This is a genomic window from Paenibacillus sp. V4I9 (assembly GCF_030817295.1).
Taxonomy (GTDB): Bacteria; Bacillota; Bacilli; order Paenibacillales; family NBRC-103111; genus Paenibacillus_E.
Genome location: NZ_JAUSZE010000001.1, coordinates 1,786,042 through 2,016,727, shown reverse-complemented (window position 1 = coordinate 2,016,727; position 230,686 = coordinate 1,786,042). Strand labels below are relative to the sequence as shown.

General features: G+C 44.0%; 183 protein-coding genes and 3 pseudogenes (1 of these 186 cut by a window edge). 31 read left to right on the top strand and 155 right to left on the bottom strand.

All coding sequences use genetic code 11. The features are described 5' to 3' along the window. Positions 1-39 precede the first annotated feature (39 nt). The 13 genes from QFZ81_RS09335 to QFZ81_RS09275 form a co-directional block, all read right to left on the bottom strand. Positions 40-873, bottom strand: coding sequence for a carbohydrate ABC transporter permease (locus tag QFZ81_RS09335; RefSeq protein ID WP_307445201.1), 834 nt, complete (start codon positions 871-873; stop codon positions 40-42). Then, positions 870-1,844, bottom strand: a complete 975-nt coding sequence (locus tag QFZ81_RS09330; protein ID WP_307602455.1) for a carbohydrate ABC transporter permease — start codon at positions 1,842-1,844, stop codon at positions 870-872. The genes QFZ81_RS09335 and QFZ81_RS09330 overlap by 4 nt, the downstream gene beginning before the upstream one ends. Positions 1,845-1,911: 67 nt before the next feature. After that, on the bottom strand, positions 1,912-3,345 hold the full coding sequence (locus tag QFZ81_RS09325) for an ABC transporter substrate-binding protein (protein WP_307602453.1): 1,434 nt from the start codon (positions 3,343-3,345) through the stop codon (positions 1,912-1,914). Positions 3,346-3,471: 126 nt separating this feature from the next. Then, entirely contained in the window at positions 3,472-5,307 is a 1,836-nt protein-coding gene (locus QFZ81_RS09320; RefSeq protein WP_307602451.1) for a sensor histidine kinase, read from the bottom strand. A 1-nt stretch (position 5,308) separates the two neighbouring features. After that, complete coding sequence (locus QFZ81_RS09315) at positions 5,309-6,907, bottom strand: response regulator transcription factor (RefSeq protein ID WP_307602449.1); 1,599 nt, start codon at positions 6,905-6,907, stop codon at positions 5,309-5,311. Positions 6,908-7,456: 549 nt separating this feature from the next. Next, complete coding sequence (locus QFZ81_RS09310; RefSeq protein ID WP_307602447.1) at positions 7,457-8,464, bottom strand: pectinesterase family protein; 1,008 nt, start codon at positions 8,462-8,464, stop codon at positions 7,457-7,459. Between the two features lie 20 nt (positions 8,465-8,484). Beyond that, positions 8,485-9,585 carry a glycoside hydrolase family 88/105 protein gene (locus QFZ81_RS09305; protein ID WP_307445218.1) on the bottom strand — a complete coding sequence of 367 codons (1,101 nt, stop codon included), beginning with the start codon at positions 9,583-9,585 and terminating at the stop codon, positions 8,485-8,487. Between the two features lie 27 nt (positions 9,586-9,612). Next, entirely contained in the window at positions 9,613-10,707 is a 1,095-nt protein-coding gene (locus QFZ81_RS09300; RefSeq protein WP_307602445.1) for a hypothetical protein, read from the bottom strand. Then, positions 10,704-12,134, bottom strand: coding sequence for a family 43 glycosylhydrolase (locus QFZ81_RS09295; protein ID WP_307602443.1), 1,431 nt, complete (start codon positions 12,132-12,134; stop codon positions 10,704-10,706). Before QFZ81_RS09295 ends, QFZ81_RS09300 begins: the two co-directional genes overlap by 4 nt. A 23-nt stretch (positions 12,135-12,157) precedes the next feature. Further along, positions 12,158-13,030, bottom strand: coding sequence for a carbohydrate ABC transporter permease (locus QFZ81_RS09290; RefSeq protein WP_307445227.1), 873 nt, complete (start codon positions 13,028-13,030; stop codon positions 12,158-12,160). 28 nt (positions 13,031-13,058) lie between these two features. Beyond that, the gene (locus QFZ81_RS09285; protein WP_307602440.1) at positions 13,059-14,012 is read right to left on the bottom strand and encodes an ABC transporter permease; all 954 of its coding nucleotides are present in this window, start codon (positions 14,010-14,012) and stop codon (positions 13,059-13,061) included. Between the two features lie 73 nt (positions 14,013-14,085). Then, complete coding sequence (locus QFZ81_RS09280; RefSeq protein WP_307445230.1) at positions 14,086-15,600, bottom strand: extracellular solute-binding protein; 1,515 nt, start codon at positions 15,598-15,600, stop codon at positions 14,086-14,088. Between the two features lie 347 nt (positions 15,601-15,947). Further along, a complete protein-coding gene (locus QFZ81_RS09275) occupies positions 15,948-17,531 on the bottom strand; it encodes a glycoside hydrolase family 43 protein (protein ID WP_307602439.1) in 1,584 nt (527 codons plus the stop codon). A gap of 94 nt (positions 17,532-17,625) precedes the next feature. Between QFZ81_RS09275 and QFZ81_RS09270 the strand changes: the two genes are divergently transcribed. After that, the gene (locus tag QFZ81_RS09270; protein ID WP_307602436.1) at positions 17,626-18,471 is read left to right on the top strand and encodes an AraC family transcriptional regulator; all 846 of its coding nucleotides are present in this window, start codon (positions 17,626-17,628) and stop codon (positions 18,469-18,471) included. On the opposite strand, the gene QFZ81_RS09265 is transcribed toward QFZ81_RS09270, so the two are convergent. The 5 genes from QFZ81_RS09265 to QFZ81_RS09245 form a co-directional block, all read right to left on the bottom strand. After that, the gene (locus QFZ81_RS09265; protein WP_307602433.1) at positions 18,461-20,011 is read right to left on the bottom strand and encodes a glycoside hydrolase family 28 protein; all 1,551 of its coding nucleotides are present in this window, start codon (positions 20,009-20,011) and stop codon (positions 18,461-18,463) included. The genes QFZ81_RS09270 and QFZ81_RS09265 overlap by 11 nt on opposite strands. A gap of 176 nt (positions 20,012-20,187) precedes the next feature. Beyond that, positions 20,188-24,216: a pectinesterase family protein gene (locus QFZ81_RS09260; protein ID WP_307602431.1), complete on the bottom strand. Its 4,029-nt coding sequence runs from the start codon at positions 24,214-24,216 to the stop codon at positions 20,188-20,190. After that, on the bottom strand, positions 24,213-26,162 hold the full coding sequence (locus tag QFZ81_RS09255) for an Ig-like domain-containing protein (protein ID WP_307602429.1): 1,950 nt from the start codon (positions 26,160-26,162) through the stop codon (positions 24,213-24,215). Before QFZ81_RS09255 ends, QFZ81_RS09260 begins: the two co-directional genes overlap by 4 nt. A 266-nt stretch (positions 26,163-26,428) precedes the next feature. Beyond that, a complete protein-coding gene (locus tag QFZ81_RS09250; protein WP_307602427.1) occupies positions 26,429-28,009 on the bottom strand; it encodes a glycoside hydrolase family 43 protein in 1,581 nt (526 codons plus the stop codon). A gap of 24 nt (positions 28,010-28,033) precedes the next feature. Continuing rightward, complete coding sequence (locus tag QFZ81_RS09245) at positions 28,034-29,536, bottom strand: extracellular solute-binding protein (protein WP_307602424.1); 1,503 nt, start codon at positions 29,534-29,536, stop codon at positions 28,034-28,036. Between the two features lie 230 nt (positions 29,537-29,766). Between QFZ81_RS09245 and QFZ81_RS09240 the strand changes: the two genes are divergently transcribed. Next, on the top strand, positions 29,767-31,794 hold the full coding sequence (locus QFZ81_RS09240; protein ID WP_307602422.1) for a cache domain-containing protein: 2,028 nt from the start codon (positions 29,767-29,769) through the stop codon (positions 31,792-31,794). Continuing rightward, positions 31,763-32,086 carry a helix-turn-helix transcriptional regulator gene (locus tag QFZ81_RS09235; RefSeq protein ID WP_307602420.1) on the top strand — a complete coding sequence of 108 codons (324 nt, stop codon included), beginning with the start codon at positions 31,763-31,765 and terminating at the stop codon, positions 32,084-32,086. The genes QFZ81_RS09240 and QFZ81_RS09235 overlap by 32 nt, the downstream gene beginning before the upstream one ends. Before the next feature lie 190 nt (positions 32,087-32,276). Here the strand turns inward: QFZ81_RS09235 and QFZ81_RS09230 are convergent, their stop codons facing one another. The 8 genes from QFZ81_RS09230 to QFZ81_RS09195 form a co-directional block, all read right to left on the bottom strand. Further along, positions 32,277-32,666, bottom strand: a complete 390-nt coding sequence (locus tag QFZ81_RS09230; protein ID WP_307445251.1) for a YmaF family protein — start codon at positions 32,664-32,666, stop codon at positions 32,277-32,279. 471 nt (positions 32,667-33,137) lie between these two features. Further along, the gene (locus tag QFZ81_RS09225) at positions 33,138-33,326 is read right to left on the bottom strand and encodes a hypothetical protein (RefSeq protein ID WP_307445252.1); all 189 of its coding nucleotides are present in this window, start codon (positions 33,324-33,326) and stop codon (positions 33,138-33,140) included. A gap of 315 nt (positions 33,327-33,641) precedes the next feature. Then, entirely contained in the window at positions 33,642-34,898 is a 1,257-nt protein-coding gene (locus tag QFZ81_RS09220) for an FAD-binding protein (protein WP_307602418.1), read from the bottom strand. 24 nt (positions 34,899-34,922) lie between these two features. Next, positions 34,923-35,501, bottom strand: coding sequence for a GNAT family N-acetyltransferase (locus QFZ81_RS09215; protein ID WP_307445256.1), 579 nt, complete (start codon positions 35,499-35,501; stop codon positions 34,923-34,925). A gap of 102 nt (positions 35,502-35,603) precedes the next feature. After that, positions 35,604-35,822, bottom strand: a complete 219-nt coding sequence (locus QFZ81_RS09210; RefSeq protein ID WP_307602416.1) for an alpha/beta fold hydrolase — start codon at positions 35,820-35,822, stop codon at positions 35,604-35,606. 51 nt (positions 35,823-35,873) lie between these two features. Next, positions 35,874-36,095 carry a helix-turn-helix domain-containing protein gene (locus QFZ81_RS09205; RefSeq protein ID WP_307445264.1) on the bottom strand — a complete coding sequence of 74 codons (222 nt, stop codon included), beginning with the start codon at positions 36,093-36,095 and terminating at the stop codon, positions 35,874-35,876. Between the two features lie 10 nt (positions 36,096-36,105). Continuing rightward, positions 36,106-36,585, bottom strand: a complete 480-nt coding sequence (locus QFZ81_RS09200; RefSeq protein ID WP_307602414.1) for a DUF2975 domain-containing protein — start codon at positions 36,583-36,585, stop codon at positions 36,106-36,108. 117 nt (positions 36,586-36,702) lie between these two features. Next, on the bottom strand, positions 36,703-37,185 hold the full coding sequence (locus QFZ81_RS09195) for a DUF2975 domain-containing protein (protein ID WP_307445269.1): 483 nt from the start codon (positions 37,183-37,185) through the stop codon (positions 36,703-36,705). Between the two features lie 350 nt (positions 37,186-37,535). Here QFZ81_RS09195 and QFZ81_RS09190 point away from each other — a divergent pair, with 350 nt between their 5' ends. Beyond that, a complete protein-coding gene (locus QFZ81_RS09190) occupies positions 37,536-39,269 on the top strand; it encodes an ABC transporter ATP-binding protein (RefSeq protein ID WP_307602412.1) in 1,734 nt (577 codons plus the stop codon). Between the two features lie 106 nt (positions 39,270-39,375). Here the strand turns inward: QFZ81_RS09190 and QFZ81_RS09185 are convergent, their stop codons facing one another. Beyond that, complete coding sequence (locus QFZ81_RS09185) at positions 39,376-40,344, bottom strand: hypothetical protein (RefSeq protein WP_307445274.1); 969 nt, start codon at positions 40,342-40,344, stop codon at positions 39,376-39,378. A gap of 13 nt (positions 40,345-40,357) precedes the next feature. Further along, entirely contained in the window at positions 40,358-41,647 is a 1,290-nt protein-coding gene (locus QFZ81_RS09180) for a hypothetical protein (RefSeq protein ID WP_307602409.1), read from the bottom strand. Between the two features lie 118 nt (positions 41,648-41,765). On the opposite strand from QFZ81_RS09180, the gene QFZ81_RS09175 reads away from it, so the two are divergent. Next, positions 41,766-42,677 carry a helix-turn-helix domain-containing protein gene (locus tag QFZ81_RS09175; RefSeq protein WP_307445279.1) on the top strand — a complete coding sequence of 304 codons (912 nt, stop codon included), beginning with the start codon at positions 41,766-41,768 and terminating at the stop codon, positions 42,675-42,677. Here the strand turns inward: QFZ81_RS09175 and QFZ81_RS09170 are convergent. The 3 genes from QFZ81_RS09170 to QFZ81_RS09160 form a co-directional block, all read right to left on the bottom strand. Continuing rightward, positions 42,667-43,557: a carbohydrate ABC transporter permease gene (locus QFZ81_RS09170; RefSeq protein ID WP_307445282.1), complete on the bottom strand. Its 891-nt coding sequence runs from the start codon at positions 43,555-43,557 to the stop codon at positions 42,667-42,669. The two genes, QFZ81_RS09175 and QFZ81_RS09170, sit on opposite strands and share 11 nt — an antisense overlap. A gap of 12 nt (positions 43,558-43,569) precedes the next feature. Then, positions 43,570-44,448 carry a carbohydrate ABC transporter permease gene (locus tag QFZ81_RS09165; RefSeq protein ID WP_047687703.1) on the bottom strand — a complete coding sequence of 293 codons (879 nt, stop codon included), beginning with the start codon at positions 44,446-44,448 and terminating at the stop codon, positions 43,570-43,572. A 108-nt stretch (positions 44,449-44,556) separates the two neighbouring features. Then, complete coding sequence (locus QFZ81_RS09160; protein WP_307445291.1) at positions 44,557-45,915, bottom strand: ABC transporter substrate-binding protein; 1,359 nt, start codon at positions 45,913-45,915, stop codon at positions 44,557-44,559. A gap of 436 nt (positions 45,916-46,351) precedes the next feature. Here QFZ81_RS09160 and QFZ81_RS09155 point away from each other — a divergent pair, with 436 nt between their 5' ends. After that, on the top strand, positions 46,352-47,488 hold the full coding sequence (locus QFZ81_RS09155; protein WP_307602407.1) for a hypothetical protein: 1,137 nt from the start codon (positions 46,352-46,354) through the stop codon (positions 47,486-47,488). A gap of 238 nt (positions 47,489-47,726) precedes the next feature. On the opposite strand, the gene QFZ81_RS09150 is transcribed toward QFZ81_RS09155, so the two are convergent. The 4 genes from QFZ81_RS09150 to QFZ81_RS09135 form a co-directional block, all read right to left on the bottom strand. Beyond that, entirely contained in the window at positions 47,727-48,338 is a 612-nt protein-coding gene (locus tag QFZ81_RS09150) for an FMN-binding negative transcriptional regulator (RefSeq protein WP_307602405.1), read from the bottom strand. A 142-nt stretch (positions 48,339-48,480) separates the two neighbouring features. Further along, the gene (gene paiA, locus QFZ81_RS09145; protein ID WP_307602402.1) at positions 48,481-48,999 is read right to left on the bottom strand and encodes a spermidine/spermine N(1)-acetyltransferase; all 519 of its coding nucleotides are present in this window, start codon (positions 48,997-48,999) and stop codon (positions 48,481-48,483) included. Between the two features lie 24 nt (positions 49,000-49,023). After that, positions 49,024-49,476: a MarR family winged helix-turn-helix transcriptional regulator gene (locus QFZ81_RS09140; protein WP_307445302.1), complete on the bottom strand. Its 453-nt coding sequence runs from the start codon at positions 49,474-49,476 to the stop codon at positions 49,024-49,026. A gap of 223 nt (positions 49,477-49,699) precedes the next feature. After that, on the bottom strand, positions 49,700-50,032 hold the full coding sequence (locus QFZ81_RS09135; RefSeq protein ID WP_307445305.1) for a hypothetical protein: 333 nt from the start codon (positions 50,030-50,032) through the stop codon (positions 49,700-49,702). Positions 50,033-50,470: 438 nt separating this feature from the next. Here QFZ81_RS09135 and QFZ81_RS09130 point away from each other — a divergent pair, with 438 nt between their 5' ends. Then, positions 50,471-51,061 carry a transcriptional regulator gene (locus tag QFZ81_RS09130; protein ID WP_307602400.1) on the top strand — a complete coding sequence of 197 codons (591 nt, stop codon included), beginning with the start codon at positions 50,471-50,473 and terminating at the stop codon, positions 51,059-51,061. A 561-nt stretch (positions 51,062-51,622) separates the two neighbouring features. Here QFZ81_RS09130 and QFZ81_RS09125 read toward each other — a convergent pair. Further along, positions 51,623-51,796 carry a hypothetical protein gene (locus QFZ81_RS09125; RefSeq protein WP_307602398.1) on the bottom strand — a complete coding sequence of 58 codons (174 nt, stop codon included), beginning with the start codon at positions 51,794-51,796 and terminating at the stop codon, positions 51,623-51,625. A 593-nt stretch (positions 51,797-52,389) separates the two neighbouring features. On the opposite strand from QFZ81_RS09125, the gene QFZ81_RS09120 reads away from it, so the two are divergent. Further along, positions 52,390-52,599: an alpha/beta-type small acid-soluble spore protein gene (locus tag QFZ81_RS09120; protein ID WP_171649783.1), complete on the top strand. Its 210-nt coding sequence runs from the start codon at positions 52,390-52,392 to the stop codon at positions 52,597-52,599. A gap of 222 nt (positions 52,600-52,821) precedes the next feature. On the opposite strand, the gene QFZ81_RS09115 is transcribed toward QFZ81_RS09120, so the two are convergent. Further along, complete coding sequence (locus QFZ81_RS09115) at positions 52,822-53,589, bottom strand: 3'-5' exonuclease (RefSeq protein WP_307602396.1); 768 nt, start codon at positions 53,587-53,589, stop codon at positions 52,822-52,824. A 520-nt stretch (positions 53,590-54,109) separates the two neighbouring features. Beyond that, positions 54,110-55,600: a DHA2 family efflux MFS transporter permease subunit gene (locus tag QFZ81_RS09110; protein WP_307602395.1), complete on the bottom strand. Its 1,491-nt coding sequence runs from the start codon at positions 55,598-55,600 to the stop codon at positions 54,110-54,112. 219 nt (positions 55,601-55,819) lie between these two features. Here QFZ81_RS09110 and QFZ81_RS09105 point away from each other — a divergent pair, with 219 nt between their 5' ends. The 5 genes from QFZ81_RS09105 to nagA all read left to right on the top strand — a co-directional run bounded on the left by QFZ81_RS09105 (position 55,820) and on the right by nagA (position 59,887). Further along, positions 55,820-56,404: a TetR/AcrR family transcriptional regulator gene (locus QFZ81_RS09105; protein ID WP_307602393.1), complete on the top strand. Its 585-nt coding sequence runs from the start codon at positions 55,820-55,822 to the stop codon at positions 56,402-56,404. A 303-nt stretch (positions 56,405-56,707) separates the two neighbouring features. Beyond that, entirely contained in the window at positions 56,708-57,205 is a 498-nt protein-coding gene (locus QFZ81_RS09100; RefSeq protein WP_307445325.1) for a CBO0543 family protein, read from the top strand. Positions 57,206-57,313: 108 nt separating this feature from the next. Next, positions 57,314-57,871 carry a CBO0543 family protein gene (locus QFZ81_RS09095; protein ID WP_307445328.1) on the top strand — a complete coding sequence of 186 codons (558 nt, stop codon included), beginning with the start codon at positions 57,314-57,316 and terminating at the stop codon, positions 57,869-57,871. 518 nt (positions 57,872-58,389) lie between these two features. Beyond that, positions 58,390-58,902: a DeoR/GlpR family DNA-binding transcription regulator gene (locus QFZ81_RS09090; RefSeq protein ID WP_307606857.1), complete on the top strand. Its 513-nt coding sequence runs from the start codon at positions 58,390-58,392 to the stop codon at positions 58,900-58,902. Continuing rightward, the gene (nagA, locus tag QFZ81_RS09085; protein WP_307602391.1) at positions 58,892-59,887 is read left to right on the top strand and encodes an N-acetylglucosamine-6-phosphate deacetylase; all 996 of its coding nucleotides are present in this window, start codon (positions 58,892-58,894) and stop codon (positions 59,885-59,887) included. Before QFZ81_RS09090 ends, nagA begins: the two co-directional genes overlap by 11 nt. Before the next feature lie 84 nt (positions 59,888-59,971). On the opposite strand, the gene ltrA is transcribed toward nagA, so the two are convergent. The 22 genes from ltrA to QFZ81_RS08975 form a co-directional block, all read right to left on the bottom strand. Then, the gene (ltrA, locus tag QFZ81_RS09080) at positions 59,972-61,345 is read right to left on the bottom strand and encodes a group II intron reverse transcriptase/maturase (RefSeq protein WP_307602389.1); all 1,374 of its coding nucleotides are present in this window, start codon (positions 61,343-61,345) and stop codon (positions 59,972-59,974) included. A gap of 590 nt (positions 61,346-61,935) precedes the next feature. Continuing rightward, positions 61,936-62,334 carry a VOC family protein gene (locus QFZ81_RS09075; protein WP_307445334.1) on the bottom strand — a complete coding sequence of 133 codons (399 nt, stop codon included), beginning with the start codon at positions 62,332-62,334 and terminating at the stop codon, positions 61,936-61,938. A gap of 78 nt (positions 62,335-62,412) precedes the next feature. Further along, positions 62,413-63,279 (bottom strand): malonyl-ACP O-methyltransferase BioC, encoded by an 867-nt coding sequence (gene bioC / locus QFZ81_RS09070; RefSeq protein ID WP_307445336.1) that lies wholly within the window; start codon positions 63,277-63,279, stop codon positions 62,413-62,415. Continuing rightward, positions 63,269-64,000 (bottom strand): alpha/beta fold hydrolase, encoded by a 732-nt coding sequence (locus QFZ81_RS09065; RefSeq protein WP_307445339.1) that lies wholly within the window; start codon positions 63,998-64,000, stop codon positions 63,269-63,271. Before QFZ81_RS09065 ends, bioC begins: the two co-directional genes overlap by 11 nt. Continuing rightward, the gene (gene bioF / locus QFZ81_RS09060) at positions 63,985-65,175 is read right to left on the bottom strand and encodes an 8-amino-7-oxononanoate synthase (protein ID WP_307445342.1); all 1,191 of its coding nucleotides are present in this window, start codon (positions 65,173-65,175) and stop codon (positions 63,985-63,987) included. The genes QFZ81_RS09065 and bioF overlap by 16 nt, the downstream gene beginning before the upstream one ends. 12 nt (positions 65,176-65,187) lie before the next feature. Then, entirely contained in the window at positions 65,188-66,195 is a 1,008-nt protein-coding gene (gene bioB / locus QFZ81_RS09055; protein ID WP_307445344.1) for a biotin synthase BioB, read from the bottom strand. After that, on the bottom strand, positions 66,188-66,919 hold the full coding sequence (gene bioD / locus QFZ81_RS09050; RefSeq protein WP_307445348.1) for a dethiobiotin synthase: 732 nt from the start codon (positions 66,917-66,919) through the stop codon (positions 66,188-66,190). Before bioD ends, bioB begins: the two co-directional genes overlap by 8 nt. Next, positions 66,916-68,277, bottom strand: coding sequence for an adenosylmethionine--8-amino-7-oxononanoate transaminase (gene bioA, locus QFZ81_RS09045; protein ID WP_307602386.1), 1,362 nt, complete (start codon positions 68,275-68,277; stop codon positions 66,916-66,918). The genes bioD and bioA overlap by 4 nt, the downstream gene beginning before the upstream one ends. 213 nt (positions 68,278-68,490) lie before the next feature. After that, on the bottom strand, positions 68,491-71,478 hold the full coding sequence (locus tag QFZ81_RS09040; RefSeq protein ID WP_307445354.1) for a glycoside hydrolase family 32 protein: 2,988 nt from the start codon (positions 71,476-71,478) through the stop codon (positions 68,491-68,493). Positions 71,479-71,683: 205 nt separating this feature from the next. Further along, a complete protein-coding gene (locus tag QFZ81_RS09035; RefSeq protein ID WP_307445358.1) occupies positions 71,684-73,684 on the bottom strand; it encodes a methyl-accepting chemotaxis protein in 2,001 nt (666 codons plus the stop codon). 74 nt (positions 73,685-73,758) lie between these two features. Next, on the bottom strand, positions 73,759-74,682 hold the full coding sequence (locus QFZ81_RS09030) for an ABC transporter permease (protein WP_373462779.1): 924 nt from the start codon (positions 74,680-74,682) through the stop codon (positions 73,759-73,761). A gap of 50 nt (positions 74,683-74,732) precedes the next feature. Beyond that, entirely contained in the window at positions 74,733-76,286 is a 1,554-nt protein-coding gene (locus tag QFZ81_RS09025) for a sugar ABC transporter ATP-binding protein (protein WP_307602384.1), read from the bottom strand. Between the two features lie 107 nt (positions 76,287-76,393). Further along, positions 76,394-77,392 carry a substrate-binding domain-containing protein gene (locus tag QFZ81_RS09020; protein ID WP_307445366.1) on the bottom strand — a complete coding sequence of 333 codons (999 nt, stop codon included), beginning with the start codon at positions 77,390-77,392 and terminating at the stop codon, positions 76,394-76,396. A 292-nt stretch (positions 77,393-77,684) separates the two neighbouring features. After that, positions 77,685-78,365, bottom strand: a complete 681-nt coding sequence (locus QFZ81_RS09015; RefSeq protein WP_307445368.1) for a response regulator — start codon at positions 78,363-78,365, stop codon at positions 77,685-77,687. 586 nt (positions 78,366-78,951) lie between these two features. Next, positions 78,952-80,730: a sensor histidine kinase gene (locus tag QFZ81_RS09010; RefSeq protein WP_307602382.1), complete on the bottom strand. Its 1,779-nt coding sequence runs from the start codon at positions 80,728-80,730 to the stop codon at positions 78,952-78,954. Between the two features lie 12 nt (positions 80,731-80,742). After that, a complete protein-coding gene (locus tag QFZ81_RS09005; protein ID WP_307602380.1) occupies positions 80,743-82,347 on the bottom strand; it encodes a response regulator in 1,605 nt (534 codons plus the stop codon). Between the two features lie 38 nt (positions 82,348-82,385). Next, on the bottom strand, positions 82,386-83,387 hold the full coding sequence (locus QFZ81_RS09000) for a substrate-binding domain-containing protein (protein ID WP_307445375.1): 1,002 nt from the start codon (positions 83,385-83,387) through the stop codon (positions 82,386-82,388). A gap of 31 nt (positions 83,388-83,418) precedes the next feature. Continuing rightward, positions 83,419-84,990, bottom strand: coding sequence for a glycoside hydrolase family 32 protein (locus QFZ81_RS08995; protein ID WP_373462671.1), 1,572 nt, complete (start codon positions 84,988-84,990; stop codon positions 83,419-83,421). A gap of 115 nt (positions 84,991-85,105) precedes the next feature. Beyond that, a complete protein-coding gene (locus tag QFZ81_RS08990) occupies positions 85,106-86,572 on the bottom strand; it encodes a glycoside hydrolase family 68 protein (protein WP_307602379.1) in 1,467 nt (488 codons plus the stop codon). 213 nt (positions 86,573-86,785) lie between these two features. Continuing rightward, the gene (locus QFZ81_RS08985) at positions 86,786-88,066 is read right to left on the bottom strand and encodes an ABC transporter substrate-binding protein (RefSeq protein ID WP_307602378.1); all 1,281 of its coding nucleotides are present in this window, start codon (positions 88,064-88,066) and stop codon (positions 86,786-86,788) included. A 14-nt stretch (positions 88,067-88,080) separates the two neighbouring features. Then, positions 88,081-89,283, bottom strand: a complete 1,203-nt coding sequence (locus QFZ81_RS08980) for a response regulator transcription factor (protein ID WP_307445386.1) — start codon at positions 89,281-89,283, stop codon at positions 88,081-88,083. Positions 89,284-89,287: 4 nt separating this feature from the next. Continuing rightward, positions 89,288-91,069, bottom strand: coding sequence for a cache domain-containing sensor histidine kinase (locus QFZ81_RS08975; RefSeq protein WP_307445390.1), 1,782 nt, complete (start codon positions 91,067-91,069; stop codon positions 89,288-89,290). A gap of 214 nt (positions 91,070-91,283) precedes the next feature. Between QFZ81_RS08975 and QFZ81_RS08970 the strand changes: the two genes are divergently transcribed. Further along, the gene (locus tag QFZ81_RS08970) at positions 91,284-91,769 is read left to right on the top strand and encodes a hypothetical protein (protein WP_307445393.1); all 486 of its coding nucleotides are present in this window, start codon (positions 91,284-91,286) and stop codon (positions 91,767-91,769) included. Positions 91,770-91,827: 58 nt separating this feature from the next. Here the strand turns inward: QFZ81_RS08970 and QFZ81_RS08965 are convergent, their stop codons facing one another. The 3 genes from QFZ81_RS08965 to QFZ81_RS08955 form a co-directional block, all read right to left on the bottom strand. Beyond that, on the bottom strand, positions 91,828-93,414 hold the full coding sequence (locus tag QFZ81_RS08965; RefSeq protein ID WP_307602377.1) for a GMC family oxidoreductase: 1,587 nt from the start codon (positions 93,412-93,414) through the stop codon (positions 91,828-91,830). A gap of 157 nt (positions 93,415-93,571) precedes the next feature. Then, complete coding sequence (locus tag QFZ81_RS08960) at positions 93,572-94,006, bottom strand: gluconate 2-dehydrogenase subunit 3 family protein (RefSeq protein WP_307602375.1); 435 nt, start codon at positions 94,004-94,006, stop codon at positions 93,572-93,574. A gap of 40 nt (positions 94,007-94,046) precedes the next feature. Beyond that, positions 94,047-94,442 (bottom strand): hypothetical protein, encoded by a 396-nt coding sequence (locus tag QFZ81_RS08955; RefSeq protein WP_307445404.1) that lies wholly within the window; start codon positions 94,440-94,442, stop codon positions 94,047-94,049. 129 nt (positions 94,443-94,571) lie between these two features. Between QFZ81_RS08955 and QFZ81_RS08950 the strand changes: the two are divergent. Together QFZ81_RS08950 and QFZ81_RS08945 are read left to right on the top strand one after the other, a co-directional pair. Next, positions 94,572-94,736 (top strand): annotated as a pseudogene (locus QFZ81_RS08950) (SDR family oxidoreductase); the annotation flags it as partial. A gap of 23 nt (positions 94,737-94,759) precedes the next feature. Beyond that, complete coding sequence (locus QFZ81_RS08945) at positions 94,760-95,878, top strand: mandelate racemase/muconate lactonizing enzyme family protein (RefSeq protein WP_307445408.1); 1,119 nt, start codon at positions 94,760-94,762, stop codon at positions 95,876-95,878. Between the two features lie 212 nt (positions 95,879-96,090). Here QFZ81_RS08945 and QFZ81_RS08940 read toward each other — a convergent pair whose 3' ends face one another. The 6 genes from QFZ81_RS08940 to QFZ81_RS08915 all read right to left on the bottom strand — a co-directional run bounded on the left by QFZ81_RS08940 (position 96,091) and on the right by QFZ81_RS08915 (position 102,542). After that, the gene (locus QFZ81_RS08940) at positions 96,091-97,779 is read right to left on the bottom strand and encodes a GMC oxidoreductase (RefSeq protein ID WP_307602374.1); all 1,689 of its coding nucleotides are present in this window, start codon (positions 97,777-97,779) and stop codon (positions 96,091-96,093) included. Positions 97,780-97,936: 157 nt separating this feature from the next. Further along, positions 97,937-98,257, bottom strand: a complete 321-nt coding sequence (locus tag QFZ81_RS08935) for a MocE family 2Fe-2S type ferredoxin (RefSeq protein WP_307445414.1) — start codon at positions 98,255-98,257, stop codon at positions 97,937-97,939. 37 nt (positions 98,258-98,294) lie between these two features. After that, on the bottom strand, positions 98,295-99,407 hold the full coding sequence (locus tag QFZ81_RS08930; RefSeq protein ID WP_307602372.1) for a fatty acid desaturase family protein: 1,113 nt from the start codon (positions 99,405-99,407) through the stop codon (positions 98,295-98,297). A gap of 38 nt (positions 99,408-99,445) precedes the next feature. Further along, a complete protein-coding gene (locus QFZ81_RS08925) occupies positions 99,446-100,348 on the bottom strand; it encodes a sugar phosphate isomerase/epimerase family protein (protein ID WP_307602370.1) in 903 nt (300 codons plus the stop codon). Continuing rightward, positions 100,345-101,481, bottom strand: a complete 1,137-nt coding sequence (locus QFZ81_RS08920; RefSeq protein WP_307445423.1) for a Gfo/Idh/MocA family protein — start codon at positions 101,479-101,481, stop codon at positions 100,345-100,347. The genes QFZ81_RS08925 and QFZ81_RS08920 overlap by 4 nt, the downstream gene beginning before the upstream one ends. A gap of 68 nt (positions 101,482-101,549) precedes the next feature. Further along, the gene (locus QFZ81_RS08915) at positions 101,550-102,542 is read right to left on the bottom strand and encodes an aldose 1-epimerase (protein ID WP_307602368.1); all 993 of its coding nucleotides are present in this window, start codon (positions 102,540-102,542) and stop codon (positions 101,550-101,552) included. A 462-nt stretch (positions 102,543-103,004) separates the two neighbouring features. Between QFZ81_RS08915 and QFZ81_RS08910 the strand changes: the two genes are divergently transcribed. Continuing rightward, positions 103,005-103,973, top strand: a complete 969-nt coding sequence (locus QFZ81_RS08910) for an L-lactate dehydrogenase (protein WP_307445428.1) — start codon at positions 103,005-103,007, stop codon at positions 103,971-103,973. A 6-nt stretch (positions 103,974-103,979) separates the two neighbouring features. Here the strand turns inward: QFZ81_RS08910 and QFZ81_RS08905 are convergent, their stop codons facing one another. From QFZ81_RS08905 to QFZ81_RS08880, 6 genes are all read right to left on the bottom strand, one after another. Continuing rightward, on the bottom strand, positions 103,980-105,200 hold the full coding sequence (locus QFZ81_RS08905) for an MFS transporter (protein ID WP_307602366.1): 1,221 nt from the start codon (positions 105,198-105,200) through the stop codon (positions 103,980-103,982). 242 nt (positions 105,201-105,442) lie between these two features. Continuing rightward, positions 105,443-105,940, bottom strand: coding sequence for a carboxypeptidase regulatory-like domain-containing protein (locus QFZ81_RS08900; RefSeq protein WP_307445435.1), 498 nt, complete (start codon positions 105,938-105,940; stop codon positions 105,443-105,445). Continuing rightward, on the bottom strand, positions 105,912-106,787 hold the full coding sequence (locus tag QFZ81_RS08895) for a stalk domain-containing protein (RefSeq protein ID WP_307445437.1): 876 nt from the start codon (positions 106,785-106,787) through the stop codon (positions 105,912-105,914). The genes QFZ81_RS08900 and QFZ81_RS08895 overlap by 29 nt, the downstream gene beginning before the upstream one ends. Positions 106,788-106,826: 39 nt before the next feature. Next, the gene (locus QFZ81_RS08890; protein WP_307445439.1) at positions 106,827-106,997 is read right to left on the bottom strand and encodes a hypothetical protein; all 171 of its coding nucleotides are present in this window, start codon (positions 106,995-106,997) and stop codon (positions 106,827-106,829) included. A 235-nt stretch (positions 106,998-107,232) separates the two neighbouring features. Continuing rightward, on the bottom strand, positions 107,233-107,901 hold the full coding sequence (locus QFZ81_RS08885; RefSeq protein WP_307445441.1) for a PspA/IM30 family protein: 669 nt from the start codon (positions 107,899-107,901) through the stop codon (positions 107,233-107,235). Beyond that, positions 107,888-108,208, bottom strand: coding sequence for a hypothetical protein (locus QFZ81_RS08880; protein ID WP_307445443.1), 321 nt, complete (start codon positions 108,206-108,208; stop codon positions 107,888-107,890). The genes QFZ81_RS08885 and QFZ81_RS08880 overlap by 14 nt, the downstream gene beginning before the upstream one ends. Positions 108,209-108,555: 347 nt before the next feature. On the opposite strand from QFZ81_RS08880, the gene QFZ81_RS08875 reads away from it, so the two are divergent. The 3 genes from QFZ81_RS08875 to QFZ81_RS08865 all read left to right on the top strand — a co-directional run bounded on the left by QFZ81_RS08875 (position 108,556) and on the right by QFZ81_RS08865 (position 112,230). Further along, positions 108,556-109,521 (top strand): phosphodiester glycosidase family protein, encoded by a 966-nt coding sequence (locus QFZ81_RS08875; RefSeq protein ID WP_307602364.1) that lies wholly within the window; start codon positions 108,556-108,558, stop codon positions 109,519-109,521. Positions 109,522-109,526: 5 nt separating this feature from the next. Then, positions 109,527-110,537 (top strand): bifunctional glycosyltransferase family 2/GtrA family protein, encoded by a 1,011-nt coding sequence (locus QFZ81_RS08870; RefSeq protein WP_307445449.1) that lies wholly within the window; start codon positions 109,527-109,529, stop codon positions 110,535-110,537. Positions 110,538-110,865: 328 nt separating this feature from the next. Next, positions 110,866-112,230: a TolB-like translocation protein gene (locus QFZ81_RS08865; RefSeq protein WP_307602362.1), complete on the top strand. Its 1,365-nt coding sequence runs from the start codon at positions 110,866-110,868 to the stop codon at positions 112,228-112,230. A 184-nt stretch (positions 112,231-112,414) separates the two neighbouring features. Here the strand turns inward: QFZ81_RS08865 and QFZ81_RS08860 are convergent, their stop codons facing one another. From QFZ81_RS08860 to QFZ81_RS08810, 11 genes are all read right to left on the bottom strand, one after another. Further along, a complete protein-coding gene (locus QFZ81_RS08860) occupies positions 112,415-113,863 on the bottom strand; it encodes a LamG-like jellyroll fold domain-containing protein (protein ID WP_307602360.1) in 1,449 nt (482 codons plus the stop codon). A gap of 372 nt (positions 113,864-114,235) precedes the next feature. Then, positions 114,236-114,763, bottom strand: a complete 528-nt coding sequence (locus tag QFZ81_RS08855; protein WP_307602358.1) for a hypothetical protein — start codon at positions 114,761-114,763, stop codon at positions 114,236-114,238. A 165-nt stretch (positions 114,764-114,928) separates the two neighbouring features. Continuing rightward, complete coding sequence (locus QFZ81_RS08850) at positions 114,929-115,927, bottom strand: NADP-dependent oxidoreductase (RefSeq protein ID WP_307449966.1); 999 nt, start codon at positions 115,925-115,927, stop codon at positions 114,929-114,931. 129 nt (positions 115,928-116,056) lie between these two features. Beyond that, entirely contained in the window at positions 116,057-116,755 is a 699-nt protein-coding gene (locus QFZ81_RS08845; protein ID WP_307445461.1) for an SDR family oxidoreductase, read from the bottom strand. Positions 116,756-116,905: 150 nt separating this feature from the next. Then, positions 116,906-117,484, bottom strand: coding sequence for a TetR/AcrR family transcriptional regulator (locus QFZ81_RS08840; protein WP_307445464.1), 579 nt, complete (start codon positions 117,482-117,484; stop codon positions 116,906-116,908). A gap of 168 nt (positions 117,485-117,652) precedes the next feature. Then, positions 117,653-118,105, bottom strand: a complete 453-nt coding sequence (locus tag QFZ81_RS08835) for a GNAT family N-acetyltransferase (RefSeq protein ID WP_307445467.1) — start codon at positions 118,103-118,105, stop codon at positions 117,653-117,655. A 51-nt stretch (positions 118,106-118,156) separates the two neighbouring features. Continuing rightward, on the bottom strand, positions 118,157-118,918 hold the full coding sequence (locus QFZ81_RS08830; protein ID WP_307445470.1) for a glucose 1-dehydrogenase: 762 nt from the start codon (positions 118,916-118,918) through the stop codon (positions 118,157-118,159). A 91-nt stretch (positions 118,919-119,009) separates the two neighbouring features. Then, on the bottom strand, positions 119,010-119,897 hold the full coding sequence (locus QFZ81_RS08825) for an alpha/beta hydrolase (RefSeq protein WP_307602355.1): 888 nt from the start codon (positions 119,895-119,897) through the stop codon (positions 119,010-119,012). 23 nt (positions 119,898-119,920) lie between these two features. Then, positions 119,921-120,940: a zinc-dependent alcohol dehydrogenase gene (locus QFZ81_RS08820; protein ID WP_307602353.1), complete on the bottom strand. Its 1,020-nt coding sequence runs from the start codon at positions 120,938-120,940 to the stop codon at positions 119,921-119,923. 20 nt (positions 120,941-120,960) lie between these two features. Continuing rightward, complete coding sequence (locus QFZ81_RS08815) at positions 120,961-121,515, bottom strand: TetR/AcrR family transcriptional regulator (RefSeq protein ID WP_307445477.1); 555 nt, start codon at positions 121,513-121,515, stop codon at positions 120,961-120,963. A 320-nt stretch (positions 121,516-121,835) separates the two neighbouring features. After that, on the bottom strand, positions 121,836-122,555 hold the full coding sequence (locus tag QFZ81_RS08810; protein WP_307445481.1) for an MBL fold metallo-hydrolase: 720 nt from the start codon (positions 122,553-122,555) through the stop codon (positions 121,836-121,838). 184 nt (positions 122,556-122,739) lie between these two features. On the opposite strand from QFZ81_RS08810, the gene QFZ81_RS08805 reads away from it, so the two are divergent. Further along, entirely contained in the window at positions 122,740-123,624 is an 885-nt protein-coding gene (locus QFZ81_RS08805; protein WP_307602351.1) for a TetR/AcrR family transcriptional regulator, read from the top strand. Positions 123,625-123,774: 150 nt separating this feature from the next. Here the strand turns inward: QFZ81_RS08805 and QFZ81_RS08800 are convergent, their stop codons facing one another. From QFZ81_RS08800 to QFZ81_RS08790, 3 genes are read right to left on the bottom strand one after another with little or no spacing between them, the layout of a single operon-like run. Beyond that, entirely contained in the window at positions 123,775-124,860 is a 1,086-nt protein-coding gene (locus QFZ81_RS08800) for a GerAB/ArcD/ProY family transporter (protein ID WP_307445487.1), read from the bottom strand. A gap of 15 nt (positions 124,861-124,875) precedes the next feature. Continuing rightward, positions 124,876-126,090: a Ger(x)C family spore germination protein gene (locus QFZ81_RS08795; protein ID WP_307602348.1), complete on the bottom strand. Its 1,215-nt coding sequence runs from the start codon at positions 126,088-126,090 to the stop codon at positions 124,876-124,878. Positions 126,091-126,141: 51 nt separating this feature from the next. After that, positions 126,142-127,743: a spore germination protein gene (locus tag QFZ81_RS08790; protein WP_307606855.1), complete on the bottom strand. Its 1,602-nt coding sequence runs from the start codon at positions 127,741-127,743 to the stop codon at positions 126,142-126,144. 225 nt (positions 127,744-127,968) lie between these two features. On the opposite strand from QFZ81_RS08790, the gene QFZ81_RS08785 reads away from it, so the two are divergent. From QFZ81_RS08785 to QFZ81_RS08775, 3 genes are all read left to right on the top strand, one after another. After that, positions 127,969-129,558, top strand: a complete 1,590-nt coding sequence (locus QFZ81_RS08785; protein WP_307445495.1) for a DUF5050 domain-containing protein — start codon at positions 127,969-127,971, stop codon at positions 129,556-129,558. A 195-nt stretch (positions 129,559-129,753) separates the two neighbouring features. Then, positions 129,754-130,242 carry a hypothetical protein gene (locus tag QFZ81_RS08780; RefSeq protein ID WP_307602346.1) on the top strand — a complete coding sequence of 163 codons (489 nt, stop codon included), beginning with the start codon at positions 129,754-129,756 and terminating at the stop codon, positions 130,240-130,242. A 52-nt stretch (positions 130,243-130,294) separates the two neighbouring features. Continuing rightward, the gene (locus QFZ81_RS08775) at positions 130,295-130,459 is read left to right on the top strand and encodes a hypothetical protein (RefSeq protein ID WP_307602344.1); all 165 of its coding nucleotides are present in this window, start codon (positions 130,295-130,297) and stop codon (positions 130,457-130,459) included. Positions 130,460-130,555: 96 nt separating this feature from the next. Here QFZ81_RS08775 and QFZ81_RS08770 read toward each other — a convergent pair whose 3' ends face one another. The 8 genes from QFZ81_RS08770 to QFZ81_RS08735 all read right to left on the bottom strand — a co-directional run bounded on the left by QFZ81_RS08770 (position 130,556) and on the right by QFZ81_RS08735 (position 138,541). Continuing rightward, the gene (locus QFZ81_RS08770) at positions 130,556-130,690 is read right to left on the bottom strand and encodes a hypothetical protein (protein WP_307445502.1); all 135 of its coding nucleotides are present in this window, start codon (positions 130,688-130,690) and stop codon (positions 130,556-130,558) included. Continuing rightward, on the bottom strand, positions 130,687-131,163 hold the full coding sequence (locus tag QFZ81_RS08765; RefSeq protein WP_307445504.1) for a UPF0158 family protein: 477 nt from the start codon (positions 131,161-131,163) through the stop codon (positions 130,687-130,689). The genes QFZ81_RS08770 and QFZ81_RS08765 overlap by 4 nt, the downstream gene beginning before the upstream one ends. A gap of 198 nt (positions 131,164-131,361) precedes the next feature. After that, positions 131,362-132,036, bottom strand: coding sequence for a hypothetical protein (locus QFZ81_RS08760; protein WP_307602342.1), 675 nt, complete (start codon positions 132,034-132,036; stop codon positions 131,362-131,364). A gap of 294 nt (positions 132,037-132,330) precedes the next feature. Next, positions 132,331-132,867, bottom strand: a complete 537-nt coding sequence (locus QFZ81_RS08755) for an RsfA family transcriptional regulator (RefSeq protein ID WP_307445509.1) — start codon at positions 132,865-132,867, stop codon at positions 132,331-132,333. Between the two features lie 236 nt (positions 132,868-133,103). Continuing rightward, positions 133,104-133,772: a DUF4309 domain-containing protein gene (locus tag QFZ81_RS08750; protein ID WP_307445512.1), complete on the bottom strand. Its 669-nt coding sequence runs from the start codon at positions 133,770-133,772 to the stop codon at positions 133,104-133,106. Positions 133,773-134,174: 402 nt separating this feature from the next. Further along, complete coding sequence (locus tag QFZ81_RS08745; protein ID WP_307445516.1) at positions 134,175-135,104, bottom strand: glycoside hydrolase family 43 protein; 930 nt, start codon at positions 135,102-135,104, stop codon at positions 134,175-134,177. An 85-nt stretch (positions 135,105-135,189) separates the two neighbouring features. Further along, the gene (locus QFZ81_RS08740; protein WP_307602340.1) at positions 135,190-136,146 is read right to left on the bottom strand and encodes a glycoside hydrolase family 43 protein; all 957 of its coding nucleotides are present in this window, start codon (positions 136,144-136,146) and stop codon (positions 135,190-135,192) included. A 10-nt stretch (positions 136,147-136,156) separates the two neighbouring features. Further along, entirely contained in the window at positions 136,157-138,541 is a 2,385-nt protein-coding gene (locus QFZ81_RS08735) for an alpha-L-arabinofuranosidase C-terminal domain-containing protein (RefSeq protein WP_307602338.1), read from the bottom strand. Between the two features lie 182 nt (positions 138,542-138,723). Between QFZ81_RS08735 and QFZ81_RS08730 the strand changes: the two genes are divergently transcribed. Together QFZ81_RS08730 and QFZ81_RS08725 are read left to right on the top strand one after the other, a co-directional pair. After that, positions 138,724-139,611 carry a helix-turn-helix transcriptional regulator gene (locus QFZ81_RS08730; protein ID WP_307602336.1) on the top strand — a complete coding sequence of 296 codons (888 nt, stop codon included), beginning with the start codon at positions 138,724-138,726 and terminating at the stop codon, positions 139,609-139,611. Between the two features lie 132 nt (positions 139,612-139,743). After that, complete coding sequence (locus QFZ81_RS08725; RefSeq protein WP_307445527.1) at positions 139,744-141,027, top strand: glycoside hydrolase family 27 protein; 1,284 nt, start codon at positions 139,744-139,746, stop codon at positions 141,025-141,027. A 152-nt stretch (positions 141,028-141,179) separates the two neighbouring features. On the opposite strand, the gene QFZ81_RS08720 is transcribed toward QFZ81_RS08725, so the two are convergent. The 6 genes from QFZ81_RS08720 to QFZ81_RS08695 all read right to left on the bottom strand — a co-directional run bounded on the left by QFZ81_RS08720 (position 141,180) and on the right by QFZ81_RS08695 (position 149,511). Further along, positions 141,180-142,016 (bottom strand): carbohydrate ABC transporter permease, encoded by an 837-nt coding sequence (locus QFZ81_RS08720; protein WP_307602334.1) that lies wholly within the window; start codon positions 142,014-142,016, stop codon positions 141,180-141,182. A 3-nt stretch (positions 142,017-142,019) separates the two neighbouring features. Further along, positions 142,020-142,979 carry a carbohydrate ABC transporter permease gene (locus QFZ81_RS08715; RefSeq protein WP_307445534.1) on the bottom strand — a complete coding sequence of 320 codons (960 nt, stop codon included), beginning with the start codon at positions 142,977-142,979 and terminating at the stop codon, positions 142,020-142,022. Positions 142,980-143,048: 69 nt separating this feature from the next. Beyond that, positions 143,049-144,437, bottom strand: coding sequence for an ABC transporter substrate-binding protein (locus QFZ81_RS08710; protein WP_307445536.1), 1,389 nt, complete (start codon positions 144,435-144,437; stop codon positions 143,049-143,051). A 120-nt stretch (positions 144,438-144,557) separates the two neighbouring features. Next, complete coding sequence (locus QFZ81_RS08705; protein WP_307602331.1) at positions 144,558-147,353, bottom strand: sensor histidine kinase; 2,796 nt, start codon at positions 147,351-147,353, stop codon at positions 144,558-144,560. A gap of 22 nt (positions 147,354-147,375) precedes the next feature. After that, positions 147,376-148,683 (bottom strand): response regulator transcription factor, encoded by a 1,308-nt coding sequence (locus QFZ81_RS08700; protein ID WP_307445542.1) that lies wholly within the window; start codon positions 148,681-148,683, stop codon positions 147,376-147,378. A gap of 486 nt (positions 148,684-149,169) precedes the next feature. Continuing rightward, on the bottom strand, positions 149,170-149,511 hold the full coding sequence (locus QFZ81_RS08695; RefSeq protein ID WP_307445545.1) for a winged helix-turn-helix transcriptional regulator: 342 nt from the start codon (positions 149,509-149,511) through the stop codon (positions 149,170-149,172). Positions 149,512-149,771: 260 nt separating this feature from the next. Between QFZ81_RS08695 and QFZ81_RS08690 the strand changes: the two genes are divergently transcribed. Continuing rightward, entirely contained in the window at positions 149,772-149,969 is a 198-nt protein-coding gene (locus tag QFZ81_RS08690; protein ID WP_307445548.1) for a dihydrofolate reductase family protein, read from the top strand. Positions 149,970-150,623: 654 nt separating this feature from the next. Here QFZ81_RS08690 and QFZ81_RS08685 read toward each other — a convergent pair. The 8 genes from QFZ81_RS08685 to QFZ81_RS08650 form a co-directional block, all read right to left on the bottom strand. Further along, a complete protein-coding gene (locus QFZ81_RS08685; protein WP_307445552.1) occupies positions 150,624-150,839 on the bottom strand; it encodes a CDGSH iron-sulfur domain-containing protein in 216 nt (71 codons plus the stop codon). A gap of 377 nt (positions 150,840-151,216) precedes the next feature. Further along, the gene (locus QFZ81_RS08680) at positions 151,217-151,660 is read right to left on the bottom strand and encodes a cell wall hydrolase (protein WP_307445554.1); all 444 of its coding nucleotides are present in this window, start codon (positions 151,658-151,660) and stop codon (positions 151,217-151,219) included. A 239-nt stretch (positions 151,661-151,899) separates the two neighbouring features. Then, positions 151,900-152,325 (bottom strand): dihydrofolate reductase family protein, encoded by a 426-nt coding sequence (locus QFZ81_RS08675; RefSeq protein ID WP_307602329.1) that lies wholly within the window; start codon positions 152,323-152,325, stop codon positions 151,900-151,902. 107 nt (positions 152,326-152,432) lie between these two features. Further along, positions 152,433-152,879: an SRPBCC family protein gene (locus tag QFZ81_RS08670; RefSeq protein ID WP_307606853.1), complete on the bottom strand. Its 447-nt coding sequence runs from the start codon at positions 152,877-152,879 to the stop codon at positions 152,433-152,435. Between the two features lie 36 nt (positions 152,880-152,915). Further along, positions 152,916-153,386, bottom strand: a complete 471-nt coding sequence (locus QFZ81_RS08665; RefSeq protein WP_307445559.1) for a MerR family transcriptional regulator — start codon at positions 153,384-153,386, stop codon at positions 152,916-152,918. A 376-nt stretch (positions 153,387-153,762) separates the two neighbouring features. Then, positions 153,763-154,224 carry an HAD family hydrolase gene (locus tag QFZ81_RS08660; protein WP_307602327.1) on the bottom strand — a complete coding sequence of 154 codons (462 nt, stop codon included), beginning with the start codon at positions 154,222-154,224 and terminating at the stop codon, positions 153,763-153,765. Positions 154,225-154,735: 511 nt separating this feature from the next. Then, positions 154,736-155,257, bottom strand: a complete 522-nt coding sequence (locus tag QFZ81_RS08655; RefSeq protein ID WP_307602325.1) for a hypothetical protein — start codon at positions 155,255-155,257, stop codon at positions 154,736-154,738. A 571-nt stretch (positions 155,258-155,828) separates the two neighbouring features. Then, the gene (locus tag QFZ81_RS08650) at positions 155,829-160,256 is read right to left on the bottom strand and encodes an OmpL47-type beta-barrel domain-containing protein (RefSeq protein ID WP_307602323.1); all 4,428 of its coding nucleotides are present in this window, start codon (positions 160,254-160,256) and stop codon (positions 155,829-155,831) included. Positions 160,257-161,565: 1,309 nt separating this feature from the next. On the opposite strand from QFZ81_RS08650, the gene QFZ81_RS08645 reads away from it, so the two are divergent. Continuing rightward, the gene (locus QFZ81_RS08645) at positions 161,566-163,782 is read left to right on the top strand and encodes a rhamnogalacturonan lyase (RefSeq protein WP_483874676.1); all 2,217 of its coding nucleotides are present in this window, start codon (positions 161,566-161,568) and stop codon (positions 163,780-163,782) included. Between the two features lie 164 nt (positions 163,783-163,946). Here the strand turns inward: QFZ81_RS08645 and QFZ81_RS08640 are convergent. From QFZ81_RS08640 to QFZ81_RS08610, 6 genes and pseudogenes are all read right to left on the bottom strand, one after another. Beyond that, a pseudogene (locus QFZ81_RS08640) lies at positions 163,947-164,281 on the bottom strand (SGNH/GDSL hydrolase family protein); the annotation flags it as partial. Positions 164,282-165,152: 871 nt separating this feature from the next. After that, a complete protein-coding gene (locus QFZ81_RS08635) occupies positions 165,153-166,439 on the bottom strand; it encodes an IS110 family RNA-guided transposase (RefSeq protein ID WP_307602321.1) in 1,287 nt (428 codons plus the stop codon). Positions 166,440-166,566: 127 nt separating this feature from the next. Next, positions 166,567-166,944: a hypothetical protein gene (locus QFZ81_RS08630; protein WP_307445572.1), complete on the bottom strand. Its 378-nt coding sequence runs from the start codon at positions 166,942-166,944 to the stop codon at positions 166,567-166,569. Between the two features lie 356 nt (positions 166,945-167,300). Continuing rightward, positions 167,301-167,654 carry a hypothetical protein gene (locus tag QFZ81_RS08625; RefSeq protein ID WP_307445577.1) on the bottom strand — a complete coding sequence of 118 codons (354 nt, stop codon included), beginning with the start codon at positions 167,652-167,654 and terminating at the stop codon, positions 167,301-167,303. A gap of 419 nt (positions 167,655-168,073) precedes the next feature. After that, the gene (locus QFZ81_RS08615; protein WP_307606850.1) at positions 168,074-168,544 is read right to left on the bottom strand and encodes a hypothetical protein; all 471 of its coding nucleotides are present in this window, start codon (positions 168,542-168,544) and stop codon (positions 168,074-168,076) included. Beyond that, entirely contained in the window at positions 168,442-169,221 is a 780-nt protein-coding gene (locus QFZ81_RS08610) for a hypothetical protein (protein ID WP_307607137.1), read from the bottom strand. Before QFZ81_RS08610 ends, QFZ81_RS08615 begins: the two co-directional genes overlap by 103 nt. 278 nt (positions 169,222-169,499) lie before the next feature. Here QFZ81_RS08610 and QFZ81_RS08605 point away from each other — a divergent pair, with 278 nt between their 5' ends. Further along, complete coding sequence (locus tag QFZ81_RS08605) at positions 169,500-170,573, top strand: YncE family protein (protein WP_307602319.1); 1,074 nt, start codon at positions 169,500-169,502, stop codon at positions 170,571-170,573. 159 nt (positions 170,574-170,732) lie between these two features. Here QFZ81_RS08605 and QFZ81_RS08600 read toward each other — a convergent pair whose 3' ends face one another. The 6 genes from QFZ81_RS08600 to QFZ81_RS08575 all read right to left on the bottom strand — a co-directional run bounded on the left by QFZ81_RS08600 (position 170,733) and on the right by QFZ81_RS08575 (position 183,685). Next, positions 170,733-171,533 carry an SDR family oxidoreductase gene (locus QFZ81_RS08600; protein ID WP_307602317.1) on the bottom strand — a complete coding sequence of 267 codons (801 nt, stop codon included), beginning with the start codon at positions 171,531-171,533 and terminating at the stop codon, positions 170,733-170,735. 323 nt (positions 171,534-171,856) lie between these two features. Beyond that, positions 171,857-172,018 (bottom strand): hypothetical protein, encoded by a 162-nt coding sequence (locus tag QFZ81_RS08595; protein ID WP_307602315.1) that lies wholly within the window; start codon positions 172,016-172,018, stop codon positions 171,857-171,859. Positions 172,019-172,331: 313 nt separating this feature from the next. Next, a complete protein-coding gene (locus QFZ81_RS08590) occupies positions 172,332-180,143 on the bottom strand; it encodes an OmpL47-type beta-barrel domain-containing protein (RefSeq protein WP_307602313.1) in 7,812 nt (2,603 codons plus the stop codon). A 91-nt stretch (positions 180,144-180,234) separates the two neighbouring features. Next, positions 180,235-181,779: an extracellular solute-binding protein gene (locus QFZ81_RS08585; RefSeq protein WP_307602311.1), complete on the bottom strand. Its 1,545-nt coding sequence runs from the start codon at positions 181,777-181,779 to the stop codon at positions 180,235-180,237. Positions 181,780-181,866: 87 nt separating this feature from the next. Next, the gene (locus QFZ81_RS08580) at positions 181,867-182,760 is read right to left on the bottom strand and encodes a carbohydrate ABC transporter permease (protein WP_307602309.1); all 894 of its coding nucleotides are present in this window, start codon (positions 182,758-182,760) and stop codon (positions 181,867-181,869) included. Positions 182,761-182,773: 13 nt separating this feature from the next. After that, complete coding sequence (locus QFZ81_RS08575; RefSeq protein WP_307445600.1) at positions 182,774-183,685, bottom strand: ABC transporter permease; 912 nt, start codon at positions 183,683-183,685, stop codon at positions 182,774-182,776. Positions 183,686-183,912: 227 nt separating this feature from the next. Here QFZ81_RS08575 and QFZ81_RS08570 point away from each other — a divergent pair, with 227 nt between their 5' ends. After that, positions 183,913-186,153 carry a helix-turn-helix domain-containing protein gene (locus QFZ81_RS08570; RefSeq protein ID WP_307602307.1) on the top strand — a complete coding sequence of 747 codons (2,241 nt, stop codon included), beginning with the start codon at positions 183,913-183,915 and terminating at the stop codon, positions 186,151-186,153. Positions 186,154-186,241: 88 nt separating this feature from the next. Here the strand turns inward: QFZ81_RS08570 and QFZ81_RS08565 are convergent, their stop codons facing one another. The 3 genes from QFZ81_RS08565 to QFZ81_RS08555 form a co-directional block, all read right to left on the bottom strand. After that, on the bottom strand, positions 186,242-186,616 hold the full coding sequence (locus tag QFZ81_RS08565; protein WP_307445611.1) for a hypothetical protein: 375 nt from the start codon (positions 186,614-186,616) through the stop codon (positions 186,242-186,244). Positions 186,617-186,718: 102 nt separating this feature from the next. Then, on the bottom strand, positions 186,719-191,017 hold the full coding sequence (locus tag QFZ81_RS08560) for an OmpL47-type beta-barrel domain-containing protein (protein ID WP_307602305.1): 4,299 nt from the start codon (positions 191,015-191,017) through the stop codon (positions 186,719-186,721). A 404-nt stretch (positions 191,018-191,421) separates the two neighbouring features. Beyond that, entirely contained in the window at positions 191,422-192,474 is a 1,053-nt protein-coding gene (locus tag QFZ81_RS08555; protein ID WP_307602303.1) for a metallophosphoesterase family protein, read from the bottom strand. Positions 192,475-192,633: 159 nt separating this feature from the next. On the opposite strand from QFZ81_RS08555, the gene QFZ81_RS08550 reads away from it, so the two are divergent. After that, on the top strand, positions 192,634-193,293 hold the full coding sequence (locus tag QFZ81_RS08550) for a HupE/UreJ family protein (RefSeq protein WP_307602301.1): 660 nt from the start codon (positions 192,634-192,636) through the stop codon (positions 193,291-193,293). 134 nt (positions 193,294-193,427) lie between these two features. Here QFZ81_RS08550 and QFZ81_RS08545 read toward each other — a convergent pair whose 3' ends face one another. The 29 genes and pseudogenes from QFZ81_RS08545 to QFZ81_RS08405 all read right to left on the bottom strand — a co-directional run. Continuing rightward, on the bottom strand, positions 193,428-194,648 hold the full coding sequence (locus QFZ81_RS08545) for a metallophosphoesterase (RefSeq protein WP_307602299.1): 1,221 nt from the start codon (positions 194,646-194,648) through the stop codon (positions 193,428-193,430). Positions 194,649-194,966: 318 nt separating this feature from the next. After that, positions 194,967-195,917, bottom strand: coding sequence for a DMT family transporter (locus QFZ81_RS08540; protein WP_307602297.1), 951 nt, complete (start codon positions 195,915-195,917; stop codon positions 194,967-194,969). After that, positions 195,914-196,621, bottom strand: coding sequence for an ABC transporter ATP-binding protein (locus QFZ81_RS08535; protein WP_307445642.1), 708 nt, complete (start codon positions 196,619-196,621; stop codon positions 195,914-195,916). The genes QFZ81_RS08540 and QFZ81_RS08535 overlap by 4 nt, the downstream gene beginning before the upstream one ends. Next, a complete protein-coding gene (locus QFZ81_RS08530; protein WP_307445646.1) occupies positions 196,618-197,403 on the bottom strand; it encodes an ABC transporter ATP-binding protein in 786 nt (261 codons plus the stop codon). Before QFZ81_RS08530 ends, QFZ81_RS08535 begins: the two co-directional genes overlap by 4 nt. Next, complete coding sequence (locus QFZ81_RS08525) at positions 197,400-198,647, bottom strand: branched-chain amino acid ABC transporter permease (RefSeq protein WP_373462781.1); 1,248 nt, start codon at positions 198,645-198,647, stop codon at positions 197,400-197,402. The genes QFZ81_RS08530 and QFZ81_RS08525 overlap by 4 nt, the downstream gene beginning before the upstream one ends. A 49-nt stretch (positions 198,648-198,696) precedes the next feature. Continuing rightward, on the bottom strand, positions 198,697-199,683 hold the full coding sequence (locus QFZ81_RS08520) for a branched-chain amino acid ABC transporter permease (RefSeq protein ID WP_307445650.1): 987 nt from the start codon (positions 199,681-199,683) through the stop codon (positions 198,697-198,699). A 95-nt stretch (positions 199,684-199,778) separates the two neighbouring features. Beyond that, positions 199,779-201,023, bottom strand: coding sequence for a branched-chain amino acid ABC transporter substrate-binding protein (locus QFZ81_RS08515; RefSeq protein ID WP_307602295.1), 1,245 nt, complete (start codon positions 201,021-201,023; stop codon positions 199,779-199,781). A gap of 485 nt (positions 201,024-201,508) precedes the next feature. Next, positions 201,509-203,269, bottom strand: a complete 1,761-nt coding sequence (locus tag QFZ81_RS08510) for a glycoside hydrolase family 2 protein (RefSeq protein WP_307602293.1) — start codon at positions 203,267-203,269, stop codon at positions 201,509-201,511. 42 nt (positions 203,270-203,311) lie between these two features. Then, positions 203,312-203,704 (bottom strand): annotated as a pseudogene (locus tag QFZ81_RS08505) (3-keto-alpha-glucoside-1,2-lyase-like domain-containing protein); the annotation flags it as partial. A 10-nt stretch (positions 203,705-203,714) separates the two neighbouring features. Next, positions 203,715-205,634, bottom strand: a complete 1,920-nt coding sequence (locus QFZ81_RS08500; protein ID WP_307602291.1) for a family 43 glycosylhydrolase — start codon at positions 205,632-205,634, stop codon at positions 203,715-203,717. 77 nt (positions 205,635-205,711) lie between these two features. Further along, a complete protein-coding gene (locus tag QFZ81_RS08495) occupies positions 205,712-206,743 on the bottom strand; it encodes an acyltransferase family protein (RefSeq protein WP_307602290.1) in 1,032 nt (343 codons plus the stop codon). A 3-nt stretch (positions 206,744-206,746) separates the two neighbouring features. Continuing rightward, on the bottom strand, positions 206,747-207,553 hold the full coding sequence (locus QFZ81_RS08490; RefSeq protein WP_307445662.1) for a carbohydrate ABC transporter permease: 807 nt from the start codon (positions 207,551-207,553) through the stop codon (positions 206,747-206,749). A gap of 1 nt (position 207,554) precedes the next feature. Continuing rightward, positions 207,555-208,496 carry a carbohydrate ABC transporter permease gene (locus QFZ81_RS08485; protein ID WP_307602288.1) on the bottom strand — a complete coding sequence of 314 codons (942 nt, stop codon included), beginning with the start codon at positions 208,494-208,496 and terminating at the stop codon, positions 207,555-207,557. Positions 208,497-208,578: 82 nt separating this feature from the next. Further along, positions 208,579-209,913, bottom strand: a complete 1,335-nt coding sequence (locus QFZ81_RS08480; protein ID WP_307602286.1) for an ABC transporter substrate-binding protein — start codon at positions 209,911-209,913, stop codon at positions 208,579-208,581. Between the two features lie 226 nt (positions 209,914-210,139). Continuing rightward, positions 210,140-211,066, bottom strand: coding sequence for an ArsR/SmtB family transcription factor (locus QFZ81_RS08475; RefSeq protein WP_307602284.1), 927 nt, complete (start codon positions 211,064-211,066; stop codon positions 210,140-210,142). A 139-nt stretch (positions 211,067-211,205) separates the two neighbouring features. Further along, positions 211,206-212,186 carry a formylglycine-generating enzyme family protein gene (locus QFZ81_RS08470; RefSeq protein WP_307602282.1) on the bottom strand — a complete coding sequence of 327 codons (981 nt, stop codon included), beginning with the start codon at positions 212,184-212,186 and terminating at the stop codon, positions 211,206-211,208. Between the two features lie 21 nt (positions 212,187-212,207). Further along, on the bottom strand, positions 212,208-213,719 hold the full coding sequence (locus QFZ81_RS08465) for a sulfatase family protein (RefSeq protein ID WP_307602280.1): 1,512 nt from the start codon (positions 213,717-213,719) through the stop codon (positions 212,208-212,210). 177 nt (positions 213,720-213,896) lie between these two features. After that, positions 213,897-217,751 (bottom strand): carbohydrate-binding protein, encoded by a 3,855-nt coding sequence (locus tag QFZ81_RS08460; RefSeq protein WP_307602277.1) that lies wholly within the window; start codon positions 217,749-217,751, stop codon positions 213,897-213,899. Between the two features lie 51 nt (positions 217,752-217,802). Continuing rightward, positions 217,803-219,815: an alpha-L-arabinofuranosidase C-terminal domain-containing protein gene (locus QFZ81_RS08455; protein ID WP_307602276.1), complete on the bottom strand. Its 2,013-nt coding sequence runs from the start codon at positions 219,813-219,815 to the stop codon at positions 217,803-217,805. Positions 219,816-219,839: 24 nt separating this feature from the next. Further along, entirely contained in the window at positions 219,840-220,733 is an 894-nt protein-coding gene (locus QFZ81_RS08450; RefSeq protein WP_307602274.1) for a carbohydrate ABC transporter permease, read from the bottom strand. 13 nt (positions 220,734-220,746) lie between these two features. After that, on the bottom strand, positions 220,747-221,703 hold the full coding sequence (locus tag QFZ81_RS08445) for an ABC transporter permease (RefSeq protein WP_307602272.1): 957 nt from the start codon (positions 221,701-221,703) through the stop codon (positions 220,747-220,749). A 27-nt stretch (positions 221,704-221,730) separates the two neighbouring features. Then, positions 221,731-223,314 carry an extracellular solute-binding protein gene (locus QFZ81_RS08440; protein ID WP_307602270.1) on the bottom strand — a complete coding sequence of 528 codons (1,584 nt, stop codon included), beginning with the start codon at positions 223,312-223,314 and terminating at the stop codon, positions 221,731-221,733. Positions 223,315-223,430: 116 nt separating this feature from the next. Next, positions 223,431-225,035: a response regulator transcription factor gene (locus tag QFZ81_RS08435; RefSeq protein WP_307445687.1), complete on the bottom strand. Its 1,605-nt coding sequence runs from the start codon at positions 225,033-225,035 to the stop codon at positions 223,431-223,433. A gap of 3 nt (positions 225,036-225,038) precedes the next feature. Then, entirely contained in the window at positions 225,039-225,239 is a 201-nt protein-coding gene (locus tag QFZ81_RS08430) for a sensor histidine kinase (protein WP_307602268.1), read from the bottom strand. Continuing rightward, on the bottom strand, positions 225,226-226,818 hold the full coding sequence (locus QFZ81_RS08425) for a cache domain-containing sensor histidine kinase (RefSeq protein ID WP_307602266.1): 1,593 nt from the start codon (positions 226,816-226,818) through the stop codon (positions 225,226-225,228). Before QFZ81_RS08425 ends, QFZ81_RS08430 begins: the two co-directional genes overlap by 14 nt. A gap of 83 nt (positions 226,819-226,901) precedes the next feature. Then, positions 226,902-228,689 (bottom strand): family 43 glycosylhydrolase, encoded by a 1,788-nt coding sequence (locus QFZ81_RS08420; protein WP_307602264.1) that lies wholly within the window; start codon positions 228,687-228,689, stop codon positions 226,902-226,904. A 171-nt stretch (positions 228,690-228,860) separates the two neighbouring features. Next, the gene (locus QFZ81_RS08415; RefSeq protein ID WP_307602262.1) at positions 228,861-229,706 is read right to left on the bottom strand and encodes an AraC family transcriptional regulator; all 846 of its coding nucleotides are present in this window, start codon (positions 229,704-229,706) and stop codon (positions 228,861-228,863) included. A gap of 282 nt (positions 229,707-229,988) precedes the next feature. After that, on the bottom strand, positions 229,989-230,186 hold the full coding sequence (locus QFZ81_RS08410; protein WP_307602260.1) for a hypothetical protein: 198 nt from the start codon (positions 230,184-230,186) through the stop codon (positions 229,989-229,991). Between the two features lie 18 nt (positions 230,187-230,204). Continuing rightward, positions 230,205-230,686 carry the 3' end of a glycoside hydrolase family 88/105 protein gene (locus tag QFZ81_RS08405; protein WP_307606848.1) on the bottom strand. 667 nt of this gene lie beyond the right edge of the window, so 482 of the gene's 1,149 nt are visible here — the last part of the coding sequence; the start codon falls outside the window, past its right edge; it ends in the stop codon at positions 230,205-230,207.

Below are 230,686 nucleotides of genomic sequence, written 5' to 3'. Positions count from 1 at the left end.
CTGCTCCTTCATTTACTCTAAGTTTGTTGGGCAAAATATTTAGCCTTTCACTCCAGTCATCGCAATACCTTCTATAAAATACCTCTGAGCAAAGAGGAAAATAATTAATGAAGGCAGCACGACAATAGCTACAGCAGCCATCATAATATTCCATTGAGCTGAGTATTGCCCTTGGAACAAAGTTAAACCAAGCATCAGCGTATATTTCTTCTCTGCAGAAATATAAAGCACGGGTGCTAAATAATCGTTCCAGTTATTCAGAAACGTAAAAAGTCCAACGACGATCATCGCTTGTTTGCTTAACGGAACGATGATTCGTGAATATACCTTCAGATGGTTAGCTCCATCCATATATGCAGCCTCATCCAATTCCTTGGGAATCGACATGAAAAACTGCCGCAATAGAAAAATATTAAATAAGCCTCCGCCGAAAAAAGCAGGCACAATAAGAGGTGCATAGGTATTCGTTAAGCCCAGATAACTCCAACCAATGAAGTGCGGAATCATAACCACAGCAAACGGAAGCATAAGTGCGGTCATCAAGAAGCCGAATACTTTATCCCGCCCCGGCCAATCCAGCCTTGAAAATCCATAAGCGCAAAGAGAACTTGTCAGTAAGACACCGACAATATTCGAGATTGTAACGAAGGCCGTGTTCATAAAAAACGTTCCAAACGGCTGCGCTGTCAAGGCATTCTTATAATTTTCCCACTTCATCGCATGTGGAATGATGGACGGCACGACCTGAAAGATTTCGTCGGTACCGACAAGCGAGGTTCTTATCATCCAATAGAAGGGAAATAAGCAAAAAATAGAACCCAGTATTAGCAAAAGATAAACTATGAATGTACCGATGGTTTTTTGGGTTTTCATTTTGCTTTACCATCTCCTTCATAATGAATCCATGATTTTGAGAATTTGAAAATAAGAACGGTAAAAAGGATGGAGATGATGAATAGAATGACGGCGGAAGCACTAGCCGCTCCCATCTTCGAGAACTTAAAGCTATTTTGGAAAATGTAAAGGACATACAGTAAGCTGGCATTATTGGGACCGCCTGCACTTACCCCGCTGCTTCCTGATCCGCCTGTCATAACAGCAGGTTGTACGAACGTCTGAAGCCCGTTTATAAAACCAATGACCGTGTTAAAGAAAATAATAGGCGAGCTAACCGGTATTGTGATATAGATAAGTTTATGCCACGCGTTTCCGCCATCGACTTCAAGCGCCTCATATAAATGGGAGGGAATGGATTGCAAGCCCGCTAGAAATATCACAATCGTGCTGCCGCAAGTCCATAAGCTAAATAGAATGAGTGTCGGCATAACCGACGTATCCGATGCAAGCCAACTATACGGAGGCAGACCGACGAGTCCTAACAAATAGTTGATAACACCGAAATCGGGCTGCAGCATCCACATCCAGATAATGCCGGAAGAAGCAATCGGAATAATGACAGGTAGATAAAACACTCCTCTAAAAAAGCCGCGTGCTTTAATCTTCTGATTCAATAATACGGCGGCAAGAAAGGCAACAATAATCCCCAGCGGGACACTGACAAACACATAATACGCAGTTGCTTTCATCGCCGGATAAAAGAAAACATCCTTGCCCGTAAACATATCTGTGAAATTAGACAATCCGATAAATTTCGTAGACTGTGCGCCAATGGAATAATTCGTAAAGCTTAGGATGAATGTTAATACTAGTGGTACAGCAATGAAAATAGCATATCCAAGCAATACGGGCGATGTGAATAGTAAGCCCATATAGAGATTCTTCCTTCGTTTGCTGCGCTGTTTTTTGGCTGTCAAATCTGTACTCAAGCTAATGGTAGATTCCAACTTCGCTTCCTCCTTCTCCATATTTGACAGAAAGCCAGGCATTAGCCCTGGCTTTCTGCTTATGGTTCTATTCTTTCACATCGTATCTGCCTTGGATTTCGGGTTGTACTTTCGGCGCAACCGCGTTCAAAGCATCTACAGCATTTTTCTTACCTAACCAAACTTCATCCAGTGAAGAACTGACGGTAGCTATAATTTTCGCTTGATTTTTTAAATAATAGGTGACACCCGCTACGCCATTTTTCAGTAAATTATTCATCATGGCATCCTTAAATCCGGGCGGATGAGCGGCTGGATTCGCATCCACCCATTTCGCTACTAAAGCAGGATCCGTATACCACTTTTTCATTGTAGGCATCCATAAACCGCCACTGTATAGCTCGATGGCACCCTCAGGATTGGACATCCATTTAAACAGCATCCATGCTTCATCCGGATGTTTAGACTCTTTGAAGAAAACGGTAGCGCCGCTTAATGCAACGACAACCTCTTTTTTCAGCTTAGGAAGCACACCGATATCATAATTAACCTTGGCATTTCCCAAATCCAAGTTCATCCATTGGCCGCCGATTGCCATAGCTGCGATCCCTGATTGGAGAGCAACATTCATGGCCGGCATGGATTTAGCTGCTAGCGGAGACGGTGCAACATGATACACGTTGATGAGATCAGCAAGCTTCTGGATGGCTTCCGTACTCTCTGGTTGATTGAGGGTGAAGGTTTTTCCATCCTTAGAAATCCAATCGCCGCCATTGCTGTAAATAAAGTTATTTAATGGTTCTGACCATGTTTCAAATGTTACGCCATATTGCTTAATGCTTTTGGGATCAAAGCCAGGATCCGCAGCATTTTTGCCGTTTTTATCAATCGTTAATTTTTTGGCATTTTCTACAAACTGATCCCACGTCCAAGCGTTTTCTGCTTTGGTAGGCGGAGCACCGACACCGGCTTTTTCAAGTAAATCCTTGCGGTAAAACAAGCCAAAGGTTTCACCGGCTGTGCTGATCCCCCATGCATTATCCGGACTGTTCTTGTACCAAACGTAATCCAAGAAGTCTTCCTTCTTCGTTTCCCCGTCTTTTTTCAGCATGTCGAACAGATTGACGAATCTTCCCTCTTTTGACCAAGTATCACCAAGATCCCCAGTCATGTAGCCTGTATCAGGCATATCGTTACTAGCAGCCATTGCGGTAAGTTTTGTATTATAGTCCGCATTAGGGATTTGAATCGTATCGACAGTAATCCACGGATACTTCTCTGTAAATTTCTTCGTTGCATTTTCGATCGCCTTTTTCTCATCGGGGCTGCCCCAATAGGTAAACTTCAATTTCACCGGATCTTTTTTGGCTGCTGCCGTTGTTGCCGGCGCTTTCGTCGCTTCGGAGCTTGAGCTTGTCGTCGTCGCGGATTTATCTCCACTACTGCTGCAAGCCGCTAAAAGCAAACTTGAAATCATCATAGTACTCACGATTACGGGGAATTTCCCGAAATTTTTTCTCATTTTTCTCTGACCTCCTCATGTTTATAAAGCGTTATCATTCCTTGCAATTTGAATTATAAGGGATCAGATCTCTCGAAAAATTACATTATTATTGTTTTCTTGCACTATTATTAGCACTTAAATACTCTAATCCTGAGGAAGCCAAATGGTGACCTTTGTGCCTTTCCCTTCTTCCGATTCAATATGAAGGCCATAGTTTTCTCCATACGTGATGCGAATCCTTTTGTTCACATTTTGGATGCCAATTGAATCGTTTTTCTCATCCAACAGGTGTTCCAGCATTTCTTTCGCTATTCCTTTGCCATTATCTTCAATCCGAAAATATCTATTTACATCTTCGATCCAGCAAGAAATCTTGATAACCCCTTCCATCTGCTGGGAATCAAATGCATGCACAAGCGCATTTTCTACGAATGGCTGCAAAAAGAATTTAGGAACCCCGTATACGAACAATCCTGGATCCATCTCATATTCGAAATGAAACTTTCCTTCAAATCTCTTTGTCATAATGTAAATATAACTTTTGAGGTACTCCCAATCATCCTTAAAGGGAACCAGTGGCTTTTGAGATTTTACCGTATATTTCAGCATCGTAGATAAACTGACAATCATTTCACTAACCTCATCCTGTCCGTTTTCTACAGAAATTAAATTAATTAAATTGAGCGTATTGTACATAAAATGAGGATCCAATTGAAGATTTAAAGCTGTTATTTCAGCTTCTTTTTCTTTAATTTTGCTTTCATAATTTTCTTCAATCAACCTCTGAATCTTTCCGTTCATTTCATTATATTTTTTACTTAATACAGCAAGTTCCCTGCTTCCTTCTTCCTTGATACTAGCATCAAAGTTGCCTTCCCCAGTCTTCTTAATCGCTTTGAGCATGTTGCGAATAGGTTTGGTAATACGGTCTGTAATAAAATAAGAAGTGAAAAAGGAAATGATCAATAAGATAAAGACAGAGTAAATGATATAAGTCTTCATCGTATCCAAGATTTTACCTAACAATTGATCAGGTGGGATAACCACAGCGGAAGTCCACCCCGTTACTTTGGAGGTATCAAAGCAAATGATCCTATTTTTGCCGTCAATCTGAATGTTTGCTGTACCGCTGCCTTTATCAACGATTTCATGAAGCCAAGGCCATTCCGCTTTCTTGCTAATTTGGGTTGGATCTTGATGGGATACGATGTCACCTTCCTTCGTCACGACAAAAAAGTAACTTCCATCAACAGGGGTAATCCCGGTAAATGCTTTTTGAAAGAAATCTGCTTTGTAATTAACAATTAACACAGGTTTTTCAATATTCGGGGGAAATGTATGATAATTTAAACCGTCAAAATAGGACCCATTGATCATCTCGACAGCGGAAAACATGTGACGGTATTCGACATTCGCATCTTTCATATAATCCAGGTGGAACATACTGGAGAATTCATAAGTCGGAATCCATTCGATTCTACCGTCGCTCTTAATAGCAGTCTGATAAAGCTGCGTATTTTCCAATACGCCTGAAGGAATAAAGTTTTTGTAGCCGCCATTGTTCGAGGCCATGGTTGGGCCAAATGTATAGTAACTGGTGGCTAATTGCGAGGAATAAATGTCCGGGGAATGCGAGAAATATTTGTCCATAATGACTGATATTTTTTTATCCAACAAATTAATCTGATAGTCTTCCTCCGGCTTGATCTCGGAAAAAGTACTGTAAAGATCCTTATCCACCATAAATGACAAAATATTATCCGTCACCTGCGACAGCTTGGTGTCCATAATTTCATTATTTTTTTTGACAATTTCATACACATTTTTCTGTACGATGTCCGATACGACATTTTTACTAACCGAATAATATTGGTAGCCGAAGAAACTAAGAGGGATCGTAATCAGCAGCAAATAAGTCACCACCAGCTGAGTTTTAAGCCCAAACTTTTGTGGGAATGTGAGATTAGCTTTTGATTTCATACTAGGATTCCTTTCCTGTCAAATGCCTGAATTTATTAGGTGAGATCCCTAGTTCTCTTTTGAACAGCCGAATGAAATAGGCCGAATCCTTGTATCCGATTTTAACGGCAATATCAGAAATTTTATGATCCGAATTGGTTAATAATCGCTTCGCATTATCCATCCTGACCTTGATCACATAATCCGATAAACTCGTACCGGTGTGGTTTTTAAATAAACTGCTAAAGTAAGAGGTGTTAAAATGATACATTTGCGCAATTAACTCCAAAGACAGTTCTTCCGCGAAATGTTCTTGAATATAGGTCATACACTTTTCAACAATGATGCGATTTTTATCCTTCCCAGCCGTTTGATAAAGATCGATCATCTTCAGCAGGATCTTTTTCGTCCAATAACGCAGCTCATTATAATCCTCACAGGAAACCAGCTGAATTCTAATTTCCCTCAGGCTCATGTGATACTCTTCCTCGCCAATGAAGTGTTTGGCCGCTTTTAACTGAAACACGATTAAACGAATGACATCTTCTTTGATTTCCGCCGGATTCAAATGGGTTAAATGTGGAATAGGTTCAAAAAGAGCATTTATGCTGTTATTCATTGCATCCTTATCGCCCTTTTTTATAGCAGCCAACAGTTCTTCCTCTTGTCCGGCCAAAGGATTAACTTTCGATGTCTCCCTCGTCATTTCCTCAAAAAAAATCGCTTGACCTGAACCGAGAAAAAACTTGCGCTGCAGCGCGGAAAGAGCTTGTTCGTAACAACTCTTACCGCTCACCATCATTTCGGTCCATGCCGCCCCTACTCCGACCGTTATTTTCATGCCGTGTTCCGCTTTACAATTGGATATCCAGTTTTCCAAAATGACTAACAACTCTTTGGGACGGAATAGTCGCGCCTCCTTACTTGAAACAACAAAAGCCACGGTACTCTCTTGCCCATCCAGGAAGAATGAAATCACATGTCCACGACTCTTTAAAAGCGACTTTAGCTCCATATTCATTTGATGCATGATTCGCTCTTTAGACGCTTCTATAGGATTGCTTGTTCCCAATTCCGTAATCAAAAGGATACCTGTTCCCTCAGTTCCAACCGCTTTTTCCAATTCTTTCGACTCAGCTTCGTTTAACTGACCATGAATCCATTTATTTAAGAGATGGGTTTGATACACAGGCAGTGATTCGTCTAACTTCCGCGCCATATCTTCCCTTCTTTTATTCTCTGAATACTCTAGTTCAAGAACTTGGTCGATCTTCAAAAGTAGCTTTTCAAGACCTGATTTTCCAAAAGGTTTCACAATGTAATCAAAAATACCGAAACGTATCGCCTTTTGGGCATATTCAAATTCTCCATAGCCGGTAAGCAAAATCACTTTGGCGCGATTTTTATTCTCATATAGGGCCTCAACTAGCTGTAAGCCGTCCATTTCAGGCATTCTAATATCCGTCATAATGACATCCATAGGGTTGTCCTGAATAAAATCAAGCGCTAATCTACCGTTAAGAGCCTCATACACCTTATATTCGGGACGCAAAGCTCTGACAATATTGGCCAATGCCTTTAATTGTCTGGATTCATCATCTACCAGGAGCATTTTATACATAAACAGAAGCCACCTCTCTCTTAGATGCATGTAAACCAAACTCCATATTTATTCACTATTCTACAATAACCTTATACAATTACAAGCGCTTTCAAAAAAGTGCTTATACATCTAAACTCTCTCCGCCATAAAGCGAAGAGAGAATGCCGACATGCGGCATTCTCTCCTTCTTTTGTATTATTTTTTTAGAGCAGCATCAAAATCCGCCTTTTCTTTTTCCAATAATTGCGCCCATTGATCCAGCAATTGCTTAGCCGTTATTTTCTTCGCCATCAGTCAACCTGCTCGCCCCTTTCGTCTCCTGCCTAAGGTCATCATTTCTCCAACGGTTCACTTGACCGTCCAGTCGGACGCATTCGCGCTATCATTTACCGTTAAAGAATTTACCAAGCTGGAAGCAAACACCTGCATCTCGTCCAAACTAATATTCGTTCCGGTGCCCGCTGTCATGCGTAATCAGAACGATAGTCCGACCTTGTATGTGAACACGAAACGATGTAAATAAAACCGTCAATCGGGCCCGTGAGTCCCTTGACGGTATTATAGTCACTATACAAAATTAACATCACTAAACGGAGCCTTCTCATTACATGTAGTACACTTTCTATTGCTTAAGTAACGGCAGCCCCAGCTCTCTGTGCCGCTGATCACAGTCTGCACAGTAATTGCGTCTGCCTCCGCTTTTGTAAGATGCCGTGACCAACGTACCCGGCTCCCCGGGTCGGCTCCCGGCCCATTGCTGCCGTATTCCCCGTAACGGGCCGTCAGTTCGCGTACGGGATCACGCCAGTTGTTCCAGCCATCCGGATGAATATGCTTCTCCATATAACAATGGAGAAACAAGACATGTGCGTAAGCCCGCCAAGGTCTGCCTAGGAAAACGCTCTGCTCCGGAGCGCCTCCCGTCAGCGAGCAGTTCAGAAACACATATCCATAAGGCTGCCCTTCAGGTGCATTCGATGCCGTAATATAGCCAGTTTTCGGATTCAAGCCATTCATTTCATCTCCGGTACGTGTTACGCTTCGAATTTCGCAGCGTTCAAAAACGACCGTCGCCGACCCGAAAATAAAGTCAACCGTTCCTTCAATATAGGAATCTACGAAATATTGCCGTCCGTTCCCAGGTGTATACAGGGTATCCTGACGGCCTAGCAAGCGGATCCGGCGGAAGACGGCTTTGTCTCCCTCCGAATGCAAAGCAACCGCTTGACCCACAATATCCCCACAGCCCGCATCATTGCTTATCGTCAGGTTCTCCCCATGAAATTGATCGGCATAAATGTACATGCTGCAGCTCTTGAAGGTGCCAATCTCCTGTCCATCTGCATCCTTCATGCGTGCGTAGTCACCATATACCAACACCGTCTCTAGCATGCTTTCGCCAAACAGGGTAAGATTCCGTTTGCTTTGCGGGACTATAAGCTTCTCCCGGTATATCCCCTTGCGGATATATATAACAGTACGATTCTCCGAATGGTCAGGCACAGCGTTGATCGCTTCCTGAACAGTTCGAAAATGCCCGCTGCCGCCGCCGGCATCCACTACGAGTTTGTCCATTTTCTTCTCCTCTTGTTCCTTTAAACTAAGCCGTCCATGGCCGCACAGGCAAGAATAAAAGCGCCCATTCCATGAAGGTCGTTTTCACTAACCGGACGGGAACAATAATAGGAATAATCACCGGCAGAAGTACCTATACAGATGTCCGGTACTACCAGACGATCCTTCTCATCAAAATAAACCCGCTCCGTCAAGCCTCGGAATCCCCGGCGCGCAGCTTCCAAGGCAGTATCACCGACACATCCGTGCTGAACGGCTTTAGAAATAGTATAAACGAACAAGCTGCTGCACGAGGTTTCTAACCAATTGTCCGGCCGATCCCCTTTATCCACTACCTGATACCATAATCCCGTCTTCTCATCTTGAAACCCGATAAGAGCGTGAACGAAGCGGTGTAGCACCTGCCCCAATCCCTCCCGGCCGGGATGATCCGTCGGCAATACGTCAAGGAAATCAACCAGTGCCATGCCATACCAGCCAAGTGACCTCCCCCAAAACTCAGGAGAACACCCGGTATCTGGATTCGCCCAAGGAAACTGTCGACTCTCATCCCATGCGTGGTACAGAAGCCCTGTACGCTCATCTGACATATGCTTCCGCATTAAATGTTCCCAGTCAAGCACCATCTCTATCAGCTTTGGATCTCCATACTTCCGTGCATAGATGACTGCAAAGACGCCGCCCATGTAAAGGCCGTCCAGCCACATCTGGTACGGGTATTTATCCTTGTGCCAAAAGGCACCCTCCGTTGTTCGGTTCAAGGTATTAAACAGCTGGCGCAGTTTCTCCGCCGCCACCCGATACCGCCGATCATCAAATTCTTCATCCAGCGTAAACAGAAGCAAACCGGCCATAATGGCATCCAGTTCATCTCGGGCAAAGAAAAAATTTCCATTCGGATCCACAAGAGAGTCAACATAACCCTTTGGATAGTTCAGGTATACGTCCTCCCCTGTTTTTTCCCAGACCTGCAGCATGCCATATAAAAAAATACCCGCATGATAATGCCACCTTCCTGCAGGCGGCAGCTCCTCGGGTTTAAATTTGGTCATCAGGGAATCACAGGCGGATTTAGCCCACTCGACGGGCGTTTGCGGCAACGTTTCTTTAATAAGACTCATGACAGGTAAGCTCCTTTCGAAAAGCAATTATTCGAATAATCGTGTAAGAACGGGAAGCGGCTTCGGCTTCAATCCGGCCAACTCATGGCATAACCACCGAATGAGAATCGCCTGCGTTCCCGCATTCATATCCCCTTCGACCAGCCCCAATCCAAGCGGAACGGCCACTGGCATTTCGGGATAATATTCGCCTTCTTTCACCTGTGCCACATTAGGGGCGGCAGGAGAATGGGCCAGTTCTCTGGAGAATCCGCCGTCTTGCTGCTTTAGCCTTGTCAGATTGATCAGAGTAATATCTGCCATTTCGCTCATGTCCTCTGGTGGAATATTCAGCTTCATTGAAGACAGCAGATTGATCGGATTGCGTATGTAGCACATATCCTTTGCATCGTCGTTCCGAAGTGTAAATTTTATGCTTTGGTACATCTCACTAACCCTCGGAAGCGGAATTTGAAACCTGTTATAAAACGTATGCAGCTTGAAGGTCCCCGAAATTCGGACATACCAACCTCCCTCTCCCCATAGCCCTGTATGTCGGTCTTGAATGAAATCGAAATAGTCAAACGCCTCTTTAAGAAATGGTTCCCGCTCCTCTTTTGTCAATTGCCCAATGTAAGGAGCGGAATTACACAACCGATCGCATCCACGCCAACTATTGGCTAGACTGATGCTTCGAAGCCATTCTCCGTAAACTTTTGAAGACCTCATATATTCAGGCGAAGCTTGTCGCTCCTTTGATAAGGGGTAAAGCGGAGTCCCTCCAAGTTTAGCCATGGAATGAATGCTGTAGCCGATGGCCCGGCCCACCATAACGTCATCCAATCGCATGTTAGGGTCTTCATCATAGAAATTCCCGGAGTTTGGATCCTGTTTTGCTTGATAAAAGCGTACCATACGTTCTTTGCGTTCCGGACTCAGTTTCTCCAAAATCCCGCAGCGTTCCATAATGTTGATTGCCTGGGACGTAGATTCAATGTCAGGTAGGAATACACCTGATTCCTTAGAGCTTCGAGCGTAGAAGAAGCCTCCGGTTGCCTCGTCATACTGATCTTCGAGCCATTCAAAGAACCCTTCGAATACCCGATCCATTTCCTTCAAAATGTTCTCGATGCTTTGGTTCAACGCAAATCCTCCCCACTCTTTGGACCGATCGGCTGGTATCGGAATCGACGGAATGCCGCCGTTCCGTCACCTACGGCATCAAGCCCAATTCGTAAGCTGAGGAAACCGCCCAGCGTATTATGATGCAAGCCGGAAGCGTCCACCGTTTTATCATACTGATTCCAAATCACGCCATCCTCGCTATAATGGAAGGAAACGATATGACGATCATTGCGAATACGTAAAAAGGTGCTGCTCCCCTGCACCGGGATGGTCCTGTAGTTCTTAAAGCTGCGGAAATGGCGGATTCCGGACGTCGAAACTCCCAGACCAAGCTGGGCTTCATCGTTATAGTAGAGTACGAGCCGCCCCTCCGCCTCGTCGGCGGCGGCAATTTCTACCGTTACCTCATAGCTCTCGTCACCCGGCATATACAAAAGTGGCGAACCCTTTTCTTTTTCCTGTCGGCCTACCGTAACAAGTGCTCCGTCTGAAACCCGATAACGCTCCTCCGGAGGATGACCGCTGCACTGCCACTGAAGCCCCAGCTTAATCCCGGTAAAGTCGTCCTCCATCGGCATTCCGCTATCCGGCTCCGATCTCATCTTCATTGCCGTACCTGATGGTTTAAACCAACCATCCTCCGTAAACTCGACTGGCTCAACCAGCGTTTGCCTGCCTAATGTATGGAAGCTGTTCAGATAACCGTGATAGACCACCCACCAATCTCCGTCCGGGGTATCGATCAAAGAGGCGTGTCCTTTGGACCACCAAAGCTCGTCCCGAGATAACGTCCTTACAATCGGATTGTAAGGTGAATGCTCCCAAGGCCCCCAAGGGTTAATAGATCGTGACGATACGGCCATATGGCCGGTAGGCGGACCCGCCGTCCCTCCCTCTGCAACGGTTAAATAATAGTATCCATCCCGGTATGTCACCTTTGGACCCTCCAAACTGAAGGCCTCCACCACCCAATCTTCTGGGTACTTCCAACCTTCATAGACATGTCTGGACGATTCAATCACTGACAGTCCGTCTGGTGCCAGCTCTACAAAATCCCCGCCGGAGAGATGCAGATACCGCTTGCCGTCCGGTGCCGCAATATGTCCCGGATCGATTCCCCTGATCTTAAGATCAACGGGGTCACTCCATGGTCCTAAAGGCGACGGTGCTGTGATTACCCAATTCGTCCGGTTTGCGGGGAAATAGATATAATAAGTTCCATTGTGCTCTGCAAAATCAGGCGCCCAAACATCCCCGACATACTGACGGAGAGCAGCTGAAACCGGCTTCCAATTGATCAAATCCCGGGAATGCCAAATCAGCAGCCCCGGCAAATACTTGTAAGAGGTATGCGTCATATAATAATCACGCCCGACCCGAATAACCGATGGATCCGCGTAGTTGCCTCTCATTGCCTGCAAAGGATAAGCGCTTATTTGCTTCATCAATGACAGCCTCCCAATTTCAATTACCCCTTAACGGAGCCTACTAAAGCGCCTTTAGCGAAATATTTCTGCAGGAACGGATAAACAATAAGGATCGGTAAAGTGGAAACCACAATAACGGCCATTTTTATCGTTTGCTCCGGCGGCTTGACGAACTCGTTGCCCGTATCAGCCGCCATGCCGCTCGCCGCAATAACAATTTGGCGCAGCAGAACTTGAATCGGCCATTTGTCCGCATCATTCATGAACATAATCGCCCCGAAGTAAGAGTTCCAGTAGTTGACAGCGTAGAACAAAGAAATCGTAGCCAGAGCCGGCATCGATAACGGCAGAACGATCCGGAATAGAATGCCGAAATCCCCGCAGCCGTCGATCTTGGCCGATTCCTCCACCCCGTCAGGCAAGCCCTGGAAGAAGCTCCGCAATATAATCAGGTTGAAAGCGCTGATCGCTCCAGGAAGAATTAAAGACATATACGTATCGATTAATCCAAGGTTCTTCACGATCAGGAAAGATGGAATCAAGCCGCCGTGGAACAGCATTGTGAACACAATCATTAGATTCATCGTTTTGCGGCCATCCAAATCCCTTCTCGTAAGGCCGTAGGCCATCATAGAGGTGAGAATCATACTGATCAACGTGCCCACGGCGGTAACCCCGATGGATACACCCATGGCTTTGAACAGTGTGCTCGTTGAAAAAATATAGCGATAGGAATCAAAAGTAAAAACGGTCGGGAACAAGACAAACGGTTTGCGTGCTATTTCTTCCGCAGTCGTAAACGACCCCATCACCACGTGAAGGAACGGAAGCAGCATCAAAATAGCGATAAGGCTAAGCAAGAGGATGTTGAAAAAATCAAACATCCTGCCGGCGAATGTTTTATCTGTAATCATCGTTGGACCTCCTTCATAGTAGCGATTCTTAATAAACGCCGTCTTCGCCGAATTTCTTCGCCAGCCAGTTGGAGGCTAGCACCAGGGCAAAGCCGATGACAGATTTGAACAAGCCGACGGCGGTACTGAAGCTGAACTGTCCCTGTTTTAAACCTGCCGTATATACAAACGTATCCAGAATTTCCGCCACGTCTTTATTCATGGAGTTGAGGATCAGATAAATATGTTCAAAGCTGGTATCCAGCACATTTCCGATTTTGAGAATCAACAGCACAACAATGACATTGCGGATGCCAGGGAGCGTAATGTGCCAGATTTGCCGGAGTCGGCCGGCTCCGTCCATACGTGCCGCCTCATAAAGGCCCGGGTCAATAGACGCCATTGCCGCTAGGAAAACGATGGTTCCCCAACCCGCTTCTCTCCATATCACTTGCAGAACATACATGGGATAAAACCATTCCGAGTTCATTAGGAAGTTGACAGGCTGTAAGCCGAGAATAACCATAATTTCGTTAATTATCCCTCCGTCCATGGTCAGCATAACGAAAGAGATGGATACAATAATGACCCATGAAAGAAAATGCGGAATATAAACGATCGTCTGAACAAGCCGTTTGAAGTAACCGTTCGCTACTTCATTCAGCATGACCGAAAGAAGAATGGGTACCGGGAAATAGAAGAAGATATTGACCACGAATACAATCAGTGTGTTCTTAAAGATCTGCCAAAACCCCGGGTCGGTAAACAACCGGCGAAAGTGTTCCAGCCCAACCCACTCGCTTCCCAAAAAACCTTTGTAAGGTTGATAATCTTGAAATGCGATGACGAGTCCAGCCATGGGGATATATTTGAAAATAATAAAATATATAAAGCCTGGCAAAACCATAAGATAGATAAATTTGTTCCGCAGAACCCTTTTCCAGAACGTGTTTTTCGCCTTTGAGACCGATGCCGTCTCCGCCCGAGCAGCTATATGGTTCATGATGTGGGCCTTCCTTTCTTGTTGAAAGATAAGGCCGCTGAGTCATTCAGCAGCCTCCACCTTTTAACGCTGATTATTTTCCACCGTTATTCTTGTACTGCTCGTTGAACTCGTCGATGATTTTTTGGCCGCCGTCATTTTGCCACTTTTTCACTGCCGACTGGAAGCCTGCCTCGTCAATTTTGTTCATGATGAACTGGTACGTAGCGTCTTTAATTTGATCCTGAAGCCGGGCACCCTTTTCATTGAACGTTTTGGAGTCCAGGGATACGGATAGGTCCGTTACCATAAATTTAACAGCTTCATTTGAAAGGTTATTGGCCTTCTCTAAAGCAGGCAGAGAGTAGAAGCTAGGTGTTATGTTAGTTGTCTCGTACAGCGCCATGTTCAGATAAGGTCTTACTTCCTTCTCAATCAGCTTGCTGTCCGTGGAAGGAACTGCTTTACCGTCTTTCAACGTATAATGCTCATCCTTGAGACCGTATTTGAGCAGATCGGCTATTTCAGGAGAGTAGAATTTATCCATGACACCAAGGATGTTCTTCAATTCCTGTTCGGATTTAACGGATGATTTCGGGAAAAGCACAACAGTTCCGTAGCCCGAAAGCCCCCAGGTAGTGTTCTTACCGTCAACGCCCTTAATGTCGTTGGTTACCTCGTACTGCGCTTCCGGTATGTTTTTCACCGTTTTCTCTTGGAAGCCTTTGACATCGCCCATCGTCCCAATATAGAGTCCTGAGCGGCCGGTGTACATCAGATTCTGCTGATCCGTTTTGCTCGTAACCGGGAAATCCTGGTTGATCAGGCCTTCATCGCGGAGCTTCTTCATAAACTTCATCGTGTCAAGGTATCCCTTAGTCATGAAGTCGGGGACTAACTTGCCGTCTTGAGTTCCCCAACCATTCGGTGTTCCGAAGTACATAGAGAGAGTTTTGAAGGCGCCGTACACTAAATCGTTACGGTCAGAAATGGGGATCGTTTTACCGCCGCCGGCAAAATCCGCTTCTTTGAACTTCTTCAGCATGTTGTATAGCTCGTCTACCGTTTTTGGCGCGGAGAGTCCAAGCTTATCGGCCCAGTCTTTCCGGTAGATCAAGCCCGCACGAGCCGGTTGTCTTTCCTGGTACAGAGAGTAAATTTTCCCGCTAACGGCTGTATTATTAAGAATTTTCTGATTCAAGCTCTTGAGGTTCGGATAATCCTTCAGGTAAGGACCGAGTTCCCAAAACTGGTTATTCTTGATGGCATCGCGCATAAGGATAAAGGAAGCCGCGTTCTTCAAGTAAACAACCTGGGGCATGGAACCCGTTGCGAAAGCAGCTTGGAACTTCTCATCATAGGACCCGTCCGGTACCCATTGAATGTCCAGCTCGGAATTTGTTTTTTGCTCAAGAACCTTCTCAAGCTTATCGGAAGGAACCTCGGTCGTTTGCAAATCGGCCATGATACTGATTTTAACAGGACCCTTCGGTGCTTCGCTTGTTGCTTTTGCCGCTTCGGAGCCCGAGTCGGTTTTACTGGCGCATCCGGCCAACATGGAAACCGCCGTCAGTGCGGAAAGGATAATGGCGACATTCTTCTTTGTCATCTTGTGGACCTCCTTGAATTGGTGGTGATGGATGTTGATGGCTTAATCATAATGAGAAGCGCAAGTTACGTATATAATCATGAGATTTGAATGTGATTTTACAGGCGATACTTGACCTTTTATAATCTGATGATTATTTTTAATTTGAAGTGATTATCGCGATCCAGTTCTGTTTAAGGGAAATCCAGGACGCTATTTAGGCAAAATAGAGGACCACGGTTCCCTCTCGCTGGCTCAAAGGGCTATTTTCAGTGAAATAGCGCCCTATAGTTCCCTTAGCTGCGCGAATGTTAAAAAAACGGCCGTATAAAACTCCTCAAACGAGCTTTATACGACCGTATTCGTAATTATTGCTCTTTCACCCGGAACCAGTCGACGTCCATATAACCTCCCCCTGGAAGTCCTTGCTGCTGCAAACAAAATAATCCGAGCTTCGCGCCGACCCAACCGCCCGGCACCGCGATGAAACGGTCGCCGATCAGTACGAAGTGATCGCCATCCACACTATACGCGAACGAACACTCCGCCTCCGGCACAATGGTTACTTGGAAATAAACGGTGTTCACACCAGCCGGAAGTTCAATTTTCTCCATTATTTCTTCTTCCGAGCCATCCTTACTCCCTCTTCCCTGAACATAAGTAAGCAGGAACCGTTCTTCATCTTGACTCATCGCCATATACCGGTATTCATGCCCAAATACAGTAAAACCGGCTCGATCCCCTGCTGTTCCAGGCCGGAACGTCAGCTTTGCCGTCGCAGTGAATGCGGGGGCTGGAAGCTTCTGACACAGCACGTTAGGCGTTTGATAAAGCGTCGTTACGCCAATCGGCAGAGGATCGGCATATAAACGGAGCTTACCTGGGCTATCTTTTAAGGAATACCATGAAGGCTTCCAGTTCGCCTGCCACTGCCATTGCAGACCCAGAGTCGGCGATTCGAATTCGTCGCTCGTAGACGGAACGGTAATCGGACACTCGCGTCCAACATTCGGCTTCTTATGCACCAACACAGGCTCTCCGATCCCATCATCGTTCGAATCGATGCCCATTTCAGGCCAGTCGTTCTCCCAACGGATTGGCTGCAGGTGGACGATACGCCCGTATGCTTCCCGATCCTGAAAGTGCACGAACCACGATTCCCCGGAATTCAATTCGACGTAACCGCCTTGATGAGGTCCATTAATCGCAGTGTCTCCTTGATGAAGTACAATTCTGTCCTCATAAGGTCCTGTAATGCTTTTGGAACGAAGTATCGTCTGCCACCCGGTAGGAACACCCCCTGCAGGTGCAAAAATATAGTAATATCCGTTGCGTTTATACAATTTTGGTCCTTCCATCGTCGGATGGTCAGCTTCCCCATCAAAAATGACCTCGCCATCGTCCAGCAGCCCTTTGCCGTCCGCACTCATACGGCATAGCTTAAGCTTATGCTTGATTCCAGTTCGGCTTTTCGCAAATGCGTGTATCAAGTAAGCCTCACCGTCCTCATCCCAGAATGGACATGGATCGATCCAGCCCTTGACCTCCTTCACCAGATGAAGCGGCGTCCACGGTCCTTTTGGATCCACGGCAGTCGTCATATAGATACCCTCATCCGGCGCGCTGAAGAAGATCCAAAACTTACCACCATAAAACCTAATGCTTGGAGCCCATACCCCATCCCCGTGCCGCACCACATTGTCATAACCGCCGGGCAGCCGGTCCACGGCATGCGCGATAATCTGCCAGTTGACAAGATCCTTGGAATGAAGAATCGGCAAGCCGGGTGAACTGTTGAAGCTCGATGCTGTCATATAAAAATCTTCACCGACGCGAACTACGTCCGGATCCGAATAATCGGCGTAGATAACAGGATTCCTATAATATCCGTTTCCCAAATCGGCTGCCCAAATGCAAGAGTTATCTTGCATACTTTCCATTTTCTTTTCCATTTCCGTTTCCCCTTTCTATTTCACCTGTGCTACTATGTACAAAAAAGAGATCAAATCCGTGATGTTTCATTAGTTAATGAAAGGACGCTTCCCCATGAGTGAACGAATCGGACAAAAGTATACGACCAATGACCAGCTTTTCGCCATTCAGCAGCTGCAGCAAACGGGCTATTCCATCATGCCTCGCCCGCATGTGCATACAGGTTTTGAACTGTATTATTTGCTGCAAGGCGAACGTGTCTACTTTATCAACGGCAAGATATTCACTGCTCAAAAAGGCGATATGGTTATTGTGGTCCCTGGTGATTTGCATTCGACGGCAAGCTCCCAGGTCGAGCACGTGGAGCGAGTGCTCATTCAATTCGATCCCCGATTCATTCCACAGCCCGAGCGACAAGTGCTGGAGCTCCCTCCTTTTCTCGAATCCACGCTTCTGCGCGTTCCGCTAAAAGAACAAGATGAGCTAGAGAATTCGCTTCTGTACATGCTTTCCGAATGCAAGGAGCATCAGGCCTTTTACGAATCCTATATCCGGCAGCTTCTGATCGGCTTGCTCATCCGCCTCCACCGTATCGGCTCACTAGCCGATACTTCGGCTGAGTCTCAGCATCCGATGCACCAGAAGGTCTCTGAAATAACGGCCCACATTCACACCCATTTTAGCGAGCCGATCACACTCGAGCAGTTAGCCGGGATCTTCTTTATTAGCCCGTCGTATTTAAGTCGTGTTTTCTTGAAGCTAACAGGCTTTCATTTAAGCGAATATATCCGAATCATTCGGGTACGCGAAGCTCAAAAGCTGCTGAGAACAACGACAGCCAAAATTCAGCAGATCGCCGAACACGTCGGCTTCGAACATATTTCCCATTTTAATAAAACGTTCAAGAAGGTAAGCGGCTGCTCGCCGCTGCAATATCGGAAGCAGCACGTCAGAAGTTAAGCCGGAAAGAAATCTCATCCTTCCCTTCCAATTCAATTCCTTCTGTCCTCTCCCCCGTTACAACCAGTAGGGAGCCGACTTCTTGCGCTCCTTCTACGGTTAAGTCTTTTATTCGAACACCTTGCGCTTGATGAAGTCTTATCGGCTGGCCTTGTCGAAGCTTCAACTCAGTCCCCTCAAGCAGCAACCGCTTGACGTTATGGCAAATGACTCCTTGCACCGAGGAAACGCGATAATTGCGCAGGGTAACATCCTCCAGCGGCATTTCAGCCAAACCATTGACTAGGAAAGCCTTATCCGCGCCGGTGCAAACGATATCTGAAATGACAATTTGTCGGAAAACCGGTGTTTGTTCAGAAATGGGATGCATCTCCTCTTGTGCCGAACCAGAACCTTCTACACCCTCATAGAACAAATGGAAAGAGATGGCCTCCCCTACGATATCCATCATGCGGATGCGCTCGATCCTTATCCGCTCAACAATGCCACCGCGTCCTCTGGCGCTTTTGAACCGCAAGCCGATATCGGTTCCAATAAACGTGCAGTCCGTAACATGGATATCGCTGACGCCGCCCGACATCTCACTTCCGATAACGAAGCCTCCATGCCCATGGTATACTGTACATCGACGTATGGTCACATATCGGCTCGGCATGCCAAGCGCGCGTCCCGCTTCATCCTTGCCTGATTTGATGCATATAGCATCGTCACCGACATCGAACGTACAGTCCTCCACCAGCACATAGCGGCACGAATCTACATCCAAGCCGTCTCCATTCTGAGCGAACCAAGGATTTCGCACATTGACTCGACGTATTGTAATATGTTCCGATGCCCAAGGATGCAGGTTCCAGGCGGCAGAGTTTTGGAAGGTAGTTCCTTCCAGCAGAATACGGCTGCATCGGCGGAAACTAAGCAGATTCGGACGCAAATATTCGCGTGCAGGCAAATAAGCCTGCGGATCCTGCTCACCTGATTGAATCAGCTTCTCGACTAGTTCTGATCCCTGCATGGCAGCTGCAGAAGGCCACCAAATGCCCGCTGATTCATCGATGACCCCGCCGCTATTCTGGAGGCGGTTCCAATCTTTCTTCGTCATCTTCCACTTCTTTACAGGGCGCCAAGCTTCCCCGCCGCCATCGAAAATACCGTCACCGGTAATAGCGATATCCTCTAGACCCTCTGCATCCAGCGGAGATTGGCAGCGAACGACCGGCTTCCCTTCAAAGTGTGAGTGCAGCAGGGGATAATCCTCGAAACGCTTGCTGAACAATACAGTAGCTCCTGCCTCCGTATGCAGCTCCAGTCTGCTCGTCAGCTTGAGCGGACCGGTCAACCACAAACCGGCAGGAATGATTAGCCTCCCGCCCCCGGCTTCAGCTACCTCCTGAATCGCCGATCGGAACGCCTCCGAGTTGTCCGTTTGCCCATCCCCGACAGCACCAAAATCGGTCAGAGTAAACGTACGGTCCGGAATACGAGGAAGCATCACCTCTGGCATTGCGCTGTATGTTTGGTTCACAATTTCCGTTTGATTCATCTAACAAACCCCTTCCTGTCCAAACATATTCACATTTCAAATCACACATTAAATTATAGAGCAAGATATCGCTCATTTTCTTGCTACATCCATGACACAAAATCAAAAAATTATATATATTTGTCCAACATAGGCAGAAAAACGGACAGGACGGACCTGCCCGCTTTTCCATTCCATTATTTATTACCCTCATTATGCGGAACTTTAACCTCGGCAACAACCGTCATCTGGTTTCCTGCCAGATCCGTCACCGTATACGTAATCCGATAGATGCGGCCCTCTCCTTTGCCTGAGCGCTCAGCCCGCAGCAGGAAATCCGTATCCGAGGTTCCATAGTCGGCACCTTGAATATCTTCCGGCATATCTCCATCACCCAAGCCGTTGTCAGGCTCATTGCTTGTAATCGAGGTCAGCACGATCGTACTGACGCCGGAACCCTCATCCTGCCCGTAAACATTCATATGGACGGATACCAGCTTATGATTCGCAGGCGATAAAGAGAGATGCTCCGGAATCACTTCCAAAGTCGGCGCCGCTGTGTCGATATTGCTCACGACAGCCGTTGCCGTTCCTTTATTTCCCGCTTCGTCTGTAAACTCAAAAGTAAAGCTGCCGTTGGTCAGGAAGGTATAGCTGTACGATCCGTTGTTATTTGTTACAAATGCAGGTTCACTTGGCTCCATTGTCACCGTAACAGGTTGATTTGTCGCCTGTGTCGTGCTGTAGGTAACGATAGCCGAAGGTGGCACACGGTCAGGTTCTACCTCAAAGCTTATCGTGTAAATGCGCTGCGTTCCATCCTCCGCAGTCACCTTCAACTCGGCCTTGCCTGGCAGCTTATCCGCCTGTACCATTTGAACAGTTGACGTAGCTGCGTTTACATTTGCACTAACCTGAGGTACGGTTGTCGTTCCATAAGGCAGTGTGACGATATAATCGTGCTTCTGCTTCGTAAAGTCCGCCAGTTGCGTGCCGTCTATCATTATGCCGGTTAAAGCTGCATTGCTGTTCAATAACCGAATATCTTCAGACGCAGGATTCCAACCGTCATTACCGGCAAGAACCTTTGTCACTGTGTACTGTGCAGCCTCCTCCTTCGTTAATTGCTTTGTCCAGGAAAGCCGCCCCGCCGGGTTGGCTCCCGGTCCGTAACTCAAGTATTCGCCGTAATCGGCAGTGGCTTCGTTTGCGGCATTGCCCCAGTTATTCCAGCCTGCAGGCCGGATATGGTCACCCAAAAAGTTATTGATATATACCACATTCGCGTAAGGTCTCCATGGTCTTCCCAGATCTACTTGCCCGCTAAGCCCCGCATCCGCCGTCAGCCTACTGTTCACAAAGACATAGCCCTTTGCTCCCTGAGGCGTAGAGGCTGCGGTCACATAGCCTGGTGCTTTGCTGTGAATAACCGCACGATCGAACACGGCTGTTGCGGAACCGAAGATGAAATCTACTGAGCCGTCGATATAGCTGTCAACGAAGTATTGTCTTCCTATGCCATCTGCCAATAACGTATCCTGGAAGCCGACAAGCCGGACATTCCGGAACTGTTGGCGGTCTCCTCTGGCTTGTAAAGCTACCGCCTGGCCCGCCGTCAAGCCCGCATCGTTCTCAATCGTCAGATCCTGGGCCAAAAAATTGTTCGCTTGCGCGCTTAAGGTATAACTGCCTGAAGTGCCGATCGTACCGCCGCCAGGTGCAGGCTTGCTGGCCGAGTCGTTATAAATGATTTTCGTAAGCTCCGGACCGTCGCCGACAAGGCTAATGTTGGTTTTTCCGGTGCCGATGAGAACCTTCTCCCGATATTCTCCGGCTTTCACACGAATAACGATACGGGATGGATTATTGTTCGGAATGGAATCAACGCCCGCTTGAACCGTGCTGAACTGCCCGCTCTGATCCTTCGCTACCGTAATTACCTGAACCGCATCAGCCTTCACCTGTGCCGAGCTATAGCTTTCTCCATTGGCATTGACGGCCGTAACGATGTAGAAATAAGTCTTCCCTTGGGTTAGCCCATTATCGGCATATCGGGTGCCGGCAACCGTTTCGGCCACAACCTGATACGGGCCGCCCTCGACTTCACTTCTTTTGACGCGGTAAGCAGCCGCACCCTGTGCGGGGTTCCACACAACACTAACCTCCTGATTCGCGCTGTTTACTGCCTTCACTGCAGCCGGGGCTGCTGGAATTCCAATATCCTCCACAGGTCGTCCGGAAACAACGGCGGATTCCAAGCTCGTTTCTTTTACGCCCGAGGCCGTCACTTTATAATAATAAACATTGCCGTTTTCAAGCCCCGTATCCGTATAGTTTGTTGAGGTTACCATCGGTTGAAGGGTTATGTACGGTCCCTCGAAAGCCGAAGCGCGTTGAATGGTATAGGTCGAAGAGCCATCCACTGCGTTCCAACGAAGCTCAGCCTGACCGTTGCCCCATAAAACATTTATCGCAGGAGCGGCGACTGGTGCAGCTGGCTGATCTTGAACCGGTTCGGAATTCTGGCCTTCTCCTCCGACACTCTTGGCGGAAACCACATAATAGTACGTCGTCCCATTGCTCAGTCCGCCATCGCGATATGAGGTAGCTGTACTTTCAGCAACTTTCGTGTAAGGACCATCGGCTGACAGGCTTCGCTTAACAATGTAAGAGACCGCATTATTTACACTGTTCCAGCTCAAATCTATTTGACTGTTTCGTACGATCGGTACAAGCCCTGCAGGAGCTTCAGGTTTTTCCGCTGACTGTGACGGCGTTACCTTCACCTCGTTGGACGGAGCGCTTTCACCGGAAGCGCCTGCTCCTGTAACTACATAATAATAGGCCGTTTCGTTCTGAAGTCCTGCATCGATATAGGATGTAGCCGTAATACCGGAGGCTACCGTTTGATAAGGACCTCCGCTGGCCGTGCTGCGTTTTACGGTGTAGGACTCAGCTCCTTGCGCCGCATCCCAATTCAATTGAATCTGTGCGTTACCCGGTACCGCAGCCAATCCCTTCGGAGAAGCTACCGGCTCTACATACACCTTCACGTTATCCCAATAGGGGCTGCCTGTTCCGGAGCCCGGCGTGGAAAAATGAATGCGGCCTATCCCCTTTGCCTTCGTATCCGCTAGCGCCGTGCTGAGGAAGTCGATCTCCGGAGTCGCGGCCGGAACATTATCCACATAAATTTTTGCTTTACCCGTCAAGATGTTCGCTTCGATCTTGATATTCGTCCAACGGTTTAATGGCGGCTGCTCGTTTGTCACCTTGATATACGTACCGCCATTATTGATGACAAACACGTTATTGCTTTCATTTGCAGGTTTGCGGATTTCCAATGACAAAGGCGTTTTGCCGCCATCCGGCGTTTGCAACTGAAACAGGCCGGCCGAGCCAATCATCGATTGCTGCATGTAATCCGCTTCGATGATAACTGTGCCCTTTTGCGGAGTAAAGCTTTTCGCTGTCCGGGTGTTAACCGAGCCTGTATCATATAGCTGCATCGCTTTGGATGAGTTATTCCCCGCACTTGTCCCAGGAACCGTCTGTGTGATCACTTTATTCGTGGCTGTCATCGGAATGGGATTAATTAATGTGTACCCAGTCGGCATCTCTCCGATGGCATCTCCTTCGAAATCATCCGCAACGAGCCAAACGACCTCTGGTGCACCGGTAGGAGTGACGTTGACCTCCTTTGAATCGAAGCTTTCACCTTGTGCATTTACAGCACTGATGACATAATAATACGTTTTGCCAGGTGTTAAATTCGAATCGGTAAAAGACAGTGAAGCAACGTTGGTCATAATCGTCGTATAAGGACCGCCAGGAATATCGCTTCGCTTGATATGATAACCGGTTGCTTCACTTACAGGGGACCAAGCCAGCACCGCCTTGTTTTCTCCTGCTGTTGCCGCCTGCGCCTGCGGTGGCATTGGAAAGTCTGCAGCAAGCGTATGAAGCTCCACACCGCTGAATACAGACGTGTTGTACTTATTAATGTCATCTGGCGCCTTCGAGGCGTCTGCCGCTAACCCGAAATAGACGGTTTCCGCCATTGGTATATCAAGGGATCCGATCTGCTTCCAGTTTGTCTTGTCTGAAGAAATCAAGCCCGTCAGCTGGCTGCCGATTCGAACGAGCTTCACCCAATATGGGGTTGCAATGAAATCTTCCGGCTCGATTCTCGCCGACTCTTCGCCCGTCGACGAACGGCTGATCATGACGCCTTTTTCCCCCCCATTTTGACATAAGGGATCGAGAGCATCGCCATCTTGGAGGAAGCATTCAGCGATTCACGGACCATGACACCTGCCTCCGCATTATCGTCGGTAGGCGTTACGTGCTCGATTCGCGCAATAATCTCGCCGTTCCCTGTCAACGGCTGATAAGCGAAGTGGAACGAATCCGCGGTTCCTCCAATATCGCCGGCCGATTTCACCGTGACGGCCTGCGCATCGCCTCCCAGCTGCGTATGGCCAGGAATGCCGACATTGCCAATATCTTGCGATTGCCACGGAGTAATCGGGCCGCTCGTGTTCACATGAACTGCGACATTGTCTGAGTGGGTGGACAGCCCCATGGTATCGGTAGCGCGAACGACAAGGAAATGAGTGCCGTCCGTTACGTTACTCCAATCAAAGCTGTACGGAGCCGTCGTATCCTCTGCTACTTTTGCTCCATCAATAATCAGTTCAGCCTTGGCAATACCATCGCTATCGGAGGCGGCTGCCTCCACCGTAATTTGGCTTCCGGCTTCCTTCAGGCTATTGTTCACCGGCGAGGTGATGGAAACGGCCGGATTATCCGTATTTTTGTTACTGGCGGATCCTTGAACAATCAAGTCGTTGAGATATACCTCCAGATTCGTGTACCCTTCCGGTGATAGGTTCGTTGCGTTCCGATCATCGGCATTGGCAGGAGACAATCCCTTTGCAGCTTCCCACACATCGTCCATGCCGTCGTGGTCCTGATCGACTATGGCGGAGATGACCTCCGGGTAATCGGGATAACCGCCTATCTCACGCGGAGAATTAATATGCTGCCCTGTGCGGTGTATCACATCTTGAATAACCCTAGCATCGTAGGCATCACGCTTGGGCAAGGTGGCTCCCACATTCGCGAGCACATGCTCATAAGCAGCTTGCGCCGATTCGGAGATGTATCCGCCGTTAACGGCTACCGGCGCAGAAAGCTTCGATGCCGGGTTCTCAACCGATAGAACTCCCTTCCAGTTTTCGGCCGTTACGGAAGAATCCCCATCCATCATATTGCCGTTAATGTACATTTTGCTTGGAGAGCTTAACTCGCCGAACAGCAAATTACGAACGTTAGAATAAGTGCTAGGCCCAAACTTATAATAGTTATTGTTCAAATTATACTGTCCGTCACCGCCGCCGTAAGTGGACATAAATCCCCAATTGTAAATGATATTGTTGGATGCCTCCGTAATATCCGGGTACTGGACGATGACCGTTGGAAATCTCGGATTCCGGCTCACACTATGGGCAATCAGGTTATGGTGATACGTTGCTTGATTGCCTCCCCAGATGCCTCCATACCCGTGACGGCCTTTATGGTGAGATGTCATGAGCATGCTCTCTGCGGAGATTGACCACTGCACGGTCGTATTGGCATTATCGTACAAGCTGACGACTTCATCGACTGACCAACTGAATGAACTGTGATCAATGATAATGTCTTTATGGTAACGGACCCCGAACGCATCATCCTCGCTCGGATAACGGTCGCCTAAGCGAAACCTCATAAACCTTATGATCACATTGTCCGCTTCAATAGTCGTCGTATAGTCAGTTACCGTAATGCCGTCACCAGGAGCGGTTTGCCCTGCGATAGTCAAATTCGAGCCTCTAATCTTTAGACTTTCTTTGAGACGGACAGTGCCTCCGACACGGAACACGATGGTCCGATTGCTCTGACTAACCGCGTCGCGCAACGAGCCTTGAATCGGTGTTTCGTTACTCTTGTAATCATCGAGTGTAGTAACTTCATATACCACTTGCCCTCGGCCGCCGCTCACATATTTGCCGCCTCCTTCAGCTCCCGGAAAAGCCGGGAGTGGTTCCGCCGCAGACGTATTGACAGCGTTTACAGGAAAAGCTGCAGCAAGCATCGATGCAATTAAAAGCTTCGACAACCACTTATTCATCAAAATACCCCCTTACGAGTGAATTCACGTGGGACCTCCGAATGCATGTAAGAAACGAACGTCCACCTGATGGCTTAATCATAATCAGGAGCCCCTAGTTACGTATATAATCCTGGGATTTGTCCGCGCTTTTACCGGGAATAAAAGTCCATTTCTTATCCGTTGATTATTTTCATTTTGGCATGATTACTGCCTTAAAAAGGGAAAAAGAATGCCAACCACCTGACCCGTAAGGCTCAGCAGTAAGCAATCTTTTTTGTTATCATTCATCCGTTGTTCGGGAAGATTTCACTGTACTCGAAATAGTCGAAATCCGCATGATTCGTACTGGGCTGCCCGTTGGAACTTGCATACATTCCAAGATAAGCACCGGTAAAGCCTCCAGCCACATCACTGCTAAGAATTCGGCCATCGGCGCAATCGTATAAGAGCTCCCACTGCTCAGAATTCGTAGCAAAATAAAAACTATAATTCTGCTCAATCGCTTCGACCATGAGATACAATCTCCCGGTTGCCTGGTGCGGACGTAGGACAAGCATCTCTTCCGCGCCCGCTTCTCGCTTGATCAGGCGAAGGACTCCTTCTCCATCGATCAGCGCCGACTCCAAGCGATATTGGTAATCCTCATTTTGCAGAAGCACCAGACCAGCCACTTCCCCTTCAGTAAGAGGAGTAAATTCTAATGCAGTGCGCGCAGCAAAATTGATATGCTGCTGCCTCCTGCCTATGAAGCTTGGATTCGTCACTTTCGTGATCGTCTCAGGCTTCAGTCGTAGACGCAGGTGACCTGGCCGCTCCGACAAGCTCCAGAAATCCCCCCGTGGCGTGCGGATAAAATTCCATCGATCGCCAAGGATCGCTGCATCAAAATGATCGCAGGCTGCGAGCCACGGCCATCGGCACAATGGCAAATTCGGCATCGGCAGCTCGAACTCAACGATTCCTTTACCCGGATTCACCACCGGCCATCCGTCTTCCCAGACGAACGGCACGAGGAATGTCTCCCTACCCAAGTTACGGTAATTTCCCCCGTAAGGGCGAGATCCCAGACAAACGAGATACCACTCGCCGTTCTGGGTTTCAATGAAATCCGAATGACCCACATTTACGATAGGATAGTTGCGACCGAGATGACGGTGTGTCAGAATCGGATTTGTTTTCGCCACCTCATATGGGCCAGTTATGCTTTTACTGCGGGCCATTGTGGTTGAATGCGTGTGGCCCGTTCCACCCTCGGCAACGACCAAGTAGTAATATCCGTTAATCTTGTAAAGATGCGGCCCTTCCGTCGCATGAATTTGTTTAAGGGCCCCATCCCATAAGCTGTATGTCGGTCCTGTCAGCTGCTCCTCTTGCAAATCCAATTCTTGCAGCCAGATTTCCACGTGCTTCTCATATTGCTGCCCTTCAGGCGGCTTGCGATTGCCCGTATAGTAGACCTTCCCGTCATCATCAAAAAATAAAGAGGGATCAATGCCGACGGCTCCGGGCAACCAGACAGGATCTGACCACGAGCCTGCCGGGTCCTTGGCGGTGACATAAAAGTTCCTCCGTTCGCCAGTCGCGCTAACGACAAACGTCGATACTACGTAAAATATTCCGTTAAAATAACGGATTGTCGCAGCATAAATCCCCCTAGAGGATGGTGTGTCGTCCAGATTTAGCTGCGAAGGACGATCCAGGACATGACCAAGCTGCCGCCAATGAATCAAGTCCTTGCTGTGAAAAACCGGAATACCCGGATAATACTCGAATGATGAGGTGACCATGTAATAATCTTCACCAACACGGCAAATCGAAGGGTCCGGGTAAAAGCCCGGTAAAATGGGATTTCGAAATGTTTTCATGAAAATTCCTCCGCTTTTCTATCGTTACTTCTTGTATTGTTGGTTAAATTCGTCGATGATTTTTTGGCCGCCGTCGTTTTGCCACTTTTTCACTGCAGCCTGGAAGCCTGACTCGTCGATTTTGTTCAAAATGAACTGGTAAGTGGCATCTTTCATCATATCCTGAAGTCTGGAGCCCTTTTCATTGAATGCTTTGGAATCCAAGGATATGGTAGGATCAGTAATCATAAATTTTACGGCTCCATTCGAGAGCTTGATGGCTTTCTCAAAAACAGGAAGAGAATAGTACGCAGGCGTAACATTGGTTGACTCGTACAGTGCCATATTCAGATAGGGCCTTACTTCCTTCTCAATCAGCTTGCTGTCCGTGGAAGGAACTACTTTGCCATCCTTCAATGCATAATGCTCGTCCTTGAGACCGTACTTGAGAAGATCGGCTATTTCGGGTGAATAGAACTTATCCATGACGCCCAAGATACTCTTGAGCTCCTGTTCGGAGTTAATGGAAGATTTCGGGAAAAGCACAACAGTTCCGTAGCCTGAAAGCCCCCATGTAATATTCTTGCCGTCAACGCCCTGGATATCGTTCACTACCTCATACTCTGCTTCCGGAACGTTTTTTACCGTCTTCTCTTGAAGTCCTTTGACATCGCCCATCGTCCCAATATAGAGTCCTGAGCGGCCGGTAACCATCAGGTTCTGCTGATCCGTTTTGCTCGTAACTGGGAAATCCTGATTGATCAGGCCTTCATCGCGGAGCTTCTTCATAAACTTCATGGTGTCAACATAACCCTTGGTCATGAAATCAGGAATCAATTTGCCGTCTTGAACTCCCCAGCCGTTCGGTGTTCCGAAGAACATGGAAACGGTTTTGAAGGCGCCGTAAACAAGATCATTACGGTCAGACAGTGGGATCGTTTTTCCGCCGCCGGCCAAATCAGCATCTTTGAACTTCTTCAACATAGTGTATAGCTCGTCTACCGTTTTTGGTACAGAGAGTCCAAGTTTATCGGTCCAATCCTTCCGGTAAATGAAGCCCGCACGAGCCGGCTGTCTTTCCTGATAGAGGGAGTAAATTTTCCCTCCAACAGCCGTATGATTAAGAATTGTCGGATTCAAGTTCTTCAGGTTTGGATAATCCAACAAGAACGGACCGACTTCCCAAAACTGATTATTCCTAACGGCGTCACGCATGAGGGTAAAGGAAGCCGCGTTCTTCAAATAAACAACTTGAGGCAGAGAGCCCGTTGCAAAAGCAGCTTGGAATTTCTCATCATAAGAACCGTCAGGCACCCATTGAATTTCCAGTTCGGAATTTGTTTTTTGCTCAAGAACCTTCTCAAGCTTATCGGAAGGAACCTCGGTCGTTTGCAGATCAGCCATGATGCTGATCTTAATCGGACCTTTGGGAGCTTCATGTTCTGATTTAGTTGTTTCAGCACTTGAGTCGATCTTATTGGCACATCCGACTATCAGGGAAACCGCCGTTAAAGCGGAGAGCAATATGGCGGTATTTTTCTTTATCAATTTGCGGTCCTCCTTAATCTGGGTGATTGATGTTCATAGCTTAATCATATTAATTAACACAGGTTACGTATATAATCATGTGATTAGGCCGCAGTTTTACAGGGGTTGCAGGCCTTTTTATTATCTGATGATTATTTTCATTTTGAAGTGATTATTGCCCCTAACGGGCTTTTTCATTAGAATAGAGTAACCGGCTGAACCAGATACCGGCCAAGAAAGGAGTGCAGATTATGCTGCGTGAACAAAGCTTTTACACCAAGCTCGTGTTATTCAGTTGCGCTATCTGCATTATTCCTCTTCTGGCGCTTGGTTTCTTTTCTTATATGAAATCATCGCATTCGATTCAACAACATGTCAATCTAGGCAATGTGCAGCTTATGGAACAAACGAGCAGCAATTTGGAGCAAACTTTGCAGACGTTGGACTATTCCCTCAATAACTTCATCAATTCAACCTTAATGCTGGACGCTTTGTACAAGCCCATGACCACCTATGATTTTCAGGCCTATAATGCCATTCGTAAAGAGCTTTCGTACCAGCAGTCCTCAAAGACCATGGTAACGGATATCATTTTGGTAAATTCAACCGAGAATTGGGTGATCACGAACACGGGATTGTACAATTTAAATGAATACGCTTACAAAAATTCATTACTCCTCTACTCGAATTTGCCATTCAATTCAAACTGGCTGCTTCTGCCGAACAATTCCCTAGGAGCTGCAGATACGGAAAGCTCCGGCTGCAAATACATGATTACTTTGATTAAAAAAATGCCCTTACATACTTCGGAAAAAAGGGGCCTATTATTTGCCGCTATCCCGCAGTGTCGTTTAGCAGCCCTCATGGGAGCTCCTTCGGATTCACAAAATGTGATGGTGCTTGACCAAAGCAATCGGATCATCATCCATTCGGATGAAGCTAAGGTCGGGCAATTCGTAACGGAATCGGGCATCATACCAGAAACGGATCTCGCCCTCTTGGCGGGGAAATCCGGGCAATTCCTATCCAAGTCGAATGACAAAGACTCTACGATTACTTTTATTCGATCTGAGTTTAACGGTTGGATCTATGTTTCGGTAACGGATATTGCTGTTACGAATAAGGAAGCACGAGCCATTGGCTGGTTTACTCTCTACGTGCTATTGGGAATCATTGGGCTAAGCATTTTCTTCGTCTGGTTTGGGAGCAGAAGAATGTACTTCCCTATTCACGGGATACTGAAAGGCATCGCAGATCGACTTCCCAATTCCGACAAGCCCCATAAGAACGAGTTACTATTCATTGACGAACATCTCAGAGATTTGTTTGCTTCTAATTCCAAGCTTCATGGAGAGCTTTACCAAACCGGGATGCAAGTACGCAGCTTTTTTCTTGCCAAGCTGTATCAGGGAAACGTCGGCAACAGAGAACTTGAAGAAAGTCTTGAACGCTTCGGCTATTCGAAGCAGATTTCCTCCTGGAACAATCTTGCCACGCTTACCCTGCAGATCGACCTACTGAAGGAAACGCGGTATGAACAGGCGGATTTGGATCTGCTTTTGTTTGCTATTAAAAATATTATCGAGGAGCTGATCCCGGGCGATAGCTGCTTATCCCCGGTTATCGTTGAACAAACACTAACTACGACGATAGGCTGCTCCGGCCTCACGACTGAAGCATTCTGTAACCAGCTCTATCAATGGACGGAAGAGATCCAGCGAATGATCCGCAATTATTTGGAACTCGACGTCAGCATCGGGATAAGCCTGCCCTTCACCCATATTCGCAAAGCTCCAAGAGCTTATCAGGAAGGACTTGAGGCTTTGAAGCGCAGGCTCACGTTGGGGGAAGGCGTCATTATCCCCTATGCGAGTATCAATGCAGGAAAACATACGCTTATCTATGCATACCCGAAGCTTCAGGAGAACGAGCTTATCGATTCCATCAAATTGGCAAATGAGGATCGATCTTTCGTTGTGCTTAACCAATGGCTGAAAGAAGTTTTCCAAAAAGAACGATCACCTCACGAATATCAGATTTCCTTAGTTCGTCTATTGAATAATTGTATGATCGTCATGCAGGAAGCAGGAATTCGACTTGAGCAGCTAAATCTGCAAGAAGGCTCGTTATATGAGGAGCTGCTTCAGCTCTATGTTAGCTCAGAAATCGAAGCCTGGTTCAAGGATCGAATTATTCTGCCCATGATTCAAGTTTTCCGGGGACCGGCAGGAATGCCAATACCAGAACTTGTCCGAACAAATCATCGATATCATTCATAAGGAATACGAGCGAGATTTAAAGCTAGAAGAATGTGCTTCACGCATGCATTATAACGTCTTCTATTTAAGCAGTGTTTTTAAGAAAGAAACGAATATGTCTTTTAGTGAATACCTAGCTGACTATCGCTTCCAAATCTCCAAGAAATGGCTGGTAGAAACGAATTTGCCCATCAAGGATATTGCCGAGAAACTAACTTACACGAATGCCCAAAACTATATCCGCTTCTTCAGAAAGCTGGAAGGAATGACTCCTGGCCAATACCGTACCCAGTTCTCTGCGCAAAATAAATAAGTATGGTATTTTGATTATGTTGAACTGACTAGTGGGTCTGATCGGTCTTGAGGGCATAAAAAGCATGAGGGTCTCATCCCTCATGCTTTTTATTTAATTTCTATCCAGTTACATTTCTATTGACAACCGCCCATCTCGAACATCATCATGATGCCTTGCAAAGAATTTATTAGACGCTTCTGATAACCGATTATAAAGCTTCATTACCCGTAGCTCCTTTGTAATGATGCGTATGTGGTCTCGCACCATTTACTGTCGTAAAACCTTCAAAGTAATGGATATGCCCACCACTCGGAACATCAATTGCCGGGCCTGTTACCCCTTGAATGACATGAGTGTGCCCATGATTTATTGATGTTACGGTGTAATAACGATGTACATGGGGGACACCTGTTGGAGCTGGTTCGGTAACACCCACATATTGATGAACGTGTCCATCGTCATAAGACGTCACACCTGAAAAAGGGTGAACGTGATACACGGGGCGACCGTCCCAAGAAGTAATATAGAGACCATGGGAATGTTCGTTCCCAGAGTCACTCGGGTGAAGAACGAATCCTTTAACAGGGATTTTTTTCAATGTAGCAGCTCCTTTTTAATTTGGTCTGGTATTAAATTATGTCAATAAACCTATTTTTGATATAGGCATTCGTACAATCGTTTGGCGATATAACTATATCTCAGACGAAAACGAAGAAGCCTGCAAATCACTTGAGCATTGATTTGCAGGCTTCTTTTTGATTATCTGATATTGTCAATCTAGTGCTTAATTGATTATTCACCCATGATTTCTCTATGGTAACCTCACGGTCGGTAGCTGTTGTGTAATCGGAAAGTCTAACACTAAATTTGATTTTTTTCATATCGTCCAAATTCAGCATATTGAGCCTCTCTCTTTCAAAACCGTTTTAAGCATACACCTCACTAAATGCTTCTTCCACGGAAAGCATTTTTCCCGTTCTCGACGATACGGCTGCAGCATGCACCAAGCTTTGCGACTTCAAATAATCTCTTCCGTTTGGTCTTGGCTCCCGCTTTTCCTTCAAAGCAGCTAGAATTCATCGATCGACAGCACGTTTCCTACCCCGTCAAAGGTGTACACTTCATCGGCTTTTCCTTCCTTCATAAGCTGCACTTGGTTGCTCGTTACCACAATCGCGCCTTCCGCTCCTTCGAAACGCCAATCTCCATACCATTCTGTCAGCTTTCCCTTGGCCATCATGCTGCCGTGATAATCCACGACCGTCCCGCCGTCAAAGACGCGATCTCGTTAATCGCAGTGTGAATGTGAGGAGGCGTAACATTAATGACGAAATCGGGGCTCTCGCTGTTGATCGCTTCTTCCAAAGACGAATAAACCGGGGTTTCCGGATCGATCGTTCCCGCATCTGAGCGTTCGCTTCAACAACGCAAACCGCGTGCACGCCCGCATGACGTCTCAGTTTCTTTTCGCAAGGCCCACAATCAATATACCTACGTACCGTAATTATTGAATTAATTGACCATCTCGAAAATGCACAATACGCTTCACCTGCTTCGCAATCAAGTATCCGATTCATACCATCAAATATTTATTCAAAAAGTCGTTACGAAACTTTCCGTGGGGATCATAATGAAGGAGCAGTTGTCGGAAGTCTGGCAGCTTCTCGTAGAGCGGCTTCAACTGAGCGGGCTGCATGGTAAATAGCTTCCCCCAATGCGGACGAGCGCGGAAAGGCGCAAGTTGCTTTTCGATCATCGGCAGTACTTGTTTGACTGCCTCCCAATTCGGCTTCCACGTAAAATGAATAGCAACTGAATCCTGATTGTAATTAGGGCTCATCCACAAATTGTCTTTTGCAATAGTACGAACTTCAGAAACATAAAGGTGTGGCGAGATATGCTCCCGTATTCCATTAAGCGCATTCAATGCCTGATAGGCATCTTGTCGCGGCACGAAATACTCGCTTTGCAGCTCCTCTCCAGCACTCGGAGTGAAATCCATACGAAAGTGCGGCAATCTCTCGTGCCATGGTCCCGCAATGCACATCTGCTCGCTGCAATTCTCCGCTGTATGTCCTGGCACTGGATGCCGAGGTGAAGTTGCTAATTGCGCACCGAAAAACTCAGGTGCCACCTGATCAGAGACTTGATCAGTTAGTTTCCGCTTTAGCCAGACTTGATTGAAATTCGCATTTTTCCAATCGGTAAATAGACTAACACTATAAGCACTGGAAAAAATATCGTCAAAGTGCTCATTTAGCTGCATTAGAGACAGATTATCATATACATGCTGACTCATTTGAAATGTTGGGATCACATCCAGTGTAATTTTAGTGACTATGCCCAATCCTCCAAGCCCAACGATTGAACCTGCGATGTCTTGTTTCTCGCGGGAGAATACAGCCACGTCCCCATTCGCCTGAACGACTTCCATAGAATCAACCACTGTAGCAAGATTCCCATTCCGATCACCAGAACCATGCGTTGCCGTAGCGCATGCACCAGCAACGGTTATGTGTGGCAGCGATGCCAAATTGTGAAGCGCATAACCATGGTTATGTAGGTGCTCACATAGCTCTCCATACCGGATTCCGGCTTCAACAGTTACCTTATTTTGTACTGTATCTAATGCTACCACTCGGTTAATGTTCTGAAGCGAAAGAAGGATTTCGTTACAATCGGCGATGCTATTAAACGAGTGCCGTGTGCCAAGCACCTTTATTTGCTTACTGCGAGTCACTAATTCCTGTACTTGTTCCACACTTGTGGGAATATGGAGTTCAGAGGTACTATACCTGTAGTTGCCAGCCCAGTTCCAAATATTATTCATATCTTCACACGCCTTCGAAAGTATTTATAATTTATTATTACCAAAATTCCAATCACTTTTAAGCATGCCATATACAATGTGGTCAATGTATTGGTCGTATAAATATTCAGCTTCACGGATTCGACCTTCATTCGTAAACCCTAATTTCTCTGGAATCGACCTGCTTTTTAGGTTCTTAACTCCGCATCTTATTTCAACTCTGTTTAAACCTAATTCGTCGAAGGTATAATCAACTAATCTTTTGCAAGATTTAATCATAATTCCATTACTCTGAAACTTTTCACCTAACCAGTAACCAATACTGGTTTTTTTATTAGCCCAATCAATAGAATGATATCCGATACATCCTACGATTTCGCCTTTATACCATATTGCTGTATGGAATCCATTGTTTGAAGCATGTTGATTTTGACAGAATTGTATAAAGGATTTCGTGTTCTCAACACTCAAAGTCCCATCAACCCACGGTAGCCATTCTCTAAGATAACGTCTAGAATCATCTGTTAATGCAAATAATCTTTCTGAATCGTCTTGTTCAAGTAATTTAAGCATCTTATCATCGTCAATTTTAAAGAGCATTTTATCCCTCTTTTCAATATCCATTTAATGTAATTACCCCAGCATAAAAGATTACAATAACTATTAGAGATAGAACGATTAAACATATTAAGCCAAAACTAACCATCTTGACCTATGTAGGCAAATCTAACCCCGAAATGAATAACCTCTATCCGGTGCATCGCTTTTACCGCGGCCTCTTAAGCTAATAGAAATATTTTGCCTGGTTTCAAATGACTCAAATGGAAATTCTTCGGCGCTACCAAGCATTCCTGGGACATAAACTAAAGGAATATTCTCACTTACTTTACGACTAATCAGGTAATTAATTTTGATTCCATCATTTAGTGCAAATTGTGAGTCCATCAAACTACCACCTCAAATTCATTATACACAATGCTATTTATCCCTACTTTATTATCCTTGAGTGTTCTCGTCACTTTTGTATTCTAAAATATCTCCAGGTTGGCATTCTAATGCTTTGCAAATTGCTTCTAAAGTTGAAAGCCTAATTGCTTTTGCCTTTCCATTTTTCAATATAGAAAGGTTAGCCATTGTTATTCCAACCCTCTCCGAAAGTTCTGTTACGCTCATTTTCCTTTTAGCCAACATCACATCAATATTGATTATCATCGACATTGTTTTCACCTCACACTATTAAATCATTTTCAGATTTTATATCTACGACTTCTTTTACAAGTCTTTGGAGGACGCCAACAAAGGTTGCGATTACGCTTGAAGCAATAGTGGAATATAATCCCAGCGCTATGACTCCTGCTCTGTCACCTTCAATAAATATAGCGACGAATACGATTCCTACTACAATAAAGGCACTTATTGTGATTGCACAGCGATTGATAACCTTCAAAGCTCTAACAGATAATTCCGAGAAAGAATTGTTTTTATCAATGTAAATTAAAAGTTTAAATACTTGATACAACGCGATGAAAAATGGAATAGACAATAAATAAGCAGATAGTAAAAAGGGATATTGCAAGTAAGCAGTCACTGGATGCGCTTCTGCATTTCTACTGGCTATCTCAGGCAACAAAAATATACATAAAGCAAGTGCCACAATTCCGATAAGAATAATAACTCCCTTTAGGAAAAAAGTTGCCCATCGGTTCATAAAAAACACCTCACTAATAAATTGTAATACGTTACTTAACGTTTTCATATCAATTATCTTTATTTTTCTTTTAGGCATCATCACATCAATATTGATTACTATTGCCGGTTAATCACCTCAGACTATTAAGTCATTTTCCGATTTTATATCAATCGCTTCTTGTAAAAGTCTTTGAAGAACAGCGGCAAAGACTGCAATCACCATGGAAGCAAAAGGAACAACCAATCCGATAAAGATGACACCTGGGGCGTCGTCTTTATCCGCAAAGAGATAGAAGAGCGGCAAGACTAGCACATGCAAGGTACTGATTGTGATGGCACAGTGTTTGATTTTCTTTAAAGCTTTTACAGATAATTCGGAGAAGGCTTTATTTTTGTCAATATAGCGTAAAAGTTTGAAAGCCTGATATAAAGCAAAGTAAAAAGGTATCGCCGATGCATAAAATACGATGGAAACGAGATATTTTATATAAGCAAACTCTGGAAGCAATTTTGCTGCAATATTCCCTATCTCAGGCACCAAAAAGATGCACAAAGCAAGAATCGGAATTCCAATAAAAATAACAGCTATCTTTAAAAAGAGCGTTGACACTCGTTTCATAAAAAGCACCTCACTTATTTATTGTTAACTTGATTATAATACGCAGTTTATCGTTTCACAATACATAATTACCGATTATGATTATATTATTGTTGTTATATAGATATCCATTTAATTTTAGACAAAGATAAAAAGCTCGTTCCACTATCCTCCCTTTCGTCCATAAGATGATAAGAATTGATTATAATGATTTGTTAAATTGTGGTGCCTGGTTTGGGATGCTACCATGAAAATAAAACGATTGGAGTGATAAAGATGAAAAATTTTACAAAATCTGTGAATATGATCAACAATTTCACTATAGAAAACACTGTAATCCTTAAAAGAAGGATAAATTGGAGGAATAGTTCGTGGAAAAGTTAAAAAAGTTTCTAGCTTACTACAAACCTTATAAAAAAGTGTTGTTTGCCGATTTGTTATTTGCAGCACTAGCTTCGATGACCGTACTTGCCTATCCCTTGCTGGTAAATCAAATAACCAAAAACGCAATAAGTGACGAAGGAATCGATATTGCGTTAGTTTTTAAAATGGTTGGCATCTTTTTATTTCTGATGGTCGTGGAGTATGTCAGCAACTTCTATACCGACTATTTTGGGCATGCGATGGGGGCAAAGATCGAGTCTGACATGCGAAAGAATTTGTTTCAGCATGTTCAAAAGCTCTCGTTTTCGTATCACGATAATGCCAGAACTGGGCAACTGATGTCGCGGATAACTACAGACTTATTCGATGTATCCGAACTTGCACACCATGGACCAGAAGATACGGTGATCTCTTTGGTGAGAATCCTGGGCTCGTTCATTATATTGCTAAGTATAAATTGGGTACTCGCGTCAGCTACTTTTTTGATTTTACCTTTCATGTTTATTTTTGCATATCGCTATAGTATCAAGATGAAGCACGCTCTTAAAAAAAATAAAGAACGTATCGCAGATATAAACGCTCAAATTGAAGACAGCCTTTCTGGGATTCGAGTTGTGCAATCGTTTGCTAATGAAGACATCGAAGTGGATAAATTTAGAAGCAGTAACCATCGTTTTTTAGAAAGCAGGAAAAAAGGATATTTGGTGGAGGCATTGTTCTACAATGGTTTGACTGGGTTTATTTCATTGATTAACATTTCGGTTGTTATCGCGGGCGCCATTCTTATAAGTTATAACCAGTTGCTTCTAACCGAGTTGATTACCTTTTTGTTATACATAAACACCTTAATCGACCCTGTGAAAAGGTTAGTGAACTTTACTCAGAATCTTCAAAATGGGGTGGCTGGATTTGAACGTTTTATGGAAATTATAGCGATTGAGTCGGACATTACCGATGCCAAAGATGCTACTGAGCTAAGCAATGTAAAGGGTTCAGTGGAATTTGTAAACGTAAGCTTCCAGTATGCCAGCGACTCGAATTATGTGTTTAAGAATATAACCATTACAGCAAGACCCGGTGAATATGTAGCACTTGTAGGACCTTCTGGAGTTGGAAAAACGACCCTTTGCAGTTTAATCCCGCGTTTTTATGAAACCAGTGAAGGTACAATAAAAATTGATGGTACGGATATAAAAAACATAAGGCTAAAATCATTGCGTGACAATATTGGGATCGTACAACAAGATGTGTATTTGTTTTCGGGTACGATTAAAGAGAACATCTTGTACGGGAATCCTGGGGCTACCGATGAGGAAATGATCAACGCTGCCATAAATGCGAATGCTCATGAATTTATTATGGGGCTTCCGGATGGCTACAACGCCTATATAGGTCAACGTGGCGTAAAGCTTTCAGGCGGTCAGAAACAACGCATAAGTATCGCACGTCTATTTTTGAAAAACCCTCCTATCCTTATATTGGATGAAGCCACTTCCGCCCTAGACAATGAGAGCGAAAGGGTGGTTCAGGAAAGTTTTGAAAAGTTAGCTAAGAACCGCACTGCTTTTGTAATTGCACATAGGCTGTCCACAATCAAAAGTGCAGAAAGGATTATTGTGTTATCGGAAGACGGGATTGCAGAGGAAGGTACACATACAAAGCTTATTGAAAACAATGGTATATATGCAAAGTTTTATAAAATGCAGTTTGATCAATTATAGTACTAGGATAAACCTAAAAGACGCTAAGCAAATATTTCTTTGTTTAGCGTCTTTTAAGTTTGACTAAAATTCCATCCGTATACTGAACTATGCTTGGTGTTTGGTTTTATGGGTTTATTATAATCTTACTTGCATTTAATAAAAATTCTTTCATATGGTTAATTGGTATTCCACTATGAAACCTTCTAATTTCAAATAATGTCCATTCTTCAATATGTTTTATTTTCGCTAAATAAGTTCGGTTTCCTTTGTGTTGTTCATTTAAAAAAAGTTTATATGTATCAACTTTCTCTTGAGCATCGCCTTCCATTATTTGTTTAATATTTTTTTCATAGAAGATACTTGTCCTATCCGCCCATGATATTAGTTCGCTTCGGGGTGTTGTTGAACATTGGATTTCATCACTACCTTTATAATAAAAGGTATTGTCATTTATATCATATTCAGACAAAAACAGAAGATCTAATAAGCTCCAAAAGTATTCTGCCTCATGTTTAATGTCCCATCTTGAACAATATTTAGGATGTAGTGTAACATGAGTAGAAATAAACCCCGCATAAAGTAAATTTAAATCATTAATTTTATTAAAGGAATTGGGAAGTAGATTTTCACTTCCTACAAAAGTAACAACTTCATCCGTAAGTATAATTTGTTTAATATCAGTGATTTTTTCTTTTTTTAAGTTAATGAATGTATCTGTCGAAGAACTAAATTTATCTGTAAATAAAATCTCTCCTTTTAGATTTGTGTTTTTTTCTTTGAAGTCTATTAACAAATTACATACAACTTCCTCAAAAACTTGAAAACCATCTATTATTTCATCAAAACTATCCAAGGTGTAAGGAGGAGATACGACTTCTATTAAAGCATTGGAATATTCAGGATGTATCTCCCAGCCTTTGCGAAACAAATAACCCACTTTTTTTACTAGATTTTCATGGATATCCGACATAGACTTTATTTTATTTATAATCTGTTGTGATGCTAATAAGTAACTTATGAAGTCACGTTCTTTATAAACTATTGCATATTCTTTTTCGATTCCAAACTCAAACCTGTCTGGAACAATTTTCATTGTTATTCCCCCCTCAATACCTCATTGTACTATCCTCCGTTTCATCTTCGGCAGCAGCAATCTCTTCTGCCTTTCGAACTTCACTGAAAAAATGATCCAATTCATGCTTCGCAACTTCGCGTATAAATCCTAGTTCTTCACCAAATAGCTCCGGAGTCCATGTACGGCCGAAGGAAGCATGGACCACCTCATCTGCCCAATCGTAATCCTGGAACTGAGTCATTAATGGATGCTTCACTTGATCTCTGCAGAATTCAAATTCCCCTACTTTCCCGGGTCGCTTCATCGCCCCTTCTTCGATTCCAATACTTAGCCACGCGTATTGCGCACTCGGGATTTTTTCTATATTGATATCATAATCAGACGTATATTGCGGGCGTGAACGCCAATTTAACCCTTCAGCCTCCAGTGCTGCTTGACCAAACAACGCATGGCGAACCTCATCCCACAAGTGCCTTGCTAAGTCCCGATAGAATGCCCACGGCATTCCTTTTTGTGACCATAACACAGCCGCAATCAGTTCCGCCGCCGTCATCTCTTCCTGACGTACTCTCATCATACCGACAAGTCTCTCCTCATTCGGCTTCTCGAATTTCATTCCCATGCTTGTACGGTAAAGGGTTGTTTCACCCATACGTGCTTCTCGTTGCGATTTTTTGGGCAATTGATAGACCTGGAATGATCTTATACGTTCTGGTATTTCAGAAGACCTTTTCATTTCGTTGCTCATTCCACCTGCTGCAAGGATGCATCGCTTTATTAACGTACATAGTTCTTCAGTGCCAGCCTCTTCCCACTCCCCTGCGTTCTTCAGGTGAGCAATTGCCGCTTCTCCCCAATGTACTTGTTCCTCCAGATCGAGAAGGATTGAGCGTAGTATACGAATAGTCGGTTGATCTACAATTTGTTGTGTACGTTGTATATGGCTCCTATAGGCTTCAATAAGCGCTGGTTTAATCACTGTATACACGCCAGCTAACCATTCGGAATCTGTACGAGCATGAAGAATTTCGTCCATAAGCAGCGTTAAAGTTGGATCTGGTTCCAGCCCAACGTTAGCAAGAGGCGTACGCAGATGACTCACACGTGTACGAAGCTGATCCGCTGCTTCTGCATCCTCATAGATGTGCCGTCCCATCGCAGTTTTGACATCCCAGTTATGCCGTGCAGGCAGCTGAGCTGCACTTATAAACATAAGACGCTCATGAATGAACCTATATCTCTGCAGTATCTTAGCGTTTGCATCAACACCAAAAGCACCAATTGAATGTGGATTAGCAATTCCTGTAAATGTAATTTCCAACTTTATTCCCTCCTATAACGAGCGCTGAATAATTTCATTTTCCCTTAATGTGAATTCGTTTACAATAGATAAAGAAAGGATTTCAATGGATTTATTTGATCAGAAAGGGTGCCTCCAATTGAATGAAAAATTGCCTACTATACACTACTGCGGTGACTTTATTGTTCGACGTAACTGGAAGCTGGGACCACGTATTTTAGACGATAACGAGTTGGTGTTTTTCCCTCAGGGAAATGGAACCATCTACCGAAATGGAGATCAAGTTTATACATTGAATCAGCCCAGTTGGGTCCTTACAAAGGCAGGGGAAACTCACAGCTATCATTTCGGAGAGACTGCAGCTACTCGTCATCTTTTTCTGCATTTCAATGGTGGTGAATGGTTCGCGCCTACGCTTTTTAGTACGAAGAGTTGTGATGTAATACCGATTAGGGAAGGTGGGCTACCATCGGCAATAATCAGCCAGATCCTCCATATCGCTCATGAAGAGAAAGATACCAATCGGTGCAATATCTTATTGTTAGCTCTGCTTAGCGAACTTGAATACTTGGGTAATAAAAGCAAAAACACTTCAATCCCCTCTATGAAATATTTAAAAAATAAAAAAGAGGCCGTAACCGACCCCGCCTATCCGCTCGTGGTGAGCAAAGCATTAACCTATATTCGTAATAGGCTCCTTGAGCCTATCACCGTAGCCGAAATTGCAGTCCATTGCCAGTTATCTCATGAACACCTGACTAGAGTCTTCGTACGTGTCATCGGAATTCCTTTGCGTCAAATGATCATTCAACTGCGGCTAGAACGCGCTTCTCATATGCTCCGTCATAGTACACTTAGCATTAAAGAAATCGCCTCGCAGTGTGGATATGCTGAGAATCATTACTTTTCACGAGCTTTTACCGCCTATTACGGTATGACAGCGACAGCATACCGCAAAGAATACACTGATCCGCGTGTCCAACACATCGTTCCTGACGAACGATTGGAAGAAAATTATCCGATTAATGTTTATTTTCACCTTAACCCTTAATGCCTGTCATAGATATGCCCTCGATAATATTACGTTGGAGAACAAGATAAACGAGCAGTACGGGCATGACGGCAATAGCAGAACCAGACATCATTAAAGTCCAGTCAGTCACATAGAGTCCCTTAAACGTACTAAGCATCAAAGGTACGGTGAAGTTGTCGGTTGAGCTCAGGAAAATGACGGGCTTAAAAAAACTGTTCCAATTTCCCAAGAATGAAACTATCGCTAACGAAGCTAGAGCTGGACGAATGAGGGGAACCATGATACGCCAGTAAATTTTCCACATGCTCGCACCATCAACATAGGCTGCTTCTGATAAATCACGTGGGATACCCATAAAAAATTGCCTCAATAAAAATACACCAAAAGCACTGAACAATGCATCCGGAACAATGAGGGATAAATGCGTATCGAGCCAGCCGAGATTTTTTAAAATGATGTATAGAGGAACGATCGTAACCTGTTCGGGAACCATCAACATGGAAAGAAACAGGATAAAGAGAACATTACGAAAGGGAAAATCAATTTTAGCAAATGAAAAAGCGGCCATAGAGCATGTTAACAATTGACTCAGTACCACAATCACAGAAATATAAGCACTGTTTATGTATGCCTTATCAAATGGCATAGCTGTTAGAGATCGGCTAATATTCTCCCACCTCCATGGATTCGGAAATAAGGTCGGCGGCACTTGAAAGATTTGGGCTAAGTCTTTTAAGCCGCTGAATGCCATCCATAAAAACGGGCCAAACATGACTACAGAGGCTAGAATCAACAGAACATGCAGAAGGATGGTTGATACTTTACTACCTATATGGTTGCTCTTTTGTTTACTGGGTACTGTTCTTGCTGGAACTAATTTATGATTTACCGTTTTCATGCGAAATCCTCCTTAATCCGCGTAGTGGACCCATTTGCGTGAAATATAGGTCTGTGCAATGGTGAAAGTCAAAATGATAACAAAAAGCATAGTAGCCGCTGCCGCACTGCGTCCGAATTGAAAGTTTTTGAAGGCTAGCTCATACAAATGATACACAATCGTATAACTAGCTTTTGCTGGACCACCACTCGTCATAACGAAAGCCGTATCGAAGATTTTAAACGAGTCAATAATGCCAATAATGGTAACAAATAAGGTAGTTGGTGACAAAAGGGGCACAGTAATTTTCCAGAATTGCTGTGACCTCGATGCACCATCGATCATAGAAGCCTCATAGTAATCTCTGGATATTCCTTGTAAACCAGCCAGAAAAATAATCATGTTAAAACCTAATTTTTGCCAAATGCTCACAATCGCCAAGGATGGCAGGACGAGGTTCAAGTTGGTCAACCATTGTGGACCCTTAATGCCAAACAAGCTATGCAGCAGAAAATTGATGATACCGAAGTCACCATTGAGCAGCCACATCCATACAATCGCGACAGCGACAGAGCTTGTAACTACTGGCATGAAGAAAAACAACCGATACATAACACGATATCTCACTTTGTTCAAAGCAACAGCGACCAATATCGCAAGAAAAATACCCATTGGGACCGTTAATAAGGAATAATAAAGGGTATTTACTAGAGCCTTCTGGAAATCAGGATTATGAAAGGCGTAACTGAAATTATTAAATCCAATAAAAGTCGCAGGCTGAAATCCATCCCAATCTAATGTACTTAAAACAAAGGTTGTGATCAGAGGGATAAGTGAAAAGGAAAGCAGTCCGATTAATTGTGGGGCAATAAAGAAGTACCCCCAGAATGTATTAGAACGTTTTCGGTTCATGCAAATCCTCCCCTATAAATTGTTTCAAAAAAAATAAAAAAGGAGAGACGGAATACAAACATCCTTCCCTCCTTCATGTCACACATTACCGTACATGCATCCTATTTTTTATTTTTTCGCTTTTACTTCGTCGATCTTCTTATTAACACCTTCGCTTATTTTCTTTAATGTCGTCTGAGCATCCTGTTTGCCTAACAACAAGAGGTCGTAGTTATCTTTCACAATATCAGAAGCTCCAGGAACCCCTGATTCGGAAGGCCATAGGGCATAACCAATCTCACGAGCATCGAGGAAATATTGAGCATGTGCCGGCTGTGCATTCTTATCCAATACGAGATCATCTACACCGCTAATCGAAGGAACTGCATTTCCCCCTTTAAGACGGAAGTTTTGACCATCCTTGGAAACAAAGTAAGATAGAAACTCATAAGTCTCTTTAGCATGAGCTGTCTTTTTATTCATAACCATGTACGCTGTTGGAATGCCAGCTGGTTCCATTTTTTTGCCAGTGTTAGTTGGCAGTGGGACAATGTCGTATTTTAAAGAAGTGTTTGCATTAAACTGCGGAACCCACCAACGACCAGCAATTCCAAATCCGACTTGGTTCGACATGAACATAGCATCTGGGCCTTGTCCTTTAGGAAGTGAACCTGAGAATACGAAGTTTTTGTTCTTTGTGTTTTCAGCAAGATATTGGAATGCTTCAACCGTTTTCGGATCCTGATCTCCAATGAATTTGCCATCCTGAGGCTTATCGTAAGCTTTACCTCCGTTTAACGTTACCCATGAATAAACCGGGGATGACCAATCTTCAAGTACAAGACCATATTTATTTTTAGACTTTAGCTTTTCCGTTAACTCTTGTAACTTCTTCCAATTCCACTCCCCTGCTTCGTACAATTTCTGAGGATCGTCGGTGATACCCGCTTCAGTCAATACAGTCTTGTTGTAATACATGACTAACGGATTACAGTCAACTGTGACTCCATATATTTTATCGCCTTTCTTCGAACCGCCCCATAATCCTTCAGCAAAATCCTCGGCTTTGATTGGGCCATTGCCTACTTTCATCAATGGTGTCAATTCTTCGATTGAACCGTTACTAATGAGTTTAACGACAGTTTGATCTCCAGCATAAAATGCGTCTGGCGCAGTACCACCCTGCAGTTGAGTAATGATCTTCTCTTCGTAGCCATCATTCGGTACGGCTACCAGCTCCCATTTCACATTCGGATGATCTTTGTTATACTGATCTGTCAGTTCGTAAAAGCGCTTTAACTCTCCCGGATTACCCCAAGTACTCCACTTTAATTTGATAACCTCTCCATTTCCAGCCTTAGGCGCTGGTCCCTTCGTTGCATCTGCTGTCTTGCCGCCTGCCGGTGCAGAAGAGTTGCAAGCAGTAAGAATCATCGTTAGCATCAGGACGGAGCTGGTTGTTAACCCCCATGTTTTTTTCTTTACCATTCTTCCAATCGACTCCTCTCACATAATTAGATATCTCACCACTGGAATAAATTGGACTGCTATGAGTTAAACATATTTTAGAATATGATGATAGCGTTTTCAATGAACTTTCCCGAATAGTAGATGGATTTTTTTGATCTAGTATATATTATTTTCCTTACTCTATTATCGTCGTATTTTGCTGATTAATGCGGAATTCTAGTCGTTATCATTCGACAAATTCTGTGAAAACAATGTCAAAAAAGTTAAGTTAACCTTAAGAATATGAATGTGGGCCACTACTCAATTTACAATGGAACTTTGACTCTTAAACATCATACAAAGGTGCTCTATCACATATTCTATATTCTGGTGCTAAACTCTTATTATTAAATAGATGAGCTAATGACTTCTTCGCATAGGAGCAGCCCAATCCTCATTTTAAAGTTTGACTTGTATGAAGACGTTCAAAAAATTATTAGTCATTGGGGGAATTCACCTGGCAAAACATAATGAAATAAAGTTAAGTCATAAGCTTCAACAAGCTTCCGTGAAAGTCGGGTCTGCGCGAACTGCAGCGGCTAAATGGGTCATGCAACACGCCAGCCTAGAAGCTTGTTTCCATGGGGCTTATTTCAGCGGCTCGACGGTAGGTCTGCCTGATGACGCTGAGTTGTCGGTAGCCTCCGATATCGATGTCGTGATCGTTACCACACAGGCTGAGCCCCCACTCAAACTTGGGAAGTTCATCTACGATGGCATCCTTGTGGAGGCCACGTATTTGTCTTGGAACGAACTCGCCTCGGTCGAAAGGGTTCTGACGTCCTATCACCTTGCAGGCAGCTTCCGCGTGGATTCGATCATTGCTGACCCCACCGGACATCTGCGCAAACTGCAAACACAGGTATCTCGCCACTTTGCGGAGCGGATGTGGGTACGTCGCCGATGTGAGAACGCTCGGCAGAAGATCAAGAACGCGCTACGGGCCATAGATACTTCTGCACCGTTGCACGACCAAGTGACGGCGTGGTTATTCCCGACCGGCGTAACAACGCACATCCTCCTTGTGGCCGCACTTCGCAACCCTACTGTTCGGCTCCGCTACCTTGCCGCACGCGACGTGCTTACGGAATACGGCCACGCTGACCTCTACCCAGATCTGCTGAAGCTGCTAGGCTGCGCTCATCTGACCCCCAAGCGCATCGAACATCATCTCGCCAAGCTCGCACTAGTATACGACGCCGCTGCGACCGCGGCCAAAACACCTTTCTTCTTCAGCACCGACATCACCGCCACAACACGACCAATTGCAATCGACGGAAGCCTTGAACTCATCCGGGCCGGCTACCACCGTGAAGCGGTCTTCTGGATCGTCGCAACCTTTGCGCGCTGCCATAAGATATTGGTTGCAGACGCCCCACCGGACCTGCAACGTTTACTCGCTCCAGACTTTGAGGCTATCATCGCAGACCTCGGCATCACCTCCACCGATTCCTTAATCCGCCGTGCAGAGGACGTCATGCAGTTCCTACCGAAGCTCTGGGAGACCACCGAGGCAATCCTATTCGCCAACTCAGGCATCGTGTCTGAGTAGCACTTCCGTTTTCGATAGATCTGCCCTTTCTGTATGCTCGACATACTCTCAACCAGGTTCACACCTGCTCTTCTCGGTAGTTGTCGCCCGTGAGAATACTGACTAAGACCACCTGCACCCGAAAGGCTAGCCGCAACGAAATAAGCTTCACCACGCTCTACTGCCCGTTAAATGAATAAAAAAGGAGCTGCTGCAAGGCAAGCTCCTTCACTATTTCCGTTAGTTCAATAACCTAAAGTTATTTTTTTAGGTTTGCTTTCATAAGAGAGGCAATCTTTTGTTCGTCTCCATTCTGAATCCGTTCCAGTTGATTAATGACAAGTTCTTGCCTTTGTACGGAATGGTTTTGACTTAACTTTGCTTTTCCCTCTATCTTGTTGATTCTTATTTTGAATCCTTGAATCCCTTTATTCAGCCCAGCGATAAAGTCTGCGTCTACCTCTTGCAATCTATATGAACTATCAGGGGCTTCATACTTCAATACCATTTCATGCAAGGAATCCATTAACTCTTTTTCATCATCAATAAGTTTGACTTCACCGTTTACATGAACTGTTACATAATTCCATGTTGGAACTGCTTTATTTGTTTCATACCATGTAGGAGAGATATAGCAATGCGGACCATGAAAAATGGCTAAGACAATTTGATTGCTAATATCCTTCCACTGAGGATTCGGACGTGCAAAATGCCCATATAAGTATTTGTTCTCCTTATCCAAAATTAATGGTAAATGAGTAGCAAAGGGTACTCCATTTTGTTGTGAAAACAATGTTGCAAAGCTATATTCTTTGATAATGTCGTAAGCGACTTTTATTTCATCAATGTGAAAGTGTGAAGGAATATACATGGTTTTCTCCTCCTCATTTGCTCTTATAACAAAACTATCCTTTAGCTTAATGATAGTAGGAACAACTGCCGCGTCGGCAAACTGCTTCCTGGATTGCTGAACTAACGTTCGCCGTTACATGAATATCATTTCAGAGAAAATGTTATATGAGTGTTTTGGTCATTATAAAATCTATTTGTTCTTCATCACCCATATAAAAAGAGTGGGCTCCTGTTTGAACAAAGCCCATTTTTTTATAAAAGGTAATTGCGCTCTCATTTTTTTCCCAAACCCCTAGCCAGATCTTCTCTTTATTCCGTTCTATCGCTATTTCTATAGCTTTATTTATTAGATATTTACCAAGCCCCTGTTTATGAAGTTTTTTCCTTATATAAATCCTCTCGATTTCAAGCGAATCATTGCCCATTATTTCAGTTTGAGAATCAATTGTGTTTAGCTTTAAATACCCGGCAATTTCCTCATTAGAATAAATAAAATAGAATTCCGAAGAGATATTTGATAATTCTTTTTCTAATTGTTTTAAGTTAAATGCTTTTTCCAAGTATGCTTTCATATTTTCAGGTGAATTTTGATTCTTAAATGTCTCATTAAATGTCTCAACACTGATTTCTTGAAGTAATCCTAGATCTTCAAATGTGCACTTTTTTATATTTATAGTCATTTTATTTGTCCTCCTTTTACTAAATCAATAATTTCTCTTGTTTCCCTTTTTTACAAACTCCCAGTCTTTTTCTACATTTTTTCTGACTCTTTGCAGCAGGTTAAAAATCGTTTCTACTTCACTTTCGGAGAATCCAGATAGTGCGACCATATTGGAATAATCGTTTTCGCTTTTTATAAAAGGGTAAACAGTCTTCCCTTTCTCTGTAGGAAATAGTTTTTTAATTTTTTGGTTATATTGATCATCATTTTTTTCAATAAATCCATTAATCTCCAGTTTCTTTATAGCACGAGCAGCTGTTGTTCGGTCTACCTTTATCATTTCAGCTAACTTTTCTTGAATAATTCCTGGATTTTCACATATTCGTACGAGGTACAAGTACTGTCCTTTTGTAAGGTCATATTTTTTAAATTCTATATTACTTATAGAATCCAATGCCCTAGCAATCATTCCAACCTCACGTAGAATTTCCTTCATAATTGCAACTCCACTAATATTGTATTTTTCAAACGTCGTAAAAAAATAGTACATCATTTTTGTTGTATTTACAACAAAAATTCCTACAGGCTTTTCCATACTAACCGTTAGCACAACGAAAAAAGCAGGGTCGCTACGACGCCTGCTCGGGTTGTTCTTATGAAGCTATCGTTTCTCGTTGGTTGAATAAATCAGATATGGTATTAGCTGATTTAAATCGACTTCATCGAAACTCAACAATCATAGCTTTTCGATATTCCCCGTCAAAAAGGACCGCAATTACTTTTGATGTATCATTATCTATTACTTCAAATAACTCACTTCCTTTGGTAAAAACATTCGATTCGAAATCTTTTTTTGGCATTGTTTTTATTTGTTTTTTAATCGTTCCTAATTGTTCCCCAATCATAGTCAATGGTATGGTTTCTGCAGATGGAAAGTAGTTTTGTCCGTTCCACCTTACAACGGATGGGTAGTCAGTTTGAACATTAGAACACCCCACTATTAACGATCCAAAAAGAATGAGTGCCAATATTGGTATTATTATTTTTTTCATTAAGATCCTCCCCCTATTTAGGCTTTATAACGGAAGATTTCATCAGATTGTTTCAAGTTCCTATATTTTATGCAAGTTTTTTTTCTCAACAATCCTGCCCGTTGAGCAAAGGGCTGCCACGCGGCAGTCCTTTTGATATTGAATGCTATCGTTCTGCGTTAGCAAACTCCTGATTTTACCATGTACAATTCCTTAGACTTTAATTTATAGATTGTTAAATGTAGGGCGTTTTTTGTTATGGATATCGCCAATCAGAGGTAGGCGGGACAGCATGTTCTGTAGGAATAAAGAGTCCCAAGGGAGATGTTCTGTGATACCTAAGCCGACTATATCATATGATTTGGCTGCATCTTGTAATACTCGAATAATGGTTTCCAAACTTGAACCTTGGGGAAACCTATTCTAATAAAACTGCCGCCTGAGTCCGTGTGTGAGTTCTTGGATAAACAGGAACTCATTATAGACGAACAAATCCAAAAACTAAATGATACTAAAAAGCTACTAGCTCACCACAAAAACCAGCTTCAAGAGCAAACTCGTTTACACGATCAGGTATTTGGTGTCGTCTTTACCCGCAAAATTGATGAACGATCCGTCTTAAAAGTAGATTGCAAAACCATAGTGACTCCACTTGATCAACATAATTTAAATTTCAGAGGACTCGCTATAGCACTTGAAAAAGAAGGGACTGTTATGGCTCCTCTATGTGGCTGCATGTATCCTTTGAAAAGTTATGAATCCATTGAAAAGTTCCATTACAGCAGCCTTTATACTTCTATTTCTAAAACGGATTTAACTTCCTTACCATTAGGTGTTTATGTCGATTCGATTCCAGAAGGTATGTATATGTGCATCGCCTTTAAGCGGTCTAAAACCGGATATTACGATCATTTTTGCAAACTAAAAGAAGCCTACGATTTACTAGGCTATCCAACTGAAAATAATGTATACGAAGTTTCGCTTCCAAATAATTATGCTTCTTCAAACGATGAAGACTTTATTACCGAACTCCAAATACAAATAAATTAAACAACAAACCAAAAGAGGTTAGCTCGTTTTTCTTATTGTTTCGCATGTTTCGATACGGTTGCGGCTGGAGTAGCCTGGCCGATAATACTCCGGTGTTCCAGATCACGTTAACGACATTAATATTAGTTTAGATGGTTTGAGACGCGCTCAAGGCGACACTTGGACAACTGATTATGTAAGAAGATTGGTTTAGTCGGCATTTGTAAATGTTTCTGCAAATATTTATTTTTCTCCAGGGTTACGTTAGAACCGAACACACCTATATAATCTTTGATGAATGAATTGAGGAAAGTGAAATAAATGAAGTCTTAATTCATTTAGGTGGCTTTACTGCTGCTTTGACCACCGTTCGCCGTTTCTGCTGGGATTTTCAAAAGCGACGATCTAATCCGTCAGATAGCTCTACGATTCGTGTACCCGATTGTTTATCCAGAGGTTGCGTAATACCACTTGGGATATATCGAAATACGAACGGAACACAAAGTAGAGAAAGTCCACCGAATATAAGTGATACTGGACCAAGTCCATCTATGCCTTTACTCGTTAAGGGTTCCTGTATGTTTACCGTATCTTCTTCAGATTCCATGACGAATTAATAATATTTGCGGCACCGGACAAACTAAAAGCCCGAGGGAAAGCATCACCCTGGGCTTTTTTCGCGCTTTTGTTAACCACTTGAATTATTTTTACATCATCAATGCCATTATTTCTTCTTCTTCTTTTTTCTGCTGCCATGATTTGGTTTGTTATCTTTTTGGTCTTTAGCGTGATTTTCTTGTTGTTGGTCGTGTGTTGACATGATATTATCCCCACCCTTAGAGTAATTTTGAAGCATTAATATTGTGTGCATTTAAAGGGTGCAGCTATACAATGAATTCCTCGAACGGCAGCCGCATCGCTTTTGATTGAGCTCTTGTTCTCCGTTAGCCATCCATGCATCTCTTGCATTGCACCACAGAGCATGAAAGTTAATCAGTTCTTTCATGGTAGTTTAATCCTCTTAATATCAGAATATATGGTCCCTTTACTCATAGGATTTACCTGCAGAGAGAAATTAACAGACAAATTATCAAAATAGCAAAAGATCAAGCACATATATATGAACAATTGCTGCATGAGAATACAAAACTTAAGAGTGAAATAATTGAATTGAAATCTAAAAAGAAAACTTCTGATACAGCAAAAACTAATGACCAATTTGAAGCAGATGATATTCAAACCTTTCTCAATATCATGACCAGAGCTAGAAATTTAACTTCAAATTTAAATGTATAAGATTTCTTTACACTCCACATCCTAATATTACACCTAGAGAAGGAGTTGCATAAATGGCTAATAACAACACATTAGTAGTTCCACAAGCAAAGGCTGCTTTAAATCAGTTGAAGGTTGAAATAGCTCAAGAGCTTGGAATTCCATTCCAACCAAATGCATATAACGGAAACCTCGCCACACGCGATGCAGGTGCCATAGGTGGCAATATTACAAAAAGATTAGTGCAAATAGCTGAACAACAACTTTCCAGCTTCCAACGCTAATCCTTTTTTGATGTAGGAGCAAGCAAGCACGAAAAAGACTACAACCCCTTTTCTCCTCAGGTGAATGTAGTCTTTTTTATGTTGTGAAGTAATCTATATCATATCAGTCTTATTTTTAACAATATGTCCATAAAACTTTCCATTCTTTTCGAAAATAAACATTGTACTATGGGATTAGGTTACCACGAATTCGGAGTAATATCTTTACAGTTACAGAATCGGCTAGCAAATAGCGCTGTTGCTCCGTATGAAATGATATTTGGAACCATATTTCATTTGGGCAAATTTATTAAATAACTTTTGTACCATTCCAATTTCGTTATCGGTTAAGTTCATAATGGATATATACTTTTGCGTATTCTGATCCCTTAAAAAATCGTCCCATCTTAAAATTTGGTTATTTTGAAGAGCTTCGTCCAGGGAAATTTGGATCCATTTCTTTATGCCGCCCGTACATATTTTGAAAGGGTCTGGTATGAAATAGTTCGTATCATTTACAAGCCCTGGTTTTAACATCAATAAATGCACAGCATTTAAAGCATCATCCATTGCTGAATGGCTTTGCCCTATGAAATGAAGGCCATGATCTTCTAAAGCTTGTTGCAAGCCTCCTTCAAAAAAACGAGTCATGTCCAATAAATGAGTAGTTACCCATTCATTTTTAATGCGATTCACTTTGCAATCAACTAGTAAAGTAAAGAAATCGCTGCCGCCCCATGCAATCAATTTAAAATCGTTGCCGCAAAATTTTTTGAATTTCTCTATAACTACCTCAAAAGGCTTACTTTTTAATAATGTTTCTTCTGTAATACCGCAAAACTCCAGTGCAAACCTATTTAAAGGAAATTTAGGACGAATAAAGCTTTGAAATGTCTCGACAATTTCCAATTGCTCATTTAACTTTACAGCCCCAATTTCAATAGTCTCCATAGGATATATATCGTAGTGTCTCCTACCATTGAACTCCATATCCATAACTATATAATGCACTCGCTTTTCACCTCTTACCTTTTCTAATATATGATCTATTTAAATTAAAAAAAGACCATGATTGATCCAGCATATGCCGAACAGACTTGGTCATGGAATTTATTATGAGAACCTTCAACCCCGGTTTATCCATGGAAAGAGTGATCCTCACCAGCTCATTCACCCGTGGAATATGAAGATATCATATTCTCATCGATCATTTCAAGTATTAGGTTTTTCCAGACTTACCAATGTACTAGATGATAGTTAATAAATCCCCTCTTTAGGAAAATCGAATGTGACCCATTTACACATCGCACACGTAATATTTCCATTAAGGCTTACAACTAACCATCTCAAGAATGCTGACGATTTGCAGGCACCCCTTGTCTTGTCTTGTCTTGATTGTTAATTAAGCTATAGTATCCGTTAGCTTAATAAAACAAGGAGCTGTTGCCGTGGCAAACTGCTCCTTGTTTCGTTTAACTAACGTTCCGCGTTATTTGGCAATTGAAATATGAATAACTTTTATCTGTTATTCCTAAGTTGCATTAACGGGTTTCAGAGTTACAATGATTTTCGGTTCTTCTTCGGCCTGACCTACACGTTTAATGAAGAAGGAAAGCAGCAAACCAACAATTCCGATGCCAACAATAACAAGATAAGAATCATTAATTCCCAGAATAGACGCCTCTTTTATAAGTTCCTTGGAAGCATTCGCCGTTCCGTTTACCGTCATCAGGTCTACGAGATGAGATTTGGTTCTGGTCGTCATAACCGTGACTAGCAATGCTGTACCTACGCCGCCTGCCACTTGCTTGATAGTATTGGAAATAGCGGTACCATGCGCATTCAGTCTGGAAGGCAATTGATTGAGGCCCGCCGTGGTGATTGGCATTAAGAAAAGCGCCATACCGAAGCGTCGTCCTGTGGACATGAGGACTAAATAAGTATAACTTGTTGAATCCGTCAAATTGATGAATCCAAGTGTGGTTACAATTGTAATTGCCATACCGATAATGGACAACCATTTCGCTCCAAACTTATCGAACAGTTTTCCAGCCACTGGCATCATGAACCCCATTAGGAGTGCACCAGGGAGCATAAGTACTCCGGACTCCAACGGAGTATATCCGCGAGCATTCTGCAAATACAAGGGAAGCAGCATCATATCGGCATACATGACCATCGTAACCGCAATGTTGATTAACGTTGTCAGGGTAAACATGTTGTGTTTGAAAGCCCTAAGATCTAGAAGTGGGCTTTCGATAACCAGTTGTCGCCATGTAAACAATATTAAGGCCACTACACCTACAATAATAGACAGGACAACTTCTGTACTTGACCATCCCTTGCCACCAGCACTACTGAAGCCGTAAAGAAGGAAACCGAATCCGATTGTTGAGAGAACCGCACCCCACGTATCAATTTTGGGATAGGTACGTTCGGAGACATTTTTCAGATATACAAAAGCAACCACAATAACGATGAAAGCAAATGGAATGATGCCATAGAAAAGAGTACGCCATGAATAATGCTCCAAAATATAACCAGCTATAGCAGGACCGACAGCAGGGGCGAAAATGATAGACAAACCAACCATTCCCATAGCAGCTCCGCGCTTGTCTGGCGGATAGATTGTCAGGATGACATTCATAAGAAGCGGCATTAAAATCCCAGCCCCGGCTGCTTGAATCAGGCGGCCAGCCAACAATACTTCAAAGCCAGGCGCCACGGCTGAAACAATGCTTCCAATGAGAAAAATAATCATGGATGCTTGAAACAGCTCACGCGTCGTAAATCGTTGCATGAGGAACGCTGTTATCGGAATTAAAACGCCGTTAACCAACATATAGCCAGTGGTCAGCCATTGGCCTGTCGAAGCGGCAATATTAAATTCGACCATGAGCTCCGGTAAAGCAACACTCATAATCGTCTGATTCAGAATAGCAATAAATGCCCCCAGAATCATAACAAATAAAAGTGGACCTTTCTTAATAGAACTACTATCAAATGCTGCAATTTTACTCATTTCACTTATTCCTTTCAAATTCAATTTCAAACTAATTGACATTATGTTGTATAATAAACTCGATGTAAATAGTATTATATTCATCTATCCTAATGATCACAAGCAACAACTTTTTTATAAATGTTTATTAGATGACATTTTCAATAGATTTGTCGTCTATCTATAACATAATCCACAAATCTTGCAGAATTTGTCGTATAGCGCATTGAGAGAAAGGAAGTGATTGCTCCTGTCAAAAAAATCACAACGAATAGACCCGCGTGTACTACGCGCCAATTGATTCGAGATGCATTTATTGAATTACTTCACGAGCTTGAGCTTGAGAAAATAACCGTGAATCGCATCGCGGAGCGAGCGACGATTAATCGTGTCACCTTCTATCTTCATTATCGAGATATTCCAGATATGATCGATAGATTGGCTGAAGATATGATTAACGAAATCCATGCCATCTTGAAGGAAGCTCCGAACCGGCCCGGTTTTAACATGGAAATCATGATCAAATTGCTTGAGCATATCGCGGAAAATTCGAAATTCTATAAGGTTCTGCTCGCTTCCAGACGTATACCCGTATTTACGGAACGACTCATGAAGCTGATCGCTGATTTTATCACCTCTCGAATGAACACGCTTGAGGCATCCTTAACCTTGAACGTTCAAAAAGATATCGCGATCTGGTACGGCTCCTCCGCCATCATTGGTACCATTGTTTTCTGGCTTCGCAATGATTTACCCTATACACCGATTTTTTTGGCTACACAACTTTCAGAATTGCTCCATCTTCCCCAGCCAGAAACTCGCTAACTCCAAGCAATGACCTCTTTCATAGTATACGTACTAGCCGAATGTATTCGTGTCATCACATTTACATATGAATAAACCTTCTATGTATTGAGTAAACTACCGTAAAACCTAAATAATGTAAAATAATCCTTTAAGATGGTACTGAACTTAAATGCCACAGTTGTTTAAAAAAGATCCGGACATCTTGGTCGGTTTTCCTTCTTTTTCAGGGTTTCTGTATTACGCCATTCGTTTTAAATTGTGTGAGTTCAATTCTAACGTGTGGCGATAATTATTGAATCAGGTTCAAAGGTAGGTAGATTCATGCATCTAATTTTAACTTTAGTTACCATACTAGCAGCATGGCGTTGGTCTGACTGGAGGGATTGGAAGCAGTACCACTCCTCCATGTTGTACGTCGTTGCTGCTGGGTTTTTGTATGAATTCTTGACCTTAGATCAAACACTGTGGGTCTTTCACCCAGATTTCTTTTACAACCAAACTATCACAATTATTGTTTATGCTGTTGTCACAATGCCACTTACAATCTTGTTGTATCTATCTAACTACCCCAAAACAATTGGAAAACAAATTCTACATATATGCCTATGGATCGGTATCTATGTTTCCGTAGAAGTCATATTATTTGTATCAGGCAGGATTACTTATCAAAATGGATGGAACTTGGGTTATTCAGTTCTCTTTGATACGATGATGTTTCCAATGATTAAATTACATCACTCTCGGCCACTACTAGCGTACATAATCTCCATTCCCATTGTTTATGGTCTAATACTCTTATTCCATATTCAGCTCCAATAAATCATGTCTAACGTTGCAAGCATCCATTCGTTTGTTCAATTTCTTTGGTGGTATATACGAACTTGAAGTATTAATAATGATTCCGACAACAATAACGAAGAGGTTGCTATGGCCAAGGAAGAATATCTGAAATATATAAGAGAAATGATAAATAATACAGCCGAAGATAGCATCGAGTATGTCAAAGTGTGGAAAGAGCATGTGTTGTTTACCTGGCAGTGGTGGTTTAGCTTAGTTTTATTCATCGTTCCGATTATTGTTTGGTTTTTTATTAGGAAAAAAAATAGCACAGATCGCTTGTTATATCCAGGCATCGTCGTACTGCTCTCGGCGTCCTGGCTCGATTTTATGGGTAATAATTTTGGTTTATGGTATTATCCCTACAAACTAATTCCGAGTATCCCTCCTTACATTCCCTTTGAAACATTCATTGTTTTTGAGGTGATGCTCTTACTACAGTACAAACCAAAGTCTTCTCCTTTTCTAAAGGCGCTCGTATTGGGTCTGTTTAACTCATTCGTATCCGAGCCTTTATTAAGTTGGTTAGGAATTTATGTGGTGGTACATTGGAGTAAATTCATATCGCTACCTATTTACATATTGCTATATTTATTAGCAGATTATTTCTCGAAACGAAACAAAATGAATAATTTGGATGCTCCTTAATAAAATGACTCTTTCGTTGGGTAGCAAATTAACGCAAATGTTCAATATTTATCTACACCCATTGTACAGAATATGGAACGTAATAATGGGAATTCTGTGATATTAGAGATTAAATACTCACCTTTGCCACTTTCAGAAGTGGCTCTTTGTTATTTCTTTGTTCACTCAATCTGCTAGCGTCCTCCTTCTTCTTGCATGCACTCAAATCATTTTTAGTTTTTACGTTTAATGTTAAATTTATCATTTTCATTTACTTGTTGTGTTATAAAAAAACCATCTTTTGCTAATACCTTTGCTACTTCATTCGTGTTAAAACTGCAATGCCGATTTGATACAACATTAAAAAAGTCTCAGGAAAATCGATTTTTTCAGAATCCATTTGCAAAATGCGTACATTTGCTTTCTTTGGTTTTTATAAATTAGCATTCGCGGCATGAATCATTCCATCTGTTCAGAGTAAAAATTCCATTTTACTCCTTCGGAGATACAACTTACCTTACTAAAGTCCCAACCGTTTAATTTTCCAATGCGATCGTAAAAACTTTTATAATCATGTAGCAGAACAAATTTCAGCTAAAAATATTACGGCCGTCACACATTCCATAGACATTGTAGGGATTCTCTCAGGACGGGAAGATCTGCAAGTTTATGTGCTAGGCGGCTATTTACATACCAAAAATCGGTTATTATATGGACCTTCCGTCATTGATAAGCTAAGAGAATTAAGAGCTGATAAGGCATTTATCGGAGCTACAGCTATACAAACTGATGGGCTTTACTTTCCTTACGAAGATGATGTTTCTGTAAAAAAAGAGATGGCCCGCAGATCGGATCAGGTAATCGTCGTGGCTGATTACACGAAGTTTACAAGCAAATCGGTCTATCGTTTAGATTTTGACTTTGTGGATATTTTGATTACCGATCAAGAGGTGCCTAACGAAATAAGAGAAGTACTCCATAATAAAAATATAGCGATTATTCAATGTGAAGAGAAAGACAAATACGAGGAGGATAACAAAGATGAGTCTTAAAATTTTGCACAACGTAAACGTGGTTCAACCAGACGACTTTGTTCTACCTGCCACACTTTGGATAAGAAACGGAATTATTGAAAAGCTAGAAAGTGGTCTTTCTTCTCTTCCGGAGGTCGAATATGAACTTATGGATGGTGAAGGACATTTATTGATACCTGGAATGATCGATGTGCATATCCACGGTGCTAACGGGTTCGATATGATGGATGGCAGTGAGGCGAGTAATCTAGAGGGGCCTTACCTGAATCCGAAGCGTAAAGGTATGCAAAATGAACGGTTTTTACGACATCCGAATCTTACTGAAATGAAAGAAATTTTTAACGAAGCAGATGGACTGATTAAGATGGTTACAATAGCCCCCGAATTACCTGGCGGGATGGAGCTCATCTCTTTTCTGAAAGAAAATGGCGTCATAATCGCCGTTGCGCATTCGGATGCCACATACGAGGAAGCAAAGCAAGCCTTTGAAGCCGGAGCAAGTCACGTAACGCATTGTTTCAATGGCATGCGTCCGATTCATCATCGTGATCCCGGTCTGGTTGTAGCCGCTTTTGAAGAAGAACATGTAAGCCTCCAAGCGATTGTGGATGGCATTCATTTGCATCCTGCGATCGTTCGAATGATGCATCGTCTGAAGGGACCCGATGGCATGGTACTTATCACAGATGCTTTACAAGCCATGGGACTAGGTGATGGGAATTATGTGTTCGGTGGCCATCATGTTACGGTTTCCGACGGTGTGGCGCGACTAGAGGATGGGACTTTAGTCTCCAGTACCGTTACGATGAATGAGGCACTGCGTCTAACCGTTGAAACCGGAATTTCTTTAAAAGACGCGGTTCAAATGGCTTCAACCACACCTGCACGAATATTAAGCCTTGATACCTTAGGCAGAATCTCCACGGGCCTTGACGCTGATCTTGTCTTGTTAAATGAACAATTCCAAGTGCAATGGACAATGATTAAGGGTCATATCATCTAATGTTTGTAAGAATCAGAGAAATGTACATAGTATTTGGAAATAAAACATTGTAGAGTAGGGGACTGGTTTCCCAGTCCTCCCTCATCAAACCGTACGAGCGGTTTTCCCGCATACGGCTTTCCGATGTTCTTCACCTAGCGCAGTATAGCTGCCCCAAGCACTGACTCGTTTCAGTCCCATACGACCGAATACCTCCGCGACCCTCCTCGGGTCCAGTTGGTTTCGCTTGTGCTTCTTGTTCCAGTACAGTGTCAGTCTTCGAATAATATGCCAGTCCACTTTTGACAGAAATTTGTTCGACATGCCGGGGTCTACGCTCCCATAATAGTTCTTCCATCCCTGTATGATGGGATTGAGCTTGTCCACCATTTGCTTTGGTGACCAGTAAAGTCGCGCGCGAGGCGCTGTTACTTCCTTTACCTTGGCACGCATCTTTTTCATCGCCTTTTTGGATGGAATACTTCGCAAGTCATAAAATTTCCCCGACTTAAACAATTTCGGCATGCGGCGGTGATGGAATCCGAGAAAGTCGAATCCCTCTTTATCCAACCACAGGTTCACAAGCTTAGACTTGTCCGTGTTCATTGTCAATTCCAATTTCCTGAAAACTGCCTTAAGCACCTGAATGGCTTCCATAGCGTGGGGTTTATTTTCACATAAAATAACCAGGTCATCAGCATATCGCACCAATGTGCCAATATGGGAAAATTGCTTTTCCCATAGGGTATCGAGATAGTTCAGGTAGATGTTTGCAAGGAGCGGTGAGATGACTCCACCCTGGGGACTCCCGATCACGGTATTATGAACCTTTCCATCTTCCATGACATCGGCTTTCAGCCACAGTCGAATAAGTTTCAACACTCTTCGATCACTCACCCGTTGTTCCACGAGTTTGAGCAATTTGTCATGCGGGATGTTGTTAAAGTATCCGGCGATGTCTACATCCACCACCCAATACACTCTCCCGTAATTCACCGTCTTGTGTATCCGCTCTATTGCCTGTTTCGCGCTTCGCTTAGGTCGGAACCCAAATGAGCAATCTTTGAAATCCGCCTCGTATATTGCCTCAAGAACGATTTTCGCTGCCATTTGCACCAATCTGTCCTGGATTACGGGTATGCCGAGCGGGCGTGTTTTGCCATCACCCTTCGGTATATCCTTCCTCCGAACGGGCTTGGGGCGGTAGGCGTTTTCCACCAACTGCCGTTGCGTGTCCTTCACGAATTGCTCTTCTCCATACTCCTGAACAATGTGCGTAATTGTCACGCCGTCGATACCGGCGCTACCTCCATTTGCTTTGACCCGTTTCCATGCTTCCCACATGACATCTGTGCTGTATACTTTGTCGTACAGAGCGTGAAACCTGCGCTTGTTATTTGCCTTAGCCGCAAGGTAGAGGGTCCTTTGGAGTTCTTGAACTTTTACTTTGGTGTAGTTAGCAGATTTCACTGCATTCACTCGCTCTTACCTCCATCGCTACCCGTAAACAAAGTAAGGGTGCTTTCCTCCCGCAGGTTATGTTGTCCTACGTTCTCAGGTACTACCACCCTCTCCGACTCCCTTCTCGCCGCTTGCCACTTCACCCTCCAGGCTTATAGGTTTGCGCTTTACGAACCTGTCGTGCGAGGTAGGGTCTCCCTAGTTCCAGACACAACTGTTATTACATGCTGTTCCCCATACACCGGAGGATTCTTCCGCGTTGCTTATCCAAGTTCTTCGCGCGTTCCATGGCCTTCACCGTACAACACGGGGTTCGGCTCCCTCTTGTCCCTTTCGGGTTGTTTATGACGATGCGGCAGGATTCACTTCATGTTACAGCCTGCAATTTTGCTTCACCCCAGTTGGGGTTTTTCACAGGGCTTCATCCTTAGGTTCTCACCACCAGATGCCTGCTAGCTACGAGGCGGCTTGGTCCCTACCTCGGTTGGACTTTCACCAACTAGTTGTGCCTAGCTTTGCTAGGCGCACTGTTGAACTATGCTGCCCATTGAAAAAAAAGAGAAGCCACCGCGAAGCAAGCTCCTCCATTTTATCGTTATCCGTTAGAGTTAAATCATTAAATGTTTCTGACAAATCGTTATAACGTTAAAGTCGGGGTCTCTCATATTAAAAAACGATACTTGACTTGTCTTATGTATTCCACCATAAATAATTTCAAAGCCAAGCTCCTGAACAAATTTAGCTGCTTCATCAATATCATCAGAAGGCATAAAAAACAATGGAGGAGCCGATTGTGGAATTGGAATTTTATCCATTCCGTTTGAATCAATCATTATCTCCGTTCCATTTGGTAAATGAAATAGATGCAAATGCCCATAATTATCTTTCTCTTCAATTGGTAAACCTAGAAATTTACTATACAACTCTACCGATTTCATTAAATCTCTAGACCATAAAATAACAGAGGTAATTTCATTTCTTACTGGATTCTTCACTTCTCCAACCATTTCTTTACCCCCATTTAGAAGTATTTACCAATTCAATATTATATGAACTACTTTTATTTGTAAACGCTTAATTGTTTATCAAATTACCGATGCCCGAATAATAAGAACTTCGTAAGTCGCAGCGACGCCTCCCGGGGTGCTGAACTTATCTTCATACTCTTTATACATGTTGGCGAACAGACGCCGTGACCCGAAGCCATACGAAGAGGCGGCTTCGGAGGTGCTGGCTCCCATTGCTTTGACAGATAGAAGGAAATCCCTTGCAGAAGCATACACTTCCGTTTGAACCCAACTTTCACATTGGATATTTGAAAACCCTGTTTCCTTTAACAAGCTTTTCCACTGATCTGAAGTTTGAAAAGATAATCCGTGCCGTTGGGGCTCCATGCCGCCAGCACGGTAAACGGCATCAAAAGCTGTGTGCAGCTCGCGGAACGTATCCGGCCCGAACGTCGCGAATGCTAACAAACTTCCAGTATGAAGCAGTCGGTAAAGGTGCTCCAGCGTTTGTATCGGACAAGACAACCACTGAAAACAAGCATTAGAAACAATGAGATTGAACGAGGATGAAGGAACACTTGCAGCCCACAATTCGGCATCGGCATGCACAAAGTTAACGCGAGACGGTTGCCTATTGTTGTAGTCAACAAAGTTTGCAGCATTTGACCTAACACGTTGTTCAGCGGCTTCTATCATTGCGGGCGCAATGTCAAGCGCAGTTATAGACGAACATGACCAATGGTTTACCACCATTTCGGTCAGAGTGCCGGTTCCACAACCGATCTCTAGAATATTAGGTTGGTTGCAATCACTCTCACTTGTCCAATCCTCAAGAGATGTAAGAAGCTTCTTCGCCATGATACGCTGAACATGGGCATGAATATCATATGAACCTGTTGCGCTTCGGTTAAATTGACGTCCTATCGCTGTTTTCCTACCGATCATGCCACCAACCCCTTAGTGATTCAGCCAATTGAGCTTCCCTGCCCAGAAACGGAGCATGTCCGCTTCCATCTATTGTGAGCAACTTCGCCCGGGGCAATTGCATGAGTAACTCTTCTGCCGCCGAGTAAGGACAAACCTTATCCTCAGTTCCGTGAACAAGTAGAACCGGACAATCGATTTCCGGAAGTCGGGACAGGCAATCCACACCACGGAGGACTTCAAGACCAGCAATTAGGGCAGATGTTGTCCAATTGCCAATGAGGGGAAGACTTTCCCTGTGACCCATTCCCGATTCCGTCTCCGTAAAAACCAGCTGTTGAAACTTTTTTTCTACAGCTTGTCGTTCCTTCCTGATTCCATGGATCATCTGTCTAACGTATCCATCGGCCCATCCGCGATCCATCTGTTCTTTAGGACGAGTAAATCTAGCTGTTGCCGAGAACAAAAGAAGGCCGTCTGCTAAGTCAAGGGTCGCGAGTCTCAACGCCAGTAACCCGCCAAGCGACCAACCTCCTACCAGAATCGGACCACCACCAGAAGAGATGAAATCTTTTGCCGACGTTTCTGTCAAATACAACATATCCTCTAAGGAATCAACTGTGCTGTAATTTACGGTAACATGGTTAAAGTCAGGAAGTAATTCACGTAGTTGATCGAAGACCTTATCCGACATACTCCATCCAGTCAGCCATAAGATCGTACCGCTTAGCTCATCTTGCATGAATCCAACACCCCCATTTGAAACCCGATACTGCAAATTTGCGTAATGGCATCTCTGAGTTCGTTTAAGGTATGCGAAGCTGACAAAGAGAAGCGGATTCGCGCTGTACCTGCTGGTACAGTAGGCGGACGGATAGCAACTGCAGCGATACCTTCCTTTTCTAAAGCATTGCTAAATCTTAGGGCCGTATCATTATCTCCAACGATCAATGGTACAATGGGAGAATCTCCTCTACCGACATTAAAACCAGCTTTACATAAAGAGGAACGAAAAAAATGACTTGTTGACAACAGTTGTTCCCGACGCCAGTGTTCTGTTTGAACCAACTCCAACGACTTTGAAATACCCGCTACGATTGATGGCGGCAATGCCGTTGAATACATAAGGGGTCTTGCTTTATTGATCAACCACCTGATCAGCGTGCTTGTTCCACAAACATAAGCCCCGTAGACACCGAATGATTTGCTGAAAGTTCCCATATGAATATCCACGTCATTCTGCAGCCCGAGCTCATAAACCAATCCCTCGCCACGCAACCCGTAAATCCCACCGCTATGTGCCTCATCTATCATCAGCATGGCTCCGTATTCCCGTTTGAGCGCAGCTAATTCAAGCAAGTGAGCCTGATCGCCATCCATGGAGAATACCGCATCTGTAATAATCAACTTGCGCCGTTTATCACGGTACTTATTTAATAATGCACGCAAATGTTCCAAATCGTTATGACGGTATCGAGCATGTTCAGCACGGCTCATTGCGATCCCATCGACTATACTCGCATGATTGAACTGATCACTGAAAACCACATCGCTCCGGCTCACAAGCGCGCCAATGACACCAATATTAGCCATATATCCGTTTGCAAAGACAAGTGCTGCATCACAGTTCTGCCATTCTGCCAACGCTTTTTCAAGATGTCCATATGGCGGCAGGTTGCCGGTCACGTGCCGAGAAGCGCTGGCGCCTGCTCCTTCGATGAGGAGTGTATCACGCATTGCTTCTACAATAGCAGGATGCTGAGCGAGTCCCAGATAGTCATTCGAGGACAAGTTGAGCAGCACTTTTTCCTCTCGCAACGTATAACCACGCCTTCCAGGGACAGGAGCACTCGCACGTAAGTGGCGTTCCAAAGATGCGCGCTCTAAAGCTTCAAGTTCTTTTTCCAATCCATTCATGTTCAGCCTTCCTTACAACGCGTTTATCTCAATTTCAAAGCCCAAATCTTCAATGATTTGATGATCTGCAGAAACGTCTTGGCCTTCAGTCGTTAAATAATCACCCACGAAGAGTGAATTCGCTGCATATAGAGACAGAGGCTGCAGGGAACGAAGGTTAACCTCACGCCCGCCTGCCACACGAATTTCTTTAGACGGACAGATGAACCGGAATAAGGCCAATACCTTCAATGCTTGTATTGCCGGCGTACGGCCTGATTGCTCAAGTGGGGTGCCCGGAATCGCATTGAGGAAATTGATTGGAATCGAATCCGCATCAAGATCGCGCAGCGCATAAGCCATTTCGACAATTTCGCGATTCGTCTCACCCATTCCGATAATGACACCCGAGCACGGAGACATGCCATGAGTCTTTACCTTTTCTACCGTTTCAACACGCTGATCGTAGGTATGGGTCGTAGTGATGGATGGGTAGTTCGTTTTGCTTGTGTTCAAATTATGGTTGTATCGGTGGACCCCTGCTTCTGCAAGACGCTCTGCTTGATCGTCCTTCAGAATTCCTAGGCATGCGCAAATTTTGAGCGGCATCGTTTCACGAATTTCTTTAACTGCGTCCACCACTTGATCCAGTTCCTTATCCGTCGGTCCCTTGCCAGCAGCAACGATGCAATAAGTTCCTGCCTTGCGAGCCATTGCTTCTCGTGCGCCTGCGAGCAACGTATCTTTGTCGAGCAAAGTATATTTTTTCACCGCAGCTGTCGATACGATGGATTGTGAACAATAGCCGCAGTCCTCAGGGCACAGGCCGCTTTTGGCGTTGATGATCATATTCAACTTCACTTTTTTTCCATAAAAATGTTTTCTTACCTGAAAAGCAGCTTGCATCAGCAAAAGTATTTCGTCATTATCGGATTCCAGCACGGCAAGCCCTTCTTCTATCGTTAAACATTCTCCATTAAGCGTTTTTTGGGCAAATGATTGCCACTGCAAATCGTTTTTGATTTTATTAATCTCATTCATCCCCTTTTATATGATAGGAAAGTGCCTGTCTGATAGGCGTTAACTGAATGGTTGCTCGGACGGTATGTACCAGTAATTCTGTATTCACCTCCCCATACAAGCGGGGAAACCGGCCAAGGACCTTCACTCCGCCGTAACGTTCAATGAGATCTGCGTTCGTACTAACACTTGGATCGTCATGGGATTCCAGTGCTCCGTCGTTCATAATTACGCCTACGATCGGGATATCGCGCTGCCGCAGTAGCGATACTGTGAGAAGCGTGTGATTAATCGTACCCAGACCGGAATGGGATACGACCAGGGCTGGTGTGTGAAGTTCAGAGATCAAGTCAATCACCAGAGAATCCTCTGTCAGTGGTACAGCAACACCACCTGCGCCTTCAATCAATAATGCCTCATAACGATTGATTAGTGGTTCGCCTGCGGCGATGAGTTCTTTTATCGTGAGGGTTACGCCTGCATGCTTGGCGGCTAGGAAAGGGGTAAGCGATGCTTCAAATGTAAAAGGCGCCACGGCCTCTGGGCATTCATCAATACCCGATCTTTTAAGCAAACATTCCGCATCCGTAACTCCGCTGCCAAGAAGTGCACCAGACTGGACGGGCTTCCAGACTCCGGCATTCAACCCTTCAGCACGAAACGCAGCGGTAAGAGCTGCGGTCACCATCGTCTTTCCGACGCAAGTGTCCGTGCCGGTCACAAATAATCCGCGCACTTTGCTCATATCGGTGATCCACCCTCGGTAACATCAACGATCGATGCTACTAAAATATCCGTCATGGCATTCAGCTCATTTTGCGTGCTGACAAGAGGTGGGATGAATACGATAACATTGCCAAGTGGCCTTGTAAGCATTCCAAGTTCTCTAGCACGCTCGGCTACGCGTACGCCGATACGATCTACCCATTTGTACGGCTCGCGTGACAGCTTATCACGTACGAGTTCGACCCCAATCATTAGGCCCTTTTGCCGAATCTCACCGACATGTGGCCGTTCACTAAGTGGTGCGAGCTTCTGCTCCACGAATGAAGCTTTTGCAATAACTCCTTCTACCATGTTCCGCTCATCCAATAGCTTCAGGCTAGCCAAAGCCACAGCACATCCAAGAGGATTGCCCGTGTAGGAATGACCATGGAAAAAAGTTTTCTGCTCTTGGTAATCAGCATAGAACGCTCCATACACCTCGTCTGTCGCAAGTGTTGCTGCGACGGGCAAGTAACCACCCGTTAGACCTTTACCGACAACCATCAAATCAGGTGACACACCTTCTAGATCGCAGGCAAACATAGCGCCCGTCCGCCCGAATCCTGTCGCTACCTCGTCCGCGATAAGTAGCACACGATGTTTGCGGCACAGTGCGGCCATCTCGTGTAAACAACCTGAAGGCATGACAATTATTCCCCCTGCTCCTTGCACTATCGGCTCCACAATGAGCGCTGCGATCTCATCGCTACGACTCTCGAGCAAAATACGAAGAGCGGTTAATGTTGCAGCCATTGCAGCCTCCACCCCGCCTTCATGGCGATAAGCATAAGGATATGGAATGACATGTGAAGGAAATAACATCGGTCGGAACACATCATGATACAACGGAATAGCACCTACGCTAACCGCGCCAATTGTATCTCCGTGATAAGCTTGATTCATCGTAATAAATGTCTTTTTACCCTTTTGACCACTATTACGCCAATATTGAAATGCCATTTTGATTGCGATTTCAACACCAGTTGCTCCTGAATCAGAGTAAAACACCTTGTTTAAGCCTTTCGGTGCTATCTCTACTAGTTTCTGAGCAAGCTCGATGGCAGGTATATTTGCCATTCCGAGCAGCGTAGAGTGGGCGACTCGTCCTAATTGATCTGTGATCGCCTGATTCAGCTCCGGCACGTTGTGTCCATGTACGTTAAGCCAAACAGACGAGAAACCATCATAGTAGGCACGTCCCTGAACGTCATACAGCTTGACCCCTTCACCACGTTCAATAATTAAAGGGTCTGATGAATTATAGTCTTTCATTTGAGTAAAAGGATGCCAAAGGTGATCTTTATTTATGGCGGCAAGACGTTCAAAATGCGTTGACAAAGATAATCACCATCCATGAACTTTTTATTGTCAACCAAACTTTTGTATTTAGGTTTACAATTAACTTTAGCTATTCTAGCAGAAGACAGACACTGCTGTAAAGACAATTTCCTTCTCCATTGATCAGCGCTCTTTCACCTGTTGAAAAATCAAGTAGGCCCATGCACAGTTGCATAGGCCTCTCACAGAAGGGTACGTGCGACAACTATATGACTACTGTTTTAAAACGGGCGCACTTACATGATCAAGATTGATATGCCCCCATCCGCCTGTCGAATTATCTACCAACTTGACGTAGCAACTTTTTCCGATATACTTCCATGCATCCCACAAATACCTATTATAGGCATCCCAGTTAATTCCTGTTGTCTTTAGCAATTCAGTACCGGTAGAAGCATCGACAAGGGCTGCATACAAGTTGTTACTATCATTTCCTCCGCCTAGCATGAAGCTGATTTGACCGTTACCGCCTAATGTAAAGGTTTCCGATTGGAGCACCCCGACTGGGGAATCGCCCCCTACGCCATTATTAAAGCCCCAAAGATGGTAGGTACCCTGGTGGTTAAAAGGTCCTCCCCAGTAGGCCGCAGCCGATGTAACATCCGCATTATTAAATGCTGTACCGCTCACAATGGTCCATCCAGTCAAGTTTCCAGTTTCAAAGTCATGATTAGTCAAATCCCTTGTGGCTTGATTATAGGTGATGTTTTGGAACAATGCCGTTCCGTTCCATACATTTAATCCCAATCTCCCACTGCCAAATGATGGATCCGTCACATTATGAACAAGGGTTCCATTGAAGTAAACTTTAATGCTGGTACCGTCGGCAACTACACGTAGATTGTAATTCGTATTCAACGATAAGGGGGTTGAATATTGCCCCAGGACCGTTGCACTATTATTTACAAATTTAAACAATTTTACAACCTGATTCTGAACGTCGACATTCGCCAAATACGCATTTGCACCGGTAGCATCAGAACGGAAAACCAAAGCGCCTGCGCCTTCCGAAGTTACTTGAATATTAGCCGAATAGTCAACATATCCTGCGGTCTGTGAGCTTAACGTAAATGCATCACCCTCGAATAAGCCTTGTTTACCGGATGCAGTGTTGCTCCAAGTTCCATTTTTCGGTACCATCGTCGGTAGATTAGATATCAGTCCAGTAACATTAGAAGTATTTACATTCCTGAATTCAGTGCTAGAATTCCAAACATTCAATCCAAAGTAACCGCTCTCATAAGTTGTATCATTAAGATCAAGAGCCAGCGTACTGCCCAAGATGACCTTAATATTAGCTCCCGATGTGATTACTTTCAGATGATAATCGGTACTGGTGTTTAGTTGAGTTGCATATTGACCAATTACAGTTGCACTACCATCGCCATTTAATTTAAAAAGTTTCACGACATCGTTAAGTGTATCGATATTAGCTACATAACCTTGCGTTGCATTATGGTTAGCTCTAAAAACTAGAGCGCCTGCACCCTGGCTGCTGTTCAATAGCTTAATATCAGCTTCGTAGGTGAAATTACCACCCATTTGAGAACTTAGCGTGAAGGCATCTCCACTGCTTCGCCCCCGTTTCCCCCCAACAGTGTCCGCCCATTTGCCGTTTACATGGATCCAGCCTGACAGATTCGATACAAATGGCGTAGTTCCCATACTCTTATTGATCGGATAGATTTTCAGATAATTTAATGTTACATTCCCACCGATAGCATACAATTCCATTCCTTGACTGGAACGATCGGGGAAGATTAGACTTGATATGGCCACCTTCCCATCATTGCCTAGTGCCTCAATCGATTGCCGATCAACAAAAAATTGCATTTTTACTTTTCCATTAGCATCCGGACTTAGGGGCGCTTCATGTTTGTAGGCGAAAGTCGAATTAAACCCCGTTACCCCAGAGAAAGAACGATCCACAAACAACTTTGAATTCGTTTTATTATAACTGACCGAAGTAAATTGATTCCCGCTTTTACGTACTTTGAATCCGAATTCAGTTGCCGTAGCCGTATTTACCTGGAATTCTGCGACCACTTCAAAGGAATCTCCGGACTTCGATGAGAGGATGTTGCTGCCTGGTGAAATCGTTGTTGCTCCCCAAGAACTAACTGTACCGCGAAGCGATTGTAATTGATTGACCGGAACTTGCTGCAGCCGTATACCTTCAGGATATGTCTTAAGCTTTAATTCACGCGGGACGCTCATCGAGCTTCTCCACGTAGATGCCGGAATCGCAGTTGCATAATTCCAATTGTTCATCCAACCGAGCCAAATTCTTCTTCCGTCTGTTGATGGTATATCACTCCAGCTTACAGCCGCATAATAATCAGGGCCGAAATCATTCCAAAGAATAGTCCCTGCTGGATTGCTGTTGATAAAGGTGGTTCCATTAAATTCACCGATAAAATATTGCATACCTGAACCACCTGCTGCTCCACCGTTACCTATACTCACCTCCATAACCCATTTCACATTAGCCAGATTCCCGTCAACCGCTAAAGGAAACAAATCGGGGCACTCCCATACTCCGCCATGCGAGCCTTGATTAACTCCGAAATCGCTGGCAAAAGACCAGTTTTTCAGATTCGGTGACGTATATATTTTGACCCTATCATCTGCTGTCAGCGTCATTACCCACTTGTTAGAAGCTGCATGCCAGAACACCTTAGGATCCCGAAAATTAGCAATCCCCGGATTCGGAATGACTGGATTTCCTGCATACTTGGTCCAAGTTCGACCTTTGTCCGTACTATATGCGATGCTTTGCTGCTGCGAGGCACCATTATGAGTAAAAATTGCAACCATAGCTTCTGCGCCAAACCCTGCTGTATTATTCCAGTCAACGACCGCGCTGCCAGAAAAAATATCTCCCTGCGAATCCGGATACAAAGCAATAGGAAGCGTTGTCCAATTAACTAAATCCGTGCTGATTGCATGTCCCCAATGCATCGGTCCCCATACCTCGCCATCCGGATAGTATTGGTAAAAGAGATGGTATTCACCTGCGTAATAGACCATTCCGTTTGGATCATTCATCCAATTGGCTGGAGGTGTATAATGATATTGAGGGCGGTAGGTTTCATCGTAGTAATTATAGTTGGTATCTGCTGCATAAATGGGTATTGAAAAAACAAGCGCGGAGATCATAAAGAAGCAAGCACCTATTAGCATCTTGAAATAAGTTTTCATCGAGTTCTCCTCCCATAGTTTAAAAATAATTCATAAATTGTATGCGCTTACATTTACTAACAAAAGGAGATCTGAATAGCTATTCCCAGGATAATTTGAGATTTCCCCAAATCGCCTATCAGCTTAAAGCAGACCACCTCATGTTTACTTTCATCACGCAAAGTCAATTAGTCTATTGATCTCTCAATCACATTCGATCTACGATTTACTTGAGTTTAAATGAAGCCACAGATTGTTGTAAGACCTTAGCCATATGGGCTAATTCGTTGGAATAGGAAGCAACTTCTTGGATTGCCGCTGTCTGTTCCTCTGTCGTTGCTGAGATGTGATTGGTTGAACTTGCTGAACTTCCGTATAGATTAGAGACTATCTCCATGTTTTCAACCATTTTATGCGTATTCATTTGAATCATTTTTATTTCATTCGTCATTTCGTCGGATTGGCCAGAAACCCCTTCGACTAATTGAAGGATATTCGTGAAGGAATCACCTGCCTTTTTCGTAAGCAGCTTCCCTTCTTGAACAGCAGAATCTCCATCTTCCATGGCTTTTACTGCTTTCGAGATATCCTCCTGAATCTCAGTTACTAGTGTATCGATCTCCTGATTCGATTTTGTTGAATTTTCAGCAAGAAGACAAATTTCACGAGAAATCACCGAAAATGTTTTTCCATTTGATCCTGCTTCGGCGGCAATAATACCTGCATTTAAAGCAAGCATTTTCGTTTGCTTAGCAATAGTGGATAGTAAGGTCATAATATGATTGATTTTTCTGGACTTCTCTTCTAACTGGCGGACTATTCCAACCGAATCGAGTGAGTTTCGAGAAATCAAATTGATCTGATTTATTGCTTCCGCAATATCCGCTTTTCCTTCAATGGCCGTTTGCAGCGCGTCCTTTGCTGATTGACTTGCAAGTTCTATTCGTTGCGTAATTTTTTTGATATTCACAAACATGTCTGTTGTTTCTTCAACAGCTTCATCGGTTAATGAAAGTTGTGTATGCGTACCACCCGCTACTTCTTGAATCGATTGTGCAATTTCTTCTGTTGCTTTCGCGGATTGTTCCGCATTATTGGTTAAAAGAACTGAAGTTTCAGATACGCTTTTCGCACTTTCAGATACTTGTAATAAAATGGACTTCAAGTTACTCGCCATTGTATTTAGATTTGTGCCCATTTGGCCAAATTCATCGATCGTTTTTATAGGTATAGTTTGGGTTAAATCCCCGCTTGACATCGATTGAGAAAGAATATTTACTTTCTTAATGTTGTTGGTAATGTATAAACTGTAGAAATAAATCACCATGACAATAAAACATAACAATACAATAATAATGATAAGCGAGATGATAAAATAATCGTTTAGCTTCTGGTAAAGCTCCTTCTGCGATATGACGATTGCCAGTTTCCAAGATGTATCTGGAACCGTCTGATAATAAACCTTATTGGAACCTCTATCGTCACTAAAAATGGCATTTCCATTGTTATTCGACAGTATTTCTTGGCCAATTTGCGCCAAGCTAAGATTAGAGTCATTCATGATTTGATGATTCGTGGAGTTCTCGTTATCTTTATTAGCAATAAAGTTCCCATTTCGATCCAACAAAAATGCCCATCCATTTTTACCAACATGAATGTCTGAAATCTTCTGCTGCAAGCTGGTTAAATTGATGTTGGCTGTAACTACCCCTTGAAATTTATTATTGTTATAAAAGGGAACTGCCGTCGTTAAAATCATAGCATTGGAGGTTTTATCAAAAAATGGATCCGTCCATACCATAATTTCCTTTGTATTTTTTCCAAGCAGATACCAATCTTTTTCAGGATAATTATATTCTTTCGTATCATAATCATTGGAAAATAAAATACGACCGTTATCCCGGTAGGCATAGGAACTGTAATATTGCAAATAATTTTTATACTGATAGGGCTCATACCAAATCCCAACTCCAAAGGTATCCGGGTTTGTGGACAACAAACCTTGAATAATTTGAAAATATTTGCCTTTATCAATCTTGTCACCTACAGGTTCAATTGTTCGTGCTAAGCTTTCAGGTATTTTACTGTGCGCTGTTAATATGGTTTGCATATTGTTGATCGTTGCGTTTAATTGATATGCCATTTTATCTTGGATTTCCGCATTGATCATTTGTTTTGAATAGCTATAACTTAACGCAGACAACACAAACATAGATAAAATTAACAAAGGTAGAATCGTGACTAGTGTGCGGGTACGTATGCTTTTGAAGCGAAATTTCACCATATTGACAGCCTCTCCTCTTACTTATCGCTGCGGAGACGATCCAAAAGCACCGCAAGTACGATAACAACACCTGTGATAACGGTTTGCCAAAAGAAGCTAACATTTAAAAGTGTCAATCCATTCCTAATTACACCCAAGATTAACACACCAATAATGGTCATCTGAATTCGGCCAATTCCCCCAGCTAGACTCGTACCGCCGAGAACAACGGCAGCAATGGCATCAAGCTCGGCCATGCTTCCAGCATTCGGCTGACCGGAAATTAAACGCCCTGCAAGAACTACGCCAGCTAATCCCGCACATAAACCACTAATGGCATACACATTAATTAATGTCTTTTCAACCTTAATACCTGTTAATCTCGCTGCCTCTTCATTTCCCCCAATTGCATAAATATGTCTGCCAAACATCGTGTATTTAAGTACGATAAACATCACGATATATACACTCAGCATAATGTATATGGGGGTTGGAACCGATAGGATCTTCCCTGATCCAATAAACTTAAAGGGTTCCGAGGCCAGTATGGTAGGTAATCCCCCGCTAATTACAAAAGCAGCGCCTCTTATATAAGTCATACTGCCTAATGTAACAATAAAGGATGGAAGTTTGGTTCTTGCAGTCAGAAAGCCATTGATCCAGCCTGCTGCATATCCCACCGCAATCCCAGCGAACATGGCAATAAAAGGGTTAATTCCTTGTTTTGAAAGCAATACGGAAATAACGCCCGAAAGTGCGATCGTAGATCCCACAGATAAATCAATCCCGCCAGTCAGAATAACTAATGTCATACCCGCTGCAAGAATTCCGTTGACGGACGATTGTTTTAATATATTGAGAATGTTCCCCGTATCTGTGAAATTAGGTGCAAAAATAGCGAGTATGATACAAATAGCAACTAACACAATTAACATGCCTAGTTGATTCCATATTTTTCTCATGGATAATCCAACATTATGTTTTTTATTAACGATTACTTCCATTCCAGCGCTCATTTGATCTCCCCCGTTGCATAATACATGATCTTTTCTTGTGTCGCGTCTTCGCGCCCAAGGTTTGCCCGTAATTTACCCTCATGCATAACAAGTATGCGATCACTCAGCGCCAAAATTTCTGGCAGCTCAGAAGAAATGACTAACACAGCAAGACCGTTTTTGGCTAATTTACAAATAACTTTATGAATTTCGGTTTTGGCGCCTATGTCGACACCTCTTGTCGGTTCATCTAACAAAAGCACTTTAGGCTGGATGGATAACCAACGCGCAAGCAGCGCTTTTTGCTGATTTCCTCCGCTTAAGCTGACCACCTTTTGCTCTTTGTTTGCCGTTTTAATACCTAATTCTCTTATATACCTGTCAGCTTCATTGCTTATTTGCGACCAATTTAAGAGGGCTGCTTTTCGATATTTATACATTTCAGCCATCATAATGTTTTCTTTGACAGACATATTTAGGAATAATCCTTGCTCCTTACGACTTTCTGGAACATGAGCAATACCATAGCGTATAGCATCCTCAGGAGAAGAGATTTTCACCGATTGACCGTTTATTAGAATTTCACCTGCTGATATTTCCGATAAACCAAAGATCGCTCTGACTAATTCTGTTCTTCCTGCCCCTACCAATCCTGAAATCCCAACAATTTCTCCTGAATGCACCTCGAGCGAAATATTCTTTACGTTTTTGTTATCAGATAAACCTTTAACCTCTAAAACCGGCGTTTTACCTTTAATCCAGCTCGTATGTGAAGGCGGTTTTTGAAATAAATCGTTTAATTCACGACCAACCATGGTCTTAACAAGATGCTCCGGATTGGTTTCGGCGATAGGAATCGATGTAATCCACTCTCCATCACGCAAAATGGTACAGCGATCGGAAATTTTAAAAATTTCATCCATACGATGTGAAATGTAAACAATCGCAACACCTTTTTGCTTTAATTCGTTAATAATAATAAACAGCTTATCAATTTCTTTGTGGGTTAATGAAGCTGTTGGTTCATCCATCACTAGAACTTCCGCTTCTATCGATAAAGCTCTCGCGATTTCCACCATTTGTTGTTGGGCGACACTTAAGGTTGAGACATATGATCTAGGATCTAAATCAGATCCGATTGATTTTAATAGGAAATGGGCTCGTTCGTGAACTTTCTTCCAGTCCACCATACCTAACTTATTCTTCGGGAATTTGGTTCCCATCAATACGTTCTCACCGATGGTTATATTCGGAGAAAGATTAAGCTCTTGATGAATGACACTAATGCCTTTCTCACGCGCTTCCATCGCATTATGCCATGTGATCGATTTGCCTCGATACATAATCTCGCCTTTATCTGGACGGTATATCCCTGCCATAATCTTCATAAGCGTCGACTTACCGGCACCGTTCTCTCCCATTAAAGCATGTACTTCACCTTTATGCAGATCGATATTTATGTTTTTTAATACGGTGACCCCTGAGAAAGACTTGGAGATCGCTCGCATGCTTAACGCTATTGAGGATTCAGAGGAAATGTTCTTTTCAACTTCCGCTTGCACAGCTTCCATGTTCTCACTCACTCCACCAAATTATTTGTTTATATCTATGACTGAAGACTGAAGAACTACGATGCGGTTCCCGTTAACAGGTCCCACATCGTAATAAGGATTCAATATTACCAGCCTTTATAGTCTTTTACGTTTTCTGTCGTAACGAAGTCAGTTGGAAGTTTAATTAATGGTTCCACTTTTTCACCAGCAAGAACTTTAAATGCCGTTTCAACCGCGATTGTAATCATATTAAAAGGATTTTGTGCTGAGCTTCCAACATAGCTTTTGTTTTCTTTAAGTGTCGTCACTGCATCCGGAGATCCATCCACACCAACAATAAACATTTCCTTGTCACGACCGGCTTGCTCTGCAGCAATTTTGGCGCCGATACCTGTTGGATCATTAATAGCAAATACGGCGTCGATTTGCCCTTTACCGTTTGCTTGTAAGATGGTTTCCATCTTAGCAAGCGATGTTTCACGATTACCGTTACCATTTTGATTAGCAACGATTTTGATCCCCGGAGCTCCTTTGATCGCTTCCTTAAATCCAGCAATACGATCTGTTACAGCCGATACTGGCGGACCATCCAATACGGCAATATTTCCTTTTCCATTCAACCGTTTAACCAAATATTCACCTGCTATTTTTCCTGCTTGAACGTTATCCGAAGTTACACTCGCATTTACGCCACCTTCAGAAATTGTATCGACAGAAATGATGGGGATACCTGCTGCTTTAGCTTGACCCACTGCTGCTGCAATACCTTTGGTATCTACGGAACTTAGAATAATCATACTTACTTTTTTAGTAATAAAATCTTCGATTTGAGCGGTTTGTGTAGCCAAATTATCTTCTGCACTAACGGCGATAACTTCACCACCGTGTTTCTTAGCAGCTTCAGCTGCCCCTTTGGACATCGCTACGAAGAAAGGATTGCTTAAGTTTTGTACGGTCAAACCAATAACTACTTTTTTCTTTGGTGCCGGATCTGCTGCTTTAGCTGCGCTGGCTGTTTCTGCTGGCGCCCCAGTTGCTGCTGCGGGTTTTGTTTCCACTGCTTTACCACAAGCAGTAAGTGCAAATACAACAAAGAGTAACAACATAATCTTCATGTTTTTCATTTTTAATTTCCTCCGAATTTTTATAATTTTTTAACAATAAGTTTGGCGCTAAATCCCCCAAGTGAAGATAGGCATAAAGACTTTATTCACTTACCTTAACGAACCCTCACCTCCCTTAAAAGAGTGGATGCTTGTTTTTCCGTGTCTTCATCATACCTTCGATCAAAACTAAAAATAATAGAAAATCTTCTTGCAACTGTTGAAATTTTTCTAATAGGCTGTTTCAGTTGGGTTGAATGACTTTCCCCGGAAGCTGATCCGACTGCTGAAATTTTTTCGGGGAATTGCGTTATTAAAGCCTATTGCTGCGGTACCGCCTTATTGGACCACCAGTTTTGACATCAGGCATCACTTTGCCTTTTTCAACTAGAGACTTAAGATATTTTAGTGCAGTATTTCTGTGGATTCCAACTGCTTGAGCTATCGTAATCGGGGAATAGGCCTCTGTCTTATTTTCGATAAATTTGAAAATAGCAAGTTCCGTTGGACACAAAGGCGGTTCAATTATATTTGATTCAATCCCCCACTTCGCTAACGCATGCATCATCTGTTGTTGGCAGCGGCGAGGCTGCTCCAGTATGCTATGCAGTGAAAAGCGAAGCACCTTCCAATCGTCAATTACAAGGTCATTCTGGCGGAACCGGTCATCTGAAAATTTATACGAATCCGCGTTATAACCATGTGTTCCCTTATCGTCTACTTCGATGCAAATTTTGATGACGGGCGATGGTTTGGCCAAATCCAGGTATCTGAAGCCGTCTTTAAAATCGATCACTTCGTACTCAGCAAGCCAATCGTCAAAACTCCCGACAGCGGGCCAAAACACATGGATAATGAATTTCTTTAGTGAAAAACTCAGGCCCTTTTGCAGCCGCTTACGCCGTTCACCTGTGCACGACTTGATTTGAAATGCCATCCACTTTTCGTATGCAGCACGAAGCTGCAGATTCATTTCACCGTTTATTTTTTCCATCTTCTTCTCCACCTTGAGGAAATAAAATAGCCGCTTGCTCCGGAAATGAATTTCCGGAGCAAGCGGCGTGTACTTCACGACCTGATAATGGATAATTTACTTCAAGTTAAGCAAAATTACAATAGGATTTTTGAAAGAAGCACTACCTTGAGCACTAGCGTGCTGCGGCTGACGGATCTGCCGACCTTGCGCACAATTTTTGTGTGCTAGCGTCCGGTGGCGACGGATCTGCTGACCTCGCGCACAATTTTTGTGCGCTAGCGCCCGGTGGCGACGGATCTGCCGACCTTGCGCACAATTTTTGTGCGCTAGCGCCCGGTGGCGACGGATCGCTGACCTTGCGCACAATTTTTGTGCGCTAGCGTCCGGTGGCGCCGGATCTGACGACCTTGCGCACAATTTTTGTGCGCTAGCGTCCGGTGGCGACGGATCTGACGACCTTGCGCACAATTTTTGTGCGCTAGCGTCCAGTGGCGACGGATCTGACGACCTAGCGCACAATTTTTGTGCGCTAGCGTCCGGTGGCGACGAAAAAGCCCTAACCTGATATGGGGAATCCGGCTAGGGCTAACTATCTTGTTTACTTCTATTCTATGACTGGCAGCCAAATATTAACGGTAGTTCCTTTCCCTAATTCACTCTCGAAATGCAGCCCATACGGATCTCCAAAATGGAGTTTGATTCTTTGATCCACATTTTGCACGCCGATACCACTCCCTCGCACAGACGTACGATCTTTTTGGTACATGTTATGGATCTCCTCCGGAGACATTCCAATGCCATTATCGATGACCTGAAGAAGAATACGGTCCCCCTTACACATCCCCGTTATTTGAATATGACCTATCCCCGCATTATTTCTTATTCCATGATAAATGGCATTTTCTACTAAAGGCTGTAAAATAATCTTGATCACCTTATAGGAAAGGATACTCTTATCCACATTGATTTCAAAATCCAATTTAGATTTGTACCGCATTTTCTGGATCGTCAAATAGTTTTTGATGTGTTCGATTTCGTTAAAAATAGAAAGGAATTCTTGTCCTTTACTAATGCTTAAACGGAATAACTTAGCTAAGGAAGCCGTCATAAGGATTACTTCCTTCGACTTTCCAGTCTCTGCCATCCATATGATTGAATCCAACGTATTATAAAGGAAATGAGGATTTATCTGAGCTTGCAGCACTTGTAACTCGCTCTTTCTTTTTAACTCCTGTTCCTTCACATTTTGCAGCATCAGTTCTTTGATCTCTGTCGTCATTCGATTAAATCGATTACTTAAATGTCCGATTTCATTGGAGCTTTGAATATCAACCTGAATGTCGAAATTCCCCTTCTCTACCTCTTTCATCGAACTTTCAAGATGTTTAATGGGCCTTGAAATACGCAAGGATAGAACAAAAGATAGCAACACAGCGATGATAAGAAACCCTATACCTCCAAAAAAAGTATACGTTTGCAACTCATCTTTATTGGAGACTAATTCTTCCACATAAGTAACCCCGACAATTTTCCATCCGGTACTTTGCGATGTTTTAATCGTGTACATCCGGCTATTTTTACCTTCTGAAGTCACAAAGCTGCTGCCAGGAGTACGCATAACTTCAGAGATCAATTCAATTTTCTGATTGTTATTAATCATTTGCTGCTCCGGGTGATAAACAATATTTCCCTGTGCATCCACTATGAAAACATATCCCCTATTTCCAAGCTTAATCTTGTTACAAATATCATTGATGACACTATAATTTAAGTCTACAAGCAGTACACCGAGCTTTTCATCTCCGACATCACTGCTTAGTTCACGACTTAAGGATATCACTGAATTATAGTCGTTAAGAATCATATTTTGTACATGTGAAGAAGAGATAACGACTCTCCCCTTCGCTTCAATTGCCTTCTTATACCAGCTTTGTTCCGTTGGATCCACTTGTGGATTTAGTTTAATCTTTTCATTGTAAGGGATAATCTCCCCATTTGTACCAAATATAAGAATCGACGAAATATCTTTTCTTGTATTCAACACGGTATTCAGTTGGAAGGATATTTTCTGTTTCAAGTCTTCCTTACCGATCGCACCAAGATATACCTGCTTCAAGAGGTACTCTTTGATATCATAATTGGAAAGAACCATTCGTGAAATATTGTCCATATAATTGATGTAGCTATCTATATTTGAGCTTACTTGTCCCATGAGCTGATAGGTATAATCGCGTGAATTTTTTTTCACAGCATCTGTGGAAAGATGATAAGACATCCATGCAATCACCGTAATCGTGACCACAATTAAGCATGAAAAAGCGACAGCAATGGTTGACTGGATACTTTTGAAACGAAAAAAGTGTATGATTCGATTTCTTACCATGTTTACGCCCCTTTACACCATTCTGCGATACACAGTCGGGGTCATACCCGTCGCTTTTTTGAAAATTAAATTGAAATAATGGGGGTCCACATAGCCTATACGATTTGCGATTTCGTAAGTCTTCAAATCCGTACATTTAAGCAATTCTTTCGCCTTTTCCACACGAATCCGAGTTAGATAACTTATGAAAGTTTCTCCGGTATGGTTTTTGAAAATAAGGCTAAAGTAACTTGTGCTTAGAACCAGATACTTACACACCATATCCATGGAAATTTTCGCATCTGCATAATTTCCCTTTATATATTCTTCCGCCTTCAAAGCTTGCATCTTGCAAAAGTTGTTTCTTGTTTCGAGGATGGAACCTGTGGTATGCAAACAATAATTTTTCAGCCAATCTTCCACTTCATCAAGTGTTTTTAACCCGTAAATTTCGGTCAATGGGTTTAAAGATGAGCTATGAAGGGTTTCACGAATCTCAAGCTCATCCAAAACATCCAAAATCGAGACGATGATTTGCTGTATGTGAATATAACAGCGATCCATTGGCAGATAGGATTCCTTCAGATTTTCAATGATTTTCTCAATGATCAATTCTATCTCTTGCTGAGTTCCTGACTTTAAGGTAGTAGCGAGCTTCCTTTCCCAATGTTTATCGTAAGGAATGCTCTCACCCAGTCCCCCTTCAATGTCGCCGAAATGTATGATCCGATTTTTCCCAAGAAAAAAGCGATAATCAAGAGCAGATGAAGCCCTTTTATGAGAATGATGAATTTTATTTAGAGAAGAGCAAATATCTCCTACACCAATGGACACTGTAAATTTCAAATACTCTCTTACCGATTGATTGATCTCTTCGAAAATTTGTACTGCCTCTTCACGGAGCGTTTCCATATTCTCGCCAGAGAGGATTACAATAGTTTTTTCATTATTGTTTTGGAACACGAGTCCGTTCTTTTTTCTTGTAATAATTTCTCCGCTAATATTACACACTGCAAAATATAGCAGTTCACTCTCGCTTTCGGGATAAAATCTTTGCAGTTCTCCATGATCATCTACATCAATCACTGCGACTACATAATGGCTTCCCGGTAAATCAATATCCAAATAGGCAAGCTTATCCTCAAGCTTGCTTTCTCGTAGATCTCCTGTAACCAATTGATTCAAGAACCGCTCTCTTACGAGAGGCAAACTCTCTCTAAGCTGCTGCTTAAGCTTGCTTAAATCCTCTAGCTTACGATTCTCATCATCAAGATCTGACTTTACCTTGGAGAGGATTTGACATAATTCATCGGCCGTATTCGGTTTCAAAATATAATCATGTACCTTCAACTTCACTGCTTGCTGTGCATATTCAAAGTCATCGTAACCCGTAAGTATAATGATTTTGGTCTGAGGATAATGTTCATAGAGATAGCGTGACACTTCTAAACCGTCCATCAAAGGCATGTTAATATCCGTTAAAACCACATCGGGTTGAAGCTGTTCGAGGGATTGGAGCACATCACGACCATTTTCAAAATCGCCAACGACCTCAAATCCCAGCTCATCCCAGTTTAGACTATCTCGTATTCCCTCTCTTACGTTGTCTTCGTCATCCGCAATGATAATCTTATACATTTCTCTCACCACTATGCTTTCGAAATTTTATGAGAATATTACCAGCCTTTGTATGTTTCTACATTATCTTGGGTAATCAGGTCCACAGGAATTTTAATTAACGATTCTATTTTTTCACCTTTAAGAACTTTAAAACCCTCATCCATTGCCAATTTAATCATTTCAAACGGGTACTGTGCTGAGGTCGCAACAAAACTTTTCTTTTCTTTCAGCGCTTTAACGGCATCTGGTGCTCCATCTACACCTACAATAAACATTTCTTTATCGCGACCTGCCTGTTCCGCAGCCATTTTAGCACCAACGCCAGAAGGGTCATTCGTTGCAAATACAGCGTCAATTTCCCCTTTATTATATGTTTGCAAAATGGTTTCCACCATGGAAGCCGATATTTCACGGTTGCCATACCCATTTTTTTTAGCAACTACTCTAATTCCTGGAGTAGCTCTAATTGCTTCTTCAAACCCAGCGATACGATCCGTTACAGCAGATACAGGAGGGCCATCAATGACAACAACATTTCCTTTTCCATTTAAGCGCTTAACAATATATTCCCCAGCTAATTTTCCAGCAAGAAAGTTATCTGAGGTTACAACCGTGTTCACGCCTCCATCTGCACCTACGTCAACTGCAATGACGGGGATTCCCGCCGCTCTAGCTTGACTAACAGCACCCGCTATACCTTTGGAATCTACAGCATTTAGAAGAATCACATTTACTTTTCTTGCAATAAAATCCTGGATTTGAGCTGTTTGCTTAGCCAAATCACCCTCTGCACTTACTGTGATTACATCAGCACCATGCAGCATAGCACCTGCAGTAGCGCCTTTGGACATCGCAACAAAGAATGGATTACTTAAATTTTGCAAAGTAAATCCTACCACGACATCTTTCTCTTTATTTGCCGGTTCTGCTTTTTCTGTTACTGCAACCGTTGCTTCAGATGTTTTTGAAGACTCCGGTATTTTACTTGAAAAGCATGCTGTAAGCGCAACCAAAGAAAATGCAACAAATACATATGATAATACTTTTATGCTTTTCATAATAAACTAGCCCCTAATAATTTTTTATTTACTATTCGACATATAAATCTGATTTCCTTTGAGCACTATCTTTGTTGAAGCGCTTGATTACAACATTTTTAAAGATCGCGGTGCCGCCTTCCGAAAAAAGGGTAATTCCTTGATCGTTTAATTCTGGGAAAATTTCATTGGAAAAAACGATGGTTCCATCATCCATAAAGACTTCAATGCTTGTTTTATCGACGAGAATCTTTAAGTGAACGTGCTTCTTACTCACATCAAAGGGTGCCCTGCTTTCACCATATTTTCCACTCTTGTCAGGCTGACCTGTAAAAGCTCTGTTGACATAAGAGTACCCGCCTTCTGCAAAAACACCTACATCTACATGGCGGTTTTTGTCTGTTGATTCTCGAAGTCTTAATCCTACACTCTTGATCTCTGACCATGATATATCTGTCTCAAGCTGGTACGCATCTCCTGTTACATGAAGAGTTTCAGAGCCATTAACCTCTATTTGTTTCAACGAATCCGTTGTATTTGTCAATTGATTCAATGCTTCAATGGGTTGTGAAACCAAACGATACGTATCGCCATCATGTTTTAAGTTAATTTGACGAACAATCGAATCCATTCCGTTAAAGCCCTCTTGCAGTGTTGGACTATTATGTGGATAATCCCAATTATTCATCCATGCCAAAGCATAACGATGGTTGGGTTTATCTCTGTCTTTCCCTTCTTCAAACGTGACAGCACCATACCAATCAAAGCCGTAATCTAACCACTGAGGGTCACTTTGATCAGGGAAAAATTCCTTTCCATTAAAATGTCCAGTCCAATAGGCGTAAGTGTTTGGTTTACCTGTCGATTTACCATTTGCACTGGCACCAAGAACCCATTTCATTGTCCCGTCATTCGCTCTCATCAGATAAAGATCAGGGCACTCTACAATTCCGATATTTTCAGTTAAAAAGCCGCTAGTATAGTGCCAATCTTTTAAATTCTGCGACTCATAAAAACCAATCTTCGTCCCTTCCGCCATTGCCATCACCCACTTACTAGTCTGATGATCCCAGATGATTTTCGGGTCTCTAAAATCTTTTGTGCCCGGATTCGGGATAATGGGATCGTCACGATAAGAAGTAAACGTTTTTCCTTTGTCCGTACTGTACCACAGATATTGTTCCTGCTTCCCGCCTTTTGCAGATGGCTGTGTCACGATCGCGACAAGCGCCTCTTTTCCAAAGCCAGCCGTATTTTTCTCGTCCACAACGACTGATCCGCTCCATGTATCTCCATTTCTGGTTGTATATTTAGGAATGGCCACCCCTTCATCTTTCCAATGCACCAAATCCGTTGATGTCGCATGCCGCCATTCGGTTCCATTTCCGTTCGGATAATCATGATTATAGAGATAATAGTAATGATACTTTCCATCTAAATAAATCGGCCGCTGAGGGTCGTTTTTCCATTTGTCAGGCGTAGTGAAATGATAGCTAGCTCGATACGTTGGCAAAACTGAATCGATGGTTTCGTTCTTCAATCCTATCGTCACCAAAATAATGAAACAAATCATAACTACACCTATTCGTTTTGCTGCTTTCTTATGCTTTGTTGTATAGTTCAAGTTGGCACCTCCTCGCCCAGCTGCTGTTTATTCCTTTTGCAAAAAAAGAAAACGCCGATTTACATCGGCATTTTCTATTGCATTATTGAGGATGTTTTCATTATTTTTTGTTAATCTACTTCGTGTCAGTCGTTAATTGCCCTTGTGCAAGGATACTATCACCCACAACCGAAGTTTTTGAACCATTAATGTTCAACAAGAAACTCGGCGCAAAGGTAGATTTGTGGTCTGCATATAAACCTCTGTTTGTCATGTAACTTGTGATAACCACATTTTTACCGTCAGCTTGCGGTACTGCAAAGTGAGAATAAGTCCAGGTAAGATCTTTAGGACCAAGATTCATGTTTAATACAAGTCCGCTGTCATTTAACGGTTTGTATGTTCCTGTTAAGGAATCGGACACATAGCCTAACATGTAGACATCATTCCCGCCGATTCCATCAATCGTCATTTTGGATCCCCTGGAATCTGTGAATAAATACCATTTATCATTCATTTTAAATACGTTGGCACGTTCGATTTCATCTGTTACTGTGTTCGATGCAATTAACGGTTTCATGACTTTTTTCAACGTATAATCGTCGTTCAATTCAATAATACCTAATGCGCCATTCGCTAACTCAGCAGCACGTTTTTTAGGACCTTGCAGCAATTTATTTTTTTCATCCTGGAAGAATGGCGTGTTTCCGCCGTAGAAAGCTTTGTTGAAGAGCGATGCCTCTCCTTGATAACCAACTTCCGTTCCTGTGTTAGCTTCGAAAACAAGGTATTTATGACCGTTGTCTTCCACATAGTGAGGGTCTCTTAATGTATGATTATCCGAATAGTTCTCCGCTTCGATTCCTTGCATAACATTTTGATAGATTTTGCCGTCTCCGCCATCAAATATCGATTTGAGATCCTGGGCGCCATCAATTTTAAGCGTACTTTTATCTGGTTGAGATACATTGACTTGAGCTGTTGTTAAGGTTTGTTTACCATAAAACCCGTGATTGGGGTCCCAACCCTGACGATCTGTATAGAATAAGCGAACTTTTCCATCCGATGTTAAGGTTGCGGATCCTGACCATTCTTCTGCTTGATATTTGAGAAAAGGATCGTTAGGAACGAATTTATCGCTATCCTTAAATACTCTTCCAGCATTTTTCCAGCTATCAATAGAAGTATCGCCTACTTTTTGATAGAACATGTAGACAAATGTGTCCCATCCTCTTTTAGGATCTCCTGCTAAAGCAAAAACGATATTGTAGCCATTATAATTTGCTACTGTTCCATCAGCGTTTTGCAGTGGCCAGCTATCCCAAACATCGATATCGATCAAGTTGCCCTGCTCATCATAACCTTTTGCCGAAGGAATGTTTTTTATTGTTGATGCATCGAATTGAGGTGCTTGAAATTGTACACTCTTTTGTTGTTCAGGTATTTTCAGCATATCAGAGCGTGTAATGTGGGAAAAACCATAATTTTCTTTGTAATCCGCATTGTCTTTTTCTTTAGCAAATGCTTGAGCACCACCTCCTACCAACATTGCTGTTGTCAAGCTTACTGTTGTTGCCCGTTTAACAAATTTTTTGATGTTCATAATCTTACAACTCCTGTTCTATTGTATGTTTTTTTCTCTCCACAATTTATAGTTTAAGGCAAAGGGAAAGTTATGAACATGTCGTACATTGATAGATTTGCAGGCTTATATTGATTCAGACGGACGGGGACACTCGATCCAAAGCACAAAATAACCCTTACCGCTTTGATACTAAGTATCAGAGGCGAAAGGGTTATGAATCTAAAAAGCCAATTATTTCTGCTCAGCCTTTTTCCAGGATTTTTGGAATTCCTGCAGCAATTGGTCGCGGTTAAGCTGTTTACCTACATAAGCTTGCATAGCATAGCCGAACTCTTCTCTTGCCCTCGTAGGAAATTTAAACCAGTTCCAGGGCAATGTTTTCTTATCCTTTGAGTAACGAATAATATCGTCCACGAGCGGTCCTGAACGGTCCGTCTCTATATTTTTAAACGCAGAAATAAAATGGAATTGTTCCTTCATAAACGTTTTGCCTTGTTCCGATGAAACCATCCAGTTTAAGAATTTCTTTGCTTCTTTCTTTTTCTCCGGCGAAGATTCTTTGTTTACAACCCAGTTATTGGATACGCCCACCGGCAAGGCATCGTTTCTGGCATCATCATTAATCGGAATGGGTAAGAAACCGATACTCATATTCGGCGTTATTTGATCAATCTTAGATTGAGCCCAATTCCCTTGTTTCAGGATCGCAGCTTTGCCGGTTGCAAACAAAGCGACTTCGGCATTATAGTCGGTCGTCAGAAAATCTTTATTGCCGTATTGAACGGTCAAATCCAGCATTCGAGTCAGATCTTCGAACTTTTTGTTCCCTTCGATGGATTGCGTTCCGTCGTTCAAAGCTTGAATAAAAGCGTCTGGGTCATCCTGCTGGGCAAAAGCAATATTCAACATGAGAATGAAAAACCAACTATCTGAATATCCGACCGCAAAAGGGGTAATACCTGCGGAATGCAGCTTTTCCGCCGCTGCCTTTAATTCGGAGAGCGTTTTTGGCAGTGTGTCGATACCAGCCTTTGCGAATAAATCCTTATTATAGATAAAGCCGTAGCCTTCTAAATTTACAGGCATCCCGTAAATTTTCCCGTCCATCTTCATCGGCTCAAGGGCCTCATCAACCACATTTTTCACCCACGGCTGATCGGATAAATCCTCCAGATACCTTCTCCATGCCTTCGCTTCTTCGTAACCGCCATTAGGGAAGATATCGGGACCATTATTTGCTGCAAATCTTGCTTTCAATTCGGCAAGGTAGTTTGCCCCTCCGCCAAAGGTTAAAATATTCATCTTTACATTCGGATTTTCTTTCTCGTATTCCTTTACCATCTGCTCAAACTCCGTGGAAATTTCCACTTTGGGATTCAGTACCTCCAAAGTGATTTTCTGATCAGCACTCATTGTATCTATTTCTTTCACCGAACGATTGTCCGCCCAGCAAGAAGAAAGCGCTAGGGTTAGCAACCCAGCTAAAATGTATTGAAAAACCTTGATTATCATGATACCCCCTCGTTTCATTTACAACTTTTATGAAGCAATCCCAATTCCGTTATTTCCCGGTTTCCCTCCTTATTCCGATATTCAAGAGGCGTCATGCCAACAATTCGTTTAAACAATTTCGAAAAGTAAGTTTCATCCTGATACCCGAGCTTTAATGCAATCGAGTACATTTTCTCGTCCGTTTGGCTTAACCACTGTTTAGCTTGTTTTATTCTTAATTGAATAACGTAGTTGGAGAGGGTCATCCCGTTTTCTTGCTTGAATCGTCGCGAGATATGTTCGCGGCTCAGGAAGAATCGGTTTGAAAGTTTGTCCAAACTTAACTCTTGCATATAATGTTCATTTACAAAAGCAACAATGTCATGCATGCGCCTGGCATCATCCAAATCCGTCAAACGGTGTATGGCTCTGAAATTTTGCTCAGCCATTGCCCTTTGCGCAGATTGAAAAGATTGCGGGATCTCTTCCATCGATGTCAGTGGGAGGCCGCTAACCAGACGAACGGGAATATCAATATGCTGGGTAATCCATTCCTCTACCGGGAAGAATTGGCCGTGAACAGAAAGTATCACACAGACATTAGGGTCGTTCTGAAGAGCATAGGCATTCCCCCATTCCCGAGTAACCAGCTCATCCGTCAAATGCTGGAGGTAGGGATCCGAATGATGAGTTTGGTAAAAATATATCAATGTAAGATCGTATGCGTCCGCATGCGGAAGAGACAAGGCAATTTCGTCGGAATCAAAAAGTTCCCCGTTACATGCCGAGGTAACCCCCTTGTTTAAGCGAAGCTTCTTAGCCTCTTCATAGACGCCCGACTCTACATTGCTGCGTTCTTCCTCTTCTTTTTTCCAAGATTCTACCGCTCCCGCAAGTGTTTCATTTAGCATTTCATTTTCGATGGGCTTCAACAAATAATCGAAGCTGCCGTGCTTAATCGCTTTACGCATGAAGGAATAGTCGTCAAACCCTGTAATCAAAATCACTTTTCCCGGATAAGAATTGGCATCCAACCACTCGATCAACTCTATCCCGTTCTTTTTTGGCATTTTCACGTCTGTCATGATGATTTCCGGACTTTCCAGATCAATCAACGCTTTTGCCTCTTCACCATTTCTGGCTTCCAAAATGTCGGTAATCCCATGTTTCTGCCACTGTCCCATAAAACGAATAATTTTCCTTACATTGGACTCATCATCCACGATAAGAGCTTTCATTACGTCAATCCTCCTTGAGGTAGAGTGGAATCACCAGCTGAACGGAAAACCCTTGTCCCTGCATCGAATCAAGTAGGATTCCTGCTGTTGGATCATAATTAAGAACCAAGCGGTCATGAATGTTTTTCAAGCCGATATGCTGGGGCGAGTAGTTTCCTTCGTATACCGGCGCGTAGATTTTATTTTTTAATGCCGTCAGCTCATCATCCGTCATACTGCGGCCGTTATTTTCAACAACCAGATCCAAATATTCACTTCGTATTTCACCGTAAATACGCAAGTGGGCATGTTCGAACCCCTCTTCATAACAGTGTTTAAAGAAGTTTTCAACGAGCGGCTGCAAAATCATACTCGGAACTGAAATACCAAGAATGTCCTTGGGTATGTCGATAGAATAGCTAAAATCGGTTTGAAACCGCTCCTCTTGAAGGTTCAAATACGCTCTTACATAATCCACTTCACTCCGAACTGTGGCCTGTTGATCCACACGAATGGAGTACCGCATCATTTTGGATAAGGAGACTACCAATTGATATACTCGCGGAGATTCGTTAAATAGGGCAACCGCACCAATGGATTGGAGAGAGTTGTATAAAAAGTGAGGATTAATCTGGGACTTTAGCGCCCTGTGCTGGTTCTTCCTATTCTCAATCTCCAGCTTGTACTCACGGTCGATGTGACGATTGATCCGGTTCATCATTTCCTTGATATGCCTTTCCAGATTGCCGATTTCATCTTCCCTCTTGTCGTCAAACGGAGCATTCATGTTCCCTCCTTCAATGCTCAGCACTTTTCGGCTAAGCAGCTTGATCGGACGAGTAATCTTGTATGATATGATGGCTATCATGATTAAGCCCAGAACTCCCACGATTACACCAACGATGATGTTCGTGTAGGCGGTTTTCCTCACGTCATTAAATAAAAATTTGCTTGAGGTTATCTTAACAAAGTGCCATTGATTTAAAGGTTCCGACAACGTTTTGGAAAAGATAATATCGCCATTCGAAAACTGTGCGCCTGCAGCCGACTGATTGATTTTCTTTTGTAATTCTGCTGGAACGGCCTTGCCAATCATGGCTGCATCACTTGCATAGACGACATGACCGTCCGAATCGGAAAGCAATACGGACTCTTTATTTTTTTGAAGAAAATGATTAGATATGCGAGCAAATTTGTCCAAATCGATGTCTATCGTGATAATACCGAGAAATTCTTTCGAAAGGGCGTCCAAGATTTTGTGATGAATTGTCAACACCATCGCTTTATCCGATGGGGGCATAATTGCTGTATTGTTATAATTTTCAATCTGATGTGGAGGTTCGATTAGAAAGTTAGAATCAGAGTTTATTAGCTTCTGAATAGAGGCTTGTTTCAACAAATCCGGCTGCCGCTTACGGGAACTTATCATCGCATTATAAACCGTAAACGAGTTTTTTCCTTCCTCGATGTATAACCGAACCTGCCTAATTTCATTTCTCATCAGATAAAAGGTTGTCATGCCTTTATAGATTTCAAGCTGATTGAAATAAAGGGACCTTTCGAAGCCTTTTTCGAAAATCATGAACAGGTCAGGATTTCGGTATAAAATATACGGAAGATTAACGATGTCATCAAAATATTGCTCCAGGTCTTCGGACGCCTGCCCAATTTGCTCGCGGCTGTTCTCAAGCTCATGCCGTTCCACATTCTTTTTCGTTTGCTGATAAATCAACAGCATGGACAGAAAATACGGAAGGATAATAAAAACGAGCAGCATGATTAACAAACGGCTTTGAATGCTTTTCACAAAAAATACTCCTTTTATTTAAAATCACCTAGCTATTATTCTAACCTCTTAGCATTGTGATTTCTTTCACCAATATTTGTAAAGGGATCCTCCAGCTTTATAAGATTCGGTCTTTGATGAAAAAATCAGTCCGTAACCGAACCTTTATTCCCTTTATTTTCAACTTGTATAAACTCCGCCCCCATCGTAAGTTGGACAAGGGGGAGGATTCATTGTGCACAAACTGTTACTTGCTTACAAATGGCGAAAATTACGGATACGCGTTTGGAATAACCGACTTCAGGAACAATTTGTTCTGCTCTCGACCCGATTCGCACCTTCAGTCGTATGTTCACTTCACGTGTCGTGGGGACCTTTTTACGGGGGTTCGGTGATCGCGGATCAGGCAATTAAAAAGATAAAAATCTTCGTGCAAATTCCATACGACGGTTTCCTAACGGAAGACGAACAGAGCATAATGAAGCGTTATCGTCTCCGCCGGAAAGAGCTCCCTTATTTTATCTTGTTCCATGAGTTTTCCCATCTCATGGATGCTTTGTCCCATCTAAAACGTGAAAGCACTAAAGAATACAGGCACTACTTGATCTCTCGCCAACATATGGTGAAAGCTGTTGCGGATTACCGAAAAGTGTCTTTCGAAGAGCAGGCGGATCAATTCGCTTATAAATGCATACTCGAACATTTCAGAAATGCCGGTTAAGTTGTCCCATATGAACGTTGGTCGGACTAACTCATCTTTAGAAATGCAAACAAGCCGGTTATCCCCGGCTTGCTTGCATTTCTTTTTTCTTTGCTTTTTCTTTGATGTAATCAGCCGTGCGCAACGCAAGCGACATGACGGTGTTGGTCGGATTACCGGCACCGGAAGTGACAAAGATACTCGCATCGCAAACGAACAAATTGGGGATGTCGTGACTTTGTCCATAAGAATTGACGACCGAATCTGCCGGGTTGTCCCCCATTCTGCATCCTCCCATCATATGTGCCGTATCCGGAACGATGAACTCCACCTTTCCACTCTCGGCCTCCAATATCGAGCTCATCGTACTTACCGCGTGTTTGATCAGCTTTTGATCGTTCTCCCCGTAACTGAACGTAACCTTTGCCCGCGGCAAACCATATTCATCTTTCTCGTCCGTTAAAGTAACTCGATTATTCGGATTCGGCAATACCTCGCCGACCAGTGTGACTCTTCCGTAATAATTGTAATCCAGGAGCGCATGCCTAAGTCGGTCGCCCCATACTGGGCCACCCTGTGATTTGGAGACCCCATTTGCGAATTCAACCGGTCTTGCGCCATGGGCATGAAGTGTATAGCCGCGAACAAAATCGCGGTTCGGGTCTGTCCGGTAATAATCCAATGTCGTCGCAAGTACCGGTGTCCCTTTATACAGACGGACCTCGTAATCGAATTTCGCGTACACATCATTACTGCTATGCACCATGATGGATTTTCCGACCATGCCGCTGCTGTTCGCAAGTCCATCTGGAAACTGCGCGTTTGCCGAATTGAGCAGCAGCCTCGGAGTCTCTACCACAAATGCGCTCAGGATGACCATTTTGGCCTTTTGCTCATACGTTTTACCGTCATGAACGAATGTCACGCCTTTGGCCAATCCGTCTTTGCCCATCAACACTTGCGTCACCATGCAATCCGGCAATACCTCGGTTCCTGCCTTGATGGCTTTCGGAATGTGCACGATCAGTGTGCTGAATTTGGCATCCGGCATGCAGCCCTGATTGCAAAATCCACGGTTGATGCAAGGGGGACGTCCTTCGAACGGGGCGGACAAAATGGCCAGAGGAGCAACGGAAGAACGGATCCCCAGCTTTTCGCAACCGTTCATGAACATATACGCGTTCGGACTCAGCGGTTCCCGCTCTGGATATGGATAAGGACCGTTGAAGTGTCCCCAGGGAAAATGTTTGGGTCCGGAGACCGCAATTTCTTTTTCCGTTCGGGTGTAATAGGGTTCAAGATCTTCGTAGCTTATCGGCCAATCTTCGCCAATCCCATCCATCGTCCTTGCTTTAAAGTCTAAATCCTGAAACCGCAAAAAAACGGCTGTAAAGTGGGTCGTTCCGCCGCCGATGCCGCGGCCGGAATTGTTATGCCCCATCGTGAGCGGATCGTTGCCGGCTACGATTCGCGTATCTTGCCACGCAAGATTTCTCATCGAGAGTTCATCGCTGGCAAAATCCTTCTGCGGATCACGGAAAGGACCGGCGTCCAGCACGACGACAGATAATCCGGCTTCGCTTAATTCTTTTGCCAATACCCCTCCCGCAGCACCGGCGCCAACGATGACAGCATCTACTTCTTCATTCGCATATTTACGCTTCATTTTCCGCCTTCGCCTCCCATGGATCCAATTGTCCGAGCTGTGTACGCACGTATCCCCGCGGATAAGCCGGACCCGCATAACCGATTTCAGACCAAACCCGCGGATGGGAGCAGTATGCTTCAACCGTGAGCCGCATCAGTTTTTCAAATAGTGCCTGCTAAAGCATTCCATTCCAGACCTCCGTCGGTTCCACTCTTGCAGCGCTGATGTCTTGGATTATCTGCTTTTGTTGTTCGGTGTTCAATTCCGTAAAAGAAACGGAGTACTTATGTTGTGATGTTTGTTCTATCGCCTTCAGTCCTTGCCGAATCAATTCTGGCGCGGCTGGCACGCCGGCTCTTCTTTGCCCTTCGCCAGGTGACGAATACAAGATTTTATCGAAATGACCAATGACAAACTCAAGCGAGTCCGGTGAATCGTCGTTCACCAACAAACTGCAAAGGTAGCGTAATATTTCAACTTCCTGTTCGTTTAGAAACTGATAACCCGCAATTGGATGTGTCCGCGAAGTTACGATTTGCTGCGTATGATCATCCCACTCATCCTTTTCGTCCAGGACGTTAAAGGAAGGGTACCGCGTTTTTACGTTCATATCTGCTTCCGTCCTTCATCCGTTTTGTATGCGTTCATGATCACGATCTCCAAAAGACCGCGATAAGTCCAAGCACGCTGATGGCGGTAAACATCATCGGGAGCGTAACTGGCGGTCCGATGAGGAAGTTGCGAAGCGCCCAACCGCCAACACGGACACCGACTCCCCGGACATGAAAATAAAACCCGATTAGTCCGGAGACCACCCCAAACCACATCAGGATCTGAAACAAAGCACTTAACCAAGAAACGTTATAGATCGTAAGAGCGAGTCCAATCACAAAAAAAATCGGCGAAGAAATGACCGGAAGCCACATCGCCTTATGGTGAAAATTTTGCCGGTAATGAAACATCGTCACCTGAATCCCCACCAGCATGAAAGCCAAGCTGACAAACAGAATTAATATTCGTGCAATGGGCCAAGCATGCCAAAACATGGATCTCCCTCATTTCTTATGTAAGGTTTTCGATGACCATAGCATATCCAGCATCCAGAAAATTCATCCAAGAGTGGTCATAATATACAGGGTTGGCAACCATACTAAGAAAAAGGCAAGGAGGTCGACAAAATGAATGGGATAACGGAAGAGATGCAAGTCCAGCAACTCCCGAAAGGAACCGGCCAACCTTACGAAATTGCGCCATCTTATGTATTTTTGGCATCAGATGACTCGTCTTATATTTCCGGGCAATTCATTCACGCCACCGGCGGTGTTATTGTGAACGGCTAAATAAATCTGGGAGGTATCACTCCGTGCAGATTCGCAAAATTGAAACATTTCCACTCTTCTACCGTATTCCCAAGCCATATGGCGATGCCAACGGTATCAAATCGTACCGAACGTGCTATCTGATTCGTATAACGACCAATACAGGCGTCGAAGGCTGGGGGGAGTGCGACGATTGGCTGCCAACCTTGCACAAAGGTTTTCATGAGCGAATCATTCCCTATTTGATCGGCGAGTCGATCTTCAACAGAATAAAAATGGTGCAGGTTATAAAAAAATGGCACTCCCGCGCTGCTGCTGCCGTTAGTATGGCATTAACCGAAATTATGGCGAAAATATGCGGGGTATCCGTGTGTAACCTGTGGGGCGGCAAGTTTCGTGATAAAGTGCCTGTATATGCCTCCTTTCAGTCCTATTCGGAAGATATGGACTGGCAAAAGCATTCTCTGACGGCTGTTGAAAAGGCAGTAAATCAAGGATATAAAGAGGTCAAGCTAAAAATAGGCGGAAAATCAATTGTTGAAGATCAACAGCATATCAACTTGGTGCAGTCATTGTTACAAGGAGAAATGAAGCTGGCTTTGGACGCCAATCAAAGCTATGACATAAGTGCTACCCTTCAATGGCGGCCTTTTTTGGAAGCCTGGCCCAATCTGCTTTGGCTTGAAGAACCGCTGGAGATAAAGCAAGTTTCTAATTACGCACTACTAAGAAACCGTTTGGTTGTACCATTGGCCGGCGGTGAGAATATCAAAACAACGAAAGATTTTATTCCCTTGCTTACACAGCGTGTCCTCGATTTCATCACTCCCGATCCTCTCCATATGTCCGGGATCGATGTTTACAGAGAAACATTAAGTCTAGCTAGAAGTTTTGGCATTCGCATAACTCCGCATACTTATGACGGCGCCTTATCGCGTCAATATGCCCTTTTCGCTCAAGCTAGCCTGGAACCGTGGAGTAAAATGAAATCGGACTCCATCGAGCCCGTGGAATGGGATGTAATGGACAACCCTTTTACTGGATTGCTTCCAATTCAACCTTCGAACGGAGAAATAACAATTCCAGACGGTTGTGGAATTGGGCTAGAAATTGATCTTGAAATGCTTTCATTTTATCGATGGGATGGAAGTAGTTATACGTAGGTAAAAGTCCTATTGGTTCCGGCTCCTGTCTGAGATATAACCTCCTTTAATGTTGTTGCTTTTCTTCCACAGTTCCGGGCTGCGTGCTAAGTCCCCACCTTTGGGGTCGGACTTCAGCTGTTAACAGAGCGCGGTGCCAAGCCCACGTAAAGAGACACTTTCGTTGGAAAGTGTCTAGGTCTATTGCCAATCAAATCGGCCAGGAGGCTTTTTCATTTCGTTTTCGGCTGCATACCCGCCTGCCGAATAATATGATCAGCCGTACGAATGGCGAGCGCAATCGTAGTCAAAGTTTGATTTTCGGCTCCGATGTAAGGTAAAGCACTGTTGTCGGCCACATAGAGGCCGGAGACTCCGTGGATTTGCCCGTATTGGTTAGCGACGGAAGTATTGGGATCGTCACCAATTCGGCATGTGCCTGAGTCATGATGCAAATCGCCGAGCGGGGTCAAGCAAATGGGCGGTTTGCCATTCTTGGAAATCAGACGTACGCCCGTATCCTTGGCAATGCGCTTTATCCCTTCTGTCATTTGGCCAACGACGTTCCTATCGGTCTCACTCAAGGAGAAATGAACCTTTATTTCAGGGACACCGTACTCGTCTATTTTGTCAGGATTCAGGGTAATCCGATTTTCGTATCTCGGTTCAACTTTACCATAACCATAGAAGTTGACCGTTGTTTCACCTGTAAACGGTCTTTCAATGGTAACTGGATACCAGTAGAAAGCTTCCGGCCCAGTCATTAGCACGGAGTAAGGAGTATCCGGTTTTTGCGGTATCATAATATTCAAGGGACCCCATGGGAAAGGGAAATCAGTTGTAGATATCGTTCCTGTTGCTTGCACAAAGGTTTGATTCGTCAAGAAGTGTCCCAGCGCTCGGTGTTTAAATCCCGAATATAGCAGCAATCGTGGCGTCTCAAAAGTACTCGCGCTCAAAACAACTGTTTTGGCTTTTAGGGTATAAGCGGTTTTATCCGGGGAAACGACCTTGACTCCCGTGACTTTTCCGTTGTCATGGAGAATCTGCGTGGCACGTGCGTTGATCGCCAAATCGAAAGGCCTATGATGCAGCGCTCTGGCAAGCAAAGAAATGGAACTCGTAAACATGTCGGTATGAAGCTGTCCGAAAGATTGGGGTACGATATCAGCCGCAAGCGGAAGAGGTGCCGCTTTGGAATAACCGCGCAGCCACAACCGTTCCAGTAAAATATCCGTGAACGAAGCCCCTTCCGCAAATGCTCCGGTGACATTCATAACTTGTTCTGCAATGCCGTAATAGCTTTCCATCTCCTGAACAGGTATAGGCCATTTCGCCAGATCCCACGGATGCATCCGGGGAGTAAATGCATACCAGAATAAAGTTCTGCCACCCAGCGCAAAAAGCTGCCTGGCTCCCGGATATTCTGGCATAGCACCCGGCAGCGGCTTGGATAAGTGACTAAAATAAGCTACGAGTCGCTCTTGGTTCAACGTCGTCAGATTTCGGGCATGCGTCGGGATCACCTGGTCTCCACGCTCAATGATGCCAATTCGCTTCTTTTGCTTTTTCCATTGTTCGCATAATCTCCATAGGACAGATCCTCCGCCGGCTCCGGTGCCGATGATCAGAACATCATATTCCTGCTGAGCCATCTGGGAGAGCGGCGTGAGGGGGATCCAGTTATTCAGAGGTTCCGTCGGTACAACCGGGCAAGTCGGAATGGAGCCAGCCGTAGCGGCTCTCGATTGGATTTCACTGTTCGATTCAATTGCAGAAGGAAGATAAACCGATTTGCCGGTGATGTCCAGATCGGGATTTTCAATATGCGGATTGAGCAAAACGAGCTCTTCAACGGATAACCGGTTTTTAATCGCGATAACTCTAAGTGTTTCATGCTTGTTTGATACCCATATTTTCAACGGCTTTCACTCTCCATCCTAGATATGATTGCTCATAACGTTTCAAAGTTATAACCACCATACATATACTATAATGTTGAGGCTGAGCCATTATGTATTCTAATAACAATAAGAACAAATCTTTCGGATCATTTATATTTCATTCAGACATAGTCCTTTAATCGATTTGGATAAGCACTTTACCTTCTTCTATTTTGATAGGGTATGTTTTTAAAGCGATGCATACCGGTCGGCGTTTAGCTGCACCGGTAGGGATGTCAAAACGACCGTTATGCTTCGGGCACTCAATAACATCATCCATAACCAAGCCGGTAGCCAAATGAACTCGTTCATGCGTACAGTATCCATCGGAGGCGTAGTAAATACTGTTTGCCGTACGGTAAATGGCAAATGTCCGATCCTCATAATCAAAGCGTATGACATCCTCCACATCGATATCCTCCGCAGCGCATGCTTCGATCCACTGTTCGATACTCATTGTTCTTCTCTCCATTAGCTCGTATTTTAGTTATCGTTTAACTTACCGCTGTTTCATTAGAAACTGCTGCATTTACGTCAGATTCCTGCCTGATACCGAACAAATAAGGACGCGCGGTGTCCGGTAATGGTCGATCGATCACATAGGCTGGGTTTTCCTTTTGTCTGATCAGCGCTGTAATCACTTCTTTCAAAGCAGCCAAAAGACTCGAGCTTGCAGCTGGACAGTCGTGCTTCATCTCTTGATGAAGCTTAGGCAACGCGTGATAGGGAACCATTGGAAACATGTGATGCTCGGTATGATAGTTCATGTTCCAGTACAGAAACCGGAATATCGGATTCATATAGACGGTACGGGTGTTCAGTCGATGGTCGAGAACATCCTCATGCAGTCCCAGATGCTGTGTGATACCAAAGAGAAGGACGACAACGCCTCCATAGAACGACGGCAAAAAGATGTACATAGCTGGCAGTATGCTTTGGGTATATATACTAGCTGCAATGACGCCAAGTATGATGAACACGTATATACGTGCTTCCCAAAACGTTTTCCCATGCTCCGAAGCAGGAATATATTCTCTTTCCTGTTTGTCCAGCAGGCCGAAAAAATGTAAGATAAATCGTTTGATCTCAACAGGACCGCCATACAAATGAAAGATTTGCATGAGGATGATTTTCCAGACTGGAGGTCGCTCTGTAATGATCTCCGGATCACGGCCGACGATGATGGTGTCCGTATGGTGACGGGCATGACTCCATCGCCAAGGCGTTGCCGAACGTAAAACCATGAAGGAAGCGATCTGGTAAATGACCTCGTTCATCCATGGTGTCTTAAAGGCTGTTCCATGTCCGCACTCATGCCACCTGGAATCGCCCGGTGTCGCATAAAGGATGCCATATGCCAGGAAGGCGGGAAACGCCCACCATGTGCCCCATGTTTGATAAGCGATAAAACCCAGTACAGCAAGAGAACCGAACCAGATGAATGTGTCCCTGATTGCAGGACCGTTCTTTCTTTTCATTAACTCTTTCATGCGCTGACGGGGGATTGGACTCGTATACCACTCGGCTGTCGCGAGTCCTCTCTCTTGCGCGCGCTGATTCTCGGGTCCGGTAATGCTGTAGTCTCTTTTTTGCGGATTCGTAGCCATGAATGAGTCCTCCTTTACCTGTCATATGATTCGACTAATTAACAGACATTCTTTTTTAATTTGTCATCAAGGAATTTTTTCGCGCGCGGGATGTCCTGCTCATCCAGATGCTCGATAATAATGGGGATATTCGGATGAAGCTTGGAAAGCCTTTGCAGATACAGGTCATAATTCAGAATGCCCAGACCGGGAGCTGGAAGCTCTACCGCCCCAGCGCCTCGGAACGTATGCGATTCAACAGCGTCTATCGTGGCGTGCTTCTCAGAGGTGTCATCAGCGGGTTTGCAATCTTTAGCATGCGCAATTTTGATTTTGTCGCCGAGCATATTGAAAATGCGGTTAAGCTCATCATATACATGATGAATATTGCTATCTGTAAAGTAGTTAGTTGGGTCCATCAGCAGTCCGAGACCCGGATGATTCACGTCGGAAAACAAGCGGGCCAACTGGTTGACCGATCCGATGACATTGTTCACGTAGTTCTCTACCAGAAAAACTGAACCGTGATCATAAGCGAATTTTGCCAGCTCCTCCAACTGTCTGCACACTTCCTCATACGCTTCCTCGGTGCCATTCTTCTCATCCCACACCCAATCGCTTTCCGTATGGTAGGTACCCGTCTCGCTGATCACGTAGGGGGTGCCTAGATCACGGGCAAACTTTAATAGCGTTTTCAATCCGAATAGATTATGTTCCCGTTTCTTCGGATCCGGATGAATAATGTTGGTGTAGCCTGAGATGCAGACGATTGGCAAGTTAGCGTCTCTGAATGCGTCGCGGATCGTATGACATTTTTCTCGTGTAAGCGACTCAAATGAAAGATCCATATCCTTGAAAGACAGGTCCAGCTGAACGGAGGAGAAACCGTCCCTTTGAATTCTCGAAATCGACTCCGCTAACGTATAAGGATAATACCCATTGAAAATACCTACAGAAATCATGATTTAATGCCTCCTTTATAAGTGTAAGATTGATATTGGCTTTCTATCTCTGTAATTGCAACCGTACGCTGTTCGGCAATGGACTTATAACATGCATCTACAAGAGCCATCGTTTTCAGGTTGTCCCGGCCGCCGATTTCTGGCTCGCTGTCCGTCTCGACCGCGCGCAACAGCTGCGCCATCGTTCCTTGAAACGCGTCCGGGAACCAGACCCCGTCCCATTGGGGTCGATACCATTGATTAGGCGACTGCTTCGTTGTGAATTCAAGTGTACTTGGGGTTCGTTCGGGATACGACGGCCAGCCGATGTACCCTTGGGCGATGCCATCTAGTCCCTCAACTCTCCATTTGATATATTGATCTTTCTCAGCACCCTCACCCGGCCAAGCCCACACATCATCTAAACTGGTGGCTAACAGCTCACTGCCATACTGGAACGTGTATTGGGAAATTCCGTCAATATGTTTAAATGGCGTCCGAGGATCTCTGCGCGTAACGGCGGTGATCTTTTCCGGATCTCCGAATAGATAACGGAAAATATCGATATGATGGATACCCATATTGAGGATTTCAATGTGCTCATACTTATGCAGGAACTCCTGCCAATGAGGAATTGCCCGCATTTCGATCGTTGCGAGGACGGGTTCGCCGAGATATCCCCTGTCTAGTATTGTTTTCAGCGCCCGCATTGACTGGTCGTAACGCATGTTGGAATTGACGGCGATTTGGATGCCGGCCCTTTCACAGAGTTCAACAATTTCATGAGCTTCGTGAGCATTCATAGCCAGCGGCTTTTGGCACAGAATTCCTTTTATGTGTTTCTGCTTAACCGCTTGTTGAACAACTTCCAGCTGCCGATCCGGGGGGATCGCGATATCCAGAATCTCAATCAGCGGATCCTCTATCAGCTCTTCCCATGTTCTGTATACCTGCGGGATTTGTCGCAATTCTGCTACAGCTTTGGCGTTTTCAAACGTTCTTGAGCTAATCGCGTATGGGTTAAATCCAGCATCCCGATAAGCCACTAGATGGCAGTCCCGCATAATGAAACCGGAACCGATGCAGCCAATCCGATAATCTTTGCGCTTTGGCATTTCCGGATCGATATGTAAGTTTAAATCAATTGTCCCCACAAGATATTCCTCCTTCTTAGACCTTTATTTCAATTGAAGCGCTTTCTACTATTCGTTCTGACACCCCCTTATTTAGTGGATTCTATCCATAAGCAGGTCGTAAAACCAATTTCTTCTCCTGCCCGGATGCCCTTAACGCCTGTCAGTTCATGCTCATAGGATAGATTAAACGCATCCGTGACGTATGTGTACGGCTCTAGCGAAAAAGCCGATGCCCAATTTGGACGGAATAACACGACAAAAGGAAATTGACGATCGATCTGGTATGCAATCGCGTACCCGCGATCTTTCATTTCAATGCGGCAAATTCGATCCTCAACCCCGTGATCGAAAGTCAACAGTGAACAACCTGACTGCGGATAGTTTGAGATCTGGACGCCATCGCTCAAGGTTCGGCTGAAATGTGTAATTTCTGGCCTGCCCGTCACGAATGCTTCATTCGTCACAGGCCATTCCTCTGTCACCGGAACCTTCAAAACAAGCTCCTCTCCGCTATCAAAAGGGACTGAAAAATAAGGATGCAGTCCGAAAGCAAAGGGTGCTTCGTCCTCCCCTTCATTCAGAATCGTTCCGTTCAAGTATAAACGCCCCTCATAGAGGCGGTATGTGAGTGTGAAAGAAAGTGGATGAGGGAAATAAGCTAGGATATCCGGATTCAACCCATAACGGAAACGGCTGATCACAAAAGCGCCGTTCTCGTTCGTTGCCCCGTATTCAAGAACTTCCCATGCTCTGGAGCAAATTTCGCCATGCAAATGATTAGAGGGCGGCTCGTTCAAAGGCAAGCTATACGTCCGTCCGCGAAATGAAAACCGACCATTCTTCACCCGATTGGGTGGAAACAAGATCGGAGTGCCGTATTTGAAATCGGCGAATGGCTCACTTTTTAACGAATGCAAACTCACTGGCGGCAAAATGACCGAATGTCCACCGCTTCCGAAATGAAAGAGATTGTTTCCTACCTCCGGTATAATTTCCGCGGTTGCATCGCTTCGTGCATCGTTTAGTACAATGACCTTGAATCCTTCTTTCATTAATGGTACCGCGGAATATCGACTCATGATGCACCACCCTTTCCAATACTCATCATAGAGATCATTTTTGTCTGGCATATGCGATGAGCAGCGCAATATTCGAAGGCAGCTTTTACGCTGAACTGATGTCCAAAATACGATGTGCGTTATAGCTTAACAGCAGCATCCCTCCGAATGCGGCTATTGTTCCGTAAGATATATTTGACAATTGCTGTTACGACGAACATAGAAGTTATTACAATAGTAACATGGCACTTTCTGGAATTATATAGGTGTATCCTACTGTAACTGCTGCCTTTGCTGCACATACAGACTTTGTACAGGTTATGCAGCAGCCAGTGCAGTTACTGCTGGAATTGGGATGTCCATGTTAGAAAACATTACTTATCGACTGATATTTGTGGTTTTGCGTCATGTTTAGTCACATGGTACAACCAAACAACATATATCATATACCAAGCGTTATTTGTTTGAAGGAGGAAGGTAACTATGGCTTGGAAACCGAGGAAAGTCGCTATTGTCGGGATGGGATTAGTTGGTTCAAACTGTGCTTACGCCATAATCAATCAATCCGTTTGCGAAGAATTAATGCTTATTAATCGCACACCAGAATACGCATTGGCTCAAGCATTAGACCTGTCTCACTGCATGGACTTCACTCACTCGCGAACCCAAGTATTTGCGGGCAATTACGATCAATGTGGGGATGTGGACGTTGTGATTCTGACACCCGGGGCAAGCATGAACAAAGTTCAAAACCGTCTTGATCTAATGGAATCTTCCATTCATATCATGAAGGATATCGTTCAACCGATCATGCAAAGCGGGTTTAACGGAATCTTCCTTGTTGCCACAAATCCTGTAGACATCATTACATATACCGTATGGAAATTATCCAGTCTTCCACGAAATCGTGTGATCGGAACAGGCACCTCCATCGATTGTTCACGGCTGAAAATGATCTTATCCGAAATCTTTCCAGTCGAACCGAAGAGCGTACAAGGGTATGTACTCGGTGAACATGGTGACTCCCAGTTCGTGGCTTGGTCACACGTAACCATTGGCGGTAAACCGCTGCATCAGATCATAAGCCAGCATCCGCACCGATTCGGTCTCGTCGATCTTGACCAATTGGAGCAACGGACCAAACTGGCTGGATGGGAAATATTCAACCTTAAAGGATCCACTTCTTTTGGTATCGGCAATGCATTGGCTTTCATCACTCGATCTGTGTTAAATGACGATCACAAGATTATCGCCGTGTCCGCGATCTTAGATGGAGAATACGGTGAGAGAAGCGTATGTGTTGGCGTTCCGGCCATCATATCTCGAGATGGCGTAAAGGAAGTAGTTGAGCTACATCTCGATAATATGGAACAAGAGAAATTTCGTTACTCCTGCAGCGTAATTCGTAAGCACCTTCTTCAAGCGTCTATTATCGACAGTCACTATCAATAAAAGAGATCATCCAATGGTTTTGGCTTCCCTACGCATTAACATGATCATCAAAACGATGCTTACGACGGACGATATGATGATCAAGATGAAAGGCAGCCTGGGATCGATGGTATACGTCCATCCGCCGATTATGCCAGATGGAGAGATGCATAGTAAGACAAGAACTTGCAGAATCGAAAACATTTTGGCACGTTGTTCGTCATCAATGGAATTTGCGACAACCGCCTCCAGATAGGGGCTGGAAATAATACTGCCAGCAGCAGCAAGCATTGTACTGACTATCACCAGGGTAATTTGCCCCGGGGCAACAGCAATTAAAATAATTTTTGACACGATCGCAAGTGAAAATCCCCATATCATGTAACCTTGTGCCTTATTCTCCTTTAAGCGCGGGACAACGAGGAACATTAATGCTAGCATTGCTAAGGAGGATACCGCCGGGAATATTGAAATGAGTGCGTCGCTAATATCCAAAGCTTCAACAAGATAAATCGAGAGATATGTATTTTGCAAAGTCACTTGAAAATTAAAGGAAATGTACACACCAAAGACAATCATTAACGCCTGGTTTGACAGGATGGTCTTAACCGTATCGATATAAGATTGTAAGGTGTCCTTCAGGTTATAAGATGCGCTCTCTTTTCTTTTTCGGATTCCAATCTCCGTCTCATGAGTGGCGAAGTTTCGGGCGAAGAACATCACCGTTAAGCTAACGCAGAAAATGGCGTACATAATGCGCATTGCAGGGATAAGCGTGAAGTGGTTAACTAGCAGTCCACCCAGCGGAGCGAACAATCCCCCGATCACCCCGATGAGTTGCAGAATTCTAAATACATTAGACCGATCATTTTGAGCGGTATCTTCGACCAACAAACAGTACCATGCTGTATTAGGCACCCTAAGGAAACTGTTAAATACGGCGGCACTAAGAAAATACCAGAAATTTTGCGATACAGCCCAGATGAGTGCGGCGGCACTCCAACTTATAAGATCGTAATAGAGAAGAGCCCGGCGCCTACCCATCCGGTCCGTAAGGTATCCACTGATGAAAGAAGTAAAGATCTGCATAATCAGTCCCACCGAAGTAATAAAACCGATTTGTCTCTCACTGACTCCCAATTGGAACATATATACTGTCGCATACGTCGTAAGCATACTGTACGGTAAAATAAACATCGGTTCATAAATTAAGCAGCCTCTAGCATTCCCTTGAATTTTCTTAAACACATGAATCCTCCTAAACATTCCAATGGTAGATTTTAATATTCCTACATTAATTATAAGCATTAACTCAAGAACATCATATATCTTCTATTAAGAAAAAGGAGCACTGCCTCAAAGCAAGCTCCTCCACTACATTCTCTGTTAGCCTAATATTAAAGAAATTAAAGAGGACCTTTTACCGGCTCATCAACCGATAAAGGTCCTTTTTCTACAAAATTAGTAAATCAACGGGAATGCATGAAATTCTAAAGAAGCTTAACAACGAGTTCACTGAGATAATTGCTTGTAGATACTCCTTTGGGAGGTGTAAATTCGAATTCTACAGACTCGGCATATTTGCCGCCGTAATAACTAACCTGCATGGGCATTGGGGTGTGTCCTTCAGGTACCCATCTAGCTGTTGCCTTGTACCGACCAATCGGAACATTATCAATACCTGCGCCGCCTTGAATCGGACCTCCGCGTTTCGTTATTGATTTACCTGCACTGCCGTCAAGCAGCGGACCGACAGGCGTCAGCGTCAATTCCAGATCGCTCATATCAAACTCCGGCAGAGAATCATCAAATGATGAAAAGAACGGATAGATATAGATTTGCCCGTCAAATTTGCTCCAAGTAAAGTCACGAGCGGCTCCAGTACTACCCGTGAGCGGAAGATCACCGTCAGCGCTCAAATGGAAAGTGAAATTTTTTCCGTTAAACGATTTGGTCAAGTCAGCACCCATCCGCCAGGATGTGGCCATTTGGGGCAATTCTCGCTTGTTGGAATATTCCAGTCTCAATCCATTTTACCTCAAAGCCAAGAGTTTCGAATAATTTACGGAAAGGGACCAGCGTAGAACCATCCTTCAGTATTGGCCTTGCATCATCAAACTGAAGCTCTTGTCCTTTGAAAAACACATGGATCATCGGACTATCCACTGGAGCAGGAGCTGGCGCCGGGCTTGGCGTCGGAGTCGGCGATGAAGAAGGTGTTGGTACAGGTGTTGGTGAGGTTGAAGTTCCCCCCGTTGTCATCGGATTTTTATATTTTATCGGTTTGGAAACAACCGTACCTTGCGGCGTCCCAATTTCCAACACATAATACTGAGTCTCCTTGATCGTGCCGTTATCGCTCGCGTACAATTCGAAGGTAAGCTCACCTTCGAATTCACCAACTGGTTCTTTTACATCCTTACGAAAACCCGGGTTGATGATGCTACTTTCATGGTAGATACCACTTGCTGTTGTAGCGGTTTTGTTCTGCACAATGCCGAGCAACCACCCAGTTGTCACGTTGTTTGTTCGCCATACCCCTTGATAATTATCCTTACCATATGCATCCGTTGAACGCAGTACGACGGAATTGATAACCGTCTTCTGAGCAAGGCTTAGAAGCAGCTTGAAGTGACCATTCTTGCTCCCCTCAGGCGTAAAATCCGCCGAACCGACAACGTCAGACGCCGTATCAAGTAGGCTGAATTCCTTAATCTGAACGCCTGTAGGCGGTGTCTCACCAAAAGCGCTAGCGATTCCGCCAAACGCCAAGCAGCCTGCCAACAGAAGAGTTACTACAGAAGTTTGTTTTCGTTTGTTGAATCTTAATATCATTCTTTCAGTTCTCCTTTTCTGAACATATTTCCGTCCCGGTTAAGGTCCCTCCGGTTTTGCCTCCGGCTTAGCTGCAAACATCGCTCCTGATTTCGCGGCTGAAGCCATCTCTGGCTTCGCTTCCGGCTTTGCGCTTACTGTTGTTGGAACAATTGCTGCAAGCAACGCAGCCCCCAACATCCATTTCAGTGCTTTGTTCATTTTGTTCATTGTTATAACCTCCATAAAATGAATTTACTTACTACATTCATCTTACAGCGAGTGCACTCCCGTTTCATGAGACATGGCAGGGAAATGCATAGGGAAGATTATAGAATCAAACGGGAAGTAATCTGGGAATCGCTGACATAGGTGATAAAATGGAAAACACCTCCCGAATCGCTTAGAACGATTTGAGAGGTGTTTGATGTTAAGGCGATCTCCTGGAATCGGTTTTATATCGTCGTTATATTGCTTTTCTTGCTTCCTTTAGTCTCTCAAGCTCCTGCCTTACATCTTCTTTGAAGGCTAGATCCGGAACGCTAATCGTTGAGGCGCTAACCATTTGGTTCACCCTAAGCGTTGCAGCGGCTTTAGCTTCTAACTGCCAGATATGTTCCTCCATTCTAATGAAGTTTTTCCGAATGTTCTCGGCATCAAGCGAGTAAATCGTACTATTCACGTTTTGAATGGCATGAGCTGTATTTGTTCTGGACAAGTAGAATAGCTTTTTGTTTCCCAGCTCGTCATATAGCTCCATCAACTTTTTCAACTGGTCTTCTAAAGCCAAAGTCTGCTGCTTCATAGCCTCATATTGCTCTCGGTACACCTTAAGCTTTCTCTCACTTGTTAGCTTCTCCTCCACTGCCATCTGCGCAATTTCTTCCTCATTCCGGTCGATGGCGATATTCGCTTGGCGGATGCGCTTCTGAACAATATGATCCAGCTCGGTGATCATGACTTCATACTTCCGTTCGGCGATCAGCTGATTCGATAATGCAAGCTTCGCTTCGGCGATCTTTTCTTCCAGTTCCCTAATATATTGCTTAACCATAATAAGCGGGTTTTCCATCTTATCAAGTACCTCATTGATGTTAGCCATAGCGATATCGTTCACACGTTTAAAAATGCCCATTTTCCTTATCCTCCTTAAGTAGGTTTCGTTCCCATTGGTCCAAGGCGAATGCCCGCTGCGCAGATGGCGCATTATACATGACGGAATGCTCGTCCGTAATGAAAGTTGGCAGAACCAAGTGGTTTATATCGGTTCTTCTTTTTTTGATTTTCTTCCAAAATACCCATGCAATGATAATAAGTAAGAGTCCGATTGCAATAACAAGGATAGGTCCACCATGGAATTCGTGGTGATAATGACCATTTGCAAATCCCTCTGAGAACTGGTTACCGGCGTTAAACCGGCCTCCCGGATTTTCATGCCTCATGCCCTCCTCCGCCTTTCCTCTCGTATTTTTCTTACATGTTGAAGTATAGACCCGGTTTCTTAAAAGACAGTTAAAACCAACTGAAAGACGGTTGAACATTGACTGAAAGTCTGCTGAAAAAAAGCCCTTATTTTCTGTTTCCTAGCCTTGAAACAACCTAGCTCCCATGCCGGGCCAACTCATGCAATAAGCTGGCGAACTCGCCAGCTTATTTTTGTCTTCAGTGAACGCACATTACCTTGAGATTCTTTCAGCAAACATTCATTTAATACTCAAGTTAAGTTCAGTTTTGGCTTTTATACTGTCCATGTAAGATAACTTGCTCGAAGAAAGGTGGCACAACAATTTTGAATAACCAAAGGTCCCCGCGGCGTAAACGACTTATCATTGTGACGTTATGTACCGCACTCGTGTGCGGCGTACTATACCAGCTAGCAGATCGTTACCTCATCGAACATGTGGAGGTGGTCGTTACTGCCGTAGAGCCAACTGCTGCAGAATCTGAATCAGTGGAAGCTACTTCGAAATCGAATCAAGCAGCAACAACCGCATCTGGAGTTAAATCTGATGATTGGAATTATAGCAGCGAAGATCTTAACATCTCGATCGAACAAGTGGTAACCGGTTCTAGCAGCAACCAGATTACGTACTACGTAGCCGACGTCGAGACTACGGACGCTTCCTTGCTGCAGTCCGCTTTTGCTAAAAACGTGTTCGGGCGCAACATCACCGAAACCACTTCCGAGATCGCTTCCAACCATCAAGCCGTCTTTGCGATCAACGGTGATTACTATGGCTTTCGAAACGATGGCATTATCATCCGAAACGGTGTTCTGTATCGGAACGATCCTGCACGGGAAGCCGTCGCTTTCTACAAGGACGGTACGATGGCCTCCTACGACGAAAAAAAGGTCACAGCTCAGACATTGCTGGACGCGGGCGTTCTCCAAACGCTTTCGTTCGGTCCGGCATTAATCAAAAATGGTCAACTCATCCAGGGTTTTACTAATGTCAAGATTGATACAAACGTAGGCAATCGATCTATCTTGAATGCAAACCCCCGCACGGGGATCGGTATGATCGCACCGAATCATTACGTGTTTGTTGTCGTGGATGGTAGACAGAACGACAGCCGCGGGATAACGCTGGACGAATTCGCAAAGCTATTTGCCGAGCTTGGCGCCAAGGAAGCGTACAACCTGGACGGCGGCGGTTCATCAACGATGTATTTTATGGGCCGAGTCGTAAATAATCCGCAGGGCAAACAAGAGGAACGCGGCGTAAGCGATATCCTTTATCTAGGGGAGGGTTAACCAACATGACTGTATTGATTCCTTCGTATGAACCCGATCATCGGTTGGTAGAGTTGATTGCACGTCTTCGGGCAATGACGGATGCGCCTATCGTCGTCGTGGACGACGGCAGCGGCGAGAACTTCCGCGAGATATTCGAAGCTGTTAAAACCGCGGGATGTACCGTGCTGACCCATATCTCAAATATGGGCAAAGGTCGAGCCTTAAAGACAGGTTTTCAATATATAATGAAACACGGATTGAGCGAGTGCGTCGTATGTGCTGACAGCGACGGACAACATGCGGTGAAGGACATCGTAACTGTCGCCCAAGCGATTGAAGCTCACGAGGCGACGATGGTTCTTGGCAGCCGAAGATTTACGGGGAAAGTGCCGCTCCGAAGCCGTATCGGGAATCGTCTTACCAGCAAAATTTACGACGCGACAACCGGTATCGACATTAGGGACACACAGACCGGGCTTCGTGGGTACCCGAGCCACATGCTCAGTTGGTTATGTCAAGTGCCGGGCGAACGGTTCGAATATGAGATGAACCTTCTCCTTGAAGCCCCCGCGCGGGGGTATAACATTGCGGAGTTGCCAATTGATACAATTTATTTAAACGACAATCGGTCTTCCCATTTTCGTCCGATTGCAGACTCGCTCAAAGTCTACCTGCCCATCTTGAAATTTTGCGCATCTTCTGTGATTTCTGGACTTATGGACTTTGCGCTCCTCTTAATCCTTCAAATGATATTCTCTAATTTATTAGTTTCCGTTATTGGCGCTAGAGTCGGGAGCTCTGCAGCGAATTACGCTATGAATCGACTTTTCATCTTTTCTCGTCCAGGGAAGGGAACTGTCTTAAAGTCTGTAGCACGATATTATTCACTCGCAGCCGTGATTCTCGCACTCAACTATGGATTCATATACCTTCTTCATATCATATTCGAGGTTCCTTTAGTTCCGGCGAAGCTGGCGACCGAATTCCTTTTGTTTCTACTCAGTTATTGGTGTCAACGGAAGTTTGTTTATTAAACCCTAATATTTTTGTTTCAATAACAATTAGGTTTGCTACCGTTGAAAGACGACTCTTGCCCAATAGCCCACGCGGAAACACCGATCTACTATATTCCCATAATCATCAAAATGCCCGATATAAGGTATAGAACCGAAGTATTTCCAAACAATTTAAAAATACTCGGGGTCATGGCGGTTGACCTAAACATTTTTCAGACTCGTGAGTAATGCCTGTTGATGGGTTAGGAATATGACTTTCATCTGCAATTGTATGCCCATATAAACATTTGTAAATCCTGCAACTCCGCTGCCTATCGTAACGTCTGTTTAGAAAGGGGTGCATAGAATGAAAATGAAATGGACAGCTGTGATGCTAATCTGTCTACTTTTGCTATCAGGATGCCGGTTTGGAACCGTTAGACATACGATCATCGATTGGGTGGATTTTCTTAAAGTGGATGGAATCACCTATACGGGTACTTGGCATTCTGTACTAACTGATCCTGGCAAAATCAGCAAAGAGATCGGGAAGGTACGCTTTAAAGTGAGCGAAAATGTACATGACAGCAAATATAAGACCAAAGACGGAGATGCCGCCTTTTTAGAAAAGGGAACTTCGATCTACGAAGTAGTTGGATACCCGGTTACGGAATTAGTCGCTGTTGCCGATCGGTTTGGGGTAAATGGATACCGTATATTTGTGGAACAAAATAAACAGTTAGATTTAGATCAACCGGCATTTGAAAAAGTTAAAAAGGTCCGAATCGCGCAAGAAGGCCAACAAGGTGAAGAAGTGAAAGTGATAACCGAACTTAGCGGTGGAAGTGCCTCTTTCTTTATGTCCGTATTAAGCCGAGGCATTCAATCCGATTCCTTTACGCCAAGCCGAGTGAACGGAGATCCTAAGAGATTCCGGTTTGTGCTGGATTCAGGAGAATCGATAGGCTACAAGGACTATATCTATTACGATGGAGAGCGTTACTATACTCAGGATGGTAATCCAAGGTTGTTACCAAGTGAGATTGGGTATTACTTTATAGGAGAACGGGATGTTGCTTTTCGAACAAATGGTATGGCATTCACTGTTCCAGGTGAATCGGTAACCGTTGCAAGCGGTGAAACAATTAAGCGCGACGGCTCTATGGATAATATTACGCTCATATCCGCCGATGGCAGTAAGGAAAGGACATTGTTCTCCGCAGTTGAGATTAATAACCTCTGGGATCGGATTCGTAAAGAGAAACCAGGAAGCGGTGAAGCCAAAACGCAATTATTTGCTTCTAGCCGTCCCACGCCTGTAAGCGGTGGACGCTTTATCGCTTTTGAATCAAATAAAAACACAGTCCTGAATGATAAGACTTATTTTGATGTGCTGCTAATCGATTTGGATGGCAAGGAAGAGAAGGTCTTGATTCCAGGATCTACGTATGGTTATTCCATCATCTTGGATGCGTTCGGTGATCGGCTTATTGCTGAGACTGAGAAACGTTCCTTGTTGGATGTGAATGTGCAAACGGGAGCGATTCGGGAATATCCCATTAATGCCCATCTAGTTGCAATGTCCAGTGATGGGCGGTACGTTCTGTATCAGAAAATGGAGAGTGATGCCTTAGTTGGCAAAGAACTATGGGCTTTTGATCTGGAGAAAGAGCAGAAAATCCCGTTAGGCCAGATTCCGGAAGATTTTATTTATAATAAAGGGATTAAATAGCACGTAGACGGGACGCCGTTCCTTGTCTAGATATGTGACGATCTTTTGCGAGGCACAGAGAATTTTCTTTTTATGTAATAAATAACAATGGATCTCATGGAGCAAATCTGCCGTTACTTCAATGAATAAAGCAGGTCGCCCGCAGCGCCTGCTTTATTGGTACGTCTTTATTCTCCACAAATCACTATTTTATCGTTGCAGGACTGCCATGAATCGTTCCGTTTCGGCTGTTGCCGGACTGGTCCAGGGCCCCTACATTGAAAGTCCAATAGCCTGCAAGATCCGTATGGTTTTCGGATACAGTATGGTTGTACATATCCTCTTGGATTTCAACTTCTGTTCTTACCGTCGTCCAGAATCTGACCTCTCCGATCTGACCGTTGAAATAGCGAGGTGATTCCAAAAAATCGGCGCCAATCGTAATCGGGGACGAATTTGTCCCGTAAGTGACGCCCGAACTCATGGAATCGAGTACTCCATTAATGTACAACTTCATGGTTTGAGTCGTACCGTCGTATAAAGCCGCTAAATGATACCATTTATTCAATTCAAGTTTAGTATTTGAATCAAGCTCTCTTCCATCACCGATTTGGAAGTTGATTCTATTAAAATCAGGATAAATCGGCGGTCCGTCACTCAAACGAAGTGTGAAGGAATCTTGACCCGGCGACTGATATTTGGATACAATTCCTGTCTTCCATTCAAAATCCTCCGGTTTAACCCATGCTTCAATCGTAAACGATGATGAATTATAAACAATGTCATTCGCGATTTCTACATAATCGCCGGCACCGTTGAAATCCAAAGCTTGATACGGTTCGGCGACCAATGGAACAGGTGGGGTCATAACAGAGACTCTGTTCGATTCCCCTGCCTTAGGTCCTCCTGTTACTATCAATTTAAATTCATAAGATGTGCTTGGTGTAAGTCCGGTTACTGTATAGGTTGCTTCGCTGACGCTGAGAGTCCCTGCATCCATAAACGTTGTTTCCGCAGCAGTCTTCTTTAGCAACTTCACACTTGTCGCCCCAAATGGCTTGCTAAAAGTAAAGGTCGCGTACGTGGCTGACGTAGCAGTTGGTACAACGGTGAAATCATCGATTGGGTATGCAATCGTGTTTGGTTCAATTCGAGAAAGTAAATATTCAATCTCCCCTTTGAGGTCAAACACGCCATCCCCATTCATATCCCACTCGTGGTCAGCCATGTCTAAAGCGATCGGTACGATGTCTTCGATATTGAAGGCTTCGTTATCATCGACAACGATAGGAGGCAAAGAAAAAGTATTCGTTTCATTGTTCGATACGATCTTTGCCGTAAGCATGTGCACTCCTTTACGAAGTGGAGGCAATTCAAGAATTACATTCGAATATGCATTCCCGTCTTTATAAGCAAGCTTCGTTATGCCTTCAAAAATCTCGATCGTTGAGCCCATTGGAGCTCGCATAATAACTTCAGGTGTAGTGTCCATAATAACCGTTCGTATAGGTGAGATTAGTATAGACGGCGTAGGTATGCTGGCGCTGGCAATAGCATGATTCTCATTGCCCAATAACGCGTAGCCGCTGGAAACTAACACGACTGTTACGATCATCAGTCTAGCAAGTGCCCATTTCATAAATGTCCGTTTCATCTTGATCCAGTTCCTCCCCGATCCAATATAGCTTTTATTTATTGCAAAAATCTATGTTTATCCTAAAATATCGACATTAGTATTTTACCAAACAGAGCGGGATACGGATAGGAAAATTCCTCATAATCAGAGCCGTGTGCCTGCCTAACTCACTTGAAATCGCCCAAAATACTCATTCCCTTATATAAAATTTATCAACAATAAATAATTAATCATCCCCAATTCTGTAGTATTATCTATTCGTCGAGATTCTATCGAGAAAATCTAATGAAACTCTTCACATGTTCGCATATAGGACGGTACATCCATACATTGCTAAATTCTTCTCACTAAATATTACCATAAAAACAAAATCATACGTATAGTAACAATCTAATTCTCGCTCTTGTACGGCACTTCGAACAGGATATTATTGTTCTTGTCATAAGCGTTAATTCTCAATTCATTCATTTCAACTAATCCGAAATATACTCTCTTCCAATTAGTCTGAATAATATTTGCCTCGATAACCTGATTGTTCTTATCGATTATTTCAATTTTGTTTATTTCGGGATCATTAATAAAACCATATATTAAATGCCTTCTATCATTGTCATTAAAGTTAATTCCTGATTGATCTATTAACAATTTAGTCTCATTATACATTGCATTTGATGAACTCAGTTTCCATCCTTTAGCATCATCACCCTCAAAAATTGCCAATCCAATACCAATATTTCCATTATCAAAAGGGGCTTTATATAAAATGAACGGTCTTTTCATTACGGAACCTTGATAAATTATTTTCTGTCCTTCTTTTTTATGTGTTTTATAAAACTCTTCTTCAATTGTCTTGCTTTTACATCCAGAAATACCAAGAGAAATAAATAATAGGATTAATATAATTCTATAAACTCTCATGTTCCCTCCATGATTTCATGGTTATTTCAGATAATGTCATTTGGTGGAATTTGTATAATAGCCGGTTTAGACAATTTTATTCAACTAATCTGTCCGTTACTTGAATGAACAAAAAAGGAGCTGCCGCGAGGCAAGCTCCTTCGCTCTCGTACCCGTTATAGCCCCTTAGAAGGTTACAATAACTTTGCCTTGGGAGTGGCCAGTAGAAACTTTTAGTAATGCCTTATTAATGTCATCAAAATTATAAATTGAATCTATTGAAGGCGTAATATTTTCATTTTCAACAAGATTAGTTATTTCTTGTAATTGTCTGCCATTGGCGCGCACAAATAAAAAGCGATATTCATTGTTATGTCTAGAAGCTAAAAAATCTAAACGAGCACCCACTAAACCAAACAATAGTTTTTTCCACATTGGAAAATTATTATCAACAGCAAAGCGATAATTTGGTAAGGCCTTCAATGATACTAATTTCCCTTGAGGTTTTAAAATATCAAGTTCCGTTTTTATCTCTTTTGTACCCAAGGTGTCGATAACATAATCTATATTAGATAGAATGTCAGCATAGTTTTCTTCCTTATAATTAATAAACTTATCAGCCCCAATCGACAGTGTACGTGATCGACCTCTTTCACTGCCACTTGTAATAACATATAACCCCATTGATTTGGCAATGGGGATTGCCATAGCACCGAAGCCGCCGGTTCCGCCAGGAATAAATAGCTTTGCATTAGGCTGAGCATTGAGTACGTCATACAATGCTTGATAAGCAGTTAAAGCAGTGAGGGGGACCGCAGCCGCTTCAATAAAGGATAGATTTTTTGGCATTATGGATATAGCATCTTCGTTGACGGCCACATATTCAGCAAAAGCTCCAATTTTATTAACCGGCAACCTAGTATAAACGTGGTCACCAACCTGAAAATCAACTACATCTTCTCCAACTGCCTCAATAACACCAGATAGTTCATTTCCTAAAGTTAATGGGAAATCATAATCAGCAATCATTCGAATACTGCCATTTAAAATAAGAATATCTAATGGATTTACACCTGCAGCTTTTACTTTAACGAGCACTTCATGGCTGTTGATTTCTGGTATTTTCACATTATTCATTTCCAATTGAACTACTTTTGAATATTTCTGCATTTGAGCAGCTCTCATTTTTTGATTCTCTTCCTTATTCGCCATATAAGTTATACTTACCTCTCTTGAGATTTTGATTCTTTCATCGTAGGATAATCCGTATAACCCACAATTCCGTTACCACCAAAGAATGTCGCACGGTCTGTATTAAGAGAGATGTGGGTAAATCGCAGATACACCACCGGCAAAATCACTTTGGATCTTTCGGCTCACGTCATCAGCAACTATTTCAAATCTGTCGGATTCTAATCCATCAATAGCAATTTTTGCGATATCCGCGGGGTTGGATTTGGGAGCTTCTACGCTCGATGTCATGTCTGTCTCCATAAAGCCCACATGTAATCCAGCTACTCTCACATTTTGAGGATACAAATTTAAACGTAAGTCGTTCGTCAATGCCCACTCTGCCGCCTTTGCAGCCGTATAAGCGCCAACAGTTCCCGAACTAACCCAAGATAATGCGGAAAGAATATTCAGAATCGATCCTCCCCCGTTATTTGTTAGAATCGGTGCAAAAGTACGAACCATGGAAAGTGTGCCAAAGAAATGCGTATTAAACTCCAAATGTATGTTATCGAGATCACCGTCAATCAAAGAAGCGCCTGTAGACGATCCTGCATTGTTGATCAAAAGCGTAACATCCTTAGCGACCATAGCGGCTGCAGCTACCTCTTGAGGGTTGGTAATATCCAGCTTTACAGGAATTACACCGGTAATGTCAATGGACTCCGGATTTCTTGCGCCAGCATAAACCTTAGCCCCTCTGGATAGAAGTTCAAGGGCTAGATGGCGGCCAAAACCTCGGTTCGCGCCGGTGACAAATGCGACTTGTTCAGAAATTTTCATTTTTATGTGCTCCTTTTATTATTTGATTTTGGAAGCTATACGAGAACGATCATTCTAAAAAATGTATAAGCAATGATATCCTCTTAGGAGTAAGCTTCACTACAGCTCAGACTTACTCATATAGGAACGATAATTCTAAGGATAAAATAATTATTTATCTAAAAGTTTTATGGATAAATTGGCTATACGGTGTAGTTTTTCTTTGGGAATGGAGGTTCTTGTCATTACCCTTAACCCAACACATACAGTATGCAGATGTTCCGCCAGTTCACCGGCATCGTAATCTGAGGGGAATTCTCCATCCTGCTGCCCCCACAGAATAATATCCTTGAGTAGCTGCTCTGATAGAGTGAACGATTCAGTGGACTTTGAATCCACATCTGCATCGCGTATTGCCAATTCCACCGCCGAATTCACCATTAAACAGCCTGAAGGCGAGTCCTCTTCTCCATTTATCATGAAACTAAAAATAAACTGAAGAGCCTCCGCTGCAGTCTTGGAGCGTTTAACTTCTCCCGTAAGCTCAGCACTGACTTTATCGCGAAATCGATCCATAGCTTTCAAAAACAGCGTATGTTTGTCGCCAAATGTGTCATACAAACTTCTGCGATGGATTCCCATATGCTCGACCAGATCGTTCAAGGATGTCTTCTCATAACCTTGTGCCCAAAAGAGCTTCATCGCCTTGTCTAATACTACGTTCTCTTCGAACTCTTTGCTTCTTGCCATTCTATTTCCCTCCTCCCATCGTCAATATAACATATTGGGAACGATCGGTAAATAATATTTTTATGAGTTTGCTCTATTTATTTTTACTTGAATGAACAAGAAAAAGGAGCTGCCGCGATGAAAGCTCCTTCAGTATCGTTCTCCGTCCCTCAGTTGAAAAACATCCACTTATAAATCTTGTGATAGACGTATCATATCCACAACTTGTATCCCATTTTCAAATATTTTTTCACTGTAATGTCTTATAAAGAAGTCCCTATCAACTCCAGTTATTCTGAACCCACATTTCTGATAGAGAGCAAGTTGTCCTACACCTGAATTTCCAGTGCCAATTTCAATCGTTTTAAAACCGAGCAACTTTGCATTTTGAATTGCATGGTTCACCAACTGTTTTCCTATCCCTTTGCCTTGGTTGTTTACATCAACTGCTACATTTACTAACTCAACTGTCTCAGGCCTTGTTCGTAGTAGAACATAGACACCTATTATGCTATCATCCACTTCAGCAACAAAGCATTGACCTCTTTTGATATATTCTTCAACTAGTTTCTGGGAAGGGTCCGCTAATAAAAGTAATTCCAATGGAGGTTGTTCGTCTTCGTTTAACTTTCGTATTTCCATTTTTTCTATCTCCTTGATCATGTAATCGCCCATGGAATCCGCTTGATCAGATTAATACGCTGTCCAACCGCCGTCGGCGGCTATTACGGTCCCGTTTACAAAACGGGAATCCTCGGACGCAAGGAAGAGGGCAACGGTTGCGATTTCAACCGGATCGACCGGTTCCTTCCGTTGTGTTCCTGCTCCCTCCCGGAAGACCTGCATACCGGCCATATCGATATTGGCCATTGAATGAGCAATGTTGGTTCGAACGCCCCCGGGCGCAATGGCGTTACACCGGATACCGGACTTGGCATACATATAACCGACATTCTTGGTCAAGCCTACAAGGCCATGCTTGGAAGACGTATAAGCGACGCCCCCCTTGCCTCCAGTGATGCCTGCCGTCGAAACGATATTGACGATCACACCCTCGCCTTTCTCAAGCATGAACGGAAGCGCTTTGCGGATGGCGCGCATAGGGCCGGTCAAGTTGACCGCGAGTACCCGTTCCCAGAGGTCATCCTCCATAGTCCCGATCAGCCGGAAGTCGTCCATGATGCCTGCGTTGTTCACGAGGATGTCCACGCTTCCGAATGCCTCCACAGCCTTGTCCACCATCGCTTGAATATCTTCTTCTTTCGTTACGTTGGCTACGACGCCGACTGCGGTTCCGCCAGCCTGGCTGATTCCGCTAACAACTGTTGAGATTGCGTTCTGATTAAGATCCGCAACTACAACCTTGGCGCCTTCCTTCGCATACAGCTCCGCGATCGCCTTGCCCATGCCGGATGCAGCCCCAGTAACGATTGCCACTTTATTATACAGTTTCATCCATGTCTCCACCTTTCATTCCTTGTAAAGGATAATGCTGCTCTTATCATTTATTCGCATTTCGAATGCTTTCCTCTGTTGTGTAGGTTAATCAAGACGTTGCAAAAGCTTCTCTCAGCTTGTCACTCATGAGGTGCCATGCCTCTTCTGCGACAGCTAAATCGCCAAAATGAGTGAATCCGTGAGGTACTCCCTTATACTGCTTGTACGTTACCTTCACACCGGCTTGTTTCAATCCTTCTGCATATTTCCCCCCTTCTGCAGCAAGCGAATCCCTCTCGGCAGTGATCACTAACGCTTCTGGCAGGCCATGAAGTGATTCTGCAAAAATAGGGGAAGCTAACGGATTACGGGCATCTTCCAAAGTCTCAAGATATAAAGAATTAAACGTTCTTGATATCTCCGCCGGAATAGCTTCCTCGAATTTCGGTTTTAGAGCCGGGTCAGTATCCAAATCCAACGGTGCATAATCGATAATCTGATAGACAATTGGAAGCTCATTACCACGCTGCCGATTCAAGAAACAGACAGCTGCAGCCATATTGCCGCCTGCACTGTGACCACCAACAGCTATTTTCTCAGGGTTAATTGACAATTGTTCCGGATGCTCATGAACCCATTTCACAACTTCATAACATTCATGAACAGTAATTGGGAATTTATGCTCTGGCGCAAGCCTGTAATCGACATTGACTACAGCACAACCGGTACGATCGGCAATCACTCCACACCAAACATCATCCATTTCCGCATTTCCAAAGATAAAGCCGCCTCCATGCATATTGACGTATACAGGCAGCGAAGAAGATAAAGCATTGTCCGGTTTATATATCAGCACACGAGTACCGCCATAAGAGGAAGGGATTATTCTTTCTTCCCTTTGAACCGATGGTAGGGAACTCGGTCTAAGCGCAGAGCCCATACCGACGACTCTCTCTCTCAATTTTTGGGCAATTTCCAATTGTTGCTGTTTATCCATTGTTGTTCACTCCATTTCTTATTTTAAGATAAGTCAACAACAACCTTGATAGTCCCTTTGGCTTCGATTGCTACGTTGAATGCTTCTTGGATATCGTCTAATTTATAGACCTGTGTGACGATATTCCCGATATTTGTTTTTTTATTTGTTAGGTGATCGATTACCTTTGTAATATCTTCATGCGTATAGCCACTTGCTCCTTGAATAAACAGTTCTTTTGACATAATTTGGGCCAAGCTAACGGGTACATCATTTTTATAAACCGCAATGATTGAAATTTTCGCTTGAGATTTAACAATTTTCATGACATTTTCGAATAGAACGGGTGCACCGGCTGCATCGATAAAAACATCAACATCTGGCACGATATGACCATAAACGTTTACTGAGCCGAAATGTTTTGTTAAACCTTCTGCTAAATCCGTTTTCATTGAGTTCACTGTAACAGCACCTAGTTCTGTCGCTTTTTCTAAACGCCAATCATCAATGTCAACGACACAAACATTCGTAATGCCTTCTGCAATCAAGCTTGCTGCAGCTGAAAGACCAATTGTACCAGCACCTAATACAACGACTTTATCTGCCCGCTGAGGGTTTACCCGGAAAGCGCCATGTCGCCCGACACTTACAGGCTCCATTAATACAGCTGTTTCTAAGGGAATATGTTGATCCATTTCATATAAGTTATAATTTAACGCCGCATCCTCTATTAGGACATATTGAGAAAAACCTGAGCATTCCAGTGATTTGCGACGCCCAACTCGTTTCGCCGTAATAGGGTTAATGCCCACACGCATACCGACTTTAATATCAGCTGGTACGTCTGCTCCTACCTGGGCGACTTCACCGACCATTTCATGTCCAAACTCTGCACCAAAACTAATACCCATATTACCTGCGCCAACTCTCGCGATATTAATATCCGTGCCACAAATACCGCCTCGCAAGTTACGAACTAATACATCTTTACTGCCTACTGTAGGAATTGCTCTTTCCTCTACACGAATATCATTTTTTCCATAATAAATGGCAGCTTTCATCATATCGGTCCACTCCTTTAAGATTATAGTTTTAAAATTTTAAGTAATAACTGATTCATCTCATCAATAGTTTCTTCAAAATTGTGATAGTACCATTCCATGATTACACCTAAGATTGCATTCGCATGATAAGACATTTCAAATTCACTTACCCGCCCAAACGTTGCCATTGAATCCAATGATTTTTTCACAAGTTTTTTTATTTGCATAAAAAACATCTCATAATAAGCAAAATTTGAACCTGCACTGAACATGAAACGATAAAAATCTTGATTATCGTAAACATGTTGGAATAGATGAATCATTTGGGGTTCTAAACGATGATGATCTGCCTCTAGACGATACTTAGAAGTTGCTAATAATGATGCCTCTAAATCAACTAATAATTGCTCAATTTTTTCTTCGAACAATTTAGAAATACTCTCGTAATGTAAATAAAAAGTTTTTCTCGTAATGCCAGATGCATGACACAACTCCGTAACATTAATTTTTTCTAACGGTTTTTCCTTTAATAAAATAATCAATGCATTTTTTAAATTGTTTTTTGTTTTGATGACGCGTAAATCTTGCTCGTTCATCACTCGCCCTCCAAAAACTTTTTTAATTTTATTACACACCTGTAGAATAACTCTAATCTATTTTTTCTGCAACGTCAAATTCCTTTTGAATTGGTGTCGGCATTCGGCTTTATAAACTCCTTAAAAACAAAAGCGCCTCACCCCAGGAAAGTGAAAGCGCTCGTCTTCATTGTCATCCCATACTTCTTGTTGGGAGACAATTAAGTTTTGAAGTGCAAGAAACCAGCAAACATAAGGATTTGCTGGTTTTTTCATGACATATAAAAGACAAATAAAGTTCTCAAGGCATGATTAAAGTCGCGAAGCGCTCGGGAAACAGATTACAACCTTACGATCAATTCCGCGATCAGCTTGTTAATATCGCCTCGTATTAGTCCGCCGTGGTAGCAGACGACGCTTTCGATGTCGAACGGTTTGAATTTCTCCAACGAGCGGATAGCTTTCCCCATGTCAATGGTTGAATAGGGAGACGAACATTGCAACTCACCATTGTGGATCACCAAGGCGTCCCCGGCGATCAGCGTCTTGCTCGCTTGGTGGTAAAGGCTGACGTGGCCCGGCGTATGACCCGGCGTATGGATGACCGTCAGACCGTCGCCGATCGGAAGCGTCTCGCCGTCCGACATTAGCCGCGTCACATTCGTCTTGGACGGACGGAGGAAGACATTTTCGAACGAAATGCGCACCTCGTCCAGTAAGGTTGCCAGCTCGGCCTGTAATCTGTCCGGAGGGAATTTCAGTAGCGGCGCTTTCCCGTCGATCGTGTCCCTGTCGTCTTCATGGGCGTATACTTCAAACGGTGCTGCGCCCGCTTTCTCCAGAAACTCCGGCAAACTGCCGATGTGGTCGATGTCCTGATGCGTCAAAACGATTGCGCTCAGAGGCCTCCCAGTGATTCCGGCTTGCTCGGCATAGGCGAGGATCTCGCCTGACAAGCCCGGCGTGCCCGTATCGATCAACGTCCAAGAATCCTTGTCTAGGGCGATGACAGGGTGAATCATCATCGAACGTCCGCCAAGCTTCATCTCCAATTCCAACATCTCTAATCCTTCCGCAATGCGCATACTGTCGCCGTGCCGGCACAAGGGCCGAACATCGGCACACCTCCTTATAATAAACATAAAACTCATGAGTTCAATATAGAACTATAGAGTTATAATGTCAATGGAGGAACGTTGACCTCATTCGCATCTCATGTCAAAATAGGGTGGGGTGATCTTCAGTATGGAGTATTCAAAGAAGGATAAAATCCTCGACACGGCCATGGATTTGTTCCGGAAGAAGGGCTTCAGCGCCGCTTCCATGCAGGACATCGCCGAAGCGTGCGGAGTGGCGAAAGCAAGCATTTACAAATTTTATCCGTCCAAAGAGGACTTGTTTACGGTGGCGTTCGTAGCCTGCCATCAAACGCTGCTGGAGCAAGCGTCCGAGCTCGACCGTTCCGGAATGCCGCCTGGCTTGTCCCCGAAGGAGAAGCTGAGCCGCAAGATTGAGTTCTATCTATACTACATCCTTGAGAATCATTCGTTTATGATCGACTTCCATGAGCTTCCCATTATGGAGAACGAACCGTTCATGGAGGCGCAGAAGAAGATGAAGATCGCCGTGCTGACCTGGCGAAAGGAGATGCTGATCGAGACATTCGGCGAGCGGCTCGAGCCGTATGCGTGGGACGCCGTCTTGATCTTCCGGGGCATCCTTCACGAATATATGAACGGCGTCTTACGAAAGGTGATTTCTTTGCCGATCGCTGAGCTTGCGGACTTTATCGTAGATCGAATGGACGCCATCGTTCAGGATTTGATCCGAACGGCGCCCAAGTCGATTGTCGGCGAAAGGATCGTCAGTTCCAATCCCTTGGACCGAAGCGATGAGGCGGCGCGGAAAGGGACAGTTCGCGACTTCCTTGCGGCGATGGAGGAACGGATTCAAACACTCCCCTTGTCGGAAGCCTCTCGCATGGAATTAAGGGACGTCGTCGGTCTGCTTCGCAAGGAAGTGCTTTCGGAGAAGCCGAACCTCACTCTGCTGCGAGTGCTGAAGGCTCATCTAGAGGCCGTTCCGGAGCTGCGCTCGTATCTACGCCAACTCAAGCTGCTGCTGACCTAGATTGCCGTGTTTGACCGCAACACATCAATGCCTTGACAAGGCTGCTGGTTTATCTTCCTGAAGCTTTGTCTTGGTTTTTTTGAGCTATAGTTCTCCGTTAACATAGTGAATAGTCATGCCTACATTTCTTGGATGAATAGAATTAGTTTGTCATTTGATTCCCTTTCCTTTAATCAACATAACGAGAAAAAGAATAGCCGGTATGATCCCAATAAAAGTCTTGTTGACCATGAATTGTTCCGCGACGATTTCCCCAATTTCTAAATGCGACTGCCAGCTTGATGGGAGAAGGGAAGTTATATAAATAATTCCTCCAACAGGAAGAGCAAAACTTCGATACTTTGTATGAAACAACTGAGATAATCCAATTACAGCGGCCAAAAACCATAATGTCGCTTTGATAAATATCCCCGCATAAAAAAGTAAGATAACAAGAGCGTCAAAACGCTCGAATACTTCGGCGATCTGAATCAACTGTACGGATTGTAATAAAGGTACTGTGCTAATGTTAACTAATTGCGGACCCAGAACGATCAGATTCATTATGTTCGAGAGAAGGATAACGAAGCCAGATACAAAATAAGCTCGAATCGATGTTTTTGCTAACTCTTTCTTCTCGTTTAAATAATGCCAGAACATGAGGAAAATCACCATTTGTCCAAATGGAAACCAGACGGAGCTAGATATACTTTCTTTTAATATAGGTTGGATGCCATTTTCCAAAATCGGAAGAAGATGATCAAAATGAACAACACCCGATCCAAAGTGCATGATAATCAAAATAAGATAAAAAATTAGCACTCCCGCCACGATAAATTCGGACAACCGAAAGAAGACTTCTATTCCCTTGTAAATAACATAGATCGACATAGTTAACATAATCAGCATAATGAGGGAAATGGGACCTCGAGGAAGAATGGTCAAGAGGGTAAGATCCCCGAGGTCGCGTACATTTCGCATGGCTTCGTAAGCAAACATCAGAACATAGAGCAATAAGACAAACTTCCCCAAAAATGAACCGAAATAGTGAATCAATAGCTGACTCAAATTTTTTTCTGGTTCCCTTCGTTGGATCATCAATAAAAGAACAAGCAGCATGAATCCTAGCAGCATGCTAGTAATGACCACCAACCAGGCGTCTTGACCAACTTTGATTCCTAATTCAAATAAAGGCGTGCTTCCAATTTGAAATAAGATAATCATCGCACCCAATTGATATTTGCTGATCCGCTCCATACGAAGCCCCTTTTCTCATTCTTTTATACCGGATATCTTGGAAAAGGAATCATCAATCATTCCGGTTCGTTGGATCGTTACATGAACTTTAACGTTCATTCTTATTTCTGCGAATTCATTCTCCCAGCTCTTACTTAGCTTTTTCCAGTCCTGCGGATAAGATTTGTGGAATGCATCTCCGAAGCCCAGAGCGTCTGTTTTCATTTTTTTTAGAGCTTGAAAAGAATTTTCCACATCATTTTTTATTTGCTCCTGGATATATTTTTCTAATTTCTTCAAGGTTTTAGACTGTTTCAGATCCAGATTACATGCCGTTTCAGTCAAGTTTCCTTTGGCTTCAATTTCTACGGACATGACCAAATCACCGTTCGAAATGTTGGGTTTTAATTTTGTGTGGGATTTTTCAACTAAAAAGGAAGATAGCTGTTCTCTTCGGTTCTCCCCTTCACAAGAAAATACGATGGTCGTTGTTTGTAAATGATTTGTTATCCATGGAATGCCGCGGCTTTCTGTTCGGCTTAGCCAACCTGTTAATTTATCCTGCTTAAATACCCCGACTCTATCCAATTTTAATACGGCAGATGTACGGGTTTCTTTGAGTTCATCTTGAGAGTTTTGTCCCTCTGGCTCACCCGTGATTTTGATTTCCGGCAATGTAGAGCTAGCGTAAGGATTGGTTATTGTGGAAATTAAATCATGTAACTTGGACTGAACTAAGTTGGTTTGTTTGTCTCCCTGTCTACTGATCAAATTGGAAATCGCGTTTCCGGGAATGTTTTCTAATGGCGTAAGGATTTCCAATACTTTCTTTGCCTCTCCATCCGAAATGAGAACATCCGTAGTTTCCCTTGATTCATAACTTCTTAAGTAAGCATCCAATATTGGGTTGACTCCATATTTAGCAACACGTTGGCTGATAATAATAGCACGAGTATGAGAAAAAAAGAGATGGCGAGGGGCCTCTAAATCACTCTTTTGAATCGCCTCCAGTATGGTCTTTCCTTTTGTTGAAAAGACGATAACTGGAGATTGAGAACCGCCGCCACCGGATTTAGACTGGGTTGATTTCGGAATGATGACTTGAAAACTCAAGATCCATTGATTGCTTTCGTCCAAATCAAAGGCGATTGCGCTGATGATCCCCAATTTGTTTAGTTCGATATGGTTCGAACAACCACTATTAACTATTAACATAATGATGATCAATAGCAGGACTATCCCTCGCTTCATGTGCTAATCCCCTTTTGATGTCTTTTTCCCATTTGTATGAATGACAGACGATTAGTTTTCCTTCTCCTGGTCTGAAGGTTCAGGACTTATGTTTACTTTTTGGCGCACGTAATTGTTCTTAGCAAAAAGACGCGGTCTGGTAATCATCATCCACCAAGGAACTCTTACAACCGTATCTTTTAAATTGCTTGGTACAAACGGCGCTATTGGTGTCATGTAAGGTACTCCAAAAGAGCGTAAAGACAACATGTGAATCAAGAGAAAAAAGAGCCCCGACATAATTCCGAACAAACCTAGGGCCGCGGCAAGAATCATAAGTATGAACCGAATCAATCTGGCGGCAATCGAGATGTTAAAAGCCGGAATGACGAAGCTGGAGATCGCCGTAAAGGCCACCACGATCACCATGGCAGCCGAGACAAGACCAGCCTCAACTGCTGCCTGTCCCAGAACAAGCGCACCAACGATGGAAATTGCGGAACCAATGGCTCTAGGCATTCGAACCCCTGCTTCCCTTAACACCTCGAATGTTATTTCCATCAATAATGCTTCAAAGAATGCAGGAAAAGGAATTCCTTCCCTTTGCGCTGCAAGACTGATCAGCAGGGTCGTGGGTATCATTTCTTGGTGAAAAGTCGTAATTGCAATATATAAGGAAGGGAGAATCATAGAAATGGTAAACGCAAAGAAGCGCAAAAGACGCAAAAACGAAGAGATATCGAATCTCTGGTAATAATCCTCGCTGGCAATGAAGAACTTGAGAAAGGTGATAGGCAGCACAAGAGCAAATGGTGTTCCATCCACCAAGACAGCGACCTGCCCATCCAAGATGGAGGCAGCAACTGTGTCAGGACGTTCCGTGTTTATGATAGTGGGAAACGGGGTAAAGGTTTGGTCTTGAATAAATTCTTCCAAATAACCACTTTCCAGTATGCCGTCTATATCAATGCGATCTAGCCTCTGAAGCACTTCGTTCACGACTACATCATTGGCGGTCCCGTTAAGATACATAACACTAACGTCAGTTTGCGTTACCTGTCCGATCTTCCGATCAATTTTCCATAGATTCGGACTTTTAATTCTACGCCGGAGCAACGCAACATTCGTACTCATATCCTCGGTAAATCCATCTTTGGGTCCGCGAATAACAGATTGAGACGAGGGCTCCTCTACGCCTCTTTGCATCCATTTGGCCGAACTTGCGGTAATGCCTTGATCCCAGCCCTCTGCGAGAATAATGGTATCTCCATTGTATAAAGCCGACATGAAGTCATCAATTTTACTCACTGTATTTGTGGAACTAACAGTAAGAATCTTATCTTTAATAACCATCAACGAATCGGATAAAGTTCTTTGTTGAGTTGTGTTTACTTCTGCATCGGACATGATCGGATTCATAATGTGATCGTTAATGACTAAGGTATCGGTCAAACCGTTAATATAAACAATAGCCATAGGTAAACTATTGGCCCCTTGAAACGTACGAATGGAAATATCTGAGCTATTCCCAGTTAACGAAGAAATTTTCTTTATATTTTGCTCAAGGCTACTTGAAAGCTTATCGGTTTGTTTGATATTTGCTTGAGAGTCTTGTTGCGAGTCCTCATTATATTTCCGGGCAAAACGCTGTAGAAATTTGTTCATCGATAGCATCCACCTAGTACTATAATGTAATAACATTCATTTTCGCCTTGCCTTTCAAGAGTTATACATGTTTCAAATAGTATCGACAAGTTCGGAAATTTGAAGATATTGGTTCTGGAAGACCATAACTGTGTAAGATCTTTCAGTTACTTGCAACTTTTATAGTCAATCCGCGTCTATTATATGGGTGATTATGGACATTTTCCAATTTTGTTCCAATAAGGGGGAGACGTGGTGAGAAACAAGCGAAGGGCAGGTCTGATTGGTCTTGCGATTTGTGCAAGTTTGATGATGGCCCCTGCCCGAAGTCATGCTGCAGAGTCTAGCGTAAGTGTGACCTTGCCGGATTTTAAGGTGAAGCTAAACGGGAATACGGTCGAAAATCAATACCGGCAATATCCCCTACTCGTTTATAAGGATATCACGTATTTTCCAATGACCTGGTACGATTCCAGGCTTCTGGGATTGGAGACCACATGGACGGCGGACCGCGGTCTTGCCATTAAGAATGTGAACGTGACATCATCGTACCATCCATACCAAAAGAACGATAAAAACTCGGAAAGCTACAAGGCGACGAAAGCGGCATTCGGGATTACAATAAATGGCCAAACTGTGGATACCTCCAAGCAGGAATATCCGCTGCTAAGCTTCAACAACGTGACCTACTTCCCTATGACTTGGGAATTCGCTCATGATCTTTTTGGATGGAACTACGCCTGGGACGATTCGGAAGGCCTTACCATCAACTCTGTTAATCCGCAGTTGAAAACTTTAGATCTGCCGGTAGATGCGGGCGACAATGACGTCGCCATGTTCAACAGCTATTATTACTTCACGGAAACTAAAGGCAGTACGAACGAAATATATCGAGTACCTATAAATGATATGTCAAACAAAGAGCTGGTATATTCTTATGCGGTAGAGACCGGATATGGATTTCAAAAATATATGCATTTTGAAGTAAGAAATAATGAACTCTGGTTTTCTTACCATCTTGGCGGTGCAACTATGGGTTACGATGTCTACTGCAAAATAAACAGCGATGGCAAGGCTTCAATCGAACATAAAGGTTATATTGATTTTGCGGATACATCTCTGGGGACCTTAATTGTCGATTATTCCGTGCCGCCGAGCGGCCATAATTTGTCGTTAGCACCCCCTGGGAAAATCAACCGAAATGATGCCGTCCGTATTGGGGATCCGAATCTAATCTATGGCTGGCATATCACCGGTGGGGGCACAAGCTATGAAAGAAGTTCTTCCGCGATCGTCATTGAAGACGATATCTTTCTGTTGGCCTCCTCAATGTTAAATGCCGAAAGCCCTCGAAATAACATTTACAAAGTTAATCTGACAACCAACCAGACGAACAAGATCATCCAAACGGAAGTGGACAATTTTAAAATTTTGGATAACAAGCTTTATTACGTAAAAGACGAAGATAAGTGCTTATACTCATCCAATATGGATGGAACGAATGAGCAAAAATGGTCCAGAAACAAAGTCGCCAATTGGTATGACAAAATAGACGGCACAGTGTATTACACTTCTGCGGATGAGCAAGGCGCTAAACATCTATACAAGGCCGTTCCATCTGGCGAGGAAACTCTTATTTTGCAGGATGCGTTGGAAAGCGTACAGTTAGTGAACGATAAGCTCATTTGCAAACTTGTCGAGGGAGGAGAATACGGGGTCAAGATCCTAGATAAATCAGGTACTCTTGGTACAGCGGTTGTAGATCAAGTGTCGAATATTTTTGCTTACAATGATACCATTTTGATGGTCTTGCGAGCAGATAAATCGATTACATTGTTGAAATAGAGCCTTGCCCACTTAGAACTTTATTTTAGCGATGACCCGAAACCATAATTTCATCCCTACGTCTAATTGGTAATAAAAGGAGTGAAGATCCGGTTTCGTGTTTTTGTGACAACGTCCCTCATAGGGTGCATGCTGCTTAGCGGCTGCGAATCCAGCTAGGCCGACGATGCGGGGAAGCTGTCACCGCAGCCTTCGGTGGAGGCGACGACGACTCAGCAGCCCAGTCCATCCGGCACGATAGCTGCAACTGCGGCATCATCGTCGACGCCAGTGCCGGCTGTCCAATCCAGCGCGCCAACTACTTTCAGCGCAGCCGCACCGTCACCGGCGTTATCGGCTAACCCATCTCAGCCCGCTGCTGCCAAGCCCGCGCCGTCAAAGCCGCCAGTTTCTCGGCCGAAACCGTCATCGGAGCCGTCGCCTGTCAAAGCTGACGTATCCCGAATAATGGGCATGGAAGGATTTGAAGGCTGGGGTATGGGAAGCGGAAGGCTGCTTTACACCAATAATGCGGGCAAGACGTGGGAGGTTACGACTCCAGACGGTATCGGTGCGAAGGATCGCCTGATCGCCGCCGATTTTCAAAACACTTTCCTTGGCTTCGCCTATTATCTCACTGATGCCAAGCAGCCGAAGCTTCTTGCCACCCACCGGATGCAGGACGGAGCCGGTTTATCATTTTGACAATCTGATTACAGGCCGAGCGATATCCACCGACGGGAAGACCATCTATATAATGGATACGTACAACAAAGAGGATTGGCATAAACTCATACCTGTCATCGCGTTGAAAGGCGCTTCGCAATTTTTTCTGCGCATGGACGGGTACGGTTGTGTGCTCCTGAACGGACATACGAAGATTACCCGGGACGGCGGAAAAACATGGACCGATCCGGCGTAATACAGGTAGCGAACATAAAGAAGGCCCCTCAGCGGGGGCCTTCTTTATGTTCGCTATTCAAGATGCAAGAGAGAGGCATATACATCCTGCGAGCTGTCATCCACCGGCTTGAACGAGACGGATTTCAACCGCACCTTCGCTTGGTTTAAGCTGAGCAATTCCTAACTCCACATGGCTGCCTTTCCCTGCAGGCATCATTACAATTACAAGATAGCACCAATATTGCTTCATTCTTCTATTACAAGATCCTTCGCTTCACACCATTCGATAACTAATTCCTTTAATTTTTTTTCTTTGAATTCATACCATTGTTTTTCGACGTCATGTTCTATGATCCCGTCCTTAAATCTTCTGAATGCCCCTCTTCCTTGAATAGCTCCAAACAATTCTTCTCTAACCTCATCTTCGCTTAATGTTCCGATAAATTCTTCTATTATTTCATACTCATGGTACTCGTTTCTTAGTGTGAAATCCAAGTAAGCATCGTTTTCATCTTCAATAATTTTTATGGCTTTTTCAATGTTCTCTCTTTGCCAATCCGGATACTTTTCAAGTGGCTCTTCATCTTCTGCGGCTCTTAACTCTTCTCTTGTTAATGTAATAACTTCTCCCGTATGAGTGTTTATATATGTAAAGGTCTCGTCCATTTGAATATCAATTTCATTAATTAGATCATCTAGTTTCACCGGTGCTTTTTTCTTCATTTTATCCCTGCTCCTTCATTGAATCCCTTTTTACAATATAGTTTATTCAAAATACCAAAAAAAATCAAAGAGGAGCAGCTTTAGAAGATGCAACTCACGAAAAAAAGCTGCCGTGACAGCTCCTTCCCCAGTAATTACCTCATAATGTGATATTTACTCAGTTCCCGTCTCCGATAAGTTTAATGAACTCGCGTGGATTCAGTCATTTGATTTAATCCATACACGAAGGGGGCCTATCGTTGTCCATCCAGATAAGAGGGCTGATGTTAGATCATCGCCGTTTTCATATCCCACCATTGGTATCCCAGGGAAATAGGTCGAAACAATTGGAACAACATCTGACCAAATAATTTTATTACTGTTTGAAAATACATTGGTTATCCCCACTGCATTAGCACTCAAGTTAGCTATAAATCCTGATATTTCACCATTTATCTCGTGCATAAAGATTTTCACATCTATTTGATCTAATAGTTTTGGTTTTATCACTTTTTGCAATTCGCTTGCAAAGGTCCACTTTGCTAAATCTTTTTCTGACGAAACAACGACCCATCCCGTTTGAACGTAATTTACGTCGGTAACCGGTGCATGATAAATCCATTTTGCCTCAAATAGTACTTTGAACCCAAATGGCACCATATTTAGATTAGCAAAACTATCTTTTATACTGAATATTTCTCTATTACTTATAAAATCTTTTACTTCTTCACTCGTTGCATGCCTGCTGAAAGTAATGATATCGGGATATAGTTCGGGTGCTTTAGAAAGCAGTCCCCATACACGTTCACTTGAAGTTTGAGTAAGCCCATGCAACTCACAAATAACCCCACACCAAACAATATTATTTAAAACCGCAGTGTCTACGTTAATCAATTTAATTCCCCCTGACTACAAACTTTCTTGCAGTTAGCTTTATTGGATTATTATACCAAATAGCCATTCGGAATACTGGTAAAGTTCAAGTAAATACCAAACTTTCCTGCCCAGGTACAGTCATTACTATTTATGCATCCTGCCTGTTACTTGAATGAACAAAAAAAGGAGCTGCTACGAGGCAAGCTCCGTCAGTATCGTTCTTCGTCGTTTAATTAAAGCTTCATTTTTAGACTCTCATGAGTCGCTTTAAATCCTAAACCTTCATAGAAACGCAACGCTTCTTCTGAAGACTTATACATTCAAATTTAAGGAAGTTAAGCTTCTCGCTCTATTCATGATTTTGAGAAAGGTTTGAAGATCCTCTGTTGCAACATCTTCATTAGATTTGATTGTATCAAAGTTATTCTTTTGATTTTTCAATGCATTAATTTCAAGCCTAAGCTTCGAATTCTCGATTTTTAACTGTTCAAACTTGTGTGCTTGATCCTTCGCAATTTCTATGATTTGCCTAAATGCTTCATCATATTTTGGCAATGTAATTTCATCCTCAAGTGATAGAACACCAGAGACAGTCACATTATCTTTTCTTTTTTGATCTTTTTGTTTTTTCCTGTACAATTTAGCATCGTTTATCTCTGTTTCGTATTTTTTTCGTAGTTCTTTATTCCATCGAAACCCACAAGCAGCCGCGGTGCGATTCAGTCTACTCGCTGATTCTTCAAATGCCTCAAGTTGAGTACTACCATTTTTAATGTGACTTATAACTGTTTTAGCTAAAGTTAAATCATGAATTTCTGCCCAAGCATCTTCTCGTCTCTTATCTTTCATTCTAGTCCACCTTCTTTACTATGTTATTAGAGATTGTTACCTGTAATACTAAATTTATTCAAAGATAATGCATAAAAGACCCACATAGGGTATATGTGGGTCTCTTTCTAAATCATATTAAATATTACTACACGGAAAGGATTCGTAGTTTTTAGGGTAAAATTTTTTTAGTATTTCTTTTTTCTCATCCGAGCCGGCCGCTCTCGTAAATAGCTTTAAACATTTAAGTTATCGTTTTATTTCATTTTTAATGACATATATTTTATTAAACCATTCTTGGTATCTGCATTGAAAAATACTTGGTAATCTCCAGCCTCATAATACAGATACCATCCGCTTTCAATATCGTTTAATCCTTCATCTTTCGGCTCTCCGATTGCTTTTTTTAATTCATCAACTGTACATTTGACTGTATCTCCACCTATTCTGATTGCACTGACACTTTCGTCTGGATTACCAAAGAAATAATAATAATCAAACCATGAATAATATTGCGTTTGCCAACTTCCTGTTTTTTGGGGCTCTCCCCATTTTTGAATAACATCTTTTTTATTTGACCCAATACCAAATTCGATACCTTTAATTTTCCCTTCCGATGCAGATGTAAGAAAATCTTTGTCTAACACCAACTTTTTACTCAAATTGGTGTCTTCTATAGAAATGATTTTTGTATCATCCTCGTATTTCACGATTTTCCCCATACTTTCAGCTACGAAACGAACAGGTACATATGCGTGACCATTATGATTTAACACTACATATTCGTTCGTGTCCAATTGTTTACTTAAACCATTAAATTCAAATGTAGCAGGAAACAAGTAAGCTTGTATTGTGTCAGACGCGTAGGCAGCAGTCGAAGCGGTCAAAATAATACCACACGTTAAACCAAGGATGAATTTTTTCAAATCCGTTTACCTCCTAATATGAATGTTGTTACTTATAAGACGTGTTGCAAACACAATAAGTTTCTAGGCGTAGATTGGTTGGTTTGCAAAGAACAACTTACGCTACTCAGCCCGTTACTTGAATGAACAAAAGAGGAGCTGCCGCGAGGTAAGCTCCTTCACTATCGTTTTTTCGTCAGCGGAATGACCCACACGATTCATCTGGAGTCCCCTGAAAGCAGTATCATCACTACTTGTTCATTTCTCGCATCAACAACTAAAGTTATACATGGAATATTTCATGTATTCCTTCAATTTCAAGCTCTTTGCCGAATGCGAACCTTTTCACTTTGAAAATATAGTTCGCAACATGCAACGAAATTCGTAACAAAATTAGTAATACTGAAAGTATGTCGTTTTATGTTAATACCCGTTTTTTATCCTGTTGTACTCTTCCATTGTTATTGAAAGCACAGTCCCGTGTTTGAAGCGGTAAGGGAAGCTGAAGCTTTCATCCGATCGGATAAAGAGTCCACTATTAATCTCATCTGCTATAAAAGGAACATAGCCCTGCCCTTCTCCCTCGACACCGAAAAAGTCCAGCATCAGGCACCATTTACCATTTGTCAGCTTATACGCTGTAGGCGCTTCATAGGCGGAGTGGCCGAGCTTTGCCATTTCCCCATTGAAAGCCTCGATTGTTGTGTATTCACCGGTAAGGGTTTCTCCCTTTTGCAGGATAATCCCAGTAGGGTTTGCTTCGCTTTTCAAGAATCGGTAGTACATGCCGTTTTCCTCGTAGATGGCAGAATCAATGACCCCGCTATCTTCCTTCCGGTACAGCAGCTGTGGTTTAGTAAAGCTTTCAAAATCCTTTGTTCGAGAGTAATAGATTGCTTTATGCTCAAAATTAGTGGAAGCATGAGCCGATGACCAGTGAATGACGTAGTCTTTATTGATATGATCGTAAATCACATCCGGCGCCCAAAGACAGCCGAAATCCTCATCGCCTAATTCGATCATTCTTTGTTCCGACCAGTTCAGAAGGTCATCCGATTCCCACAAGGAAAGACTTTTGCTTCCCTCTCTGACGATGTTCTCCCAGCTTCCCTTGTACTTCGTATTCAAACAGTTGGCAAGGCTCAAGTCGGTGGCAAGGATATAAAATTTGCCGTACTTCGTTCGAACGATTGTATGGTCTCGAACTCCCTTATCACCTTTTTCACTCCAGATAACGGGTTGTCCACCGTTTACCTGTTCCCAGTTAAACCCATCCGTACTAAGTGCATAATAGACCTGCTCGCCATCAGGGGTTTTCTTTTCTTTAAAATGTACGAATAAATAAGCTTCCATTAGATTCAATTACTCCTCTCAATATCGATAACAGCCGTCACTCCGAATGACGGCTGTTTCATTAAGCTGCTATGCTTACAGCATTTCACTCGGGTTCGCCGAATTCTGGGACCCCCTCCTCGTTCCAATCCAATACTTTGACACGTGCATGACGATTGGGGTCGTACAGCGGATCGCCGACGATTTCCTTATAGTCTCGGGAATGGTAGACCAGGATATCGGCCGAACCATCTTCCGAGAGGGTGAAGCAGTTGTGGCCTGGGCCGTATTGTCCGGATTCTTCGCTCGTTCGGAAGACGGGTTCCGGAGATTTCGTCCATGATTGCGGGTCTAACAAGTCACTGGTATCCGATGCTGTCAACAGCCCTATGCAGTAATTGCTGTCCGTGGCGCTTGCCGAGTAGCTGATAAATATTTTGCCGTTCTTCTTCAGTACCGCAGGCCCTTCATTCACCCGGTGGCCAATGATTTCCCACGCATATTCCGGTTTCGAAAGCAGGACCTGCTCGCCGCGAATCGTCCACGGATCGGACATCTCGGCAATATACAGATTGGAATCTGCTTGCTTGTATTGCGCCCAAACCAAATATCTTACGCCCCGATGCTCAAAGGATGTAGCATCCAAAGAGAAGGAGTCCCAATTGGTTCGAAGCTGACCTTTTTCAACCCATGTCGGTTCCAACGGGTTGGCCGCATCATTTTCCAGGACGTACATACAGATCTCCCACGCCGTCTCGTACTCATCCGATCCGCCGGCGGCAAAATACATATACCATTTGCCATCGATATAATGGAGTTCAGGCGCCCAAATATGCCCGCTCATTCTGCCCTTCTCGTGTTTTCGCCAAATGACGACCGGTTCGGCGGTACCGAGCTCCTGAATCGTTCTTGCCCTTCTAAGCTCGATGCAGTCGTACGCGGGAACGGAAGCGGTAAAATAATAGTAGCCGTCCGTATGTTTATAAATCCAGGGGTCAGCCCGCTGTTCGACGAGCGGGTTAGGGAATTGGCGTTTGCTTTGAATTTGTTCTTTTGACAGCATAATATACTCCTTATCTCACTCTGAATACAGTGATAGAATGTTTGGGGAAATCGTAATGAAAACTGCAACCTACCGTACTGAATTCCTTCTGCTTCGGCGACACCCGCTCAGGCGATGCAAACGTGTTTTCGTCATCCGGCGCATGGTCGGACATCTCGTTTACTTCTACGGTCAAAGACGTTTTATGCAAATCTGCCAAAGCAATCTGTGCGCTAACGCTATTCTCCTGCACATTGACTACCTTAACGATGACATCCCCTGTGGAACGTTCGTAGCTTGCCGAATAATACAGAGGCTCGATCACCGGAAGCTTGTCTTCCGTGTCATGGAACAGTACGTTGTTAATCCAGGCACGGATCTGTCTTCCCGATACTTCTAATGTTAACTCATATTCCATGTCAGGTTCCACGTTAAATATGCTTTGGGTCAGGCAAGAGGTTCTTCCATTCATGCTGGAACACAGCGCGGAATCCTGATTCTGCCACCCGCCAAAATCCCAGATCAATTGATTGTTATCGTCACGTTTGCCAAAATAAAGGTTGAACCCTTTGGGTCCGCTGATTTTTTGGGCTTTCAGACTCAGCGTATAGTTCTCCCAATCCGTTTCTCCCAAGTCCAGTGTTCGTAGTGACGTTCCGCCCAGCCGGTCTTCATCCGTATCCGACAACTCGGCAGACAAGCCGTTCAACTCTTTCATTTCTCCGGAATCGTTGTTAACCAGTTTCATGTCCCAAAAGCGGAAGGAACAACGGTCTGTCTCGAGTGCAAACGCTCCGTTAATCGGCTTCATTGTGTTTTCCTGTTTTTCATCTAACCCGTATGCTTCAATTTTTAAGAGTTGATCTCCTTGATGGTGCATAAACAGCTTCTGCACATAATAGTTTGCCGTTCCGTATACTTCATGATTGTTGAACCAAATCATGTCTGGTTTCCAATTGATGTAATCCACATTGCAAAGCATCGGCGCATAGCAGGCCAGTCCTACCGCATGAGCATTTTTTTCCAATCCCGTCATAAACGCAGCTTCTACAAGGGCATTATAATACGTGTTTCCCCATGAAGCGTATTCGCCCAAAAACACTTTTGGCTCATCGGCTTTGAATGTATCGTAACGGTTATAATTTGCCAGAAACCATTCCGGTGACTGATAATAGTGCTCGTCCACAAGATCCGATTTATTTTCTTTTGCGGATTTCCACCCGCGGTCATATTCACTCCCGGCCGCAAACGGACCGGCGGAGTTGATGATTTTGATATCCGGATATTTCTCTTTGATTGCTCGATGGAAATAGGGATAGCGTTCAAAAAACGGCTCTCCGACTTCTTCGTTTCCGATGCCGACATACTCCAGACCAAACGGTTCCGGGTGACCCAACTGCGCCCGTATTGCCCCCCATTCGTTTGAAGGGTCGCCATTGGCAAATTCGATCAAATCAAGAGCGTCATCAATCCAGGGCTGCAGCTCGTCAATCGGAACGATTCGTTTATGGTGCGGGTCATATCCGCCCGGCAGAATCGGTATCGGCTTGGCGCCAATATCCTCACAGAACAGAAAGTATTCATAATATCCCAATCCGAGTGTCTGATTATAGCTCCAATTATTCCGTCTGGCCGGTCTTTGCGCTATATCGCCTAACGTGTTTTTCCAGCGGTACATCGAATCTCGGTCATCGGGATTCAAAGAACCGTCGTGTATCAGGCAGCCTCCCGGAAACCGCATAAACTTAGGTTTAAGATCCGCGAGCAAGGCGGCAATGTCTTCCCGCATGCCGTTCGGCCGATTGCGAAAGGTCTTTTCCGGAAAAAGGGACACCATATCCAGATAAAGCTTTCCTTTTCCTTTCGTCACAATCACAAGACGGCTGCTGGTATCGGTGGCGTTCGCCGTAATTGTCGCAGCATATTGGGTCCATTCGGACGATTGCACCACGATCGTTGCCTCACCATGAACGGTGCCGTCTGTCCCTTCAATCGTTACGACAACCGGCTCATCGAAGCTTGCATCTCGCCGTGCATAAACCGAAAATAGATAGGTTTCTCCCTGTTTGGCGGGAATGCCGCTGTTAAAGCCCAAGTTCATCATCCCGACACCGCCGCCCTCGGATACAATATCGATGGCAACGTAATGCAGGTTGCGCGGGTTTAAAGGATGACTGTCTTCTACGTTGATTTCCGCCTTTCCGCCACCTCTCTCGATTTTTTCCCAAGCTGTCAAGGCATGGTATTCCGCACGATCGATCGGATCGAATTCAAAAGAACGGTTTTGAACAAGCTCCGCATAAAGCCCTCCATCCGCCGCATGATTCAGATCCTCGAAAAAAATGCCGAACAAATCGCCTAATTCCGCACCCCTCTCTTGTGTATATATAGTTAAGGTTCGTTGAGCTCTCGTCATGAATTCGTCTCCTTTACTCCTTTTCATTCGATTTTAAGTGCTTGTTCATCCGAAAACAATCAATTATAATGGCTTAAAACTGACCTATCGTGCTTTTTAAGGAAATACACAATGATTACAATGATTAGTTGCAGATATCATATTTGACATACATCATTCAAGAAGGAGCATGTGACATTCCGATGAAACACCATCTCCCTTATCAAACACTGGGTTACCGTTTCTGGGATACGCTGAACGATTCCGATTTCTATCATCTCTTCGCCCTTGGCTATGACAAAGTGACTTCTCACACCTACGATTGGGATGGCTTGAAGCGGATTGACGGTCCCCTTTATTTATTCCAATATACGGTTTCCGGCTACGGGAACGTTATCATAGACGGACACACCTATCGAGTAGATCCCGGGTACGCGTTTCTGCTCGATATTCCAAGTCACCATCGCTATTTCCTGCCTAAATCAAGCGATGCTTGGGAATTTTATTTCATCTTATTCCGACCGTCGAATCTGGAGAACCACTGGCAAGAGCTGATACGAAGGCTCTCCCGCGTCCCTTATATCCCGCCAGACAGCTCCGTGATCCATAGCCTGCAGGATGCGTTTTCTGCCGGGGTTAACAGTCGGATTACGGACGGTTATTTAGCTTCTTCTTTGGTCTACCGGTTTGTAATGGAACTATTTCGTTTCAGCACGGGCCGCACCAAGGAAAAGGAACATTGGCCGTCAGCTGTCCGCCAAGCCGCCCAAGAGTTGGAAACCCGCTACCGCTATATCCAAAGCCTCGATGAAATCGCCGCTAATGCCGGACTGTCGAAATATCATTTTGTCAGGGTGTTCCGAAAGTTTACCGGTTTTACGCCTATCGAATACTTAACGAAAATACGGGTGGAACGTTCCATTGACCTGCTTCGCAGCACCAGCTTAAGTATAGATGCGGTAGCTAAGGAAGTCGGTTATGCCGGCGGCAGTTATTTCATCAAAGTGTTCCGGCAGTGGGTCGGCTTTTCTCCTGGTGAATTCCGTTCGGGTCGTGAGCTTGTCGGGCTTCAGCGTATGAAGTTCGATTGAACATAAGTTCGAGGATTCTGAAGAGCAATATTTTACAACTGGAAGCAAAACATTGTTATAGATAAAGGTTATTTCATTCTCTATCATACAAGTAGATGTACTATATACAAGAATGAGAGGGGAAACAAAAATATGAGTTCGAAGCATCATCTATTTGCAGAAACACCTCCTATGGGTTGGAACAGTTGGGATTGTTACGGGGCAAGCGTGACAGAGGAAGAAGTGCTCGGTAACGCTCGGTATATGGCAGAGCATATGAAGCCTTACGGCTGGGAATACGTCGTTGTAGATATCCAGTGGTATGAGCCTGGGGCCAACTCCTCGCAGTACAGGCCATTTGTCCCTTTGGAAATGGACGAATACTCTCGCTTGATTCCTGCAACGAACCGTTTTCCTTCCGCTGCAGAAGGCAAAGGCTTCAAGCCTTTAGCTGACCAGGTTCACGCCCTTGGTCTGAAATTCGGCATTCATATCATGAGAGGTATCCCCCGCCAAGCTGTGCATGCCAACACGCCTATTCTTGGAACGGACCGCCGTGCCCGGGAAATTGCTGACAACAACATCTGCCCTTGGAATACGGATATGTATGGAGTAAATGCGAAGAGTGACGGCGCGCAGGCTTACTACGATTCCCTCTTCAGGCTCTATGCGGAGTGGGAGGTCGATTTCGTCAAGGTGGACGATATCGCAGCTTCCCGTTTATACCACATCCACCAACAAGAGATCGAAATGATACGCACAGCTATAGATCGCTCTGGCCGTGACATGGTGCTTAGCTTATCTCCGGGACCGGCGCCGCTTGAGTTTAACGAGACATTCGCCCAGAATGCCAATATGTGGCGGATGACGGACGATTATTGGGATATTTGGCCTCTTCTCCGTGATATGTTCGAAAGGTGCGAGAAATGGTATCCTCACGTTGGTGCCGGTCATTGGCCCGACTGCGATATGCTCCCCTTGGGTCATATCGGAATTCGTTCCGTAGACGGGGGAAGCAGTGACAGATGGACGCGGTTTACTAAGGAAGAACAGGTTACCATGATGACCCTGTGGACTATCTTCAGATCCCCCCTCATATTCGGCGGTGAACTTCGCGACAATGACGAGTGGACTCTCTCCCTCTTGACCAATGAAGAGGTTCTAGCGGTTCATCGGGCCAGTCACGACAACAAACCTCTGTATCGGGAGGGTGATCACGTCGTATGGACGGCATCCGGTCCCTCGGGCGAGGTGTATATCGCACTTTTTAACACAGGAGATGAGCCTGCGGTAATTCAGGCTTCATGGGAGCAACTCGGTCTGCAGGAGCCCAAACAGGCACGCGACTTGTGGAAGCGCGAGGATCTAGGAACCGTAAGCGAGCTGGCTTATACGCTGCCGCCACACAGCTCCATGTTGGTAAAATTGTGTGGATGAGGCACCAATTTCATACCTTACGGCAGTTTCAACTGAACATATTCGATTTTTGAAGGACCTGAGGCTCTGCCTCAGGTCCTTTGTATACATTGTGTCAAAGCGAATCTAAGGACTAACTAAAGATAATTTTGGAGATGTAAGCTTTCCAATTTCTACCCTTTAACACCGGAAGTGACCACACCATCAATTAAGAACCGTTGACCGATAAAAAACAATAGAATGACCGGCAGCATAAACAAAAGCGATGCAGCTGCCGCAACTTGTTGTATAACAATGGCTGCATTTCCCGGCATTGTATAGCCTACAGTACCTAACGCAGCGGCTAACGGGTAATTGGATTCGTTCAGAAACATGAATGGACCGATAAAATCTCCCCATGAGGCTTGAAAGCTCATAATCGAAACCGTCGCCATCACAGGCAGCGAAAGCGGGAGGAAAATATTCCAATACGTACGGAAGATTGAGCAGCCATCTATCCTTGCCGCTTCTTCCAATTCCTTAGGAATCGCTGAAAAGAATTGTCTGTATAGAAATATAAATAGTGCCGAGCCGCCAAGCCCCCAGATCAACCAAGGATAAAACGTATTGAGCAAACCATATTGATGAAATAAAAGAAAGGTTGGAATTTGCGTCACAATGCCAGGCACCATCATCGTTGATAAGACAATCATAAACAAAAACTTTTTGCCGGGCGCTTGAATCCGCGAAAAAGCATACCCGACTAGCCCGCTTGATAAAGTCGTCGTAGCGACAGAAATAGTGCAAATAATGAACGTGTTTTTCAAATATTTCCAAAAATCAATCATGGTTGTCGCAAGCTTAAAATTTTCGATATGGAATCCTTGCGGCAAAAAAACCGGTATAGAGAACCATGGGCTTAATGAATTGGATGCCGTTAGAAAAAGCGGAATGATAAAAACGATAGAAAATACAAGCAATAAAGCATAAACCAAATACAGACCGAATCGACTTGCCCCTGCGTTCGCCATCTTCTATCCCTCCTGATCCGTTTCGTAATAGACCCAATATTTGCTTGTCGCGAAGACAACAATCGTAAGCAGCAGAATGACGATAAACATGATCCAAAGCAAAGCCATTCCGTAAGCATACCGTTGGAAGGCAAAAACTTGCTGGAAGGCATGTACGGCATACAAGTAATTGGGCCGGATAGGAGCATCTAAAAACTTTAACCCTGTTAAGAGTATGGGTTGAATGTACATTTGAAACGCATTGATGATTCCCGTAACAACATTAAAGAAAATAACCGGAGTCATTAAAGGCATAGTAATGCTTATAAACCGTTTAAAAGCAGAGGCGCCATCAATGGATGAGGCTTCGTACAAGTCTCTCGAGATGCCCTTCAATCCGGCAAGATTGATTAGAATAGAGCCACCTGCTCCCCATAGCATCATAATGACCAAAGAAAGGGTGGCGTGATCATATCCCAGCCAGCTTACGGAAGGAAGGTGGAGAAAACTTAATATATTGTTGATGATGCCATCCTTGTCAGCGTACATAAAACGGAACATTAAACCTATGGAAACGACGGGAACAATAGACGGGAGGTAAAAAATCGTCCGATAAATCCCCATTCCTCTAATTTTTTGATTTAATAACAAAGCCAGCAGCAAGCCAATGAGTGTTGAGATAGGCACATATAGGATGGTAACAAAAAATGTTCGCCCAAGAGCATACATGGCATCCGTATCTGTGAAAACATTTTTATAATTTTGCAGCCCTACTATTTTTAAATGGTTAATGTTAAATCCGACAAAGTTGGTAAAGCTTAAATAGAGACCATAGAGTAAAGGATATAAACCAAAAATCAAAAAAACAATGAACCATGGTGAAATCATTAAGTAAAATGCCGCCGTACGGCGTGTCCTTTCACTTATTCCCTTACGAGCTTTGCTCTTTCCAACCGTTGTCGCTCTCAGAGCAGGTGTATGCATGGCAGGTTCTCTCCTCTTTATTTAAGAGGGAGAGCGCAACTAAACTCCCCCTCGGGTATGCATTCTTATTTACTTGCTTGATGATGCACTTTTAGCTTCCTCAATAATTTTGTTCGCATCTTTATTTAAGGCAATCATCGCATCATCCAGTGTTGCTTTACCAAAATAGACTGGCGTTAATTGCTTCTTCAAAAGGGTGTCACCATTTAACAAGTAAGGGTTCATTTCGATAAATTTACCGCTGTATTTCAATTCATCTTGAAGAACTGCGTAGGTTTTTTTATCAAACGCGGTTTCTTGTGGAATCATCGGAAGCATATGTTTATAGGCAGGAACTCCCCAACCGCTTTTCGCGCGATCTTCCGCCGGTTTACCGCCAAAAAACCATTCATATACTTTCCATGCTTCTTTTGGATGTTTCGTTGCCTTATTTATAATGGCGCCTGTTGCTGCGCCAGTAGGAGATACGCGTGTTCCGCCGTCAGCAATTGGAGCAGGAAGCATTACATAGTCGTCTAAATGCGTTTTTGCTTTTTCGTCACCCCGCAGCACCCCTGAAAACCAATAACCGGATTGATACATGGCCAATTTATCAGCCAGAAAGACTTCGCCTCCCCACGCTGCTTTATCTTGGTTGACTAGGTTCGGTCCATAGTTGCCTTTAACCCCGTCTACCCATAGCTGTAAGGCTTGTTTGACTTCCGGTTTTGTAAAGTCAATTTTACCGTAATCATCTGTGGAGAGCCTTACACCTTTACTCAATAAATATTCCATCAAATAGGGTAAATCCGCTTCTCCTTTTCCACCTTCTGATAGACCGTATTGCGTGACCGTATCGCCATTTTTAATCGTTAATTTTTTTGCAAGATCGAAAAGCTGGCTGTATGTCATGGGAACGGTTTCACTCGGGATTGGCACGCCGGCTGCGGCAAATAATTTCTTATTAATCCATATCGTGAAATCCGAAGAAAAATCTTTAGGAATGCCATAGATAGGACCTTGGCCTTGTACCTTGCCGTCAAAGCGATAAACATCAACCGCAGAAACAAAATCATCTTTCTTTATCACTGTACTTGTATCAATGAGTTTGGTTAAATCCATAGCAATGCCGCGAATGACATAAGACGGGAGATCGTTTACGCCAGTCAACCGAATAATGTCCGGTGCTTCGCCAGTTGCTAGTTGAGCAGCTAGTTTCGTAGTATCTCCATCTTCTCTTTGAATTTTAATGGTCGGATTTGCCGTTTCAAATTCTTTGATTTGGTCCTTGGTAATTTCACCGTCATTCATGTTGAAACGTACTGTTACAGGAGCGCCGTTATCCGCCGAAGCTGTAGACGAAGTGCTAGTGCCCCCAGCAGTCGTGTTTTCAGTTGTTGTTTTTGCGCTGCCGCAAGCTGATAAAAACAATGCGGTAGAGAGGATGAGGACGAAAGGCTTAACGAAATTCTTTTTCAATGTAGACCCTCCTAGAAGTTTTTTATATTGAGAGCGTTTTCTTTCTCTCTGATTAAAGTATATTTCTTGCAGGAAGAGACCTCAATCCGGTAAAATTACGACTTCTATGGTATTTTGCGGTTATTCCTGATAGAGAGGAAAAGAAATGGTTACCGTCGTTCCTTTCATTGGACTGCTGCCCACCTTCATGGCCACTTGTTCTTTATAGACCAATTGGAGGCGATGGTACACATTGCTCAATCCGATGCCGCCTTGATTTTCGTATCCGTCGATTTGGTTATCCATGCTCCTCTGAATCTCTGCATTCACCCGTATGACAGTATCCATATCCATGCCAATACCATTATCACTAACTTCAATGAACATCAGCTCATCCTTTTCAAGTACTTTTATTCGTATGATCCCGCCTTCTTCGATGCCGGACAAACCATGCTTCAAGCAATTTTCGACAATCGGCTGAAGGATGAATTTGACCACAGCAAGGTGGTTCAAGTGCTCAGGGACCTCTAATTCATATTTGAATTGATCGCCAAATCGGATTTGTTGAATGGACATATAGTTCTGCACATGGCTCAGCTCCATCACAAGCGGAACCTTCCCTCCCCCGTTGCTTACACTGTAGCGGAACATTTCGGCCAATGAACTGACAATCAGACTTATTTCACTGTTTCCGTTTTTCATACTGCGCATATTGATCGCTTCAAGCGTATTATATAGAAAATGAGGATTGATCTGCGCTTGCAGCATTTTTAACTCTGCTTGGGTCTTTAAGGACAACAATTCATTTTCCCTTAGTTTATTGTTTGCATTTTCCTCCATCATTTTCATATTCTCGTGAATCACGCCATTTAATCTTAGAACCATATCATTATGGCTTCGAATAATCTCGCCAATCTCGTTATTCCCGCTATAGCTCATCACTCGACTAAAATCCCCCTCGCCAACGATCCTCATCGTTCGTTTCAGCATTTCGACAGGCTTTAGCAAGAAGGAAGCGATGATAAACGAAATAATAATGGACAATATCAGAATGAGAACGATAATTAGCAATAATCTATAATAATATTGACTGTTTTTAAGAACAATATCTTCATAGGAATATTCAATGCTCAGCTGCCATTGCGTGTCTGGTATGCGGCCTGACCATAACAAAGAATTCAATTGTTCAGTAGAATATGGCTGGAAGGCATATATTTGCTTGCCTTGCGAGTCTTTAATTCCAACCGTTGACTCCATCGGGCTAACCTCTGTGAGAAATGAATCCCTTGGAACCAGCAACAAATAACTTTGGGTTATGCTGCCCTTATGCCAATAATTAATTCGTTTGATAATCGCCGGTGTGGTGTGATTGAACACATCCGTATATCCGGAAATCCAATAAGGAGCGTCTGTATCCGCCAGATCATCCTTTTCGATATTAAACATTTCGGGATTGTTTGAAAAAATAGATGAATAAAAACTGTGCCCGTTGCTATCAAATAAGACAAAATAGTTGACCTCATTCAACCCGGGGAACATGGATAAATTGATTGTTGATTTTATATTCCTGAAGGCAACCTGTCGCAAAGCATCCAGATCCTGTTGAGTGGTAAGGTATCCTTGCAATTGTCTGCTTACTGATAACTGGTTAATCAACTGATTCATAAAGTCCATACGGTTTTGGATGGATACGTTCATAAACTCTCCTACCTCATGAACCGTTTCTTTCATTTGGTTTTGGACGGCTTGGTTCAAAACTCGCGAATATAAAAACCCGTCCGAAAGGGTTGGAATAATGACGGCAATCGAAAAGATCAAGATTAGCTTGGTACGAAGCGATAGTGCATTTATTCCTTTTTTTATCCACTCGTCTGAGATGTACTTTAAAATCAACTCATCGGACCGCGCCTGATCTTGCATCTTTTTTGTTAGCACCAAGTAAGGATAAAATATTTTTTTTGTATAAAAATAACTAATCAAAAAGGTAACCAGCGCAGTAAGACAAGATAATGCAATAAAAGCAGAAAAAATGGACTTTTTAGAAAAGAGCACAAAATCTGAGGTTTGCTTAAAAATGACACGATACGGGTATGGATTTAATTCCTTTTCTAGCTTTACACATTTTTGACAATTGGTTTGAGTGTTATTATCTACCAACTCTTGCTGATCAGCGGATGACCAGACCAGCTCATCTTTATGGTTTAGAATCGAAAATTGATAGACGTCGGAATAAACATCAGGCAAGCCAGACCGGAATAAATCCTTATTTAGCTCCATAATCACAAGCACGCCGTTCACATTTCCGTTCGAAATGACAAGTTTATTAGTCAAGTCATTAATAAAGCTATACAGTTCTGCTTTGCTTTCAACATTGATATTAAGCTGATTGCTCATTTTGAGATAATCAAAGTCTTTTTGCGAATATCGGGTCAAACGGTTATTATCTTTCAAAAAAACTTGATCCATATTATTTTCTTGAAACATGTCCATTCTCAGGTTAGGGAGCTTAGTTAGGGTTGCAAGGTCCGTATCTTTGCGAAATGATAATTGATTCATATCACTGCCGATAAAATAAATTCGCTGCACCATTTTGGTTGATAAATGAAGATCGTTCAATTTACTTAATAAATCGTTTTTTTGCTGAGTGACCGTTAACACATCCCGGACATTCATAGAGCTTTTAAAAAAATCACTAAAGTCCGGGGATTGCAGCAGTTGCATCAAATTGCTAAGTTCACCAAGCTGTGTCAATGTATTTTTGTAAAATTGGTTCGATACATTGGTCTCTCTTTTATCCTGAACGGAATGATTTATATTATTCACATAAGACAGCCCAATAGTAAGAAGCACAATTTGCGCCAATACAGTGAGCAATACAGAGACAATAATAATACGTCTGCGTGTGGGACTAAGCTTGTTGAAATACGGGTTTGCCATCCTATCAACAGCCCTTTCTATCCTAATTTGCTGCTTCCCTATATTCCATCGGTGTTTTCCCCGTATGTTTTTTAAATATCTCTGAGAAATAAGCCTGGTCTGAATAACCGACTAACTCAGCAATCTCATATATTTTAAAGCGAACATCCGCTAATAGCTCAATCGCTTTATTCAACCGTTGCGATGTCAGAAATTGCAAATACGATTCCCCGGATTCACGGAAAAGCGCACTCAAATGACCGGGGGTTACATATACTTCATTGGCTACTTGCTTTAAAGTAATACTTTGATGGAAATTTTGCTTCATAAAATGTTTAGCTTGTTGCACGACCACGCTGTCTTTCTTTTTATCTTTGGCATGGCCCACTGAAAGCGATTCTTTAGCAGCAGTATGGTCCAGCTCTTCAGCTTGTGCAGGTTCGCTGTGTTCATGATTGCTGTCTTCTTCGGGTGAGTTTTCCAATAGCTGCTTGGCAGATTGGGCTGAACTCCATATCTCTGTTAGATGCTGTACGGGTTTTCCGATACTTAGCGAGAGAGTTGACTTTAACAAACCCATAAATTTGGATAGCTGCCGCTTGACTTGAATAAAATCGTCTTTAGGCGAAGATTTCGCGGTAAGCAAATAAGATTCTGCATTTTCTTTATTAACAAGATGATAAGCTGATCCTTGCTCATCCCAAATATCACATAAAATATTATCCAAAGAAAACGCTATCAACTTCAGTTCACGATCTGATACCATTTTTGCGTTTAAAGATACTCGGTCAAGCCGAATCAACGCAACTGTATATGCGAGGCCATCGAGTAAAATTTCACTCTCCGAACATCCCAGCTCAATATCATCCCCCGACATCCTGTTCTTGAATAACATGGATAGAAACTCTTCTCGCAAGAGCTTCGACAACAGCATCTCTTTGCGAACAAGAACTGATTTTCTGAGTTCCTCCTGTTTTTCAGCATCCAACTTGCTAACCAATCTCTCAAAAGTTTGAAATAGAATGTCAAATTGAGTAGGTTTCAACAAATAATCAACAGCGCCATTTTTCAATGCTTTTTGAGCATAATCAAAATCGCTGTGGCCTGATAAAATAATGACTCGAATGTACGGTTGTTGCCGCAGCAATACGGTCATCAATTCAATCCCATCCATAAATGGCATTCGAATATCAGTCAATACAATATCTATGGGATGTTCCGAAATAAATTGCAACGCTTCTAGACCATGTTTTGCGCACCCCAATAATTTCACACCCATGGTATGCCATGGGATTGCTGATAAGCCTTCACGAATTTCTATTTCGTCATCGACGATGAGTAAATTATACATGTGATACGTCCCCCTCCTGACACATATGTGCGAAATAACAGGATTGCTGTCTGTACTCTCCGTTTGAAACCGTTTTCATCTTCATTTATCATCCTTTCATTCATTCCATTATGCCAAATCCAATACGGATTGAACAGTATATCAATTATTCCATTTAACTGTTGGAACCAAGCAATATGCTTTTAAAATGACAAAACTTTTATTTTGGCATCCAACAAAAAAAGCCCTCTCGCATTAAACGAAAGAGGGCTTTGATCATTCCGAGTGTGTTTGTTTATATGATACTATTTCAATAAGACTTGGGTTCTAAACAAAATGATGCCTTCTGGTCCAGTCATGTTCTTCTCGTAATTGAAATTATAAGAGCAATAGTGAACTTATTTTCAGACGCAATTCCCCCCCTAATTCCAATACCTCAGTTTCCAACGTGTTTTGTGGAGACAAGAGTCCCTAGAGACACGGAGAATAACTCTGTTACATTCACATCTATGCCATCTCTTCCGCCCCACGCTCGGCACTTAAGCCATTTTCCTGAACCCATGCCCACATAGCCGCAAAAATAGGCTGCAGATTCCACCCTCGCTCAGTTAGCTCATATTCAACGTGCAGGGGCACACCGGGGTACTGCGTTCGCGTTATAATCCCCTTCTCCTCCAGCACCCGCAGTCGATCCGTTAACGTCTTCGGGCTAATCGGGTATAGCTTTCGCCGCAGCTCACCAAATCGCTTGGTGCCGACAAACAACTCTAGCAGAAGAGGAAGGGTCCACTTACCATCCAAGATTTCCAGCAAAGGATCAATGGCTTCGATACAAGAGCGATCCAACATTGACGTTTCCTCCATAGTTCATTTTTTGAAACTATTGAACATTATTGTAACTACTTTTCAAATATACCACAGTGTTGTAGTCTTATTAAAGAGCCGAAACACAAAATTCTACTTCATATCGATATCAACCCCTGAGTGGTGCGCGCAACCGTGGCGCTCAATCGATATTAACAGGAGTTTGAATCACATCAGTAATCTGAATATTTAGATAACGGTACATACTCAAGCAGCTGGTAATTTCATTGTCGGAAGACGCACGTTTGAAGCAGGATAAAGGCTATAAAACCGCCCTCATCTCGGGGGGCGCGGACCTTCATAATGCTTTTCTGGGTCAAGAGCTTGTTGACGAGCTTATATTCAATGTCGCGCCGGTACTGGAAGGGAAGGGACTCAATCTATCGAGCCAAACATCTATATCAAAAACATTATTTTGTGATGATGTAATCACACAAACATAAAAGGCCCTTATATCCGTTTTCGCTTTTCTTTCGAATGGGAAATTCGATCAAGAAAAAGAAAATGAATTGTAGGGCCTTTTCTATGTGTCTGAAAGGATTTGTTGATGGGCATGTCACAAACTCAGGTGTTTTGTTCAGATGTCCTTGTTATAAGATTTTTGCATAACCTAATGAAGCGATGTCCCCACGTTCCTACCTGATCGGTGAAATTTCACGCATGGAAAATGATCGTTCTTTTCAATTAGACTTGGGGCTGTTCCTCCACCTCGTTTACAGAGGCTTCATCAGTCGTGCCCCTGCCCTCACAAGAATAAATCCATTTCGGCAAGTGCCTTATTGAAACCGTTTCGGGTAACAGCCCTTATTGCAACGTTCCTTGTTTTCCAAGTCCCTTACAACCTAGCTATCTGTTCTGAACTTAGGTGCTTCCTCTAAGCCTGTGAGACCAATGCCGCCATTGTTCGGCATAGCGTATTTCATAGGAAAAATTTTTACTTTACGCCGCTCACTCCATCGTTTGATGGTACATATGTTTCCATATGCTCTAACTTTAGACCTGTACATTCGGAAGTTCGTCAGCTCGCTTCGGTGCGAGCATTTTTTCAATATCCGTTTTTACCCTTCATGTGAGACCGAGTTGCCGCTTGCCAAGATTTACTGCTTCTTCGCTCTCGATGTGCTTTCGAAGCCGATCGACTTGTGCGTGCCGTCGCAGAACGGCTTGTTGCCCGATCCTCCGCACCGGCACAACGAGAACGATTCTTTGTGTTCGAACGGGTTGCCTTCTGCGTCCACCAGCTCGACCGGCCCCGTCACCCGAAGCGATCCGCTGTCGTTCACTTTAATTGTCACTTTGTTTTCGTCTGCCATTAGTTTACCTCCTATGTACGATAGTTAATATACAAGTATATCCAGCGATCACCAGAAAAAGACGAGCAAATCGTTCACTTATGGCAGACCGACACAACAATGCTGCCCGTTTCTTGAATAACGGACTATACTTACACGATACCCCCGTCGGGAATGAGATAATGTTCTTGTCAAAATCGGGAATGGGATAAAGTTCTTGTCAATTGACCGTGACAACAACTTTATCCCATAAATCATAAAAACCGGAATTTACGCAGAATTTAAAATATTCGGTATTAATCCCCAACCATCATGCCAGTTAGCGCGGAAATGTTTCACATTCTCATATAAAGATCGAGCGCTTGCTAAGAGATACTGAGCTCTTTTCTTTCATAAAATTAAAACGTATTATATACATTTTCACATTCTTTCCCGGTCGGCTCATAAAAACAGTGAAGCTTGTATCGTCCTACGTGCGGCTGATTATACCAGGTCGGCGGACATGGCTGGGGAGCTTTGGCCGTTCCCGGTCGAAAATACCAGAGGGCGAATTTGGCCGGCCAATTCCGCTCCCCATTCACAGCCCGTCGCGCCAGACGGCGTTCTTTCTCTCTTGCGCTTTGATAGTACATACCATGAAGCAGCGCTTCGAACGCATGTGGCTGGTTGATCATTTGGGGTATTGTCCGGATTCCTTTAAAATCGGAGCAATTCGCTCTAATTCGGTTAATGCCAACATTTCCAACAAGGAGCATACCCATTTCGCCTTCGCCCACAGCTTCGGCTCTAAGCAACCTTGCCAACATGTCAATATCCCTGTCCCTTGCTTTTACGACTGCCATCGGCTCACCTCTTTAGATTGTTTTCTAGACACATCATATTATAGGTGAAGCGGATGTGTTACTCTGGCATTTTGTTGTGCCTTGTCCGAAGTGATCATTCTCTCGGTAGCGGAAAAAAACACTCTGCTCTCAGCCGTTGGTTTGAAGGTTTGTTAAGCTATTTTTCATAGAGTCACATCATCTAAAAATAGAAATGCTCTATTGATCTATTGTTCTCAGTTAGCTTAACAAGCCTTCTTTTAAATATCTGACTTGACCATTCCGTAAAACACTAAATCTTCGTAGATTCCCCACTTCAATACATGTACAACAGGGTTGACGTTAATCCGATACTCATCAATTAACCCTTTTTGCATGAGGTAGTGGGAAACCCTACCACTACCGATGATAATTATGTCGTTTCCGGGCTGTTGTTTGAGTGTAGAGATATCCTCTGGAATGTTTTCTTTGATCAACCTTGAGTTCTTCCATTCAACCATTTCAAGGCTTTGGGAAAAGACGATTTTCGTAGCTTTCTCCAGCCATCGAGCCTGCTCAACGTGGTACTTCGACTCTAGTAGACTTTCAGGTAGATTTGGCCAAAAGCCTGCCATCATTTGATACGTAACGCGCCCGTATAAAACAGTGTCAACGGTGCTATGTACGTCCGTGGCATAACTCTGCAATGCTTCATCATAAATGATTCAATCCATTTCTCCATTTGGACCAGAAATATAGCCATCAAGTGAAGTATGAATGAATAAAATAACTTTTCTCATTTCGGCCTCCATTTTTAATTCGATTCGTTCCTCAATACCTCCCCGAGAGTGTCGAGCATGGCCTTCGTACCATGTTCACGCTGTTCCGGTGTATCGCGGTCATCGAGATAAGTTCCTTGTTCTGTAAAGATCAACCTCGTGCCTGCATCCGTTGGCTTTAACTCCACTGTCGTCACCGATACCGAAATCCGCGTCTCGCCCATGTCCAAGGTATACGAATAGACGATGCGCTGATTTGGCACGATCTCCTGAAAGCAGGCGTCAAAAGTGTAGATTGGGCCGTCTGGCGGGCCTCCACGACTAAATTCCCGTCCGCCAACCTTGAAGTCGAATTCATCGGCTTTCGAGAACCAACGGGCTTTGGCCTCAGGGTCTGCCCAAGCGGCGAACACTCGCGCGGGTGATGCTTGATAAGTTCGCTCAACGGTAAACGTGGCGTGGTGTACAGATCGTTCGTTCATCATGTGTTCCTCCCTATGTTAAAGTTCGTCAAGATCTTATTCGGCGAGGAAGTCGCCTAGTCGATCGAGACTTTGTTCTACTTTCATCTGTCGCTCAAAGAAATATTTGTCGTGGCTCTTTTTCATCATAACCAGCACTTTTGTGAAATCGTCTACGGTCAACGGTTCCTTCATTTGCATGAGTGTTGACACATGTTCTAACTCTTCAAGAAGCTTCTGCTGAATCTTTATTTTGTCTTTTAGACTGGCGATTTGTATGGATACTATCTCAATTGGACTGCAATGCTCCTGGGCCAGAAGCGACTTGATTTCCTCCAACGCTAAACCCAATTCCTTTAATGAGAGAATTTGGTGCAGTCGCGAAATGTCAGATTCGGTGTACAACCTGTGCCCCGAATCCGTCTGATCGGATGGTGAGAACAAGCCGATTTGATCATAAAATCGTAATGTTCGAATTGTTAACCCTGTCAGTTTGGCAATTTCCCCGACTTTCCAATGTGGCTTCATAATCAACCCCTTCTTCAGCGCCATTCATTTACCGGTAACTAAATGATAAAACATTACGTAACGTAATGTTCAAGACTTTTTTTCTTGGAGGTGTCAGTCCTCCCTCCACCATTCCCCTTCGGGGCAACTTTCCGCAGCCAGAAAGCGGTTAAAACACGTGGTTATCGTCACAGCTACGGTGACGCTCCATTGTTAATTGTTCAGCTACGATGTGTTGGGCTCATATCCTTCAGTTTTAGCGTTTAGGCTTGTAGGCCTGCTCTAACTTCAATGTAACTTCCTCAATCCAACTATTCTCCTCATCTGCAAGGAGAGTTTTCCACCCTAGCTTTTTCGCGGGTTCCAAATTTTTCGCTTGATCGTCTACAAAGAGTATCTATGAACTATTTGCAAAGTTAGATTCCACTGTTTTATAGATTTTTGGATTTGGCTTGCAAAGTCCAACTTCACTTGAGATCGCCACGCTTCTAACAAAAGGATAGATTGGTATTAATAAATCCGATAACCATTCTATTCTATGGTTGCTAAGAAGATGGATATCCGCAATTTCACTCCAATACTCAAGGCAGTTAAAAGCAGGCAAATAGGTTAGATCCTCTTTAATTAACTCACGTATTCTTGTCGCATCTACAGATGGATAAGATTTCACAAGCCATAACCAAAATTCATCTTCGGATATTGTTCCAGTCCAAAGAGCTTCGCGTACCTCAATGCTAAATCGAGTTTTAAAAGCCTCGTGTGTGGTCTGAGCGAATTCAGCAAGCTCTCTCCAATAACGAGGAGAGAAGTTTGATATTACTACTCCCGCTAAATCAAGCACCAGCTGAGGTTTGTCCATGGATGAAAACTCCTTATAGGAAAATTTAAGATATTTGTTGATGAAGCCGTGCTCTATATCCTCCTGTAACTAGTTTATCTTAGTCATAGCCTGCCAGCACTTCAGCACCATCTTGCTTCAGTTCTATTTACGTTCATCACATTAAAGCCAAAAGTAAGGATAATTTTTACCGCAGATACTACTCCCCACTCGCTACGCGGCATATCCGCCCACATACCTTTTCTATTAGAATGGCTCCAGCCTTCGTTCTGCCGAATCTACCTATACTTCACACCACATGACCTGTTAGTCATGACGCGCGCAGGAGTATTGGCGGAATGGTTTCGGGATACATGGTTCCGACATTCCCATCCTCGGTTGTAAAGTTAAGATTACTCATTGTAATCTCCTGCTTTTCACGAAGTTAGTCGCTTATAGCAGAACTTGTCATACTTCTTCGTTAGTTTAATGATTGCTGTCTAAACAGCGGTTTCAGCTTGACTGGTCTTTGTTTTGCTTTTGAGATTAATATTTATTCTAATATTTTTTTAGCTCTAATATTTTCAAATTTCTTTATGAGTTCAGCTACAGGAGTTTTATTTTCTTTCAAATCATTTTCAATTTCAGCAAGATCTATTTTTTTCTGTTCGACAATTTTTATTCCCTTTTTGTACATTTCTCCATGGATGGGATCATCGACTAGTGTCTTGAAATAAGCAGCTTCAGCCAAAACTCCCTTTAAACCTCGAATATTATCCTCTAGCTCTTTTTTGGGATCAGTAGGTGGGGCTAATTCTTCGAAGAGTTTACCGACCTCCAAGCCTATTTCTTTAACCTTAAGACCTTGTTCTACAGTCTTTTCGATTTCTTCTAAAGTCTGATTTGGCATAGATTCCAATTTGGTTTTTTCTTCTTTTTCAGCAACTTGGAGTTGTTTTAGCCTTTCTTCTTTTGGAACAATATCGGCAAAAATATTGTTACCCAATACCCCTCCAATCGTAAAAATTAATACAACGCATACAGAAATAAGAACAAACTTCTTTTTATAATTCACAATCATTTCCTCCCAAGTTGATTTTATGTGCAAGTTTCTCATCGCAAATATTGACTGACTTAAGCTTATAATCCAAACCTTTTATCGGTCGCTCGACTAGTTCTTCGTACTCTAAGTGACAGGATACAAAATCCCCTGTTTTATACCCCTGTCATGACAGTTCCGCTACTGCACTATTCTGCCCGTCCCTCGGTTTTAAGGGTTTATCTCAGATATACTCACTCATTCGCAGGATTTCATTACCTTGATAATCAGTTTTCTTCAGAAAGTAAGTTCACTTGAACCGGTGTTTTAATTTTTAGGCATGCTATTCTCCCACCAGGAAGTTCAATCCGTCACAGCCCCCTTCTTTTTCTTTCATATTAATTTCTAGATTTCCCCAATAACCCCTCCTTAAAAGCCAATAAATCTACTTTCAGAAGAGTTTATTCTTCAATGTTTATGTCGCGGTTATTAAAAAACTGTAAGGGAATTTAATCATTGTTTTAATGTAAACATATTGCTACGGTACAAAGCGTTAATTTCAAATCAAAGAAAAGCCGCCCAACAAAAGGACGACTTTTCATTAATCTTATTGTGTTGACCATAGCTTGATCAATGCATTTGCATCTGCATTCAGAATAGCTTTTACGCTGCTGTCTTCTACATCTTTTCCTAAAGCTGGATTGTTAAGATGTTTCACAAAGTCCTGCATGTGCTTTGCAGCCTGATCTCGTCGGTTTTTATCAAGTTGATGCTGCGCTTGACTGAGGGCATTGCTCAGTTGCGATGTTAATGTGTTGCTAAGCAGTGATTGATAGCGATTAAGCAATGCATTCATAGCATTTATGCTGGTTGTCACATTGAATTGGAAATTCTTTTGAAGCCTATTTCCAGCTATATCCTCAGTGACGATAGCAGCAGAATAACTGCCAACTTTTCCTGTTAAATCTATGACTACGCTTGCTCCCTTTGTCAGATCTACTGCATATACAGCATCACTAACGCTGATCTGTGCAGAAGCTACACCTGACAGATTATCGGATACCTGGAAGGTTAATGAAAGATTGTCATCAAAGGACCCTCCCTCCTTTAACTCATTCCCATTAATCATAAATGTAAAGCTAGGAACTGTCGTGTCGACTTTTACCGTCTGTTGCCTAGCATCTTCAGCATTTCCTGCTCGATCCTCTGAACGATACTGAATGGTAAAGGTTCCGTCTTGTGGCAGTGGAAACGGTCCGGAATAATCCGTCCAATCCCCATTCTCACTTAGTTTGTACTGAGTCTTCTCTACGCCGGACATATCATCCGTTGCATTTAGTGTTACTACATTGCTTGTGTACCAGCCGTTGTTAGTTGTACCTGCCATAACTAGTTCGGTAACCGGCTTCGTTTGATCTAATAATAACGATACGGAATCTGACATTGGTGATTCTACAGTAACGTTTGTATGGCTAACCTTGTAATAATATCTTACAGCAGGATCAATTCCGCTGTCAGTGAAGCTCGTTGTGTTCCCTTGATAAATAGGCGTGTAAGTTCCATCAGCACGATTAGATCTGTATAGCGTATAGGACGTAGCTCCTAAAGCTTTTTGCCAGGAAAGTGCAGCAGAATTTGATGTTGTCGAATCTACCTTAAGCCCCACCAAAGGATTATGAGTCTGCGAATTGTCAACGATCATCATCCAGTTGATCAATGGATCCTGCGACGCAGTATTTCTCACTGTTATCATGATCGTGCCATCCGTTACGTCAACCGTATTGCCATAGACCGTATTGGATATAAAAGTGATGGCATTCTTTTTAACCCCATTAATATACAAGTCTGCTTTTCTGGTGGTATTATTCCAAATATCATTAAAGCCCGTATAAACGGTGTAGGACCCATTTTTTACAGTAAACTTGTAGGTCAGGTCAGTCCCTGCCGGGGAATTACTTACATTTCCACCATTTAGGTATCTGAGTGTTGAAAAAATATCTCCACTGGCTGAACCTGCAGGGTTAGAATTCGTTCCTACATAGCCCCAAGGTACTGTATCAGCTGAATTATACGCCTGTTCAACAACCTCCGTATTAACAAGTGTATCCTGAAGGTATGAGGTCATAAGGCTGTAATCACTCGTCGCATATCCGCCGCTGTTTACGAGATATATGGTCTTATCAGGAACTGCGTAAATTTTAAAGCGTAACGTTTTGTTATTAAACTGCGGAAGTGTGGCCTGTAAAGAATAGACACCCGGAAGTGTAAATGTATTTGCCGTTATTGGCAGAGAATTTACTGACCAAGTCACAGAAGTTGTAGTTGCTGATGCAGCACCACTTGGTATAACTTCTATTTGACTCGGTAATTCCAGTACAGTTCCGGTTGCAACAACCTCGGGTAATTGAATATTTATGTCCATCTTCCCCATACTGTCTAATAAATCTGTGGACCAACTGCTGTACCATCTTATGGATATATCTGTACCTTGCCCAAATTCAATCGGCAGCCAGACATACTTGGCACCGCCATTTGTAGTGAACTGTCCACCATTCCAATCATCCCCCACGTAGATAAATTTTCCTTTCGCCGGGTCAACAGGAATAACAGATGCTGATTGAGATTTAAAAGCTGTCATTGGGTCTGGATCCGATGACGATGTTCGGACAAATGGATTAACCGGAGCTGACCATGGCCCAAACATTTGATCTGCAACGCTGAATTTATTTTCATTCGGAGCCCACCCCGTCGCACCGGAGGTTATTAGATAGTACTTTCCGCTAAATTTAAATACGGCCGGAGCTTCACGCTGTGTGCCTGGGCCAACTCTAACATAATCTATGCCGTGAACTCCCTTATAGCTTGTATCGCGGACAGGATGACCATTTGCATCTACATTGCCGTCCTTATGCCAGCCTGCAACATCTGAATAATCATCCAACAGCTTGGAAATGTAGATGGTCAGGTTTTCTTCACTGGAATAAATGAGATAGGCCGTACCGTCATCATCTTTAAATAGATTCATATCACGTGCCATGCCCGGGTTGCCAGGCTGATAATCGATCTCACCCGGTGGAGCTTGATCCATACGGTAGCTCTTTTGGTAGATGAATGGACCCGTAGGTGAATCACTTAATGCATAACCTGCTTGCGCTTTTCCATAGTTTGCACTGTTATTATAAGGGTCTTTATCTCCGTCAATATGAGCCCACATGACATATTTCTTTGTTTTATCATTATAAATAACTTTTGGTCTTTCAATAATTCTGCCCGCTCTTATATCTGCCCAGACGTTTAACGTATCGGTCCGACCGGCATAAAGTTTTGAAATTAACGGATCGTTAGTAAAATCGTCCATTGATTTCACCATCGTTAATGCCATGCCCTCGTCAGTCCAATTGTAAAGATCCGTGGAAGAGTAAACTCTCACCCCTGCCGCAGGCCACGCACCTGTATGATATTCGCCATACCAGTAGTATTTTTGAGTTTTTTGATCATACATAATACCTGGTCCATGGGCATCAATTGGACTGCCATTGGTACTTGCCCATGTCGTACCAGGCGTAATTGTTGTTCTCACAGTTCCTACACCAAGAGGGTCCGATAAGGACGAGGTGACCCCATCTATCACCGCATTGATTTTATAAAAATATCCTGTACCTTGCGTTAATCCCGTATCTGTAAATTCCAAATCTGTACCGCTGTAAACCTGATTATAGGTTCCGGTAGCGCTCGAGGACCGACTTATCTTATAGGTTGTTGTTGTACCCTGCACTTTGTCCCAAATTAATGTTACGGATGTATCAGAAATTGAAGCTGCTGCAAAGTTTCCTGGAGCATCATATCTAAATGTGGTAGCTTGTACGGAAGCTGAAGTTGATTCTCCGATCGTGTTGTAAGCTCTTATCTGATAACTATATGCTGTGTTTGGTGTTAATCCTGTATCAGAATAGCTTAAGGCGATTCCATCATACACCTTGGTGAACGTATTACCTGCATCAGATGATCTGTATACTCTGTAGCCGGTTGTTTTAGCTGCTGCTGTCCAACTCAAATTGATTTTTGACGAATTTACGGCAATAGCCGTCTGTCCCGTAGGAGCAGGAGGTGGCGCTGGAGTCGTCCGTACACTTAGTTCGGGTGACCACTGAGATTCCGTCAGTCCGCCATATACAAACGCTATTTTATAATAGTATGCTGTGTCAAAGATTAGCCCGGTATCTACAAAACTGTTAGTCGTGCTGTTGGATACAAACGAATATCCTCTGCCAGCTGTCGTTGAACGGTAAATATTGTAACTTGTTGCTCCATCTACCGGAGTCCAATTTAATGAGATAGAGGAATTGCTTTGGGTGTCGGATTGAAGGACTGATGTGTTGACAGCCGGCGTGCCTGTTACCCTAACATCATCGACATAAACGGCCTGCCACTTATTTCGGATTCCTATTTTGCCACTATTGAAGGTAGAGTCAGTTTCATCAAAAACAAGCTTATCGATTCCGTTGTTAACGATGTAGCAGCGAATGGAATTGCCGACCAATACCATTTTTAACGTATACCATGTATTTTTGCTCAATGCATAACTGAGACTTTTTATAACCGTGTCCGTACCGTTGACCCTTTTTGATAGAACCAAAGTACTCGTTGTCTGCATTTGAAAATAATAAAAATTTCTAGAGTCCTGAACACGTGCCAGAATTCCCGGATAAGCCCCGCCTGCTCCTGTGTTGAAACGCATTGTAACGGTTGAATCCGTCCATGTAGAATCTCCTGCGGTTATGATTCCTTCACCTGTGTCCGTCTGATTCAATGCCTTATTACTGGCATCAGTTGGATCAGGATTGACTTTCCATGTTCCGGAGGTCGGTGTCCATATGGGATTAGCCGTATAATCTCCATCCGAAAAATCATCTTGGAAATAAATCGCAGGTGCTGCGGGTGCTGCTGAAACAGATGTGGAATGTCTGAAATTAAGAGATATTACTAATGTCAAGAGCAAAAACCATGCTAATAGTTTGTACTTTGTATTCACCATTTTCCCTCTCCTTTGCTGATTGAGTATTAAGTGTAACAATCCTCCAAGTCATCAAATTTTGTGCAGCGCTTTCATCACAGTTTATATTCTAGAGGCCAAGTGCTCTCAAACATAGTCTACATTCAATAAAATACTGAACATTTCTAACTTCTTAGTGTGAACAAAACATACTTTTATGAACTAATCAAAAAGTAGGTGACTTCTTCCACACTACTGTTCCTGATCATCTTGTTTTACATAATAGTCATGATATGAGAAGAAGAGAAAATTCTTACTTCTCACAAAAATGCGTTGGTACTAAGATTTATCTGACACAGACAAATAGTTTGTCCGCACCCATTTTTCAAAATCAACTGTATTTGGGTTAGTCCATATTCTCACCGTTTCCCCTCCTTTATGACATGTACAATAGAATATGTCCTCTATGATAAGATCATAACAAAGGAGTTGTAACGTTTACTTCCTACTATAATAGCTTTTTCAATCTGAACCCATTGAAGATAACTGCCCTTACTTGAATGAACAAAAATAAGGAGCTGCCGAGAGGCATGCTCCATCACTATCGTTCTCCGTTAGCGTAGCAGTACATGCAGCAATAATTGCTTATACTCCGTAGAAATCCTTTATATTTAACCAAGTTTCATACCAGAATGTTTTTTGTTTATTTGGTTTCAATATATCGATTTGTTTATCGTTCCTTATTAAAAACACTTTATCATCTATATTTTTTAGGGTATCACCGAACTGAAATACAATATCTAAACAATCCTGTCGATACTGTTTTTCTCTTGTATCTGACCACTCTGCTTTTTCAGTGGAAAAATTTTTTCTAATTTTTTCCTCGTCCCTTCTAAAAAACTTTAAGTTGTTAGACGTTGTCCTAGGCTATCGTATCCGTTAGTTTAATCTCGCAATCATTTAATCCGAAATAAGTTCATTGTTTACAATACGTCCGCCGATAGCGATTTGATAGCCTATAATATCCCGAATTGTAACCTCACTCCGGTGATTAGTGTAATTAGGTCCACTAACGATTTTTCCGGTAGTTGAATAACGATGACGCTCAACAGTTCCGCAATATGAAACAAATATCCTTCCACTACAATCACGCTATTTTATTTCAAACGGTCATCAGACTTGCATATTATTGAAACATTTATACTTTTTTGTAAACAAAAGAGTCCTAAGCAAGCGGATATTTACTATTGTCGGAATATTTCCCATCTATTATGTTAAAAGAGTTACTTCGTGATAATACCATAAACAGGAGGTTCTAAAATTGATACAAAACAAAAGGAAATGGAAGCAAATGATGAAGAAAACTTGTCTATGCCTGTTCGGCTCTCTCCAAGTTGCAGCTTTATGCACTCCTTTGCAAGCGGTTGCAGCCGAATCAGCAGTACCCATGATTGCACACGAGAAGCGCCAGATGGAGTATTTGGATCGGGGACTTGTGGCGGTTAAAGTGGATGGCGGCGTGTTTGTCAGCTGGCGTCTGCTAGGCACCGATCCGTCAGGTGTCTCCTTTTATCTTTACCGTGATGGGAAGAGGGTGAATAATGATCCAATCGTCTCCAGCACGAACTATCTTGATGCCAACGGCACGGCAAACGCCACATACACCGTGCAGGCGGTCGTAAACAACAAAAAGCTTTCTGTGTCCGATAAGGCTAGCGTTTGGGGACAACAATACCTTGATGTTCCCCTGCGCAAGCCGGCAAACGGAGTAAATCCCGACGGTTCTGCCTACACCTACAATGCAAACGATGCTAGCGTCGGTGATGTAGATGGCGACGGACAGTATGAGCTTATTTTGAAGTGGGATCCTTCGAATTCCAAGGACAATTCGCAGAACGGCATTACAGGTGAAGTGTTTGTGGATGCTTACAAGTTGGACGGGACCTTCTTATGGAGAATTTCTTTGGGCCGGAATATTCGCGCTGGGGCTCACTATACACAGATGATGGTCTATGATTTGGATGGCGACGGCAAAGCAGAGGTGGCTTTGAAGACAGCCGACGGCACAGTTGACGGAGCAGGCAAGATGATCGGCGAACCGAATGTCGATTATCGGGATGCCTCCGGACGGGTGCTTTCCGGTCCGGAGTATCTTACCTTGTTTGAAGGCGCTACTGGGAAAGAAATGGTATCGGTGCCTTATGAGCCTGCCCGGGGCAAGGTAACCGATTGGGGTGATGGTTACGGCAACCGTGTCGACCGGTTCCTCGCAACCATCGCCTATCTCGACGGCAAAACACCTAGTCTCGTCATGGCCCGTGGGTACTATGCGAAAACCTCATTAGTGGCATACAACTGGAAAAACGGCCAACTGACCAAGCAGTGGACATTTAACAGCAACGGCAATAAGGCATATGAAGCCCAAGGGAATCATAGTCTGAGTGCGGTCGATGTGGACGGTGATGGAAAAGACGAAATTGTTTACGGGGCGATGACCTTTGACGATAACGGTCAGGTTCTGTACAGCACCGGTTTAGGCCATGGAGATGCGCATCATGTAGGGGATCTGGACCCCGACAGACCGGGGCTGGAAGTTTTTAAAGTCATGGAACATACAGATTCCCCTTATGGCGCAGCGGTTTGGGATGCTGCTACCGGGCAAGTCCTGTGGGGAGTACACACAGGAAAAGATACGGGACGAGGCATGTCAGCCGATATTGACCCCAGATTGAAAGGCGAAGAGCAATGGGCTTCCACCGGAGTGGGTCTATATACGGTCAAAGGTACAAAAATCAGCAGCACAATACCATCGTCCATTAACTTCGGCATTTGGTGGGACGGCGATTTGCTCCGCGAGCTTCTCGATCATAACTACAATTCAGCTATCGGTGCAGGTCCCGGCAAGATCGACAAATGGGATTATATGAACAGCAAAACCGACAATTTACTGACAGCCGAAGGTACATTGTCCGATAACTCGACCAAAGGCAATCCTAGCCTGCAAGCCGATATTTTAGGCGATTGGCGGGAAGAGGCTATCTGGAGAACGGCCGACAGCAGCGCGCTGCGCATATACACAACAACGGCTGTCACCGAACACCGCTTCCCTACTCTCATGCATGATCCGGCTTACCGACTTGGCGTCGCTGCGGAGAACGTGGCTTACAACCAGCCCCCGCATACAAGCTACTATCTAGGCGAAGGGATGGCACAGCCTCCGGCTCCGAACATTTATGTTACATATCCAGCGGAAGTTCGCGTTAATCCGAACTCTTTGAATCTCAAAAGCAATGGTGGAGATCATTCCGTAACAGCAAAAATTGATCTGCCTGAATATGCTGGAGCCACCACTGCCGGAATAACCTCGGTAACCTTGAGTGTATATGGCGGCATAGTGCAGGGGGAAGACGCGAAGGGAGACAGCTCGAATGGATTCACGGTTAAATTTGACCGTCAGCAGCTCATTCAGGTGCTATCGGGGCAAACCGGCGAGGTAGAAGTAAGGATTACCGGACGGCTGGAGGACGGGAGCCAGTTTAGCGGTATTAACCGCATCCGGGTGCAGTAATTTTTAGGGTATCGATAATAAAAGGAACATGGACGGTTATGCCGTCCATGTTCCTTTTTACTTATTAACCTTTGTCATGGACACATTAAGTTCCGTACGCCAGGAGAATTTTATTCACAGATCAGAATCCAACAGCTCGTATTTTTTACCTTCTTTCTTTTCCTCTACAAATCCTCTAAGCCTTGTTTTTTCAAATCCTCAATCACAATTCTGGCAAGCTCTGTAGCTCCTGTACGATTAGGATGCAAAGTATCCCCAGTCATATAAAGCGCGAGTGTAGCTTCCCGCCGATGGATGTAAAGTAGGCCGAACTTATAACATTTAGGTCAATCAATGGAACATTCTCTTCTTGAGCTAAAGCCAGAATAGAATGTCTATACCATCTGTTCATAGAAGAATGTACATTTGCTGAATTAAAGACCGTTGCTCTGCCTTGTGGAGTTGATAAGACAACTATCGCTCCTTTCGCTTTAACTTATTTAACCATATCACGCACCATTAGGACATTGACTCGTTGAAAATAAATTGCCACATTTGCAAGTAAACTTTTATATAATTCCTACTTTTCTAATCAAGTATTTTTGATATAATGTATTACTTTACAATAATGTCTTAATTTATTTGGACGGAGGCGTAAGCCGGATGCGTGAATGCGGTGTTAACTGATGCCAGTGGCTTCTCCGACCATATTTGTCAAAAGTGTTTAATAACTTTGTTATAATCTTTAAATTAGATTGCTCTTCTTTACCATAGTAAATCCAATTGCAAAATGCACTAGAAATAATGCCGTGTCCACTTTACTCACATAGCCATGCTTTATTGATTGAACTATCGTTCTGCGTTAGTTAATAAGGCAACTGAACACACTTACTGAGCAAAAATAACTACACTGATATATAGAAAAGCTCCAAATAAAACCGAAGTCGCGAATATTAGAACGTCACTTTTATGGAGCTGCTTCAAAGCAACTCCTGAACTATAGTTCTCCGTCCCTCGGTTTTAAGGGTTTATCTCACGTATACTCACTCATTCGCAGGATTTCATCACCTTTAAAATCAATATCGTTCAGATACTAAGTTGGTTAGAACCGTTGGTTCATATTTTGGGCATACGGGAACAGAGGAACACGTGGAATATTTCCCCAGTTCATACTCTACTGCACGCATACTCCACAATTTCCTTAGAGGTTCACCCTCCCAAGGCTCAACGGGTCTATGCCCTTACATTCCTTCGTTATACCTGACCAAGGTGTGGAGACCGATAGCGTTTAGCGGATGGGTCTGTGCCCTTTTGGAGAACGAACTCGGTCCTCCGTGCTTTCTTTGTGAATATCCTGCGAATGAGTCAATCTACGTTATCAACAATAAGTCTTAGGCTGCCGGAGCGTAGTTGGGGGTAGCTTTTTCAGGTAAAAATGCTTCTCCTCTTTGAACAATGCCAACCAGAATTCGAGCCAATTTTCCAAGCAGCTTAAAAAGGGACTGTTGTTTCTTCATTTGCTTGATCTGAACATTATTCTCGTGCATCTGTCGAAAGACTGGATTCGTTCCTACGAGTGTGATTGTCGCCAAATACAAATATTTGCGTAACGTAGCATCTCCCCGTTTCGAAAGTTTGATTTGTCCCTTGTGTTTTCCTGACATTCTTTCAGCCAAGTTTAGACCTGCTTTACGCAATAACTGACGTCCATGTGCATACTGCCTAAGGTCGCCAGCACAAGATAGAATGGCTGCTATGAAGATTGTGCCTAGGCCTTTGATCGATCGAAGCTGATCGGCAATAGGAATTTCTTTTAGCAATGCTTGAGTGTCCTTTTCAATCTTTTCTAGTATTTCAACGATACGCTCAAACTCTTCTAATAACCGCCTTAAATCTTGCTTGGCTTCATGAAGAGCTGTCTTGTCTCCTACACTCTGCTTAGCTTGTGAAATAAGCTGCGCAGCTTTCTGAGTACCCGTAGAACCACCAGCTCGTTTCATATGCCTTCTCCAACTTGTAATTACCTCGGATACGGACAGTGACTGAAGATCTAGCGGTGAGGGTAAATCTTTAAGAGTAGCCAAGGAACGTTTGCAGGTCCAGTCTTTAAACACCGAGGTATACTCGGGGAACCGAATATCTAACCAACGGATGATCCGGTTCTGCAGCCGCACACTATTCGTCACCCAAAATTCCCGGTCACTCATCATCGTCCGCAACCTTTGAAAGACGGTAGTCTGTCTCGTGTATTCATAGTAATAGCCTCGACAGACGACGTCTGCGATAACAAGGGCATCCTTAGGATCACTCTTGGACGGACAATTATCGCGGTTCTCCTTATTTCGTTTGGTGGTTGCTGGGTTCACCATGACAACGTTTATGCCTTTGTCGGCAAGCCAATTAGCCAGGTTGAACCAGTAGTGTCCGGTTGGCTCCATACCGATGATTAGGGTATTCAATCGGTGTTTCTGTTGCAATTCATCCATCCAACGTTGTAATCTTTCGAATCCTTCTAAGTCGTTCGTAAATGATAGATGTCGCTTGGCCAGAACGATACCCCGAAAGTTAGTAGCCTGCGCGACATGAATTTCCTTCGCCATGTCGATACCTACTACAAGATGCGAGGTGGAAATTCGTTCAATACGTTGATTTTGTCCATCGTTTTGTTTAAACTTCATAGTTAGAGCGCCTCCTTGATGGTATTGGGTTTCGAACCCGTGCACAAACCCATCATACCGAGGCGCTCCTTTTTTGACAAAGCCCATTTCTTAGGCTATACAGGAATGTTTAGCGTGGTTCAAAACATTAAAGCAGCTCTGTCGTATATTTTCGATTCGTTATAGTTGTTTTCAACAAAATCAATTCAATACCAGTGTAGTTGGTATTGTGTAAATCGGTTAAGCAACCGTGTTTTTCTCTTCTAACGAATTGAACCTCTTTGTTGAATAATATTAGCCATTCCTTACTTGTGCGTTTTATAAATCCCTTGCCTAGGTTTGTGAGATCCCTAACATTAAAGTCACTCTCAATTGATAATCCTACCCATTCATTTTCATGATCAAAAAGCAAATAACAGTTCTTATCTGATTCACCACCGTTATTTAATAAAATACAATCTTCACGATCGTAGAAGTACAAATAAACGAATGTATCTTCTTTATTATTCTCTATCGTCATTCTCATTTAATAGCCCCTATCTAAGAGCAATAGTTTTTATATTCAGTGCACATATTCCACCTTCAGAGGTAATCTTCCTCAAATATCTACTACTCATTAATTTCTACAGAATTACCACGTTATCCTGCCCTTTCGGAATGACCCACCGTATATTTATCATGTCAAAAAACGCGTTGTTATCGGGTTTGATACAATGTATCTTCTTTTCCACCGATATTCTTTTTCAATTTTATCCTATGGATCGGAGGTATCTGTTAAGCGAACTTATAAAAACAAAAAACCGCACTTCCCTTTCAGGAAGAACGGTTTATTTTTATTTCTTTATTCCTTCAAGCAAGAGGCCTGTCGCCGATGAGAGTTGTCTAATATCCTCCGCCGTATCCATACCCTGGATAATAAGGATAATATGGGTGGTAGTATGGGTAAGGTCTGAAGAATGGATATATAAAATGAAAAAATGGAAAATGCTGCCGGCGATATCGGCGATATCTCCTTTGACCATATGGTTGTCTGGTTGGATCATTTTCCCTTTCTTCGCCATCAACCTCTTCAGGAACTAACATGGTGACGCCATCATCGTCCATATCATCGATAATTCCCTCAAACTGTGACCCGTCTCTCAGTTGTGCAATAACATGGTACTTCAAATATCTTTGACATAATGTTTTTACATCGCCACCCATAGGGTTAGCTTGAATAGGATTCATTTGATACACGCGCCTATCCCTCCTTTAACTATCGTTAGGATATTCGCCCATTATAAAAAATGTTCACGTATGTATGAAAAAAAACACGGCACTCTACGCCTAAAAATCCCGCTTATCTATTCCTTCCAACAAGCGGCCATACCGATCCAAGCGGGAGCGTTAGGAGTAGGAAAAGACGAAATGAAAAAACGGCCGTTGTTAGCAGCTATTTCGCGATAAGGCCGTCTTTGTTTTTCTCGATATTTTTGTGTTGGATTAAGGAAATTTAAATTACAAAAGCTGATATTATAGAACGATTTTGACAAATTGTAATAGATTCCCCTCCAGGTAACGAAAAATCTGGGTCAGAAAACATCTTCCTTACTAATGGATACAATTCTTTAACAGACAATATTGGCATCTGACTCATTCGTCTCTCTCCCTTTCTGTTACAGCAAATATTTACGAATAAAGTAAGTAGGCGTACAGCTCCATGCATGGCAATAGCTGTTAATCAAATTACTGCCGTAGGGCGATAGCTTTTTATCATTCGGGTTGTAGATTTCCCAGAAACAATCCGCTCCGTCTTTGACCATTTCTCCCCAGTAAGCTCTGATTTGCTCCAAGGCTTTTTCTGGTCTTCCACTTTCAAAAAGCGCCTCAATCAGATGATGATACATATAAGGGGTTGTCATCCCAATTTCCGGAGGGTGCTCGAATAAACGATCCATCAATTTACCATTTTCGGTTGCATTCAGAACGCCAGCCAGGGCCATCCAGACCTGCGATGCCCATGAAATCTGCCTATTCGCACCGCTTACGAAGAAGCTATGTTTCGCATCCCATAAATGAGTGAGTACAGCACTGGTCGCACGATACGTGTGTTCAGAAATGAATGCTGCTTCTTGATCTCTTTCCAGCTCTTCAGCAAGTAGCTGCCCTCTTTTGAGACAATACAACAGGATTGCCTGTGCAGAGGCTGACCGTTAGGACTTGACGCATCCCGAAATAATTTTACTGTAGAAAAAGAATTTTTCGACTCTCCGAGTATATCGTAGCCAAGGAAAACAACTTTCCCTTGATCCTGTAAAGCACTTTGATACCACTCCGATTGCTGAATGAGCTTGGCTTTATCCGGCTTTTCATAGACGCCTGCATCATCGGATCGTCCTGCGCAAAAGGTTTTAAATTCCAAGTTGAATACACAGATAGAGTTTACAAATTTGGTGTCAAATTGATTGTTATTAATCGCCTTTTTCAGCTTATTTGAGGTCCATTCACTGGTCGTGTTGGATTCGCTAATCTGTGGAACGTTGCTGCTGGATAAGACCTCCCGCACCTCGTTGTTCACGACGATGGAGCGGTTCAAATTAATAATGTTTCGAAATAGTAAGTCTGCCACTTCGCTGGACGTTTCCAAATGATTTTCATAAGTTTGCGCATTCGTTTCCATTAATGTGTTCTTGGCAATATTGAAAGAAATAAATCCTAAAATGAAAAGTGGGGGCAAAGATATGACGATCATCGCAACTAGAAACCGACTTCTAAGTCGTTGAAAACGAAAATTGGAAAAGAGAAACCGTATCCGTTTCATCATGTTGTGCCTTCTCCCATCCTTTGCAGTATGCATCATGATACCCTCTTAAGGTTATAAAGGTATTATAGCTAGATTAAGCCCAATTACATAATGTCCTTATTTTTTGGTTGGGTGTCCGTTTTTTTTGGAATGCGAAGGAAATGCCTTGCCCTGCAACTTGTCATGGGGCGGACTTTCTTGTGCCTCGGGCTTCTTGTAGATACGTTGCTATACAGTTCCCTTTCAGAACAGTATGAATATACTGAATGAAGCATCAGCACACTGGAAGGGGAGACAGCATGCAACGAAAATCTTGGCACGTCTTGAAGCCTCGAGTCAATACGCTAATACCCCGTATAATTGCAACTATTCCTGTAAAAAGCCCGGTCTCCAACATCGTCGTTAATCCGGTGACGAACCGCGTATACTTTTTACAAGGCGAAAACGATTTGAGTGTTCTGGATGGGAACACAAACAAAATCATAGCAACATTGAAAACGGGACAATTGCCTTTCCAAATGGCAGTCAATACGAGAACGAACCGTATTTATCTTGTTAACTTCTTTGATGGTACTGTTTCCGTTATTAACGGCCGCACGAACCGGATCATCACAACAGTTAAAGTGGGAGAACGCTGCGATGAAATCGGGCTTAATTCCCGAACGAATCTGATCTATATAGCGACAATATCCTTATCGTCTAACAAGGCCAATGTTGCTGTTCTGAACGGGAGTACCAACAAGATCCAACAAAGAATCCCTTTTATTGGACGTCCCTCAGAAATTTCAATTGATGAAAGAACGAACCGAATTTATGTGACGAACACCAGCAAAGATACAGTATCAGTTATTGACGGAAGTACGAATAACATTCTGACATCTGTCAAAGTGGGGCGAAATCCAGTCATAACTCCGGCCTTAAATACGAGGACAAACCGCCTTTATATTGCTAACAACCTAAGCCGATTCTGTTCCGTATTGGACCTGCGAACGAATCAAATTCACAATATTCAGCTCGGCAGACTTCAAAGTGAAATTACACTTAACCCTGTGACGAACCGAATCTATGTATCAAGCGCACAAATATCAGTAAAGGGGCGGCTATTTGTCATTGATGGCAGACTGGATCGTGTGATCAGAACCTTAACTATTCCTTCTTCAACAAATACGCTGATCAACCCGCGTACAAACCATTTATTCATATCGGAGTTTCGGGAGACCGGAGCAGCTCCGCTTAAGGTCTATAACGGCAGCACTCTGAAGCGTATCGCAATTCTTCGCCCCACCAAGAGATCAGGTGCCACGGTACTTAACCCGCGAACAAACCGAATCTATTCAGGCGGGGAAACTAACATTACCGTCATTCAGGATTAGGTGTAGACCTAACCTCCATCACTTTTTATACGAAAAGGCAGAATAAACAACCCCCACCGATATCCTCCGATATCGGTGGGGGTTGTTTGTTTTACTAATCGGAATTTTTATAGAAACTTAGTAGTCCTGCCAGCATAATCTCTCTGTTTGCTTAACGTCTTAACTATTCGTAATGGTACCACCGTTAACATGAATCATTTGTCCCGTTACATATCTGGAGTCGTCGCTTGCTAGATAAACATAAGCAGGGGCCAACTCCGCTGGTTGGCTGGCCCGTTTCATCGGGGTTTCGTAACCGAATGTCATGATCTCTTCAACTGTATACCCTGCTGATACGTTCAGTGGAGTCCAAACTGGTCCCGGGGCGACACCGTTCACGCGAATGTCCCGATCAACCAGATTCAAAGCAAGCGAACGGATAAATGTTACAATGGCGCCTTTCGTAGCTGCATAGTCAATCGAATCGCTCTTCCCCAGATAGGCGACCCTGGATGTCGTGTTAATAATCGAGCTTCCCGGCTTTAAATAAGGCAGGACGGCTTGTGATAAGTAAAAGAAGGAAAAAATGTTCGTTTGAAACGTTCGTACCAACTGTTGAGGATTTATTTGTTCGAAGCTCTTTTGAATATGCATTTCCGCACAATTGTTTACGAGAATGTCGATTGACCCGTATGTGTTCAGCGTCTTATCCACTACAAACCTGCTAAAACTTTCATCGCCCAAATCGCCAGCGATCGCCAAACACTTACGCCCTAATTGTTCAATGCGTTGTTTCGTGTTTTCGGCATCCTGATGTTCATTTAGGTAAACGATGACGAGGTCTGCCCCCTCCTTGGCAAATGCAATGGAGACCGCTTTGCCGATACCGCTGTCCCCGCCGGATACGATGGCTGTTTTTCCCGCCAGCTTCCCGCTTCCTCGATAGTTGTGGTCTTCCGAAACCGGTAGCGGCACCATCATCCATTCCAATCCCGGTTGAAACGGCTGTTGCTGCGGCGGGAATTAGATTGGAATCATCTCGACTTTTTTAATGTATCCATATACTTGGCGCATTTGTTTCTACTCCTTGCATTCGGCATATATCAGTTTATGCTCGGCAAATCACTTAGGCTACACAAATGAAACGGCACCGTCCTGTATTGGACCGTGCCGTTCCTGAATATTTTGAAAAGTTGGAGGTGAACCAAGAAACTGCCATTTCTCACCGCCATCTGTAGAGTATTTTTTGCTTCCATATCGTTAGCTTGGCGAAATTTCACTTAACTCTGCAAAATCGTACGTCATTAATCCTCCATTTGAACGGAATCCGTGAGCAAGTAGTACGCCTCATTATCCGTCCCGTATACGATCACACGTCCTTCAGTGTCAAAGTCCATATCGTTCACTTCCGTGTGAAGTAGTGTTGTTAAACACCCCATTCTCAAGCTGATTACGTGATATTTCATTGCGCTCGCCTCCCCGATTTATCTAACCACGATTATACAGTAAAGGTATCGTTTGAAGAGACGGGAAATGATGGGACCTTACCTCTAATGGCCGCCGATTTTACTTTTTGTTCATTCCCCGATAAATCAAAGGCAACTCCACATGTCATCTAACGCTTAAATCGTTTCCTCGAGATCTTCCTCCGTATTGTCGAATTTTTTGACGATGTGAACACCCGCCATAGACTATAAAAAATCCCTCTTGCGCGGTTAGTTAAGCGTATTTTTACGCTATCCGCTCAAGAGGGATTATACAGACTACGTTCTTCTAAGACTATTGAATGGACAACAAGTATTGGGCATCCCGGAGCAAGTATTTAACGGCTTCCGCAGAAATATGCTTTCCGCTTTGCGCCTTCACTTCGTTCACAAAGGCAACCAGATTGTTCGCATCCAATTTGCTTTGCAAGCTGTTTCCGATACCCGCATTATCAATCCAATGAGTATTTGTAAAGCGTGCTACTAATCCCTTTAAGAAATCGACGCTTGTCGTCGTTTGGAACGATACGATTTGGCTGCCCACGTTCCCTGCCAGATCGCTTGACGTTACGATCAGCGTATGCGAACCGAGCGGCAACGTATACAGGGGAATGGTTATCCCTTGCTGTACCCCATTGCTATCCAGCGTTACCGTAGTTTTGCTGCTGTCAACCCCGGACAAGTCATCGCTCAGCGTAACGATCGGCGTCACATCCCCAGTATCGCTGAACGTACCGTACACCAATCCGGAAACGGTGATTGTCGGCGCTGTCTTATCGAACTTAACCTCTAGAGGCTTCGCCACTTCCACATTTCCCTTCAAGTCTGAGGAACGGTAAAGCAGCTGGTAATTGCCTTCCTGAACCAGTTCAACCGGATCTTTGTAGACGATCCAATTGTTCCCGCCATCCAGACTGTATTCCACCTGTTTTACGACATTCGAACCGCTGCCTTTGGCCGTCAAGGTCAACGTCGGTGCTGCGGTAAACCAACCGTCGTTTACGCTTTGTCCTTGCAGGTCCGCGACGGTAGCAGGCGGAGTAACGTTAAGCTCTAACGCATCGATGGCTTGTTGTAAAGCTGTAACCTCAGCATCAAGCACAGCATAGGAGGTAATCGTGCCAAGTGCCGCTTGAGCTTTGTCGATTGCCTGCTGCAAGGCGGTGAAGGAGCTTGCCGTGTAGGATCCATCCTCATTGGTTACGGCTTTTGCTGCTGTGATTACATTTTCCAACTCGCTTTTGTTCACTTCGCTGCTGGCTTTTACTTTAAAAACAATGGTCATTGGCTTGGCCTCAGCTTCACTGTCACTGGCTGCAAATGTAACTTGATACGTTCCAGCCCGTGGATTGCTCCAGGTAAACTTGCCGTCCTTCAGCTCATATCTGGCTCCGGCAGGCAGCGTCGTATTCGAGATCGTTACCGCAACCGGATCTTTGTCCAAATCGACGGTTTTGACCGGGAAGGAGACCGGAGCGCCCTCTGTTACAGGCAAAGGATAATTCGGGAGCGAGAAGTTGTCAAATTGCGCCGACCAATTATTTTTAACCGGGCTGACCCCAGATACCTTGAGTCCCATCATGGCGACACCGGCGTAAACCGCCGAATCGTTCGGGACACCATTGAAAGATATTGTACGAAGCGGAGTCGCGTCGCCTTTACCGTTGCCCCACGAGCCGTCAGCGTTCTGAACGTACCCTTTGATTTGATCGCCGGTGCGCACAATTCGCGCCCAATAAGGCGTTGTTTTTCCTTTAAAGTAAGCCGCGTCTCCTGATCCGTCAAAGATCCCTTTGCTGGAGCCAGCGCCTTTCACGCTGCGGAACGGAACTGCCACTTTATAAGTGCCCCAATCTGCATTAGCGGCGTCCGTCGTGAGGCCAGTCATCAAAAACCGTGGCGCGTCATCATAAACATCCTCCGTAACCGCCACTCCTGCATATCGGGCATTGTCCGCACTTAGAATCCGCGAGATCATTTCGCCGCCGTCATATAAAGGGACGTAGTAGAAGAATGGATGCTGTTCATGCACCAGCGAAGCGCCGGAAAGATCCATGTTTAAGGTAATCGTTCCGGTTGCGTTGTCCAGATTTCCTTGCGATGCGATCGTTCCGCTTGCGCTGCTTGCCGACACGGTATACTGGATTTGTTTGAAATCCACGATCGGCAGGAAGAACGGCGACTTGTTCTGATAGGCCACATAAATATAAAGCGATTTGGTGACGGCAAACAACCCATTGCTTGAAGTCAGGTCGATTCGATACGTATCGTTCGGAGTTCGACTCATCTGACTTTTGGCCGGCGTCCATGTCAATGTGCCGGTGCTGGCGTCAAATGATGCGCCGTCCGGAAGATTGCCGATCGAATAAAGCAGATTAAGGCCGGCGGGATCGACAACATTGAATCGGTAAGTTGCCCGGTCATTCGTTGTAAAGGTAATCGGTTGATCGGGAACGGTAATCATCGGCTTGCCTAAGACGCTAATTATGATCGATTGCGTATCCGCAGCGTTGTCGGTTTTCGCTTTGAAAGTAACCGTGTAGGACCCGCCGCTATCAGCTGACGGCGTCCAGTTGAATACGCCGTTCGCTAGGCTCATGCCAAGAGTTGCCGCGCTCCATGCCGTACCGTCCTTCACGACGCTGTCGATGCTGTAGCTGATATTAGGAGTTCCGGTCGATGCGGCTTCGGCCGATATGCTCGCTACATTTTCCAGGTTAGCTCGTAGCCCGAAGGAAAGCGCGCTGCCGCCGACGACGGATTTGTTGCCGATCGGCTCGAGAATCGGAACATTCGTCGCGTCGTTATACACCTTGACGTTGATGCCCAGGCTTCCCGTAAAGCTATTCGTGCCCGTTGCATCCTTCGTCGTAAATACAAGTGAATTGTTGCCGATATTGTCCGCCGTCGGCGTGAATACGATATTGCCCGTTGCAGCATCAAATGCCGCTCCCGCCGGCAATTGCGCCCCAATCGCTTGAATATTGCTGCCGCCGAAGGCGTCCGTCGCGGAAACATGGAAGCGTACAGTATCGCCGACTGAAACCGTAAGATCGGTTTTGCCCGTCAAGGTCGTGGGCGTACCCCCGTTTCTCGGCGAAATGGCGATGTCCGGTACCGCGAATATCGGTGACGTATACAAATAGTTGATGCTGTTGTAGACCGTTCTATTGCCTAACACGAGCCCTGCATAAATTTTGTTACGCGTTTGCGTGGCGCCGCTTGCATCTTTGTAAGTAAGATCCAAGGCCTTGGTCGATCCGATTTGCGTCCAGTTCATCGGATAGGCCGTTTCCTGCACTTTAGCCACGCCTAACAATTCATACGTACCCGCAGGCGCTAATGAATAATAAGCGGAATAATTGCCGCCATTCAATACGATTTTCAGCCAGACGTCTCCCGCAGCAATCTTCGCTGTCGTAGACAGATCAAAAGAGAGACCGGTATCCGACTTGTTTAAGCCGCTTTGTATCCAGGTGTCGCCGCTCGAAATCGCATTGATCGCGTACTTCGAGTAGTTATCCAGCGTGTTGCGGAGCATCAATCCGATTCGTGATCCGACTTTGAGCGAGCTGTTGTAGATGCTGGTCGGAACTTTGGCAATAAAGGTGTAGTTCATCTTCGGATCGATTTCCTGATAAGTGAAATGGTATTTATTATATTCATCCGTCGGACCAATCAAAATACCGTTGCCAAGCGACGATAACGTGACTTTGTTGCCGTTAACGGTCGTCGCGCCGTATTGGAACTCGTTCCAGCCAGCTTCTTTCCATGGAGTAGCAATCGGAATAGCGCCAGACGTGTCTGCCGGCGGAACGCCAACGCCGCCGCTGACCGCGACAGGATCGGAATATTCGCCGTTTACCCCGTTGCTATCGAAAGCAACCACTTTATAGTAAATGGTTTTGCCGGTTGAAAGGCCGCTATCCGAATATTTATTGCCGGTAATATGTTGACCGACAAGCCCCCATTTTGAATCCGCCCCTGGGTTAACGTCCGGGTCCGTCTTGCTGGCCGCCTCGTCGAACGTTCGGTAAACGTTGAAATTTACGGCTCCTCGAGGGAACAACCAGGAAAGGTTGACAGTGCCGTTGGCAGCTGTATATGTTGGATAAACCTTGCCCGGGCCAACGAGTGCGCCTGCAGCCGTCAGTTGAATATCACTGAATTGCGCGGCTTTTGCCGAGGCGACCCCAACGTAAAGCGAATCCGCCATCGGCACCCACGCTGTTTTCAGCTTTTCCCAAGTCGAACCGTCTGCCGAAATGGAAGGATATATATATTGTCCATAGCGCTCGACTTTCAGGTAATAGCTGCCGTCAGCACTTTTGGTCGAAGCGGCTCCGCGAATCGTCGGCGGCATGTAGCTGTCGTAAACGTTGTAGCCATCGGCCAGGAAATCGTATATCGGTATCACATTCGGATATTGTCTGAAAGTGATGTAATAATTCCCATCATGATCGACCGTGAAGATCAAGCCACGCGAATCGGTAACAAGCCCCCCATTCGATGCTTCCTTCACTATAATGCCCGTATTTCCAAGCGCATTATTGGAAGAAACTTTAGCCGAGAACGCAAAGTCGCCGGTTACCCCGTTCGAGCCTTGCACAAAATTCGTCCGATATGCGAGCGCGTAGTCCGGCAAAGCCTCCAGGACGCTTTTGCTTGAATCTTTTTTGTCGTAGGCGATTTGATCGACCATGTTGATGGTTTTGTTCGTGCCGTCTCCTGTCATCGTAATCGAACCGTCCGCGCCGGCCGAAACGCCGATTCCTGTATCGACGCCGTCCATATTGGCAGCCGACCAGGTTCCATTAATGGCTCCGGATGCAACCTGAACCTTGGTATAGACGGAATCGTATCCGGCTATGCCCGAGCTAGACACACCGCGTACTTTGTAATAGTACGTTTTCCCGTTCTCTACAGCTGTGTCCAAATAATGGTTCGTGTTCTTGTTAACCTCCGCGATTGTGGCATAGGTAGCGCCGCTATCGTCCGAACGAAGGACATCGTAATGTCCCGTTGTTCCGGCAGCGTGCAGCCAACTGAGCGCCGCCTTGCCGTTCGCAGCGGTTGCCGTAACGAATCTTGACGAGTCCGGCACATCGTTCACGACCTGCGAATTCAATCGCAGAACGACCGCAGTCCCCGGCCCAACCGCAACCTTGTTTCCGGGTTTTACGGGCAAAGATTGCCGGGATATCACATCGTAAACGGTGCCAGACATGTACGACGAAGGCAGGATCACATCGTAAACCTTCGCATCCCCAAACTTATCCGCCGTATGGTTCAAAGCGATCATGTAGCTCCCGTACTGCACGGAATAAAATTGTGCGAAGGCGGAATAACCGCTTCCAGTACGGTCCGGATTAATGTTATACTTCAGATCCTTTTCAAAGGCTTGCTGCGGAATCGGCTCAATAGCGCCGGCGACTGCCAGTCTAGCTCCGTCGATCGGAGGGGTGCTGTCATCGTAAGCGATGTCAAACTGAGCCCAGTCCGGCTTGGTGTTCCAATAGCCCGACGGCGCATATTGAACGTTCGGCGCCAAGGATAGCATGATATCGTTGTCCGGCGTCACGACATGCATTCTTGCAAGACCGTTCAGTCCGGGATTCGAACGCCGGGTAAAGCTGACGAACATAACGTTGTTGCCGTCCCGAGCGGCTACCAGACCATTTTCGACGTCAACAAAACCATGCTGCTGAATGCTGTTAATATAGTCTTGCGAATACGTCCCTTGCTGTTTACCGTCGCCTCTCTCACCGGGCAGCAGCCATTCGGCGTTGCTCATCGGCAGCAAGACGCCTTTCCAGTTTGCGGGATCGGATGCATATAAGTAATCCAGCAGAAGACTCTGGTCCCTGACGTTCGTGCTGCTCGCAGATGGATCATTAAGGAAGAAATGATCCAAGAACATCTGCTGCGCATAGCCTACGGCATTGGTGGCATATTGCTTGTATTTGCTCCATTCGCTACCTGCATAGCGGTCGGCATGCGCATTCATATACCTTTCAAATCCGACGTAAATGAGCTGCTTTTCTTCATCCAAGACACTTTGATAAGCAAGTCCGCCCGGATAGTCGGGCCCCCTGGACTCGATGACCCCTTCAACTCTCATTGCCCGGTTCTTATTATCGTCCAGGCCTTGATATCTCATGTTAGCGCGGGCACTGGAGATTTCCAAAGCCTTTTTCAGCAGCTTGTCATCGTAGGTTTCGCGCCATTCCTCTTGAACAAGATCCGTATGCTCGCCATAATGGGCGGCATACTGAGGTTCTCTGGACAGACCGGCTTCCGTAATATTCAAATAACGGTCGCCCCATTGCATGGCCTTCCGGCCGATATAATTCCGGTTGCTATCATATTGGGTTGCATCGTTGAACGCAGCCAAATTATTCACAACAAGATCTGGACCGGAATTGTTGTTGCTTGTTTCCACTAAGCCGTCTACGATATCATGGCCGAGCCATGGCGTAATGCCGGCGCCTTCATAAAGGAATCGCAGCGAGGAATTATAGTTCTCCGCCACTTTCGAGCCCAAGGAAATTAAGCCTAGATTCGATTTGAACATGCCGTACTTTTGAAATCCGTTCTGATTCGTTAAATAGTTACCCAAGGAACTGTGCGTTCTGGCATAGCTCAGGTTCATGAAGAAAAGCTCTTGCCAACCAACAAAACGCGTCGACTTTTTCGTATGGGTAAGTACGTTCAAATCCGAATTGACGCCTGTTTGTGCGAATTGAGCCGTAAAGAAGACGGGATCTGCATTGGTGAATGTGAAAGCTCCATTCTTTGCCGTTCCGCCTGCGTTTACGTTGCTGATTTTCACCGTTGTCCAATCCACTTCCGTATTGCCCTGAAGCCATTTTTGAAAGCTGGATGTCATTCCGTTCGCCCTGTCCGCATCGGTCAACCTATATTTCGGTACGTAGCCCGTTACGTCGTTAGCCAAATACGCGGGGCCGAACAGTCCTTGCCCGCCAGTGGTATCCTCGGACAAGAAAAGGTTATATACAGTCCAGAGCGCTTCGCCGCCGTATTTGAAAAACCCGCCCCATTCCGCCTGATGAGGCTTTCTGATTGAAGCCGGATCATTCAAATAGTAGGTGACATATTGGTCGATGCCTAGTCGAATGCGGTCAAGCATCTTGTCGCGGACCTCATTGGAGGTTTGCGGCGTGAAGCCGTAGCTAGAGTAAGCTCTGTATTCGTCTTTCAAATAATTGGAAAATGTTCGGATCTGCATCGTCTGCAAATCGTTGCCTGAAACATTGGAAAAAAACTTGGTATTATCATTCAAATAACCGTTTACAAAGCTTTGGGAGGAAGCAATAAAATTGTTGGCAAAAGCGACCGCTTCGGATGAACGGCTATCCAAGTCGCTCCCTGCTCGGGGCGCGATCGAGGCCGTATCCAAGGCACCCTTCTCCAGCATGCTATCGGGAAGACTGCTTGTTACGGTTGTATAACCCGCATAGAAAGCTTTCGATTTTTTCCCTGCGAACGTTTGATTGTAAAAAGAGTTGAAACTTCCCATGCCGTAAGTATAAAACTCCGCCGTCGTTCTGATGGTAAGCGTGAGCTCCGTTTTCTCTTTCGTTAGTTCTAGCGGAAGGTTGATCGTGGAGTAGCTAAACCGGTCGGGAATAATCGGATGCAGACCAAAGGCAGGGCTGTTCATCGTTTTGTACAGCGGCTGCCAGTCACCTTCATGCTGAATAGCCAGCCTTTCCCCGTTCACATACAGCATGGTGACGCCGTAGCCCAAATCGGACCCCCACGTCTTTAAGGTAAAATAGTTCTGCATATCGGGATCTACCTTCATGTTAAAGGTCAAATCACCGCCTAAATATGGATTATCCAGCGATGCCAAGGCTACCCTCGCCGATTCGCCTTTAGCGCCGGTTATCTCCGATGTATATGTACCGGTAAATCCATGAGCTTGTTCCGAAGTTCCATCACCGAAGGCAATTGTATCGACGATTGGACTTGACCCCGTCTGGGCAGTGCCGCCACTGTCCGCAAATGAAACCGCTGTCATATTGCTGAATGAAAGTATGAATGTTAGTACAAATGCCAGGCTGTTCTTCCATTTCAAACGCATAACCCCATTCCTCCTTGTTCAGTTGATAATTAATGAATACCCGAGAGGGAAAACTGTCGTAAGGAAATCCATTACGACAGTTCTTCTCGTGTTATTTCTTCGAAGCCAGGAATGCGTCGATTTGTTTTTGCATTTCAGTTTGAATTTTCTTCACGGCAGAAGCCGCTTCAGATTTATACTTATCCCAATAAGTTTGGGAATCGGCAACCCCGATATAGATTGGATCCATATATTTGTCGCGGATTGTATTCAGCTGAGCGACTTCATTAGAAACAGGTGCCGGATCAAACGTAAATCCGGCTAATTTGCTTGGCGTGAAGTTGTCGCCATTCGCCGTAAACTTGTTCAGCGCAATCGTATCTGCTCCAAGTCCTTGATCGTAACGGTCCTGAGTCGGGTTCCAGATCCACGCATAAGGAAACCAGGCATAATCGTTATTCAGCTTTTTATACTGATCTTCGCCCACAGGTTCCCAATTTTTTCCTTTAATTCCGTAAGCAAGCAGGTCGTAGTTGTCCTTTTGCTGTGTCCAGTTCAAGAATTGGATGGCGCGTTCTTTGTTTTTGCTGACATGCGTCAAAGCAAGGAAGTTCCAGGCCTGGAAGTCGGAGATGTTCGCGCCCTTTTCCTGTTTGAATAACGTTATCGCTTCTACATCTCCGTTCACGCTTTTCTTCACGGCAGCAGCATCGTCTGCGTTCACACCGAAATCATTTGCATTTAAAATAGCTGCTTTACCGGCTTTGAATTCCGCTTTGTAATCTTTGACGGACAGCACATCCTGATACATCAGCTTATCCTGATAGAGCTTTCTTGCATCTGTAATCCAGCTCCAGACGGTCGGATCCATTTGATCGAACATGTTGTATACCTTACCGTCATTGTTTTTCAAGAAGAGAACGCCGTTGGTTCCGATTTGCGTATCACTGATGTGGGTATCGTAATCAAATACTTTTCGAAAGTTCCCCCAGTCCATCGCTCCTTTGTTCGTGATAATAGGGGCAATATTCGGTTCTTTCTCCTTAATCACTTTTGCAAAAGCAATCATATCATCGTACGTCTTGATCGGAGCGACGCCATACTTCTCTCTCAAATCTTTACGGATGTAAAATACACGGCCTTGATAATAAGAATTGCTAAGAGGTATCGCCATAATTTTGCCGTTGTATTTGTTGGCGTTCCACATTTGATCGGATCTTGTTTTCAAGATGTCCGATCCGTATTGCTTGAGCAGATCATCCAATGGCTCGTAGTAATTTGCGGCAATCATTTGATTCAGGTGAACCCACGGTGCGTCGAAGACCAGATCCACATCCTCGCCTGATGCCAGCGTCACCTGTGTTTTCTGTCCGATATCGGAGAAAGGAATGAACACGACATTTAATTTCACGTTCAGCGTATCCGCCATCCGCTTCTCCGCTTCCGCAATCACTGCATCAAAGTCTTTCGGACGATCGCCTGGAATCATAATTTTAAGGGTTACCGGATCGTTTTTCTTCGCAGCCGGAGTTTGCTGGGCGCCTGTCGATTGAGGCGAACTTGTCGACGATTGAGCCGTTTTATCTCCAGTACTGCAGCCAGCCATAAGCGACATAACCGTAACCGCTGTAATTCCTATACTGTACCATTTTTTCATTTTTTTACTTCCTCCCTTTTTGGTCCTTCCACAACTATATGCTCATCCGGCATTCGAAACCGGGGGAACAACATTAACCTTTAATAGCTAACCTTTAATAGCTCCAACGGTCAGGCCGCTGACAAAATATTTTTGTACGAAAGGGTACACAAGTACGATTGGTCCAATCGTCAAACAGACAGTCGCCAATTGCACGATATTGGTAGGAGCTGACACATTGTAGGATGTACTGCTTCCTGATACGTAGGAAGAAACATTTAAGTTGGAGATCAGTTGGCGGATCATCATTTGCAGTGGGTGCAGTTTGTAATCATCGATGAAGAGTAATGACAACCACCAGTCATTCCAATACTGCAGAGCGTAAAACAGCGTAATCGTAGCAATCGCCGGCGCGGTGATGGGCAAGATAATTTTAAAAAAAATCCGAATTTCTCTTGCTCCATCAATCGTTGCAGATTCATTAATTTCATACGGTAATGTCCGATAGAATGAAACGAGAATAAATGCATAAAACGGATTTAACAAATAGGGTAATATGAGTGCCCAAACCGAATCCTTCAAATGCAGCCAATTCGCGATCAGCATATAGAATCCGACCAGACCGGCTCCAAAGACCATCGTAAAGTACGTAAGGAATGAAAGGATATTCCGATATTTGACTTTACGGTTCGCAAGCACATAAGCAAACATCGCAGTAACCATAACGGAAAGCGCGGTTCCTAGGACAGTGACCAAAATCGAGATTCGGTAGCTGCGGAAAATTTGGTCTCCTTCTAAAATGAATCGATACGCATCTAAGCTAAGAGTGCTTGGCCACAACTGATATCCATGTGCCAGAAAGCTGGACTCCGAGGCAAAGGAATCAATGAATACCAACCAGAATGGAACCAGACAAAACAAAGTAAATAGCAAGATAATTACGTTCATACTGAGTCCAAACGTTTTTTCGCTAAGTGATCGAGCTTTCAGTAAAGGCTTCAAACGGGTCTACCTCCTAAAACAAACTTGAATCTTTGTCAATTTTTCGAACCAACCCGTTAAATAGCAGAATACAAATCAGTCCCATGATAGATTGATAAAATACGACTGCGGCAGACATGCTAAAGTTACCCAGTTGGCGGAGGGCGCGGAACGTATATGTATCAATAACATCCGTCGTCGGGAAGAGTATACCGTTGTCTCCGATAATACCGTAAATCATGCCGAAGTCACCGTAAAAAATTCTCCCTACTCCAAGCAGTGCAAGCATGATAATAACAGGCCGAAGCAGCGGGATTGTGATATAGACGATTTGCTGAAGTCGTGAAGCTCCATCGATTTCAGCCGCTTCATAATAATCGGATGAGATCCCGGTAATGGAAGCCAGGAAAATGACCGAATAGTAACCTGCGAATTTCCATACATAGATGATCGTTAAGATGGCCGGCCAAACTTCAGACTTTTGGAACCATGGAATTTGCGTAAGTCCTATGGATTCCAAGAACTTGTTAAGCAAGCCGTTATCCGTATTCAAGATAGCAAACACCATTAAACTGACAACCAGCCATGAGATAAAATACGGCAGAAAAATAATGGATTGTGCCAGCTTCTTGAACAACTTGGTCCGAATCTCATTGAGCAGGATTGCGAGTCCAGCTGAGATAACCAGACTGAATAGGATGAACAATCCATTTAAAAAGAGTGTGTTGAATGTTACCAGAATCCAATCATGACCTTGAAAGAAGAATTTAAAATTATCAAATCCAACCCAAGGGCTTCCCCAAATTCCATTCGTCAGCTGATACTTCTTAAAAGCAAGCAGATGACCTGACATTGGGATATAAGCGAAGATAATAAGAAATAAAAGACCGGGTAAAGCCAACAAATAGAGATCGACATTTTTTCTGATTTCTCGAAAGAAACCCATGTTTCATATTCACCTCAAATCTTTCTGACTGTGTATTTGCTTTAGTTGATGCGCTCATCATAAATCGATTTACTAGGGCTGGTAAAGTCAAAGTACTGACGATTCGGTCCTTCAAACGGCTATATGCGTCCAAAAAGCCGTAATGAATACTCTTTGGCAGAATAAGTACTTCCATGAGACAACCACCTTTTCTATAATAGAAAATAGATAATAGAGGGGGTTCACTTATGAAAATTTTGAATCAAAAAAAAATACCTCTGCTGTTCCCTATGTTCAGCCTTCTATTTATGATTTTGTTTGCGTTTACACTCTTCATGTCCTACGAATACTCCAAACAAGCTACTGCTGACGTCAATACGTTTACCTTGGCTAAAATGCGGCATTCCTATCAAAATACCCTATTTACTTTTGACAATATCCGCTCTTTCGGAGTGAGCACCTATCAGGACCCTGCCATTAATTATTGGCTTATTACAGACCAACGCGACCCTCTTGGTGATGCAGATGCTTTCAAAGCCGCCAGTCGTTTTGCTTCTTTACAGCCCTTCATCCATTCAATTTATTTAATCAATACGAAAACACGCAAAGTTATTGACACGTCGAGAAGTCTACAAGATTTTAGCGAATTTCAAGATCAAGGTATTATTCGCAAAATTTTGGAGGAACATCCTTCGTACATCTCTTACTTCAACCATAATGTCGGCGCTGAGTCTTTCATGGCCATGATGATCCCGAGCACACAATCGACAACGATAAATGCTGGATACTTGGTCATCCTTCTGGACAAAGCAGAACTGCAAAAGTTTTTACTGCAAAACGAAGACACCATCGGTCTGCAAATCAACATCACTAACAATCAAAAGCAACTGATCCTAGGGGAAAGCTTTTCTGATAATGAACTAAACGACCGTTATTATGCTGTGCCAAAAATTCCTTTCGAGACAATTGAATATGCATGGGGGAAGGAAAAAAAGAAAATTTCGTCAGCCGAGCTGCCTAATGTGCAGTGGGTCATGCATTTCATCGTAGACGAAGCTTATTTGACCCAAAATATTAGGCAATTTAAACAAAAAATGACGCTTTGGTGTATGATTCTCATGATCGCCATGTTCCTGCTCTTTATTTGGAGTTCACGTCGGTCCTTGAGTCCGTTTCGCAAGATTTCCAAAGAGCTTCAAAGCAAGTTAGGTACGAATACGATGCAGGAAGCAAATGGAGTTGCCGATATTATTCGAAACGGATTTACGTATCTGATGGATTCGCTTCAAAACATGAATCACTCGCTAAAGGATTATCGCAATATTGCAAAAGAAGAGTTATTGCGACAATGGCTGTTACAGGGAACGATCCATGAGCAAAAAGACAACAGTGAAGTTTCCCTCCTGCTCTCCTCCGAATATTTGCACTTGGCGATCATACGTATCGAAACTTATAAATATTTCGTAGATACGTATAACTACAATTCACGCAAGCTGCTTAAATATGCCATGGGGAATATTGCTCGGGAAATATTTCATGAAGCTGGTTATATTTCTGACAGTGTCGATATGGGAAGCGATCACATCGTTCTGTTGATTGGCGCAGCCTCCCATACAGACGCCACTCCCGATGTCTACTCGTTGCTCGAAAACGTCGGAACGCAAATCGATAAATGGCTGCAGCTCCGCACCTCAATCGCCTCAAGCGCCAAGGTGCCAACTCAGGATAATTTGCGCCAGCTCTATAATGATGTGTACGAATTGACACTTCTCAAGTTTTTTAACGGCGAAACCAAGGTTTACAGCGATAAGGATTTAGAAGATAGCTTTCAAAGTGAACAAGTGTATCCCGATCAAAGCGTGTTGAACGAGCTCATTCAAGCCATTAAACAAAGTGATAAGAAGCGCTCAACTGAGCTTTTGGATCGACTGCTGGGTCAACTAAAGGGCGTTTCCTATACGGAATGCTTATTCCAATTACAGATGATCGTCTATCAAATCTATAAATCGTTCAACAAAGTAACAACGATGAAAGAATCGGTTTTAGAGGAATTCCGCTCCGACCGCTTCTCCTCCTTAGTCGATGCACGTTCGTGGATTGAAGAGGAAATTGTCCGTATTATGGAAAGCCTCAGCCAATATCAGGTTGGGGGGCGTAAGGGCGAGCTTGTTCAAGAAATTCTGGATTATGTGCATGACCATTTGCAGGATCCGATGCTTTCAGTGGATACAATTGCCGATCATCTTGGCTTCTCTTCCAGCTATTTAAGGCACCTCTTCAAAGAGTCAACACAGGTGACACTGACTGATTTTATTTTGATGCAGCGTATTGAACAAGTGAAATATTTGCTTACCGAGACTGACGAAACGATTACGATCATCGCGTCAAAAACAGGTTTCCAAACAAAAAGCCACTTCTTTAGCGCCTTCAAGAAAGCGACAGGTTTCACGCCAAGTCAATACAGAAACCATGCAGGTGATTTTGGGTAAAGTTAAGAAGAGCATTCTTCGCATAAATAAAAACAGTCGGACAGGATCTGTTCCTGTCCGACTGTTTTTTCCGTTGTATAGAACCTCACTATAGAACCTCAGGACCGTACCATAATCGTTTACTAATTGCATCAACTAAAATAAGCATAATAAAAGTTACTCCAAGGCAATACAAGAAATCCCACCACACGTTACTGTGCAGCAAACCGGTTATTTTTAAAATCATGTTAACACCAAATACAATAGCTACAGAAAGTATGTACTTCAGCCATGCATACTTCCACTTAAGCTTTAGCACCCAGACGATGAAAATGCTGGAAAGCATCCAAAATAATGCCGAAAAAGCGGTTGTATCATGAGATCGATTTTCGAACCAACCAACATTATAATATCTGCTGTTGAAAAACGAGATGGGGATAAAATGCATAGTACTAAGTGCCCAAGTGATGAAATACAGCGTCATAGAGTGTAAGATGCCCTTTAACGGAAGCATAAGCCGCGTAAACCAGGCTCTGGTCAGACCGTAATATACCGGCAGACCGATGGCCATGTTAACTTACGTTGATCAATTAACCCTTAATAACTCTTCAGCATCACGCAGTAAAATAGATGCCGCTTCATTTGAAATATGTTTTCCACTCTGTGCTTTAACTTCCTGCATGAAGCTGTCCAAATTACCCTTTGTCAGCTTGGCCTGCAAGCTATTGGCTATCCCTTGATTATCAATCGAGCCGCTGCTTGTAAATAAGGCAACCAAGGACTGCAAAGATTGCAAACTAGTCTTAACTTGGAACATCGCTTTGACGCTGCTTTCATTCCCTGACTGGTCCGTTGCGGTTACGGTTAACGTATGGGAACCTAGCGTAAGCGAATAAAGAGAGATCGTTTTACCCTGCTGCAGAGTCTGACCATCCAGCGTAATTGTGGTTTTGCTCGCGTCGACACCGGAACCGTTATCGTACGTCGTGAATGACGGGATGAAATCGTCGGAATCGTATACAGATTCCGTTACGGATAACGCTATATCAGGAGCGGTTCCGTCCCGTTTCAGATTAAGCACCTTCGTTGTCTCGACGTGTCCAACTGTATCGATCGAACGGTAACTTATTATATATGTGCCATCCTGATCCAAAATGACCGGTGCGGTATACGTACTCCACGTTGTTTCACCGTTTAAACTATACCTAATGCCCGCTATGTCGGAAACAAGGTCTGTGGATGTCAGTGTCACACTCACCGCCCCGACATACCAGCCATTGAGTCCATCAGGAACAGCTGGAGATACAAGCGCTTTCGTAACTGGGGGCTCGGTATCGATCGTGATCAGAGCTTCGCCTTGAACACCCGAACCCTCATCAGCCTTCGCGACTACTTTAACCTTCCCGTCTTTCTTTGCAGATAATAGACCGTTCTCACTGATCGTGGCCAAATCCGTAGTGGTTCCGTCTAGATTCGTTACAGACCAGGTCACCGATTTATTTCCAACATCCGACGGCTCTATAGCTGCCGTCATTTGCATAGTTCCACTTTTTTCTGTAATCGCTTGGCTGCCGCCGCTTCCATGTACAGTAATCGAACTTGCTTGCACGGCTGGACCGTAGAATTCAATCTCGGCTACGTTACCATATCCCCCGTTAGGAGCGACATAGCGCAAATATCGAAAAGCTGTCGGATTCGTAATGGTAACAGCGTTCCATTGAAGCGGAGGATTAGATAAAACGGTATATAAGTCCACGAATCCGGACGTAGTAGAAGTATTCGAACCTTGGAATTTGCCTCCGACCATCCGACTCGTAAAGCCAGAGCGAGGGTAGAAACGAATTTGCTGCACAACTTTCGCCGTTCCTTCGCCGAGGTCAATTCCTGTGTAGCCATTGTTTGCGGTGTAGTAATCATAATAGGTGTTTGTTTTGCCATCAAACGCTTTGTCGTATTCACCACCAGTCGACCAGGCAGGTCCCACGCCAAAGGGGGTACCGGTGATCGGAAGCAACTGGTTTCGGATTGTGATGACTGTTTCTCCTTTGATGTCTGTACCATCCATTGCCTCGGCAGTCACTTTAACTGTACCGTTCTTTCCAGAACCGCTGGCAGTTAATATGCCATCCGGGCTTATAGAAGCGAGATCGGTTGTGGATCCATGTAAATCAGTCACGGTCCAAGTCATGTTTGGATTGGCATTGGCCGGGATCACATTCGCTTTCATTTGCAAGCTTCCCTTATTATCCATGATAGAAGACGCCCCGTTGCTTCCGCTCACGGTTATATTTGAAACATCTGCATAGATGCCAATAGAGCTGAAAGTATCATTCAATTGAACATTCTGATTGCTTGCAGCAATACTGGATACTGTAATTTGGGCCGACAGCTGTTCGGTTGCCTTTGCTTTCCAATGCAGCTTCAATAAATCTCCGGAACTGATGGGGTGTCCTAAAACAGATGACACATTTAAAGCAATTTGACCCGGCTGACCGGGCGGTTCAACGGCAACCTGTAGATCTTGCCCTTCATCCATCGATTCCGCTGAAACATAATCAATGACATTAGGATCATAAGCAACAGTTGTTCTTACACTCTGGATGCTGTCCGGCAAATTAAACAAACTGTATAGCTGATCGAAAGCTCCGTTAATTTTTACTGAATTCGAGATTGAAGCCGAAGCAAACGGAACAGAGGATACCGCTTCGGCAATTTCGATTTTATCGATATTCGGTGCATACGCCGAGCTATTCGAGAATTTGATCGTGTTATTCCCGGCGGCTAAAGTAACATCCATTACAGTCGTACGATAATTCGACCAACCTAAAGTATTTCTGAAGTAAGCCTTCTTGGCGATGCCGCCATTTACACTAATATCTGCCGACCGATCAACAATATTGGAGTTGTAATTGGTTGCGCCATCTCCAAGCTCACCATTTGCATAAGTGATGGCCATTCTGTAAGTACCCGCAGCAGAAACGGCAACATTATTGATTGTCAGCGTATTGGCAGCACCTAATCCAATGTAACCGACGTACTTCCCACCGGAAGCTGCCAAGTCCGTTGTAATAACGGCTGCACCGCCACGTGTATTTCCACTTGCTTCCGCTTCATAGCTGGTAATGGTTCCCGTTGTAGCCTGAATGTCGATATAGTCAACGTTAATAGCATCACTGTCGTCAGTCGTATAGGCATCAATCCCGATTCGGTTAATACCGGCTTGTAAGAATACTTTTGTAGTGGAGCTTGCCCAGGTATTCCAGTCGGCTGTGCCGGTGAGGGAAATATCTTTTATTGGAGAACCGCCCAGCGTCATCCGGATTTTCCTATTTACAGGAACTTCAGAGAGCGGCCCTGCCGAATAACGGAGGGTCACGTTGTAATAGCCGTTCGTAGGTGCGGTTACAACAAAACTCGTGCTTGCATTCGTACTTGAGCCATAGCCTTCTACAAAAGAGGTTCCAGAATAGCCCGCGTTATTTCCAGATGAAACAAAGGCTGTACCGGAAAGACTTGCGTATTCTGCTTCATAACGTGTCGTACTATTTGCTGAGGACAAATCTTTGTTTGGGGTAATCATCATGTGATAAGCCGATAGAGCTTTCATGCTATTGACAGGAACTGTAATTTGTCCTCCAGCTACGTTATAATCGCCTTCTTGAACGAAATAAGGTCCACTGGAAGGATTAAGGCCGGAGTTGTCCACTCCCCATACAATAATGTGTACCGAATTTCCGAGATAAGGAGTTGCCTCAAACCCCTTCACCACGACGTCGGTATGGAATACATCGGTGCTGGTAGTTGAACCGCCGAAGATGACTCGTGCTTGCCTCTTGTTGCTGTCTAAGGAAGCAAGCCCTTGCAGTGATCCATTTACAGACGGAGGCGTTACAGTTACCGTATTACCCGTCATTTCGCCGTACCACTTATACAGCCACCAGCCCCCAGTCGCTTTGTTATTCTCGGTCACCAGATCGTTCAACGCTCCAGCGGTCGTCCAGTATGCAAGCATCGCATCTACTTTCGTATTCTCAAAACGTGTGATCCATTGAACCAAATTCCCCGGAACGCCGAGATCACCACTCGATCTGGCATACTCATTAATAGCTATGGGACGAGCGGATATGCCTAAAGACGCTTCGATCCCGCGATAGTGATTGTAATGATTATAGTAATCTGTAAAAAAATCGTTCTGGAGCTCATGCCAGGCCATCACATCAGGTAATACATGGTTCGTTTTAGCGTAACTCATAAAATCCAAATGAAATTGCGAATCATAATGCGTCAAATTCGGTCCTGCAATTCGCGCACTGGCATCGATCGAACGAATGCGTTCATAAACCGTCTTCCAATCACTGAAAAACTTTTGTCTTGCTGTACTCCCTGTACTAGACGAATAGTTCAACAAATTTGAGTACCAGTTCCCATTAGGCTCATTAAAAGGAACATAAACGTACATACTGCGGTTCGCGTCGGCCACTACTTTGTTCACCATGACATCAACTTTGCTTAAATAATCATCGATCCCCAGATTGTCGTAAGGCCATTGTTTGTATATATCCTGCATATAGATTTGAATATCTTTGCCGCCATTGCGTTTAAATTGCGGGGCGATCTTCAAAGCATCTCCATTCGGATGCTGAAGGCCGTCGGGAGCCTTTTGCGCTGTACCCTGTGGATTCAATGGAGCAATCATATTATCTGTGGGAATACCTTCGTCGCCCAAACCATACAAAAAGCCTGAAGCTCCATGTTTAACCGCACCGGTATTGGCCGATAAATCGACTGCTAGCTGAGGGTTAGCTGCATAACTTTTACTCGGCTGAAGAAATATCGTACAAACCAGAAACGTGATGACAACGCTTACAAAAAATCTTTTTTTCAAAAATAATACACCTCCAATTTGTTTGTATCCTGAAGTTGGTCATTTTTCATTACGGAATGAGCATCGGAACACCTGGCACCAACTGGGACAGCACTGCTTACATGTTTATTGTACAAAAGACCGGAATACGGCAACATGCGATAATACTCACATAAAAGTGTAATTTATTCAGGTGTAGGTTTAAGGCTTGCTCTAACCTGCTTAGGAAGCAATCCGGTCGTCACCATATTCTTGTCATTTCTCAAGTCAAGAATATAGTCTAAAATTGCCGATGTGGTCAGAAAAAAACGCTCAAGTTTCCTAGGGAAACTTGAGCGTTTACAACATTTCTTTTTTCCACTTGTCTATTTCTCCGGAAAAGAACTTAAAAGGACTGATGTTTTAATAGCAGCGCCTTTGCTCTGTTACTGTCCAGACCAGGCGATGATTAGCGCTTGCGCATCAACAGTCAGAATATCTTTGACTTCGGTGGTTACTTTGCTCGCCATGGGCGCGTTATTTAAATGCTTCAGGAAATCCTGCATGAATTTGGCTGCCTGATCCTTGGATCCCTTACTCAAATGATGGTCAGCCTGACTCAAGTCATTAGTCAGTTGATTCACGAGTGGACCGTTCAAATCCCCCTTCGCGATATACCGGTCTAGCAAACTCTTTAACGACGGGAGGCTTGTTTCCACTTTAAAGTTCATCGACATATCCAGTTTATTACCTGCATAATCGATCGCCACAATAGTCAGGGTGTGAACACCCAGTTTGTCGGCCAAATCGACAGGCGATCCGTTGGTGTAAGGATTTCCGTCAAGCGTCATCGACTCAGAGACCACAGAGGTTTGTTGGTCTTGTGTGGTAAGTTGGAACGATACGCTTTGATTAGCTTGATATCCAGTGCCCTCAACGAAAGGAGCTCCGTTCGCTGTCAGCGTATAGGTTGGCGCGATGTGATCTTTTACCATTGAATAAGTGTCGACCACTGCCATTGTATCTGTTCTGTACGTGTTAATCTTAATGCTGGACGGGGTAACGTTGATGGTCGAGAAGGTCGGAACCTTCAGCTGGCTTCTGACCTCGGAATACACTTCCGGAGTGGTCATTAATTCGTAGTATTTACTTCCGCTCGCCGAGTTGGCTGTGAGGTACGTTGCGCCAGTCGGGTTCACGACTTGTCCCTGGCTGTCAATCAGCTGATTTTTCTGCGGGATATCGCCTTTCATCACATACGTTCTGACATAGGAGTGATCATGGCCCATAAAGATCATGTCGACATCCAGTTCGTCAAACGTCGGGAAGAGTGCAGCTCTTAAGCCGGTAATTGCCGCCTCTGTAGAGTGAGGTCCGGCACCATAAATGTCATGGTGGAACGTAACGAACTTCCATTTCGTGTTAGGAACAGCTGCAACCGTTTCTTTCATGAACTGTACGTGCGAGGCTCCGTCTCTGTTATTAGTATTCAATACCATGAACAGAGCATCGCCAGCTATGCTGCAAGAGTATATTATCCTGAAAATGAACGGAGAAACGAAGACCTGGACGCAAGCGGAAAGCTTTCTCGAACGGCAAGGGGACGGGGCGAAAGTCCTATTGAAAGTACTTTATCCTCCGGAGTCCCATCTTCGCCTATGTCCTTTACGGATAATTTGTATATGAACAATGTGAAGACGAATTATGTCAATCTGCTGACGATTCAAGAGGGAGGCCAGAAAAGCACAATAGCTTTATCCGGCGAATTCCGTACTTGGGCCAAGATGATGACGGTCGACGATGATAGCGGATCAGAGCAAACGAATCCGATATCCGGCTGGCATTCCTTCTTTAGGCTTGGCATGAGCCATATTTTAGGCGGGTTCGACCATTTACTCTTCTTATTTTCTTTGCTCATCGCGCGGCAAACGTTTAAACAATACGCAACAATGATTACCGCCTTTACGATCGCTCACAGCATAACCTTAACTTTGACGGTCTTGGGACTGATCGATATATCCCCGAAGATTGTGGAACCCGCCATCGCGCTAAGCATTTGCTATGTAGCTTTCATTCACGGCATGGGATTTGCTGACATTTTAAAGGAAATGAATATTCCGAGAAGCAACATAGCAGCGGCTTTGCTCAGCTTCAACATCGAGATCGAAGTGGTCCAAATCGCGTTAGTCGGAGTGCTTGTACCGCTCATCTATTTGTTGTACCGTTACAAATATGCGAGACGATTTGTCGTCGCAGGTTCCAGCGCGGCGTTTGTATTAGGCGGAATCTGGTTGTTTGAACGATTGTTTGCTGGTTGATAAATAGTTAGAGTATATTTTTATGTAAAATCAATGGTTCCGCATTACTGCTTTCATCTGCGAACAGTAAGCAAAGAAGCCGCGAGGGTTTTTCCACGCGGCTTTATTATTATCGGGAAACCGCATCGAGTGGCTTAAGGCTTCACAATCTTCTCCTGCTTCTTGTTTTCCGGGATCGGCGCAGGCTCCGCGCTTTGATCGTTCGCTGTAAGATCGATCCCGTAATCCTTGGCAAATACCATATGGGTATCGATAAGAACGTTCTCGGCGTGTTCATCGAGATGGAATACCCGGGCTCCACGCAGTCTATTCCTATCCGCGCCGGGCAAACCGTAAGCGCCAAAGCCCGTGCTTCCGGAATAGCCGAGCAGTACGCCGTAGTAGTTGCCGTGGTACGTATTGACGTGATCATGACCGCAGAAGACGCCCTTGACATCGCCTCGGGCCAAAATCGCCGAGAACATGCCGCTATTGATCGGACCGGGGCATTCGTCTTCGTTCCGTTCTCCCACAATCTGGTGCTTGCCAACGGCCCTTGCATGGTCGGCCCCGGACCTTCCGTCCAAGCTGGCATACCACATGAATCGGTACTCCCAGAGCGGGATATGTATGAACATGAGTGACGGCACTTTATAACCCAGTTTCTCCTCTAACTTTTTGGAGGTTTCGTAGTACCACGCCACTTGATCGAACCGCAGCCAGTCCCAGGTCGGATATCCTTCGAAGTCTTGATCGGCAATTGTATCCGGCGCATACCTTCCGCTATCCAACAACCAGAGATTGAAGGTCGCCTTCGACCCTTGGGAGGACCGGATCAACAGGTTGGTATTCCCTGTCCCGGTAATCCCTCGTTCTCCGGGCTGGTTCACATTATGCTTGTACGCCATATAAAATTGCAGCATTTCCTCTTCGTATAGACCGGCTTTCGGAGTTGAGTCTTCGTCGTGATTCCCGAAGGTTACGGCCCACTTGATTCCTCGTTGTTCCATTGGCTGGGCAACGTTGTTCATCGCCTGCTTCATCTCCATCGCCGTATCGCAGCCTGAGGTAATGTTGTCGCCGTTAAGTACGACAAAATCCGGATTTTCGGCGTCGAGTACCTTCTCCATCAGCTCCACGGTCCGTCGATCGATATTCTCGTCATCCTGCGTGTCGTTGAACTGTACGATTTTGAACTTTCCGTCAGAGTTAAATTGCAGCTTCACATTGTCGTTGGTTGCGGCCTGTACCTCTCCTCCGCCAAACAATTCGACGGGAACACCCGCTGATCCAAGGGTGAGCGCCAGCGCACTCGCCCCTCCGACTTTAATAAAATCCCTCCTGCTCATACTTTTACTTGCTTCATCATGGCTCATCGAACAAATACCTCCTATGATTTATTGGGATATGCCCCCTCCCCTCAATCTATCGAAGAAATGTAAGGTGAATATAACCTTGATCTAAAGGTTATGTAAATCATAAATGACACGAACTTGATTTCGTTCAAATTCAATTTCATGTCTTATTGGGATTGTTCACGTCATAGACCCTAATTTAGTAAAGACAGTCTTGCATTAACCGTTATTTGAATAAACAAAAAGAAGAGCTGCTGTTAAGCAAACTCCTCTACAAAAGTTTTTCGTTAGCGTAAATTCACAAAAAACGGAGAACCATTCTCCATTTTTTTTGTGAATCTATTTACCTTTCTTCGACATTAAACTATGAACGATCATCCCGGTTACGACACAAAGAATACCTGTCCAAGACAGACTAGAAGGAAATGCCACATCGAGTAGCACTAATTCGCCAATGACTGTAAAAATGATTTCTCCGGCTTGAGTCGCTTCTACAGCAGCTAGTTGATGTGCGGATCTTTTTACCATTTCCGTCGCTTTGAAAAAAAGCACGGTTGCAATGACTCCCGAACAAACGGCTACAAGAGCGGATTGGCCGATTTGCCCTGCGTTCGGCGCGCCGACATGAACAAGAGCATAGAGCGAAAGAAATATCCATAACGGAAGGCTGGCCAGTGTCATGCCTAGAACACGCTGATAGGTATCCAGCCGCTCATTGCAAACTTCCATCATCTTCCGATTGCCAAGCGGATAAGCAAAAGCTGCTAGCAGAACAGGCACCACGCCTAAAAGCGCGTCTTTTATGGAGAGATGGCCGCCATGATCCGCCTGTATAACAATTACCCCAAATAAGATGATGAGAGAAATCAACAGACCTTTTAACGGAGCTTTTTCCTTAATCCGTTTAGGCCCACTCTTTGTTATTATTACCCTGCTGAATAATGGAGCAAGCAATGAACCCGCAATAATGGTTACCTGCCAGGTAGCCGCAATCAACCACCCAGGTCCGTAGGCAGCGGAAAAACACAGCGGCACATAAAATAATCCGAATCCGACCATGCTCCAGCCCATCCATACCCCTAACTGCTTTCTCATATCAAAAAGCAAGGCCCGGAGATTTCCCCTAATCCAGACAATCAACAAAAGGATAGGAAACATGAATAGAAAACGAAGCGAAGCGCTCCATACCCAATATCCACCGGACAGCTCCATGGACCGGTTCATGATGAAAGAAAAGGAGAAAAAAAATGATGCCATAATGCCGTAAAGCATCGGTAGAAATGATTTCATCCTGCCAGATAAGCTTCTTTTACTTGATCGTTGACAAGCAATGTTTTTGCGTCATCCTCCAGAATAATTTCACCGGTCTGTATCACATAACCGCGATGGGCGATTTGCAGTGCTTGGTATGCGTTTTGTTCTACGAGTAGAATCGTCATCCCCGTACGGTTCATCTCCTGAATGATTTCAAAGATTTGATCCACGATGACGGGAGCCAATCCCATCGATGGTTCGTCGAGCAGCAGTAGCTTAGGTTTCATCATGAGCGCACGGGCTATGGCAAGCATTTGTTGTTCGCCTCCACTCATGGTGCCGCCTGCTTGGTACAAGCGTTCTCTCAAACGAGGAAAGTAATCAAAGGACTGTTCCATACGCTCTTTCATCACTTTTTTATCTTTAACTGAAAATCCGCCCATTTCCAGATTTTCCTTAACAGTTAGCCTTGGGAATATGCGCCTGCCCTCCGGGACATGAGCAATGCCTTCCATCGCCGTTTGATGTGGCGGCCAGGCCGAAATGTTGCGCCCATTAAATAGGATGGAGCCTTTCGTTTTCACCTGACCGCAAATGGATTTAAGTGTTGTGGATTTTCCCGCTCCGTTACAACCGATCAACGTGACAATCTCCCCTTCATTCACATGAAGTGAAATTCCCTTTAAAGCTTGAATACCTCCATAGTAAGCCTGGACTTCTTGAAGCTGCAGTATGCTCATGATTTCACCTCTTGACCTAGGGCACTTTTACCTAAATAAGCTTCGATCACACGCGGATTCGAACGAATCTCATAAGGGGATCCTTCAGCTATCTTTTCACCGTGATCCAGAACTAGAATGTGATCAGAAATCTGCATGACGAGTTTCATATCGTGCTCAATCAATATAATCGATACGTCCAGCTCCTGTTGAATACTTCGAATAAGCTCGGTCAGTTCTTTTGTTTCACGCGGATTCATTCCTGCGGCAGGTTCATCCAGCAGTAGTACTTTTGGTTTAACCGCAAGCGCTCTCGCGATTTCAAGCCGCCGTTGCGCTCCGTAAGAAAGGCTGTTTGCATTTTCATTGAGATGAGGCTCGAGACCAACATATTGCAATAATCGGTATGCTTCATCCATCGCATTTTGTTCCTCAATTCGAGTTTTAGTAAGTCCGAGTAAAGTGCTTAATATTCCTCCCTTTAAATGAATATGCATGCCGACCATCACATTTTCAAGAACCGTCATATTTCCAAATAGTCTAATATTTTGAAAAGTACGGGCAATTCCCTTTTCAGTAATTCGATCAGGCTTAACCTTCACAATCGATTTGCCTTCCAATTCAATTTCACCCTCATCAGGCGCATAAATGCCGGTGATCATATTGAAAAAAGTTGTTTTCCCGGCACCATTTGGACCGATAACAGCAGAAATTCTACCTTTTTGAAACTCAAATTGAACACCGTTAACGGCAACCAATCCGCCAAAGCGTTTGACCAAATTATTAACACGCAAAATGGTCATTGGGCGATCCCTCCGCTTTGAGAATTTACTTGCTGCACGGAAGCTGATAAAATTCGGTCCTGAATCAGCTTTTCGTTCACTCTGCGATTTTTCACGGAAATCAATCCGTTTGGCCTAAAGACAGCAAAGAGGATTAGAATGGCTCCAAAAATAAACCTCTGCATCTTGGATGGAGATAAGGCAAATGGAATGTGGACTACGCCTTGCAGTGTTAATTGATTTAACCAATTGGTAAATTCCGTAAGCACCTGCAGGTTGAGAATCGTAATGAGTGCAGCTCCAAGTATAACGCCAGGAACACTCCCCATTCCTCCTAATACAACCATGACCAAAATCGTAATAGACTCAAGCAATGTAAAGCTGGACGGGTCAATAAACGTTTGCTTGGCTGCAAAGACGACTCCCATCATCCCAGAGAAGGAAGCTCCCACAGCGAACGCGGTCAACTTCGTGCGAATTAACGGAACCCCCATGGATTGTGCGGCAATTTCATTCTCCCGAACCGCCTTCCAGGAACGACCCATTCGTGAATGTTCAAATCTCTTTACTCCGAAAATTACAAAAGCCAAGATCGCTATCACAATGAAATAAAATTGATGAGGATGCGTAAATTCAAATCCAAACAGATTTGGAGGCTTGATCGATGATATGCCCTTTGCGCCGTTCGTAATGTTAACCGGCTTCTCCAAGTTGTTGAAGATGATGCGGATCATTTCCCCGAAGCCCAATGTTACGATAGCGAGATAATCTCCTTTCACCCTAAGGACGGGCAGGCCGAGAATGACTCCGAACAGTGCGGCCATAAAGCCGCCTACAAAAATAAACAGCCAAAACGCAGAGCCCGAAAGAGGAAACAAATCACCTGGAATGAAGTGATTCGCCTGAGCCGTAGAGAAGATACCATATGTATAAGCTCCAATCGCGAAAAAAGCGACAAAACCCAGATCCAGAAGCCCTGCAAAACCGACCACGATATTCAGCCCGAGAGCCATTGCGATATAAATCCCGCTCTGCGTTGCAACTTCCATATAAGATTCGTAGGCGGGGCCTCCCGATGAAGCAAACGGAATAACTAGAATTAGCATGACTCCGCCGATAATCCATTTGACTTTATTGGAAAATGAAGTGTAGTAAAGCAAAAGCAAGGATGCCAGCAATAATAAAAAGGCAATGACCGATTTAGCCGTCATATATACACTTAGTGCTGTAACCGAGACAAGAAAGACAAGTATAAGTGCCTGCATTTTCGAGTTTTGCGCTAATGCCTGTTTTATTTTATCCATAATGGGTCACCTACACTTTCTCTTTGACGGCTTTGCCAAACAGACCTTCGGGTTTGAATATCAATACGATGATTAGAATCATAAAAGCAAATACATCTTTATACTCCGAACCGAAGCTGCCGTTCGTCAGTAAGCCAAGATTAGAAGAAGCGAACATCTCTAATATCCCAATGACCAGTCCGCCAAACATGGCACCCCGAATGTTTCCTATACCTCCAAGCACAGCTGCCGTGAATGCTTTCAGCCCTAATATATAGCCGATAAATGGATCGATCGTACCGTACTGCTGCGCAAATAAAACCCCTGTAGCACCGCCTAAAGCTGATCCGATGAAAAAGGTCAGAATAATGATTTTATTCACGTTAATTGACATCAACGAAGCCGTTTCACGGTCTTGCGCTACCGCCCGCATGGCCACTCCCCATTTGGTACGATTGATAAAAAAATCAAGGCTGATCATCAACAATACAGCCACTACGATGATGATGATCGTATTGGTTTTCAAAGAAGCGTCTCCGAGCCATGATCCAAGAGAAGAAGTGCCGATGGTTATATTTTTATCGAATAACGTAATACCGCTTATGATGTAGTTTCCTGTTCTCAATTCGGATATAAAGCGAACGAGGTCTTGAACCACGAAGGAAACACCAATCGCGGAGATAAGTGAAATCAGCTTAGGCGCTTTTCGGAGAGGCTTATAAGCAATTCGTTCAATTCCCACCCCCAACAATCCCGTAAACAGCATGGCGATAGCGAGGATTAGAACGTATGCAACCCATCCCGGCATACCACTAAGCCACCCTGTAGATTGAAAAAGGAACAATACCCCTGTCCCAACGAATGCCCCAGTCATAAAAATTTCGCCGTGTGCAAAATTGATCAATTCAAGAATACCGTATACCATGGTATATCCTAAGGCAACGACCGCATAAATAGCTCCTAAAGCAAGCCCGTCGATCAATACTTGGGGGAGTGAGTGCAGGATGTTTAGGATCATGAAGCTTCTCCTTTCGCAAGTGAATAAACCGTAAAGAGGTATATCAATAAAGCACATACCTCTTTACTTTAAGTTGAATGATGTTGAGATTAGGTTTACTTCCCTACTTCAGAAATCATGGTACCCGGATATTTCGGACCTTCAAATTTGTAGATAAATACTTTAGCGTATGTATTGTCGCCTTTACCATCAAAGGAAACCTTCGTGGCAACACCTTGGAAGTCTTTGGTGGCGCGCACCGCATCACGAACTTTTTCGCGGACAGGCACTTTTCCACCGTCTGCGCTGCTCGCAGTTTTAATGCCATTTAGAATAATGGTCATACAGTCATATGCGTAAGCCGAGTAACCGTCGGGAGCTTTGCCAAATTTAGATTTATACTGATCGGCCCACTTCATGCCATCTGGCGTTTTTGTAATATCAGTTGAGATGGAAGCGTACAAGGCGTCTTTTACTTTATCACCGGCTACATCAACCAGACCTTGCGTGTCCCACCCGTCTGCACCCATGAAAGGAGCCGTAATTCCTTTGTCGCGTGCTTGTTTGATAAGCAGACCGCCTTCGGCATATAATCCTCCGAAGAAGACAAAGTCCGGTTTCTTGCTAAGCGCAATGTTAAGCACCCCGTTGAAATCCTTCTCACCTATGGTAATCCCCTCATAACCGACAATGGTTGCCCCTTGCTTCGTTGCCGCGTCTTTAAACGCTTCTGCCAAGCCTTGACCGTAGGCTGTTTTGTCTTGAATGACGAAAATATTTTTGGCTTTTACTGTTTTAAACGCATAATCAGCCGCCGCAGGTCCTTGGAAATCATCCCTTGCAACGATTCGGTTCACGACCTTCAGATTACGGTCGGTTACCTCCGTTGCCGTATTGGACGGCGAAACCATGACAATATTGTTCTTCTCGTAAACGACTGAGGAAGGTATAGCTACACCTGAGTTCATATGTCCGACGATACCGAGAATTGATTGATCAGCACTGATGATCTCGGCATTGGCTACGCCTTTCTTTGGATCTGCTTGGTCGTCATAAGGGACCAGTTGCAGTTCAAAACCCAGCTTGTCAAATTCCGCTTTATGGTCGTCCAAAGACATCTGAGCACCTAGCTTAATAGCTTCTCCTTGAACGGCGCTGCCTCCTGACAAAGGGGACTGGGTCGCAATTTTGATGACGCTCTTAGTGCCTACGCTGCTAGTTTTAGTCGTTTCTGTAGCTGAGCTTGTGCTTGTGCTTGTGCTTGTGCTTGTACTTGTGCTTGTTCCGTTTCCGCACCCTGCTAACAAACCCATGGCAAGCGCCGATACTGAGATCATAAGAGCCGTTTTCTTCAAAATCATGAAACAACCTCCTCAGATAGTTTGATACACAAAAATACCGATATTGCAGCATTCAGAACTTCGGTTAAGAGACGAAATTCATACAAAACTACTCAATCGGCATTTTTAAATAACATGAACCTTACAAGATTATAATAATGAAATCAGAAACTTATGTCAATATACCTTACATAAAATAGATATATTTTAAGAATTCAATTTTGTGTGTTATATTCAATAACATATTTGGTTATATATTTTTATAACTAGCAGAGTGAATCTATCATCTTTTATACCCGTTCCCAGACATTCCCTCTTTGTCCGTTCCGATGGGATCATGCAAGGACACGTCTTTGCGCGTTTTCTTCAATGAACGCAGATGCATAAGGACATCGTTCTCGATTAGATCGCGTAATCGTTGGGATGTATGGAAGAGTGGTTGGGGCGGATATCTAGAAAAAAAAGAACATAGCTTCACAAACAAGCCGTGTCCTTCTTTTCAAACCTTATGCAAGATTAATTTCTTTTATCAGTTCGAGTGGTATCTTAGGCTTCCGATCCTCTGTAAGCAATCCGTTGACTTCCTGTTGAACATCGGTTATTTGGGTATAACAATATCCACTAATGTAATCCGTATCTTTAATCGCTTGTGTAATGCTCCTAAAACGCTCGATAAAGGCTTCCTCATTCTCAACCTGATTCCCATAGCCCCAGCCTTTCCCTGTATTAAAAGCAATACCTCCGAATTCAGTGATCATAATCGGTTGGCCACGATAGGCGTATCCTTGGGCCATGGCATATTTCCCGTTATTGAATGAGAATTCGTTGTTCAGGAGTCCATCTTTGTCAGTATAACGCTTTAAAAATGCAGAACCTTTCTCCTCATAATCATGTAATGTCAAGATGTCAGAAACGGTGTGTTCCCAGCCATCATTTACGATAACAGGCCGATGCGGGTCTAGTGATTTGGTCAAGTGATAGATGCTTTCCGTAAACTTTTGTTGTCTCAAGTTGGTGTAAATTTGTGCGATCCCCCATGATTCATTAAAAGGTACCCATGTCACGATACTAGGGTGATTGTACTGCTGGCGGACGATTTCCGTCCATTCCGATGTGAATGTATCAATCGCCTCATCGTTAAACTCAAAAGTTGCCGCCATTTCGGACCAGACCAGCACACCTTTCACATCACACCAGTAAAGGAATCGGGCATCTTCAATCTTCATATGCTTCCTTACCCCGTTATAACCCATAGCCAAGATTGCATCAATATCCTCAATCAACGCCTCCTCCGATGGCGGAGTCAAGTGACTGTCTGGCCAGTAGCCCTGATCAAGAATAAGACGTTGATATATCGGCGTATTGTTAAGGAGTACTTTTCCTTTTTCAATCGAAATTTTTCTCATCCCGAAGTAAGAGTATACATGATCAATGATGATGTCACCTTCATAAAGGATAAATTCCACATCATATAAGTTCGGGTTTTGCGGTGACCATGTTCGAACCTTCCAAGGCCCGTTCGCCTCATGTAATAAATTCATATCCAGTTGGAGCCACGGGCGATCGATAACGAGACTCGTTTGCTTAAGAACTTTATCCTTCAAGCTAATCCGAGTTTCCAGACGGAGTTGTTTCGATTTGGCAGCCATGTGTGCCTGATAATCAAAGCGAACTGAATAATTATCGAGATCAGGCGTCATCTTAACAGATTTTATATACGAGGCCGCTACATACTCTACCCACACACTTTGCCAAATGCCTGTTGTCTGCACATAAAAGCACTCAAAATTATCATCAACCCAACGCTGCTTGCCTCTTGGCTGTGTGCAGCTTTGTGAGTCCTCCGCTTTCAACACGAGGGTATTGGTTTCGCCAAATAGAAGATGCGGTGTAATGTCAAAAGAAAAAGCAGCGTATCCCCCTTGATGTTGTCCGACCATGGTTCCGTTAACCCATAGCTTAGCTAAATAATCTACTGCCTGAAAATGAAGTATAACACGGTTCCCTTCTTGCTCCTTCGGGATACCCAAAGCACGCTCGTACCACACATTCGAATGAAACTTCTCTTCTCCAATACCACTCGCCTTCGTTTCGTATGTGAACGGAACTGTTATTTTGCGATCTCCGTTAAGCTGTTTATACCATTTTTCTATTTCTCCTACATTATCATCGTCAAAACGGAAATCCCATTCCCCGTTCAAATTGAACCAAGAATCACGAACGAATTGCGGTCTAGGATAATCTTTGATATACATCTTAGTTGTCATAACTACACTCCTCTATCTTCTCTGTATTTACAACTACGCATTTCACTTCGAAACAGAAACTTTATGAAAAATAATATCAGAATGGTTGGAAAGTAGACCGATTTTTCCATGTGTATAAGCTCTCGGATCCTGATAATCAAGAACAGGATCCGTTGATCCGTTCCAATATACACGTATTCGATTGCCGGTAACCTGAACTCTCATTCGATAGCTCGTATCTTTTTGAATCGTTAGTGGCACAGTTTTCAAAATCTCCTGTTTTCCGTAATTCACTTTTTTCAACGAAAGTCCGTCTTGGTTCACAGACGCATAATAACCTGTGAAGGCATCTTGCACTTGATGCGGATAGTAAGATTCATGAACAGATCTGATCAGCAAGCCTGCATCTCTTGTCGGTATCGCGGGGAAATGGAACTCCGCATCCATCCGGTAATCCGTCCAGTCTTCACTTCCCGCGAATGTTTTTTATATATTCATGAGAGCGAGTTTCATAACCGCCATCTACAGGAATCCACATGCCCACCATACCTTTAGGCACATTGTCTATTGAAGAGAACGCTTCATCACCTGGATAGAACGTCATCGTCTTGAACGAAAGCGAACCTTGGACAACTTTGATTTTCAGGTTTGCGTAGCCTTCTTTCAATGCCATACTCCCAATGCGGGTTCGTTCCCAAGTTTGATCAGCTTTGTTCCGCTTTGGTACGATAAACCGCTGCTTTTCTGCTCCAGCAGCTATTTCTATCGTTGTCTCCGCATCCGATGGAAGCATTTCCAAATCTATGCCGTAAGTTCCTGCCTGCTTCACCTGTATAGGGTACTGCAGCCAATCTCCAGCCTTCGGCAAAACAGCTGCCATACTGCCATCATCCGCTGCAATTCCTCGATGCTCATTGGCTAAGGAATCTGAATAGCCACGGATCTTATCTTTCAAATAATGTACCGCTTCGATACTCCCTGGGACAGGTTTGACGGTTTCATAATCACTGCTTCCACCCGCATCATTGCTATAAGCCGTGAACAACATAGCAGGAGCGGACTTCGATGCAGCAGCATAGATGTAACCAATCTTACCTCCGACACTCTCCATATCTACCTCTAGCTTATGCATATTGTCCCAATAAACCTGAATCTTGCCATCTACACTTGTTACTCGAATCGTATGCAGTTTTGTTAGGTCCGTTTCCTTTGGGATTTGAGCTTTACCCACAAGGACCATCTTACCCTCATTAACCCGCTGTACGATGAGCTCATGACTTTGCGAATCCACGTCCGTAAACATAAAATTTCGCTCATTCTCGTATGAAAATACAACGCCTAAATGGGAAGAGCTTTCGTCAGTCGACAATGCGTGGAAATTATACTCAGCTGTAAATGCCTGTTCCGTTGTAGAGTCGCTCACTACAATCGTTTTATCACGCAATTGCTCTTGTTTCCAACCAACCGTACTTCCGGGAACCACTTCTTTGGCCGAAAAGTCAGGCATTTTGGCAACAGGACGGGCCATCGCGAAGGTAGGACCGAGTAGAGACATACGATCCCCATTAAACTGCAAACGGTCGATATTCAGCTTGCGTACAGGCGGGCCTGACGTCGATGCGCCTACCAGATTGTGATACACCAAATAATAGGAATCCAGATCCGGTCCTAGAACAGTAGAACTGTGACCTAGTCCATTAAATTTATCGTCCGTGCTGATCACGAATGGATTGTTTTCCAGCGTCCGATACGGACCTAAAGGTCCTTGATCAGAAATCGAATATTGAATTCGATAACCTGTGCTGAAGACATGATTACCGGTATAGGTAATTAGGTATTTCCCTTCTCTTTTCCAGATCGATGAGCCCTCTGTCCAGTGCTGCAAATAGGCTTCCGGGATCAGCTTATCGGGGCCAAATGTATAAGGATCTGACATTTCGTTAGCCAAAATGCCTCGACCAGAAGCATGTGTAAAGTACCATTTCCCATCGTCATCAATAAATACAGAGCCATCGATCGACATCCCCAGATTATCCGTTTGGACCGTAAAAGGGCCTGTGGGACTCTGACTGCTGAGCACATAATGACCGCCGCCTCCCGGTGAGGTGTACATGTAGAAGTAACCGTTCCAGTAAACGACCTCCGGCGCATACGCCCCTTTTGTTATTAGCTCCTCAGTAACGAGTCCTTCCGGCTTCCAATTCATTAAATCCGCAGAACTCCACGCTTTTACTCCAATTTGATCATCCTGGGTGCTGCAGTACAAATAGTACATACCGTTGTAACGGAGAACGAATGGATCGCCAATCCCATAATCCTCCCACTCTTCAGCTAACTCCATTGGATTACTATAGGTGGGAACTTGACTCCAGTGTTCGAGTTCCATTCTCTTAGGTCCCTCTCCCTGACATGAGGTTAGAAAAACCCCTAAACAGATCGTCACCATTACGCTCACAAACCTCTTCAATGATTTACACCTTCCGATTTCAAAGCGACCTTCGCATTGAGTTTAGTACTTATCGTGATTCGAATGAAAAAGCTAATCAGCAGAAGAACACCCATATCAAACCAAAAGCCCTCCAGCGAGCTTAACAAAAGCTGCTCCTGATTGTGTTTTAAAGTAAAAATCATGATATTGCTCAGAAGCAGATAAAGCAGCACGTTTTGACCTAAGACTCGTAAAAAGCTCGTATATTTCATACTAGTAACCAGCATTTTCGCAGCTAGGTAGTACACATACAATAAGAAAGCGGAGCTTAAAATCCAATAGATGGATGGTGGAAATCGTTCAGGAAGCCCCTGTTTCGCTATTACGTACGTGATGAATATGCCAGAAGCAGCTAAGGAACCTACTATAAATTTCCAGTTCCACCCCAGCTTGTAGCGTGCGGCATACATCCCAATCAAGTAGTAGGGAAAATATTGCACTACGGGAAAAGAAGCAAACTTTCTTGTGCCAATCAATAGCCCTAACTGATTCACAGTTACTTTGTCATAAGGGAGATACGTAGTGATTAGCAGCAATAAAACGACCACCCAAAATTTGAACTTTCGCTCAACCAACCAAGTTAATGGCTTAAATAATACCAACCCGACCAACATGATAAGTGAAAAAGAAATCAGAAACTCCGACCAACCAGGAATATCCTGAAGTATCAGAATAGGCTTGATTGTACTCCAATTTAGGGGCTTTCGATCTAAGAACAATCGATAATAAGTACCTGAAATATAAAAAGCAATTAGCATTTTCAACGCGGTTGACAGCATTCTTCCGTATACTGCTTTGAACGGTTTATTGTAATAGGCTAATTGGCCAACGTAACCGAAACTAAATACGAAACCTGTAAACGTGACAATATTAACAACATCGATCACTCGTTGTGCTCCCGTAAAGACCATGGGATCGCTGAAAAACTGCAAAATATGACAGTACACCATCCCTATGACCAATAACCCTTTGAAGATGTCGATGCTGTAATCTCTTTCTTTATTCATGGATTACCCCTTTATACCCGAGAAGCTCAGACCTTTTACTATTTGCCGCTCGAAGAACAAGAACGCAACCATGACAGGAATAGATGCTACCGAGTTAATGGCCATAGGTCTTACATAATCTTCCGAGTACTGGGACATCAGGGTGGGAATCCCCATCGGCAGTGTAAACAATTCTTCTGAAGTAATCGCAATGAACGGCCATAGGAAGTTGTTCCATTGGGCAATAAACGTAAGAATTACAATGGAGGCCAAAGCAGGTTTAGCAAGCGGCATCACGATACTGGCGTAAACCCTTAACTTGCTTCCCCCATCCATCTCAGCGCTTTCCAGTAATTCATTGGGAACCGCGTCAAAAAAACTTTTCAGAACAACAACTGCGAATGGAGAGGCCACAGCCGGTAATATTAATCCTTGATAAGAATCTAACATCCCAAGTTCTTTCACAACCTGATAAAGCGGAATCAGAATCGCTTCGCCTGGGATTAATAGGCCAGCCAAGATCAAGACGAACATGAACTTTTGATATCGGAACTTGATTTTGGACAAGGCGAATGCGCTCAGAGAAGAAATTAACAGCGTAAGCGTTGTAACGGCAATAGCAACAACAAGAGAGTTGAACATCCACCTGACCAGAGAAGTTTCTTGAAAAATATACGCGTATGTCTCAAAGGTGTAAGGCGGTTTATACCAATCCAGCACACCTGTAATCTTCATACCTTCATCTTTAATAGAAACAATCAGCATCCATGAGATGGGAACAAGAAAAAATAGAGCAAGAAGCACCGATAAGGATAAGCGAAGAGCCCGCATCTTAGACCGCCTCCTTCTTCGCACTCATTTTCAATTGGGTCAACGACAAGACAAGGAGTATGGCAAATAGCGCATAGGACATGGTAGCTGCATAACCCATATGGTTGTTTTTGATTCCTTCCTCGTAAATATACTGAATAATTGGCCGTGTATCTGTACCCGGTCCACCACGTGTAATAATGTAAATTTGCAAAAACACTTTATACGAAGCAATAATTTGAAGCAGTAATATCGTTTTTGTAATGGGACCTAGCAGTGGAAGCGTAATTCGAAAAAACATTTGTCTCTCCGAAGCGCCATCGAGTCTCCCAGCTTCATAAATATCATCTGGAATATCCTGCATAGCCGATAAATACAGAATCATGTTAACCCCAACAGTCCACCAAAGTGTAATGGCCGTAATGGCAATCCAGGCAAGGGATGATTCCGTCAACCAAAATATCTCTTGATCTACCGAAAGAATACCAACTAATTTAAGTAAATTATTCAGAAAGCCTGTGTAAGGCTGTATAATAAACAGACCTACATACGAAACGACAGAGACAGATAGGACACTCGGCAAGAAAAAGACGCTGCGGAAAAATTTCTGAAGTCTCGTTTTTTGATTGGCAATGACCGCGAGTAGCAGAGCAAATATAAGCATGCTAGGCGTAGATAAGATAACAAAGTACGTTGAGTTCCAGAGCGCACGCCAAAAATTTGCATCCTGTACCATAGCCATATAATTATTAAGGCCAACAAAATCCATCTTCTTAATTAGCGTCCAGTCGTACAGACTCATCTGCAGTCCTTTGATCATCGGGAATATCGTAAACACGACGTATACGGCAAGAAAAGGCAAAAGAAATAAAAAAGCCAGGATGTCCAGCCGCCACTGCCTTGGTTTCGTTTGTGAACGGGCGGTGACCAATTTATTATTCAAATCAACTTCTTTTGTACTCATGCAGTACCCCACCTCTCTTTCTTGAAAGTAACAAGCTTGAAGTATGATACTACTCCAAGCTTGTTATCCGGTTTAATGGCATTTATTTAGAGAGCAATGTCTTTAACTCACCATCAATCTTCTTAAACACAGCATCCGTAGGGGTTTTATTCAACCAAATTTCATCCAGATATTTTTTCAAAACATCGTTCTTAGGCCATGTTTTGTCTGATACCTTAGGGAATACCACATCACCAGCTACACTTGCATAGTCACTGCGGTATTTCAGACCTTTGTATTCTGCTGTATCGAAAACAGTTTTGTTAGCAGGAATGTGACCTGCTTTCGCCCAAACTTGGCCGCCTTTTTCAGCAACATAGTTGGCAAACGTCAATGCAGCTTCGCGCTTCTTAGGATATTCCTTCGCGGTCACTGGCAAGATAATGGTGTGTGAATCTCCCCATGTTTTCGTATTTCCGAAGATATTAGGAATTGGCATAGCACCGAAATCAAGATCTTTGGTCGTTTCCCAAGTTCCTGTAGCCCACACGCCTGTCATCATGATGGCGCCTTTGCCGCTTTGGAACGTTTTGTAAAAATCAGGGTCCTGCGGTTTAATTACTTTACTTGTATAATATAAGTCCTTAATATAGTTTGCAGCTTTAATTGCCTTATCCGTATCAATCGCAGGTGTTTTGCCGTCATCCGAAATAACGTCATTTCCGCCTTGTTGGGAATAGAGCGCCCACCATAATCGATATGGATCATCCGCATTATTAGAAAAAGCGAATGGCGTTACATCTTTAGGAAGCTTATCTTTTAGTGTTGTTAAGAATTTGACGAAGCCATCCGCACCTGTCTCAATTGTAGGTTTGCCATCAGCGCCCAGCAATCCAGCTGTTTGCAAATGCTTCTTATTGTAGTACATGATGAAAGGATGCGTGTCGATCGGTACCGCATAATGCTTTCCATTTACTGTAGCGGAACTCAAAATATTACTGTTATAGTTATCCCAGTTGAGATTAATGGCCTTACCAGTCGTATCTAGCTCAGATACAACCCCCGCTTTAATTAGCTCAGGTAATTTAGATGTATGCGAAATCCCGATATCCGGACCTTTACCACCAGACACACCAGTCAAGAGCTTAGTGTAATATTCTGCCCATTCCAACTTGACGTTCTTGATTGAAATATTGTCCTGCGATTTATTAAAAGAACTAATGATCTGATCCATGTATTCGCCATCGCCGCCCGCAAACAGCGTCCAGAATACAAGCTCTGTTTTCTTACCCCCGGTATTTTCTGTTTTCGCCGTCTCTGCTGCTTTTTCAGTGCTGGCTGGAGTTACACTTGAACCACCGTTACTTGAGCAACCTGCCAATAGGGATACTAACATTGTGGCGCCTAGCATTGACGTTAACACTTTTTTTGTTTTCAATTCAATCGCTCCCTTTTTAATTTGGAATATATAAAACAATAATTCTGTTTTATAACTATTTTTATGTATCTTACAAGAGAATAATAACGCTTACATAGCATTATGTCAACGTTTATTTTAATATTATTGTATCTAAATGGCATTTCCATTCCATTATTACATTATTTTTGTACATAAAGAAAGGTCAACACAACATTATTGTTGGTATGACCTCATTTCCCATCATTTAAACCGTATAGAACACTTTCATGACGATCCCTTGTTCATAATCCCCGAATTTGTTACCGAATAAGTTAATACCGCCCTTATGTGTTGCATCATCTTTCACGCCTAATCTTAAATCGATGAAGCTATTATTTCCAAGCACTAATTGATGCAAATTGATCGAAGACACTTGAACGTTATCAATTGCGGTCATGGTACCATCCACACTCAACGTTTTTAGCAATCCAAATTGGGTCGAAAATTCTTGCCACCATCCTGGATTTAACTTCCCTTTTCGCCCTCCGAAATCGCCAGGAGAGGTCCATGTCCCCACGTCAACCCCGTTCACCCAAAACGAAATATCAGATGGCCAGTTGTTATCATAATTTGGAGCTTCTGAACAGATTTCAAGACTGAACTGGACGGATTGAATTTTAGCACCTTTCGGAAGTTCCAAAGGAAAACGGTAATCAACGAATCCTTTGCGAAACCAGATGATTTGTGCAGAAAAGCGATCAGGATGGAAGAAGCCGGCAGGTGAATCTTCCTGAATAATCATTTTCTCCGTATTGGCCATCCCACAGGTAGGCGACACCTGGCAATTCGTAAAGTATCCGATGGGCATTTCGATCTCATAGCAGTTTTTATCCGGCTGAACATGATAGAACTGTGAATTTAAAATGATATGAATGTCATGGTAAGTTCGCGTACATACTTTCATAGCTCCGCGTGTCGCCGGCAGCAGCTCAGTTTCAATGAGTCGAGCCTTTTCTAATATCTTCACATTGGAAGCTGCGGTGGATACAGGAATCTGAAGCGCGTCAGCAATTTCATTTATATTCAACTTCTTTGTATTTAACAGTTGGATGATGTTGACCCTTAAATCAGTGGATAATGCATGGGCCACAAGAACAAGCTCATCTGGATTTTCTATATTTAACTCTAGCATCGAATTCACTCCCGAATTTTTGTATGAATACATATATCATATAATAAATGATGATATACGTCCATGGATGCATATTCATGAAATAAAAAGCATAAAAAAACCAGTCAGAACACTAGAATAAAGTGTTGACTGGCTTTTTTTAGTTCACCACGCAGCGGAAACCGATGTTTCCTGTAGAACTATCCGGCGTATTTTTGCTTCTTGCCGCTACCCGGTAGCGATTACAGTAAGACTTATGACATAGATAAGATCCCCCGCGAAGCACTCGGTTATCACCGGATGACGGGCCGAGCGGGTTAGCTTTAGAGCTATTCAGATGATATGTCGGGCTGAACCAATCCGCGCACCATTCCCATACGTTTCCAGATACGTTATACAACCCGAATCCGTTCGGCTCAAACGAATTCACCGGTGCCGTTCCTGCATATCCATCGCTTTGATTATTTTTATCCGGAAATTTCCCCTGCCAGATGTTACAGCGGTGAACACCACCCGGCTTTAATTCGTCTCCCCATGGATATCGTTTCTGTTCCAATCCGCCGCGAGCGGCATATTCCCACTCCGCTTCCGTTGGCAAACGCTTTCCCGCCCACCGGCAGTATGCCGTCGCATCATTCCAGGAGACGTGGATAACCGGATGGTTCAGACGCTCTACGATGCTGGAATCCGGCCCCTCCGGATGCCTCCAATCAGAGCCTTCCACTACCAACCACCAGGGTGTATGCTGCACTTTGATTTTCACCTTCGCGGCTGTTTCAGAAGAAACAAACAGATGGAACACAAACGACCAGCCGAATTTCTCCGCTTCAGTAACATACCCGGTAGCTTCGACGAATGTGTGAAATTCTGCATTCGTAACGGCACACGGATCGATATAGAAGGAACTGATTTCTACTGTACGGATAGGTCCTTCGCCATCCGCAGGAAAGCCTTCCCCATCATCCGTCCCCATCAGAAAAGAGCCGCCCGGCAAATAAATCATGTTATCTTTAGACGTTCTAGCAGTTATATCCAACGCACCGGATTTCCGTTCAAGCTTACCCACTTTCACGAAACCTGTTTCTATTTGATTTCTTCCTGCACTGCAGCAGGATGGTTTGGAAGAAGTATGTTCTGACATACCCTATGCCTCACTTTCTATTTATGCGTGCCAAATGCGTGGCATGGGCATCGATTCTTTTCCCAACTCTGCCCAAATGTATTTCAAAAGCAATTCGGATTTAAGTGCAGCGTACTGCGGCTCATCCCAAAGGTTATTAAGCTCTCCGGGATCCTCTTGAAGGTCGAAAATTTCACCGTAGGTTTGATTATAGTATACCGTGATTTTATACCGTTCATCGACATACGTCTTCTGATGAATGGTCGTTGGCTCGTGCCGGAACTCGCAAATGGTATGATTTCTGGCTTCCGGTTGTGTACCGAGCCAGACACCGCTTTGATCCACCCCTGTCATTACTGGAGGAATCGGAATACCGGAAAGCGACAGGAAGGTGGGCGCAAGGTCGACAAGCGATTGAATCGCCGGGGAAACACGACCTTCCGGGACGTGGGCGGGATAACGGACAATAAAGGGTAGCTTGATCAAATCTTCATAATGAAAGCCGCCTTTGTACTGAAGCCCATGCTGACCAAAGAAGTGCCCATGGTCCGTCGTAAACACGACAATCGTGTTGTCTGCAAGACCAAGCTCATCCAGCTTATTGAGAATTTTGCCGATATATTTGTCCATACAGCTGATCATTCCGTAATAAGTCGCAACCAGTTTTTTACGTTCGTCCGGGGATTGCAGAGAATGAGATTGGTAGCCATGAATCCCTTGGCCGGTTTCGCGCCATGCGGAGAAATCAGGATTCTCCTCCTGTGTCATCCGGAAGTGCGGTGGATTCCGGTCATGCTCTCCTGGGGTGACCGCCGGTATCGTAAGCTGGTCCGGGTCATACATCGTATCCCAAGGCTCAGGCACGAGATAATCCGGATGCGGATCGAAGAAGCTCGACCATAGGAAAAATGGCTCGTTATTCTCCTTGTACTGCTCGAGCATAGCATTTGACCGTTCAGCGATCCAAGTATTGTAGTGAAACTCTTCCGGTATCGGCCATTTGTGCATAATGCTTTTATCCATTGTGCCGGTTGGAGGAAGAAAATAATCACGCCAATTCTTACAGCCCTTCTCCTCCATCCAAATGGCATAATGCTGGCCTACATGCGCTTCATTTGTATGATTTCGGGCTAACTCCACATGGTCAAAGCCATAGAAAGGCCCCGTAAATTCTCTCCAGATATCCAAATCCTGAAGTAGCGGGTATGCTTCAAGCGAAGGATACTCATCTGTACCTCGCAGGGGTTGAAAGTGAGCCTTACCGATCAAAGCTGTTTGATAACCGTTCTTGTTGAAATCCTCCCCTACGGTATGCCGATCTTCCAGCAGCTTGGTGCCGAGTGTCCACGCCCCGTGTTGACTCGGATACATGCCGGTAATAATCGACGACCGGGTCGGAGTACAGGTCGGATTCGGACAATATGCTCTCGTAAATGTCGTCCCTTCCCTAACCAATCGGTCCAGATTAGGGGTATGGATTTCCTCGTTAAACGCCCCTATTGTATTCCAATGCTGCTGGTCGCTGGTGATAAGCAAAATGTTGGGTCTCTTCACAAACTTCAGCTCCTTTAACTAGTCATATATTTCTTTGTATAAATGGTATACTAAACTTCACAATCTGAAAATAACAATTCGGCTTTCATCTTGTGCTGAGCGGTACCGTAAAAATAAGACAAGACAAATCACCTTCTCCTGTGCCAGATAGGCCACAGAAGAGGGTGATTTTGCCGTTTATTCCGCCGGATTCGGCGTCACTATGAAGTTATCGATTAAGCTTTCACTGTTGAAGCTTCTAACCCCTATTTTGCCATGCGTGAAAGCTGTCCCGCTCTGATCCGTGAAATCAATTAGGGGTTTTTCCATATCCCCAACATAAACCTTGATCCTAGTGCCGCTCGCAACTACCTTCATATGCTGCCAATTCCCAACCGTGCCCACTAGCGCCGTTCCGGTCAAGTACTGGTAGTTATAATTGAATTTGCCCAGATGCACGCCATCTGTGGTCAGGTATGCGATGTAGCCCTGAAGGAAATCGTTTCTGTTCTGCCCTAATAACGTTCCGTCAGCGGGATTGTTTACACGGAAAATGATGCCTGCGTTACCTCCCGCTTGCGTATTTGCGCCCAACTTGATATCCGTCTCCACGATATAGTCCGACCAGCTGCTGTCGCCAATTACCGATTTCGGATACCCTTTCGGTTGCGATTTGTATACGCCTTGTTTAGGAACGATCGGGTCATTGTGGAAACGGAAGCTGTAAAAGTCGAACTCGCCGGTTACAATTTCCACCTTGATGGTGTGATTGCCTGCGGGAAGGGTAACTCCTTCTTTCGTTACCGTCATCCATTCGTGAAAACCGCTTGTGTTCGGAACATTGATAATACCTGTAAGGTCAGTTGTATCATCAAGCCAAAGTCTGACTTGACTGCCCTCCATGCCTGTAGCCACTCGCAAATCCAGCTTGTATGAACCTGCTTCGGTGACATTCACATTGTATTTCATCCACTCGCCGGTTTGGTTCCAACCCGTCGTGAACCCTTCCGGGAGCATACGGATATCGACGGCATCGGTACGGTATAGACGACCAATGTTGTCCGGCGTATTGTCATGGTACGCAACCCCTTCCCCTCCATTCATGTAATCCACGGCAAGAACGGTCCCGGGAAGCATCTGGGATTCATGTAACGTATTAAACGAGAGACTAGCGAAATCATATTCGCCCTGGACGATTTCAACCTTGATGGTATGGTCACCTTCCGGAAGTTTTAAGTCTCCAAGCTTGACGTTTCTCCAGTTATTCCATCCTCCGGTATTGGGAATATCCACGACACCAGTTAAATCGGTCGTATCATCAAGCCACAGCCGGACTTTCCCGCCGTCAAGCCCTGTTGCGATCCGGACACTGACGTCATAGGCAGCGGACTTGGCAACGCCCACGTTGTACTTCAACCACTCGCCGGTCTGGTTCCAACCGACGTTCCAGCCTCCTTTCGGATTGACACGAATGTCAACCGCATCCTTGCGATATTGGCCGCCGATATTCGTTGACGTATTGTCATGGTAACCGACACCCTCGCCACCTGTGTTATAATGAACGGCTTCTACAACGCCCGGAAGAGATTTAGGTACGTCGAAGGAAACGAACTTCAGCCTTGCGAAGTCATACTCGCCTTTAAGCGTTTCGAAGGTAATCGCATGCCGGCCCTCCGGCAAATAGACGCCTTCGGACACCGTTGTCTGCCAATTGTTCCAGCCCCCGGTACTCGGTATATTAATCGCACCGGTCAGATCCGTATGATCGTCCAGCCATATACGCGCTTGATTATCGTTGAACGTGGTTGCTGCCGTTACTTCGATCTTATACATTCCCGCGCGTTTCACGTCGATGTTGTATTTGAGCCATTCGCCGGCCTGGTTCCAGCCGACGTTAAGGCTGTTGAAATTATTGTTCGTACGGATATCCACGGAATCGCCTCGATATGCACCGCCGATGTTTTCAGGAGTATTATCATGGTAGGCAATACCTTCACCGCCCGTATTGTAGAAAGGCGCTTCGATGATACCCGGGATCGGCTTGGGAATGTCAAACGGAGCTGATTCCCCGGTATCTACCCGCCAGCCTTGTTCGAATTTCTTCCAGTCAGAATCGTTGCCGTCATTGAAATCATCGGATAGGGGGATCGCTGCAGCGGAGCGGCTCAACTTCAGAGAGGCAAAATCAAACGCCCCCCCGACGGCTATCACTTTGAGCTTATGCAGCCCTTGCGGAAGCTTGACATCCTTTATCACCAGATTGTTCCATTGATCCGCACCTCCTGTTGAAGGAAGCCGTACTATGTCTGTCAGTTCGGTTGATTCATCGAGTTCAAGCTTCACTCGCGCATCGGATGCTGAGGCATACCTGATTACGACATCATAGGTTCCCGCTTCGGATACATTTACGTTATATGGCAAATTCCCCTTATTGAACGATGCGACATGATAACCGCCATCCGGATCTTCGGCGATATTGGATTGATCGCCATTGCCATCGGACTTGCCATTTCCTTTCGGGTTGAAATGGACGGCTTGGATCTCGCCGGGAATCGGCTTGTAAGCGGCGTTGGCGCTGTTTCCGCCCACCTTGTTGCTAAACGCGACATATCCGAAATCCGCTTGCGCATCCGTTGTCGTGTAACCGATCTTGCCCTTGCCAAGACGTTCGACGGAACGGGTTTGCTTCAACATGCCGTCTACATAGATGCGATAGTCGGAACCTTCCTTCTCCAAACGGATCTGATGCCATTTCGTATAATCATAGCCATCCGGAAGAGGGGTCGTTACCCGGTCTGTATCCTTGCCGTCCACGCGGAAAACGGTCTCCAAACGATTTTGTTTGGCGTTAAGTACGGCAACACCATAATTTTTCTCATTCTTGTAGGAGAATACTGCACCCAACAGCGGGTTCGAGCTGCTCCCCTGCTCTACTTGCTTCAGGTTAAACTCCGCCGTGAAGTTGTCATCCGTCGCTTTCTGGGATAGAAGCTTATGAGATTGTTCCGGTTCACCCATTGCATCTTGATACAATGTACTACCGTCCCGGATTCCCCAATTTCCTCCGTCTACAACCCTCCAATCATCGCCCAATCCATTTCTTTGGAACCGGTCGCTGAACTCAGGCATTGCCGGGTCAGGCTGTTCGGATGTCGTGGGACCGAGCACGAGCAACTTATCCCCGTTCCATACGATCCGGTCCAGGTTCAGATTTCTCCCCGGTTTGGCATGACTGTGGTATACCATATAATCGGAATCCAGATCGGGACCACGAACAATGGAGTTATGCCCAAGCCCGACATGGTCTCCTTCCGAGTCTAGAAGAATCGGGTTCTGGGATGCGGCCGGCACGAAGCCCGTAACCGGATTCGCGCTGCTTGCATAATCCACCCTATAAGCATCGCTCCATACGTGGTTTCCGGTATACGTCATATAGTATTTTCCATTGCGTTTGATTACCGTCGGACCCTCGGTCCAACCATTCATCACGGCTCCGGTATTCGATTTCTCTCCGAACGTATAAGGATCGGACATTGGACGAGCGTCGATATTGCCATTGCCCGTGCTGTAGAAGTACCATTGTCCGTCATCGTCAATGAATACGTGTCCGTCAATGCCATTTACCTTGTTGCCCGTTTGGGCTGTGAAAGGACCTGTAGGACTGGAGCTCTTCAGCACGCGATGACCGCGCTGCGTGGTACCGTCATCCCGAAGCAGAGCCGTATACATGTAAAAATCGCCGTTCCAGTAAACAACTTCCGGGGCATAGGCTCCTTTCGTAACCGGTTCCGTAGCACACAGACCGTGATATTCCCAATGCACTAGGTCTTCCGACGACCAAACCTTCACACCTGGCTTATCGTCCACCGTACTGGTGTACAGATAGTAGACTCCGTTAAATTTCAAGATGAACGGATCGCCTTCCCCATAAAAATCCCCATTATCCCAACGCCATGAGTCTGGTACGATTTGCGGATTGCTGTAAGCGAATCCTGATGCTGGAAAAGACATGATCAAGACAAAAGCAAGAATTCCCGTCAACCATTTTTTCATTTATCATCAGCTCCTATTCCTGTTACCGTTAGCAGTGAGACCTTTACCCCGTTAGCGACTGATTTCTAATACATAGACGGATGACGCCCTCAGCTGACAGGTCACTTGAGATTTCATTACTGATAATTCATGAGCTTCGCAGACCACCGCATTCGGATGATTCACGCTATTGAAACATTCGTAATCATCCGCTGTTACTTCCAACAGACGGGCTGTGCCCGATTCGGCAAATCCGTCCAACTGCACGTCGGTTAGCGTAGCTTCGAGACTTCGATTCACCATAAAGATCGTCAGTTTATCGCCACGAATATTCGTACAAGCCACGACGTCCAAATTTGGCAGGTTATCAAGCTGTGGTGCAGCAGGCATGAGGCTACCCACTTTAAAGCTGCCGCATTCGGTATGACTCTGAACGACATAGCCCAAGTCTCGGTTTGCATACATTTTCATAACATAATAGCTTGGAGTGCCATACACGGTTAAGGAATTCTCGCTTCTGCCAGCGGACTTACCGCGAAACTGATCCGCATAGAAATCCCCTACTCGGATACATCCGCCAAGCCAGCCGTTGACGAGGTCGGAGAAGCTGCCTATTTCAATCAAATCGCTATTTCGAATGTATTCATTCAAATTCGCTGCATTTGCAGCCGCAGCTTCTAAGGTGTGTTCATTCGGAAGACCCTTGCGGATGGTATTCGGATAATACATCATATTGTACTCGGTGATCGCCAATTTCAGGTGAGCATAACGGGCGGATGATCCGAACATCTCCCTTAATTGCTTTACGGTTTCCCTCGTCCATTCCGGATAAGAGAGGATCGCCTTATAGCGCTCTTCTTTCGGCGTATGAGCATTCATCCCAAAACGGTTGTATCCGTGATACAAATGCAAGGTTAAGTAATCGATCTGCTCAGCAGCTCGTTCCAGCAAGGTTATGTTCCAATCCATTTTCTCATTACCGCAAGCGAGCAGCCTAATCCCTGGATCGATTGCTTTCATAGATTGGGCAAATCGCATATAGCGTTCTGCGAATTGCTCGGCACTGCAATGCCCGACCTGCCACCCACCCCATACCTCATTGCCGATCTCCCAGTACTTCACGCCATACGGCTCGGCGTGCCCGTTAGCAGCCCGCAGTTTTCCCATGGGGGTATTCGCATCGCCATTGCAATACTCAACCCACTCGGCAGCTTCCTCCGGAGTACCCGAACCATCATTTACACAAATCAGAGGCTCCACATTCAGTTCACGACAAAACCCAATAAACTCATCCGTTCCAAAATACTTATTCGTCCAGCCCCCCCATGCTTCATTGATGACACTGGGGCGCTCATACACAGGGCCAATCGCCTGCTGCCAATGATAGGCACTAATATAATTCCCTGCAAGCCGCATCATACCGGCGTTTAAGTCCTTGGTCATTTCCATAACTTCCTTGCGAACATTGCCTACACTATCAGAAGGAAGCAGCGAAATATGATCTAACCAAAGCATCCCCGTGGATACATGATCCAGCCAGCGTTCATGCTCCAAAGGTACATATAATCGGAACTCCACATGCTCACAAGACCGACTGACCGTCAGTCGCGATTCATAGTGCTTCCAATTATGGCTCACTACATCGATTCGCGTGGAACCAAGAACTTCTTCACTTTTCCTATCTACAATCTCTGCTACAACATACTTGATTTCGATAGAAGCTCGTGCATACAGAGCCAAATAATAGCCATCCGGGTCCTGTTTTACAGCAATTGCTTGGCTCAGACCTGCATAAGCCTCATCGTCGCTATAGACTCGTACCCGCTGACTATGTCCGGAATGATGCGCAGCAGCGGGTTCGAGCGTATAAAGAGTACTCTTCCCGTTCGTATAAGGACGCCAGCGTCCGGAAAGCCCTCTGCATGTCACGTCTGCACTTTCAAAATCCATATCCGCAAGCGGATAGGCCAACATCGCATCCATATGATCACGGATATCTTCCACAAAATGCCCGAATATGTAAGGATTAATTCTGTCTTTACTGACTTGATTCGTCTTCACCTGGATCTTAGCTCTTGCTTGCATGAACACAACGCTTCCTTCCATCCGTTATCCTTTTAATGAACCAATCATAACGCCCTTCACAAAATGCTTCTGTACAAAAGGATACATCAGCAGTACTGGCAAGCTGGAAATAATAATCACCACATATTTAATACTCTCAGCCAGCAGTATCTTGGATTCCAGACCAACATTGCTGTCAACCGCATCCGCCTGACTGACCATCAGCACTTCACGCAGCACAAGTTGTAACGGGTACATATCCTTGCTGCGAATATAGATCAAAGCATTGAAGAATGAATTCCAATGACCAACCGCATAAAACAGGATCATGACAGCCAAAATCGGCTTGGATAGCGGCAATATCACATGTGTTAACAACTTCCAGTTCGAACACCCGTCGATATGGGCTGCTTCCTGAATCTCCCAAGGGATGCTGGATTGAAAATAGGTTCTCATGACAATTAGATTATAGGTGGTAATTGCGCCAGGAATAACTAGCGCCCACATCGTATCCACCATACCTAAATTTTTCACAAGGAGATAAGATGGAATGAGACCCCCGCTGAAAAACATCGTAAGTGTTACAAAAAACATAATGATTCCCCGCCCGGGCAGGTCTGGTCTCGACAGCGGATAGGCTGCTAATGTCGTCATGATCAGGTTGATGACCGTACCTACTGCTGTATACAGAATGGTATTCCCATATCCGTTCCAGATTTGATCGTTTTGAAAGACATTCCGATATGCCTCCAAAGTGATCTGTTTAGGCAGTAAAACCACTTCCCCATTCAGCACCAGTGCAGGATCACTGAAGGAAGCACTAACGATAAATATTAGCGGGTACAGCACTACTACGACGATAAGGAGGGCCAATGCGCTGACCACGGCATCGAATAATTTTTCATCCGACTTCCTTTTCTTGAGCGTATGTTCCTTCATCACATGGCCCTCCTCACCATAAACTTGTCTCCGCCTTTTTACGGGCAAAGCGATTCACGAGTAACAGCAACGCCAGGTTAATTACAGAGTTAAACAAGCCTATGGCAGCTGTATAACTGTACTCCCCTTTTAAAATACCTGCCGAATAGACGAAGGTAGATATGACATCACTTGATTCCAAATTCAAATTATTTTGCATGAGCAAAATTTTCTCAAAACCGACATTCATGAAATGTCCGACATCGAGAATGAGCAAAATGACGATGACCGGGAGAATGCCTGGAATGGATACGTGCCAGATGCGCCGCAACCGGCTTGCTCCATCCATTTTGGCCGCTTCATACAGCTGCGGATTGACTCCGCTGAGCGCTGCAATATAGATAATCGATTGCCATCCCATATTTTGCCATATGTTGGAACCGATAAAGATCGACTTAAACCAGGCCGCCGAATCGAGAAATCGAACTGGTGATCCGCCAAATGCCTCAATAATCGTATTCACAGGACCTCCTCGCGGAGATAAAAACACCATCAGCATCCCTACCATAACGACGATGGAGATAAAATGAGGGATATACGTAATGTTTTGCACAATTTTGCTGAATGCTTTGTTACGGATTTCAGTAATGAGTAAAGCCAGAAGGATGGGAATTGGAAAAGCAAACAATAAAGAGAACAAGTTAATCGAAATGGTGTTCCACAGCAGCCTCCAGAAATAATAAGATTCTATGAAGCGCTGGAAATGATCAAAGCCCACCCACGCGCTGCCGCTGATCCCCTTGGCCGGACTGAAGTTTTTAAACGCGATTTGCAAACCATACAAAGGCCCATAATGGAACACAAGATACCATGTGATAGGAATGAGCAGCATCAGATAGAGATCGTATCGACTACTCATTGATTTAAAGAGGCTGGAGCGCCTCGATTTGGATCGAGACGAGGCGCCCGCCGTACTTGCCGTATTGTTCATCTGTAGCCCTCCAGCCGTCATTGGTGCTTATTTTTGCTGTTTGAGGTTGTCGTAGGCGACCTGGTACAGCTTTTGCAGCTCGTCCATTTTCATTTTCTTCAACGTGTTCTGGAACTCTCCCCACTTATCGAAGCTGAGAGCGCCTGCAATAAATTTTGTACTCTGCTCTTCGTAATATTTATCAATATCGTTACGCAGCACATTGATTTGTTGGGCTGTTTGCTCGTCAAACATAGGGGCTGCATAGCGAATCTTCGGCATGTAAGGATCCAATTTCTTTTGGGCTTCCTGAACCTGCGGCGGATTGATGTAAGAAGCTACATTCTCGCTGATCAGATGCGGCGCCCCACCTCCGGCGTAAGGGGTGATTTTGGATTGATTGCCTGTCGCCAGGAAGGCATTTGTATAATAAGGAATCCCATCGCGTAATTCATAATTCTCGCCTTTGCGACCGAATCGCAGTAACGTGGATCCTTCGTCGCCGTAGAAATAATCCACCCAACGCATCGTTGCTTCCGGATTTTTGTTCACCGAGGTGATGGCAAAAGCTCCAAAATCCCTTGGTACCGGAGCGGCCAACTGCAGTCTGTCACCATGCGGGCCTTTGACCGGAGCTATACCGATATATTGATCGGCCACTTTCGTATCCAGCATGGGATTGTTCGTCTGATCAAAGAAGAAGCCGGTATTTCCTGTCCCTTGCTTCGTCAAATATTGAGCTTCCTTCTGGGTAAAAAGCTCCGGATCCAGCAGTTTTTCCGAATACAGCTTATTTAAATACATCAACAATTCTTTATTCCGATCGCTTCCCATCCAAATATTAACTTTGTCATTCTCCAGGTTAATGTTATAACCTAACTGAAAATCCAAACCAAATGATCCGGCCATGATCGGTACGATACTCAAGGCGTTACGTGCAGTCATCGGAAGCTCGTCTTGTTTGCCGTTGCCATTCGGATCTTTATCCCGGAAAGCTTTCAGCACCTCGTACAGATCATCCGTAGTCTCAGGTTCCTTCAGGTTCAGCTTCTTCAGCCATACTTGGTTCATCCAGCGTTTATCGGTTCTGGCAGCGTTTACAGTTACAATACCCGGCAGGGCATAAATATGACCTTCAGGTGTTGTAATGGCGGAACGAATCTCTGGATACGTATCCATTAGCTTCTTGAGGTTAGGCGCGTACGAATCTATCAGTTTCTCTAGCGGGATTAATTGACCGCCAGTGCCATAGCGAATAGCCTCCAAAGGAGTAAGACCTGAGCGGTACATAGCATCAGGGAGCTCATTCGATGCAAACAACAGGTTCTTCTTCTCATTAAAACCGTCCGTTGGTGCCTCGATAAATTCAACTTGAACATTGCTCATTTTTTCGAAATCCTTGAAAACGGGCATATCCTTAAAAGGTCCATTGGTTGGCGCAATTCTTGTGAACATCTTCAGCTTAAGCGGCTCTTTCACAATGGGAAATCCAGCTGAAGACACACTTTTCACATCATCGGCTTGAGTTTTGCCCTCTTTCTCTTTGCTCGGGGTATCCGAGCTGCAGGCGCTTAGTGTCATACTGGATACTACTAAAGTTGAAAGCAGTACCGTCCCCCAATTTCTTTTCATTCTTTCGTTCCTCCGATCAAGTTGTTTTCACCCTTATAAGAAAGCGTTTTCTAAGGGGTGATCTAAGTATAGTTAATTCATTCTTTGGGATGATTCAACATTTATGACTTTCCATTCTACTTTTTTGACGGTTTTAGATGATCCATGTACGCCTGAGGTGTCATTCCTGTTATGCTTTTAAACACTTTAAAAAAGTACGTATAACTCAAAAATCCAACCTCACTGCTAATCTGTTTCAACGCATAGGTGCCGGATTCCATAAGCATGCAGCTCGTTTTAATACGAACCCGGTTCAAATACTCTGTGAAGGTCATAGCCGTTTCCTCTTTGAACAATCTGCTTAAATAGGAAGGATTCAGATTAAGGGCACTCGCCGTAATGTCCAAGGATATGTTGGAGGCATAGTTATCGGTGATAAACTGTATGGCTTTCGAGATATGGCGCGAATAGGATCCCCCTGCATGCTCTTTCTTGATGGCCCCAACAATTCGCGCATAGTAGTTTAACAACCATCTCTCTAGCTCAGCAACGCTTCCCATTCGCCCAAGCTCATTCCTCGAGGGGATGAGCCCGTTATCTTCTAAGGATGAATGAGGAAAATGCCGCTTCCATGCCCTTTCAACAAGATGAAGCATTTCGCTTACAATGATTTGCACTGTCATTGCGTAGACTGGCTGACTACGCAGTGCAGCAAAAATGGTTGAAATGATTTGATTTATTCTTTCCCCATCCAACTGCTCCAGAAAAAGCAGCAATTGCTTCTGTTCATCCATAAAAAGAGAATCTTTCAGGATGGATGCGTTCAAGCCTTGATCGAACATGACGTTTATATCCTGGTTTGCTTTGGTATAGCTGGAGCCAACCAACCGCAAATTTCCGCATAGCGGCCCCATGGCATAGACGCATTTTAAGTTAAGGAATTTCTCGAGAGAATGAGCAAGGGAGCTCGTGGCTTGATTGATTTGGGTTGTAACCGTATGTTCACTTCGATCTTCCGAAGAAAACAGGACAATAAACCGTCCCTCCCCCACATAGCCTACCGTCCGCTTCTGAATGTCGCCAATTGCCATTTGCATGACTTCCGTGGCTTGCTGAACAAACCGATTTTTCTGCACATCGGTAAAGGACTCTGTCAACAACAGAAAAGGTACGATTTGTACAGCTGCGGTTCCATAAGTGATGGAACTGGTATACAGATCATTGTCCCGTGCATAAGACTGCAGCACTTCCCCGGCTTCTTGTACACCTCTAGCCAAATTAGCTACATGCTCGCGAAGAATAACCGGACTTAGACGTTCAATCATTTGGGTTTGAGCACTTCGAGCTTCATGCTCCCGTTCTTCACTCTGCAATTCCTGAACCGCTTTATCCAGAAGCGTCAATAGAGCTCCCGCGTTCAAGCGATGCTTGAGCAAATAATCCATAGCCCCATTCATGAGGCAGGTCCGAACATAATCGTAATCGTCAAAGCTGCTCAGCATGATCATTTTAACCTTGGGAAACCGCTCTCTGATCATACGGCTCAGTTCTACCCCATTCATTAACGGCATGCTCACATCCAAGATAGCGATATGCGGAGGTTGCTGCTCCATCATGGAAAGCGCCATAGATCCGTTATGTGCTTCACCCCATATGGTGAATCCATGCTTTTCCCAATCCAACATACTCTTCACATCGTTACGTGCCAACGCCTCATCATCAACCAATAATACCTGAAACATTCCTCATTCCTCCTGCCCTTTTCGATCCGTACCCGGCACCAATGGAAATCTGATCTGCACAGTGGTATAGGTATCTGGCTCACTATAAAGAAACACGCCGTAAGGCTCCCCGAACAGTCGAACAATGCGTTCGTGCACATTGCGAACTCCCATGCCGCTGAAGCGTGTGTTCGTCTGGACTTTATTCACTTCAAACAGCGGCATCGATCTGTTCCTTTGACATCCCTTTGCCGTTATCTCTTACTTCGATTCTCAGTTCTTTGTTTTCCTCGTAGATGCGAATCAACACCAGGCCCTCGTGCTCCGAGGAGGAAAGCCCATGAATGATGGCATTTTCCACAAGAGGCTGCAGCATTAACTTCAATACGCTGAACTGTAAAAGCTCTTCATTTTCGACTTCTATCTTCACATGGATGGGCTCCACATATTTGTATTTTTCAATATTGACGTAGCTGCGGACATACTGCAGCTCTTCTTGCAGGGAAAGAAATTCATTCGTATTCCCCAATACACCGCGCATGAGCTCGATCAAGGACTCCGATACCTCAACAATATTCGGCACTCCGTTAAGTTTGGCCAAATACTTGACCGTATTCAGCGTGTTATACAGAAAATGGGGGCGAATTTGAGCCTGCAAAACAGCCAACTCCGCCTCACGCTTCTCTTTCTCGGTCGTCACGATTCCCTCAAGTAAACGTTTTAATTCCTCTACCATACTTTTGAATACGTGATAGAGTTGACCTATTTCATCCTTGGAATGAATTTCGATAGTCGGTAGCGTCAAATTGCCTTCCATGACATGCATCATCATGGATCTCAGCCTTCGAATATTTCTTGTGATTCTCGAGGAAACCTGTAAAGTGCCGATGACGATAATTATAAACACAATAATGGCTACAGTGGCTAATACATTTCGGATCCGCGTCGTTTCAGTTAAGAGAGACTTCATAGGAACGAGTGCCACCGTGGACCATCCCGTATAATCCGATTTCCGTGTGATGACCAGGTAAGATTTCTGTCCGATGACCCTTTCAACCGAACGATCTGAACCGGACGTCTCCTGATTGAGCCCAATGATCACTGCCTTGTCAAGGGCGCTTGTTTGGGGTTGATAAATAAATTCGTTGTTCCTATCAACCACATACAACATACTGTCCGATGTAGGTTTGACATCATATATTTTCTTAATGAACTCGTCATTCAGATCGAACATCACCATACCGATTAAATTACGGTTATATCGGAGCTCGCGCCCGGTCACAATGGAGTCACTGAAACCGGTTTGATGAAAATAAGCATGCCCTGAGCCATTTTGAAGTAAATAATCCATCATCGGTGTGTATAAAATGTTCTTGTCGAGCCATGGGGTTCCGACAAAAAACACCTTTTCGTTCAACCCTATGACGGCAACTCGTGAAATATATGGCTTGTAGGCAATCAAAGCGGATAAAAACTCCTCGATCCGCTTTTGCTCCTGGAACCACTCGTAGCTGGGTTCCTCCGTCTTGCTAAGCAGTGTATCCAGCACCGTTTTATTGGTAGCGACCACCGTATTTAATCGACTAACTTCCTCCAGTCGGAGATTTAAGGATTCGTCCGCCTGGCGTATGCTTTCCGTAACGGAAGTAATCGCATTATTCTTCACCGTTTCTCTCATGTACAAATAAACAATACTTGTCACAGCAACGATTCCAATCAGAGTAACCAGACTGAATGCGACAAAGATTTTCCCCTGGATGCTTACCGTAGGTGAAACCAACTTTTTTACGGAGAAAAACTTCATGACCGTCAGCTCCTTTCCATTTCACGAATATTAGAAAAAAACATGAATCCAGCCCGATCAGGGTCATGATTCATGTTTTTATATTACTCACAACAAGGCTCTATGCATAGCCCCTCTCCATCCTCTTCGGCCCCCAGCAGGACAATTCCCACACGAGTCCGAAATGGAGCGGTCCGATCATTACCAAAAAATGTAGACATGAGTCTGCCGTCACGATCGATAAACATCGTTCCGTGGCCTCCATGGGGTACTGCCATCCGTCTTGGGGTATAAGGGCCGTACAACTCATCCGCAACGGCATACATCAAATCATAAGTACCATCCACTCGTTTATCGCCATTCCATTCCGCAGCACCAAGAATATACTTGCCTTTATACTTCACGATGAATGCACCCTCATAGCCTACGTGCTTTCCATCCGAGCACAGCAACTTGCGGGGGTCCTCCGCAAAGCCTGTCATATCCTTCTTCATCCTGGCAATTTTACCGTCCTGCCATACAAAATATACTTGACCATCATCATCCTGGAACAGGCTGGAGTCAATATCCGTATTCGTCATGCGACCCATATCGATATACGGTCCTTCTGCATTTCCAGATATACTTTTAATCAACCCGGTGCCTCCGCCTTTTAGCGAATAAGTAATCCAGAATGTTCCGTACAAATAGATCATCTCTGGGGCCCAAAGACACGGATTCTCATATATGTTGTTCTCCCATGTGCCATTCTCGGATAAATCCCATACTTTGGCCACATGGTTCCATTCCTTCAGATCATTTGAGCTCCACAAGTGAAGCTGATTATTTCGGTCCCAAAAATTTCGATGCGGCTTGTCTGAAGTCCCCGTCAAATAATACATCCCATCCGGTCCTGTGCTAATATGGGGATCCCGAATCAGGAAATCCCCGACGGGTCTAAGACTTCCCACAGCTCCCTTCTCCAGCACTGTTCCCTCCATCGGTCTGATGAATCCCTGGCCTGCAAAGGACATGGGTACAACGGAAGGATAATGTTCCACCGGTGAATAGCTGCCACAGCCCGTAAAGGATGCACACAGCTGATTTTCCGGTCCGGTAAATAATGAGACTTGTCCGCCATTGGGAAGTGCCAGATACCGTCGGCTGTATGGACCATAGATCGATTGGCTCACCGTTACAAAGGTATCTACTGCATCGCTGCCCATCCTCTCAAGCTCATCTGCACAAAACATATAGTAGTACCCATCCCGCTTGTATAAAAAAGCCCCGTAACTTCCTACCTGCAGATTCCGTATGTACGATGGATGATCCTCCCGCCCCGCGACCTTCCAAGGCTGCACTTCTACCATCCGGGGAATTTCCTCAAGACCGGTCATGTCCTCATTCATTCGGGCGATTTTTCCATTGCTGTAAATCCAATAAACAACTCCGTCTTCATCCTCAAATAAAGAGGAATCCTGCCCGTCGGTTGTTATCTTCCCCATATCCTGGTAAGGGCCCATGACAGAGGCTGACAAGCTTTTGAGCAAACCGGTGCCGCCTTGTTTCAACCCGTATGTGATCCAGAACGTTCCTTTTACATAGTGGATCTCCGGCGCACAAATACCAAAGGGGCCATCGCTCTCCTTTTGCCACGTTCCCTCTTGTTCCAAGCTCCATACGGCGGCTGGCCCCGTCCATGTTTTTAGGTCTGCGGATGTCCATACCTGCAAGCTTGAACCATCTGTCGTACCTGTCAAATAGTATAGATGATCCGGCCCTGAGCAAATACTGGCATCTTTTAGGGAGACATCCAAAATCCGTTCTATCATTACTGCAGATTCAGAATAGCCTGTACAGGCGGACCACTCCGTTTCAGGATGAGGTGGTTGACTAATAAAATCACTGTTCATTGTATTTTTCCCTTCATAAAATAATCTGGATTAAGTATATCGTGGTTGGTACAACTTTTTAATAGAATAAGCAGTACGTCGGGTGAGGATTATGGACATCAATTACTTTTCTATAAAATAAAAACATGCCGTGAAGAATCATTCTCAATTCCTGAACAATTCGCGGCATGTCTATTGAATTTTAATAAATTGCTTTCGGAAGACGCTTGGTCTCACTCCGGTTTTGCTTTGGAACAGGTTCGAAAAATAATGCGGATCGACATATCCAAGCTTATAACCAATATCACTTATGGTCAGATGTGTGTCGAGTAGCATTAGTTTAGCGGATTCTATCTTTTTGGAGATGACATAGTTATAGATGGTCGTTCCGATTTCTCTTTTAAACAAGCGATTTATCTGCTTATTGGAAATGCCCATTTGTGAAGAGAGCTGGGTCGGATCGAAAGGATGAAGGATACTGTTATCCAAAAATTGCTTTATAGCTTGAACCGTTGATGTTAACGCCTCCCCTCTTTTACGTAAAGTTTCGGAGAGGCTGACAATGATTCGCATAAGGATGATCTGCAGCTCACTTTGCATTTCTTCTACTGATTTTTGATTAGCGCTTTCAATAGCCTCATTAAACAAGTGCTCCAATCCGCTACTGGACGTCACGACATGGGAAAGCAGTTGGTAGGCTTCAAGCATCTTCAGAATCCAGCTTCCGCTAATGTTTAGCCATATATAACTCCATCGCTCCTTATGGTCTAGGTCTGAGGCAACTTCATGGTAATAGCCTGCAGGTAGGATGAACATGTCTCCCTGACGAGCAATACAGGCTTGGGGACCGACTTGAACACTGCCTTGCCCTGATAGTACAAAACCGAAAACGGTAATTTGTGCAATCTTTCGAATATTGCGGTAATCCGTATCACAGTAATTAACCCCTAAGAACTGTACGCTCAGAGGAGGAGGCTCTCCTAACGGAGGCAGGTGATATACGGGCCCGTGCTTGCCGGGTTTATTTATCATCGTCATTGGACCTCTCTTAACAACTTGGTTCTTAGTTCCCATGCCTATATTTTAGCACAATTCCAAGTATTGAGACATGGAGTGGGATGGAAGAAAGAGCCATATGAAACTATGAATATACCACTGCCGTTCGCTCTCCGTTAAGATTATCTAATAACAATATTTTTCACCAAGGTAAATCTAATTGGTCAAAGACGTCTGCATTGCCGGTACCATTTTCATTGAATAAATCAAACAAATTATTGAAAATCAAATAACCGAAACCCTTATTTCTCAAGGAGTCCCGGTCTAAACGTCTTTACACAAACGCCCATCCCGAAAGCGCATAATTAACGTAGTCTCATTCCCCTCTTTGTCCGTTCCAATGGGATCATACATATGACAGTTAGCGCCTCTATTGGAATTAACGATAATCGCAACATTATCCTCGGCGTGAACCTTTATGTAAAGAGGTGCTTCATTTTGACTTTTTGCTCGCTCAGACATATATATGTCTTCCTTATATCATGATCCCGGTCTCACGGATTCATCAGGGTCGGAGTTAACACCAAGCCGATTAATCTCGTTGTAGGCCATCAGCAGCGGTGCTACACCATGCCCGTTATTGTCCACGATTTGTTCTGCGAAGAAATAATACGCAAGACTGCCGTCTCGCATTTGTCCGGTTTCCGGCTTTTTGCCAAGACCGGCACTTCGGCAAATGCCGCCTAGCAGCACTTCACCCTCTTCTTCCCTCAGGTAACGAGCAATCGTTCCGTTAAACGCCTGTATGCCGTATTCGGCATACTCCTTTGGCAGATAACCCAATCGCGCACTTTTGAGAATGGCATAAGCTAACATCAGCGTACCGCTGGCTTCGAGATAATTGCCTGGATGCTCCTTCTTATCCACGACCTGATACCACATACCCTCGCTATGCTGGTATGGCAGCATGTCATCTATAAGCTCCTTAATATAGGCTTTGAGGATGCCAGTGTCTGCCGGCT

What these genes read in the sequence shown, in the direction of transcription:
- QFZ81_RS08485 (WP_307602288.1), bottom strand. Translation starts at nt 208,496, where the DNA reads ATGAGTACAAAAGAAGTTGATTTGAATAATAAATTGGTCACCGCCCGT.
- QFZ81_RS08530 (WP_307445646.1), bottom strand. Translation starts at nt 197,403, where the DNA reads ATGACCATTTTGCGTGTTAATAATTTGGTCAAACGCTTTGGCGGATTG.
- QFZ81_RS08860 (WP_307602360.1), bottom strand. Translation starts at nt 113,863, where the DNA reads ATGAAACGGACATTTATGAAATGGGCACTTGCTAGACTGATGATCGTA.
- QFZ81_RS08810 (WP_307445481.1), bottom strand. Translation starts at nt 122,555, where the DNA reads ATGTTGGAATTGGAGATGAAGCTTGGCGGACGTTCGATGATGATTCAC.
- QFZ81_RS09215 (WP_307445256.1), bottom strand. Translation starts at nt 35,501, where the DNA reads ATGGATATTGAAAAGAGGGATAAAATGCTCTTTAAAATTGACGATGAT.
- bioB (WP_307445344.1), bottom strand. Translation starts at nt 66,195, where the DNA reads ATGAATGAGATTAATAAAATCAAAAACGATTTGCAGTGGCAATCATTT.
- QFZ81_RS08980 (WP_307445386.1), bottom strand. Translation starts at nt 89,283, where the DNA reads ATGAAAGCTCTTATCGTGGATGATGAGTCCAATGTAAGGAAAATTATT.
- QFZ81_RS08795 (WP_307602348.1), bottom strand. Translation starts at nt 126,090, where the DNA reads ATGAAGCGAGGGATAGTCCTGCTATTGATCATCATTATGTTAATAGTT.
- QFZ81_RS08645 (WP_483874676.1), top strand. Translation starts at nt 161,566, where the DNA reads ATGATGAAGAAAACTTGTCTATGCCTGTTCGGCTCTCTCCAAGTTGCA.
- QFZ81_RS09065 (WP_307445339.1), bottom strand. Translation starts at nt 64,000, where the DNA reads ATGCAAGATGAGCTAAGCGGTACGATCTTATGGCTGACTGGATGGAGT.
- QFZ81_RS09310 (WP_307602447.1), bottom strand. Translation starts at nt 8,464, where the DNA reads ATGGACAAACTCGTAGTGGATGCCGGCGGCGGCAGCGGGCATTTTCGA.
- QFZ81_RS08605 (WP_307602319.1), top strand. Translation starts at nt 169,500, where the DNA reads ATGCAACGAAAATCTTGGCACGTCTTGAAGCCTCGAGTCAATACGCTA.
- QFZ81_RS08685 (WP_307445552.1), bottom strand. Translation starts at nt 150,839, where the DNA reads ATGGCAGACGAAAACAAAGTGACAATTAAAGTGAACGACAGCGGATCG.
- QFZ81_RS09210 (WP_307602416.1), bottom strand. Translation starts at nt 35,822, where the DNA reads ATGGACTCACAATTTGCACTAAATGATGGAATCAAAATTAATTACCTG.
- QFZ81_RS08410 (WP_307602260.1), bottom strand. Translation starts at nt 230,186, where the DNA reads ATGTCTGAGCGAGCAAAAAGTCAAAATGAAGCACCTCTTTACATAAAG.
- QFZ81_RS08735 (WP_307602338.1), bottom strand. Translation starts at nt 138,541, where the DNA reads ATGACGAGAGCTCAACGAACCTTAACTATATATACACAAGAGAGGGGT.
- QFZ81_RS09015 (WP_307445368.1), bottom strand. Translation starts at nt 78,365, where the DNA reads ATGGAAAAAATAAACGGTGAAATGAATCTGCAGCTTCGTGCTGCATAC.
- QFZ81_RS08740 (WP_307602340.1), bottom strand. Translation starts at nt 136,146, where the DNA reads ATGCTGTCAAAAGAACAAATTCAAAGCAAACGCCAATTCCCTAACCCG.
- QFZ81_RS08550 (WP_307602301.1), top strand. Translation starts at nt 192,634, where the DNA reads ATGTCCTTTACGGATAATTTGTATATGAACAATGTGAAGACGAATTAT.
- QFZ81_RS08745 (WP_307445516.1), bottom strand. Translation starts at nt 135,104, where the DNA reads ATGGAAGCTTATTTATTCGTACATTTTAAAGAAAAGAAAACCCCTGAT.
- QFZ81_RS08990 (WP_307602379.1), bottom strand. Translation starts at nt 86,572, where the DNA reads ATGAACATCAAAAAATTTGTTAAACGGGCAACAACAGTAAGCTTGACA.
- QFZ81_RS08825 (WP_307602355.1), bottom strand. Translation starts at nt 119,897, where the DNA reads ATGGATAAACAGCAACAATTGGAAATTGCCCAAAAATTGAGAGAGAGA.
- QFZ81_RS08895 (WP_307445437.1), bottom strand. Translation starts at nt 106,787, where the DNA reads ATGATATTAAGATTCAACAAACGAAAACAAACTTCTGTAGTAACTCTT.
- QFZ81_RS08820 (WP_307602353.1), bottom strand. Translation starts at nt 120,940, where the DNA reads ATGATGAAAGCTGCCATTTATTATGGAAAAAATGATATTCGTGTAGAG.
- QFZ81_RS09010 (WP_307602382.1), bottom strand. Translation starts at nt 80,730, where the DNA reads ATGGTAAGAAATCGAATCATACACTTTTTTCGTTTCAAAAGTATCCAG.
- QFZ81_RS09325 (WP_307602453.1), bottom strand. Translation starts at nt 3,345, where the DNA reads ATGAGAAAAAATTTCGGGAAATTCCCCGTAATCGTGAGTACTATGATG.
- QFZ81_RS08930 (WP_307602372.1), bottom strand. Translation starts at nt 99,407, where the DNA reads ATGGCTACGAATCCGCAAAAAAGAGACTACAGCATTACCGGACCCGAG.
- QFZ81_RS09000 (WP_307445375.1), bottom strand. Translation starts at nt 83,387, where the DNA reads ATGAAAAGCATAAAAGTATTATCATATGTATTTGTTGCATTTTCTTTG.
- QFZ81_RS09150 (WP_307602405.1), bottom strand. Translation starts at nt 48,338, where the DNA reads ATGTATATTCCTTCACACTTTCACATTGATGAAATAAAAGTCGCTTAC.
- QFZ81_RS09140 (WP_307445302.1), bottom strand. Translation starts at nt 49,476, where the DNA reads ATGAAGGAAATTCTACGTGAGGTTGGAATGATTGCTAGGGCATTGGAT.
- QFZ81_RS08985 (WP_307602378.1), bottom strand. Translation starts at nt 88,066, where the DNA reads ATGATAATCAAGGTTTTTCAATACATTTTAGCTGGGTTGCTAACCCTA.
- QFZ81_RS08490 (WP_307445662.1), bottom strand. Translation starts at nt 207,553, where the DNA reads ATGCGGGCTCTTCGCTTATCCTTATCGGTGCTTCTTGCTCTATTTTTT.
- QFZ81_RS08525 (WP_373462781.1), bottom strand. Translation starts at nt 198,647, where the DNA reads ATGCAGGCACTTATACTTGTCTTTCTTGTCTCGGTTACAGCACTAAGT.
- QFZ81_RS08570 (WP_307602307.1), top strand. Translation starts at nt 183,913, where the DNA reads ATGAAAATTTTGAATCAAAAAAAAATACCTCTGCTGTTCCCTATGTTC.
- QFZ81_RS08815 (WP_307445477.1), bottom strand. Translation starts at nt 121,515, where the DNA reads ATGAACGAGCAAGATTTACGCGTCATCAAAACAAAAAACAATTTAAAA.
- QFZ81_RS08555 (WP_307602303.1), bottom strand. Translation starts at nt 192,474, where the DNA reads ATGGTATTGAATACTAATAACAGAGACGGAGCCTCGCACGTACAGTTC.
- nagA (WP_307602391.1), top strand. Translation starts at nt 58,892, where the DNA reads ATGAGTCTTAAAATTTTGCACAACGTAAACGTGGTTCAACCAGACGAC.
- QFZ81_RS08510 (WP_307602293.1), bottom strand. Translation starts at nt 203,269, where the DNA reads ATGACAACTAAGATGTATATCAAAGATTATCCTAGACCGCAATTCGTT.
- QFZ81_RS08800 (WP_307445487.1), bottom strand. Translation starts at nt 124,860, where the DNA reads ATGGAGCGGATCAGCAAATATCAATTGGGTGCGATGATTATCTTATTT.
- QFZ81_RS09025 (WP_307602384.1), bottom strand. Translation starts at nt 76,286, where the DNA reads ATGGAAGCTGTGCAAGCGGAAGTTGAAAAGAACATTTCCTCTGAATCC.
- QFZ81_RS08865 (WP_307602362.1), top strand. Translation starts at nt 110,866, where the DNA reads ATGAAAATGAAATGGACAGCTGTGATGCTAATCTGTCTACTTTTGCTA.
- QFZ81_RS08700 (WP_307445542.1), bottom strand. Translation starts at nt 148,683, where the DNA reads ATGTATAATTTACTCATCGTCGATGACGAAATAGAAATTCGTGAAGGC.
- QFZ81_RS08720 (WP_307602334.1), bottom strand. Translation starts at nt 142,016, where the DNA reads ATGGCGAACGCAGGGGCAAGTCGATTCGGTCTGTATTTGGTTTATGCT.
- QFZ81_RS09020 (WP_307445366.1), bottom strand. Translation starts at nt 77,392, where the DNA reads ATGAAAAACATGAAGATTATGTTGTTACTCTTTGTTGTATTTGCACTT.
- QFZ81_RS09125 (WP_307602398.1), bottom strand. Translation starts at nt 51,796, where the DNA reads ATGGCAGCAGAAAAAAGAAGAAGAAGAAATAATGGCATTGATGATGTA.
- QFZ81_RS08840 (WP_307445464.1), bottom strand. Translation starts at nt 117,484, where the DNA reads ATGGCAAGAAGCAAAGAGTTCGAAGAGAACGTAGTATTAGACAAGGCG.
- QFZ81_RS08880 (WP_307445443.1), bottom strand. Translation starts at nt 108,208, where the DNA reads ATGAGGCATGAAAATCCGGGAGGCCGGTTTAACGCCGGTAACCAGTTC.
- QFZ81_RS09295 (WP_307602443.1), bottom strand. Translation starts at nt 12,134, where the DNA reads ATGAAGCAAATAAGCGCTTATCCTTTGCAGGCAATGAGAGGCAACTAC.
- QFZ81_RS08450 (WP_307602274.1), bottom strand. Translation starts at nt 220,733, where the DNA reads ATGAAGGAACATACGCTCAAGAAAAGGAAGTCGGATGAAAAATTATTC.
- QFZ81_RS08660 (WP_307602327.1), bottom strand. Translation starts at nt 154,224, where the DNA reads ATGGACAAACCTCAGCTGGTGCTTGATTTAGCGGGAGTAGTAATATCA.
- QFZ81_RS09290 (WP_307445227.1), bottom strand. Translation starts at nt 13,030, where the DNA reads ATGATTACAGATAAAACATTCGCCGGCAGGATGTTTGATTTTTTCAAC.
- QFZ81_RS08670 (WP_307606853.1), bottom strand. Translation starts at nt 152,879, where the DNA reads ATGAACGAACGATCTGTACACCACGCCACGTTTACCGTTGAGCGAACT.
- QFZ81_RS08595 (WP_307602315.1), bottom strand. Translation starts at nt 172,018, where the DNA reads ATGAAATATCACGTAATCAGCTTGAGAATGGGGTGTTTAACAACACTA.
- QFZ81_RS08515 (WP_307602295.1), bottom strand. Translation starts at nt 201,023, where the DNA reads ATGATTTTGAAGAAAACGGCTCTTATGATCTCAGTATCGGCGCTTGCC.
- QFZ81_RS09270 (WP_307602436.1), top strand. Translation starts at nt 17,626, where the DNA reads ATGAGTGAACGAATCGGACAAAAGTATACGACCAATGACCAGCTTTTC.
- QFZ81_RS08420 (WP_307602264.1), bottom strand. Translation starts at nt 228,689, where the DNA reads ATGAACAGTGATTTTATTAGTCAACCACCTCATCCTGAAACGGAGTGG.
- QFZ81_RS09260 (WP_307602431.1), bottom strand. Translation starts at nt 24,216, where the DNA reads ATGATCAGCCGTTCGTCGACGGGCGAAGAGTCGGCGAGAATCGAGCCG.
- QFZ81_RS08765 (WP_307445504.1), bottom strand. Translation starts at nt 131,163, where the DNA reads ATGAAGAAAAAAGCACCGGTGAAACTAGATGATCTAATTAATGAAATT.
- QFZ81_RS09315 (WP_307602449.1), bottom strand. Translation starts at nt 6,907, where the DNA reads ATGTATAAAATGCTCCTGGTAGATGATGAATCCAGACAATTAAAGGCA.
- QFZ81_RS08440 (WP_307602270.1), bottom strand. Translation starts at nt 223,314, where the DNA reads ATGAAAAGAAATTGGGGGACGGTACTGCTTTCAACTTTAGTAGTATCC.
- QFZ81_RS08955 (WP_307445404.1), bottom strand. Translation starts at nt 94,442, where the DNA reads ATGTTTTGGCATGCTTGGCCCATTGCACGAATATTAATTCTGTTTGTC.
- QFZ81_RS09335 (WP_307445201.1), bottom strand. Translation starts at nt 873, where the DNA reads ATGAAAACCCAAAAAACCATCGGTACATTCATAGTTTATCTTTTGCTA.
- QFZ81_RS08500 (WP_307602291.1), bottom strand. Translation starts at nt 205,634, where the DNA reads ATGGAACTCGAACACTGGAGTCAAGTTCCCACCTATAGTAATCCAATG.
- QFZ81_RS08575 (WP_307445600.1), bottom strand. Translation starts at nt 183,685, where the DNA reads ATGGGTTTCTTTCGAGAAATCAGAAAAAATGTCGATCTCTATTTGTTG.
- QFZ81_RS08850 (WP_307449966.1), bottom strand. Translation starts at nt 115,927, where the DNA reads ATGAGAGCTGCTCAAATGCAGAAATATTCAAAAGTAGTTCAATTGGAA.
- QFZ81_RS08610 (WP_307607137.1), bottom strand. Translation starts at nt 169,221, where the DNA reads ATGATGAAACGGATACGGTTTCTCTTTTCCAATTTTCGTTTTCAACGA.
- QFZ81_RS09275 (WP_307602439.1), bottom strand. Translation starts at nt 17,531, where the DNA reads ATGGAAAAGAAAATGGAAAGTATGCAAGATAACTCTTGCATTTGGGCA.
- QFZ81_RS09185 (WP_307445274.1), bottom strand. Translation starts at nt 40,344, where the DNA reads ATGAAAATTGTTCCAGACAGGTTTGAGTTTGGAATCGAAAAAGAATAT.
- QFZ81_RS08565 (WP_307445611.1), bottom strand. Translation starts at nt 186,616, where the DNA reads ATGACGCTGTATTTCATCACTTGGGCACTTAGTACTATGCATTTTATC.
- QFZ81_RS09170 (WP_307445282.1), bottom strand. Translation starts at nt 43,557, where the DNA reads ATGAAAACGGTAAATCATAAATTAGTTCCAGCAAGAACAGTACCCAGT.
- QFZ81_RS09120 (WP_171649783.1), top strand. Translation starts at nt 52,390, where the DNA reads ATGGCTAATAACAACACATTAGTAGTTCCACAAGCAAAGGCTGCTTTA.
- QFZ81_RS08540 (WP_307602297.1), bottom strand. Translation starts at nt 195,917, where the DNA reads ATGAAATCATTTCTACCGATGCTTTACGGCATTATGGCATCATTTTTT.
- QFZ81_RS08460 (WP_307602277.1), bottom strand. Translation starts at nt 217,751, where the DNA reads ATGAAAAAATGGTTGACGGGAATTCTTGCTTTTGTCTTGATCATGTCT.
- QFZ81_RS08695 (WP_307445545.1), bottom strand. Translation starts at nt 149,511, where the DNA reads ATGTTGGATCGCTCTTGTATCGAAGCCATTGATCCTTTGCTGGAAATC.
- QFZ81_RS09040 (WP_307445354.1), bottom strand. Translation starts at nt 71,478, where the DNA reads ATGAAAACTTATTTCAAGATGCTAATAGGTGCTTGCTTCTTTATGATC.
- QFZ81_RS08835 (WP_307445467.1), bottom strand. Translation starts at nt 118,105, where the DNA reads ATGGAAATACGAAAGTTAAACGAAGACGAACAACCTCCATTGGAATTA.
- bioF (WP_307445342.1), bottom strand. Translation starts at nt 65,175, where the DNA reads ATGAATGGATTGGAAAAAGAACTTGAAGCTTTAGAGCGCGCATCTTTG.
- QFZ81_RS08790 (WP_307606855.1), bottom strand. Translation starts at nt 127,743, where the DNA reads ATGCTATCGATGAACAAATTTCTACAGCGTTTTGCCCGGAAATATAAT.
- QFZ81_RS08705 (WP_307602331.1), bottom strand. Translation starts at nt 147,353, where the DNA reads ATGGCAAACCCGTATTTCAACAAGCTTAGTCCCACACGCAGACGTATT.
- QFZ81_RS08470 (WP_307602282.1), bottom strand. Translation starts at nt 212,186, where the DNA reads ATGTCAGAACATACTTCTTCCAAACCATCCTGCTGCAGTGCAGGAAGA.
- QFZ81_RS08715 (WP_307445534.1), bottom strand. Translation starts at nt 142,979, where the DNA reads ATGCATACACCTGCTCTGAGAGCGACAACGGTTGGAAAGAGCAAAGCT.
- QFZ81_RS08770 (WP_307445502.1), bottom strand. Translation starts at nt 130,690, where the DNA reads ATGAAGCAATATTGGTGCTATCTTGTAATTGTAATGATGCCTGCAGGG.
- QFZ81_RS08535 (WP_307445642.1), bottom strand. Translation starts at nt 196,621, where the DNA reads ATGAGCATACTGCAGCTTCAAGAAGTCCAGGCTTACTATGGAGGTATT.
- QFZ81_RS09195 (WP_307445269.1), bottom strand. Translation starts at nt 37,185, where the DNA reads ATGAAACGAGTGTCAACGCTCTTTTTAAAGATAGCTGTTATTTTTATT.
- paiA (WP_307602402.1), bottom strand. Translation starts at nt 48,999, where the DNA reads ATGACTATAAATATAAAAAAGTGCACATTTGAAGATCTAGGATTACTT.
- QFZ81_RS09110 (WP_307602395.1), bottom strand. Translation starts at nt 55,600, where the DNA reads ATGAGTAAAATTGCAGCATTTGATAGTAGTTCTATTAAGAAAGGTCCA.
- QFZ81_RS08855 (WP_307602358.1), bottom strand. Translation starts at nt 114,763, where the DNA reads ATGAGAGTTTATAGAATTATATTAATCCTATTATTTATTTCTCTTGGT.
- QFZ81_RS09320 (WP_307602451.1), bottom strand. Translation starts at nt 5,307, where the DNA reads ATGAAATCAAAAGCTAATCTCACATTCCCACAAAAGTTTGGGCTTAAA.
- QFZ81_RS08475 (WP_307602284.1), bottom strand. Translation starts at nt 211,066, where the DNA reads ATGCTAGAGTTAAATATAGAAAATCCAGATGAGCTTGTTCTTGTGGCC.
- QFZ81_RS08630 (WP_307445572.1), bottom strand. Translation starts at nt 166,944, where the DNA reads ATGAGAATGACGATAGAGAATAATAAAGAAGATACATTCGTTTATTTG.
- QFZ81_RS08545 (WP_307602299.1), bottom strand. Translation starts at nt 194,648, where the DNA reads ATGAGCCATGATGAAGCAAGTAAAAGTATGAGCAGGAGGGATTTTATT.
- QFZ81_RS08520 (WP_307445650.1), bottom strand. Translation starts at nt 199,683, where the DNA reads ATGATCCTAAACATCCTGCACTCACTCCCCCAAGTATTGATCGACGGG.
- QFZ81_RS08455 (WP_307602276.1), bottom strand. Translation starts at nt 219,815, where the DNA reads ATGCAAGCAAGAGCTAAGATCCAGGTGAAGACGAATCAAGTCAGTAAA.
- QFZ81_RS08495 (WP_307602290.1), bottom strand. Translation starts at nt 206,743, where the DNA reads ATGAATAAAGAAAGAGATTACAGCATCGACATCTTCAAAGGGTTATTG.
- QFZ81_RS08900 (WP_307445435.1), bottom strand. Translation starts at nt 105,940, where the DNA reads ATGGCCACATCCTGGCGGATGGGTGCTGACTTGACCAAATCGTTTAAC.
- QFZ81_RS08445 (WP_307602272.1), bottom strand. Translation starts at nt 221,703, where the DNA reads ATGAACAATACGGCAAGTACGGCGGGCGCCTCGTCTCGATCCAAATCG.
- QFZ81_RS09155 (WP_307602407.1), top strand. Translation starts at nt 46,352, where the DNA reads ATGAAGACGTTCAAAAAATTATTAGTCATTGGGGGAATTCACCTGGCA.
- QFZ81_RS09005 (WP_307602380.1), bottom strand. Translation starts at nt 82,347, where the DNA reads ATGTATAAGATTATCATTGCGGATGACGAAGACAACGTAAGAGAGGGA.
- QFZ81_RS08960 (WP_307602375.1), bottom strand. Translation starts at nt 94,006, where the DNA reads ATGAACGTAAAAACGCGGTACCCTTCCTTTAACGTCCTGGACGAAAAG.
- QFZ81_RS09165 (WP_047687703.1), bottom strand. Translation starts at nt 44,448, where the DNA reads ATGAACCGAAAACGTTCTAATACATTCTGGGGGTACTTCTTTATTGCC.
- QFZ81_RS08935 (WP_307445414.1), bottom strand. Translation starts at nt 98,257, where the DNA reads ATGAGTATCGAACAGTGGATCGAAGCATGCGCTGCGGAGGATATCGAT.
- bioD (WP_307445348.1), bottom strand. Translation starts at nt 66,919, where the DNA reads ATGAGCAAAGTGCGCGGATTATTTGTGACCGGCACGGACACTTGCGTC.
- QFZ81_RS09100 (WP_307445325.1), top strand. Translation starts at nt 56,708, where the DNA reads ATGCATCTAATTTTAACTTTAGTTACCATACTAGCAGCATGGCGTTGG.
- QFZ81_RS08590 (WP_307602313.1), bottom strand. Translation starts at nt 180,143, where the DNA reads ATGCGTTTGAAATGGAAGAACAGCCTGGCATTTGTACTAACATTCATA.
- QFZ81_RS08665 (WP_307445559.1), bottom strand. Translation starts at nt 153,386, where the DNA reads ATGAAGCCACATTGGAAAGTCGGGGAAATTGCCAAACTGACAGGGTTA.
- QFZ81_RS09200 (WP_307602414.1), bottom strand. Translation starts at nt 36,585, where the DNA reads ATGAACCGATGGGCAACTTTTTTCCTAAAGGGAGTTATTATTCTTATC.
- QFZ81_RS08650 (WP_307602323.1), bottom strand. Translation starts at nt 160,256, where the DNA reads ATGGTGAATACAAAGTACAAACTATTAGCATGGTTTTTGCTCTTGACA.
- QFZ81_RS09135 (WP_307445305.1), bottom strand. Translation starts at nt 50,032, where the DNA reads ATGAAAAAAATAATAATACCAATATTGGCACTCATTCTTTTTGGATCG.
- QFZ81_RS09285 (WP_307602440.1), bottom strand. Translation starts at nt 14,012, where the DNA reads ATGAACCATATAGCTGCTCGGGCGGAGACGGCATCGGTCTCAAAGGCG.
- QFZ81_RS08775 (WP_307602344.1), top strand. Translation starts at nt 130,295, where the DNA reads ATGGATACGTACAACAAAGAGGATTGGCATAAACTCATACCTGTCATC.
- QFZ81_RS09095 (WP_307445328.1), top strand. Translation starts at nt 57,314, where the DNA reads ATGGCCAAGGAAGAATATCTGAAATATATAAGAGAAATGATAAATAAT.
- QFZ81_RS08830 (WP_307445470.1), bottom strand. Translation starts at nt 118,918, where the DNA reads ATGAAACTGTATAATAAAGTGGCAATCGTTACTGGGGCTGCATCCGGC.
- QFZ81_RS09265 (WP_307602433.1), bottom strand. Translation starts at nt 20,011, where the DNA reads ATGAATCAAACGGAAATTGTGAACCAAACATACAGCGCAATGCCAGAG.
- QFZ81_RS08910 (WP_307445428.1), top strand. Translation starts at nt 103,005, where the DNA reads ATGGCTTGGAAACCGAGGAAAGTCGCTATTGTCGGGATGGGATTAGTT.
- QFZ81_RS08805 (WP_307602351.1), top strand. Translation starts at nt 122,740, where the DNA reads ATGGAGTATTCAAAGAAGGATAAAATCCTCGACACGGCCATGGATTTG.
- QFZ81_RS09280 (WP_307445230.1), bottom strand. Translation starts at nt 15,600, where the DNA reads ATGACAAAGAAGAATGTCGCCATTATCCTTTCCGCACTGACGGCGGTT.
- QFZ81_RS08890 (WP_307445439.1), bottom strand. Translation starts at nt 106,997, where the DNA reads ATGAACAAAATGAACAAAGCACTGAAATGGATGTTGGGGGCTGCGTTG.
- QFZ81_RS09255 (WP_307602429.1), bottom strand. Translation starts at nt 26,162, where the DNA reads ATGAATAAGTGGTTGTCGAAGCTTTTAATTGCATCGATGCTTGCTGCA.
- QFZ81_RS09250 (WP_307602427.1), bottom strand. Translation starts at nt 28,009, where the DNA reads ATGAAAACATTTCGAAATCCCATTTTACCGGGCTTTTACCCGGACCCT.
- QFZ81_RS08965 (WP_307602377.1), bottom strand. Translation starts at nt 93,414, where the DNA reads ATGAAGCGTAAATATGCGAATGAAGAAGTAGATGCTGTCATCGTTGGC.
- bioC (WP_307445336.1), bottom strand. Translation starts at nt 63,279, where the DNA reads ATGATCGGTAGGAAAACAGCGATAGGACGTCAATTTAACCGAAGCGCA.
- QFZ81_RS08635 (WP_307602321.1), bottom strand. Translation starts at nt 166,439, where the DNA reads ATGAAGTTTAAACAAAACGATGGACAAAATCAACGTATTGAACGAATT.
- QFZ81_RS08425 (WP_307602266.1), bottom strand. Translation starts at nt 226,818, where the DNA reads ATGAAGTTTTTCTCCGTAAAAAAGTTGGTTTCACCTACGGTAAGCATC.
- QFZ81_RS09205 (WP_307445264.1), bottom strand. Translation starts at nt 36,095, where the DNA reads ATGTCGATGATAATCAATATTGATGTGATGTTGGCTAAAAGGAAAATG.
- QFZ81_RS09075 (WP_307445334.1), bottom strand. Translation starts at nt 62,334, where the DNA reads ATGGTTGGAGAAGTGAAGAATCCAGTAAGAAATGAAATTACCTCTGTT.
- QFZ81_RS08585 (WP_307602311.1), bottom strand. Translation starts at nt 181,779, where the DNA reads ATGAAAAAATGGTACAGTATAGGAATTACAGCGGTTACGGTTATGTCG.
- QFZ81_RS08680 (WP_307445554.1), bottom strand. Translation starts at nt 151,660, where the DNA reads ATGGCAGTCGTAAAAGCAAGGGACAGGGATATTGACATGTTGGCAAGG.
- QFZ81_RS09305 (WP_307445218.1), bottom strand. Translation starts at nt 9,585, where the DNA reads ATGAGTCTTATTAAAGAAACGTTGCCGCAAACGCCCGTCGAGTGGGCT.
- QFZ81_RS08755 (WP_307445509.1), bottom strand. Translation starts at nt 132,867, where the DNA reads ATGAAAGATAAGAGACGAGAAGATGCTTGGGCAGAAATTCATGATTTA.
- QFZ81_RS08730 (WP_307602336.1), top strand. Translation starts at nt 138,724, where the DNA reads ATGAAACACCATCTCCCTTATCAAACACTGGGTTACCGTTTCTGGGAT.
- QFZ81_RS08870 (WP_307445449.1), top strand. Translation starts at nt 109,527, where the DNA reads ATGACTGTATTGATTCCTTCGTATGAACCCGATCATCGGTTGGTAGAG.
- QFZ81_RS08885 (WP_307445441.1), bottom strand. Translation starts at nt 107,901, where the DNA reads ATGGGCATTTTTAAACGTGTGAACGATATCGCTATGGCTAACATCAAT.
- QFZ81_RS08430 (WP_307602268.1), bottom strand. Translation starts at nt 225,239, where the DNA reads ATGCCGCTGTTTGAAGTGAATAAAGTCCAGACGAACACACGCTTCAGC.
- QFZ81_RS08600 (WP_307602317.1), bottom strand. Translation starts at nt 171,533, where the DNA reads ATGATGGTGCCGCTACCGGTTTCGGAAGACCACAACTATCGAGGAAGC.
- QFZ81_RS09030 (WP_373462779.1), bottom strand. Translation starts at nt 74,682, where the DNA reads ATGAGAAAAATATGGAATCAACTAGGCATGTTAATTGTGTTAGTTGCT.
- QFZ81_RS08725 (WP_307445527.1), top strand. Translation starts at nt 139,744, where the DNA reads ATGAGTTCGAAGCATCATCTATTTGCAGAAACACCTCCTATGGGTTGG.
- QFZ81_RS08845 (WP_307445461.1), bottom strand. Translation starts at nt 116,755, where the DNA reads ATGAAAATTTCTGAACAAGTCGCATTTGTCACCGGCGCGAACCGAGGT.
- QFZ81_RS08415 (WP_307602262.1), bottom strand. Translation starts at nt 229,706, where the DNA reads ATGACGATGATAAATAAACCCGGCAAGCACGGGCCCGTATATCACCTG.
- QFZ81_RS08925 (WP_307602370.1), bottom strand. Translation starts at nt 100,348, where the DNA reads ATGATTTCTGTAGGTATTTTCAATGGGTATTATCCTTATACGTTAGCG.
- QFZ81_RS08435 (WP_307445687.1), bottom strand. Translation starts at nt 225,035, where the DNA reads ATGTTTCAGGTATTATTGGTTGATGATGAGGCGTTGGCACGTAACGAT.
- QFZ81_RS09220 (WP_307602418.1), bottom strand. Translation starts at nt 34,898, where the DNA reads ATGAATAATATTTGGAACTGGGCTGGCAACTACAGGTATAGTACCTCT.
- QFZ81_RS09240 (WP_307602422.1), top strand. Translation starts at nt 29,767, where the DNA reads ATGCTGCGTGAACAAAGCTTTTACACCAAGCTCGTGTTATTCAGTTGC.
- QFZ81_RS08915 (WP_307602368.1), bottom strand. Translation starts at nt 102,542, where the DNA reads ATGAGTCGATATTCCGCGGTACCATTAATGAAAGAAGGATTCAAGGTC.
- QFZ81_RS09160 (WP_307445291.1), bottom strand. Translation starts at nt 45,915, where the DNA reads ATGGTAAAGAAAAAAACATGGGGGTTAACAACCAGCTCCGTCCTGATG.